Here is a 230,686-nt window from a genome sequence, read left to right on the forward strand (position 1 = left end):
TAATTGCTATGCAGCATTTGCATGGCAAAACATTAAACGTACCTCACGGTTGGGATAACCCGTTTTTTGGCTGGCATTTAGATATGAACTGGAAAGGCATTGTGGACGATGCGATGAAAAAAATACAGGGAGATGGCTATGGTATGTTCGGCATATTTTTTATGATGATGTTATTTAAAGGCGTATTTGCATCGTTGGCAGGGCCGGCACCAAATTATGATATGCAAAAAATATTGAGCACCAGGTCACCCAAAGAAGCGTCTAAAATGACGGGCTTTGTATCACTGATATTATTGCCGGTACGGTACTCCATGATTATTGGCCTTGCAGTTTTGGGATTACTGTATTATAATCAATTGAATTTAAATGATGGTTCCGGGGGAGTGGATTTTGAAAAAGTATTACCTGCAACTATCAACCAGTTTTTACCAGTAGGCATTTTAGGTTTGGTATTAACCGGTTTGTTCGGCGCATTTGTGGGTACTTTTTCAGGAACATTAAATGCAGCGCAGGCTTACTTTGTAAATGATGTGTATTTAAAATATGTCAACCCTTCCGCCAATAATAAAAAAATAATTTCTGTCAATTATTTATCCGGGATAATAATAGTAGCTGCAGGTATTTTTATTGGGTTCCTGGCAAAAGATGTAAATAGTATTTTGCAATGGATCGTCTCCGGCTTGTATGGAGGTTACATTGCGGCTAATGTATTTAAATGGTACTGGTGGCGTTTTAATGCCCATGGATTTTTCTGGGGCATGTTTGCCGGTGTGGCAGGGGCGTTGGTGTTTTCAAAATTGTTTCAGGGCATTGAATTTTTATATTATTTCCCGCTTTTATTTCTGATATCCATTGCAGGTTGCCTGATAGGTACTTTTACTGCGCCTCCTACAGATAGTACCGTATTGAAAAAATTCTACAGCACCGTTAAACCCTGGGGCTTCTGGCAGCCTGTGCATGAAATGGTGGTTGCAGATGATCCCACTTTTCAACCCAATAAAAGATTTAAGCTGGATATGTTTAATGTGGTGCTGGGCATTATAGCGCAGTGTTGCCTCACCATCCTGCCCATGTATGTGGTGCTGTGGATGAAAATGCCATTGCTGATCACGGTAATTATTCTTGCTATAATAATTGTAATACTTAAAAAAACATGGTGGAATAAATTAGAAGATTAAAATAAACAACTTAACCAATAAATGAAAAGCTGATATTTTTTGATTTAAATAGTGTTATATGAAAGAGTTTGAAAGTAAGATAAGCCATCTGCAAACCAGTTACCAGAATTTAGTTTCTAAAACTAATATAAAAAGCGAGGTAAGTAACGGTATATTTTTTCGTTACCAGAATCCTGTGCTAACGGCAAGGCATGTGCCATTAATATGGCGCTATGATTTTAACCCGGCAACCAACCCGTTTTTAATGGAGCGTTTTGGTATCAACGCCGTATTTAATTCCGGCGCTATAAAATTTAATGGCAGGTTCGTGTTAATACCAAGGGTAGAAGGTGCAGACCGTAAATCTTTTTTTGCTATTGCAGAAAGTGATAATGGTATTGATAATTTTAAGTTTTGGGATAAGCCGGTTATTATTCCTGAAACAGATGTGCCTGATACCAATATTTACGATATGCGTTTGGTATTGCATGAAGATGGCTGGATATATGGTTTGTTTTGCACCGAGAGAAGAGATGAAAAAGCGCCGGCAGGTGATCAGTCTGCAGCTATTGCGCAATGCGGCATTGTACGTACAAAAGACCTTATCAGCTGGGAACGATTGAAAGATTTAAAAACACCATCGCCACAACAAAGAAACGTGGTATTACATCCTGAATTTGTAAATGGGAAGTATGCATTTTATACCAGGCCGCAGGACGGTTTTATTGAAGCCGGATCGGGCGGGGGTATCGGTTTTGGATATTGCGATAACATGGAAGCAGCTGTTATTGAAAAGGAAACTGTAATTGCACCGAAAGCTTATCATACTGTTTACGAAGCAAAAAACGGCCAGGGCCCGGCACCAATTAAAACAGCTAAAGGTTGGTTGCATTTGGCGCATGGAGTAAGAAATACTGCTGCCGGGTTACGCTATGTACTGTATATGTTTATGACAGACCTTAACGATCTTACAAAAATCATTTACCAGCCCGGTGGTTATTTTATTGCCCCCGAAGGAAATGAAAGAGTAGGAGATGTTTCCAATGTAGTATTTTGTAATGGCTGGATTGCGGATGAAGACGGCACTGTGTATATTTATTATGCTTCTTCCGACACAAGAATGCATGTGGCCACCTCATCAGTGGAAAGGTTGCTGGATTATGTGATCAATACACCGCAGGACGAGTTTAATTCTTATGCTTCATCGGCCGCAGTTACAAAAATTGCAGAAAAAAATATGGAATACCTCGAAAAAAAGCAGCAGAAACTGCAGCCGCATTTAATAAAATGAAAATAAATCTGTCGGAGTATAAAGCAGCCATGCAGGATGAACTGAAAGCTATTCTTTCTTTCTGGATGAAGTATACAGTTGATGAATCAAATGGAGGATTTGTGGGCCGGATCGATTTCAATAATAAAATTATTAATGAAGCACCCAAAGGCGCAGTGCTTAATGCAAGAATACTCTGGTCCTTTTCTGCAGCGTATAATTTAACCGGTAACAAAACCTATCTCGAATTTGCACAACGGGCTTTCCATTACATCAATACTTATTTTATAGACAAAGATCACCGGGGTGTTTATTGGTCAGTTGATCATAAAGGCAAACCTTTAGATACCAAAAAGCAAATTTATGCGCAGGCATTTACCATCTATGCTTTTAGCGAATTTTATAAAGCCACCAATGATCAAACGGCAATAATAGAAGCTATTGACCTGTATGATGTGATCAATAAATACAGTTACGATACCATCAATGGTGGATATACCGAGGCTTTTACTAAAGAATGGAAAACCCTGAATGATTTACGGCTCAGCGATAAAGATGCGAATGAAAAAAAATCAATGAATACGCATTTGCATTTGTTAGAAGCTTTTACTACGCTCTATAAAATATGGAGATACGAACCGGTAAAGAAAAAAATAGCCGAGTTATCGCGGAATTTTTTGCAATATATTATTGATCCTTCTACCCATCACCAGTATTTATTTTTTGATGAACAATGGCAGCCAAAATCTGCCACCATTTCTTATGGGCATGATATAGAAACAGCCTGGCTGTTGCAGGAAGCTGCTGAAGTTATTGAAGACGAAGATTTAATGCTGGAAACAAAACTGCTTGCCGTAAAAATATCTGATGCGGTAAGAAAAGGCCTGGATAACGATGGAGGATTATGGTATGAATACGAACCTGCTACAGAACATTTGATAAAAGAAAAACACATGTGGCCGCAGGCTGAAGCAATGGTGGGCTATTTTAATGCTTATCAAAATACCAATGACGAAAGCTACCTGGATAGTTCTATTGCATCATGGCAATTTGTACAGCAGTATATACACGACAAGCAAAATGGAGAATGGCTTTGGGGCATAAAAGAAAATTATGAATCCATGCAGGAAGATAAAGTGGGCATCTGGAAATGCCCGTACCACAATAGCCGTGCCTGTATCGAGATAATTAAAAGAATCAATCATTTAGAAAAATAGTAAGTATGAAACCTAATCTTTTATTAAGTGTGATTTTAAGTTGTGTTGTTTGTTTTGCAGGCAATGCCCAGATAACTAATAATGCAGATGCTAAAGTAAATCAGTTGCTCAGGCAAATGACCTTAGATGATAAGATTGGCCAGATGACGCAGGTAACATTGGCTGTATTTGCAAAAGGCGGCTGGGCAAATACAGACGGTGAATTAGATCCGGCATTATTAAAAGCAGCCATTCAAAAATATCATGTAGGCTCCATGTTAAATACCACTGCTCATGCATTGGATGTAGATACCTGGAGAAAAATAATTAAGGAAATTCAGGATGAAACAAAAAACACCACGCTGAAAATTCCGGTTTTATACGGTTTAGATGCCATACACGGGCAAACTTATACTTTAAACTCAACCTTATTTCCACACAATCTTGCAATGGCGGCTACACGAAACCCTGCATTGGTAAAAGTGGCAGCTAAAATTACCGCAGCAGAATTAAGGGCATCGGGTGTGCGCTGGAACTTTGCGCCGGTACTGGATTTGGGAAGGCAACCATTGTGGAGCCGTTTTCCTGAAACTTATGGCGAAGATGTTTACATTGGTAAAACCATGGGTGTGGCTGCTGTAAAAGGTTACGAAGAAGATGGCCTGACTAATATTACAGCTGTGGCAAGTTGCATGAAACATTACCTGGGCTACTCTGCCTCACGTACCGGAAAAGACAGAACACCGATCTACATGCCCGAGATTGAAATGAGAGAATATTACCTGCCGCAATTCAGGGAGGCGGTGAAAGCAGGGTCATCGTCTATCATGATCAATTCAAGTGATATCAATGGCACGCCGGTGCATGCCAGTAAATATTTATTAACAGATGTATTAAGAAAAGAATTAGGTTTTGAAGGATTGATCGTTACTGATTGGGAAGATATTATTCGTTTACATACCATACATAAAGTAGCTGCAACGCCAAGAGAAGCCGTAGTAATGGCTGTTAATGCAGGCATTGATATGAGTATGGTGCCCGGTGATTACTCTTTCTTCGATCTGCTTAAAGAAGCGGTTGCAAAAAAAGAAGTACCGATGAGCCGTATTGACGATGCCGTTAGAAGAATTTTAAAACTGAAATTTAAAGTGGGCTTATTTGATAATGCTTATGCAGAAGAAAATGCAAGAGCTAATTTTGGTAAAGCCGAATATCAAACCGTTGCTTTGGATGCAGCGCACGAAGCAGTAACGCTGGTGAAAAACAACAATAATATTCTGCCTTTGGCAAAAAATAAAAAAGTATTGGTCATTGGCCCTACATCACAAAGCATTGCTGTATTAAACGGTAGCTGGAGTTATACCTGGCAGGGCAACCAGGAAGAATGGTATCCTAAAGACAGTAAGACAATAGCTGATGCTATCACTGATAAAATTGGCGCCGCTAATGTTATTGCCATTGGTGCCAAAGGTTTTGCCAGCAAAGAAAATTATGATATTGAAAAACTAAATACCAATGCTGCCAATGCCGATGTAATTGTATTGTGCTTAGGCGAAAATGCTTACGCAGAAAGTCCGGGTAATATAAGAGACCTGGCATTGCCTGATGATCAAATCAATTTAGCTAAAGCAGCTTTTGCAACTGGCAAAAAAGTAGTGTTATTATTAATTGAAGGAAGGCCAAGATTCATTACCAATATTGAACCAAACTGCGAAGCCATTATACTGCCATTCTGGAGTGGAAGAAAAACTGCTGAAGCTACTGCGGATATTTTATTCGGTGATTATAACCCCAATGGTCGGCTACCTTTCAGTTATCCGAAAAGTATGGGAGAAATGGTAATGTATGATCATAAAGGCACCGAAGAAAAAAGAGAAATATTTAATGCCGATGTTTTGTGGAATGGTTACGATCCTTTATTTGCTTTTGGTGCAGGATTAAGCTATACAACTTTTGCTTACAGCAATTTGCAGTTAAGCACAAGTGCTTTAAAGGGAAACGAAAAATTAACTGTGGCTATTACTGTAACCAACACCGGTAAAGTTGATGGCAAGCATACTGTGGAATTGTATAGTAAGGACCTGTATGCCAGCATTGACCCCAGTAATAAAAGATTAAGGGCATTTGATAAGATAACTTTAAAAGCAGGCGAAAGTAAAGTAGTAAAATTCACCATTGATAAAAATGACCTGGCTTTTGTAAATGCACAATTAAAAACGATTACCGAGCCAGGGGATTTTGAAATCATGATCGGCGATCAAAAGGCAACATTTACCTGGAACAATTAATTTATCTTCTGCAATACTATTATTTATGAAAAAATATTTCTTAACAGTATTTGTCATGGGATGTACAGTGGTTTCATTTGGCCAACAAGCTTCTTTTGTAAAAAAGGCTGATGGAATTATCGTTTACCCTGCTGATAAAAATATAAAAGCGGTAGAACTGAAAGTAGTGAGCAATAATATTATCAAAGTGCTTAGCTCAGCAAATAATACTATTAAGCCCGACACCAGTTTTATGATACTGCCGGCTAATGCAATAAATACTTTTAGCGTTGGCGATGATGCAGCAACAGTTAGCGTGAGTACTAACACTATAAAAGCTGTTGTTGCTAAATCTACCGGCTTAGTAAGCTTTTTTACCAAAGAGGGTAAACGTATCACAAAGGAATCTGCAAAGTCGTTGCAGCCGGTGCAATTAGAGCAATATGCATCCAATAAGATCATACAACAGTTTTCTTCTCCTGCAGATGAAGCCTTATACGGTTTGGGGCAGCACCAGGAAGGTATCATGAATTATAAAAACACTAACCTTGTATTGTACCAGAATAATACAGAAGTGTTCATTCCTTTTTTAGTGTCTAATAAAAATTATGGTATTCTCTGGGATAATTACTCGATTACTGATTTTGGCGATGGCAGAACTTTTAATGATATCAACTCCATAAAATTATTTGATAAGAATGGCGCAGCAGGAAGTTTGTCTGCTGTTTATCTTTCTAAAACTGATGCTGCAAAAATCTTTACTACACAAAAAGAAAACACCATTGACTATGCCGACCTGGATATGATAAAAAATATACCGGCAGCTTTTAAATTAGAAGATGGCAAAACAATTTGGGAGGGTTTTGTACAGGGAAATATAACCGGCGACTATACTTTTAAAATATGGAGTGGCGGCTATTTTAAATTCTGGGCCAATGGCAAATTGCTGACTGACAGGTGGAGACAATGCTGGAATCCTTTTACTGCTTACGTTACTGTACCACTTTCTAAAGATAAAAAAACAGCTGTAAAAATTGAATGGATTCCTGATGGCGGCGAATCTTTTATGAGTGTAAAAGTGATGGAGCCGATGACTGCACAACAAAAAAAAATATACCAGTTTCAATCTGAAGCAGGCGATAATATCAATTACTATTTTGTGTATGGTAAAACCTATGATGAGATCATCAGTGGGTATCGCCGGCTTACAGGCAAAACACCAGTTGTACCAAAATGGGTATTGGGTTTCTGGCAAAGCAGGGAACGCTATAAATCTCAGGATGATATTCTAACTACTGTAAAAACATTCCGTGAAAAGAAAATTCCATTAGATAATATTGTGCAGGATTGGCAATACTGGAAAATTAATGAATGGGGCAGCCAGCAATTTGATCCGGCACGTTACAGCAATCCAGATTCTATGATTGAGGTATTGCACAATCAATACCACACAAAATTTATGATCTCAGTGTGGGCAAAGTTTTATACGGGCATCCCCAATTTTGATTTGATGCAAAGGCAGGGCTTCCTGCTAAATAAAAATGTTGAGGATGGAAGAAAGGATTGGTTAGGTTATGTAAACACTTCTTATGATGTGCATAATCCTGCTGCAAGAAAACAGTTCTGGCAATTATTAAAAACAAATTTATACAGTAAAAAAATTGATGCCTGGTGGATGGATGCTTCCGAGCCCGATATTCATTCTAATATGTCAATTGCTAAGAGGAAGGATATTTTTTATCCCAATGCAATGGGGTCTGCAATAAAATATTTCAACAGTTATCCGTTGTTAAATTCACAGGCTATTTACGAAGGGCAAAGAGCCACCAATGATAATAAAAGAGTGTTCATATTAACACGTTCAGGTTATGCCGGCATACAACGGTATGGTTCTGCCATCTGGAGTGGAGATATTGGCTCTACCTGGGCCGATATGAAAAACCAGGTCTCGGCGGGTATAAATTTTTCTATATCGGGTGTGCCTTACTGGACATTTGATGCCGGTGGCTTTGCTGTAGAAAACCGTTATGTGCAGGGAAAAGACCTGGACGAATGGAAAGAGTTGCAGGCAAGATGGTATGAGTTTGGGAGTTTCCTGCCTTTGTTCAGGGCACATGGGCAAGCACCATTAAGAGAGCCTTTTAATATTGCAAAAGAAAATGAAGATACCTACAAAGCGATTGTAGGAAGCATCGAAAGAAGGTATACTTTATTGCCCACTTTATATTCTATTGCGGCAGATGTACATTTTAAAAACGGTACTTTTTTAAAGGGCATGATGATGGAATTTCCCAATGATAAAAAAGTAGAAAATATAAATGATCAGCTGATGTGCGGCCCTTCAATTTTAGTAAATCCCATTTACAATTATAAAGAACGCAGCCGTAAAGTGTATTTACCTGCAGGCACTAACTGGTATGGTTTGTATGATAATAAAATTTTTAAAGGAGGACAAACTATAGATGCGCCTGCACCAATAAATACTATTCCTGTATTTGTAAAAGAAGGCAGCATTTTAGTAACGGGGCCTGTAATGCAATACAGCACTGAAAAACCTGCCGATACACTTACGGTAACTATCTACGGAAATAAAGATGCTTTCTTTAGTTTATACGAAGATGAAAACGAAAATTATAATTACGAGCAGGGAAAATTTTCAAAAATTAATTTAACCTACGCTGCACAAATAAAAACGTTTACAATAGATGGAACCGGGGAATTTGAAGGCATGTTAAAGAAACGTGTTTTCAATGTTGTTTTCATCGATAATACAGCAACAGTAAACAAGCAATTAAATTACTCCGGGAATAAAGTCGCAATAAAATTTTAAAAAAAGATAAATCCGCTATTTATGAAGCAGACAATTTTTGCAGCAGCCTCTTTCTTAGTAATAAATTTATTTGCCTGTGGTGGTAAGCCTGATACGAGCGGAGGTGGTGGCACCGGTGGCGGAGGTACAGGTGGTGGCGGCACTGTAACACCAACAGATCCTGCAACTGCAAACACTATTGGTTTTTTTATGAACGACTGGCAAAGCAAAACTTTTACAGCACCATCTTATAATGATGTGGCTAAACCTGTTGCTACTGCTACTTCGCTGGTAACTATTGATGCAGGAACCATTGTAACTAAAGTGGTGCCTTCTGTTTATGCTCATAATGCTAATAGCTGGATGGGTGATATGATCAATGACCCGGCATTAATAAATCACATCACTAATTTAAAACCCGGTATCATTCGTTTTCCGGGCGGCAGTATCAGCGATATTTATTTCTGGAATGCATTACCAGGCACTGCACCTGCAGATGCACCTGCGCAATTGCTGGATGCTAATGGTACCGCAAACGCCGCTAATTATTGGGTAGGAAAGAATACGGCTAACTGGACAATATCATTAGACAAATATTACAGCATGTTGGCACAAACCGGTAACCAGGGAATGATAACGGTGAATTACGCATATGCAAGGTATAGTACAGCAACAAATCCTGTTGCCAGCGCTGCTCATCTTGCTGCAGATTGGGTACGTTACGATAACGGGCGTACGAAGTATTGGGAAATAGGGAATGAATGTAACGGTACCTGGGAAGCAAGCTACAGGATCAATACAGCTAATAATAAAGATGGCCAACCTGCAATTATTACGGGAGCTTTATATGGCCAGCATGTAAAAGTGTTTATTGATTCTATGAGAAAAGCAGCAACAGAAATTGGCAAAACAATTTATATCGGCTCGTATATTTTAGAAGCGCAACCTGCTGCATGGCAAACTGCCACAGACCAAACCTGGAATGCAGGTGTATTGGCACAAGTAAATACGGCTACCGATTATTATATTATTCACAGTTATTACACGCCTTATCAGACTAATGCTACTGCAACAGAAATTTTAAATACAGCTACTGATAATACTACCAGTATGCTTAATTTTTATCAAAACGGATTGACTGCTGCAGGTAATACTATTAAGCCGGTTGCGCTTACTGAATATAATATCACATCACAGGGGTCTAAACAACAGGTGTCGTTTGTAAATGGTATGCATGCCACTATTTTATTGGGCGAAGCAATCAAAAATAAATATGGGATGTCGGCAAGATGGGATTTGTCTAATGGCTATAACGGCGGGAATGACCATGGTTTATTTAATGCTGGTGATGAGCCCGGCGTAGCAAAATGGAACCCACGTCCTGCATTTTATTACATGTATTATTTTCAAAAATACATGGGCGACAGAATGTTGAAGTCAACGGTAACTGGTGGTGTGCTGGCTTATGCTTCTTCGTTTTCAAGTGGAGAGAAAGCGGTGGTACTCGTAAATAAAAGTACATCGGCTGAAACGGTAAATATTACTTTACAAAATGCTACTGCAGGTGCAAGGTATTACTGGTATACTTTAACCGGAGGAAATGATAACGGAGAATTTTCGCCCAGTGTTTTTGTAAATGGTAACGGGCCAACAGAACCAACCGGCGGGCCTTCTGCAACTTATACTACTATCAAAGCCAGCAGTGCTGCAACAGGCGGAGGAATAAATGTATCCATGCCTGCACGTTCGGTGGTATATTTAGCAATAGATAAATAGAAATGTTCAGGAGTAACGTAACTGCAACATATAAAGAAGTCAAGTTTTAAAAACTTGACTTCTTTTGGTAGAGCAAATTATTTACCAAAGTGTAATTGACGTAACGCTACTAAAATTAAAAGGTAGAAAACAAAAGCAGGATGAAACAAAAATTATTAATTGCAATTGCTTTTTTTATAAGTGCAAACAATATTTTTTCTCAAACAAAAAATACAAATCCTGTACGTGAACATTTATTGATGGACTTTGACTGGCGTTTTGCATTCGGTCATCCTTCCGATACAAAAAAAGATTTTAATACAGGTACTGCTTACTTCTCTTATTTTGCCAAAGCCGCTTATGGCGATGGCGCTGCTGCTGCAAATTTTGATGATCGCTCCTGGAGAAAATTAAACCTGCCGCATGATTGGGCAGTGGAGCAACCTTTTGATAATAATGCCAGTTTTAGTCATGGCTTTAAAGCGGTAGGGAGAAATTTTCCTGGTGCCAGTATAGGCTGGTATCGCAAAACATTCACTATCCCGAAATCAGATGCAGGTAAAAATATCAGTATTGCTTTTGATGGCGTGTTTAGAAATTCCATTGTATGGATCAATGGTTTTTATTTAGGCACAGAACCAAGTGGCTACACCGGGTTTGAATATAATATCAGTGAGTACCTGAATTATGGTGGCGAAAATACCATTGCGGTAAGAGTAGACGCCACAATGGAAGAAGGTTGGTTTTACGAAGGCGCCGGAATCTATCGTCATGTTTGGTTAAATAAAACTTCGCCTTTACATGTTGCTGCAAATGGAACTTTTGTTACAACAGCAATTAAAAATAATGCTGCCGAAATTAATGCGCAGGCAACTATTGTCAATGAATTTAAAAACAGTAAAACAGTTACCATTATACAATCCGTTTTAAATGCAGCAGGAAAAACAGTTGCAGTAAGCGATACCAAAAAAATAACACTCTCTTCGTTTGAGCAAAAAGATATTGCAGTAAAAATGGAGCTGCCTCAACCTTTGCTGTGGTCGGTTGATTCGCCCTATTTATATAAACTAATAACTGTGGTGCTTGATGATGAAAAAATAATTGATCAGTACGAAACTAATTTTGGCATACGCACCATTCACTTTGACGCAGCAAAAGGACTTTTCTTAAGTGGAAAACATATAAAAATCCAGGGCACCAATAATCACCAGGATCATGCCGGTGTAGGAGCCGCAATGCCCGATGCACTGATTGATTTCAGAATAAAAGCATTGAAAGATCTTGGTGCAAATGCATACCGTTGTTCACACAATCCGCCTACTCCGGAATTACTTGATGCCTGCGACAGGTTGGGCATGCTGGTGATAGATGAAAATCGTTTGCTCGGTGTTAGCAGTACGCATTTTAATTACATGAAACGTTTTATGCTACGGGATAGAAATCATCCCAGCATCATCAGCTGGAGTATTGGTAATGAGGAGTGGGGGATTGAAGGCAATGAACTCGGTGCAAAAATCGCATCCACTTTACAGGCATTTACAAAATCGATTGATACAACAAGAGCGATCACTGCAGCAATTAGTGGTGGTTGGCAAAAAGGTATTTCAAATGTAATTGATGTAATGGGTGTAAATTATGTGGGACAAATTAATACTGATGAACACCATGCAGCATTTCCTAATCAACCGATGTGGGGAACAGAAGAAGGAACAACAAGGGCAACAAGAGGTATTTATTTTGACGATAATAAAAATCAATGGATAGCGGCTTATGATAAAAAACCGTATCCCAATTTTTTAACTATTGAAGATGGCTGGAAATATTATGTGGCAAGAGATTATTTAGCCGGCATGTTTATCTGGACGGGTTTTGATTATCGTGGTGAACCAACACCTTTTGGTTTTCCTTCCACCGGTTCTTATTTTGGTATGATGGACCAATGTGGCTTTGCAAAAGACAATGTATATTATTTAAAAAGCTGGTGGACAGATAAAACAACGCTGCACATTTTTCCGCATTGGAACCACGCCGGAAAAGAAGGGCAGGAGATTGCTGTATGGGCATTCAGTAATTGTGATGCAGTGGAATTGTTTTTAAATAAAAAGAGTTTGGGTAAAAAAATAATGGAAAAGAACCGCCACCTGGAATGGAAAGTAAAATATACTCCCGGAGTGCTGGAAGCAATTGGATATAAAAATGGCAGGAAAATAATTACTGATAAAGTACAAACTACTAATGCCCCTGAATCAATTCGTTTGTCAACGGATAAAAATAATATCAACGCTAATAAAGAAGATATTGCAATGGTCACTGTTGAAGCATTAGATAAAAATAAATTGCATGTGCCCGATGCTGCCAACGAAATTACATTCAGCATAAGCGGTCCTGGCAAAATTATTGGCGTGGGGAATGGTAATCCCTCATCGCTGGAAGCAGATAAATACCTGGAAACGATCAAAGTGGTTGCTATAGAAAATTTAAAAGAAAAATATACTGACAATACGAACGTAAGCACTGAAATTACTGAAGTGTATGATGATAAAGAATGGCAAAATGCTTTTAAAGAAGACCGGACAAAAGCGTTTGGTGAAAAAATAAAAAAAATAGTGTACAGGGGAACTTTTAATCTGCCTGCAATTAAAACCAACGATGTGATAAGTTTTTTTTATAACAGCCTTGGTAAAGATCAGTCTGTCTACATTAATGGAAAATCGATTGCTGAGAATATTTTGCAAAGTGCTAAAGGAAACACATTTATACTGGATGCTGCTATACTGCACCAGGGAAAAAACAGTATTGCAATTGCAACCACGCCATTGTTGAAAAACCAACCCTGGGATAATGTGAATACAGATCCGGGGCTTTTTCAAATTGTAAGCCCTGCGGAAAATTATAAAAGAAAATTGTTCAGTGGCCTTGCACAGGTGATTGTGCAGGCAACAGGCGAGGCAGGTGAAATAATTATTACAGCAACGGCCAATGGATTAAAGCAGGGAGAAATAAAAATACAAGCTATGCAAGTGGCATTGAGACCGGCAGTTGCTGGTAATTGATGTTGTACAAATTGCCCTGCCCTGAATTGCCCTGCCTTGAATTGCCCTGCCCTTCAGGGCAGGGACAGGATGTTTAAAAATAAAAAAAATGAAAAAACATTGCCTGATTGTTGTGCTGTTGATTTTATTGCTGCAATTTTCTTTTGCTCAAACAAATAAATTTAAAAGCATTGACCCCAATGCAACTGCAGAGACAAAAGCACTGTATTACAACCTGCACAAACTCTCCGGAAAATATATTTTATTTGGCCATCAACATGCCACACAATACGGCCATGGCTGGAATGGAGATGCTGACCGTTCTGATGTGAAATCTGTTACCGGCTCACACCCTGCGGTAATTGGGGTTGATTTTAGTGGCTTATCTGGAAGGCCGGAAGCGGAGATCGCTAAGGAAAAAATAAACCTCCAAAAAACGATTGCAGATACTTATAATCGGGGTGGCGTTACTACCGTGGCCTGGCATTTTAATAATCCCGTTTCAAACACCAGTTTTTACTGGAACGATTCTACTGTTGTGGCAGCAGTAAAAAATATTATACCTGGTGGCTCTCATCACGAAAAATACAAAGCCATACTAACAACGATTGCAGACCTTGCAAAATCTATAAAAGGTAATGATGGCAAATTAGTTCCCATGATATTCCGCCCTTATCACGAGTTTGATGGGTATTGGTTTTGGTGGGGAAAACCGCATTGTACAGCGGAGGAATTTAAAACCTTGTGGAAATTTACCATTAGTTTTTTAAGAGATAGTTTGCATGTGCATAATTTTATTTACGCATTTTCTCCGGATAATACATTTGGAACTGAAGCAGCATATTTAGAACGTTACCCTGGTAACGATTATGTAGATATGGTTGGCGTGGATAATTACAACGATTTTGGCCGCTATGGAAAATATAACCTGGATTCAGGACTATTGAAATTGAAAATAGTTAGTGATTATGCAAAGAAAGCAGGTAAACTGGCTGCATTTACTGAAACAGGCTTAGAATCTATTCCCAACCCTGCCTGGTGGACAGAAACTTTATTAAAAACATTGCGGTCAAAAAAAATGCAGTTAACTTATGTTTTGGTATGGCGCAATGATGCAACAAGCCCTACACATTTTTATGCGCCTTTTCCCGGCCAGGTAAGTGTGCCGGACTTTATAAAATTTTACAACGATCCCTATACCCTGTTTGAAAATGAACTGAAAGATATTTACAAGTTGAAAAAATAATTACCATGAAAAGAAAAATACTTTTTTCGATATTCTTTTTAATTACCGGCATGTTTGTTATTGCACAACCAGTAAAAAAACACGGGCAGTTAAAAGTAGTGGGAACCAAATTAGTTGATGCACATGATCAGCCAATAGCGTTACATGGGATGAGTTTGGGTTGGCATAATCTGTGGCCAAGGTTTTATAATGCAGGTGCTGTAAAAACTTTGGTGAAAGACTGGCATTGTTCCGTAGTAAGAGCTGCAATGGGAGTGGAGCTGAATGACAGTGGCTACATAAAAAATCCTGCAGGTTCTGTTGCAAAAATAAAAGCAGTGGTGGATGCTGCAATAAAACAAGGTATTTATGTGATCATCGATTTTCACAGCCACAATATAAAATTGCCGGAAGCAAAAATTTTTTTCGAAGAGATGGCAACTACATACGGCAAATATCCTAACGTGATCTATGAATTATTTAATGAACCGGATTATGAAACCTGGCCCGAAGTAAAGGCCTATTCAGAAGAGTTGATAAAAATGATCCGTAATATAGATCCTGATAATATTATTTTGGTAGGTTGCCCTAAATGGGACCAGGATATACAATTGCCCGCTGCGGATCCAATAAAAGGGTATAGCAATTTAATGTACACCATGCATTTTTATGCAGGTACACATAAGCAATGGTTGCGAGACAGGTGCGACGAAGCCATAACAAAAGGGTTACCACTTTTTATTTCTGAATGTGCAGGCATGGAAGCCAGTGGTGATGGCCCGATCGATTATGCAGAGTGGAATAAATTTGTAAGCTGGATGAATGATAAAGGATTGAGTTGGGTAGCATGGTCGGTATCGGATAAAAAAGAAACCTGCTCTATATTAAATCCATCGGCAGCAGCAACCGGCAAATGGAAAAAGAATGATTTGAAGGAATGGGGCACTCTTACCAAAGCAGCATTGAAAAAATATTAGGCCAATTATATTCTCTCTGTTCCCTATGCCCCTATGTGGTAGTATTTTTTCTGCAATAAAATAAAATAACTGCAATACAGTGTATGAAAAATAAAAATCTTATCATGAAAAAAAATCTGTTGCTTACAAGTTTTGTTTTCTTAACTCTTTTTGCAAATGCACAAAAGTATAAAGGCCTTGCTATGACGCCACCAATGGGCTGGAATAGCTGGAATACTTTTCAAACTAATATCAGCGAAGACCTGGTAAAACAAACTGCCGACTTAATGGTAGCTGCCGGAATGAAAGCAGCGGGTTACTCTTATATTGTTTTAGATGATGGCTGGATGGCAATGGAAAGAGATAGTATAACCGGAGATCTGGTTCCTGACCCTAAAAAATTCCCTCATGGTATGAGGGCTGTGGTTGATTATGTACATTCCAAAGGATTGAAATTTGGTTTGTATAATTGTGCCGGTACAAAAACCTGTGCCGGCTATCCCGGCACAAGAGGTTACGAATACCAGGATGCCCGTTTGTATGCATCACTAGGTATTGATTACTTAAAATTTGATTGGTGCAGCAGCGATGGCCTCAATGCAAAAGAATCATACACAACAATGAGCAATGCATTAAAAATGGCAAAGCGCCCCATCATTTTCAGTTTGTGCGAATGGGGAAATAATAAACCCTGGGCCTGGGCAAAAGAAGTGGGGCAATTGTGGCGCACCACCGGGGATATTGCTAATATTTTTGATGGTATAAAAACTTTTGATACCTGGCATGCCAATGGTGTAATGACGATTGTGGATATGCAGGATTCTTTAAGAAAATATTCCGGTCCCGATCATTGGAACGATCCTGATATGCTTGAAGTTGGAAATGGTATGAGTGTGGCGGAAGATCGTACGCACTTTTCGATGTGGTGTATGTTAGCAGCGCCTTTGATGATGGGTAACGACATAAGAAAAATGACAAACGATACAAAAGCCATTCTTACAGATAAAGATGTTATTGCTGTTGACCAGGATGTAGCTGGTGTGCAGGCTTTTAAATATACTGATAAGGATAGCGTGCAAACATGGTTGAAACCATTACAGAATGGAGACTGGGCCGTTTGCTTTTTAAATCGTTCTTCAACTCCTAAATCAATACAACATGATTGGAAAAAGAACACGGTCTATGATAGCCTTTCTGCAAAAGAATTCAACGCAGTAAAAAATATTTATAAATTAAAAGACCTGTGGACTAAAAAAGAATCAGGCACTACTGATAAAATTTTCCAGGCAACAGTACCGCCACATGATGTAGTGTTGTTGAAGTTGAGTAAATAAAATGGCGTAACAGTATAGTAATGTTTTTATTTTACATCACTCAAAAATAATTATATGCAAACCCGTCGCAATTTTTTATACAACACCGGGGCATTGGCCGTTGGCTCAGTATTGCTGCCTTCATTTGTCAATCCCTCTAAGAAAGTAAAAAATATTGGTGTGCAGTTGTACACTTTTCGGAAAGAAATGCTTGCAGATGCAAAAGGAACTTTACAAAAAATTGCTGCATCAGGCATTAAGCAAATCGAATCTGCTGCAAGTGAAAAAGGAAATTATTATGGCTTGTCTCCAAAGGAAATGAAAACAATTTGCAGTGATTTAGGAATGACGTTGCGGAGTGGGCATGTACATATTGATGACAGGTGGCAACAAACAATGAATGATGCAGCTGAGTCTGGACAGGAATACCTCATCTGCTCAACAATGGCCACCAGCGGGCAAACTGTTGCTAACTATAAAGCCGTTGCTGAAGCTTTCAATAAAGCAGGTGAAGAATGTAAGAAGTTGCACGTCAGGTTTGGTTACCACAACCATGCCTACGAATTTGAAAATGAAAATGGTAAAGTGTTGTATGATGTATTATTAGAAAATACTGACGCAGCATTAGTAAATATGGAAATGGATCTAGGTTGGGTGATAGTAGGGGGCAAAGATCCGTTGGAGTATTTTAAAAAATACAACGGCCGTTTTCCGCTATGGCATTTAAAAGATATGGACCTGCAGAAAAAACAAAGTACCGAATTTGGTAAAGGAGGTTTAGCAATACAACAAATGCTGCAGCATAGTAAAGCAGCCGGCTTAAAATACTTTTTTGTAGAGCAGGAGGAATACACCATTGGCCCTTTTGAAAGTATGAAAGAAAATATCAGTTTTCTCAATGCACTTGTTTTATAGCAATTACAGCTGTTCCTCACGGATAGCGGTGCTGCCGGCATAAGAAAGGCAAACCCTTTTTATTTGTTAAAGTTTTATGTTGTCTTAAATAACTACAAATATCCCTCTGGTGTAATGGGTTGATTTTCTGTAACTCATAAACAATAAATAAGCTTAATTGAATATCACACCTAATACAAAATAGGTATGTGGAAAATTATTGAATTACTTTCTGCTTGTTAACAAATCAAAAACAAGAATGATAATTACTTTTGCAGCTGCTTGTGATTTTTGAACCAATATCTTATAAACATGAAAAAGCACAGCCTCAAAAAATTTTATTTATTCTTCTCTTCCATATTTCTTTTTATTTTGCACATGCCTTTTGTTTTTGCTAAGAACAAACCTAAAGCTGACTTTAATCCGGCGGCAAATAAAATAGCGGTATTAACTGCTGCAACAACAAATCCTGTAACCATTAACCCGGCAACCGGCGATGCTTTATCTAAGATATATGATAGCCTTCGCCTTAATTTAATGGGCTTATCGCAACAGGCTTTTCAGTATGGTATGCATGGTTTTGATTACCTGGTGAAGGCCGGCAAAATAACCAATGATAAAATAATTTCAATTGTGGACTTCAGCTTGTCTTCCTGTAAAAAGCGATTATTTGTTATTGATCTCCGTCAGAATAAAGTAGTATTCAATACGTATGTTGCACACGGTGTAAATTCTGGTAAAGAATATGCAGAACAATTTTCAAACCGTCCGGAAAGTAATCAAAGCAGCCTTGGTTTTTATGAAACCATGAATACGTATAATGGTAAAAACGGTTATTCATTGCATTTGCAGGGATTGGAAAGAGGGATTAATGATAACGCCGATAGCCGTGCTATTGTAATGCATGGAGCAGATTATGTTAGTGAAGACCTGATACAATCTCAGGGATACATCGGCAGAAGTTGGGGCTGCCCTGCAGTGCCCGAAAAGTTGCACAAGCCTATTATCAATAAGATAAAGAACGGCACCTGTTTATTTATCTACAGTCCTGATAAAAATTATCTTATTCACTCAAAGATATTAAAGCAGGCAGCGGATATGGCTTATAACAATAAAAACTAAAACACTTACTATACTATTGTTTAAAAGTCCCCCGCTGATCCCGGGGGATTTTTCTTTTATCATATCAAAGCATAATAATAACTTTACCAAAATTTTTTTATACATGAGTTTGAGAAACGATTTGCAAGGCACGGGTGTGGCACTCGTTACACCATTTAAAAACAATACCGAGGTAGATTATGACGCATTGGGTAAACTGATCGATTTTGATATCGATAATGGCGTTGAGTATGTAATATCGCTGGGCACTACCGGCGAAACCCCTACATTAACCAGTAAGGAAAAGTTTGATATTATTAATTATACTTACGAAAAGGTGAATAACCGTGTGCCGGTTGTAGTAGGCATTGGCGGCAATAATACCAAAGAAGTGATGGAGAACTTAACCAGCTATCCGCTGGATAAAGCTATTGCGGTTTTAAGTGCCAGCCCTTATTATAACAAACCTTCGCAGGAAGGCATTTACCAGCACTATAAAGCATTGGCAGGCGTTTCTCCAAAGCCTGTTATTTTATACAATGTTCCGGGAAGAACAGGCAGCAATATGACGGCTGAAACTACTTTGCGCCTGGCAAAAGAAAAAAATATTGAAGGGATGAAAGAAGCCAGTGGCAATATGGTGCAGTGCATGCACATATTGCGAGACAGGCCCGAAGATTTTTTAGTGGTTAGTGGCGACGATCATATTGCATTGCCATTAATTGCCTGCGGCATGGATGGTGTGATAAGTGTGGCAGCCAATTGCTTCCCTAAAGATTTCAGCGAAATGATACGATTGAGCTTAAAAGGCAATTTTAAAGCCGCACAACCGTTACATTATAAGTGCCTTGAAGGTTGTGACCTGTTATTTGCAGAAAATAACCCTGCAGGTGTAAAAGCGGTGCTGTACGAATTGGGAATTATAGAAAATGTACTGCGTTTGCCCGTTGTGCCTTTAAGCGAAAGCATTCACCAAAAAGTGAAAGCATATCTTAAATAAGGGGCGGCGTACGGTGAAAATCCTTTTCGCCCCATTCTTGCCTTTGGCAAGAATTTTTTGAGTTGCCACGGATTACACGAATTAACACGGATTAAATACATCCAATGATCCGTGAAAATCTGTGTAATCCGTGGCAAAAAAACTGCAAAGCAGTTAAAAAAAATATTGCTGGATAACAATCTTTGTAAATCATAACCATCAATAAAATGAATAGCAAAATCTACATCCTGTCCCTTTTGCTATTTTGCTCACTGCATTCATTTGCACAATTCACTTTACGCATAGAAATCATTGCAACGCCATCTGCTCATAAAGAAGATGGCGTTTTTGTTGCCGGCAATTTTAACGACTGGAATCCGGCCAATGATCAATTTCGCTTTTCAAATGCGAATGATAAATTAGTGGTAGAAATAAAAGGCCTTCCTGCAAAAAACTATCAGTTTAAATTTACAAGGGGCAGCTGGCAAAAAGTAGAATCTACCAGTAAAGGATTTGATGTAAGTAATAAATCGGTGGAATTATCTTCTGATACCACTATCAGTTACGCCATTGACGGCTGGATGGATGATCATGCAATACCCAAAGAGCATACGGCCAGTGCTAATGTACATATACTGGATACTGCATTTTTTATTCCGCAGTTAAACAAAACAAGACGTATATGGATATACCTGCCACAGGGATACCATGAAGGTAAAAAGCATTACCCTGTAATGTATTTGCAGGATGGGCAAAATGTATTTGATGAAGTAACCAGTGCGTTTGGAAATGAGTGGGGAGTGGATGAATGCCTGGATTCTTTAATTGCAAAGGGAAAGCAGGGCTGTATTGTGGTGGGGATAGATAATGGCGGCGCAACAAGAATGAATGAATACAATCCTTATGAATTTGCAATGAAAGATTCTGCTTCAGGTAAAATTTTTTCGCCACAGGGAGATGAGTATATTGATTTTTTAAAGCAAACGCTCAAACCTTTTATTGATAAAAAATACCGTACACTTTCATCTAAAGAAAATACCATCATCGCAGGGTCTTCTATGGGCGGATTAATAGCTTATTATGCCGTACTGAAATATCCTGATGTGTTTGGTAAAGCAGGGGTGTTTTCTCCTGCATTCTGGACGGCACCAGCAATAAAACAACTCACCGACTCGGTGGGTAATAAAGTCAGCAGTAAATTTTTCTTTTATTGCGGAGGAAAAGAAAGTGAAAAAATGGTAGGAGATATGAACGAAGTAGCAGAAAAATTGGGCACTAATTCTTATGCAATGATCTATACTTTAGTTGATGCCGAAGGCAAACACGAAGAAAAAGCATGGCGTAAATGGTTTGCTGAATTTTATGTGTGGATGATGGCAGACGGATATAATAATGTGATCAGATTAGAAGATCAATAAGGAAGTCAGGTTTTCAAAACTTGACTTACTTGGGAACAAATCAAATCTTATAACAAGCACCTTCCAGGGCCAGCTCTGTATTTTCAAAAATTTCGCAAGCTTCCGGTAAAAACTCCTCCAGTGTTTCATATTTAGAAGAAAAATGCCCGAGCAATAATTTTTTTACATTACCCAGTTTGGCAATGCTTGCCGCCTGGTGAGTGGTGCTGTGAAAGCGCATAGCGGCTCTTTCATGCAGATCTTTTAGATAAGTCGCTTCATGATATAAAAGGTCTACTTCTTTAACTTTCTCAGCTAAACTCTCATCATAAATAGTGTCGGCACAAAAGGCATAACTTTTTGGTTTTGATGCAGCAGTGGTAACTTCTTCATTAGGTACAATGGTACCTTTCTTATTTACATAATCGTGGCCTTGTTGTAATTTATCATAAAAAGCTGCAGGTATTTCATACATGGCAGCTCTTTCAGCATTTACTTTTCTCGGATTTTTTTTCTCCCTGAATAAAAAACCCCAGCATTCAATGCGGTGCTGTACCTTAAAACATTCCACTATTAATTTTTTATCATCCACAATAATACCTTCAGTTTTTAAAGGATGAAAATGTAAAGTATAAGGCAGTTTGGTGTCGGCAACGTTCAATTGCAGTTTTAAAATTTGCTCTAATGCTTCTGGTGCATGCAGGTGTAGTTCCTGTGTGCGGCCCAGCAATCCCATGCTGGTTAGTAAACCGATCAAACCATAATAATGATCGCCGTGCAAATGCGAAATAAATATCCTGGTGAGTTTGCTGCGGCGTATTTTATACCGGGTCATTTGCATTTGCGTGCCTTCACCACAATCGATCAGGTAAATTTCTTCCTGGGTTTGCAAGATCTGGGCAGTAGGATTTCTGTCAAAAGCAGGTATTGCAGAATTATTACCTAAAATGGTGAGTGCCAGCATTTATATTAATGAATAATTTTAAAATGGATAATTAATAATTTTTAAAAATCGGGTTACCCGTAATCGTAAAAGGCTAAAGTTAAAATGAAATATTGCATAAAATGAATTATTCATTATTTCATTATCCATTATTCATCATCCCCTAATAGTTCTCTCTCAATCTCCTCCATCTGCACAATATCCCAGGCTTCACTTTCAGTAGGCGTTACATTCATCAGTTCCAGCAACTCCTTTTCATCCAGTAATTTTTCTACAGCATCCTGCAAATTACAAATTACAAACGAACAATTGTTTTCATAAAATTGTTGCTGAATATCAGCTAAGTAATTGCCGGTTTCTTCATCTACCTGTTTTATAGTGTTCAGGTTCAAAACAATATGCGGAATGTCTTTTTGCAGGTACGGAAGCAACAAATCGTTTAGTTCACCTGTCATATTAGCAGATAAAGCCAGTTCCTGCGGCGTAATAACAGTGAATTTTTCTTTGGTATCTATTTTGACATTCATATCATCAGGTCTTGGAGATAAGGGTATAATTGTTTTTTGTAAAGTAAAGGAAAATTTAAATACAGTTCTTTCGTTAGAGAGTTAAGCATCAAAAAAAGGAGGCTAAACAAAGTTTTAACTTTTTAACATATTAACATTTGACCTTTGTACTAAACTTAATCTTCAAAATAATCGTTATTATTGTATAAGCTAAATCAATCAGCAAATGGACAACAATTTTTCGGCACAAGTAAAAGAAATAATCTCTTACAGCCGTGAGGAAGCACTAAGGTTGGGAAATGATTTTATAGGCACAGAACATTTGGTTTTGGGATTGATACGTGATGGTGAAAATACTGCTATAAAAACTTTAAAATCCCTCAATATCGACCTGTTTGAATTACGCAAAGAGATTGAGATGGCGGTGAAGGATAAAACCGGTAAAAACATCGCTAATATTAATTCTTTACCGCTAACCAAACAGGCAGAGAAGGTAATTCGCATTACGGTGCTGGAAGCCAAAGCGCAAAAAAGTGCATTGGTGGAAAGTGAGCACCTGATGCTTTCTATCTTAAAGAACAAAGAAAACATAGCCACTCAGATATTGAACCAGTTTGATGTGGACTATGACGTATTTAAAAACGAGTTGGGTTTTGTCACCAGCACTCCGCCATCAGCCGAATTCAGTGATGAAGGCGATGAGGAATTTGATGAAGAAAGAAAACAATATGGTCAACAGAAAGGCCAGCGTGGCGGTGCAGCTAATGCGCCTAAAACCAAAACTCCTGTGCTGGACAACTTCGGCAGAGATATTACCAGGTTGGCAGAAGGAGGTTCTCTGGATCCTATTGTGGGCAGGGAAAATGAAATTGAAAGAGTTTCACAGATATTATCCCGCCGCAAAAAGAATAATCCTATTTTAATTGGTGAACCGGGCGTGGGTAAAACAGCTATCGTGGAAGGTTTGGCCTTACGCATTGTGCAACGCAAAGTATCAAGGGTGTTGTTTGATAAAAGAGTAGTGAGTTTGGATCTTGCTGCGTTGGTAGCCGGAACCAAATACCGTGGACAGTTTGAAGAAAGGATGAAAGCCATCATGAACGAACTGGAAAAGAACAGGGATGTGATCTTGTTTATTGATGAGATACATACCATTGTTGGTGCAGGTGGTGCCAGTGGCTCGTTGGATGCCAGCAATATTTTTAAACCAGCTTTGGCAAGAGGCGAATTACAATGCATTGGTGCGTCTACTTTAGATGAATACCGTATGCACATTGAAAAAGATGGCGCTTTGGACCGTCGTTTTCAAAAAGTGATTGTTGAACAACCTTCAGTTGATGAAACTATCCAGATTTTAAATAACATTAAGAGCAAATACGAAGATTATCACAACGTTACTTACAGCCAGGAAGCTATTGACGCCTGTGTAAAACTAAGCGACAGGTATATGACCGATCGTTTATTGCCGGACAAAGCCATTGATGTATTGGATGAAGTTGGTGCAAGAAAGCATATCAAGAACATTAATGTTCCTGCAGAAATAATTGAACTGGAAAAGAAGATTGAAGATATTAAGCTGGAAAAAAATAAAGTGGTAAAAAGCCAGCGTTTTGAAGAAGCGGCATCTTTAAGAGACACAGAAAAACGTTTGCAGGAAGAGCTTGAAAAAGCTAAGACGGATTGGGAAGAAGAAAGCAAACACAAACGTTTCCCTATTGAAGAAGAAGATATTGCTGAAGTGGTACACATGATGACAGGCATTCCTGTTAAGCGAATGGTACAGGCCGAAACAGATAAATTGCGCCGTATGGCTGATGACCTGAAAGGCGCTGTGGTAGGGCAGGAGAATGCTATTTCTAAAGTGGTAAAAGCCATTCAGCGTAACAGGGTGGGTTTAAAAGATCCTAAAAAACCAATCGGTACATTTATCTTCCTTGGGCCAACCGGTGTGGGTAAAACAGAGTTGGCAAGGTCTTTAGCCAAGCATATGTTTGATAGCGAAGATGCTTTGATACGTATTGATATGAGTGAATACATGGAGAAATTCACTGTAAGCCGTTTAATTGGCGCACCTCCGGGCTATGTGGGTTACGAAGAAGGCGGACAGTTAACTGAAAGGGTACGTCGTAAACCATACTGCGTTATCCTGTTAGATGAAATTGAAAAAGCACATCCGGATATTTACAATATTCTGTTGCAGGTGCTGGATGATGGCCAGTTAACTGACGGTATGGGCCGTAAAGTGGATTTTAAAAATACACTGATCATCATGACTTCAAATATTGGTGCAAGGCAGTTGAAGGACTTTGGAGACGGAGTTGGTTTTGCTACTGCAACCCGTATGGAAAATTCTGATGAGAACAACAAAGCCGTTATTGAAAAAGCATTGAAACGTACTTTCAGTCCTGAATTTTTAAACAGGATTGATGATGTGGTGGTGTTTAACTCATTGACCAAAGACAATATTTTTGAGATCATTGATATCCTGATGAAAGGAGTTTTGAAACGCCTTACCAATCTTGGATTCTCAATGGAACTAACACCAGAAGCAAAAGAGTTTATTGCTGATAAAGGCTATGACTCGCAGTTTGGTGCAAGGCCATTGCACAGGGCCATCCAGAAATACCTGGAAGATCCTTTAGCAGAAGAGATCTTAAATATGAGTGTGAAGAACGGAGATGTTTTAGTGGCTGAGCTGGATAAAGAAACAGAAAAAATAAAGTTTGTTTTAAAGCCAACAGAAACTAAGCAGGAGAAAGAATCAGAAGTATAATTAACATATCACTTACATTATAAAAGAGCCATTCAGTAAAAGTGAATGGCTCTTTTTATATCTTTAATCATTGTAAAAAATGATGAACAAAGTGAAATTCCACTTAGCAGGAAAAAGAAATAAAATATTTGTAGTGGCATTTGCAATAAGTGCTTTTGCCGCTATTGGTATGGGCTTGCCCTATCATGAAAGAGAGAATCTTAAAGTTTTACCAAAAGATATCAGCGATACAAAACTGGACAGCATCATGCAATCTTACACTGTTGCCTTAGGTGTACAATGTAGTTTCTGTCATGTGCCGGCAAAAAACACATCCGTTAAAGATAGTCTTGATTATACTTCCGACGCAGACCCGATGAAAGAGAATGCAAGAGGGATGATGCGTATGGTAATTGATATTAATAAAACGTATTTCTATTTTGATAAGGACAGTAAACCGGAATACTTAAATGTGATCCATTGTAAAACCTGCCACAACGGAGAGCCCATTCCGCCAAATAGATAGTGAATGGTCAATAATTCACCATTGACCTCTTTGACCACCATTCACGATTCCCCCCTCAGGTTTCACGAACTTGATTTTGTTTTAGCAATTTTTTACAGCATTTTTGTGCTGCAATGAGTAAAAAGATAATAATCACCATCGACGGTTGGTCATCCTGCGGAAAAAGCACGCTGGCCAAACAATTAGCAAAAGAATTAGGGTATGTGTATATCGATAGTGGCGCCATGTACCGGGCCATCACGTTGTATTTTTTAAGAAATCATATCGATTGGACAGATGTTGCGGAGGTTAACAGCGCCCTGGAAAATATTCATATCGACTTTGAGTTCAACCCCAAATCGCAGCAATCAGAAATTATTTTAAACGGCGAAAATGTAGAATATGTAATTCGTGACCTGGTGATTGCTGAAAAAGTAAGTGATGTGGCAGCTATAAGAGAAGTGCGCACTTTTGCCGTTGCCCAGCAACAAAAAATGGGAACCAAAAAAGGCGTGGTAATGGATGGAAGAGACATTGGCACCACTGTTTTTCCTGACGCCGAATTAAAAATATTTATGACTGCAGATATAGCGGTACGGGTAGAAAGAAGGTTTAAGGAAATGTATGAGAAGAATCCCAACATCACAATTGAAGAAGTAAAGAGCAATCTTGAAATGCGTGACTATATCGACTCTCACCGTGAAGTAAGCCCATTAAGAAAAGCTGATGATGCAGTTGAGATAGATAATACCCATCTTACTATGGAAGAACAACTGGCATTTGCCTGCGAACTAGTTACTAAAAGGCATCTTGTTTAAGTAAAACTCAGTAGTCAATTTATTATGATTTCTTTTGCTGAGAATATTTTAAAAAGTTGCGGTCAGTTCTTCAATACTTGTTTTTATTGTAAAAAACGAAACCAGCTTTTCTATCACCGCTTCCACCATCGCATCAGGGCAACTGGCTCCACTGGTAATTAATATTTTTACCGGTTCTTTTACAGGAAGAAAATTTTCGGTGGTTAATTCTTCTTTAGTATGAAAGTTAAAATGCTGTATTAAAGAAGATGAAATTATTTTTTCTTCGCTGCTGATAAAATAAGTAGGTAATTTTTCTTCGCAGAGTTCTACCAAATGAGAAGTGTTGCTGCTGTTGTAGCCGCCAACAACAATAGCAAGATCAGCTGCAGTCTCTAATAAGCCGTACACAGCAGTCTGGTTATCGTTGGTAGCATAACACAAAGTATCTCTCGTATCAGAAAAATGCTCTTCAACATTTGAGGCAGTTAAATTATATTTTTCAATCATCACCTGTTTTAAAAAATCGGCAATAGCTTGTGTATCGCTGGCCAGCATGGTGGTTTGATTAACCACACCAATTCTTTCCAGGTCTTTGGCGGCATCAAAGCCTTCAGAAAATCTTCCTGCAAATTCACTGTAAAAGCCGGCGGCATCTTTTTCTTTGGTAATGTATTTACTTAAAGCAATAGTTTCGGCCATATTATTTACTACCACAGTTGGTGTATGATAAGCTGCATGCGAAAACGTTGCTCTTGTTTCTTCATGTGTGGGTTTGCCATGCACTACCACAGTGTAATTTTTTTTAGCGATCTGTTCACTGCGGTTCCATACTTTTTCTACAAAGGGGCAGGTGGTGTTATATTTTTGGGTAGGTATACCAATAGCATTTAATTTTTCTTCAATGGCCAGCGTGGTACCAAATGCAGGAATGATCACCACATCATCTTTTGTAAGTGTTTCGTAAGGTATTACTTGCTTGCCATAAGTATCCTGTAAAAATTGTACTCCTCTCTGTTGAAGGTCTGCATTTACCTGTGGATTATGAATCATTTCGCTCAACAAAAAAATCCTTTTACCGGGATTTTCTTCAATGGTACGAAAAGCAATATCAATAGCATTCTCCACACCATAACAAAAACCAAAATGGCGGGCTAAGTAGATCTGCACAGGCCCAAAATCCAGCAGGGCAGGGCTAAAATCTTTTTTCATTTTATCCTGCTGCTTGCGTTTGTTCTTAATAGCGCTAATTAAAGGGCTGCGGTAAATTATGGGAACATTAAATTGTTTCATCGTAATTAATAACAAATGCAAAGGTACAATGTTGTAAGCTTTATACCATTTGCCATTATTCAAAAATCCCTGCTTACATTTGATAAAATAAAATTGCCAGCATTATGAAAAAACTAATGCCGTTATTGGTAGCAATGGGAATTATTGCATGTAACAATAGCGAAACCACAAAAACAAATCAAGCAACAGCAAAAATGGTACATAACGAGTATAAAAAAGCAGACTGGATAAATACCACTAATGTTTATGAAGTAAATGTTCGCCAATACACCAAAGAGGGAACTTTTAATGCCTTTGCAAAAGAGTTGCCCCGGCTTAAAGAAATGGGAGTGGAAACATTATGGTTTATGCCTATCACGCCTATTGCACAAAAAAATATGAAAGGCAGCCTGGGCAGTTATTATGCCTGCAGTGATTATACCTCCATCAACCCCGAATTTGGCAACCTGGAAGATTTTAAAAATCTAGTAAAAGAGGCACACAGCATGGGTTTTAAAGTGATCATCGATTGGGTGGCCAACCATACCGGCTGGGATCATGTATGGACAAAAATTCATCCTGAGTATTATTTAAAGGACAGTGCTACCAACGATTTTAAAATTGCCAGTGGCATGGATGATATTATTGAGCTGGATTATAAAAATCCTGCCTTACGCAAAGCCATGATTGATGCGATGCGGTACTGGATCACCGAATGTGATATTGACGGCTATCGTTGTGATCTTGCTTTTTGGGTAGAACTGGATTTTTGGCTGGAAGCAAGAACAGAACTGGAAAAAACAAAAACACTTTTCTGGCTTGCCGAGAGCGACCCCCTGGAACACCCGGATTATTTTAAAGCCTTTGATGCCTGTTATACCTGGACCTGGATGCATAAGACAGAAGACTTTTATAAAAAGAACCAGGATAAGAATATTTTAGATACGGTAATTCGGCAATACGATGAAGTGTGCAACACTACCGATATTCCGCTTTGGTTTACCACCAATCATGATGAAAATACCTGGAACGGAACGGAGTATGAGAAGTATGGGGATATGGCAAAAGCATTGGCTGTTTTCAGTTTTACCTGGAATGGGATGCCGATGATCTATAGCGGTCAAGAGTTGCCCAATATGAAAAGACTGAAATTTTTTGATAAAGACCCTATTGAATGGAATGGTAAATATGAACTGCATGATTTTTATAAAACATTACTTACGCTTAAAAAAAATAATCCTGCGTTAAGGGCAGGAGATCCGGGGGTAACAACACACTTATTGTATACAACAGCAGATAAAAATGTATTAGCGTTCATCAGGAAAAATGGCAATAATGAAGTGTTGGTATTGATCAATTTCAGTAATGCTAAAACACAATTTGGGGTAATTGAAGTAAAAGATATTTTTATGACCGGCCATTATACCGATGTTTTTACTAAGCAGGATAAAGATCTTACAACGGATAAACAATTTGATCTGCTGCCCTGGCAATACCTGGTTTTTGAAAAAAAATAAAAGAATAAGGCAGGTAAATAAAGTGTATAAAGTGATAAAAAGAACATAAAGTAATAAGCCCTGTAAATTTTACAGGGCTTATTACTTTATATAAAATATCTACTCTATACTACTACTCCCCAAGTGTAATCGGGTATTCGTAAACACCATCGTAGCCCGGATAAAATCCACTGATAGTAACGTTTTTATCAGAACCGATAGCAGCCTTTAGATCCTCAACACTTTTCACATCTTTTTCATTGATCTTTAAAATCACAAAACCATCTTTCATACGTGTCTGGTCATTCAAAGCGCCATCATGTATTTTTTTAACGATAATACCACCGCTAACGCCATACTCCTTTGCTTTCTTGCTGTCTAAAGTAGCAAGGTCAGCACCCAACAGATCTACTGCAGCATCTGCTTTCACGATATCAAAATTGCCTGCTTTATTTTTAAGTGTAACAGTGGTCGTATTTTCTTTTCCATTGCGTACATAGGTAACGGGTACTTTGTCGCCTGGTTTAAAACGGCTGATCTGTCCCTGCATTTCCGCACTGCTGGTTATTTCTGTACCATCAATTTTTTTAATGATATCGCCTTTGCGTATACCTGCTGCATAAGCCCCGCCATCAGTGGGTACTTCCTGTGCATAAATCCCTTCTGCAGACAATGGAATGCCCGCTTTTTTCTTTTCATCCTCATTAAGATCGCTGGCAGGAACAAACTGAACGCCGAGGAAACCTCTTTGTACGGTACCAAATTTAATCAGGTCGTCTACAACTTTTTTGGTAATATTTACCGGTATTGCATAAGAATAACCTGCGTATGATCCGGTTGGGGAAGCAATGGCAGAATTAATACCCACCAACTTACCGTCAGTATTAATTAATGCACCACCACTATTACCGGGGTTAACGGCAGCATCGGTTTGTATAAATGATTCCACACCGGTACCATTTTTATCCCTGTTTAAGCCAAGGCTTCTTGCTTTGGCACTCACTATACCTGCTGTAACCGTAGTTTCTAAATTTAAAGGATAACCAATGGCTAAAACCCATTGCCCGATCTTAAGATCATCTGAATTGCCATATAACAAGAAAGGCAAGCCTGTAGCCTCAATTTTAATTACAGCTAAATCGTAAGAAGGATCGGTACCCACCACTTTTGCTTTATAAGTTTTTTTGTTGCTTAACGTTACCGTCAGTTCATCAGCCTTGTCAACTACGTGATTATTGGTAATGATATAACCATCATCACTGATGATAACACCAGAACCGCTGGCTTTTTGTTCGGGAATTATTCCACCTCTGCCACCAAAAAATTTGTTGATGATGTCATCGTCAAACAGATCGCCGAACGGATTGTTAGGGCTTGTACGGGGCAGATTATTACTTGCCTGCTTGGCATTGGTTTTTGTTTTGATATGCACTACTGCAGGCAAAGCTGCTGCTGCCGGGGCGGTAAAGTCAATTGCCCCTCCTGTAGGCGGTGTTGCTCCGTCAGTAAAGCCGGCGTATTTGTAATTAGAGGGTAAAACCCCGGCTTCCTGTCCGCCATAAGAATTATTCTGTTTCATAAATTTACCATAGCCCCATATTACTCCAAGGGTGGTAACAGCACTAATGGCCACTGTGAATAAGACTTGTTTAAATTTCATTTTCTTAGGTTTTATTGTTGTACTTAATAAATTTTATTTGTGCCAGGTTTTATAGTCATCAACTCCTGTGCCTGACAATACAAAATAACGAAGAACTGCCAAAATGAGATTTACCTTCTGCCATCTTTAACAGTTAATTAGGAAGAGTTTCGTAGATGGCAAACGAGCAACAAGCTGCAAGCCACAAGTAAAACTGCAATTATTAAAGGCTACGCCCTTGAAGCTTGCAGCTTGAAGCTACGGCTTCAAGCTCTTCCTCTCATAAAGTTAACAAAAACTGCATGGTATCCACACCATCGGCGTAATCAAATAAACCCGGTTGCTGTGCTTTGCCAAAAGGGATATTACCATGCCCAACAATACACTGCACATCGGTATTGTTTTTTAATACATTTTTTACTTCTTCTGCATCTTTGTAAAAACTGTAATTCAACTGGCTGATAGCTGAAAATATTTGTTCACTCTCAATCATCAATGTGTTTTCGTTCGTCATGTAATAAATGTTATTCAGCAAGGCCATTGATAATTGATAATCGTAATTGTTCTTGTATTTGTGATGGTCTGCAAAGAATTTATATTTATCAAAAGATCTTAACAATGGTACAAAATCGTAAGCTTCAGGCACAAATATTTTGGTCACATTTCTGCAGCCAAGTCCAAAGTATAAATGTATATCATCACTTAATTCAGATAACTCATCTGTGCTTTCAGTGCCATCTAAAATGGCTACAGAAGTACGGTTGCGCCGTATTATGCTGGGATATTTTGCAAAGTACTGTTCAAAATACCGGGCAGAATTATTGCTGCCTGTTGCAATATAACCATCACAGCCTTTAAGCATTTCTGCAAAGGAAATGTTGTGCTTTACATCAACATTCCAGCTGTATAATTTTTCTACAAGGTGTTTTAAAAGCACATCATCTTTGGAAGATAGTTTTATAATTTGATTATGCCCGCTGATGAATACTGCCAGCAGATCATGAAAACCTACCAAAGGAATATTACCAGCCATTACCAGGCCGATGTTTTTACCAATGATATTATCATCCAGGTGGTAATGAGCGGCCCACTTTTCTAACTTTTCCTCGTCTAAAAATTCATTGCAAATATTCTGTACCGATAAGTCAATAAACTCAGGAATAAACCAGCCATTGTATGCATTGGCCCTTGTTTTTACTTCCTGCCATTCCGCATCATTCTCTTCAAGATATTTTTTTAGTTTTTGTAATAATTCAATTCGTTTTTGTAAATTCATAATGTTATTATTGTTAAATTGCAGTGCCAACCAAAAGGTAGGGTTTAAAAACAAAAATACGATAGAAGATGGCTATAAAAATTACAGACGAATGTATTAACTGCGGTGCTTGCGAACCAGAGTGTCCTAACAACGCAATTTATGAAGGTGGAGTAGAATGGGCAATCTCCGATGGTACTACTGTAAAAGGAATGTTTACATTGCTTGACGGTAGCCAGGTAGATGCTGACCAGCGTAATGCTCCGGTAAGTTCAGATACTTACTACATTACTCCCAACAAGTGTACAGAATGCCAGGGATTTCATGAAGAGCCGCAATGCGCTGCTGTTTGTCCGGTGGATTGCTGTGTACCTGATGATATGTATAAAGAAACAGTTGACGAACTGCTGGCTAAAAAAGATAAAATGCACTTAGCGTAATAGGTAAGTAGTGAGACGTGAATGGTGAGTAGATACTCTAAATCAGGAGGCACTGTTGCTCACGGATAATCATTCACAATTGACGATTTTTCAATCCGCCGTGAGGCGGATTTTACGGGCAGGTTATATTTCCTGCTACAATGGCGAGGGTATTTTTTAATACTTTCGCCTTTTTGTATCACAACAATTATTTGCTGCATGAATAAAGCTTTACTTTTTATATTAGTTTGCTGTTCACTTCTGGCCTGTAATCTTTTTACAAACAAAAAAACTATTGCTGGCCCTGATGAAAAGAAACAAATGATGGATGCCGACCGGGCATTTTCTAAACTAAGTGCAGAAAAAGGAATGAAGAATGCCTTTTTAGAATACATCGACAGCAACGGTGTTTTGCTGCGCCCCAATCAATTGCCTATTCTTGGCGCAGATGCGATAGATTTTCTGATACAGGAAAACGATAGTTCCTACACACTGGAATGGGAGCCTAAAAGCGGTATGATTGCACAATCAGGTGAACTGGGCTATACTTACGGATTATATAAATTGCAACCCAAAAACAAAGACACAGCCATTTTCGGAACCTATGTAAGTATCTGGAAAAAACAATCTGACGGTTCGTGGAAGTTTGTACTGGATAGTGGTAATGAAGGTGTTGGAGACAATCCGGGAGATTCTCAGTAGTAACGGATAGCAGGTTATATAATTCTACTTTCTACATTTTTTATAAAGAAACCATAATATTAAGGCTGCTACTAGTAAATCATAAATAGTAAACTATATTTGTTTCTGTAAACAACCCCTTACAAACAGAATGATAAAAAAGATTGCACTCATTACCGGCGGCTATTCAGGCGAAGCTGTGATCTCTTATAAAAGTGCCACTACCATCGAAAAAAATATTGATACTGAAAAATGGGAATGTTATAAAATTGATATTAACCCAAAGGGATGGTTTTATATGGCCGCAGAAGGTCCGCAGGTGGAAGTAGATAAAAATGATTTTTCCATAACACTTAATGGCACAAAAATAAAATTTGATGCTGTATTGGTTGGCCTGCATGGCACACCGGGTGAAGATGGTAAACTGCAGGGGTATTTCGATTGCCTCAATATCCCTTATACTTCGTGCGATGCCGCAACATCAGCATTAACTTTTAATAAAAGATATACGGTGGCAGTAGCTTCCTTTGCAGGCATGCATGTGGCAAAATCTTTGCACTTGTTTAAAAATATTCCGGTATCCCCTGCAGAAATTTTAAACCAGCTGCAACTGCCTTTATTTGTAAAACCTAATAATGGAGGCAGTAGTTTAGGCATCAGCAAAGTAAAAGAAGCAGGTGAATTGCAGCAGGCTTTGGATAAGGCTTTTAATGAAGACGACCAGGTACTGGTAGAAGAATTTATCAGTGGCAGGGAATTCACTATTGGTGTATTTAAAAGCAAAGGAAAAATAATCGCTTTGCCGATAACAGAAATTATTTCGAAGAATGAATTTTTTGATTTCCAGGCAAAATACGAAGGTGCAAGTGAAGAAATTACTCCTGCAAAAGTTGATGAAACCATTGCAGAAAAAGTAAGGAGCGAAGCCAGAAAAGCTTATGCCGTGTTTAATTGTAATGGTATTGTGCGGATGGATTTTATTTACCAGGAAAAAGACGGCTTTCCTTATTTACTGGAAATTAATACCGTGCCGGGCCAGAGCGAAGCCAGCCTGGTGCCGCAACAGGTAGCGGCAATGGGAATGAGCTTAAAAGAATTTTATTCGCTATTAATTGAAGAATGTTTTTAGTGCTGATACTTCGGAATTATTATTCCGGATCGTAAGATTAAAATAAAAAACGAGTGTTTCGAAATGATAATTTCAAAATACTAAATCCAAAATCATAAATCTAAAATCAACACCTGTGTTTAATTTTATTACAAAGCGTCCGCTGTGGGTAAATATTGTTGCCGCCGCAATACTTACATTTTTGCTGGTATTTTTATTTTTAAAAATGCTGGGTTGGATCACCAAACATGATGCCTATTTGCAGGTGCCCGATCTGTTGGGGAAAAAGACAGAAGAGGCGATTAAGATTTTAGAAAAGCAGGGCTTTGAAGTGCAGATACAGGATTCTGTTTTTACTGATACAGCAGCACGTGGTGTGGTGCTTAAACAATTGCCCGACGCTAATGCAAAAGTAAAAATTAACCGTACCGTTTTTTTAACTGTAAACCGTGTTACACCACCAATGGTGGACATGCCTAAGCTGGAAGACCAGAGCCTGAGTTTTGCATTGGATATTCTACGACGTAATCATCTGCTATTGGGCGATACTATCTTTAAAACCGACTATCGCTTAAATACTGTAATAGAACAACAATACAATGGGGTGCGTATTCCTGAAAAAGCGAAAGTGCAATGGGGTAGTAAGATCACTCTTGTTATTGGAAGCGGACTGGGCAATGAGAAAATTATGGTACCTTCTCTAATCGGGATGACCTATAATGAGGCTAAAGCCTTTTTGGAACAACAGGGAATAATCCTTGCTTCTGTTATTCCTTATCATGATGCGGTGATAAGGGATACCGCTGCTGCATTTGTGGTACAGCAAAATCCTGAAAGTTTAGATCAAGAAAAAAAGCCACGATTTATGCAATCCGGACAATTAATGGATCTCTGGATTTCTCCGGTAATGATAAACCTTACAGACTCTTTAGATGTTAAAAAAGAAAATAAATAATTATGACAACAATAACTGCTGACGAAGTAAAATTCCGTCTTGAATCGGGTGAAAAATTAAACCTGGTTGATGTAAGAGAACCGCATGAAAATGCGGAGTTTAATATTGGAGGTACGCTTTTGCCATTGGGCAAAGTGCAAACTATGCAAATCGATGATATCGATAATCTTAAAAATGAAGAAGTGATCGTATACTGCCGCAGCGGCAACCGCAGCGGGCAGGCAGCACTGATGCTGGAAACATTTGGATTTACCGATGTAAAAAATCTTGCCGGTGGTATGTTAGCCTGGAAGGAAAGATTTGGCGGATAATGTCGTGAGGCGTGAAGCGTTAGTCGTGAGTAACAGTAAAATATTTAAACCGTTATGCTGCTTCTCACGATTGACGCCTCACGACTGACGACCACCCACGTTCTACAATTTTATATTCACCCCCACCATACAATTAAATGGTGCCATAGGGAAATAATAATTTTCAGTTGTTAAAGCACCGCCGTAAATATAACTGAAGCTATATCCGTTAGGTTCATACTTTTTACTGAAAATATTATTGAGTTGTACAATCAGGCTGGTGGCTTTAAATAATTTTCCTTCCAGCAAATAACTCAGTCTTACATCTTGTGTGTAGTATGGATTTAAACTCCGGGATTTTAAAGCGGTGTTATCCAGGTATTGCCTGCTCACATATTTGCTGATTAAATTGATTGCCCCATTTTTTATTGGAGTAATATTGATGCTTCCACCTGCAACAGCATTGGGCGAAAATGCAATATCGGTAGTGGCATAAAAATTACTTACCTGCCCGCCATTATCATAGTCATCTAAATATTCAGTAAAGTTTTTTATTTTGTTTTTGCTTAAAGCAAGATTAGCATCAACACTCAGGTATTTTGTAAAAATATATTTACCCTGTAATTCCACGCCAGCCCTGTAACTGTTAGGTATATTGATTCTGGTGTAAGCTCCTACATCATTTATTTTTCCGGTAAGTATTAATTGGTTTTTATACTTCATGTAATAAAAGTTTACACCAAAAGAATACTTGTTGGTCTTTTTTTCAATACCAGCTTCAAAGTCATTTAATAATTCCGGTTTAGGTTGTTGGGCAGTGCCTGCTTCAAAATCGTCACGGTTAGGTTCGTGTTGTGCCAATGCATAAGAAGCGTACACCTGCCAGCTTTGTTTGTTATAAGTAACACCTAATTTTGGATTGAGGAAGTTGTAATTGTTTTTGATCAGCAAACCGGGATTATCCCTGAAGCCATCAATATGGTAATTGATATTGCGGAACTGCAAATCAACGTAAGTTTGAAAATTGGGGCTCAATTGTTCTGTCCATTTGCTGTAAACTGAAAGATCTTTTTTGTGGGCAATATTATCATACCACCTGTAATTTGCTGGCACTGCCGCCTGTGTTTTTGCCCAGATGATCTCTCCAAAATGTTTTCCGTCATAGCCATTCCATCCTCCACCAATTGTAAAATCGGTGGTAGCTTTATGATACTGTAAAGAAAAAATGCTGCCGTAAAGATTATTATCTAACCAAAGTCTTCTTACAAGGTCAGTTTTTTTAATGGTGTTAGTGCCGTCAAAATAATTGGGCAAGCCGTAATCTGTTAATTTGCCATCTGCTTTGTACTGTTCATAATAACCTCTTCCTTTGGTAAGAAATACAGCAATATTACCCTTCCAGTAATCATTTATTTTTTGGTTGTAAAAAAGCTGGTAATGTGTCTGTGTATAATTATCGGTTTCGTTATCATAAGGTTCACCGGGTTTTTGTGTTCCCACATCATTGTAAGTCCTGTTAGTGGCAAGCAAATATTCAGGCACGCCATCCCATGCCTGGTAAGTTTTTTCTTTACCGCTGAAAATATTTAAGCGCAAAGAATTTTTATCAGTAACATAAGCAGTACTTACATAAAAAGATTGCAAACTTGATTTTGCCCTGTCAATATAACCATCACTGCTGATCTTACTCAATCTTCCATCAATAGTAAAATGGTTACCTAAAATACCGCTACCAAATTGCAGCGTATTTTTCCAGGTGTTATAGCTGCCAAAACTATTATTAAACTCCGTATAAGCTTTTTTATTGATCTCATTGGTAGATAAATTAATGCTGGCACCAAATGCGCCGGCACCATTGGATGATGTGCCCACACCTCTTTGTATCTGAACACTATTTATCGAAGAAGAAAAATCCGGCAGGTCTACAAAATAACTGCCCTGGCTTTCGGCGTCGTTATACGGAATGCCGTTTAAGGTAACGTTGATCCTGCTGGCATCTGTACCACGTATGCGTATGCCGGTGTAGCCAACGCCTGCACCTGCATCGGAATTTACCACTGCAGAGGGTGTTTGGTTAAGCAAAATGGGAAAATCCTGCCCCAGGTTGTTTTGGGCAATGTCTTTTTTGTACAGATTGGTTTTTGCAAAGGGAGCTCTTTCCCCTGCTCTTACTGCATTTACCTCCACGGGCTGCAGGTAAACGGTATCATTAAATTTCTTTTGGGTTTGTGCAACAGCCACAACGCTGCTTAAGCACAACAATGCACTGATAAACAATTTCATTTCAATAAAATTTATGCTGAAATCCGAAGCAAAGAGACTATTGCTGTTTTCACCAGAATGGTGGTCATTTCTTCCTACGCAGGCATTATCCTGATCAGGTTAGCGGGTATTATCTCAGCTCCATTTAAGGAACACCCCGGAAATTCAGTCGGTTAAATAAGAACTTTGAAAAACGAAGGTAGTCTCTTTTACCAATTTTTTTACATTTTGTGTAACAATTTGTTGACGTACTTCGTATCACTAAAAAAGTATAGCCATGAAAAAATTATTTTTATCACTGATCACCTTTATTGCTGTTGCAGCTTTTGCACAGGAAAAAACGGTTATTGCAGATGCCAATGCACAAAAAAGAACCCTTAACGCCAGTTTTACAGGAATCAGCGTTTCAGACGGGGTAGACCTTTATCTTACACAGGATAATGAAGAATCCGTAGCAGTAAGTGCTGCTGAAGAAAAGTATATGGAGCGTTTTAAAACTGTGGTGGAAGATGGTATCCTGAAAATTTACTTTGATAATAAAGGCATTAACTGGGCCGTAAACGACAAACGCAAATTGAAAGCCTATGTGTCTTTTAAAACGCTTGAAAAATTACATGCGTCAGGTGGTGCAGATGTGAAGATACAGGGTAGCCTGGATGTAACCAACCTGGAGGTGAAATTTACCAGCGGTTCTTCTTTTAGCGGCAAACTGAAAGCAAGTGAACTAACCGTTGAACAAAATAGTGGTTCAAGCATTAATATCTCTGGTAGTGCAGAAAAAATAAAAGTAGATGTGAGCAGCGGAGCTATTTTTAAAAGTTACGATTTATCTGTTAATTACTGCGATGCTAAAGCCAGCAGTGGCGGAGGGGTAAGAATTACTATTAATAAAGAACTGAGTGCAAAAGCTAATAGTGGTGGTGGCGTAAAATATAAGGGTGATGCTGTGATAAAAGATATCAATGTGAATAGTGGCGGATCAGTAAAAAAAGCGTAATTGGTTTAGGAGTTTAGGGTTTAGAAGTTTAGGTTGAATAATTAAAATTTCTCTATATGAAAAAGATAGTGTTGAGTTTGTTGGTTTCGTTTTCTTTTTTTGCAGCCAATGCGCAAAAGGAAATTGTAAATGATCCTAATGCAGAAATAAGAACAATCAGCGGCAGCTTTAACAGCATTAAAATTTCCGGCGGTATCGATTTGTTTTTAACACAATCAGATGAGGAAGCCGTTGTAATCAGTGCATCTGAAGATAAATTTAAGGAAGGTATTAAAACTGTAGTGGAAGATAAGGTGCTTAAGATCTATTATTTCGGCGATAAAAGCTGGAATAGCATGAAAAATAAAAATCTGAGGGTGTATGTTTCTTTTAAAAATTTAGAAAAGATCAATGCTTCTTCGGCATGTGATGTACAGGTAGCCGGCGTAATTACAGTACCCTCCTTAACAATAAGTTTAAGTGGTGCATGTGATTTTAAAGGTGCGGTTAAAATAACGGATTTAAAAATGGATTTAAGCGGCGCATCTGATGTAACAATAAAAGGAATTGCCTCAATGGTGCGTATAGAATCAAGTGGCGCCAGTGATGTAAAAGGCTACGATTTAATAACAGATGTTTGCACTGCAAAAGCATCCGGTGCATCTGATGTAAACATTACTGTAAATAAAGAATTAAGTGCCAATGCAAGTGGCGCTAGTGATATATCTTACAAAGGAGAAGCAAAGGTTGTAGAAAGCCATGCCAGTGGTGCCAGCAGTGTTTCTAAAAAAGGTTAATTAGTTATCTTGTTTATTAGTTTATTGGTTAATCAGGAAGTTAAACTACTGATTAACCAATAAACCAGTTAACTGATTAACGAGGAAAAGCCCAAATTAAAAACTGCGGCAGGTGATTGCTCCATGAAGCATAATCATGCATTCCGTTCGGATCTTCTGTATACATTATATCTTCCGGCAAACATACATTTTTACTTTTGATGAGGGCCACCAGGTCTTTAGTATCGTCTACCACATCAATAATACCATCCTTATCCCTGTCACCAGCCTCTTCTTTTGCACCAGCATAAAACCAGTATTGTAAATGCGGCTTTTTTCTTGAAGAGTGGATCTTATTAAGCATGATCCTGTCTTTTTCATCGCTGTAATCCGCAGCCTTGTCATCTTTATCCCGCCACCAGAAGGAGCCGGAAAAAATCCCCACTTTATCAATCTTGTCCGCATGGTCCCAGGCTACATCAAAAGCAGATAATCCTCCTAAAGAAGTACCTGCTAAAACAACAGATTTAAATTTTCTTACGCCCGCTTTCTTTTTTGCAAATGCATAGAGTTCGTCATCAATAAAAGCAGCATATTTATCAGCTTTATCTCCCCGGCCCATAAAATCAGGGTTTTCACTAACTCCGTATTCTTTCATTCTGTCGCCGGCGGCAATGCCCACCACAATAAGGGGTTGAATGAGTTTTTCCCTGTATAAACTATCTACAATTTCCTTTACCCTGAATTGTCCCAGGTCTTGCCCGTCATTTAAAAGCAACAGGTTCAATTCGTTTTTATCATCAGGTATTGGAGTGGAAATAATGGTTAATTTAACCTGCCTTTGTAAATGACGGCTGTAAACTTCATCTTCCTGCACTTTAATTTTCTTTTTGCAAGCGGTGGCAGAAATCAATAGCAGCAAGGCAAAAGCCCTGAAAAAATAGTTTTTTAGCATGCTCAAATGTACAAATGATAGTTTATTATTTGGCTGCGTAGTTGTAAAACCTTAATTTTGCACCGCGAAGTAGAGCAGCGGTAGCTCGTCGGGCTCATAACCCGAAGGTCACTGGTTCGATCCCAGTCTTCGCAACTAAATTGAAGATAAAAGAAAGGGCTGATATCCGCCACGGCGGACAGGGTTCGATCCCAGTCTTCGCAACTAATGGGGCTCCCTTAAAGAGTCCTTTTTTATTCACAACATATTTTGTTTTGAATATGACTACCTTCTTCTCTCATACAGGTTCATGTGGTATTCATATTCTTTCAATTACCACATTCAATGAAATCAGGTTTTGTAAACATATTTGGCAAGCCTAATGCAGGCAAAAGCACCCTTCTAAATGCTTTAATGGGAGAGAAGATGGCCATTGTATCACACAAGGTACAAACCACAAGGCATCGTATTAAAGCTATCCTTACAGAAAAAGAGTACCAGATCATTTTTTCAGATACACCGGGTATTATCGAACCCAAATATAAACTGCACGAAAAAATGATGCAGGCTGTAAAAGGTAGTTTAGAAGATGCAGACGTAGCCTTGCTCATTGCTGATGTGAATGAAGCACCCGAAGAAAGCGATGCCATTTTTGCTGCACTAAAATTAAAAGTGCCTGCTATTGTGGTATTGAATAAAGCAGATAAAGCAACTGAAGAACAACAGCATACGATCACTGATTTTTACAGAAAACAGCCATATTGTAAAGATGTGGTGATATTATCTGCCCTGAAAAAAAGCGGCATTGACTTTTTGCTGAAAAAAATAATTAAGCTACTGCCCGAAGGACAACCTTTTTATGAAGGTGATGACCTTAGTGATATGCCTACTAAGTTTTTTGTAAGTGAATTAGTAAGAGAGAAAATATTTCAATTGTACGGCGAAGAAATTCCTTATCACACTACTGTCTTAATACAGGAGTTTACAGAAAAAACAACGCTGATAAAAATAAGGGCCGAAATAATTGTACAACGGGAAACACAAAAAGGTATTATTTTAGGAGAAGGGGGCAAGATGATAAAACAATTAGGTAGTAATGCCAGAAAAGATATTGAAGCATTTTTAGGCAGTAAAGTATTTTTAGAATTGTTTGTAAAAGTGCGGCCTAAATGGAGGGATAATGAAATGCAGTTGAAGGAATACGGTTATTAAAAGCCCCTCCGCCCCTAAAGGGGAACTTGGAGCAGGCAAATTAAAAATAGAATTACATTTTTCAGGCAGTTCAAATTGAATACTGGTTGAAAAAATTTATAAACATTAAAACTAAGTTCCCCTTTAGGGGACAGGGGTATGAGTTTTACAGTAGCAATAACAGGAAGGCCCAATGTAGGCAAGAGTACATTTTTTAACCGTATGCTGGAAGAGCGTAAGGCCATTGTGGATGATGTAAGCGGTGTTACACGTGACAGGCAGTATGGTATTGCCGAATGGGCCGGTAAAACATTCAACGTAATTGATACCGGCGGTTTTGTTGCCGGCAGCGATGATGTTTTTGAAAAGGAAATACGCAAACAGGTAATGATTGCGGTGGAAGAAGCCAGTGCAGTTATTTTTATGGTAGATGTTTCCACTGGTATTACAGACCTTGACGAAAGCATGAGCAGGATATTACGCAAAAGCAGCAAACCTGTTTTTTTGGTTGTAAATAAGGTGGACAACCACGACAGGCTTTTAGAAGCCAGTGAATTTTACAGTCTTGGTTTTGAAAACATATTTTTTGTTTCTTCTATCAGCGGTAGCGGTACAGGAGAAATCCTGGATGCTATTACCGCATTGATGAAACCCGATGATGAAGCATCAGCAGGAGATGCAGGCCTGCCTAAATTTGCCATTATTGGCCAGCCTAACGTAGGTAAATCTTCTTTATTAAATGCTTTAATTGGAACAGAAAGAACCATTGTAAGTGATATTGCAGGTACCACAAGAGATACCATTCATACCCATTATAATTTATACAATAAAGAATTTGTTTTAATAGATACTGCTGGTATCCGTAAAAAAGCAAAAGTGCATGAAGACCTGGAATTTTATTCTGTGATACGTGCTATAAAAGCATTGGACGAAGCAGATGTTTGTATGCTGATGCTGGATGCAGGTAAAGGTATTACAGCACAGGATCTTGCCATATTTGCCATGGCCGCTAAAAAAGGTAAAGGCATTGTGGTGCTGGTAAACAAGTGGGATTTAATAGAGGAGAAAAAGACCAATACCGCCAAAGATTACGAAGCCACATTAAAAAAGAAATTTGCTCCTTTTTCTGATGTGCCCATCATATTTATTTCGGTAAATGAAAAGCAAAGGATATTTAAAAGTATTGAAGCTGCACTGGAAGTGTACGAGAACAGGCAGCGCAGGATACCCACTTCTCAATTGAATGAAATACTATTAAAGGCCGTGGAAGCTTATCATCCTCCGGTGGTAAGGGGTAACCTGATCAAAATAAAGTACATTACCCAATTACCGACCCATACGCCAACTTTTGCATTTTTCTGTAACTACCCGGATGATGTGAAAACGCCGTATAAAAATTACCTTGAAAACCAGATCAGGGAAAAATTTAAATTCAGCGGAGTACCCATACGCTTGTTTTTCAGGAAAAAATAAGGCCTCAGCATATCCGGATGCGTAAATTTACGGTCTGAAAGTGTAATTGCCGTTTATCTATTCAAAGGTTTGCATATTTAAAAAAAACTATTAGTTTTGCGCCACATCAAAAACTAAAAAAAATACAATGAAAAAATTATTTGCAATTCTTGCTGTTGCTTCAGTAATGACAGCTTGTAACAACGGAGACGACAAAGCTGCCGAAACTCCAAAAGATTCTACTTCAATGGCTGCTGATGCTCAAAAAGCTGCTGATAGCGTAACTGCTGCAGCAAAAAAAATGGGTGATTCTGCTGCAAGTAAAATGTCTGCAATCGGAGATTCTGCTGCAAGCAAAATGAAAACAATCGGAGATTCTGCTGCAAGCAAAATGAAAGCTGTTGGCGAAGGTGTAAAAGAAGCTGCAAAAGACGTTAAAGCTGCTGGTGGTAAAATGGTTGATAAAGCTAAAGAAGCTGTAAAACACTAAGATATTTCGTATACCTGTTAGGGATATACTCAGAAATCATCAAAAAAAATCCTGCATACTGTGCAGGATTTTTTTTTGATAATAACTTATAAGTTCATTATCTTTATTCTATACATAATCTGTATTTAATTAAACCCTTACCTGATAAGCCAGGACTTTATCCTCTTAAATTTTGTTTTTTATTGTAGCAATTGTCAACACATTGACTCTTGTTGTATACCTATTTTAAACATAAAAAATTAAGAGATGAAACAAAAGTACTTCTTTTTAGTCCTGCTGTTTTTTACATGCAGCAGTGTAATGGCTCAATCCATATTTGATAATCCAATAACGGGTAGCGATCCCGGAACTATTAATCCTTACATTACAGGACAGAACGTAAATTCCAATATCACTGTTTCTGGAATAGGACATGGAACCGGCGCTATTGGTCAAACTGGTAACGACAGGTATAATTTACGAAGCTGGAATACTAATGCCATAGACCTAACAGCGTATTTTGAATTTACATTAACTCCTAATTCTGGTAAAAATATTAATTTTATAAGTTTTGTTTACACCGGCCAGGCTTCAAATAACCAGATTAACGGATTTGCATTCCGGTCAAGCATAGACGGTTTTACAGCTGATATAGGTACAGTAACAGAGGCAGGCGCTACAGTGGATCTTTCTGCCTCCACATACCAAAATATTAGTTCAGCTATTACCTTTCGTTTCTATGCCTGGGGAGCTTCCAGTGCAAATAGTACATACAGTATCAACGACTTTACATTTAATGGTATTACCGGTGTGTTGCCTATAACGGTAGAATATTTTAATGGTACACGAAACAATGGATTGAATGTGCTGGACTGGAAAGTTAATTGTACCAGCGCTGCAAAAGTTTTATTAAGTATTGAACGTAGTGCAGACGGTAATAATTTTACAAGTATCAATAACATTAATGCCGATGCTGTACGTTGTTTGCAACCCTTTGATTTTACTGATAATAACCCATTGCCCGGCTATAATTATTACCGGTTAAAAATGGCTGATGCCGAAAGAAAAATTACTTATAGCAACAAAGTGGTATTGCTTAACAAAGAATCCGGCTTTGAAATTACAGGGCTATTCCCTTCAGTGGTAAACAGTAACACCTCACTAAATATAACTGCGGCGCAAAATATACAACTGGGTATTGTTGTAACTGATTTAACGGGCAGGGTAGTGCAGAAAAATAATTATAACCTGGTTGCAGGTTATAACAAAGTAGCAATGAATTTGTCGGGTCTTGCGCCGGGCAGTTACCAGGTAACTGGTTATACTGATAACGAAAAAGCAAAAACAATCCGTTTTATAAAACAATAAAAATTCGTGATAAATAGTAAGGCCTGCCATGCAGGCCTTACTATTTATTTTTACCGGTCTTGTTTATTCCTGCATTTACTTAAATAAGCGTTATCCCATAAAAAACATATTGTAAAGTTGTTCAGGCAATCATTTATTTAAATCAATAACCACTGGTTGTTATGCAAAAAAAATACCTGTATGTAATTGTATTGTTATTACAATGGCATAAAAAAAAACTATATGCCGTTATAGTTTTTCTTCTGTTCCTGTGCTGTACTAAATGTTTTGGCCAGGTAACCTATACATGGAATAAAACCGGGGTGGCCGACTGGACAATTGACGTTAACTGGACACCGGCAAGAACCACGCCTGCAGCGAATGATATCCTGCTGTTTAATAATGGCAGTGTAAATACTGCAACGAATGTACCACTACAAAGTGTTGGCCAGTTATCAGTTAGTAATAATACCACAATTAATTTACAGGCCGCTACCGCAAATAATGTGCTAACCATTGAGGGCATTACGGGAGGCGATGATCTTATTGTTACAGCAGGCTCGTCATTCAATATTAATGGAACAAATCCTGCTACGGTGTTTTTAGCCACGGGTGCCACCGCAAGTATTGGTGGGAGTATTAATTTTTCTGTTGCCGCACATCGCCTGGATGCAGCTGATGCAAACAGTATTGTATTTAACAGCCCGGCTGTATTTACACAAGATGCCGGTTGCAGCGGAAATGTATTTACTGCTGCAGGTACTGCAAATGCTATTGTGTTTAATACCGGTACAACATTTATTCAAAAAGCAGGTGCCAATCCGTTTGCATTAACACAACCTGCATCTAAAGTGGTTTTTAATACGGGGAGTTTATTTAAAGTACAGCAAATTCTTTTTCTTTCTTTTTCCGGCCGCACATACGCTAACCTGGAAATTGATTTTCCTGCTTTTAATCAATCAGTAACAGGTGTAAATCCGTTAAACATTAACAACCTGCTAATAACCCAGGGAACATTAAGTTTAAATTTAACCGGTGGAATTAATATTAAAGGGAATACTTCAGTTAGCGCAGGACAGGTTTTAAATTTCAATCCTGCAAGTGCAGGAACGGTATCGTTTAATGGGGCAATTTTGCAAACAATTTCCAATTCGGGAACAATAACTTTTAACAGCAATGAAGCCATTAATTTTAGTAATGCAGCCGGAGTAAAAATCAACAGTAATATTTCATTCAATAGTATTGTAAATTTTATTTCCGGAATTGTGACTGTAACAGATCCTGCAGTGCTGACATTAAGCGCTACGGCTTCAGTAGCCGGAGTATCTAATAATAGTTTTGTTGACGGGCTTGTAAAAAAAGTTGGTAATACTGCATTTATATTTCCTGTTGGTAAAACAGGAATTGGTTATGTGCCATTAAGTATTTCTGCACCTGGCTCAATTACGGATGAATATACAGCAGCTTATAAAAGAGAAAGTGCACAAGCGCTCAGCAATAATTATGCAGCAGGATTAGATCATGTAAGCGGTGTTGATTACTGGCTGTTAAACCGGGGCAGCGGAACCACAGCCATTGATGTTACACTTTACTGGACCAGCCAGAGTAGTGCTAATGGTTCTGCATTATACATTAACGACCTGAGTAAACTGGTGATGGCGCATTACAATGGCAGCAACCAATGGAATACTTATGGCGGTACTTTTAATGCGGGTAGTGGCTTTGCGGCAGGATCGATAACATGGGCAGGCGTAAATACATTTAGTCCATTTTCTTTAGCCAGCACCGATGCCTCTAATCCATTGCCTGTTAAACTGGATTATTTTAATGGGTATACACAAGACCGTAAAAATTATTTTAACTGGAAAGTGACAAGCACCATAAATGCCAATACCAAAATAGAGGTACAACGAAGTAAAGAAGGAAGAAATTTTTCAACGGCCTTTTCTATTACGGCAGATGCATTAAGATGTTTGCAGGCATTTGATTATGTTGATGCAAATCCTTTAAGTGGCACTGATTATTATCGCTTAAAAATAATTGATGCTAATGGTACGGTAATATATAGTTCAATAATTGTACTACAGAATAACAGTTATGATTTTAATATTTCTGGCTTGATGCCATCTATTGTAAGGGATAATGCAATACTGAATATAACTGCAGATAAAAAAACAAAAATAAACATGGTAATAACAGATGTCGCCGGAAGAAGGGTACTGCAATTGACAAGCGATCTGGCTGCTGGTAATAACCATTTGCCATTAAATCTGGTACAGCTCAGCCCTGGCAATTATCAATTAACAGGTTATGCAATGGGGGTGCCAATAAAAACAATTCGCTTTGTAAAGCAATAGTTTTATAAGTGATATTTTACAAGCCTTTCAATTTCCGGAAGGCTTTTTTTATTTACCCAATGCGTTTTTCTTATGGAAAATATTGTTGCTTTTGTAAAAATGAATATGCTGTTTTTTTGCTTTTAGTGTATCTTGCTTTTGTCGATCTATTACCCTTTTGATTCTTTCTCTGTAATAATGCCTCCTCTTTTACCAGCACGTTTCTTTAATTCAGTAACTACTAATATGATTTTCAGCGATGAAAAAAACTTTACTTCTACCTGTTTTTATTTTTTTATTGAATTTTATTTTTGCCCAAAATACAAAAACATGGGTTGGTGCTAATAATGGTATGTGGGGAGATGTAAATAATTGGGCACCCGTTGGTATTCCCGGTAATACTGATACCGTGATATTTAATTCCTTAAATGTTTGTGAACTTGATGTAAGTCCCGTTATTGCTTCATTCAGGGCAAACGGTGTTGGCGGCAGCTTAATTTCTTCATCAGCAACAAGATCGATAACGATCAATAATCACGGCGCATTAACACCGGTATTTAATGTTGCCGCCGGCGCTACTTTATCAATTGGAAATGGAGGAGCTTTTAATATTTTCTTTTCAACTTATGATTTGAGCGGTAGTGGTGTAAATAATGCGCAGGTAGCCGGTACTTTGATTTTTGGATTTGCTTCTGGTTGGGTAATCAATAATGTTGGCGCTACATTACATACCGATACTGACATTACAGGAACAATCAGTGTTCTGGCTTCTCATACCAGTACCTTATTTTACAATAGTACAAGTGCAACAGTACATTTTTTAAGTAGCTCCGGTCTTTTATGGGATAGAGATGGTGGTACCATTCCGGCTGCAGATTACCAGGATGGTTCTGTAATTAATGTTACCGGTGTTACCAATACAATGGTAGCATTCAGCACAAGCACCAATTACAATGGATTAATCATCTGGAATGCAGCCGCACAGGCTGCATCGCTCACAGGTGCAGCTGCACAATTATTGCCCACCGGCACATACCCGATGGATAGCATCCGGGTGGTAAATACTGGTTTGGGTACTTTGCGTTTAACAACAGATCCTGCCGGTTTTAACCTTGGGCATATTGAAGTAAGAGGCGGTACGTTAGAAATAAGTGCCCCTGGTTTAATTCCTTCCACTAAAACAGGTACCATTGCCACCGATCTTGTAATTAGTGGCGGCAATGTATTTTTAAATGCCACTTTTTCCGGCGATGTAGCAGGTGCTGCAGGTTCTATGCAATTAACAGTAAACAGGGATATTATTATTAGCGGCGGCACTTTAAATTTAACTAACCGGCCCATGCCGGCCACTTTTGGAGCCGGGCAGATAAATGTGACCGGGCATGTTTTACAAACCGGTGGCACCATCACTGCCACTTCTCTTTTGGGAGCTCAGAATTATATCAATATGAACGGAGGAGCGGTGCAGAATTTAGAAATGGACAATGTTACAGGGCAGGTAAATCTGGTTATAGCAAATAATGTTTCAGGAGTTAATTTGCTGAATATGCTGGTGCTGCCACGGGCATTAAATCTTACAGCAGGATTTTTGTCTCTCAATAATTTTGATGTATCTGTACCATCTCCGTTTTTAAGCACCATTAGTAACGGAAGAATTGTAACCAATGGCACAGGCTCGGCAATAATAAGGTTGATGCCTGCAAACAGCAGTACGCTGTTTCCTGTAGCGGTCAGCAGTACAAGGTATAATCCTGTTACCATCGTTTCCCAGCCCGCAGCTGTAACCAATGATTATAGTGTGAGAGTAGAACCAGGTAATAACCCTGCAGGTATTTATAATCCAACAAGGACGATTGACAGAACCTGGTATGTTAGCTCCGCAACAAATATCAGTGCTGGCCTGGTCGGCCTGAGTTTTCAATATGCAACCGCTGATGCCAATGCTTCCTGCCTGCCTGCGGCTAATATGGAACTGGGCCATTTTATTCCAGGATCGCCAGGTGCATGGAATCTTGATCCCTCCGGCAATCTCACGCCTACGGCTACCGGCCCTTATGTAGCGGGGCCATTTGCACCGGGATCATTGGGCTCGTCATTTGTTGTGGGTAATGTAGGTTCGATACTTGCTGTTGAAAAATTAATTAACCTCATTGTTGAAAAACAAAATAATAAAGCATATTTAAGCTGGACCATCGATAATATTTTTGATGTGAGGGATGTAGCAATTGAACGGTCCGCAGACGGCAGAAATTTTATACCACTGGTATCTGTTGGCACTACAGTACATTCATTTGACGATGATAAATTATTATACGGATTGAATTATTATCGTATTAAAATCACCAATCTTAATGGCAACATCTCTTACAGTATGATTGTCGTGTTGCTAAATAAAGAAAAAGGGTTTGATATTATCGGACTTTTACCATCATTAGTAGCGAACAATGCAATCCTGAATGTAACTGCTGCACAAAAAACAAAGATGAATGTAGTAGTTACTGACATAACAGGAAGGCAACTGCAAAAAAATACGTACCAGTTAATTACAGGCAGCAACCAGTTAAATATTAATTTCTCCGGCCTTGGTACAGGCACTTATCAGGTTACTGGTTATACAGCAGAGGGTATGTCTAAAACAATACGTTTTGTAAAGCAATAATATTTTTAGGTATGATAAAAAAGTTCTACTGCAAACGCAGGACTTTTTTTATTTACAAATCATTAGCTGCTGTGGAAAACATTGTTGCTTAAAGCGATCCTTAACTGGCAGCGTTTTTAAGTTTTATCGTATCTTGCCCATAATAATTTCCGGCACTAACCTGATCCTCTTCCCTTTAAAAACACAGCCTCTTGCGGCCTTCGTAATTTATTTAATCCTGTATTAGTTAATATAATTTGTAGTTATGAAAAAAAGTTTACTGTTTTTAGGGTTTACTTTATTGGTGAACGTATTGTTTGCGCAAAATAATACATGGACAGCGGCAACTCCTTCGAATTGGAATAATGCAGGTAATTGGTCCCTTGGGAGAGTGCCTTTGGCAACCGATACGGTAATATTTAATTCTGCAAATTCCTGTGATCTTGATGTAAGTCCTACAATCGCTTCCTTAAGAACATTGGGAATAGGTGGTAATATAATTACTTCTTCAGGTGCTAAGTCAATGACGATTAATAATAATGGAGCCGCATCGCCTGTTTTGAGTGTTGCTGCTGGTTCCTTCCTGTCTTTGGGTAATGGCGGCGGTGTTTTTTTTACTACTTACGGTGCTGGAGGTACTAATAACGCCCAGGTTGCCGGAACATTAAGCTTAGGTGCTTTCTCAACATGGGAGATAAATAACGGTGCATTATCAAACCTTACTAACGTGGATATCTCAGGTACCGTTAATGTTGTTTTTAATCATGGGGGAGCTGTATTTAACAATAGTACCATTGCCACTACAAGGTTTTTGAGTGGTTCTAGCTTAAATTGGACAACCGGAAATGCAGGGACTATTCCAGCTGCTGATTATCAAAATGGTTCTACAATAAATGTTACTGGTGTAATAAGTACGATGCCTGTTTTAAGTAACGCTGCAAACTATAATGGTTTATTAATTTGGAATAACACTGGACAAACAATATCGGGATCTTCTGCTGTGTTGCTTCCAACGGCATCTTATAGCATGGATAGTATTCGTGTAATGTCTACCGGTACAGGAAGCTTAAGGATTGCAACTGAACCAGCTGGTTATACTCTGGGAAACGTGGAGGTGCAGGGAGGTACATTAGAATTATCTGCACCCACCATAGGCTTGTGTTTTGGGACGATTACCAATGAACTGAAAATTTCTGCAGGCACGGTGTATGGTAATGCTACTTATACAGGAGATATTGGTAATGCATTTCCTACTACAATTTTATTAAATGGGAAATTAACTATGACCGGAGGTACTTTTAATATGACCAACAGACCGATTACTACAAGTGGAGCGTTTCAAATACTTATTAACGGAGATGTATCGCAAACCGGGGGAACTGTTACAGCAACAACATCTTTTGGTGCACAAAACCAATTCGTTATTAACGGATCATCTGCTCAAAATTTAACAATGAGCACATTTTCTGGACCTATATCATTTGTTATAAATAATACATCTTCCGCGGGTGTTACTTTATTGAGTTCATTTACTATTCCTGCAACACCTGCAGCATTAATATTTGCATCAGGCGTGCTTAGAACCACTATTTCTAATTTGCTTATTCTTAGTTCGGGATCACAAATATTCGGAGCATCTAATGCAAGTTTTGTAGATGGCCCTGTTCGGAAATTTGGTAATACTGCTTTTGTTTTTCCTGTTGGGAAATCTAATGGTACATTTACTGCCTATGTACCAGTTGAAATATCTGCAACTGCTGGCACTGCAACTGATAACTTCACAGCAGAATATAAACGTAGCTCTGCACAAGTAGCATATCCCGTAACCAACGCAGGTATAAATCATGTGAGCCAAGTTGACTATTGGGTACTAGACAGGGCAGGTTCGGTAGCACCGGTGAATGTTAGTTTGTATTGGACAGCAACAAGCAGCAATGGCGGGTCGCCAAACTACATCAATAATTTATCAGAGCTTATAATAGCTTATTCTAATGGTGCAAATTGGGTTAGTTTTAGTGGCTTAGGACAAACGACCGGTACAACAACTGCGGGAACAATAACCTGGACAAGTTTAACAAATACATTTGGTCCCTTTTCTTTAGCGAGCACAACAATAAACAATCCTCTTCCCATCAACCTCAATTACCTGAACGGTACCAAACAAGGCAGTGCTAATTATTTAAACTGGAAAGTTACCTGTACCAATAATCCTACGGCAACAATGGTTTTAGAACGCAGTGCCAACAACAGCAACTATACTTCAATTACTACTATTACTGCAGATGCATTGCGTTGTCAGCAACCATTTGATTATACCGATAATCAGCCTTTAGCAGGTATAAATTATTATCGTTTAAAAATGATTGACGCAAATGGTAAGATCACTTACAGCACTGTCATTGCTTTACTGAATAAGGAAAGTGGGTTTGATATTGTAGGCTTATTACCAACAGTAGTAAACAATAATGCGATACTGAATGTAACGGCTGCACAAAAAACCAAAATGGATGTGGTGATAACAGATATAGCCGGAAGACAGGTACAAAAGATCGCTTACAATTTAATTGCCGGCAGCAACCAGTTTACTTTAAATCTTGGTGGTTTAAGTGCAGGTACATACCAGATCAATGGTTACACTGCAGATGGTGTTTCCAGAACAATACGTTTTGTAAAACAATAATTACATGAAAATATTTTACAGTCCTGCTGCAACAGCAGGACTTTTTTATTTATTTCCACTGATGATATAATACCCGAAATGCCTATGGTACAAGCCCAGTATCATGCCAAGCAATGGCCCGTAAACATTATTCCATCTTTCTTTTTTCATTTTCAAGCTTTTATTTTTCCAGAGTTCTGTAATAAAAAATTTAACGCAGGTATAAGGCACGTAGGCAACAGAAGGCGCAATGCGCAGGCTGATCTCTTCTACCTTGATATTTTGTAATCCATATTTTTCAAGTGTTGCAGTAAATTCATTGATATTGCCAAAGCAGGGTAGTGCCCAGCAGGCAATTATTTTTTTATAGATTTTTTCGAAGAGCCAGGGTAATTTTTTATCATGTTTTAAAAAGCCATCAGCAATACAAAACTGCCCGCCTGTCTTTAATATCTTTGCCAGGTCTTTAATCACCAATTGTTTGTTGCTGCCATTTGCATGACAGGCACTTTCTAATGCATAAGCCCTGTCGAAACTTTCATTGGCAAAATGGCTGCCTTCAAAATTATCTTTTACTAAAGTTACTTTTTTATCGAGGCCCTCTTTATGAATAAGTTCCCTGCCTTTGTTTAATTGAAAATCAACAATGGTAACACCGGTAATTGTTGCGCAGGGATATTGCTTAGCGGCATACCTGGCTACCGTACCTACACCGCAGCCTAAATCAACAATGGCAGTTGCTTTGTTGGCAGGAATCTGCAATCGCTCCAGTACCTCATCGTTCATCCGGTACAGCATTTTTTCCAGTGAAAATATATCACTGAATTTTTTGCAATAGCCAAAATGCATGTTAAAGTCTTTGCTCCAGGCTTCATAATCGGGGCCGGCAATATTGTAATAGTTTTTAATGGTGCTGTAATAAAGTGCAGTGGTTGTGGTATGATGCAAATCAACATCAGTAGGTTGTATAATGGTATCGGTTTCCATCTTGCTGTTTTAATACTGTAAAGGTAATTAAATATTCTGTATTTTCAAATAATATTGAAAATACAGAATACCGCAGCAATAAAATACCTTGGTTTGGGTATAGGAATAAGCCAGGTTAGTTTTATTATTACATTATAGAACAGCGGAGGAGTGTATTGCCGGGTGTGTAAAATTTGCGCAGGCAAAGGCTGTAGCATAAGCTTTGCCTGCGCTGAAATTTTTAAAGAGAAGGATTGCCATCCAGTGCTTTTACCAGGGCAAGTGCCATTTCAATAATTGTGTCCATAAATATGATTTTTATAAATATAATTAAAAAGATGTCAATTACGCCGGAGATGGTATAACATTTTTTTGAAATCAAACCAGTACTATTCATAATAAAACTCTGTAAATGAAAAAAATCTGTTGCTTTATTATTACTGCCATCGTTTTTCTGCAGCAGCCCTTTGCACAAACAAAGGATAGTATTGATATTTATGCCGAAACCGTTTCAGATACAATGGGCATAAACCAGCTGATCAATTATTGTTTTAAGCATAAAAATGAACAGCCGGAAAAATGTGCCCGGTTTTCTCAGCTGGCACTTGACCAATCTAAAAAAATAAATTTTAAAGCTGGCGAAGCAAGAAGCCTGAACAATCTTGGTGCCATGGAATCTGTGAAGGGAAGTTATTCCGGATCGCTGCAATATTATTTTGATGCATTGAAAATATGGGAAGCGTTAGATAACAAAAGGGGAGTAATGTTCACCAAAAATAATATTGGGGAAGTGTACGGCAATTTAAGAAAATCAGATCTTCAATTTCAATACCTGAATGAGGCGCTGGCAATTGCTACAGAAAATAATTTTAAAGACGGGGAGGCTTTGGTAAAACAAAATATCAGTATTTATTATTCTTCCAAAGGTGATTTTAAAAAAGCATTTACCAGCCAGGTTGAAGCTGTGGCATTACTTGAAGAGGAAAATAAAATGAATGATGCCGCATTAGGATACAGTAATGCCGGTGCTTATAAATTTTTATCGGGCAATATTGACAGTGCATTGATCTATTATTTTAAGGCAAAAGATATTGGAGAAAAATTAAAAGATGTACGGGTGCTTAGTATGAGTTATGCAAATATTGCTGAAGCTTACGAGAATCAGAACAAGATTACTGAAGCAATCGAAACTTATAATAAATGCATTGAATTATCCAAACCGGAAAAACTTAAGGAACAATTACTGTTTTGCTATGGGCAATTGGCAGGCATCTATCAAAAAAAAGGCAGCTATCCTGAAGCTATACAGTTTTTAAAATTACAGGGTGCGGTAAAAGATTCCATTTTAAATATTACATCTGCCAAGCAGATCAATGAACTGCAGGAAAAATATGAAACGGAAAAAAAAGAACATACTATTCAGCAACAACAATTTGAAATTACTAAAAAGAATTACTGGATTGCCGGAGGTATAGGTTTATTGTTGCTAACGGTATTGCTGGGTTTTTCTTTTTATCGCAGTAGTAAATTAAAGCAAGCCAAAAAATTGCAGGCAGAAATAATGCACCAGCAGGACCTGGCTACCAAGGCCATCATACAGGCAGAAGAGAATGAACGCAAAAGAATTGCCAGCGACCTGCACGACGGCATTGGCCAAACCATGAGTGCTGCAAAAATGAATTTATCCAGCATTGAAAGCCGGCTTGATTTTAATAGTGCAGAAGATAAAATTGCTTTTGAGAAAATTGTAAACCTTGTGGATGAAAGCTGTAAAGAAGTGAGAAATGTAAGCCATAATATGATGCCGAATGCGCTATTAAAAAGCGGGCTCAGCAGCGCTGTAAAAGAATTTATTGATAAGATTGACAGCAGGGTATTAAAAGTAAACCTGTATAGTGAAGGATTGAATGAGCGCCTGGATAGTAATGTAGAAACCGTTTTGTACCGTGTGATACAGGAATGTGTAAACAATGTAATTAAACATAGTGGCGCCAACGAACTGGATATTTCTTTAATTAAAGATGCAGATGGTATTGCTGCAACTATTGAAGATAATGGCAAAGGCTTTGCAGATGCAGCCAATTCAAAATCGGAAGGGATTGGTTTAAAAAATATCAGAACAAGAATTGAATACCTTAAAGGAACGGTTGATTTTGACTCGGCACCGGGTAAAGGCACATTGGTAGCTATTCACGTTCCTTTACATAAGGGATAATGTATTGGGTATCTCTTACTCTGTTTTTAGTTGCTGCGTACTGGCAGGTTTTTGAGGAAGGCGTTGGTGATCCATTCTCTTTTTTATTATCACATAACAAACAATAGTTAGTATCAATAAAAGTATAATAGTAAAATAGACCCAGGGCTGATCTTTTATTTTACGTTTTTCCCTGCGGTCTTTCTTTTTAGCAATTTGCTTCTGTAATTCCCTGTTTAATTGCTCCACAGAAAGCGGCAGCTTTTTTACATTGTCAAATTCAGCTAATCCTTCAACAGCATCATTAATAAAATCATCTTCGGCCATCATTTTTTCCAACTCATGCGTATCCTGTTTTGATAACTGCTGACTGAGATAATCCATCAGCTTTTGATTATCAATATCTTTATTACTGTTGTTCAATATGTTTTTCAGATCATCGCTCATTTATTATAAAATCGCTTTCATTTATTTATTTTTCACCATTTACAGTCTCACGCTTCACGCTTTCTTTCCATCAATAATTTTAAATTCCGTTTCCCGTTTTGAATATGGCTTTTTACCTGCATTAACGAATATTGAGTCTGGTCGGTAATTTCCTGGTAACTTTTCTTCTCAAGATAAAACAAAGTTATGCATAGTTGCTGCTCTTTGTTCAGTTGCAACAGCGCTTCTGCCATATTGGTAAGGGCCTTGTCTTTTTCAATATAATTATTTTTATCCGTTGTTTCATCCGGCGTAGCCATTAATTGGTCATTTATTTCGGCTGTATATTTTCCTTTGTCCCTCAGTTTCATCAGGCAATGGTTTTTAGCCACCATATATATCCAGCTCTTAAAATACTCCACTTTATACTTGTGCAGTTCATTGATAGCTTTTAAAAAAACCTGTTGCACACTGTCTTTCGCTTCTTCTTCATTTTTTAAATATTTCATGCATACACCCAGTAGCAGCATAGTATAGCGCTGCAACAATATACCCAGCCACTCATTATCGTGGTCGGTATAAAACCGTTGCAACAGTTCGTTGTCGTCAATATGTTGGTATTTGGCCGGGCTCAAAACTTTTACAGTAAGTTATAGTAGTAATAAGATGTAAACATAGTATAATTTCCATAATTTAGATTGAAGCAAAATTGTTTTTATGATGTATGCCATTTGTTGTGTGCCTGTGGCTCATGTACGCATGATGCCCGATCACCGTAGTGAAATGAAAAGCCAGTTACTGTTTGGCGAAAAAGTAACTGTAGATAACAGTGATATCAAAGGATGGATAAAAATTACCTGCAAAGCAGATGGTTATGATGGCTGGTGCCAGCCGGGGCAACTCAGGGAAATTGATGCAGTACAATATGAGGATAGTGCTATTGTTTTAGCAGCAGATTGGTTAAACGAGATCGGCTACGATGATAAAGCCATGTTTATTCCTTTGGGAAGTTTGTTATCAGTAAAAGAGAAAGACATAAAATTTTCAGGTAGAACATTTGATCCGGCAACTGCACAAACTGACGAAATATTCATCCGGCAAATTGCGTTTAAATTTTTGAGTACAGCTTACTTATGGGGTGGCCGTTCTGTTTTTGGTATTGACTGCAGCGGTTTTGCGCAGGCCGTGTATAAGTTTTTAAATATCCCTTTGTTACGTGATGCCCACCTGCAGGCAACACAGGGAGAAGCAGTTGGATTTTTACAGGAGGTCCGTTGCGGCGACCTTGCTTTTTTTGATGATGAGGAGGGGCAGATCGTTCATGTAGGCATTCTATTAAATGAACATGAGATCATACATGCTTCAACTAAAGTGCGTATTGATAAAATAGATAATGAAGGCATTGTAAATACCTCCACAGGAGAACGGACACATCACTTAAGGATCATCAAAAGATATTTTTGACCTGCCTGCCGATTGGCAGGTCAGCCGTCGTTCTTAATTGTTTTTGTTTGCTCTGTATTTTGTACAGTGGTGCTACTCTCTGCTTTTTTAGGCTTATCCAAAAAAAGCATTTTGATAGCTATAACTATCATCAGGATAGCAAATATTTTTTTAGATGTTTCCTGCGAAATGTTCAATGCAATCTTACTACCTAATAATCCGCCCACAATAAAACCAATAGAAAGATAACCCACTACTTTCATATCGATATGGCCTTGTTTATAATATTGCAAAACGCCTAAAATACCCACGGGCAAAAGTAATACGCCTAACGAAGTGCCTTGCGCTGCTTTCTGGCTAAAGCCAATAAAATACACCAGTGCCGGAACAATAATGATACCACCACCTACTCCAACCAATCCACTTAGTGTGCCGGCCGCAATCCCGATCAGTATAATGATGAGAATAGTTTGCATCTCCATGTTATTTTTTTTTAGGGTCATTTAGGATATTTTTCTTTGTAATAATCGATAGCTTCATTAATGATCTTATAGGCAGCATCTTTATGCTGAAATTCATCAATCTCCACTATTTTATTTTCGAGTACTTTATAATTCTCAAAATAATTTTTTAATACTGCGGTAAAGTGTTTAGGTAATTCATCCACATCAGTGATATAATTTACTGCAGGGTCGTGCGTAGCTACAGCAATGATCTTATCATCTTTTTCGCCATTATCAATCATCTGCATATTGCCAATAACAGTAGCTTCTACCAAACAAAGCGGTTGAATACTTTCACTGCACATTACCAGTATATCCAATGGATCACCATCATGCCCTAATGTTTGCGGAATAAAACCATAGTTGATAGGGTAGTGGAAGGAAGAGTAAATGATACGGTCAAGAATCAGTAAGCCTGTTTTTTTATCAATTTCATATTTGGCCTTGCTGCCTTGCGAAATTTCGATAAGGCCGTTTACGATATGAGGAGATTTGTCTCCGTAATGAGCGCCATGCCAGGGGTGAAGTACGTACATGTTTATTTTAGATTTATGATTTTAGATTTCGGATTTTAATACTGCTATTTGTTATTTGTTACTAAACTGAAACCAAGCCATGCTGCCGCAATGCCTGCGATAATGCTGATTACAATATAAAGTAAAGCCAGTAAATATTTTTCGTTTTGTAAGAGTACTACATTTTCGGCGGAAAATGCAGAGAATGTGGTAAAGCCACCACAAAGGCCTGTGGCTAAAAATAATTTCCAGTTGTTTAAAAATGCTTCGTCTTTTAAACTAAAGGCCAGCACCAAGCCAATAATAAAACTGCCGGCAATGTTTATGGTGAGTGTTGCAAACGGAAAAGATTTAAAGCTGATCAGCAATGAGGTAGCATAACGCAGCATAGAACCCAACGCACCACCCAATCCTACTAAAAGAAAATTTTTAAGCATTACTGATCACTGTTTTTCTGCAAAAGTATATTTGAAATCAATCAGCCATTTGCCACCAGCCCATACCAGTTTTAAATTATTCTTAGCTTCTTTTTTGTAGGTGTTGGTATAATCTACAAGGTGTATGGAATCGCTTTCAGGCTTAATTTCATTGATGATGATATCTGCTGCTTTATATTTTTCCAGCTCTGCATTATCTTTAGTTTGATACTGGTGTTTAAAACTTTCAAAATACTGTTGGTTAGATTCATCTTTAAGCAGGTATTTTTCTGCCGTGGTAAAATCATTATCCAATACGGCCCTTATAAAAGTAGTGGCCACTTCGGTATCTGTAACCGGCTCTTTTTTAGCGGCAGGGGTACAGGCGAATAAAGCAACTGCCAGTACAAATGAATAAAATATTGTCTTAATCATAATTAAAGTTAAACATCTTTCGGTTAAGGCAAATAAAAAAGCACCTCCATTTTGGAGATGCTTTTAATACTATCAATTTTTTGTATTACTGTTGTTTTTGTGCTTCCTGCATTTTTTTCACCGCTTCCTGCATTTGCTTCATAGCTTCAGGATTTTTTTCCTGGATCTCTTTCAATTTATCCATTCCTTCTTTCATCTTATTAGCTAAAGAATCCGGGTTCATTTCTTTTAATTTTTCCAAACCATTTTGTGCAGAATCAATCATGTCGTTAGTGTTCATGCCTTTTTCTTTCATTTTGTCGGTACCCATCTGCATTAATGATGCTTTATCAAATGCTACTTTCCAGTTGCCGCTTTCTTTCTTTAAAATAAAATTAGTGGTTTCGCCACTGGATTTATCCTTAACTGCAACTGTAGCTTTGTCGCCTTCAATTTTGGTTTCTCCAAATTCCATCTTCTCTTTGTCGTACTTATCCATGTCCTTATTGTCTTTGTTCATTTGCATGCCCATTTCAATCATGCTGAACATAGCTTCACTATCCTTAGTGGCTAATTTTTTGGCAGCGGTAAAATCTTTTTTGCTTAACGCTTCAAAAAAAGACATTAAAACAGTTTTGGGGTCGCCACCGCCAGAATTACAACTAACAAAGAGTAAAGATGTAGTTACTGCAACAGCTAATAACATTTTTTTCATAAAAAGTATTTTTAGTTTATTTAGGTTTCAAAATTAGTTTTATTTTCCATGTTTCAAAGTATTATTGGTATAAAATCTTTTTTTGTTCTTTGCACAGTGGTTGCAGAAAGAGATCATCCACGCCAATAAACTCAAATTTGCCAATATGGCTGGTGGTAAACTGTAATTTACCATTGCAACCCAACAGGTAAGATTTATACACAAATTCGGCGCAATACATACGGTCGCTGGTTTGCAGATCAAATTTCATATCAAACATAACGCCTAACCGGTAAAGCTGATGTACCGATTCAACCAGGTTTTTAATATCATCAGGGGCAAGCGAATACCTGTAAATACCAATGCCCCTGTTACTGTATGGTTCTGCAAAATTGTCAAATACATCCCTGCGTATTTTCTGATCGGGGTTCCATTCGCCGCCTAGTGCATGATAAACAAATACCGTATCGTTTTCAATGCTTGCAATACCGCAATGCGAATAGGTTTTATCTCTTTGATTAAGGCTGCGTAAACTTTCGCTGGTAAAATCACTACCGGTTCTTACCACCAGGTCGCCGGTTTTAATTAAAGGCCTGGCAGAATCAATTTTTATAAATGCCCTTTCAATCCGCTTTACTTCTTTTAAAGAATCCGATTTGCTAACAACATAATTTTTATAGTTGCTGGTATTTCCGCAGGAGCAGCATAAAAAAATGAGGCAGCTCATCAGCCACCTCATTATATCCGAAAGGTTAGTATTTTTTACAAGAGTCATTCAGCCAAAACTACAAACTCTTTTTTGGTTCATCTACTTTACCATCATCTTTATTGTAAGCTTTGATGATAGATTTTACCAGGCGGTGCCTTACCACATCTTCTTCATCCAGTTCGATATGTGCAATGCCCTCGATATTTTTTAAGATACGGGTGGCTTTAAACAAACCGCTCTGTTGGTTTTTAGGCAGATCTATCTGTGTAGGATCGCCGGTGATAATAGCTTTTGCATTTGGCCCGATACGGGTTAGGAACATTTTTATCTGCAGGTCGTTCGTATTCTGTGCTTCATCCAGGATGATGAATGCATTATCTAAAGTACGACCCCTCATATACGCCAGCGGGGCTATCTCGATGGTACGTGTTGTCATGTAATAACCTAACTTGTCGGCAGGTATCATGTCATCTAACGCATCATACAAAGGCCTTAAGTATGGATCGATCTTTTCTTTCAGATCACCAGGCAAAAAGCCAAGGCTTTCGCCAGCTTCAACAGCAGGCCTTGTTAAGATGATCTTCTTAACCAATTTATTTTTTAATGCCCTTACTGCTAATGCTACAGCAGTATACGTTTTACCGGTACCTGCGGGCCCGATTGCAAAAAGAATATCATTCTTGTCGCAGGCTTCCACCATCCGTTTCTGATTGCTGGTACGTGCCCTTACAGTTTTACCATTGGGGCCAAATACCAATACATCATTAGGATTGCGGTCCATAAAATTGTCAATCACTTTTTCATCATCGCCGCCCAGTATCTGTTCAAAATAATTGGCGCTCATGTGGCCGTTACGTTCAAGGTATTGCAAGATGAGATCAATTTTTTCTCTTGCGCCTTCAATTTGTTCGGGAGCGCCGCTCAATTTAATTTGTGTACCACGGCTGAGAATTTTTACAAGGGGAAACTTCTTTTTTAAGATGTCTAACTTTCCGTTGTTTACGCCAAAGAATTCAATGGGGTTAACGGTTTCGAGGTTAATGATCGTCTCTGTCAAAGGTTTTCAGTTTTACGCACTGTTTCTGTTGTTGTGAAAAACCAACCAAACATAGCAGCACTTAGTTTACAATTAAATATTGTGTTGGTACTTCTAAACTTGCTTTTCAAATTTAACGAATAACAATTAATACATTGCAAAATAACTTATCAACAGAATGTTAATTAAATAACGAAAAGAAAATGGGTTTGGTATGCGGAGATTGAAAATAGATTGCAATGATCTGAAGCGACCGAAACTGTTTTGTATGTAGCAACAAGCAAAATATTTTGTTTACGGATTTGCTTCGCATCTCTTTTTAATTACTTCTAAGATCATGGTGTTAAAGTCATCAAGTATAAAGTTTGCCCACCACTTACTGTATCCATTTAAATTTGTAGTAACCCTGTATGTACAGGTTAAAGTTACTTTGCTTTTCGCCTCACTTATCTTTTCAACCTGGTAACTGCCTTCTGTAACACCAAAATATTTTCCTCCAATCATTACGTGTTCATCAAGTGTTGTTGGCGGAATAGATTTTGGGTCAACATTGATATCATAAGAAAAACTATTCCCTTCATCCCAGCTTTTAATTTTCTCTTCAAAGCGTATTCCTTTTTCCCAGGTGATACTTCTTATGCCGCCAATTCCTTCTTTATCAAGTTGTCCGTTTAGTGGTTTGGGAATGCCAATGAAATGAATAAAGTGTGGCGTTATTTCTGAAGACTTAATGGCTCTTACATTTTTTACATTTTGCCAGACAACAGTTTTACCTGCATTAATTTCTATACTTGTTTTTACCGTGTGAAACTGGTCAGAAGGTTGAAGGTTTGTTTCAATGGCTAGTACCAGGAAAGGCAATAGTAACACGGTATAAAGTTTGGTGCCTTTACCTTCATTCTTTAACTTGATAAGCCTGAAAATAAATGCACCCAATGTGCCCAGTAATAAAAATGGCCCTACAATAATTACCAGGCAGATCATTCCTTCAAAACCACTGATAAAACATAAAAAGAAAAAAGTAATTACAATGCCCCAGGGTAACAATAAATAAGTTTTGTAGGATTGCAGTTGTTCTTTGGTAGAAAATAAAACCGGGATGGCACCAAGAACTACAGGTAAAATAAAGATATAGCCTACAGAAACATTTTTATGACTTGACGTTACAAGCAGCATTGCAAGAAAAGCATACACTACTCCTGCACTTAAGCCAATTAATAAAGTCCTGAGTTTTGAAGGTTTCAAGTTGTTGTATTTGATCTGTTATTATCCAGGTTATTTTAATTCTAATGTTTTTAAAAGCAATGGCTCTTTCTTTTTCATCAGCAGCAATAATTTTTTTAAAGCATGCTCACCATCTGCCATTTCGTATTTAAATTTAGTGTTGCCTAAACCTGTGGACTTAAATGTAGCATTGGTAAAATTAATTTTTGTAACGCTATACCTATGCTCAGAAAAATGTGATTCATCTTCTTTAAAATTCCAGATGCCTTCCAGTTTAATGATCTCGTTGTCACTGCTGAAATAGAGTAAGGACAATTCATCAAAATTATACACCGGTACAAGTTTAACAGTATCATTTCTGCTGGCAATTTCAAAACAGCTGCCATTATAACCAGAACCACCGCCATTGAAAATGACTTCTAAAAAAAGCTTGCCGGTACTATTAAGCTTATCGTTGTTGATCTTAAAAAGCCGGTATTCGTTCTGGTCAAAGTATTGTTGCAATAGTACTTTATTTTTATCAGCAGTAGTTATCGATAAAGCAAGCTCTTTTTTAGTGCTTTCATCTGCATCAGATTTTCTAGCAACCCGAATGTTGAATATGTTGGTGTCAATCATTACATTTTTGAAAACCGAGTCTGTTTTGTAATGTTTGGCATCAGCAAAATCTGCTTTGCCGGCAATTTTTGTTTGGGCATTGCAAATGTTTATTGTAGAGAAGAAAAAGAGCGAATAAAATATTCTTAAATTTAATTTCATTATTACTTGTTTTGTCTTATAAATGTACCATCCATTTCAATTTCCCTGATCATGATTATTCCATCTGCGCTCATTTCAGGTAAATCGTCCTTATCTTTTACAAACAGTAACCAACTGAATTATCAACTATTCCACCAATTAAAAATTTACACAGTTACCTAATTCATAGCTACCTGTTGATACCGGAGCGATAAATAGTTTTCGATAATCTGCTACGTAAATAATCTTTTATTCTTAATATTTTTTTTACAAAAGTCAACTTAAAGCATGTAAAGAATTCCTAGTTCAACGGCCTGCCAAATAAAGTGATTTTCTTTTCATAAAACATTGATTTACGTTTTGATTTACTCTTACTTAAATATTCAGCTAACCATTGCTGCTGTTCTTTTAATTGGATAGAGGCATCATCAATGGATTTGTTAAGTTGTATCATCACTGCATTGATATCTGCACGGGGATTAACGATCTGGCTTAATTTTTCTTTTGCCGCTTTAAGTTTGGTGTCAACCGTATCCAGCATTTGTTGTATTTCAGCATCGGGCTTTAGCGGAGTAAATTGCTTATTAAAATATTGGCTGTATGCATTGAATGCATTTATGCTTTCATTATAATCTGCTGCAGCAACATTGTACAATTCCACCACTTTATTTTGCCTGTAATTTTCTACCTCCAGTTTAATGTGTTGCAACCTGTCAAAAAGCAAAGAATTTTTAAGCCCGTTTTTTTCTATTCTTGCTGCTGCCGATACTAATTGTTCAATATGCTCTTGTTTTTCATAAAGGCTTATTGAATCATTGAAATTGAAAAATGGTTTCGCTTTATTTTGCAAAATATTCCCCTCGTAAAACTCCTGGTTGGTAACAGGGTAATTTAAACATTGCCATAATGGATCAAAAGGCATGTGCGATTTGATAAGTACCGCAGGATTGGCTTTGTAATACCCATTGTTGATCTGCTTAAAAAATTTTCTATTGCTTACATAACCCGAACCCCAGGTTGGATCGAACATAAACCAGGTGCTGTCAATTAATGCTATGCACCAGGCATGTGGTATATAATCGGTAAAACCATTTTGTTTGGTATATCCTTCTACAACAAAAGATTTTATTCCCGATTTTTGACAAATATCATTGAACAAAGCTGCATAATTTTCGCAGATACCTTTCCTGTTTTTTAATGCCTTATCTATTTTGTCATTAGTGTTTTCATAAAAATTCAAGGCAAACATATTTTCAATATCGTATTGAATACTGGTAGCCACCCAGATAAAAATGGCCCTGCTTTTTTCCTTGTCTGTTTTAAAGTTGGCTGTTATATAATTTGCAATACTTTGGGTGGTTGCTGATGAAGAGTCGGGGAGTTCTAGTGCTTTTTTGTCGATTACGGCAAATTCATTTACAGCAACTTTTTGCGCTGTAAGTAGGTGTACAAAAAAAATTAAAGTTATAATAAGCAAAAACCGTTTCATTGCAGTTAAGGGTGGTTAAAATTTAATAGGCAATAGTAGTTATGCACTGTAGTATATTGATTGCTGTTTCTTAAAACCTCGCCACAATTTTAAAATTCACCAACCTTGGTGTTAACCGGTTAGGAATGCTGTAAATATTATTCGCAAAATCTTTTATCAGCTGATAAGAGATCGTATTAGGCCGGTCAATTAAATTAAACACTTCAAAGCTGGCCCAGATATTTTCAAAATCTTTAAAAGGGCTGTGGCTGCGGCGTTTACTTTTTTCACTCAGCAACTGTGCACTAAAACCAATGTCTATCCTGATGTACGGATCGATGATCAATGCATTGCGGTACTTCACACTATTAGGAATATTGTAACTCATGTTGCTGCCGTATAGCATGTTTAAATGCACTTTAAAATTTTTGTTGGTGGGCAGGTAATCCTCCATGTATAAACCCACAGTTATCAAACGATCGGTAGGTCGGCGCACCCAGCCCACTTCATTTTTAATACTGTCCACCGGCACCTGGTCGGTACTTTTGGCGTTGATGATTTCACCGGCGGCATTTTTATACTGGTAATAATAATCGTTGTTTAAATTTTCTTTGGTACGCATAAAGCCAATGCTCAGCCAGCTTTCGGCATCTTTCACTAGTTCACCAAACAATCTTGCTTCCACACCTGTGGCATAGGCTTTAGCATCGTTATTGCCGGCGTAGCGGATCTTTACATTATCCACATCATATACATCCACATCAGTGATACTTTTGTAATACGCTTCTGTAGTAAGGCGGAAAGGGCGTGACTCGGATCCTTTAAAACTATAATCCATCCCCGCAACTACCTGGTAACTTTTTTGTGCTTTTACATTCGTGTTTAAGGTACCGTTATATTTTCTCAGTTCCCTGTAAAAAGGCGGCTGATCGTAAACACCGGCAGCAAATTTCAGCAACACATCTTTTTTCCATTGCGGTTTAAAGCTCAGTTGCATACGGGGACTTACTAAAAATTCTTTATTTAGCGAATTGTAATTGTAACGGATACCGGCTTGTAAACTGATATCTTTTTTGTTGTTACCCAAACGTATATTGTCCTGTACATAACCACTGAATTTCTGTATGGACAGATCAGCAGTAGAATTTAATACCTTAAACAAATTTAAGTTGGCCGGATTGTAGGGTAAAGAATAACCGGCACTATCCTGGTATTCCCATTCTCTTAATTTATCGTTGATATTGGTTTGTTCAATACTGTTGCCAAACTGGATAAAGTGTTTGCCTTTGTCAATGCTGCCTTTAAGGCTGGCATTATACACCGCAATGTCTAAAGTATTTCTGCCATAGTTTTGGTAGTAACCTGCACCCAACGGATTAATGATCTGCCCGAAAGTACTGCTGCTGTTATCAAAATCCCTGTCGCCAAAAAGATAAGCACCGGCAATATCAAAATTCTCATTCTCTTTATCTTCAAAGCGGCTAAGCATCCACTTTAGTTTTACTTTTTTGTTAGGATTGTAGAGCATGCTTAATCCCAGTAAACTGGTTTTGTAGCCATCCTGTTCTTTGCCTTCAAAATTAATATCAAGGCCGAGGTTGGCAGTAAACAAGGGCGAAAAAACAGAAGTGGTTTTTTGCGCCGACTGCGGAAACAAGGTGAACTTAGTAACAGAATAATTACCTAATAATTCCAGTTGTAATTTTTCGCTTATTTTATAAGTAATAAAAGTTTGCAGGTCGGCAGAAGAAGGAATGTAAGAACCTACCGTTTCCTGGCTGCTCAATAAATTTTTATTGCTTTTATTGCGAACGCCGAATAAATATGTGACATTCCCTTTTTTGTTAGCACCTTCTAAATGCAAGCCCTGTTCTAATAAACTTACATACACTGTGCCGCCAAATGCTTTTGGTTTTTTATATTGAATGTCCAGCACACTACTCATCTTATCACCATATTTTGCCTGGAAACCACCATTGTAAAAATTTACATTCTTCGCCATTTCAGGATTGATAAAACTTAAGCCTTCCTGCTGGCCGCTGCGGACGAGGTAAGGACGAAAAATTTCGAAATCGTTGATATAAATTAAATTTTCATCGTAGTTGCCACCACGTACACTGTATTGCGAAGTGAGTTCATTATTACTGCCTACCAATATTTTTATCAGCCCTTCCACACCACCGATGGTGCTGGGTAAAGTGAGTGCATTTTTGGGGTTGATCTTGGCAAGGCCCATTTCCTTGCGCTGGTTATCATCGGTAACAGTTATTGCTTCTAAAGTTTTGCCACCCACTTCCATAGGTATGGTGGTGGTTTCTTCTTCGTTGTTGCTGAGGTAAAAATTCTTTTGGGTTTCTTTATAACCAGAGAAAGTAAATACCAGCGCAAAGGCCTTTTCTGCAGGCACTTTAATTTTAAAGCGGCCACTGTCGTCGGTAAGGGTGCCGGTTGATTTACCCAAAATCACCACAGATACTTTTGGTAAGGGTTTATCATTTTCATCCACAACTTTGCCGGAAACGAAAGCCGTTTTCTTTTGGGCAGTGGCAGTTAAAAAAAACAGTGATAATATCAATACAAAAAATGCTCTCATACAATGAAGATAAAATATTTTTTGCTAAGGGTTGCCGCTTTGTTTTAATCCGTTTTTAATGCAGAATCACTTGTTGCAGGCGGCAATTCTTTTATTTTTTTGTTAAATTCGTTGCTTCAGCATTTTGTTGGCTTATTACAGGTTCTTATTAATATTTTTGAAAAAAAATACATTTATGAAGAGAATACTTTTTTTAGTTGGGATTTATGCAATGGTTGCAACAGGATGCGGCGATAATAGCGCTACCGATGCAGCAGGTAAAGAGAAAGGCAAAGAGGAAAAAGGAAAAGAAGCTACGGCTGCTTTAGCAGCTTCACTCACAGATATCAGCAGTTCAGCTGATGCTAAAACTTTATTAGCTCAAAACTGGGAGAATAAAGATGATGCCCAGGAAGCAGAACTTTCCGGCAACAGTGCTGCTTTTGAAATGCCATACAGGGGCTTTTCATTTTTTTCTGATGGCTCTGCAGTGGTAAATCCCCGTGATGCAATTCGCTTTGGTAAATGGACTTTGGATAACGCCGGCAAAGTAGTTACCATTACTTACACTGATGGCGGTAAAGCACAGTACACTATTGAAAAGCTTGACGGCAAAGACCTGGTGATGACAGGTGGTGCCGATAAAAAGAAGATTGAATACAGGGGTGATGGCAAAGTGCAGAAAGTGTTGACTGACGATCCTTTTTATGGTACCAATAATCAATGGCGTATTAAACCTTCAAAGGCAGAATCTGATGAAGCGATAAAGAAAAGGCTTTTGGATTGCGTTAGTTTCTACAATAAATTATTGAAAGATAAAGTAGCAAGAGCTACTACTTCACCTGCAGTATTTATAGGATTGCCTCCTGTTTTTAACTGGTACGATGGTTCAATAACTGTTACCGGTAAAGATAAACTGATGGATAAATGGGTGAATTGTTTTTATAATAAAGAGCAAGCTTATAAAGCGCAGGAAATGCTGGAAAATGTAATTGGCAAAAAATACAAATGGGATAAAACCGAAACCAACTGGTTAAAAAAAGATGGCGATGTAGTGCAGCAGATTTATGATAACCTGGCGGCGGCTAAATAGCTTTTAGTTGTGCAATCGTTGCAATAGGGTCAGCTGCTTTAAAAACAGTATTACCTGCAACCAGCACATCGGCTCCGGCATCAAGAATTGATTTTGCATTGGCAAGAGTTACGCCACCATCAATTTCAATTTTCACATTTAATGATCTTTCATCAATCATTTTACGCAATTCTTTTATCTTGGTAAGCGTGTAGGGAATGAAGGATTGTCCGCCAAAGCCAGGGTTTACGCTCATTAAACAAACGATATCAATATCTGCTAAAATATCTTTTAAACTTTCAACAGGTGTGTGTGGGTTAACCGCCACACCTGCTTTCATACCCAGTTCTTTTATCTGTTGAATATTGCGGTGCAGGTTTCTGCAGGCTTCAATATGTATGGTTAAATTATCGGCACCGGCTTTTTTAAAAGCTTCAGCATATTTTTCCGGCTCTTCAATCATTAAATGCACATCACAAACTTTGGTAGTTGCCTTTCTGAAAAATTCGATCAGCATTGGTCCAAAACTAATATTGGGCACAAAACGTCCGTCCATCACATCCAAATGAAACCAATCGGCCTGGCTTTCGTTAAGCATTTTGCATTCGGCTTCTAAGTTTAAAAAGTTAGAGGCTAATAAAGAAGGTGCGATGATGGCCATCTTGGTAATGGATAATTTAATAATGAATAATTAATAATAAACTGCAATGGCAAAGTTAGCTATAATACAAGAACACTCCAATTTGCAAACTAGGTAAGCTGCATCTATTTCACACCCAGTTTACTCAAGGCGTCTTTTGCTTCGTCGTAATCAGGGTTATATAAAATCGCTGAACGGTAACTTTCAATAGCATCGTTGGTTCTGTTGAGTTTTTCAAAACAGCGACCCATCCAGTAATAACCTTCATCAAACTTATTCTGTAATGTAACGGCTCTGTCCAGTACTTTAAGCGCTTCTTCATATTTTCCCATGTTATATAACACAATGGCTTTTTCGCTATAGGCTAGCATATAGGTATAATCCATGTTGATACAAGCATCAAAAAAACTTAAAGCTTTTTGATTATCTCCTTTCGCTTTAAAGTATAATCCTTTAATTAATAAAGCTTCTTTTTCCGAATGAGCATTTTTGCCAATAAGCAAAGCATTGGCCATCACTAGAGCATTACTGTCTTTTCTTTGTGCATATATCCATCCAAGCGACATTATATATTGAGGATCAGGGAAGATGTCGATTGCTGTCTGGTAAGATTTTATGGCATTAGCGGTATCTCCGTTTTCAAAGTAAAGTCGGCCTCTTTTATCCCAAAGTGAAGCGTTATTGCTGTCTTTGTGTATTGCATTGTTTATCTCACTTAATGCCATATCATAATTACTATTGTCATAATAATATTCTATCAATGCGTTTCTCAGCGCTATTGAATCGGGATATTTTGCAATAGCCTCCTTCATTTCTTTTTCCTGCACGGGTATTTCCTGCTTGGTAAGGGGTTGTTCTGGTGCAGCGTTGTTACAGGCTGCAAAAAAAGTAATAATGAGAAGGCCGGGGAGTATATGCTTCATAAAATGTTTGCTGGCGCAAAATTAAGCCGATACTTGTTAACGTCATTACATTTTTCTGACAATTAAAATGGGCAGAGCCTTAACTTTGCCGCATAAAATTAAATCAATGAGAAGATTTGTCTTTGCAGTAACAGTATTAATCGCCGTAACCATTATAGTGAGCTCATTTAGTCCAAAGGCTCTAACTCACGATTCACCACTCACCACTCACGCCTCATCACTCACGTCTCACTTTGAAGATACCATTCTCTTTCCCGGCGAAAAGCATTTTAAAAACCTGCAGCAACTAACTTTTGGCGGCGATAATGCAGAGGCATATTTCAGTTACGATGGCAAATGGCTTATTTTTCAACGTACCAATCCAAAAGAAGGCATCATGTGCGATGAGATGTTTGTAGGTAAGATACCGATCAAACCCGGCGAAAAGTTTGAGTATAAAAAAGTAAGTTCTGGAAAAGGAAGAACTACCTGCGGTTTCTTTACTAAAGATGGTAAACATATCATTTATGCCAGTACTCATTTAGGTGCAGATTCTTGTCCGCCTGTGCCCGACAGAAAAAAATACGGTAACAAATACATCTGGCCATTATACGATAGCTATGATATTTTTATGGCCGACCTTAATGGTAAAATTGTAAAGCAATTAACCACCAGCAAAGGTTACGATGCCGAAGCTACTTTGTCGCCTGATGGAAATAAAATGATCTACACCAGCGATAAAGATGGTGATATCGATCTTTATATTATGGACCTCAAAACGGGCAAAGAAAAACGAATTACCAATACGTTAGGCTATGATGGCGGCGCATGGTTCAGCCCCAATGGAAAGAAAATTATCTGGCGTGCAAGTCGTCCTAAAACAGATGCAGAAGTAAAAGAATATAAAGATTTTTTAGCGGAGAATTTAGTAGCTCCTACCAATATGGAAGTATTTGTGGCCAATGCAGATGGTAGTAATGTAAAGCAGGTAACTAATTTTGGTAATGCCAACTGGGCACCCAGCTATATGCATGATGGTAAGCGTATCATTTTTGCAAGCAATCATCAAAGTAAAAGAGGCTATCCATTTAATTTGTTTACTATAAACGAAGATGGAACCAACCTGGAAAAAATAACAGCAGAAAAAATATTTGATGCCTTTGCCATGTTTTCTCCCGACGGAAAGAAAATAGTGTTCTGCAGTAACCGCAATAATGGCGGCACGCATGATACCAATATTTTTGTAGCCGATTGGGTGGAATAATAAGATTTAAACCCTTGTGGCATAGTTTTCGTAGATACTTTTAAAACCCAACTTATGAAAAAACTGGTTGTAATTTCTTTACTGGCAATAATAGGAGTACATAATTTTTCCTGCAGTAAAAAAGATAGCACTTCAACAGGTTTGCCTGCTATCAACAGCGCAAATGATAAGCAGGTAGGTGCCTCAGCAAACGATTTATTAAGTGCTGCCAATTACACTTCTGTAAAAATTGAAATTCAGTATATGCCGGGCTTTGCGCCTGATGCTGCTGCAATCAATAATCTTACTGCATTTTTTAATAGCCTTATTAATAAACCTGGTGGTATTACGGTGGTACAATCACAAATTGCATCAGCTAATAAAGTAGTATTATCATTGACTGATATTGCTACGATAGAAAAAAATAACCGTACTGTTTTTACATCGGGCAACCAGCTGGGAGTATACTTTTTATATACTGATGGTACCTATACCGAAAGTGCGGTATTAGGCCTGGCTTACAGGAATACATCGATGTGCATATTAGGAAAAACAGTGCATGATAATTCCGGTTCTATTGGCCAGGCCAGTAGAACAAAATTAGAGTCTACAGTAATTGAACATGAAGCCGGGCATATTCTAGGACTGGTTGATATTGGTTCTCCCATGCAAACCAATCATAAAGATGCTGCACATGGCAACCATTGCAGTAATACCAGCTGTTTAATGTATTACTCTTCTGAAACTACAGATGTACTGGGTTTTTTAATTACAGGAACTATTCCTCTTTTAGATGCCAATTGCAAAGCAGACCTGCATGCTAATGGTGGAAAATAAAAAATTTAACTACGGGGTAATGTATTCATTAAAAGAAAGTTTGTTGCCAAACGGATCATGCATATCAATACACAGCGAACCATAAAAAGTTTTTTCAACAGTTGGGCGGTAATATTTGTAAGGCTTGCTTAGGAGCTCTGCATGAAATTTTTCAATTTCGTTGCAGGTAATAAATACCTTGCTGCCAGGTGTTGCATCGCCATGATGTTCGCTCAGGTGTAATTCAATACCATCTTTGCAAATGCCAATATAGTAAGGCATATGGGCTTCAAACTGGTGTTCAAACCCAATTTCAAATCCCAGCCAATCGATATAAAATTCTTTGGCTTTGGTCACATCAAAAATGCGGAGGACGGGAATGTTTTTTAAAAGCATGATCGTTGTTGTTTATTAAATTACTTTTTCCCTAATTCAATCACTTCGCAATCTTTCATCTCTCTTCCATCTATTACAAAACGGATCAGGGTTCTTACTTTATGCCAGCCCTGTTTACCTGCTGCGCCGGGGTTCATGTGCAGGCATTGTAATTTATCATCGTACATAATTTTTAAAATATGACTGTGGCCGCTGATGAATAATTGGGGTTGATGAATAAGAATTTCTTTTTTTGTTTCCGGATTATAGCGTGGCGGGTAACCTCCAATATGCCGCATCATTACTTTTACTTCTTCGCACATAAAAACCAATTGCTCGGGATAAATACTTCTGATGTCTTGTCCGTCGATATTGCCATAAACGCCCCGCAACACGGTCTTACGTCCCGTCTGACCGTGTTGCGGCATGGTCAGACGGGACGTCAGACCATGAGCAACCCCTTCGCCAAAATCCCCGGCATGCCACACTTCATCGCAGTTTTCAAAATGCTCAAAAACGGCATTGTCTAAAAATCCATGAGTGTCTGATATTAATCCAATACGGGTCATAATTTAATCGATCAATCCGTTTTTTTGTAATTGTTGTAAAACTAACACCGCTCCCGGAGCCTGGTGTATTTCATTTGAATAATCCGCCACAGAAAAATATTGCAGCACTGCCACTTCTGCGGATGCAGTGGGGTTGATTTTTTTGTGCAGTACAAAACAATCCTGTTCCATTATAATCCCTTTAGCTTCTCCATAAGCTGGTGCAGAAATATGCGTATAAAATTGCACATCAGTTTCGCTGATATGTACATTCATTTCTTCAAAAACTTCACGGCATAAAGCGCCAGCAGCCGTTTCTCCGCCATCAATCTTTCCACCGGGTAAATAAAAACATTGCTTTTTGCTGCTGTAAGCCAGCAACAGTTTTTTATTTTCAATATAAATAAGCCCGGCGCAAGGCAATAAGGTTATTGTTGATTTAAGATTTTGATTCATTAACTTTATGTACGATTTCAGCTCATGCCATTCTTCCGCAATTTCACATATTATATTGACAAGCGCAACTGGAAGTATATTTTTTTACTTGCCTCATTGGAACTTTGTGTCTGGTAATAATGGTTGATTCAAAAGAATTATACATTATTCATTTATTAATTATCCATTAAAAAGATGTCTCACTATTATACTTTAGGAAAAATTCCTCACAAACGCCATACACAGTTTCGTAAACCCGATGGTGGATTATACAGCGAACAATTATTCAGCACCGAAGGTTTCAGCGATGATTATTCACTACTGTACCATTGCCATCCGCCCACACAAATTATTAAAACAGAACCGCAGGTTGATGTAAGTCCGCAGGTAGCGGAAGAAAAAATGCTGCAGCACCGTTGCTTCGAAGGCTTTAATATAAAACCGGGCGGAGATTTTTTACAAAGCCGCATTCCCATTTTGGTCAACAGCGATTGCCATATTGTTTTAGCAGCGCCAGTAAAAGGCACGGGCAGTTATTTTTACAAGAACACCGATGCTGATGAAATGATCTTTGTGCATGAAGGCAGCGGTACAGTGCATACACAATACGGAGAATTGCCTTTTGGTTACGGCGATTATATTGTTTTGCCAAGAGGGACCATTTACCAGATAGAATTTGCAACAGAAAGCAACCGCTTGTTCATCGTAGAATCATTCACGCCGCTGCGTTTTCCCAAACGCTACATGAGTAAATACGGGCAACTGATGGAGCATGCACCTTTCTGCGAAAGAGATATCCGTACGCCGCAAAATTTAAAAACTATTGACGAAAAAGGTGACTTCCTTATCAAAGCGAAAAAGAAGGGCATGTTGTATGGCCTGCATTACGGTACACATCCGTTTGATGTAGTAGGATGGGATGGCTGTTGCTATCCGTACATTTTTTCTATTCGTGATTTTGAACCGATAACCGGCCGTGTGCATCAGCCGCCACCGGTGCACCAGACGTTTGAAACGAATGCATTTGTGGTGTGTTCATTTGTACCCAGATTATATGATTATCATCCGGATGCAATTCCTGCGCCATATAACCATAGCAATATCGATAGCGATGAAGTATTGTATTATGTGGATGGCGATTTTATGAGTCGCAAGAATGTAACCAGGGGAATGATCACATTGCACCCTGCAGGCATTCCGCATGGGCCACACCCGGGTGCTGTTGCAAAAAGTATTGGTGCAAAAGAAACTAAAGAACTGGCCGTGATGGTAGATACTTTCCGCCCATTACAACTTACCAAACAAGCATTGGAAATTGAGAACGGGGATTATGTAATGAGTTGGGCAGAATAAAGAAGCAGGCTTTTCAAGAGTGAGTCACCCCATAAAGGGTGGCTCACTCCGTTGAAAAAGGCATCTTAACAGATCCTCCCACTTCGGTACAAAAGCTTCTTTAATTAAATGCATTGCCTTTTACAGTTACTTGCTCTCCTCTGTTATGGGTGAGCCACCCTTTATGGGGTGACCCACCCTGTCGAAAAAGGCATCTTAACATATCTTCCCACTTCGGTACAAAAGCTTCTTGAATTAAAAGCATTGCCTTTTACAGTTACTTGCTTTCCTCTGTTATGGGTGAGCCACCCTTTATGGGGTGACCCACCCGTACCGTTCATTCAACCAAAAATACAGTTCAATAAATAAAAATTTGACGAAATGAAAATTGTTTTTACTTTTGTCAACCATTTGGTTAAACTATATGGTTAAGAAAAAGAAAGACGATACTACAGAAGAGAAAATACTGGCTGCGGCAAGAAAAGTATTTACTACAAAAGGGATGGCTGGTGCCCGGATGCAGGATATTGCAGATGAAGCCGGCATCAATAAAGCTATGCTGCATTATTACTTCCGTGATAAGGATAAACTGTTTGAAGTGATCTTTATGGAAGAAGCGAATAAGTTTTTTCCCAAGATCAATATCATTTTTGAATCGGAAGCGCCCTTGTTTGAAAAGATAGAATTATTTGTGAATGAATATATTGATGAGATGGTGGAAAATCCTTACCTGCCCTGGTTTATAATGAACGAAGCCAACCGTGATGCGGAACAGTTTTTTGCTAAGGTTTGGGCAATGACAAAAAATCCCCGTCCGATGAAATTTTTGGAACAGATTGAAAAGGAAGTGAAGAAAGGAACGATCAAAAGAGTTAACCCATTGCACTTGTTGCTGAATTTATTATCAATGACCATCTTTCCTTTTATAGCCAGGCCGATGATCATAAAGAATTTAAAAATGAGTGCGCAACAATTTGACGAGGTTATTGAACAGCGGCGAAAGGAAATACCCAAATTTATAATTGAATCGATAAAGAAATAATTTTTTTCTTATAAAATCAACCACTGGTTGTATATGAAACGGATACTATTAACACTGTTGGTTTTACCTGCGCTATTGCAGGCGCAACAACAAACGCTCAGCCTTATTAAGGCTTATGATCTTGCCACGCAAAATTATCCTTTAATAAAACAGCGTGACCTGGTTTTAAAAACCAGCAGCATTAATATCGATAATTTAAGCAAAGGATTTTTACCGCAATTCAGTGTGAGCGGGCAAGCCACTTACCAATCGGATGTTACACAGGTGAATATTCCTTTTCCGGGGATCAGCATTACACCACCATCAAAAGACCAGTATAAAATTGTGGCTGATGTTAATCAACTGATCTACGACGGAGGCGCTATCAGGGAACAAAAAAATATCCAGCAATTAAACAATGCATCTGAACAACAAAAGATTGAAGTAGAATTATACAAACTGAAAGAAAGAATTAATCAATTGTTTTTGGGTGTTTTGTATTTGGACGAACAGTTGAAACAGGTAGACCTGGTAAAAGAAGATCTGAATAACGGCATTAAAAAAACAACAGCGCAGGTGGATAACGGTGTTGCTTTCAAATCTAACCTGAATGTATTAAAAGCAGAACTGCTGAAAGCAGATCAGCGGGCAATAGAACTGCAATCTTCCCGTAAAGGTTTGATTGATGTGCTGGGTTTGTTTATCAATCAATCTTTACCCGAAAACACACAGTTAGAAAAACCAATAGTTGCATCGGCAACAATTGTAAATGATATACAAAGGCCGGAATTAAAATTTTATACAGCACAGGAAAAATTATTGAATGGCCAGTATAAATTAATTGACAGTCGTAATAAACCCAAAGCAAGTGTTTTTTTACAAAGTGGTTATGGCCGCCCCGGATTAAACCTGTTAAAAAATGAATTTGATTTTTTTTATACCACCGGTGTAAGGCTGAATTGGAATTTTGGTGGGTTGTACACAAAGAAAAATGATAAACAGTTAATTGACATCAATAAAAAAAGTATAGCGATTCAGAAAGAAACTTTTTTACTCAATACCAATACTTCTTTGCAACAACAGCAGGCAGAAGTGGATAAGCTAAAAAAATTAATTGAAAAGGATAACGAAATTATCGACCTGAGAATAAAAGTAAAAGATGCAGCAAAGGCACAATTGGAAAACAGTGTGATCACAGCTAATGATTATTTACGTGAAGTAAATGCAGAAGACCAGGCCAGGCAATCTTTAATTACACACCAGGTGCGGTTGCTGCAGGCGCAAATCAATTACCAGACTATTTCAGGAAAACAATAACCTCTTTTTTTTATGAAGAAAGTAAATTTTATAACAGCCATTTTTTTATTACTTGCTATTGCAGGCTGCAAAAACGCAGCAAGTAATGCTGATGCAACAGGAACCTTTGAAGCAGATGAAGTGATCGTTTCATCTGAGCTCCCCGGAAAATTGATTTCTTTTAATGTACAGGAAGGCATGCAGCTATCAAAAGACAGTGTTGTAGGAATTGTAGATGCAAAAAATATTTCGCTGCAGCAGGAGCAGGTGGAAGCAAGTATTAAAGCATTGAATGAAAAAACAGCCAATGTGCAGCCACAGGTTGAGTTACTGCAAAATCAATTGGCAGTACAGCAATCGCAGCTGAGTAATTTATTGCATGAAAAAACAAGGATTGAAAATTTAATAAAAGCAGATGCTGCTACGGGTAAGCAATTAGACGATATGAATGCACAGATTGATGTGGCCCGCAAACAGTTGAGCGTTACGCAACAGCAGATCAATGTACAACGCAATAATATTGCTACACAAAACCGCAGTATTTTAAGTGAGGCCGATCCGTTGAAAAAAAGGGTAGCACAATTACAGGACCAGGCACAAAGAGCCAATATTATTAATCCGGTTAGCGGTACCGTAATTACAAAATATGCAGAACAGGGTGAGATCACTGCATCAGGAAAAGCATTGTACAAGATCGCTGATCTCTCTTCATTGAATTTAAGAGCTTATATCTCAGGTATACAATTACCACAGGTAAAACTGGGGCAAACAGTTAAAGTACTGATTGATGACGGTGAAAAAAAATCTAAAGAATACAGCGGTACAATTACATGGATAGCTGATAAAGCAGAATTCACGCCAAAAACTATTCAGACAAAAGAGGAGAGGGCCAACCTTGTTTATGCTGTAAAAATAAAAGTGAAGAATGACGGCTTTTTAAAAATAGGTATGTATGGCGAAGTGTTATTGGCTGCTGCAAAATAAAGTTTATAAAGCTTGTAAATAAATAGAATGCCTTCAGTTACGGTTGAACATATTGTTAAGACTTACGGTAAGAAAAAAGAACTGACCGCATTGAATAATATTTCATTTAATGTGGAGCAGGGAGAACTGTTTGGTATCATCGGTCCCGATGGAGCAGGTAAAACCTCTTTATTCAGAATACTAACTACTTTATTGCTGGCTGATAGCGGCACGGCAACTGTAGATGGTTTTGATGTGGTGAAAGATTATAAGGCAATACGCAAACGTGTAGGTTATATGCCGGGTAAATTTTCTTTGTACCCGGATTTATCTGTAGAAGAAAATCTGAACTTCTTCGCAACTATTTTTAATACCAGCATCCGGGAAAACTATGATCTCATCAAAGATATCTATATACAAATAGAACCCTTCAAAACGAGGAAAGCAGGAAAACTTTCGGGTGGTATGAAACAAAAACTGGCATTAAGTTGTGCATTGATACACCGGCCATCGGTATTGTTTTTAGATGAACCTACAACTGGTGTAGATGCAGTCTCCCGAAAAGAATTCTGGGAAATGCTGAAAGGATTAAAACAACAAGGCATCACTATCCTGGTGTCAACACCTTATATGGATGAAGCTAAATTGTGTAATAGAGTAGCCTTATTGCAAAATGGCAATGTGCTTTCCATTAATACGCCGGAAGGTATTGTAAATAATTTTTCTAATCCGTTGTGGGCTGTTAAAGCTTCTTCCATGCTTCATTTATTAAACGAATTGAAAACTACTGATTTTGTAAAAGATGTGTATCCTTTCGGGGAGTATCATCATGTGGTGATGAAAAGTGAATCAGGAAAACAAGCACTGGAAAATTTTATTCAGCAAAGGCCAGACGAAAATATCATGCTGCATGAAACAAAGCCTGATATTGAAGATTGTTTTATTGCTTTAATGAAAAATTAAAATGAGTAACAACAAAGTCATAACTGCTGATCAACTCACCAAACGCTTTGGCGATTTTATTGCTGTAGATCATATCAGTTTTGAAGTGAACAAAGGGGAGATATTTGGTTTTCTTGGTGCTAACGGAGCAGGCAAAACAACAGCGATGCGGATGCTGTGCGGCTTATCGCTTCCATCATCTGGCGAAGCAACAGTTGCAGGATTAGATGTGTATAAACACAATGAGAAAATTAAAAAAAGTATCGGCTACATGAGTCAGAAATTTTCTTTGTATGATGACTTAACAGTAAAAGAAAACATGCGGTTCTATGGTGGCATCTACGGAAAGACAGATGCGTTCATTAAAAACAAAACGGCTTTCATTTTAGATCAGCTGCATTTAGAAAAGGAAGCGAATGTGCTGGTAAGGTCTTTGCCATTGGGTTGGAAACAAAAACTTGCTTTTTCAGTAGCTATTTTTCATGAACCTGAAATTGTTTTTTTAGACGAACCAACTGGAGGGGTCGATCCGGTTACCAGGAGGGAATTCTGGAATATGATTTACCAGGCATCAGAACAAGGCATTACCATTTTTGTTACCACACATTATATGGATGAAGCAGAATATTGCAACAGGGTAAGTATTATGGTAGACGGGAAAATAGAAGCGCTGGATACACCATCGCAACTTAAAATAATTCATGGCGCAGCATCAATGGATGAAGTGTTTTTAAAATTAGCAAGAAAAGCTACGAGAAGTGACGGGTAAAGAGTAATAATAGTATCACGGAGATACACAAAGAAAGGCACAGAGTTACGCTGAGTCTAAAATATTTGCTTTGTGTAGCTCTGAGTTTTTACTCTGTGAAACTTTGTGTTATTAAATGCTCGCTGTTTAATTGTAATGGATTTTAAGGGTGATACATAAAAATTAAATTTTGAAACAATTTTTCGCATTTGTAAAAAAAGAATTCTTCCATATCTGGCGGGATAAACGTACCATGTTTATACTGTTGGGTATGCCGGTAGTGCAGATCGTTATTTTTGGATTTGCTTTAACCAATGAAGTGAAAAATGCAAAAATTGCGGTGCTTGATAATTCAAAAGATGCTGCTACAACTTCTTTGATTGCACAGTTTAGCGCCAGCCGTTATTTTGAGATAGAAAAGAATCTGACGAACTATAACCAGGTAGAAGCAGAATTTAAAAAGGGAACTATCAAACTGGCTATTATTCTGCCTCCGCATTTTGATGAAGACCTGCAGCATTTAAATAAAGCACAAGTGCAAATAATTGCAGATGCATCTGATCCTAATGTAGCCAATACATTAACAAGTTATGCGGCAGCAGTAATCATCGATTATCAAAACCGCATCACTAATAACCGCAAACTTCCTTATACCATCAATACCGAAATGCGGATGTTGTATAATCCCCAATTGAAAGGTGCTTTCAATTTTGTGCCAGGTGTTATGGCAATGGTGTTGCTATTGGTATGTACTATGATGACGGCCATCACCATTGTAAAAGAAAAAGAAATGGGCACCATGGAAATTATGCTGGTGTCACCCATGCGGCCTCAGATAGTGGTGCTGGCAAAGGCAGTTCCGTATTTATTATTATCCATGGTAAATATCACCACCATTTTATTACTCAGTGTATTTGTGTTAGAAGTACCAATAAACGGCAGCATATTTTTGCTGGCGTTCGAAAGTATTTTATTTACACTGGTATCATTGTCATTGGGATTGTTGATCTCTGCAGGGGTTGATTCGCAGCAGTCAGCCATGTTCATTTCTTTAATTGCTTTGTTTTTACCAACGGTTATGCTAAGTGGTTTTATGTTCCCTATTGAAAATATGCCCTTGCCTTTGCGTACCGTTTCCAATATTGTTCCTGCAAAATGGTATTACATCATTGTAAAATCGGTAATGATAAAAGGCCTTGGTTTAAAAGCCATCTGGAAAGAAACATTAATTCTTACAGGGATGATGATCTTTTTATTAACGATGGCAATTAAGAAGTTTAAAATCCGCCTGGCATGAGAACAATACAATTTTTATTGCAAAAAGAATTCAGGCAGATCTTCAGGGACCCGGCAATCCTTCGGTTGATCCTTATTATGCCGATTATTCAATTGATCATTTTACCCTGGGCAGCAGACTATGAAATAAAAAATATCAAACTGGCTGTGGTAGACCAGGATCATTCTGAATATTCACGCCAGTTAATTAATAAAATTATTGCGTCAGGATATTTTAACCTGGCATCCTACACTTCTTCTTACGACGAATCTTTAAAGCAGATAGAATTAGATAAAGCAGACCTTGTGTTGCAGATCCCGGGTCATTTTGAAAAAGATTTAGTAAAAGAAAATGAGGCCAGGTTATTTATGGCGATGAATGCCATCAACGGCGTTAAAGCAAGTTTAGGCGGGGCCTATTTAAGAACTATCATACAGGATTATAATAAAACGGTACGAACTGAATGGATACAATTTCCAAGGTTCAGTCCGGAAACGCAGATTGAGATCACTTCATCCAACTGGTATAACCCGTTGATGAATTACAAATATTTTATGGTGCCCGGTATATTGGTGATCTTATTAACGATGGTAGGCACTAATCTTACAGCCATCAATATTGTAAAAGAAAAAGAGATTGGTACTATTGAACAGATCAATGTTACACCGATAAAAAAATATCATTTTATATTAGGTAAATTAATCCCTTTCTGGCTGTTAGGATTTGTGGTGCTTACGATCGGTCTTACTATAGCAAGATTGTTTTATGGTATTGTGCCGGCAGGTAGTTTTGTAACTATCTATATTTTTGCTGCGGTGTATTTGCTGGCAGTTCTGGGATTAGGTTTGCTGGTATCAACTTATTCTTCCAACCAGCAACAAGCTATGCTGCTATCTTTTTTCATCATGATGATCTTTATTTTGCTCGGTGGCTTATACACTTCCATTGATAGTATGCCCGAATGGGCCAAATGGATCACCCGTTTCAACCCCGTTTCTTATTTTATTGAAGTGATGCGGATGGTGGTTTTAAAAGGCAGTTCACTGGCAGATATAAAGTATCATTTGCTTAAAATGTTTGGCTTTGCTGTTTTCTTTAATAGCTGGGCTGTGTTAAGCTATCGTAAACGCACTTGATTTTTGTGAAATTTTTCTTATATTCGGATAAATAAAAACGATTTGCTATGATAAAATTTAATGAAATTAAAGTTGGCGATTACCTTATCGCAGATAATGATGGCGACAAAAAACAGGGCGAAGTAACTGACCTCAACCACAGCGAAAAACAAGTTTGTGTTAACACCGGCGCACAGGATTTTTGGTACGAAACAGAACAACTGAGTGCCATTCCTTTAGACGAAGCTCAGTTGGAAAAACTCAGGTTTCACAAACATGATAATGAAGATGGTACAGTAAAGTATATGAAAGGAGCCTTTAGAATGATGTTACCTGCAAAAGGAGATTTTTCAAAACTGGAGATATGGTATCGTGACGAAAGAAGGCATATCGTTCAGCCCATCTCTTTGCACCAACTGCAAAATCATTTTTATGATATGACTAAAGTGCATTTGAACGACGAAACATTTGATTAAAAAATATATTGCATGTGATAGAAGCTGCCATTATTGGCAGCTTTTTTAATTTTATAACTAGTGGTAAATCTACTAGTAAAAACACTTCTCTATCAGCAGCATTTGTCAGTGAAACTACCGTATTTGCAGCTGTTTTTTTTACATCTTGTTATGTAGTTTATCTATAAAAATCATCTTTTTTTACTTACAGAAGCATAATTGTTTTTTTTGTACAATAAGCAAAAAACTACAACGTTCACCTGTTGTACCAAATCCTACTGAATGAATAAACTATACTTAACGGTACTTTGCTTTTTACTATTAATTACTGCTTTACTTCTTCCTAAAAATACACTTTCACAAAACTGTAGTACATTAACGGCAACGTACGTAACAACCGAATCAAGATGCGCCGCTACCGGTACAGTGCAGATTAATGCTGCTGGCGGATCGGGCACTTATCAATACAAAGCTTCTGGGCCTGTATTGACCAATTATACCTCCAGCAACCTGATTACAGGGTTATCTGCAGGCAGGTATTTAATAACTGTAAAAGATGTGGTTACCAATTGTGTGTACGACCAGGATAGTGTTACCATTGATGGGGATTATGTAGCACCTAATTTTACAATGATATCCACTGATGTAACCTGCATTAATGGAAGCGATGGTACAATAACGGTAACCAGCCAGACTTATGGCCGTGCGCCATTTTCTTATAAAATAATTGCACCTTCTGCTTCGGGTGTTGGTACCATAAGTACTGCCGGTATTTTTACCGGATTAACAAGCGGCAGTTATCTTATTCAACTGAGCGATTCCTGCGGGGCATTACAAACCCGTAATGTTACTATTTTAAATTACGATTGGTGGATCAATAATTATACAGTTACCAAAATCGGATGTGATAGTATTTCTGTTATCATTAATTTAAAAGACAGCAGGGGAAATGTTACACCCAATGCAGTCTTTAATGGATTTTTATACGGAGCATCAATTACTCCCGGCGATACCACCTGGTTTTCCAACAATACATTTAAATATTATATCGCCAATAAACATACGGTTCAATTGTTTGTAAAAGATAAATGTGGCAATATTAAGTCGGTAGTATGGAAAGACACAGCCGTACCTAAGGTTGATGCTGCTGTATTGATCAATAACAAGGCTTGCTCTACTTTTACCGCTACTGTAACCGGGCAATTAAATTTAACTAATCCGGAATATTGTATTTACGACAGCCTGCATACATTAATTGCCTGTAATACAACCGGCGTTTTTAATTTGCTGCCATATGGATCTTATTGTATTGCTATAAAAGATAATTGCTACGACACCACCATCACGAGATGCTTTACAGTAAACAAACCTGTTCCTTTTGTAGATGCCAATGTAAAAATTACTACCACCTGCAAAGGCTTTACTGTAACCATTACAGGACAAACGAATCTTAACGATCCATATTATTGTTTGTACGATTCCGGTAATGTTTTAATAACCTGCGATTCCACAGGTATTTTTACCGATTTGCCATTTGGGAAATATTGCATCAGGATATTTAATAACCCTGCATGTTTTGATACAACCATCATAAGATGCTTTACAGTAACAAGGCCAATTCCCTATGTAGGCCCCAATGTTACGATAACTAATTTAACATGCTTAACCTTTACCGTTGTTGTTGGGGATACTTCCCATTTAAATAATCCCCAATTTTGCTTGTATACCGCAGCGCATGTTTTAATCATCTGTAATTCAACTGGTATTTTTGATAATCTGCCTTATGGTACATATTGTATTGATGTGATCAATAACCCCAGTTGCTATGATACTACAATAACCCGTTGTTTTACGGTGGTACGGCCAAAGCCTTCAGTAGCCGCAAGTGTTTCCATTAGCAACAAAACCTGTACAGATTTTACCGCCACAATAACGGGACAGGTAAATATCAGCAAGCCACAGTACTGCATATACGATAATATGAACGTGTTGTTGAGCTGCAACACCACCGGCGTATTTACAAACTTGCCTTTTGGTAATTATTGTATAAAAATTCAAAATAACCCGGCATGCTATGACACTATTATTACCCGTTGCTTTACGGTATTGCCCACTCCGGCAAGTATTAGTTTGTCAGCAAAAAAATCCTGCCTGATACTGGGCACTACCGAAATAAAAGTAACCATAAACTCAGGTATACCTGCTTATACGCTCTCTTTGTATGCGCCAACAGGCGTATTGATGCAAGCGGTAACCACAAGCAGCAGCAGTTATACTTTTGTAAATATCCCCGGCTTATTGCTACCCTTGAAGTATAAAGTGGTGATAAGGGATCAATGTGGAAGTACAGACTCCGTTTATATAGCACCAAGCATTAGTATAGCAACCAGGGCAGTAACAGTTACGCCTAAGTGTCCATCTGGTATATGGCCTAATGGCTCAGCTGATATTTTAGTAAGTATTACCAGCAATCTGGGTGGTAATATTACACCTAAGATCATTAAAAAAGATGGTGTTCCTGTTTTAGTTAATGCATCATCCTCTTCTGGCTATAATTATACTTTCCTCAATCTTGGTCCCGGTGTTTATGTCTTTGAAATATACATTGAAAATTGCGCTAAATATGTAAACGACACGGCAGTGGTAAAGCCCTACATTTTCCCGGTGCTGTCAGGTACCAATGCTTACCAGTGCGATAATAACAGCTTTAATGTAAGCGTGAAAGTTACTGGTGGAGTAGGCCCATATACGTACGAAATTATCGGCAGCGTTCCTGCTTCTCCAAGCATTATTACATTACCACAGGCAAGCCCGGTTTTCTCCATCAGTAACGGAACTGTTTATTCATTGATAAGATTAAGAGTGGTTGATGGTTGTGGTAATGCCAGTTTGTATGACGTGAGTGTGTTACCGCTGGCAAATTTTCTGGTGTTTGCTGATACCATCGAATGTTTTAATCATGCCTTAACATTAAGGGTGGATTCGATTGCCAATGCAGTGTACACCTGGTATAAAAGAGTAGTACCTAACGATAGTGTGATTGTGGGTACAGGCCCGAGTTTATATTTCCCCAGTCTTTCATTATCTGATACCGGCAGGTATTTTTGCAAGATTGTGGTTAATAACGGATGCCTGACAAAGTATGCCAATTATGTGTTAACCGGTTTTTGCGGATTTGTTTTACCAATAGGAGATATTACACTCAGCGGTATAAAACTGCCCGATGGTAATCGTTTGTACTGGGATGTTAAGCACACTGATAGTAAAGAATATCAATTAGAAAAAAGTATAAATAACAATACAGATTTTAAAACGATCAGCACCTTCAATAATACAACAGGGTTATCCAATACCTTTATTGATAAAGATCCTTTAACTGCCAATAACTATTACCGGCTGAAACTGGTTACTCAGAATAACCGCATTAAGTACAGCAATATTGTTTTAATAAAGAATACTAAAATCGATGTTAGTATTTATCCCAACCCGGTAGAAAGTAAATTGCTGATCACAATCAGAAGTGCAGAAGCAAAAAATTACCTGGTGGAAATTAAAACGATGGTGGGACAAAATATAATGTCGGCAATTTATACAGATGTTCAAAACAGGGTTATTGAATATCCTAGAAATGCAACAATGGGCAGTGGCGTCTATATCTTAACCGTAACTGATCTGTCAACTAAAGAAAAGCAAACCTGTAAAGTGATGTATAAATAAAGTGCTTATTGAATCAGGATAGTATTCTGATCTACATTAACAGTTAATAAGGGAACACTTACTTTGTACTTGCTTTCAATTAAGCCGGCTTTGGGGGCATAGTAAGATTGTATGTCGGAAGTTACTGAGCCCGGGGGTAATCCGGTAACCGCAATGGTGGTGGTGATGTGGATAACACCAGTATAGGCAACAGCATTTACGGTTCTGCTGACTCCTTTTTCAGTAATAGTATTGGTTAATGTAACAGGTACAGTGCCCAATCCGGGTACGGGTACATTTACCGGAAGGCTCCATGAAGCGCCAACAGCTGCATTATCTTTTAAATAAATACTTTCCACTGTAAGATTGCCGAGGGCAGCGCCCAGGCTCCTGAAAGTATAATAATCGTTGCCGGTAATATTATAATATTCGTTGGGGGTACCATTACTATTGGTAAAAACATGGTACACTTTACTTCCAATGGTACTATCCCGGTTGGTGGAAGTTACCGTATTGATTGTTACTGAGGCAGTTAGATTATTTGTAAGTTGGTATTTCGAGGCAGTTCCGGCGGTAAGGTCCATGTATTTTGGCGCTTCTTCCGGAGTTGTTGCGTCACTTTTTTTACATGAAATTCCGGCAATTGACAGCGCTAAAAGGGCTAAAAAAGTCTTCTTCATGGGGAAAAATAGTTGATTTGTTGGTAAATATCGCAATTTTGTTGATAAATATTAAATATATCTTCTTATCTTTGCGCTCCCAAAATTATGGCTAAACAGGCACTTATTAAACAAGACGGAACAATAGTTGAAGCATTAAGTAATGCTATGTTCAAGGTAAAGTTAGAAAATGGCCACGAAATTTTAGCAACGATTTCGGGTAAGATGCGTATGCACTACATCCGTATTTTACCTGGGGATAAAGTAGGGGTGGAAATGAGCCCTTATGATTTAACAAGAGGAAGAATAATTTTCCGATATAAATAAAAACGTCAGGCGTGAACCGTCAGGCGTGAGCAGGAGGAGCCCCGGTTCTTCAACTCACGACTCACCACTCACTACTTACGACAAAAAACAACATCATGAAAGTAAGAGCATCAATTAAAAAACGCAGCGCTGATTGCAAGATTGTGAGAAGGAAAGGAAGGCTGTATGTGATCAACAAAAAGAATCCTCGTTTTAAACAAAAGCAAGGATAAGAACTGATTGTAGATTGCAGATTGTTGATTTCAGATTTGAAATACAAAATGCACCTACTAAATCTGAAATCTAAAATCTCAAATCAAAAAATAGAATATGGCTCGTATTGCCGGTATAGATTTACCAAAAAGTAAAAGAGGCGAAATAGGACTTACCTACATTTATGGTATTGGCCGTTCAACTGCCCAGTATATTTTAACTAAAGCAGGTATCGACCTGAGTAAGAAAGTTAACCAGTGGAATGATGATGAGCAAACTGCCATCCGTAATATCATTGCCGGTGAATTTAAAACTGAAGGTGCTTTACGTAGTGAAACACAGATGAACATTAAGCGTTTGCTTGATATCGCCTGCTACCGTGGTTTACGTCATCGTAAAGGTTTGCCATTACGTGGTCAGCGTACACGTACCAACAGCCGTACAAGAAAAGGTAAACGTAAGACAGTTGCCGGCAAGAAGAAAGTAGCTAAGAAGTAATTCGATAATTTGATAATGTGCTGATTTTATAATTAGCGCATTATCTTTTTACATTGACTTAACATTTGAATAAAAACCGGATCGCTTATAAGTCAGCAGGAGGTTCAGTTCAGTCCGCCGGAAGGAGGATTTATTTTTTTAAGATTACCTAATTTAAAATTATTTATGGCAAAAGCACAGGGCGGTAAAGCTCAAGGCGCAAAAGCAGCTGCAAAGAAAAGAGTAGTAAAAGTGGATAGCCACGGAGACGCTCACATTGTAGCAAGTTTCAACAACATTATCATCAGTTTAACCAATAAGCAAGGCCAGGTTATTTCATGGTCAAGCGCTGGTAAAATGGGCTTCAGAGGTTCTAAAAAGAATACTCCTTATGCAGCTCAGATGGCTGGTGCAGATGCAGCAAAAACTGCAGTTGATGCTGGTTTAAAAAGAGTTGACGTTTATGTTAAAGGACCAGGTAGTGGCCGTGAAGGTGCTATCCGCTCTTTATCTCAGAATGGTATTGAAGTAGCAATGATAAAAGATGTTACACCTTTACCACACAACGGATGTCGTCCTCCTAAGAAGAGAAGAGTATAATTCGATTTGTTGATTTTAGATTTACGATTTCAGATTTTGAGGTACTCAAAAGATCAAAAACTGGTTGAACTTAAGAAAATCTAAAATCGGCAATCCGAAATTTAAAATATTTATTAACTGGGTGCATTATTCATTTTAAAAGGTCTTTATAATGATGCACCGACACTAAAAGACCAGTACTACAATTATGGCACGTTATACAGGCCCCAAAACAAAAATCTCAAGAATTTTTGGTGAACCTATTACCGGTAATGGTAAATGGTTAACAAAGAACAGCAACCCTCCGGGTATGCATGGCGCAACACGTAAGCGCAAAACTTTAGGCGAATACGCTTTACAGTTAAGGGAAAAACAAAAAGCAAAATACACTTATGGTTTGCTGGAAAAACAATTCCGCAAAACATTTGATGAAGCTGCCCGCCGTAAAGGTGTTACCGGTGAAAACCTGATCAAATTACTGGAAGCCCGTTTGGATAACACCGTTTTCCGCATGGGTATTGCACCAAGCCGCCAGGGCGCACGCCAGTTGGTATCTCACAAACACATCACTGTAAATGGAGAAGTGCTGAACGTACCTTCTTACAGCTGCAAACCAGGTGATGTGATTGGTTTAAAAAATAAAAGCGCTGCTAATGTTGCTATTACTGGCAACCTGCGTGGTAAAAATGCTAAGTTCAACTGGTTAGACTGGAGCGAAGCTGATACCAAAGGAACTTTTATTGCTTATCCTGAAAGAGAAAGCGTTCCTGAAAATATTAAGGAGCAGTTGATTGTGGAATTGTATTCTAAATAAGAATTGCATGTATGAACACGCCTGCGGCGTGTTCTGCCCCTTTAATCAATCATTAAATAACAATTAATAATTTAAATATGGGAATTTTAAATTTTGTTAAACCTGATAAGATCGTTCTTCAAAAAGCAACTGAATTTGAAGCCAACTTCGAATTCCGTCCGCTGGAACCTGGTTATGGTGTAACTATTGGTAATGCTTTACGCAGGGTTTTATTAAACTCTCTGGAAGGCTACGCCATCATCGGTATAAACATTTCTGGTGCCGACCACGAGTTTGCAACCATTAAAGGTGTTACTGAAGATGTAACTGAAGTTATATTGAACCTTAAACAAGTTCGTATTAAAAGAAAGGTAGATCAGGATATTAACGTGGAAAAAGTTACCCTTTCAATAAAAAATAAATCAGAATTTACTGCTGCAATGATTGGTGAAGCTTCACCTTCTTTTGAAGTAATGAATCCTGAATTGCTGATCTGTACTATGGACAGCAGTGCAAAACTGGATATCGAGATCACTATTGGTAAAGGCCGTGGTTATGTACCAGCTGAAGAAAATAAAGAAAAAAGTTCTCACTTCGGTTATATTCCTGTAGATGCTATTTACACTCCTATTAAGAATGTAAAATACACTATCGAAAATACCCGTGTTGAACAACGTACCGATTTTGAAAAGCTGATCATGGAAGTTATTACCGATGGTACTATTCATCCTGAAGAAGCTGTAAAACAAGCCAGCCGTATCTTAATTCAGCATCTGATGATCATCACTGATGAAAATATCACTTTTGATACTAAAGAAGATAAGAAAGAAGACCTGGTTGACGAACAAACTTTGCAATTACGCAAAATGTTGAAAACACCATTGGAAGACCTGGATCTTTCAGTACGTGCCTTCAACTGTTTGAAAGCAGCTAAGATCAATTCTTTAAGCGAACTGGTACAGTACGAACAGGAAGACCTGATGAAATTCAGAAACTTTGGCCAGAAATCTTTAAGCGAAATTGAACAGGTATTGCACGAAAGAGGTTTAAGCTTTGGAATGGACCTGAGCAAATTAAAATTAGACGACGAATAAATTTCTTAACAGCTATTGGTTATAAAGCCAATAGCTTTTTTTATAACCAGTACTTCACAAATCCTGACACGGTGTGAAGGAAATTAAAATTAAAATGTCATGCGTCACGGAGACAAAAACAACAACCTCAGCAGAACAGCTTCTCACAGAAAAGCGTTATTGATGAACTTAGGTTGCCAGCTGATCACTTACAAAAGGATCACTACTACATTGGCTAAAGCAAAAGCTTTGCGTACTTACATCGAGCCATTGATCACCAAAACAAAAAACACAGCCAGCAAAGAAGCGATCATGCACAATCACCGTATTGTGTTCAGTTACTTAAACGATAAAGCTGCTGTAAAAGAATTGTTTACTGTTGTTGCACCAAAAGTTGCTGCACGCCCGGGTGGATACACACGTATCATCAAGTTAGGTGCAAGAGCCGGTGATAATGCAGAAATTGCAATGATTGAATTGGTTGACTTTAACGAAATTTACGGTAAAGGTGTTAAAGCTGCTGCTGAACCTGCTAAAAAAACACGTAGGGCCGGTGGTGCTAAAAAGAAAGCAACTGAAGAAGCTGCTGCAGATACCACTGCAACTGCTGAAACTCCTGCTGCTGATACTGCAACCGAAGAAAAAGCATAAATTGAAACCAACTGTTTATATTAAAAGCTCTGATAGTATTATCGGAGCTTTTTTTTAAGTTTTTTTAGGCGTCAGACGGTTCAAAACCGTCAAGACGCCTGAAAAAACAATGTGAAAAATTTTATTTGTTCATTACGCAATTGAATTAGTTTCTTTGCAAAACTTTTGATTAATGTCTAACACCTCCTCCAGGCCTGCAATTTTAGTTTTAGAAGACGGCAATGTTTTTTATGGTAAAGCATTTGGTAAAATTGGTACCTCTACAGGCGAAGTTTGTTTTAATACCGGCATGACGGGTTACCAGGAAGTATTCACTGACCCCAGTTATTATGGACAGGTACTGATCATGAACAGTGTTCATATCGGTAACTATGGTGTAAAAGCCGGCGATGTGGAAAGCGATGGCGTAAAAGTAAAAGCAGTTATCGGCCGCAACCTGGAAGAAAAGTACAGCCGTTTTATGGCTGATGTTTCTTTGCAGGAATATTTTGAAGCACAACAGATTGTTGCTATTGATGGTATTGATACAAGAGCTTTAGTAGCTCATATACGCACACAGGGCGCCATGAATTGTATTATTTCATCTGAAGTACTGGATGTAGCAGCATTGAAAGCAGCGTTAAAGGAAGTGCCTTCTATGGACGGATTGGAACTGGCTTCGGTAGTGAGTACCACAGAAGAATATTTTTTAGGTGATGAAACAAGTGCATTGCGTATTGCGGTATTGGATTTTGGTATCAAGAAAAATATACTGAACTGCCTGGTGGAAAGAGGGGCTTATGTGAAAGTGCATCCTGCAAAAACTTCTTTTGAAAAATTAGAAGCCTTTAAACCGGTGGGCTATTTTATCAGTAACGGCCCGGGCGATCCTGCACCAATGGATTATGCAGTTAAAACAGTGAAGCAGATATTGGCGGCAAATAAACCTTTATTCGGTATTTGCCTTGGCCACCAATTGCTGGCACTGGCAAATGATATTCCTACTTTTAAAATGCATCATGGCCACCGTGGTTTAAATCACCCGGTAAAAAATATTATCAGCGGCAGAAGTGAGATCACTACACAAAATCATGGTTTTGGTGTTGACCCGAATGCAGTACGTGCTAATGCCAATGTGGAGATAACACATGTGAACCTGAATGATGACAGCATTGAAGGTATCAGGCTTAAAGATAAACCCGCCTTCTCTGTACAATATCATCCTGAAGCCACACCGGGCCCACACGACAGCAGGTATTTATTTGACGATTTTATAAATCTTATAAACACGAATTAAGGGAATTACACGTATCTGTTTTTAATTAGTGTAACTCGTTTTAATTGGTGAAATTAACAGTATGAAAATAGCGATCATCAACGGACCAAATTTGAACCTGCTCGGTACGAGGGAAGTGGATATTTACGGAGGCGAATCTTTCGATAATTTTTTAAAGAGCATGCATGATAAGTATGCCAACCTTGAAATATCCTATTTTCAAAGTAATGTGGAAGGAGAGTTGATTAATGAAATACAAAGAGTAGGCTTTAGTTCAGAAGGAATTATTTTTAACCCTGGCGGATATACGCATACTTCTGTTGCTATTGGCGATGCTATTGCTGCTGTACTAACACCGGTTATTGAGGTACATATCTCTAATATTTTTGGCAGGGAAGAATTCAGGAAGATATCGCATGTTTCAGCAAAAGCAAAAGGTGTTATAAGCGGATTAGGATTGAAGGGATATGAATTAGCTGTGGAATGGTTTTTAGATAAGAAATAATAAAATCTACCGGTACGAACTTCTGAGGAAATAAAACAACGCAAACGCAATTACAAAAAGTACTACCGAATAAATAATTATAGCAGTGGTATTAGATTTTCTCGTCTTGCTATTGTAACGGTAACCGCAACTTTCACATTTAGTATGGTGAAACATTTTAGGGCCGAGTAAGCCACCCCACCAGGTATATCTTACCGGTGATACAGATTCACTGCCACATTTAGGGCAACCATTATCATTGTTGAATTCCTGTAACTGATCGGTCATAAAATATTTTTATGAGAATAAAAATATACAATGAATATTAGTTTTCATAGCCCGGATATTTAACCGCTGTGATTAACCCATGGTCGGTGTCTTCACCGACCATATAACAGAGCATCAATTTAAGGTTGATCTATTATTTGTCTTCCGCGGCTGGTGTCTTCACCGACCACAATAAAAAACTGTAGCAAATAAAAATAATTGATGCTTACAAAATCACCCTCAGCATTAAAGCATAACCCACATCCTTTTTAGGATTATCTGCAATTTTTACAATATGCAAACCTGCCGGGGTCCATACGGTAAACAATTCCCCTTTTTTATGAGCGGCAATTGCTTCATCTAACTGAGGCAACATTACACCACGTACAAACCAGCCCAGGTCACCGCCCTTTGTTTTAGAAACAGGGTCAGCACTGTAGGTACTTGCCATAGAAGCAAATGTGGCCCTGCCCGATTTTATTTTTTCCATAATGGTATCTGCCAGTGAGGTAGCAAAACGCTGGCTGTAAGTAGACGTATCCAATACAATATGTGTAACGTGGTAAAATGTATTGGGGGCTTTGTATAAAATTTTTACTAAAATATTTTCGCCTTTAAAAGGGCCGTAGGTTTTGCCTACTTTGCCTTTGTAAGCAAGGCTGTCGGCTTTGCCCATAAAAGCATTGGTAGTAACTACCGCAACCGTATCAATAAAATATTTTTTCTTCAATACAAATTTTACAAAGCCGATGGGGTTAGTAGTGGTATCTAATACTTTTTTTATCTGGGCCACAGTCTGGCTTTTAGCCGCAAATAAAATACCTGTAAATAGTAAACTGAAAAGAAATTTTTTCACATTAAAAAGTTGAGTGGCAAAGATAGGGAATGATGGGGTTTAAGCAGAGTAGGGTTATGCTAATTTCATTTTCCTCACCACTGATTTCACCAGCTTCTTCATTTCATCCAGTTCGCCCAACTGATGTTGTATAAAACTATTGTCTTCTAACCTGCCCACTACATTATTCATCTCTTCATTGGTATCGTATACCATCTTTTTAAAAGGATTACCATAGTCTTTAGCCCTGCTATCGTAAATGCCTTTGCACATCCACTCTTTGGTAACTAATGCCTGTTGCAGTAATTGCTTAAATAGTGCAGGTGTAAATTGTTTGGGTGTGATATGCAATATTTCCAACAGAGAAGTATAGGCATGATTTAATTTATCATTGATATAAGCAACGCCTTGCTGACGATAAAAATCATGTAGTTGATCCCAGCTTTTTACTTTGCCTGATTTTATATTGCGCTTTACTGTTTCAATGGCAGTTTTTTGTATCAGCTGCCCGCCAATATTCAGCCATTGGCTGCGTTCTATTTTTGCAGAGAGGGATTTTTTAAATGCATCGAAGTCGGCAAATTTATTTTGCTGCAGGTGCAATAATAATTCCATCACACCATAATGCTGAATCAATTCTTTGTACAACAAAACAGCCTGGGGTATTTTTAAAACTTTGGTTTTACGATGCGTATTTTCCCAACCGGTTATTTCAGCATTGCCTTCTGCATCAGGTTGTAAACTGTCTAATATTTTTAAGCCATCAAATATTTCATTCACCGTATCAGGAGCCAGGTAATCGTATTCTATATGCTGTATTTTTTCTGTTCTCCTGTCACGGTCAACGTACTTGTGTGCATTGCGTGCCAGCGCATACATATTGTACATAAACCAGTAGGCAGGCATTACCTGTAAAGTATCATTGGCTACATCATTACTGATCAAACTAAAAGGAACAGGAATATTCAGTTCTGCAGGAAAGTCTCCTTTAGCAATTATACTAAAGGATGCAAATTTTGAATTGTGTTTTAAGCTTACACATAGCCCGGGCCAAAAACCACGACCGGCAATGATTTCGCCATCTGCTGCACGGCTGTTATGATTGCTGCCAATAGTAGCACCGGCAGCCATATTACTTTGTCCCATTACTACAGCCGCACATAAAAATGAATTGTTATGATGCTGCTCGTGTGCAGGAAAAATTAATGAATTCAATACTTCGCAACAGGAAATAGTGGAGTTGTTGCCAAGGAAAGAATTGATCAGCCTGGCGCCATATTTTAATTGCGAATGAGAAGACATTACAAAACGTACGGCTTTAGCACCATAAAATATTCTGCAACCATAACCCACAATACCATTTACAATTTCGCAACCCTCACCTATTTGAGAGGTTCTGTTTTCGTCACTGTTAACCGTAAGGTTTTTTAATTTATTAGCGCCTTTAAAATAAGCATCGCTGCCCACCAGTACATCTTTTATGATCTTACAATTTTTGATCACTGTTCTGTCGCCGATCTTACCGTAATGCCCATGCTGTTTATCAAAAATATTTTCTGTAAACTCTTTAAATTTATTTAATAGTGCTTCATCATCCCTGTACTTGCTCCATAACCAGGCATCGCCTGCAAGCATGCCATCGAAAGGTAATACACTGCGGCCACCATTTTCATTACATAACTCCAGCCATACTCTTACCCTTTCGAGCTCACCCTCTTTTAAAATGCCGTTACCAAATTTTGCTTTATCCGTTGTAGCCAGTTCGTTTACGTTGGCAATCATTACTTCATTGCCAATAATATAATGACTAAGATAATTCACGTTGTCTACACAAACATTATCGCCAAAATCGCAACTGATAATAGTGCTGTTGTATAAGCCCACCGGCATTCTTAAATTATGAAATTCCAGGTATAGCGATTCCAGTTTACCAATTCTTACCAGGCCAAAAAACTTACAGTTTTTTACCAGTTCAGCATTAAAAGAAGAAGAAACGAGAATATTATTCCAGTCATCAGAAGTATTGCGGTTGCGTACTAAAATTTCAATTTCCTGGGCAATAAGTTTCCGGTAACTGATACCATTACTGTTTTGTTCATTGCGTAAATAGTATTCGTCTTTACCTTTTGGAATAAACTGCGGGGCTACAAAATTATAGCCAAGATTATTAACCGGGTGTTTTTGGATGATGTTCATGAAAGCAATGAATAGTTAATAATGAATAATTAATAATGTGCCCAGCTTGCTACGCTATTCTAAAAAAGAATTAACAGGTTTAAGGCATTATTCATTATCCATTAAACCATTATTCATTTTATTCGACCGTTACACTTTTCGCTAAATTCCTCGGCTTATCTACATCCACACCTTTGGCAATACCCACATAATAGCTCAGCAATTGTAAAGGAATAGTACTTAACATCGGTGCAATAATTTCATCGGCAGGCGGTACATAAAAAACATCATCAGCAAGGCCCGGAATTACTTCATCGCCTTCTGTTATCACTGCAATGATCTTTCCTTTACGGGCTTTTATCTCCTGCATATTGCTCACAATTTTTTCGTGGTAGCTATCTTTTGTTGCTACAAAAACAACGGGCAGGTTTTCATCTACCAATGCAATCGGGCCATGTTTCATTTCTGCAGCAGGGTAGCCTTCGGCATGTATGTAAGAAATTTCTTTAAGCTTTAATGCACCTTCCAACGCAATAGGGAAATTATACCCACGGCCAAGGAATAGTGCATCGCCGGCAGTTTTATATTTTTCAGCAATAGCTTTTATCAGGTCGGCGCTTTTTAATAATGCTTCCACTTTTTCAGGAACCGCATCCAGTTCTAATAACAATCCTTTATACCTGTCTTGTGTGATGGTGCCTTTTTCAATAGCAATTTTCAGTGCCATCATCATGATCACCGCAAGCTGGCCGGTAAATGCTTTGGTAGAAGCTACCCCGATTTCAGGCCCTGCATGCGTGTAAGCGCCACCGTCACTGATCCTTGCGATGGACGAACCTACCGCATTTACAATGCCAAAAATGATAGCGCCATTTTCTTTGGCCCTTTCAATGGCTACTAAAGTATCGGCAGTTTCTCCACTCTGGCTGATGGCAATAATGATATCACCTTTGTTGATGATGGGATTACGGTAACGGAATTCGCTGGCGTATTCTACTTCTACCGGGATGCGGCATAACTCTTCAATCACATATTCAGCTAACAAGCCGGCATGCCAGCTGGTACCGCAGGCAACAATAATAATGCGGCTGGCATTTTTAAAATGTTCAATATTATTCATTACGCCGCTCATAGTAATAGTACCTGCAGTGGCATCTAATCTTCCTCGTAAACAATCATGAATGGTAGCAGGTTGTTCAAAAATTTCTTTCAGCATAAAGTGGTCGTAGCCGCCTTTTTCAATGGCTGCCAGTTCCATATCCAGCTTGGTAATAAACGGAGTTATTTTTTCATTACCTAAATTTTTAAGTATCAGTTCATCGGGCCGTACAATGGCCAGTTCGTAATCGTTTACATACACCACTTCTTTGGTATACTCCAGCATCGGGCTGGCATCACTGCCTAAAAAATGTTCTCCCTTGCCAACACCAATTACCAAAGGGCTGCCTTTTCTTGCGGCAATAATGGTTTCGGGATCATCCTGGTCTATTAATAAAATACAATAAGCACCGGTAATTCTTTTTAGTGCTACTCTCACGGCTTCTTCCAGTGTACAATGATTATGGGTCTTGATGTCTTCAATAAAATTCAGCAATACTTCGGTATCGGTATCGCTTGTAAAATTGTATCCTTTGTTAGAGAGTTCTTTTTTTATCTGGGCATAGTTTTCAATAATGCCATTGTGGATCATGGCCAGTTTACCACTGGCGCTGGTATGCGGATGGGCATTCCTGTCGCTTGGTTCGCCATGCGTTGCCCAACGGGTGTGCCCGATGCCTATATGCGAATGCAGGCCTTTACCAATAATGCTTTCTTCCAGTTCGGCCACACGGCCTTTCTTTTTATATACTTTAAGGCCGCCATTTAAAAGCGCCACGCCGGTACTGTCGTAACCCCGATACTCCAGGCGTTTTAAACCAGTTATAATTATCGGATATGCCTCACGTGGGCCGGTGTAACCTACAATTCCACACATAAATTTGGGGGTTTAATTTTTTTGTTCCCGGCTTTAATAAGGCTGAACTATTCTGTAGCATCTCCAAAGTTGTTCTTCAGAAACGCTGTTTAAGCATGTACACATTGTTCAGCTTTTATTACAGCGTATAGGGTTTTAAATATTCTGCAAAATAACAAATTTGTACCATTAACCATGCTTAGTATTAAGCTATTACAGGTATTATAATTAATTCGCTTATTTTACAGAATAATCGTTTTATATGAAAAATTTGCTCATTACTGGTTTGCTGTTGTTTATTCAGGTTTTCCTGTTTGCGCAGGTACCCGAAGGGTTATCGAAAAAAAACAAAATATACCTGGTAAGGCATGCCGAAAAAAAATCCGGGAGCGACCCCGTTTTAACCGAAGAGGGTAATACAAGAGCCGGTGCTCTATTGCAGGTGTTGAAAGGTAAAAAAATACACCATATCTATGTTACCCAGTTTAAACGTACGCAAATGACAGGGGATAGCTTACGGTTACAAATGGGTATTGATACGATACAATACAAAGCCGATACCACAGGGCAAGACCTGTACAAAATGATACTGGCTAATAATGAAGCTGGCAAAAGCCTGCTCATCATCGGGCACAGCAATACCGTACCTAAGCTGATTAAAAAATTAGGGGTTATCAATTTCGACGCAAAAGATATTCCCGATAACGAGTTTGATAACCTGTACCTGATCACTTATAAAAAAGGAAAAGCGGTGGTAAAAAAGATGAAGTACGGAGCAGCTTCTGCAGCCTCGGCAACAATGAAGCAATGATTATAACAGGATGCCCTGTAAAAATAAATAGGCTACAGAAAAATAAATAACAAGGCCAGTAACATCAACTAAGGTAGCAACAAAAGGTGCAGATGATACTGCAGGATCGCCTTTTAAACGTTTAATGATGATAGGCAGCATTGAACCGCTTAAAGTACCCCACAATACAACGCCTAACAATGCAAAGCCCACGGTAAATGCTACCCTTATTTCATAGTTGCCATAAATGCCCGGCGCAATTCTGGCCCATACCAGTACTCTTAAAAAACCAATCAGGCCCAACACCGAGCCAAGCATTAAACCTTGTATCAATTCTCTTCTGATAACCCGCCACCAATTGGCTACTGTAATTTCGCCAATAGCCATTGCCTGTATTATTAATGTAGATGCCTGCGAACCTGTATTGCCTCCGGAAGAAATAATAAGCGGAATGAATAATGCCAGCACTACAAATTTTTGTATCTCCCCTTCAAAATGCGACATTGCTGTGGCTGTTAACATTTCTCCTAAAAATAAAACTACCAGCCACCCAATCCTTTTTTTAAATAATTTAAATAAAGGCATTTCCAAATACGGCTCATCCAAAGCCTGCGTACCCCCGATCTTTTGCATATCCTCACTGTATTCTTCTTCTGCCACCCACAGCACATCATCAATAGTTACAATACCCAATAGTTTATTGCTTTTACTTACCACCGGCAATGCCACACGGTTATTCATCCTGAAAATTTCACTGGCAATTTCCTGGTCGTCCTCTGCATGAAGTGATATATACCGGCCATCCATCAGGTCACTTACCTTTTTTTCCGGCGTAGCCATGATAAAATCTTTTATCCTGATATCATCCAGCAATTCACCTTTATCATTCAATACATATAATACATCAATGGTTTCGCTGCTTTTAGCAAAACGGCGTATGGTATTAAATACATCTTCTATAGTATCGTTTTCGTAAACGTATACATAATCAGGTGTCATTAATCTTCCTACACTGTTTTCAGGATAACCTAAGAGGGACAGCGTTATTTTTATTTCTTCAGGATTAAGTGTTTTTACCAATTCTCTTACTACATTACTGGGCAGTTCACTTAAAAATGAAGTACGGTCATCGGGCGGCAATTCATTTAAAAGTTCAGCAGTTTTAAATGGTGGCAGATCGTGTATTATTCTTTTTTGGGTGGGAAGTTCCAGTATTTTAAAAACACTTACCGCCCGGTGAATAGCCAGGTGAGACATGATCTGGCTTTCAAAGTCTTCGTTGGTATAGATCAGGTCGGCCACATCGCTGATGTTCTGGTGATTCAGAAAATCCTGTATCAGCAGTTTATCTTCAGAAGCAATTGCCTCTTCAAATTTTTGTTGCAATGATATTTCTTCCAACTCTAACGCCATCGGTACTTTGTTGTTATTTTCGCAGTAATAATAGCTGCAATTTACTTGATTTAATCTTAACCTGATGTTATGCTTCAACCATATTTATATTTAGATAAAACAGCAAAAGCGGGCAGGGGTGTTTTTACCAGTGAAACAATTCCGGCAGATACAATCATTGAAATTTCACCTGTGGTGGTAATGAGTAAAGAAGACCGTGTGCATTTAGACAAGACCAAATTATACGACTATATTTTTGAGTGGGGAGAGGAGAAAGATAAATGCTGCATGGCCCTGGGTTATATTCCTATGTACAACCATAACTATAAAAGCAACTGCCAGTATTTTATGGATTTTGAAGAAGAAATAATTTTTATAAAAACAGTTGCCGATATTGAAGCCGGTGCCGAACTCACCATTAATTATAATTGTGAATGGGATGATGATACAAAAGTTTGGTTTGAAACAACATGATCTTATACAGCCGGCTCCTGCTGACTCATGCAATGGAAACTGCCAAGGCCCCAGATAATTTCTGTTGAATCAATACCTACTACTTTTCTTCCAGGGAAACAGCTCTGAATAATTTGCAACGCTTTATCATCCTTAGCACAATTAAATATGGGAACTATCACTGCATGATTGGCAATATAGAAATTGGCATAGGATGCAGGCAGACGTTGCTCATCATAAATCACTTCATCAGGCATTGGTAATTCCACAATATTTAATTGCTTGCCATTAAGTAAACGCATTTGTTGTAATTGCTGCAGGTTATCCTGTAACAATTGATAGTTCTCATCCTGTTTATTTTCTTCTACCACGGTCAGTACTGTATCTTCATTGGTAAAACGTACGGTATCATCAATATGCCCATCAGTATCGTCACCCACAATACCATCGTTTACCCAAAGTATTTGTTCGGCGCCATAATAATCGTACAAATATTTTTCTATCTGCTCCTGGTTTAAATGCGGATTACGATTAGGATTTAATAAACAGGCAGTGGAAGTCATAATAGTTCCTTTGCCATTAAATTCTACCGAGCCTCCTTCCATTACAATTTTAGGATAGAAAACAGGTATGTTGTAATGTTTACCAATCAAGGTCGGGATCACATCATCTAAATCGTAAGGCGGATATTTATTGCCCCAGGCATTATAATCCCAGTCTACAATTACTTTTTTATTTTCCGTTGCATTGGGGTTGATTAAAAATGCAGGGCCATGATCACGGCACCAGGCATCGTTGGTGGGATGTAAAAAAAACTCCACTTTAGAAAGGTCCACACCGGCATTTTGTAAATGGCCCAATGCAAAATTTTTCATGGCCCCATCATTTACATTGATGCAAACTTTTTGCCCCAGTGTAAGTTCTTTTACAAACTGGCTATAGAAAGGATAGATCGTATTTATTTTTCCCGGCCATGATGCTTCTTTATGCGGCCAGCTCAACCATGTGGCTGCTTGCGGTGCAAATTCTGCAGGGAAGTAATAACCTAATTCTTTTGGAGTACTCATAAGTTGATAGTTGAAAGTTGATAGTTGATAGTTGCTATGAATGTTTTGCTTCTAAAACTTTCAACTTTTAACTATCAATTTTTAACTTGTTTATCCTTCGTCAATATATCTTTTTGTTATCGGCTGATAAGAATCAATTCTTCTGTCACGCAAAAAAGGCCAGTGTGTTCTGTAACGATCGGTTTGATTGGTATCTATTTCAATTACTTTTATTTCTTCTTCATCATGCGAAGCCTTGTATAATACAGAACCAAAAGGATTAGATACAAATGAACCGCCCCAGAATTTCATGGCGCCATCCTGTTCCAATCCTACACGGTTTACACTTACCACATGCACACCATTGGCAACAGCATGACTGCGTTGTATGGTTTGCCATGCATTGTATTGTTCGGTGTTGGTGGCTTCATCCTGCGAAGTGGCCCAGCCAATTGCAGTGGGGTAAAATAAAATTTCTGCACCCATCAGTGAAGTAATTCTTGCAGCTTCAGGATACCATTGATCCCAACAAATTAATACACCTATAGTTGCAAATTTTGTTTTAAAAACTTTATAGCCCAGATCACCGGGAGTAAAATAAAATTTCTCGTAATAAGCCGGGTCATCAGGGATATGCATTTTGCGGTACTTGCCTAAGTAAGTACCGTCTGCATCTAAAACGGCAGTTGTGTTATGGTACAAACCTTCTGCTCTTTTTTCAAATAGAGAGGCGATGATCACTACACCCAGTTCTTTTGCCAATGTACTTAAAGTATCTGTTACAGGGCCGGGGATGGCTTCTGCCAGTTTAAAATTTTCATAGTCTTCCACATCGCAGAAATACAGCGACGTAAACAATTCCTGCAAACAAACTATTTGAGCACCAGCCGCTGCGGCTTTTTTTATTTTTTCAATTGCTTTGCTTACGTTCTGTTGTTTATCTGCAAAACAACTCATTTGCACCAACGCTGTTTTTACTTTAGCCATAGATCATTTTTTAAGAGGTGCAAAGATACGATTTACAACAGTTCGTCAACCTGTTTTTGAATGTTGGCACACATTTTATCCATAGGTAAATCATTACTGTCTGTACCAAAAGGGTCTTCTATTTCTTCTGCTATCAATTCTAAGCTGGCCAGTACATAAAAAATAAATCCCACAACCGGAATTACCAGGTAACCAAGATTAAAAACATAACCCCATGGCAAGGTCATTACGTAAAAGAAAATGAATTTTTTAATGAAGGCACTGTAGGAGATGGGGATAGGCGTATTTTTAATTCTTTCGCAGGCGCCGCAGGTTTCTGTAAAAGATTGCAGTTCGCTGTTGATAATAATAAGTTGCTCACCTTTTATCTTACCTGTTTCAAATAAGGTATTTGTTTTTTTAAATAATAATGCTGCCAGTTGATTGGGTAAATGTTTATCATGATCAATTTCCGCAAGCTCCGGGTGCAAGGCTTCATCCAGTTCCAGCCTGGTAGCTTCGCTGCGCAAATGATTTTTTAACGCCACTGCATATTGCGGAATAAAGCTTTTATAAAATGTTCTGCTTTGTATATCATTTTTGGGCAGCAGCGCATTCATTTTTAAAGCCAGGTTGCGGCTGTTATTTACCAATGCGCCCCATAGTTTACGGCCCTCCCACCAACGGTCGTAGGCGGTGTTGGTTCTGAACACTAACAATAAGGAAATTACAAACCCCAGCAGGCTGTGCATTACTACAATATTTTTTACTTTATTACTTTCCGTCCAGCGCCAGTAATTGATCTCGAAAAAAGCAACAATACCGGCATAAAAACAGATCAGTAATATCATCGGCCAAAGTTTTCTGAACGTATCCGATTTATGAATGCGAAAAATAAAACTCAGCCAGTCCTTGGGGTTGTATTGTATCATATTGAATTATTGATACACAAATGTAACCACAGTTAAGTAGTTTTACTTTCTTTATAAAATAATTAATGATGATTGGGATAGCAGTAATTGCAGCAGTTATTTTTCTTGGCGTTTACTTTAATAATTCTAAAAAGAAAGAAGCTGTTGATGAGAATAATATTTTAATTGATGAGGCGATACTGGAAAAGAATATTGCTTTTTTCAGAAAGCTGAATGCAACTGAAAAGCAGCAATTTGAAAATGAGGTACACGAGTTTTTAACCTATGTAAGAATTACCGGTGTTAATACGCCGGTTGAAGATTTGGACAGGATCTTTGTAGCAGCCAGTGCAGTGATACCCGTCTTTGCTTTTACCGGATGGAAATATTATAACCTTAGAGAAGTGTTGTTGTATTCAGATGCCATCAACCCGGAGTTTCAAACAGAAGGCGAGGGGAGAAATATTTTAGGTATGGTTGGCACAGGCTATATGGAGGGCAAAATGCTGTTATCAAAATTTGCACTGGAGCAAGGATTTAAAAATGAATCGGATAAAAATAATACCGCCATTCATGAGTTTGTGCACCTGATTGATAAAGCTGATGGAGATACTGACGGCATACCAAGCCAGCTATTAGCTAAGCAGTACAGCATTCCATGGCTGGATATGACTTACCAGCAGATGCAGGAAATACTAAAAGGGAAATCTGATATCAATCCTTATGGTGCCACCAACAAAGCAGAGTTTTTTGCAGTGGTATCAGAATATTTTTTTGAAAGGCCCGACCTGTTGGAACAAAAGCATCCGGAATTATACAAACTGTTGCAGGAGATTTTTAAGCAAGACCCGAAGAGTCGTGAGGCGTGAATGGTGAGTCGTTAGCTGTAAATAGTGAGATGTGAGCAGTAGTGCAAATTATATCATCTGCAGAGTACCACTCACGTCTCACCATTCACGCCTCACGTGTTGTATTATTGTTGTTCTATCAATTGAATTTCAGCATGAATTTTTACTTCTTCACTTACCAATACACCACCGGTTTCAGTTGCTGCATTCCAGGTAAGGCCAAATTCTTTACGGTTAATTTTACCAGAGATAGTAAAACCTGCTTTTACATTACCCCATGGATCTTTAGCGATACCACCAAATTCAACCGCTAATTTTACTTGCTTGGTTACGTCTTTTATAGTTAAGTCGCCATAAAGGTCGTAAGAACCATCCTGGTCGATGTTTTCGTATTTTGTAGCGGCAAATTTTAAATGCGGATAAGTTTCAGCATCAAAGAAATCGGCACTTTTTAAATGTGCATCTCTTTGTTCGTTGCCTGTAGAAATAGAGGCAGTGTCTGCAGTAAAGCTGATGGTAGCTTTGGTAAAATCTTCACCGTCTGTTTCTGCATTTACGGTAAAAATGTTGAAGCTGCCGGTTACATTAGTGATCATTAAGTGTTTAACCTTAAACTGTATTTCACTGTGGGTAGGGTCCACAACCCATTTTTTTGTTGCCATTTTGTTTGATTTAGAATGCTAAGTTACATAATTAATGTTTAAACATCAAATATTTTGAGATTAATTTTTTGTTAATGGATTTCCAGGGTGGGTCACCCCCAAAAGGGTGGCTCACCCGGCGTATAGAAAAGGTGGCGGCAAAAATAGCAGAGGGGATTGCCTCTATTGTTTTAAAGCCACATCGTGGCGGCATTTTGGTAACAAGATAAAGCATGTGATGTTCCCGGCTCCATCGGAGCGAAATTTTTTTATTTGCGGCTTCGGTGAAAATGTCGCCCCGACGAGGCTTTGGTTCTTGTATAAATAAACTTTTTCACCAAAATGCCGCCTCGCTGAGGCTGCCTGAGCGATATTGCCAGATGGAGAGGAGTATGTAATAAACCATTGAACGAGCTATTTACGGTGGTAAAAAATACTTTACACAAGTCAGATTGTCGTTGAGAAAAGTCGTAAAAAAAGATAAAATTTATTTGTTTATACACGGTTCATTTTAGCAACCGTTTCGGCATAATTGTTTTTGCTGATTGTTTAATCGAGACTTTTTTGAGTGTAGGTCACTGTATCATTTTTTAACTCAACAAATAAATACCAATGTAGGTATTCCCCATCTTTTTCGGATGTTCTAAATTGCATTGCCTTACCGGCATAAAAACTCTCTTCCTTAATAAATGGCTCCCCTAAATTTTCCAGCAGCTCTTTTTTTGATTTTCCAATGAATATTTTGTTATTAACAATGTCGTCTAACATTTTAAATCTTGCATTCTCATTGGCTTTCCATTCTTTTGAGTTAAACTTACTGTTTTTTGGCTGTGTGCATCCCGATAAAAGAACCGTAAAAGTTAATGACGCGATAAGAAATTTAAAAATGCCGGGAATAAATTTCGATATTTTATAAGTGAAAAAGTTCTTCATTAATTTTAATTTAAGTCGCACTTTTGTTAGTGGCATCGCCTATTATTTGGATGCAATTAAGTTTCTGTTTTTTAGCAGTTGTTGTATGATTATAAATAGAGCATATAACCAAACGAACAAGTTTATTACCACACTAATTATAACTATTATCATCGCATTTAATCCTTCTCGGTTAATACTTTGAGGCCCTAAACTTGTCGAACCTGGTGAGTCATAAACCGGGTCAACTGAAAAACCACTTAATGGCAGATCGTTAATAACAAAAGCATAAATAACTGAAAGTGGTACAAATACCAACGCATAAGGAAAAAGTGTATTAATAATTTTCTGTTTCTTGGTAAGGCATCGTTGTAAAAATTTCCCTAAAAGGAATGTCAGCCCTATAACAAAAAAAACATCGTATCGGATAGTAAATGTCAAAGTAGACGGGTTGTTTTATGAAGATAAACAAATAACGGGTTGTCGCATAAAAACTTGCCGCTAACTGCACATTTATGTTAATCATTGCAATGCAGGTAAATGCATTAGTATTGACCATCCATATTTTGATCTTATACATTTTGTATTTATTGCTTCGTAAATGCAATCTAAGAAAATATATAATTTGTATACCATTAAATTACTTCACTTGCTCAATCAAAATGCTGCCAGGGTGGGTCACTCCAAAAGGGTGGCTCACCCCGTTCGTGTAATGGGATTTTTTATGGGTGAGCCACTCTTTAAGGAGTGACCCACCCATAAAAAATCCCGGCCTTTAAAAGCCGGGATTCCAAAATGTTTATTTGAGCAACTTAATTATTCGCTGCAAATTCTCTCCTGATAATATTCAGCGCACCACCGGCTTTAAACCATTCAATCTGTTGCTGATTGTAAGTATGGTTTACCTGTATGGTTTCGTTGCTGCCATCGGCATGGTTCAATACTACCTGTAAAGATTTGTTCGGTTCAAAAGCTAATAAGCCTTCAATATCGATAGTATCGTCTTCTAAAATTTTATCGTAGTCGGCTTTGTTGGCAAAAGTTAATGCCAGCATACCTTGTTTTTTCAAATTGGTTTCATGAATACGGGCAAAAGATTTTACCAGTACGGCACGTACACCTAAATGACGTGGCTCCATAGCCGCATGCTCACGTGAAGAACCTTCTCCATAATTTTCATCACCTACTACAATTGTACCCACACCCGCAGCTTTGTAAGCTCTTTGTGTAGCAGGTACTGGTCCGTATTCACCTGTGAGTTGATTTTTTACACTATCAGTTTTTTCATTGAAGAAATTCAATGCACCGATCAGCATGTTGTTGCTGATATTATCTAAGTGTCCACGGAATTTTAACCATGGTCCTGCCATGCTGATATGATCCGTAGTACATTTTCCCTTTGCTTTGATCAATAGCTTCAAACCATTCAGATCAGTGCCTTCCCATGCAGGAAAAGGATCTAATAATTGTAAACGTTTGCTATCCGGTGCTACTTTTACCACAACATTGCTGCCATCTTCTGCAGGTTTTTGGTAACCGGCATCTTCTACAGCAAAACCTTTTGGCGGTAACTCATTACCGGTTGGCGGGTCCAGTTTTACCTGTTCGCCTTTATTGTTGGTTAAGGTATCTGTTAAGGGATTAAAATCTAAAGTACCGGCAATAGCCATTGCAGTTACCAGTTCAGGAGAACCTACAAATGCAAAAGTATTAGGGTTGCCATCGGCACGTTTTGCAAAATTCCTGTTGAAAGAATGTACGATGGTATTTTTTTCTGCCTTCTCTGCACCAACCCTTGCCCACATACCAATGCATGGTCCGCAGGCGTTGGCAAATACGTTAGCCCCAATTTTATCAAACACACCTAAAAAACCATCTCTTTCAATAGTATAACGGATCTGTTCGCTGCCCGGGTTAATATTAAATTCCGCTTTTAAGGTTAAACCTTTATCAGTTACCTGTTGTGCTAAACTAACTGCACGGCTGATATCTTCGTAAGAAGAATTGGTACAACTACCAATTAAACCCACTTCAATTTTTGTTGGCCATCCGTTAGCTGCAGCAGCTGCTTTCATCTGAGAAATAGGCGTAGCTAAATCGGGAGTGAATGGCCCGTTCAAATGTGGTTCTAAAGTAGTCAGGTCAATTTCAATTACCTGGTCAAAATAAGCTTCAGGATTAGCATACACTTCAGGATCTCCGGTTAAATGTGCCGCTATAGCATCAGCAGCAGCAGCAATTTCCTCACGGCCGGTAGCTTTTAAATAGCGGCTCATGCTTTCATCATAACCAAAAGTAGAAGTGGTGGCACCAATTTCGGCTCCCATATTACAAATGGTGCCTTTACCTGTACAACTCATACTGGTAGCGCCTTCACCAAAATATTCCACCACAGCGCCGGTTCCACCTTTTACGGTAAGAATGCCGGCCACTTTTAAAATAACATCTTTAGGAGCCGTCCAGCCATTTAATTTGCCGGTTAATTTTACACCGATCAGTTTCGGCATTTTCAATTCCCATGGCAAACCTGCCATTACATCGCAGGCATCTGCACCACCCACACCAATAGCAATCATACCCAGGCCACCTGCATTTACGGTATGGCTATCTGTACCAATCATCATACCACCGGGAAAAGCATAATTTTCCAATACCACCTGGTGAATGATGCCGGCACCGGGTTTCCAGAAACCAATACCGTATTTATTACTCACACTGGCTAAAAAATCAAATACTTCACTGCTTTCTGTTACAGCCCTGCTTAAATCTGTTTTGCTGTTTACCTTGGCTTCAATCAAATGATCGCAATGTGCGGTGCTGGGCACGGCAACCTTGGTACGTCCGCTTTGCATAAACTGCAATAAAGCCATCTGTGCGGTGGCATCCTGCATGGCCACACGGTCCGGGGCAAAATCCACATAATCCTTTCCTCTTGCGTAAGCCTTGCTGGCACTGCCTTCGGTAAGATGGGCATAGAGAATTTTTTCAGTTAATGTCAAGGGTTTACCTGTTGCTTTTCGTGCTGCATCAATTCTGGTTGCAAAACTGGCGTACACTTTTTTAATCATTTCAATGTCGAAAGCCATAGTACAATTTTAAATTTTAGATTTATGATTTTAGATTTATGATCGGCGTTACGAAGGCTTTTTGCTGCATTAAATGAGCCTGCAGCACTAAAAATCGTATGTTTTGCAAATTTACTGAAACTCAGCCACTATTTAAAGTGCTTGTTTATAGAAAAAAATGTGCTTAAATTAGCAGTATGAACAGGTTCAGGTACTTTATTGAATGGCATGTGTTTGGTGTATGTACCGCCATTGGCGAAAAAATGGGCATTGCAACTTCAACAATTCGTAAATATTTTATCTACATCTCTTTTCTTACCATGGGGTCGCCGGTAGTTGTTTACTTTTTTGTTGCATTCTGGATGAACATAAAAAGGTATATCCTTAACGCCAGGAGGAACCCATTGCGCTATCTGTAATAAAATTTTTAATCTGCCCTTTAACCTTATAATCATTTCTTCAATGATTGTGCTCAATATCAATCATATTAATTACAGGCAATTACTGCAGGATCTTTCAACCGCATTGCAAATCCCTTATCAACAGCAGGACTTTTTAACATTATCAGCTCCGTCAGGAGAGGGCGTTATAAAAACCATCAGTTTATTTGATGAGTTGCAGGTGTTATTGGTAGATGCTTGTTTTAATGAACGGATGATCACCATAAGGGAGCGATCCGACAACAGGTATTTTATTCTGCACTTCGATGATGTGTTTATAAAAGATACCGCCACATTAAAAGTGGATGATGAGCAATTGCAAAAATCAAATACCCGCCACTCTGTTGCCAGGCTTACCAGTAATATTTTTGTGAATACCGAAGAGCTGCCGGCGAACCTGCACATTAAATCTGTAAAAGTATTATTTAATGAAAAGTGGTTGAAGAAATATATGGATATGGATGCCAATGACGATGTGTTGCAGCGTTACCTCTCTCTTAAAACAGAAAGTTTTGATATTGAGCAACTGGATGCAGAATACCTGAGGCTGATGGATGAATTATGGACAGTGCAAAAAGACGATCCTTTACAAAATATTTTTTTGCAGAACAGGGTAACCTTATTGATAGAACGTTTTTTTACCCGCCTTTATAGTAAAACCAATTTACTGGAAGGGAAGTTTAATCTTTCTTCTGAAGTGATCAACGGTTTGATAAAAGTAGAACATGAACTGGTAAATGATTTTAGCAAACTGCCACCTACTATTGATGAGTTTTCAAAACTGATTTCGATGAGCAGTACCAAGCTGAAGAAAAGTTTTAAAAGCATGTACGGCGACAGTATTTATTCTTATTATCAAAAGCAACGCCTGCAAAAAGCCAATGAATTATTGCTCACCGGAAAATATTCCGTTAAGCAAGCGGCACAAGCTGTGGGGTATACCAATGTGGCTAATTTTACACTGGCATTTAAAAAACAATTTAATAAAGCTCCCGAAAATAGTCTTGAAGAGAATGCGTAATTTTATACTGCCATAATCATCAATACAGCCTTGTTTAAATTTTCATATCAATATTGTAACCATACCGATTACCTGCGTGACCTGGCTAAATTTGCCGGCGTACCCATGGTGAATAATACCCTGTTTTTACCCTCTTCTTTAGGAAATGGTTATATAAAAGTGGCCGAGCTTGCCAATGGCCTGCAGGTATTAATTAATGAATGTGTGATAAATGAAGATGTATCTTTTTTCCGGCATCCTGCAGTTGACGAATCTTATACCTTGCGCTTTGATGAAGTAAAAAATTTAAAAAAATTAAGCTTACGTATTGATGAGGACCAGTTATATGAAGATGAAGAAATTCATTCGGGCGCTTTTTTAACCAACTCACTTTCTGATATTTCTTATACTGCCACAGCAGGCACTGAAGACCGTTGCATTAATATTTTTTTTACAGCAGATTGGTTGCAGGCTCATACGGGCATCAGCGCAACAGACGAAGTATTTAAACAATACCTGTCTTTAAAAACGGCGACTTTTAATTTTGAAGTATTGAATTTTGAATACCGGGCATTGATGGAAGAAGTTTTTGAAATTGACGACAGCCATCCCATGCAGAAAGTAATGTTGCAGAACAGGGTGATGTTGTTGCTGGAAAAATTTTTCAGAAGCCTGTACAGTAAACTGGGGCACCATAACACCACTAAAAATTTAATTAACGACGTCTCCATAAAGCAGATGATGAAAGTGGAATCTATATTGGTGAGTAATCTTTCTGCGCCGCCGCCTACCATACCGGTGCTTGCACGTACCGCAATGATGAGTGAAACCAAACTGAAAAATTTGTTTAAAACGGTGTACGGCTTAAACCTTTACGAGTATTACCAAAAAAACCGCATGCTTAAGGCAAGGCAGTTATTACGTTCAAAAAAGTACTCTGTAAAAGAAGCCGGCATGGCATTGGGTTTTAAAAACCTTAGCAATTTTACCATTGCGTATAAAAAAGAATTCAACAGTTTGCCCAGCGAAATCTAAGTATTAGAATTAGTTTTTATGCCTTTTGCGGTCATCATCGTGTCGGATTTACACAAACTAATGCAAATTGTAGCATTATTTTTGTAATACGTAACGAAAGCCCCGTTTTAAGATCTGAATAACTTAAGTAGCTGGTTTGCAATTCCTGTTATACAGCAGTTATCCATCCTATATTATTGAGCCTTTGGTTTTCCAGAGGTTTTTTTATTTAAAGTACAGCCTGCCTGAGTTTTACCAGTTTTTCCAGTAAAGGTTCCAACAGGTCTAATTTCAGCATATTGGCACCATCGCTTTTAGCAACGGCAGGGTTGGGGTGGGTTTCAATAAACAAACCATCAGCGCCGGTTGCAATAGCTGCTTTGGCAATAGTCTCAATTAATTCGGGATTGCCACCGGTTACACCGCCACTTTGATTAGGCTGTTGCAGCGAATGCGTGCAATCCATAATTACGGGCACTTTAATTTCTTTCATCCAGGTAATATTGCGGTAGTCAACCACCAGATCCTGGTAGCCAAAAGTATTGCCCCTTTCTATCAACCCTACTTTTGTATTGCCGGTATTATTTATTTTTTCTACTGCAAACTTCATCGATGGGCCATTTAAAAACTGCCCTTTTTTTACATTTACAATTTTGCCGGTTTCTCCTGCTGCAATCAACAGATCTGTTTGCCTGCACAAAAAAGCAGGGATCTGTAAAATATCTACATAGTTAGCCGCCATAGCTGCTTCGCCTGCAGTATGTATGTCTGATGTTGTAGGCAGCTGAAATTTTTCGCCCAGTTTTTTTACCAGTTGCAAAGCTTCTTCATCGCCAATACCGGTAAAAGAGTTGGCGCTGGTGCGGTTGGCTTTTTTGTAAGACGATTTAAAGATGTAAGGAATACCTAGTCTTTTGCAAATACCGCTCACTTTTTCTGCTACTTCATTTATCAGGTCTTCACTCTCCACCACACAGGGGCCTGCAATAAGAAAGAAATTGTTTTTATCGTACTGTTGTTTGCTGAAAAGTTCTCCTAAATATTTTTCCATAGTGCAAATATAAGATTTGCACACGGATGGGACGGGTTGAGCGGATGAACACGGATTTTTTATGCTGCAAAGCAGAATAAACCGGATCATTCATTTATTGCACAAGGTGCGATAAATAATCCGTGTTCCCCAAACTAATAGCCAATGGCTTTAAGAAATTCATCTTTTTTTCTCCTGGAAACATCTACATAAGTACCGTTTTGTAATTCTATCTGTCCACCATCACCTTTAATGTAGCGTTTAATATAATTCAGGTTAATGAGGTGGGAGTGATGGGTACGAAAAAAAATATCTGCCGGCAATAAATCTTCAAATTCTTTTAAGGTTTTAGATGCAGTGATTTTTGTTTTGTTGATGAGGTGGATGTAAGTATAGTTACTGTTGGCTTCCAAATGTATAATGTCGTTGATATCATAAAACAATAAACCCTCTAAAGTGGGTATAGCCAGTTTATGCAATTGTTTTTTGGGAAGCTGCATATTCTGTTGCAGCAGTTCCACCTGTTTTTTAGTTTCTTTATTTTCGGTGTTGTTTAATTTTTCTACCGCTGTTTTCAATTCTTCAATATCAATGGGCTTTAATAAATAATCAAAAGCCGCATATTTAATGGCCCTGATTGCATATTGGTCATAGGCAGTGGTAAAAATGATGTGGAAATTTTTTTCGGTTAATTCGTTCAGCATTTCAAAGCCATTCATTCTCGGCATCTCAATATCTAAAAAAATTAATTGCGGTTTATAATGTTGTATCAGCAGTAAAGCTTCCTGGCCGTTGGCCGCTTCAGCCATAATTTTTATCTGAGGGCAATAAGCCAGTAATTTTTCTCTTAATGCTAATCTTCCTTTAGCCTCGTCGTCAATAATTATAGCATTGATCATTTCAGATAATATTTAAGTTGACAATCACTTTTGTACCGGTTGCTTTTTCATTATTGTACAGGTCAATTACCTGTACAGAAGCAGTCTCTTCTTTGTTAAATAATTTTATTCTGTCGTAACTCATTTGCATGCCATAGTGCGATTCTTTATTCTGCATAATTTTTCCGGCTGCATTTCTTCCCACACCATTATCGGTAACGGTGTATTGTATTGTATCGTTTACTCTTTTTATATCAACAGTGAGGATACCGTCATTCTCGTATTTGTTTTTTATGCCGTGTAAAATGGCATTTTCTACAAAAGGTTGTATTATAAGCGGCGGCACTTTATAATCGTTATTCAAAATTTCTTCATCAAAAGTAAGTGTTGTCTTAAATTTATTTTCATTCCGCAATTCTTCCAGTTCAATGTATAATTTTAATGTTTCAATATCCTTGGTAACGGGTACAGTATTTTCTTTACTGCTGTCTAAAATATTGCGAAGTAGTTTTGCAAATTTATTAAGGTATAGTGTGGCATTATATTTATCGTTACTGTGAATAAAAGCATCAATACTATTAATGCAGTTAAACATAAAGTGCGGATTCATCTGTGCTTTTAATGCAGCCATTTCTGTTTCTATTATTTTTTGTTTGGCCTCAGCTTTATAGCGTATACTTTTAAATCTTTGCCTGAGTAATAGAAAAATAACAGTTGCGATTACGATAGCCGATAAAAGATAAAACCACCATGTTTGATACCATGGTGGCACAATGGTGATATTTATTGCTGCAGCATTTTTGCTCCATACATAATTTGTATTGGCACTTCTCACCCTGAAAGTATAATGGCCCGGTTTTAATTGCGTGTAGCTGATAAAATTCCTGGTGCCATTTTTTACCCAGCCTGTATCTACACCACTCAACCAGTATTCGTAAATTATATTTTCGCTTTGAGAAAAATTGGGTGATTGAAATTCGAAACTGATGAAATTTTTAGAATAAGGTAACGAGATATTACGAAGATAGGGAAAAGCAGTATCTGATTGTAATGGGATATTCATCACATTGATATTGGTAATGAGCGGGGCAGGAGAAAAGCTGTTAGGTGCAGAAGATTCAGGGTTTATCATATTGAGCCCGTTAATTCCACCGAACCATATTTTTCCCGATTTATCTTTAAAGCACGAAGCCGTATTGAATTCCATTCCCTGCAGTCCGTCATCTTCTGTAAAGTTTTTGCAAATGCCGGCCTTGTAATCAATCATTGTAAGACCAGCGTTTGAACTTACCCAAATGTGGTTATAATTGTCTTTTACTACGGCGTAAATATAATTGTTAGCAAGGCCATTATCTGTATTCCACGATTTTATGATTTGCATTGTAGCTGCCGAAGCTTGAATCAAACCATCGTCTGTAGCAATCCATATATAAGGACTGTCTAAATAAAAATACCTGGAAGTGCCCGATAGTTTTTCAAGCTGCGGAAAAAAAGTAAATACACCACTAATGTAGTTATACTTTACAAGGCATTGTGCTTCGGTAGACATGTATATATCACCTCCTGTTGCTTCTTTCATATACCTGACCCTGAACTCATATTTGTCGTGACCGAGTATCTTATCCTTATCGTTACATTTTTCCCATTTGTGATTTTCTATATTAAAGATATTTAGTCCGCCTTTATAACCACCTACGAGTAATTTATTTTTATCTTTTAATTTGATCACAGAACATAATTCTGTGGTTTGCTTGTCGGTTGAATCAGAATAGAAGATGAATTTTTTGTCTTTTTTATTAAAGCTGTACAAACCTCCTGATGTAGCTACCCAAAGCCGGTCATTCTCTCCGGTAACTATATCATAAATATTTTTATTGCCTCTTTGATATTCAAATACAGGAGGAAGATAGTATTCACTGCTATTGGTTTTTATATTTTTGTGTAGCAGTCCGCCTGTTAATGTGCCCATGTAAAAGTCTTCATCATTTTCTGAAAAAATGCTCAGCAACATATTGTCTGGCACCAGCTTTAATGCATCAGGTTCATTTCTCCACAATCCAAACTGTATTTTTTGCAAATCATATTTTGCAACGCCACCACCACTTAATCCTATCCAGGTAATTTTTTGAAGGTTGGTATAAAAGCTGAGAATAAACTGCGACTTTAATGAATTTAAAGTTCCCAATGCGCCTGCGTTTTCAAATGACTTTTCTGTTAAGTTTATTTTTATAAGTCCGTCGCTGCGGCTGCCAATCCAAACAGTGTTGGTATCGCTTTGATGAATAAGATTGGGTTCTGTTAAATAATGTTTGCCTTTAAATTCAGTTGCAAAATAATTTGCTGCATAAGTGTTGCCTGCCTCAGGATGCAGTATAATTATTTTGGAAGTATTTAGAATAAGCCATGGGTTTTTATTTATAAAGGCAAAGTCTATAATTTCTTCTTTAATCTGTAATAATTGTTTTTGTATTTTAATTGGTGTAAAAGTGGCATTGCGGTGGCTGTAGATATTTTTATTAGTGCTTACCCAAATATCGCCTGCGTTGTTGCTTAGCGTAGTAATATTTTGGGGAGCACCTCCCTGCCATTTTAAATTTACCATGGCTTTAAGTGATTTACTGTAACAAAAAATGCCATCATTTCTTGTTTGTATCCAGATACAATTGCTGCTGTCTTCAGTAATTTTTAGTGTCCATAATCCTGCTGGTATTGCAAAACCCTCATAAATATTAGCTGGCAAAATAAATTTGCCAGTGTAGCGATTGTATATCACAATATTATTTGTAGTGCCTACCCAAAGCCAATCTTTTTTATCTGCATGTAACGCTGTGATCATTTTAGAAAACGTCGCCTGTCCATTTTCCTTTAAAGCCGCATCATCAATAAATGGTGTGATGTAAGTGAAATTTTTGCCGTCAAACCTGTTGATACCATCCTGCGTACCAAACCACATAAAGCCATCTTTTGTTTGCGTTATGCTGTATACACTGTTTTGCGAAAGGCCCTGTGTGGAGGAATAGGATTGGAAGTAAAGGTTTTGTGAAAAGCAAAATCCGGATAAATAAATAAGCAATACAATTGTTATCAGGATCTTACTTCTCATTCTTAAAAATATATTTTTTGTGCTTTAAAAGCTAGTTGGTTGTATAAGGTACCACTATCTTACTGGCAAACTTATTTCCCATCAGTATAGTAGCTTCAATTATTCTTGGGTTTGTGGTTGTTTCTTTACTTACTTCGCCTCCAAAACCAAAATTTTTTTCTGCCCATGGGTTGTTGCTGCTTTGAAATATGAATCTCAGTTTGCTGCCTTTACTTACTTTTTTGATGTACAAAAAAATGTCATCAAAATTCAATACCACTATTTCGCCAGGTTTTGCTAATTGAGGTTTTTCGTCACCATTTCTGTAGCGTACTCTTATTATTCCAGAGGCCAGACTTCTGTCTTTACCATCAGCAGCAACCTCCTCTACCGCCATTTCAAAATCTGCGTCAGGTACATTTAGTGTTGCATAAATCCGGCTGATTATTTTATCAGTTATTACAATGTCTTGTTCCAATGGCCGGCTTTCAAAAACCAGGTTGTAAGGAGAAGTCATGTAAAGTGAATCATCATAAGGTTTTGAAGGCGAAAAAAGAAACGCAGAATCTAATGCCATTGCAATATCATGTTTGTATTTTATGGTGTTAGTGCCAACAGGTTTTTTATCATCCAGCAGGTGCAAATCTTTACGTTTTGCATTGGGTACAATTGCCGGTGAGAGAAATAACTCAAGCGAATCGGTGGTTATTTTTTTTAAGGCCGAAGTTCCTTTCCAGGTGTTATTGCCAGTTTCAAAATAGGTAATCTTATCTTTAAGAAATGCAGGTTTTGTTTTTCCTTTCAACACCCAGTCAAACCACCAGATCACATATTTATAAATAGGCACCTGCGCTTCTTTCTCTATATCAACCCCACCTTGAATATTGCCAGGCTGCCATTGGGCACCACCATGATCGTAAGGGCCAATTAATAAGTAATGGTTATCTTTTGCTTTTGCAGACCCATATTTTTGATGCTGGTTATAGTAGTACAAGGCACCAACCTGGTCAGCATCATAATAACCTGTGATTGAAAGAATAGGAATATCAATAGCTTCGTAATCTTTTTTTGCAGGCAGTATGTTTTGCCAGTAACTATCAAAATCAGGATGGCTGAGCCATTTTTGAAAAACAGGATTGGGCATGCCAATTACAGAATCTAATTTAGCAAAAGGAATTCTGTTTTTGTATAATTCGTAATTTTTATCGTTCCAGAATTGCCAGTCGTCGAATAATGCCTGGTTTAATTCTTTACCACTTACAAATGTTGCCCATTGTAAAATGTAAGGATAAAACTGGTTGCCCCTGCGGGGGAAATCAACACCAAAGCCCACAGAAACCATAGGGTTAATAGCTTTTAATGCCGGGTGTTTATATTGTTTTCTTATGGTCTGCCATTGGTCGAAGCCAAGGTAAGAGCCTCCGGTAGTGGCAACTTTGCCATTGCACCAGGGTTGTTTACTTACCCAGTCAATAATATCATAATAATCTTTTGCATCGTGTTCGTAAGGCATAAATATGCCTTCGCTTGCCCTGCGGCCACGGGTATCTACATACACGTATACATAACCGTTAGTGGCAAATACATTTCCATTCCGGGCTTCGTTGCCAGATGGATATGGGCTTAACGAAATAATTGCAGGCAACTGTTCCGTATTTACTTCATTTTTATACAGGTAGGCATTTAGTTTTATGCCATCTCTCATGGGTATTGCTATGGTTTCTTCTTTTACCCTTGCCGAAGAAATGGCGTATAGTGCCTGTTCAAATACGGGCTGATAATTTTTAAGGCGGTAATACGATTGAAACTGAGTAACCGTTGTATAAGCAGTGCTATAATTCATTTTGCCATTGGTACTTTTTATAGATTGATCCAGTATACGGGTAAGATTTTTCCAGGCAATCGGTGCAGCAGTTAAAGTAAAACTTCCTTTCTGCTGATTAATGATATCGTTTTTAAAATCGGGATTAAGGCTGTTATACTGTTCTTTCAAAGATTTTAAAAACACCTCTTTAAATGCTGCGCTTCCATCATCTGCATGCAAAAGACAAGCATTGCTGTATGCAATGGTGCTTAGCCGGAAGGGAATTGAATAGACTGGAGTAGGCCTTAATGACCGGGCTTTAATAATTGCATCAATAGCCTGCTGGTTGTTGCCAAAAAAAGAGTTAAGGGCAGCTGTAGCATCAAGAAAAAAATACAGTTGGGTACTGTCTGAAATAGTATACTTATCCCCGGCAGTAATTTGCCATTTTAATAATTCGGCAGCCATTTTTTTAACTACAGTATTCAGTTGTTCCGAATCGTTGTAATTAAAATCTGCAGGTAAAGTATAACTGAAACCATCAAAAAAGTCAAGTGGTAATTCAGGTTTGGTTTGGCAAAAAATATTGTAATGGCTACATGCAATTGTTATTAACAACAGTAAAATCTTTTTCATTTGTAATAGTAATTTTTTGTTTTAGAAAAGGATTTATTATTTTATGTAGCCTGTTTGTTCTAATATAAAGGCCCATTTCTTTGCTTCTTTTCTAAATGCTGCAAATTTATCTTCGCTGTCTCCATGTCCTGCATTATAATCTACCTGTAATAAAATGGGTTTATCCGAAGTATTTGCCTGTTGAACTGCTGCAGCAAATTTTGCCGGTTGCCAGCTTATTACACGGGGATCGTTCCATCCGGTAGTGATCAGCATGGCCGGGTATTTTGTTCCTGCCTGTACATGCAATGTAGCATCCATTTCCATCAGTGCAAAAAATTCGTTGATGTTTTTGACGGTGCCAAATTCCGGTGTGTTAACCGGGCCATTGGGCGCAAATTCCTGCCTCACCATACTCAGGCAGCCTACCTGAGGAATAGCGCATGCCCATAAATCGGGTCGTTCGGTAATAGCTCTGCCAATTAAAATACCTCCTGCACTTCCGCCTTCGCAGGCAAGGTGAGCAGGTGATGTGTATCCTTTGCTTATAAGGTATTCTGCGGTGCTGTTTAAATCTTTCCAGGTATTTGGCTTGCTTTGTTTATAACCGCTAAGGTGCCAGTTTTCTCCTTTTTCACCACCACCACGTACATGGGCAACCGCAATTACAATACCTTTATGAGCCAGCAAAAGAAAGTCAGGATTAAACCCTGCACTGGAGCTGATACCATAAGCGCCATAGCTGTACACATAAGCCGTATTTTCTCCATTCAGTTTCACATCTTTTTTATGAATTACCGAAACAGGTACCAGTACACCATCATGACCGGCAATCTCTATTTCATCCACCACCACTTCATCTGTGTATGGAAATTTTGGGTTAGTACGAAAGGAAAATATTTTTTCTTTTGCAAATGGCTTATCCAGGTTACTATAAGAAAAGGTAATGGGTGTTGTCCATCCGCTACGTACAAGGTGCACATCATCATTGCGTTTATTGAACGGTGTTATATACAACAGGTTTGTATTTTCAACGAAAGGTATTTTCGAAAATTTGTTAGTACGCATATCCACAGTATAATGAAATAACTGTACACCATTTTTCATATAAGGAACAATCAGGAAGTTTTTTGATTGAGTTAAGCCATTGCCCATTTCTAGTGGAATATCTTTTTCCGGAGCTATTAATTTTGCTTTTGCTACATCAGGATTGGCCATATCCATAAAAAGTATTTTGCCATTGGGCGCATTTTTTTTACTCACCATAAAAAGCTTATTGCCGCTGGCATTTACAGTGGTGATCTCATCTTGTATGCTGATGACCTTTTTCCATGGAGCGCCGCTGTTTATTTTACGATAATAAATATCGGGATACGGCGATACGCTGGAAGCAAATACACATTCATAATTACAATCCTTATCTAACCAGGCAGGGGATAGTTGCATGGTGTTGTCCATCGAATATAATTCAGGGTTTAATTTATAAGAAAGAAAAATCTCATCCTGTAAAGTGTCGGTACCAAGTTTGTGCACCTTGTATACCCTGTCTTTATCCTCAACCATTGCATGAACATCCCAGGTGGGTTGCTGCATGTAATACACGTTGCCTTCACCGGGGGCATAACCTGCATACCTGCCAGGCAAACTATCAATCAAAAATTTGCCTGTAGTAATATTGTAGAATTTTGTAACGGCCGTTATTTCTTTGCCGCCCTCACCTGCAGTAATGGCAATAAATTTTTCGTAAGGGTCTATTTCGTAATCACTGAACATATAATTACTGCCCCAGCGTGTATTATCCGCCAATAATTCTTCTTTACCACTTTCTCCATTGCGTTTATACATTTTTGGTTTGGCATCACCTACTTTAAGGTTAAAATAAAATAAGGTATTGCCTACTTGTCTCACTTTTCCAATTTTATCAGGCTGTATAGAATCCAGTTTTAAAAAATCTTTATACAATTCATCTGTCATGGGCAATTTATCCATGATACTGCTGGTGTAATCATTCTGTGCTTTAAACCAGTTTTTAGTTTCGTCACTTTTTAAATCTTCCATCCAGCGGTAGGAATCTTTTATAGTTACGTTGTGCCAGGTATCGCTGCTGTCAACAGTTTTGGTAAAGGGGTATTTGTATTGCGCTGTACAAAGAGAATATATGCATACTGTTACAATGATAATTATTGTTTTTTTCATCTTCTTTATTTGTTAAGATTAAATCAGGTTTATTATATAATTTACTAACGTGGCTGTTGCCTTAAGGTAACAATAATAGATTTAGCTTTATCATTCCAAGAAGCAGGTATTTCAGGTGTGTTTTCGGATAAGGTTATTGAATTGCCGGTTCTTCCAACCATGTCAAATAGTTCAACATAATAACCATTTCCAATTTTTAACGAACTGATGGTATCAGGCCTTACACCCAATACTTTGCCAAATGAACCCCAGCGGCCGCCTGTTCTTATATCGGGTTCATACGGAAGGTCGTATTCGCCTGCAGCCAGGTGTTGCGACCTTGCTTTTGCAAAAAGGGGTAAAGTACTATCCGATTCTTTATTGTAATGCCAGTCTTCATAAATCATTGCACCTATTAAATTATTCTCGGTGTTTTGTGTAGTCACTATATCTCCAAATGCTGAGTCAACATTTATGGAAATTGCAACCCTGAATTCAATTTCATTTTCATCATTATCTTTCATATAGATAGTATGTATGCCCTTACTATTAATATCAAATTCTTTTTCAGTCATTGCATAGCCGTTTCCAAATCTTAATCCTCCATCATATTCAATAGATTCAAGTTTCAATTTAAATTTGTCGGTAAGCGCAAGGGGCTTTGTCTGATAAGCAACAAATGCGCCACGCCAAATACTTCCATCTGCTACGTTTTCAGGGGTGTTAATAATTGAGTAAAGGTTATTTTCATAATACAGCCTGAAACTGTATTCGCCATCTTCACCATCGCTACGTATTACTTTTACACTGTCTAAACTGAAATATGCTTTGTATGCCATTGTTATTTTTTTTAGTTATTTATAATAATCGGTTAAATATTTACTTTAAGAGTGGATGTGTTTTTACAGCGGGTGTTTTAATTTTAGTGTTGAAAATTTATTCTAAGGAATAATTTTTTCTTCTGTTATTTCACCCATTATAATCCAATCGCACCAATAGCAACCTGCTGTTTCGTCTCTTACAGTATTATTGCTGGCAGATATTTTAAATCTTGTTTCATTAACTGCATTAGGGTCGTTTTCAACACCGTAAGTAACGTAAGCGGTACTTGTTTCTTCTGTAGATACGGTTACAATAACCACAGGCCTTTCCTTAAATAAAAAAGGGGTGCTTATAAAACATTGTTTTGTAAAGGAAGCAGATTCCGGCTGTAGTTTTACCCGGCCGCTGGTAATTACCGTATTGCCTTTTTTAATAGTACTCATAATTATGTTTTTTATTGTTTTATAATGTTTACTTCAAAGAGAAAATATTATCAGCAGCATAGCAACCCCCATTGAGCCATTCCCATAATCCACTTAGCCCGTGGCAGAAATACTTTAACCCCTTACATTTGTATCCGGAAGCTCCTGCTTCCGGCAAATAAAAAAAGTAAAAAAATCAAAATGGTAAAAGAAAAAATATTAGTAATTGGCGCCAGCGGCCAGATAGGCGTGGAGCTTACACTTGCATTGCGTAAAATTTATGGCAACGCCAATGTGGTGGCCAGCGATTTAAGAGAGCAAAACCCTTTGTTGGAAGGTACGGGCCCATACGTAAGCCTGGATGTGATGAATAAAGAAATGCTGCATGTGCAGGTGATACGGCAGAATATTACGCAGATCTATTTGCTGGCAGCGATACTTTCTGCCACGGGTGAAAAAAATCCCAATCTTGCGTGGAGCCTGAATATGCAGAGCTTGTTAAACGTACTGGATATTGCCAGGGAAGAAAAATTAACTAAAGTATACTGGCCCAGCAGTATTGCTGTATTTGGCCCAACATCTCCCAAACAAAATTGTCCGCAGCAAACTATTATTGAACCTACCACAGTATATGGCATCAGTAAATACGCCGGCGAATTCTGGTGCAATTATTATTATCAACGTTTTGGTGTAGATGTAAGAAGTATGCGCTATCCCGGTTTAATTTCTTACAAATCTGCTCCGGGTGGGGGCACTACCGATTATGCAGTGGAAATTTTTCATGAGGCACTGGAAGAAAAAAAGTATGAATGTTTTTTAAACGAAGATACTTACCTGCCCATGATGTATATGCCCGATGCTATAAAAGCTACGATAGAGTTGATGGAAGCACCAGCAGAAAAAATCAATGTACGCACTTCGTATAATTTATCCGGTATGAGTTTTTCTCCAAAAGAAATTGCTGCCGAAATAAAAAAACATATACCTGAATTTGAAATCAGCTATAAGCCGGATTATCGACAGGCTATCGCTAACAGCTGGCCGCAAAGCATTGATGATTCAGTGGCAAGAAAAGACTGGGGATGGAAAGAAGATTATGACCTGCCGTTAATGGTTAAGGATATGCTGGAAAACCTGTAGTTATTTTATCAACAGAGTTTAACGTATCCTTTGCAAACAAAATTTTATGATTAGTTGTAACAGCCTAATTTTGTTCCTTAAAACAAAACGTATTATGAAAAAGATTTTTTTAGCTGTAGCAATTACAGCAATTTGTACAGGAGCTTTTGCTCAAAAAGAAAGTGACAGAAAATTTGGATTTAGTGTTGGGCCGGAAATCGGTTTTGCCGTTGGAAATTTTAGCAATACTCATTCTGTAGGCGTTGGCGCTACTATTCAGGGCGATTTTAATATTGCCACTTCAACCAATTTTACACTTACCACCGGTTACCTGTCTTATGCAGGCAAATCTGCAGGGTCTGGAATAAAATTTAAAGCAGCTGGTATTATTCCACTTAAGGCAGGTATCAAATACTTTCTTTCCCAAGGTTTTTATGGTGCTGCACAATTAGGTGCAGGATTTTTTAATAACGGGGGAGGAACAGCTTTAGCGTATACACCAATGCTGGGTTATGAATTCGATACTAAATCGGGTAAAGCTGTTGATGCAAGTCTTAAATATGATGGCTATTCAATAAATGGTTCCGGTTTAGGTTCTGTTGGTGTAAGATTAGCTTACAGGTTTTAAATATTTTTATAAGAACATAACATAAAATAAAAGCTGCAGATCCTGCAGCTTTTATTTTTATCAATTATACAAGATTATCATTAAATTAATTTGTGTTCGTAAGCATATTTGATCAATCCAATTACGCCGGATGTTTTTGTTTTTCTGAAAATATTTTTGCGATGTGTCTCTACAGTTCGTTCACTTAAAAAAAGGCTTTCGGCAATTTGCTTATTATTGAATTCTTTTTCAATCAGTTTAATGATCTCAATTTCTCTTGCAGTAAGATGTGCTTCGTCTGATTCTTTTTTCAATTCACTCGCCTTGGTCATCTCCTGCAATACTTCGTCGCTGAAATAAATGCCCCCTGCCGAAATTTTTTCCAGCGCCTGTATCAATTCTTTTTTACCAATATTTTTCAGCACATACCCCGCAATATCAGCATCATCAATCATCTGGTTTACCAGGTCGCCCTGGCCGCTCATGCTTAAAGCCAGTATTTTTATTTCAGGAAATTTGTTGTGAATAGCTTTGGAAAGATCGGCGCCATTTAAGCCCGGCATCATTACATCGGTTAAAACAATATCTACTTTTGTTTGTTCCAGCAATTGCAGCATTTGCATAGGCTGGGTACATTCCAATACCACTTTAAACTGATCGTATCCCAATAATAACGACTTTAATCCGTCAATTACTATCTGGTGATCATCAACAATCGCTAAAGCTATTTTTTGGTTTTTCAATATAAGCAGGTGGGTTTATTATTTGCAGGTAAGATAAATAAAAATACCAATTAAACAAGGGGTACATGTATGGCTACCAGCGTTCCATTACCCGGCGAACTGTCAAAATCCACCGTGCCTTTTAAAAAGCCGATCCTGCTGCTGATATTTTTTAATCCGATGCCTTCAAATTTTTCTTTATCCTTACTATTAAAACCTTTGCCATTATCTTCAATGGTTGCAGCAATACCGTCGGCATCTTTTATCAATGAAATGTCCAATGAATTAGCACCGGAATGTTTAATCACATTATTTACACATTCCTGTATTACCCGGTATAAAACAGTTTCTACATTGCCATCCAGCCTTTCGTTAAGGCCTTCGGTATATAGATTTATTTTTAATATGCGGCTGTCAATTTTGTCAATAAATTCTTTTACAGCACTTGCCAGCCCGCTTTTTAATAAGGCATTAGGCATCATCTGGTGACTAACACTTCTTATCTCTTTACAACTTTCATCTACCAGGCTGATTATTTTTTCAAAAGAATTTTTCTGCTGATCGTCCTTAAACGGGATATCATTTTCAAATGCAGATAAATTCATTTTGGCGGCACTCATCATCTGGCCCACGCCATCATGCAGGTCGGCAGCAATTCTTTTACGTTCATTCTCTTCGGCTACAATTACGGCCTTGGTAGCCATGTCCTGCTGCTTCATTACTTCGGCCTGTAATTGCAGTTTATTTTGCGCCTGTCTTTTTCTGTAAAATGTAAAGCCGGATAAAAGTAATAATACCAGCCCTGCCGCAGCTCCCCAAAGCAGAAAATTCTTTTTAATAAGCTCGGCCTGCTGTAGTTTTAATTGGGCTTCTTTTTTTTCTGATTGATACACAGTTTCAAGCTCTGCAATTTTATTTTCCGTTTGTTCATTTATAATACTGTCTTTTAAACTATAAGCACTGTTTAATGTATTCATTGCAGCGGTAGGGTCATTGCTTTGTTTATAAGCATCGCTCAAAAGAAATAATGCCTGGTATTTACCTTGCCTGTAACCGCTGCTATCGGCCAGTGCCACTGCATGCAGCAGGTTGTTTTTTGCATCACTATATTTTTTTTGCAGCAAAGAAAGATTACCCAGGTTAAGCCAGGTATCGGCCATTTGTTTTTTATTATCAAATGAAGAATCGATCAATAATGATTTTAAAAAATATTCTTTGGCTTCATCATAACGCTGGCTGTACATGTAACAGTTAGCCATATTATCAAAAAATTCCGATTGAAACATGCGCATGTCGGCAGTGCTGCATAAGTCAATACCTTGCTTATCTATTGCTAAAGCCTCCTTATATTTTTCCTGCATCCCATAAATATTTGCCAGGGTATGTAACACATTTACCTTTACCTTGGGCTCATTTATTTCATCTATATCAGGCAATGTTTCCTGCAATAATTTTTCGGCACGGGGCAGGTCATTTTTTAACTGGTACACCTGGCTCATCATTACTTTACTTTTAATAACACCAGACGCCATTTGCTTAGCTTCAAAAATTTTCACTGCTTTTAATCCGGCATCAATGGCATTATCATAGTTGCTGGTGTTATAGTTGTATACACCAATAGCTACCAGGCTGTATGCTAACAGCGAATCATTTTTTTTATTTTCAGCAATCACTTTTGCTTTTTTGGCATAATCGTTACTGAGCTCGTATTTTGCTTTTGCTATATTGGCGTAAGAAAGACATAGCAATGCTGTGCCTTCGCCATTTTCGTAATTATTTTCTTTGGCTAATTGAAGACTGCGGTTGGCTTCCTTTATTGCACTATCAGGATCAATTGCCCTTAACTGGTAGGCAATGCGGTTGTAAATATCAATTGTGGCTACAGGAGTTTTTGCTTTTGAAAGTTGCTGGTATAATTCACTTACACTTTGCGAAAAAGCAGTTGAAATAATCATGCAGCATAAAAAAAGAAATAAAGCAGTTCGTTTTTTCATTAAGGTTAGATATTTAAAACATCCTTCATTGTATAAATGCCTTTTTTACCGGCTAAAAATTCTGCAGCTAATACAGCACCGGTAGCAAAACCGGTACGGTTGTGTGCGGTGTGTATAATTTCTATATCATCAATTTCCGAACTGTATTTTATAGAATGGGTGCCGGGCGCCGGGTCAATTCTTTTGCTGATGATGGAAAGTTCGTTAGGATATTTCGCCGCTTCGTTAAGCCACTTTTTTTTGCGTGGAATATTTTCTAACACCTGTTCGGCAAGTGTGATGGCGGTACCACTTGGCGCATCTTTTTTTTGTGTATGATGGATCTCTTCCATGGTAATGGCATATTCCTCATGGTTGCTCATCAGTTGGGCTAACTTTTTATTCAGTTCAAAAAAAAGATTTACACCCACACTAAAATTGCTGGCGTATAATAATGCACCGTTTAATGTTTCGCATTTGTCTTTTATTATTTGCCATTGCTCTAACCAACCGGTGCTGCCGCTTACAACAGGTATGCCGGCATCAAGGCATTTGGAAATATTTTCTACAGCGCTATGTGGGCCGGTAAATTCTATAGCTACATCACACTGCTGTAAATTTGCTGCGGTAAAGCTATCAATAGTATTAATATCAATTTTTAAATCGGTGGTATGGCCTCTTTGTAAAGCGATCTCTTCAATAGCTTTGCCCATTTTGCCATAGCCTATCAATGCAATTTTCATTTTCGGTAAAAGTGTTTTTAAACAATATAAAGTTGAAGATAATTATTTTGCGTGAGTCTTACCGATATTGAGTACCAGGCTTATGCCATTGGTATTGGCCATGGGGCTGTAGCCTGGCTTTATCAGCAGGGTAAGGTCATCACTTACATCAAAGGTTTTAAGATGGGCATCAACTGCTGCATCCACCACATTCAATCCCCAAAAGGCAATAAAAAATAATACCGAGTAATCTACATTTTGCCGTACGCTGTTTCTGAAGCTCTTGATACGGTCGGGAGAACTGAGCACACTATGGTAAGGTTCGGGAATTAAATAATCGTTGGAAGTATCATTGTCAATTGCGTTTTTATAAGCCGCATTAGCGGCTTTAAATTGTTTTATATTTCTGCGAAAAATATAAGCGGTAGTCCCTAATGCACCCCATACAATCGGCATCTTCCAGTATTTTTTATTGGTAGCCTGGCCCCAGCCGGGTATTATTGCAGAACGCAGAATAGCAACCCTTGGGTTATAGGGTTTGGAAGTATCAATAGAAAAAATATTTACCTTTTCTTTTTTAGGCTTTATCTTTTGTACAGTTTTTTTTGTTGTACTATCCGTTTTTTTTAATGTACTATCTGCTTTTTGTGCAAACAAATTATTATTGGCCAAACAAATAAAAAATAAAAATACTATTGATTTGCAAAAAGACATTTAAAGTATTGAAGTGTTTAAAGCCCCTTTTAGGGGTTGGGGTTAACTAACCGTAATTTTAAACTTATCTAACAAAGCATTTAATTCTTCCAGGGAATAATATTCAAATAAAACTGAACCATAACCTTTTTTGTTGTGTACCAATTTTACTTTGGTATTAAAGTTAGATGCTAAATTATCTTCAATCTTTTTAAAAGCCGGAGGTAATTCTGATTTTACGGCAACTTTAACAGCATGCGGTGTATAGATCTGTCTAACCAGGTCTTCCGTTTGCCTTACTGATAAACTGCGTTTTTTTATTTCGTTGAAGATGTACAATTGTTTATCCACCACATCTACATTTATCAACGCTCTTGCATGCCCCATGGTGATGGCGCCACTACGTACTGCGATCTGGATATCGGGGGGGAGTTTTAATAACCTGATATAATTGGTAACGGTACTGCGGTCTTTACCCATGCGTTCGGCCACCTGCTCCTGTGTATAATCCAGTTCATCCATCAGGCGCTTATAACTCAATGCAATTTCAATAGCATTAAGGTTTTCTCTTTGCAGATTTTCCAGCAAAGACAATTCTAACAACTGCACATCATTAGCCTGCCTTACATAAACCGGCACATCTTTTAAGCCTGCAATTTTAGAGGCTCTGAATCTTCTTTCACCGGCGATCAACCTGTACTTACCATTAGGCAATTTACTTACCGTTAATGGCTGAATGATATCATGCAGTTTTAAAGAAGCCGCTAATTCACTTAATGCTACTTCATCAAAATCTTTACGTGGCTGTTTGGGGTTTACTTCAATCTGGTCTAATGCCACACGAAAAGAAGTGGTGGTTTGTTCTACTACCTCAGTTTTTAAACTACCAGCAGTATTTTTTAAATCAGAATCAATATTCTGCAGCAAACTACGTATGCCTTTTCCTAATGCGTCTTTTTTATTGGGTTGTGTCATAATTTCTCTCTTATTTTTTCAGTTACGGGTTATTTTGGTTTCGGGTTACGGGTTAATTTATCGTTTGCGAAGGGATTAACTGCCATATCAAAACAACAATCAAATAACCCGTAACTCGTAACCCATAACTACATTCCTGTAACTATTCCAGTATTCTGTCTTCTTCCTTTATTTTAGTAAGATTGTTCTTTTGTAAAATTTCTTTAGCAAGGTTTAAGTAGTTGATAGAGCCTTTGCTATCGGCATCGTATAAAATTACCGGCTTACCAAAACTTGGTGCTTCGCTCAGCCTGGTATTACGGTGAATGATGCTGCTGAAAACAATATCTTCAAAATGACGGCGTACTTCACTAACCACCTGGTTGCAAAGGCGTAACCGGCCATCGTACATCGTCATTAATATGCCTTCAATTTTCAATTCAGGGTTCAACCTGTTTTGAACGATCTTGATCGTATTTAATAATTTACCCAAACCTTCCAATGCAAAAAATTCTGTTTGTACAGGCACTACCACGCTATCGGCAGCAGTTAAGGCGTTCACCGTAATCAAACCTAAGGAAGGAGAGCAGTCAATCACAATAAAATCATATTCATCTCTTACCGGCGCTAAAATATCTTTTAATACACTTTCCCTGTTAGGATAATTGATCATTTCAATTTCGGCACCCACCAGGTCAATATGTGATGGCATCAGGTCAAGGTTAGGGATCTCAGATTTTAAGATCACGTCCTTAGCCTTGGCTTCATTTACCATGCAATCGTAAAGGCTTTGGGTAATATTATGCAGGTCAAACCCTGTACCCGTGGTACTGTTGGCCTGCGGATCGGCATCCACCAGCAAAGTTTTGTATTCCAGCACGGCTAAACTGGCAGCTAAATTAATTGCTGTTGTTGTTTTACCCACCCCGCCTTTTTGATTTGCTACGCCTATTATTCTTGCCATATGTGTCGTTGTTCGTTTTTTCGTTGAACGTTGCTCGGAGAAAAGTCTGCTCTCCGGCCAACCCCCAACGATCAACTATTTTCTTGTCAGGTTGGCAAATTTAACTATTCGGCATAATATTGGGCAACAAAGAATCAACAAGTTTGTTATAGTTATAAACAATATATAAAATATAATGATTACAATAGTTTCAGGAACCAACAGGATAGGTAGTAATACATTGAAAGTAGCGAAAGAATACCGGAGAATTTTGGCAGAAAAAGGCGAAGATGCAGCGATATTTTCCCTGGAAGGCGTAAATATGATGGAAAGAGATGCCGCATTTGAAAAAATAGAGACCGATATTATCCTGCCCACAGATAGTTTTATTTTTATTGTACCCGAGTACAATGGTAGTTTTCCGGGCATCTTAAAAATGCTTTTCGACACCGGAAGCAGTCACCAGATATGGTTTAATAAGCAGGCGCTTATCACAGGCAATTCAACAGGCAGGGCCGGCAACCTGAGAGGAATGGATCACCTGGCCGATATTTTAAACTATGTTAAGATAACAGTGCATCCGAATAAATTACCTTTATCAACCGTAAATAAATTAATGGACAGTGAGGGCAGATTTACCGATGCCGGTGCATTAAATGCCATCCATGCACAGCTGGATGAATTTCTCACCTGGAGATGCATTTAAAGATCGGGGCGTAAATTTAGCTGCCCTTAAAATATTATTCCTGCTCAAACGTCTACCTTCATAATCACAAACCATCAAACAGCAACATGCGGACACCTTTAGGCGTAATTATTTTTATATCCATCATGCTTTTGCTGGATACTTATGTTTTCCAGGCCGTTAAATCAGTAAGCCAGGCATTATCTCCCAAAGCAAAAACAATTATCTATTCTGTTTACTGGTTGCTTACAGCATTAGCCATTATCAGCTTTTTATTATTTGTGTATACCGAACAGGACTTTTTAGGTAAGAAAGTACGTACTTATTTATTTGCTACCGTTATTGGTTTGTTTTTAGCTAAGATAACGGCCGGCGTATTCTTTTTAATTGATGATATCAGGAGAGGTATTCAATGGGGCGCCATTAAATTATTTTCTAATAGCCGCAGCGGAACCGTGGATGATTTTGACGGCGAAGGTATCAGCCGTTCCGCATTTTTAAACTGGCTGGGCTTAGCAGCAGGAGGTACTTTGTTTGGTACTTTGCTCTATGGATTTGGTAATAAATACAAATACGATATTAAAAGGCTGCAACTCACCTATGAAAATTTACCGGCCTCATTTAAGGGATTAAAAATTGTACATATCAGCGATATACATAGCGGCAGTTTTACCGATAAAAAAGCCGTGTTGCATGGTGTAGAAAAAATATTGAATGAAAAACCAGACATCATTTTATTTACCGGCGATCTGGTAAACGACAGGGCAACAGAAATGCAGGACTACATGGATGTGTTTAGTTTATTGAAAGCGCCAATGGGAGTGTACAGTACATTGGGTAATCATGACTATGGTGACTATGTACAATGGCCTCAAAACGGAGTAACCAAAGAACAGAATTTAGAAAACCTGAAAAAAGTACATGCCGATTTGGGCTGGCGTTTACTAATGAACGAACATGTGGCACTGGAAAGAAACGGCGAAGCCATTGCATTACTGGGTATAGAGAACTGGAGTAACAAAGCCCGCTTTCCCAAGCATGGCCGCATGGACCTTGCACACCCGGGCACAGAAAAATATCCTTTTAAAATTTTAATGAGCCACGACCCCAGCCATTGGGATGCACAGGTAAAAACAAATTATCCTGATATTGATTTAATGCTGAGTGGCCATACACACGGCATGCAGTTTGGTATCGATATTCCCGGGTTTAAATGGAGCCCCGTACAATATATGTATACGCAATGGGCAGGCCTGTATGAAGATGGTAAACAAAAGATCAATGTAAACCGTGGCTATGGTTTTATTGGTTATCCGGGAAGAGTGGGGGTGTTGCCGGAGATCAGTGTGATAACATTAGGGTAGAGAAAAAATGATTTTAGTCTTTAATATCCCGTGCTTTTATTTTTACGATTTTACCGTTTTTGGAGAATATTAGTGTGTCATCAGTAAGGCGCTTTGTTGCTAACAATTTTTTAAAAGTCAGCTCCAGACCTTTTATAAATTTTTCTTTAAAATCATTAGTATCGATAGCAGGATTACTCATTTGCTTTTGTTTTAATTACTTCCCAGATTTTATTATTGTGGATCAAAGTTTTATTGATATTATCTCCCTCTGCTACAAAGGTAAATGATTCGTCGGAGTTGTCAAATACAAGCCAGTAATCACATAAATCAATGAAAATATTTATTAGGTTAAAAATACCTTTTTTATAACGTCTCCGGATTACCTCTTCGGGAATATTATGACCGCCATCCTTAACTCTTGCATTAACTCTTTCGATAGCCAAGTCAATATTGTTTAGCCACAAATAAGCCAATTTTACATTATATCCATTTAGTTTGGCAACTTCAATCATCTTTGTATATGATTTTGTTGTAAGCGTTGTCTCTATCGCAAAATCAATTTTTAATTTTATCAGTTCATCAATTCTTTGCAGCATTATTCTTCCTGCATGAATAGCAACTTTTTCAGGTTGAAAAGGTGAAAGTCCTCTTGCAATTTCATCAGCGTTGATAAACTCTTTGCAATCCAGAATTTCCGGAAGCACCGTATAAGAAGCTGTTGTTTTACCAGCGCCGTTGCAACCTGCTATGATGTATAAATTAGGCATTTTGTTATAGTTCAAAAATAATGATTAAATGTAAACCGTGGTTGTGGTTTTATTGATTACCCCGGCAGGGTTGGAGTGTTGCCGGAGATCAGTGTGATTACGCTGGAGTAAATTCTTCTCTGTAATTTTAACTTTTATAGCAGGGTTTTATTTTTATCTTACTGAAAATAAAATGCTATGAATCGCTGTCTTGCCTTTGTAATGCTTTCTTTTATTTTTTCTTCCTGCTCCAATAAATCCCATAGTGACCTTGAGGTATTTAAAAGAACTGCATTTGGATTACTGCAATCCTCCGTTACCGTTTCTTCTTCAAGTGAGCAACTATATCTGGCCTTGGATGACCGACGCAGTAATCCCTCCTCAGCACCTTATGCTGCAGAATGGCAACCTAAAGCAATGCGTATAAAAGAACTTTCTGTTGGTACAATTAACTACATTGAATCTTTGATTAAAGAGTTAAAAGAGCAATGCGGACTTAAAATGGAAAACAACAGGGAAGTTTTCCAGGAAGATAACAGGGATGAAGTGGAACGTTTGTTTATAGCAAAGGGAAAAGGAACGGCATTGCAGGAACTATTAAAAAAGTATACAGATGATATACTGGCCGTTGATGCTAATCTGTACAAAATGTTCAATAAAACCATAATGAATGTTGCTGATTCAAACTATAAAAAAGGCTTTAGCAATACTTATTTTAAAGATGTACCCGCTGTTGCAGCAATAGCCGTACTTAGAAGTTTTGAAAGTACTGTAAGAATTACAGAAAACCAGTTTATTACCTATTGTTTTAACAGAACAAACGTGATAATACATACTCATGATTTTATTACTCCTATAATAGCATTAAGCAGTAGTCATGTAAAATCAGGCGATGAAATAAAAATTACGGCAGGGATTGGTATGTTTTCAACAATTATGCAACCGGTAATTACAATTAATAATAAAATCATGCAGCCCGAATGGAATGGGGTTATCACTTATTCATTTAAAGCTTCAGGCAAGGCAGGTAAATATATTGTACCTGTTAAAATTGAATATACTAAACCTGACGGCACCAAAAGTTTTCTTACAAAAAATATTGAGTATACTGTGGCTGAGTAATTATGCACACAATTTTTTATATCAAGATTATTAACGTCATGCAACCTTAAATCCAAAATCATAAATCTAAAATCCTACATCCTAAATCAAACCAATCTGATCCCCGTCTTCTCCAAACTGATCTTCTTTTGCTTATACAAATTGCCCACCGTCATTTTAAAAGTCTTCTTGCTCATACCAAAGAAAGAATAAATTTCTTCAGGGTCGCTTTTATCATAGTAAGGTAAGTAACCATCGTTTTCATTTAACAAACGCAGTATTTTTTGTGTTTCATCTTCCACACGGTTGTAGCCCGGTTTGCCGGCCGCCACATCAATCTTATTATCTTCGGTGTATATCTTTTTTATAAAGCCTTTAAATTTATCTCCGGCAGTAATATCCCTGTAAATTTCATTGTGGTGCAACACGCCGGTATGTATATTGTTGATGATAACCACATAACCAATATCAGTTCTTCTGTACACGATTAAATCTACTTCATCCAGCACTTTTACCGTCAGGTCATCATTGCTTAAAAAAGGCTCTATCTTTTCGGTGGCAGCTAAACGGCCGGTTTGTTCATCTAAATAAATTTTTACCAGATATTCTCCATTGGGTATCATGCCACGTTGCTGCTTGCTCTTGGGCACAAAAATATCCTTCATCAAACCATTATCTAAAAAAGCGCCTTGCGGTGTTACGCTGATGCAACGGAGTTTTACAATATCTCCCAAAATGCCTTTGGGTTTTTGTGTGGTGGCAATCAGGCGGTCTTCGCCATCATGGTATAAAAACACATTGATCTCGTCGTCGATCTTTACATTATCGGGCATAAAGCGTTTAGGTAATAAAATACCTTCTGCACCATCATCTAAATACACCCCAAACGCCACTTCACGTATTACTTTTAATTTATTGTATTCGCCAACTTTTATCATAAATGCTTGTATTATTGTAAAGGTATGTTTTTTTAACCGCTGCCGGGGTTAGGGGTTGCGGGTTTTTGATTGTTGTTTTGATATGGCAGTTCACCCTTGCGCAAACGATCAATTAACCCTTAACCCGTAACCCGCAACTTCTTCCTTAACCCGTAACCCGCAACTTCTTCCTTAACCCGTAACCCGCAACTTCTTCCTTAACCCGTAACCCGCAACTTCTTCCTTAACCCGTAACCCGCAACTTCTTCCTTAACCCGTAACCCGTAACTTCTTCCTTAACCCCAAAAAGCATTATCTTCACCAAAATAAAACCACAAATTGAAGTTTACAGAATTTGGATTCGACGAGAGATTAATGGAAGGTATTGATGCATCCGGCTATGAAAATGCCACCCCTGTGCAGGAACAGGTAATACCATTAGTTTTACAGGGAAAAGATATTATCGCCTCTGCCCAGACAGGCACGGGTAAAACGGCTGCATTTCTATTGCCATTGATCAACAAGATCATTACCGATCCGCTGGTGAATCATACTAATACGGCACTGGTGATTGTGCCCACCCGTGAACTGGCTATCCAGATAGCCCAGCACATGGAAGGGTTGTCTTATTTTACCTCAGTAAGTTCTATTGCAGTGTATGGCGGTGGAGATGGTAATGCATTTGTGCAGGAGAAAAAAGCATTGAGCCATGGTGCCGATGTGGTGATCTGTACACCCGGTAAAATGATGGCGCATATAAAAATGGGCTATGTAAAATTAGATGGCTTAAAGTATTTGATACTGGATGAAGCGGATCGTATGCTGGACATGGGTTTTTATGATGACATTATGTTTATCATCAATCACCTGCCTGCGCAAAGACAAAATCTGTTGTTCTCGGCCACTATGCCACATAAGATCAGGGAAATGGCGAGAAGAATTCTGCACCAGCCTGCAGAAATCAATATCTCTATCAGCAAGCCCAACGAAAAAATTGTACAGGAAGCTTTTGTAGTGTATGAAGAACAAAAAATTCCGCTGATAAAATTTTTGTTGAAAAAGAAGGACTTTGCCATGGTGCTCATTTTTTGCAGCAGCAAGCAAAGTGTAAAACAATTAACACGTGACCTGCAAAGAGCAGGCATTAAAGCCGATGAAATTCATAGCGACCTGGACCAGGATAAAAGGGAAGATGTGCTGATGCAGTTTAAAAGCCGCCGCTTACCCATTTTAATTGCTACGGATATTTTAAGCAGGGGTATTGATATCGACAATATCGACCTGGTTATTAATTACGATGTGCCGCATGACGGCGAAGATTATGTGCATCGTATTGGCCGTACAGCAAGAGCAGCAGCAGAAGGAACTGCCTACACATTCATCAGCCCGAGAGAACAACGCAAATTTTTATCTATAGAAAAATTATTAGGCAAAGAAGTTACCAAAGCAAAAGTACCCGAAGAGTTTGGCGAAGTGCCCGTGTATAATACCACACCTCAAAGAAGCAGTGGCGGGGGAGGTAACCGGAATTTTAGCAAACCCAGGCGTTTTAATAATAATCCCTCACGGGGCAATGGTAAATAGAACGGGCTGGTTGCTTCACAAAGCCATAGTTACTCCGTACCAAAGCCATGGTTACTCCGTATAGAAGCCGTGGTTACTTCGTAGAGAAGCCGTGTTTACTTCATAGTAAAGCCATAGCAAAAGTGGTTACATAAGCTGCGGCATATACGATTGATTTAAGTAATACCATACGGAGATATACTTTTGCCTGGTGTATATTTGTATAAACAATTTCCTATCACATTCACAGCTGCCATATTAAATAATCCCATCGAGTATATACATGGTGTAAGTACACAGCGTGGCGACATGTTGCGTAAAGAACTGGAGATTTTTACTTTCAACGACTTGCTCAATTATTTTCCGCTGCGCCATGTTGATAAAACCAAGGTAGATAAAATTGCAGAGCTTACATACAACACCGAATATGCACAGGTTTCCGGTAGAATAACCGACATGGAAACTTTAGGTGAGAAAAGAGGCAAGCGTTTAATAGCTCATTTACTGGATGATAGCGGAGAGGAAATAGAACTGGTATGGTTCCAGGGTATTAACTGGATACAAAAAGCATTGCAGGTTGGGCAGCAGTATGTAGTATTTGGCAAGCTGAGTTTTTTTATGAACAAGCCACAGATTGCACATCCCGAAGTGGAAACTTTCAGCACAGAAAAAGCAACCGGTAAAAGTTTTTTAGAGCCTATCTATTCTTCTACCGAAAAATTAAAAGCAAGAGGATTGAACGGCAGGGCGATTGGAAAATTCACGTATGCGTTATTACAACTGATTACAGAAAGAGACCTCCCTGAAAACTTACCCGGCGCTGTTATTCAGAAATATAAATTCATCAGCCGTTTTGAAGCTTATCGTCACATTCATTTTCCGGCAACAGAAAAACATTACCAGCATGCGGTACGTCGTTTAAAATTTGAAGAATTATTTTTTGCACAACTGCGTTTGGGGCTGATCAAAAGTGCCCGCCATAGGTTTAGCAGGGGTTTGGTATTTGATAAAGTGGGCGACCTGTTCAATTCATTTTACACAAAATATTTACCCTTTGAATTAACCGGCGCACAAAAAAGAGTGCTGAAAGAGATACGTAAGGATGCAGGCAGCGGTAAACAAATGAACCGCCTCTTACAAGGAGATGTAGGCAGTGGCAAAACCATAGTGGCTTTAATGATGATGTTGATTGCAGCTGATAATGGTTTTCAGAGTGTGATGATGGCGCCTACAGAAATTTTAGCACAGCAACATTTTAATGGTATCACGGCTTTATTAAAAGATATGCCCGTTTGTGTAAAAATGCTTTCCGGCTCATCTAAAGCAAAAGAAAGAAGAGAAGTGCTGAAGCTTAGTGAAGATGGTTCTTTGCATATTTTAATTGGCACCCATGCAGTAATAGAAGATAAAGTGCTGTTTAAAAACCTGGGCTTTGCTGTAATTGATGAACAACACAAATTTGGTGTGGCACAAAGGGCACAACTCTGGAAAAAAAACACCATTCCCCCGCATGTGCTGGTAATGACGGCAACACCTATACCACGTACACTGGCACTTACTGCCTACGGAGACCTGGATTATAGTGTTATGGATGAACTGCCGCCCGGAAGGCAACCAATTAACACGGTACATCGTTTTGAGAACAAAAGGCCGCAGGTGATGGATTTTATTAAAGAGGAAATAGCCAACGGTCGGCAGGCTTTTGTCATCTATCCTTTAATAGAAGAGAGCAGCAAGATGGATTATGAAAACCTGATGAAGGGATATGAAGAAGTGAAATCATTTTTTCCTGAACCTAAATACTGGATCAGTATGGTACACGGAAAAATGGATGCGGCACAAAAGGAAACCAATATGCAGCGTTTTGTAAATAAAGAAACGCAGATCATGGTAAGCACTACCGTTATTGAAGTGGGCGTAAATGTTCCCAATGCAACAGTAATGGTAATTGAAAGCGCAGAAAAATTTGGTTTATCCCAGTTGCACCAGTTAAGAGGCAGGGTGGGGAGAGGAGCTGAAAAAAGTTTTTGCATATTATTAACAGGCGCTAAAATATCAAATGATGCCCGTGAAAGGTTAAAGATAATGGTGGCAACAAATGATGGATTTAAGATTGCCGAAAAAGATCTGGAGATTCGTGGCCCCGGCGATATTGAGGGTACTAAGCAAAGTGGATTATTAAACTTTAAACTGGCAAATATAGTCCACGATAAAGTGATACTGGAAGCAGCAAGAGAAGCTGCAGAAAATATTTTAGAAAACGATCCTGACATTAATGTGGCAGAGAATTTGCCGGTAAAAAATTACCTTCACCAGCAGAAGGGTAAAACGGCATGGAGTAAAATTTCGTAAATCTCTTTTACAAGTTGTTGAGCCTTTAAAAAGCTGCTGTTAAGATGAACAATTTGGTTGAAAGTGTCGTTATATTTCTGTACATTGTAAAAAATTAGCGTTGATTATTTTGAGTAAAATAACCCGGATTTTTTTAGCGATTGTCTCAACAGCTTTTGTTACACTTACTGTTAATGCCCAGATGCAATTTGTGGAAAACAAAGGGCAGTGGGATAGTAAAATTAACTTCAGGGGAGACTTTGCAACGGGAGCATTCTTTTTAGAGAACAGAGGTTTTACTGTTGATATGCACAATCCTGCCGACCTGCAATTACTTTCAGAAACACAACATGGCCATAACGCAGTAACTACTAATACGCTTGCAGGCAATGCAAAATCGCAGGTACCACCCATCAATGATTACCCTGCAGTTACAGTTCGCTCTCATGCATATAAAGTAACTTTTTTAGGCAGCAGTACCACTATGCAGGCTGTACCGGATAAAGTAATACCCGGTTACAATAACTACTTCCGCGGAAATGATCAGAGTAAATGGGCAGGTAACTGTAAAATTTACCAGGCAGTAACCTATAAAAATGTGTATCATAATATTGATGTACGTTATTATACCGAAGCCGGAAATTTAAAGTACGATATTATTGTACGCCCCGGTGGTAATCCCAATGCCATTGCAATGCGCTACGATGGCGCCGGCCGGCTGGAAATTAAAAACAAGGAACTGATCATTGCCACATCAGTAGGAGATGTGAAAGAATTATATCCTTACAGCTATCAGACATTGATCAACAAAAGGCAATCGGTGGATTGTAAATATGTGCTTACTGATAACGTGGTGCGTTTTAAAGTTCAGAATTACGATCCCACAGAAACTTTGGTTATCGACCCTACTTTGATCTTTGCATCTTTTACCGGCAGTGCTGAAGATAACTGGGGTTATACAGCAACACCGGGCCCTGGTGGCAGTTTCTTTGCAGGGGGCATATCTTTCGGACAAGGGTATCCGGTTTCTCCCGGTGCATATCAAACCACGTACGGAGGTGGTATCCAGGAAGGCGTTATTCCCCAGGGATACGATATGGCGATCTTTAAATTTTCTTCCGATGGTAGTCAGCGTTTATATGCAACATATCTTGGAGGTAGCGGTAACGAGCAACCGCATAGTATGATCTGTGATGCCCAGGGTAATCTATACCTGGCAGGAAGAACAACTTCAAAGAATTATCCGGGCACTCCAACAAGGACTACCATAGATAATGATATTGTAGTTACTAAAATAAGTGCTTCCGGTGCCACACTTTTAGGGTCTGTGCGAATCGGGGGATCGGCAGATGACGGTGTTAATATAAGGCCCAAATACGTGATGCCAGACGGGCCGGATGTGCTCAGGCGTAATTATGGAGATGATGCAAGAAGTGAGATCATGTTAGATGATAAAGGAAATGTGTACCTGGCATCTTGTTCGCAATCGCTTAACTTTCCTGTTACTCCGGGCACACCAATACAGGCTACATTTGGCGGTGGAAGACAGGATGGAGTAATCCTTAAATTCAATAATAACCTGTCCGCTGTTTTATTCAGTACTTATTTTGGAGGAAATGGTGACGATGCCTGTTTTGTGATGTCAATAAATCCGCTTACCGGAAATTTATATATTGCCGGAGCAACATCCAGTACCAATTTACCCGGTGATAAAACAAATGTAATCAGCAGTGCCTTCCAGGCCGGTGAATGTGATGGTTTTGCAACAGAAATATTTCCCGATGGTTCAGGAATTATAAAAACAACTTATCTCGGTACAGCAGGTAATGACCTTGTATACGGACTTAAGTTTGATAAATTCGGTTTCCCTTATGTAATGGGTACAACTACCGGTAACTGGCCGGTTATCAACGCTACTTATTCCAATGCCGGCGGTAAACAATTCATCAGCAAATTACAACCCGATCTTTCGGCTTATGTATATTCCACTGTATTTGGTACCAATTCGCCGGTACCTAATCTTTCTCCTATTGCTTTCCTGGTAGACCGCTGCCAGAATGTGTACGTTTCCGGCTGGGGAGGTGGAATAAATATCCAGAAACAATACCCTTCTGCTGGTACATTTAATATGCCTGTAAAAAATCAGTTGCCTGGTTTGCCACCTCCTGACGGACAGGATTTCTACTTTTTTGTATTGGAGAAAAATGCGCAAAGCCAGCTTTTTGGTTCTTATTTTGGGCAAAGCGGAGGTTTTGGAGATCATGTTGATGGTGGTACCAGCCGTTTTGATGAAAATGGTATTATCTACCAGGCCATGTGTGCTAATTGTGGTGGCAGAAACAAAGATATTTTTCCAACAACCGCCGGAGTATGGGCCGCAATAAATGGTTCGGCCAACTGCAATGAAGCTGCGGTAAAAATTGAAATGAATTTTGCCGGTGTAGGTGCCAGTGTTAAAGCAACTATTGATGGCGTTGTTGATACTATCGGCTGTGTACCTTTAACCATTAATTTTACCGATACACTTGCAAAAGGTAAAATGTATATCTGGGATTACAGAGATCCGAAAAGGCCTAAAAAGGATACCACATTCGCTCCTAATAACACTACTTCGCATACCTATGATAGCGTGGGTACGTACAGGTTAATGCTGGTAGCAATTGATTCGTCTACCTGTAACGTCGCAGATACAGCTTATATCAACGTTAAAGTTGGCAATAACCAGGTGGTTCCCAATTTCATCTTTACAAAACTGGATAGTTGCGCCAGTTTGCGTTACCGGTTCGATAACCAGACTACAGCACCTTTGCCTAACTATACCAACAATACCTTTATCTGGGATTTTGGTGATGGATCGCCAAGAGTAAGAACAGGTTTCGCTTCACAAATACATACTTTCCCTTCTGTAGGTCAATATACCGTGAGGTTAATTGTAGATGATACCACGTTCTGTAATTCCCCCGATTCCGTTGCCAAAGTGGTACGCATTAATCCAAATGTAAAAGCATTATTCAGTACGCCTACAAGAGGTTGTGTAGCTTACACACCGGTATTTAAAAATAACTCACTGGGAGGCACAGACTGGATATGGGATTTTGGTGATAATACTTCTTCTACCGATTTTGAACCGGTGCATACCTATAACACTGTTGGTTCCTACAATGTGCGTTTGATCGCTATTGATACTACTACCTGTAATAAAAGAGATACTTCGGCATACTTTACCATTACAGTGTATCCGATACCAACAGCAAACTTTACCTGGTCTCCAAATCCACCGGTGGAGAATACACGAACTAATTTTACCAACCTTTCTGTTGGCGCAACCCGGTACTTATGGGATTTCGGGGATGGTTCTACTTCTACAGATGTAAATCCCATTCACCAGTTTAATAAAACCGATACTTTTAATGTGGTGTTGCAGGCATTTAATGATGCTGATTGTGTGGATACTTTTCAAGCCCCGGTGCCTATCATAATAAGGCCGTTGCTGGATGTACCTAATGCCTTTACACCAGGCAGATTTGCTGGCAGCAGCTACAACAATGGTATAGTAAAAGTAGAAGGCTTTGGTGTTGGTAAAATGAACTGGAAGATATACAACCGTTGGGGCCAGGTGGTATTTGCCACCAACAATATAATGCAGGGATGGGACGGAACTTTTAAAGGGGTTTTGCAACCGATGGATGTATACGCTTATACGTTGGATGTTGAATTCACAGATGGAAAAAAATTGAGGAAGACGGGAGATATAACCTTGTTACGATAATTAATAATTGATAATGAATAATTTTGCGGCATAGTTACACCATATCAAAATTGTACAGTCAATGCTGCAAAAAAGCTTTGCTTGTTGCCTGTTGCGTATTGCTAATTGTTTCTTCGCAGGCACAGGATCTTCATTTTTCGCAATTCTTTAATTCTCCTTTAACTACCAATCCTGCTAATACCGGCTTTTTACCTGATGCAGATTACAGGCTGGGTGCCAATTACAGAAATCAATGGAGTACAGTAATGACAGTACCCTACAAAACCACCAGTATTTTTGGCGATGCCCAGTTATTCAGGGACAGGTTAGAAAATGGCTGGTTAGGTATTGGCGGTGTTATATTAAGTGATGTGGCAGGTAGCGGAAGCTTAAGAAGTACAAAAGCATATGGTTCTATAGCTTATCACCAGCAATTAGGCAACAGCAGTTTGCTAAGTGCAGGTTTTAATGTAGGCTGGGCAAATAAAAGAATTGATCAGAGTAAATTAAAATTCCCAGATCAGTTTGATGGTAAGTTTTTTGAAAATCCTATAACAGCTGTAAGCCTTACCAATACCAGCGTGAGTTATATGGATGTACAGGCGGGTATGAATTACGCTTATTTTCCACAGGAGAATGTATATATCAATGCAGGTTATTCTATTCAGCATGTAAACAGGCCAAAAGAAACGTTCTTTAATGATAATACCAACCAGGGGCGTATCCCCATGCGGCATATTGGTTTTTTAAATGCCATATTAAAAGTCAATGAAAGGGTGATCATCAATCCCAATGCATATTTTACCACACAGGCAAAGTCTTCTGAACTGGTGGTTGGTTTAAATGGTAATTATAACTTGTCTGAATATGGTGAAAAACAATTGGTAGCCGGATTGTATTACCGCCTAGGTGATGCTATTGCTCCCATGGTAGGTTTTGAAGTGAATAATATTAAATTCACTTTCAGTTACGATGTTACGGTATCTGGTTTAAACCAGTTTAATGGTTACCGCGGTGCAAGCGAAATCAGTATTGTAAAAAAAGGATTGTATCCACAACATGGCGACAGGCAAACCATGTGCCCGAGTTTTTATTGATCTTTTCAAACATACATAAATAATAAAGCCCTGGAATTTCTCCAGGGCTTTGTAGTTTTTCCGGCAATAATTTAAACGGAAGTTGTCTTTTTAGCTTTCTTTAATTCCTCCTTGGTTTTTTCCAGTTCTTCTTTTACTTTTTCTAATTCCTTTTTTAGCTCGTCTTTATTAATATTTTTCATTTTCACTTTCATGTCCTGCAACGATTCTTTAATTTCTTTATTGATCTTATCCATATCAATTTCTTTAAGTGCCTCCTGTATTTCTTTGTTGATGCTTTTCATGTCAATTTCTTTAATGGCATCATTTACATCTGCAGTAATTTTTGCAGCATCTATTTCTTTTAAAGAACTGTTCACATCATCCATTATTTTTTTCATGTCGATCTCTTTAAGGCTTTGCTGTACATCGTTCACAATTTTCTGTACATCAATTTCCTTTAAAGCCTTGTTTACTTCGGCAGTAACCTGGCTCAGGTCAAGCTTTTTCATTTCTTCAGCAAATTGCTGCATCGATTTTTCAAACTCTTTCATAGAGGCATCCAGCTCGGCCTGGTTAATTTTTTTCTTTGGCTTGGTGGTGTCTTCATAAGTCGCATCCTGGGCGCCTAATCTTTGCGGCATAAGGGTAGAATCCTGGAAGGACATTGTTACAATCCCCAGTACAACGGCTGCGGTGATACCCAGCAGCATTTTTTTGTTTTTCAAAATAAATTGTTTCATGGCTTTACTTTTATTTGGTTAATGATTAAATACGAATAATTTCGTAACAAATATAGAGACCTATTTTAAATTTCACAATCAGTTAAGAAAATTTAACATTTTAAAAGCGGGAACACGGATAACAATGATTGAACGGATTTGCACTGTCACTAATTGGTAGATTTACGCTCTTTACAAACAAAAAAATCCTGTTAAATCAATCTGATCTGTGTCATCCGTGTTCAATCTTTTTTATCGGTTCGCTATTTTATACGATTTTTACATAAATAATGTTACATGGTAGTGGAAGAAAAAAAACGGGCAATGATCAGTGATTCTATTGTGCAGTTTAAAAATATTGTTGGAGATGCATTTGTATTAGTGGACGAAGAGAGTTTAAAAAATTATGACCACGATGAAACAGAGAATCTTCACTTTTTACCTGACGTAGTTATAAAACCCCGTACCGCAACAGAGATCAGTGCTATCATGCAGATCTGTAATGCAAAAAAAATTCCTGTTACGCCCCGTGGTGCCGGTACTGGTTTGGCCGGTGGCGCACTGCCACATTTTGGCGGCGTATTAATTTCTATGGAAAGAATGAATGCTATTCTTGAAATAGATGAACGCAATTTGCAGGTGACTACCGAGCCGGGTGTAATTACAGAAGTATTACAAAATGCGGTGAAGGAAAAGGGCTTGTTCTACCCGCCTGATCCCAGCAGCCGTGGCAGTTGTTTTATTGGCGGTAATATCTCAGCTAATAGTGGTGGTCCAAAAGCTGTAAAATATGGAGTGGTAAAAGACTATGTGCTCAACCTGGAAGTAGTATTACCAACCGGTGAGATCATCTGGACAGGTGCAAATGTGTTGAAGAATTCTACCGGCTATAATCTTACACAATTAATTGTTGGCAGCGAAGGCACACTAGGAATAGTTACAAAAATTGTATTGAAATTATTGCCGCATCCCAAATACGATCTGCTGATGCTGGTACCCTTTAATAACCTGGAAAAAGCAGGGGAAGCTGTAAGTGCAATTTTTCGTGCAGGCTTTACGCCTAGTGCATTGGAATTAGTTGAGATTGATGCATTGAAGATCGTAAGTAAAATGATGGATAGTGTTGCTGTTCCTGTTACCGATGATATTGCAGCCCATCTGATCATCGAAGTTGATGGCAATCACCAGGAAACATTAATGACAGAAATGGAAGCGATTGCTGAATTACTGACACAGTTTGATTGCGGTGAAATATTTTTTGCTGATGATGCACAGCAAAAAACAGAGCTATGGAAATTGCGACGCCGTGTTGCAGAAGCTGTAAAATTAGATGGCTACACTATCGAAGAAGATACTGTAGTACCAAGAGCATCTTTACCGGCACTGATACATGGTGTAAAAGAATTGGGCAGGCAATACAATTTTCATGCGGTGTGTTATGGCCATGCAGGCGATGGTAATTTGCATATCCGCATAAAAAAAGAAGGCAGCATTTACAGCTTGAATAATCCTGATATTGTTCCTTCCTTAAAAGCAATGTTCGCTTTAGTAAAATCCCTCGGCGGTACCATTAGCGGCGAACATGGTATCGGTTTAATTCAAAAAGAATACATGGATATTGTTTTTGATAAAGCCAACCTTTCGTTGATGAAAGGCATCAAAAAAGTATTTGATCCTAACAATATTTTAAACAGCGGAAAAATATTTGACATGGTCTGACGTCCTCGTCTGACCATGTGCTGAAAAAAAATAAAAAATAAAAAATGAAAAAGATAATTTTTGCAACCCTTTTGTTAGCTACAGCATTTACAGTAAAAGCCCAGGAAAAGGAAAAAGACGAAAAGACAAGCGGCTTTAAAAAAGAAAATTTTTTTACCGGCGGAAGTTTAACCGCATCATTTTTCAGTGGAGGAACTGCATTAGGTGTAAGTCCCTATTTTGGTTACAGCCTCAACAGGTTTATAGATGTTGCCGCATCAGTAAATTTAAATTATACCACTCAGAGAGATTATAATGTGTATGGTGATAAAGTACGACAGACAGTTTATGGCCCCGGTGCATTTGTAAGATTGTATCCTGTAAAATTTCTCTTTGCACAGGCACAGTACGAGCACAATTTTATAAAGTTTAAATACATTCCTTTGTCAAACAGCGGTTATACAGGTACCACCAGTAAAATAGATGCTAATAGCATGCTCGTTGGCGGCGGTTTTGCCAGTGGCAGGCAAGATGTAGGCGATGTCTATTATTACTTTTCCGTTTTATGGGATATATCTAAAGTTGCAGAGTCGCCTTATATAGACGGACTGGGAAGAAATTTTCCTGTTGTAAGGGCAGGCCTGCAAATTCCTTTATTCCAGGGCGAAAAAGATAGAGGGTACAGCAGCAGAAACAGAAGGTACTAAAGAAATGTTTTTATTTCGTCAGGCACAGTAATAATGGTTATCCTGTCTTCAATAGCATCGTACAAAAAATTTTCCTGTTGCATTGTTTTGGCATGAGCAATAAGATGATCATAAAATCCTGCCGTATTAAGAATAAAAATTTCTTTGCTGTGTATACTTAGTTGATTCCAGGTAAGCATTTCAAATAACTCGTCCAACGTACCAAAGCCGCCGGCTAATATTATTGCCGCATCACATTTTTCATACAACATTTTTTTTCTTACATGCATATCTTCCACTACTATTAATTCTGTTATGCCCTGGTGGCTATGCTCCCTGTCAGTTAATAATTGAGGAATTATGCCGGTAACTTTTCCCTCTTTTTCTAATACAGCATTAGCTACAGCTCCCATAATGCCTTTATTACCGCCACCATAAATCAACCTGATATTTTTTTCAGCCAGTATATGGCCTAATTGCGTTGCATGATTTTCAAACAGGGGATTGTTGCCACTTTTGCTACCGCAAAAAACTGCTACTGATGTAATTGCCATAAATTAATTAACTTGAATTTTATTGCAAGCTAATTAATCATTATTAATATTGCATTATCATTTATTCACTATCAATTATGTCTCCATTAATTTTATTTTCCTTCGTTATTGCCTACTTCGTAATTCTGTTAGGTGTAGCATGGTATACCAGCAAGAACAGTACTAACGATACATTTTTTAGCGGAAATAAAAACAGTAACTGGATGCTGGTTGCTTTTGGTATGATTGGTACCAGCCTTAGTGGCGTAACTTTTGTAAGTGTGCCTGGCGCAGTGGGAGACTTTGGCGGTGCAGGCTTTAAAGGTTTTGCATACATGCAGGTGGCTATTGGATACCTGATCGGCTATGCTGTTGTGGCTTTTATTTTATTGCCTTTATATTATCGTTTAAATCTTACGTCAATTTATAATTATTTATTGCAGCGTTTTGGTGTAGTGGCTTATAAAACCGGCGCATTGTTTTTTATTATCAGTCGCACTGTGGGTGCCACTGCAAGATTGTACCTGGTGGTGAATATCCTGCAAATATTTATTTTAGATAAACTTCATGTTCCTTTTTTAGTTACTACAGCAGTTATTTTATTAATGATCTTATTATACACTTTTGAGGGCGGTGTAAAAACGATTGTATATACAGATACGCTACAAACTTCTTTAATGGTTACCGGGCTGGTGGTATGTGTTATATTTATTTTAAGCCAGCTGCATTTGTCAGGTGGAGAGGCCATAAGCCAGATAAGTGACCGTGGTTATTTTAATGTTTTTAATTATGATATTAACAGTAAAGGATTTTTTCTGAAGCAGATTGTTGGGGGCGCTTTTATCACTATAGCTATGACGGGGCTTGACCAGGAAATGATGCAGAAAAATATCAGCGTAAAACGTCTTGGCGATTCGCAAAAGAATATGATTACGATGAGTATTATTTTAGTGTGTGTGTTGTTTTTGTTTTTAGTGCTGGGTGGACTACTTTATTTATACACCACATCAAAAGGTGCCGCTTACACAGAAGTAATGGTGAATGGCAAAATGGTTAAACAATTATTGCTTGACGGAAATAATATTTTAGGAGATAAGATTTTTCCAACCGTGGCAATGGAAATGTTGCCTCCTGCAATAAGTGTAATGTTTATCATTGCATTAATTTCTGCATTATTCCCCAGTGCAGATGGAGCATTAACTGCACTTACCTCTTCTTTTTGTATTGATATATTAGGCCTGCAGCAAAGAAAAGACCTGGATGATAAAGGAAAAAAGAAATTGCGTTTATCAGTCCACCTTACATTTACAGTTGTCTTTCTGGTTTGTATCTGGATATTCTATAAGATAGCCGATAATAGTATTATTGATAAAATACTGGACCTTGCAGGATATACTTATGGCCCTTTACTGGGTTTATTCGCATTCGGGATTTTTACTAAAAGAAAACTGGCGAATACTTTTTTAATTACTCTGGTCTGCCTGCTTTCTCCGGTGATTTGTTATTTGATAAGTATGTATTCTACTGAGTTATTTGGCGCATATAAAATTGGTATTGAAATGTTGCTGATCAATGGCATATTTACCTTTCTTGGCTTATTGTTAATTTCAAAAAAAGGAGATCACAAAGCAAATATTTTAGTGTAACTTTACATAGTTAGTAAGTGCCATTCTGCAATTTTTAAAAATCGTAGAATGGCATTGTATTTATATAATCAAAACAAAAAAATGAACGGAACGATTAATGCTTTGAAACAACGTAGCTGGAAAGAAAGCCAGGCACATAGCAGCTGGCAGATATTTAAAATAATGGCCGAATTTGTGGATGGCTTTGAAGCACTAAGTAAAATTGGCCCATGTATTTCCATATTTGGAAGTGCCAGAACAAAACCCGGTAACAAATATTATGAGCTTGCTGTAGAGATTAGTAAACGGCTTGCCGAAGAAGGCTTTGGTATCATCACTGGTGGTGGCCCCGGCATAATGGAAGCAGCTAACAAAGGCGCTTCTATTGCAGGAGGCAAATCAGTAGGCTTAAATATCGACCTGCCATTTGAACAACATCCTAATCCTTTTATCGACAGGGATAAATCGTTGAACTTCGATTTTTTCTTTGTGCGTAAAGTAATGTTTGTAAAATATTCACAAGGGTTTATCATGATGCCAGGCGGCTTTGGTACCATGGACGAATTTTTTGAAGTGGCTACTTTAATTCAAACAGGAAAATTTAAACAATCACCTATGATATTAGTAGGTAAGTCTTATTGGACAGGGTTGATCAACTGGATAAAAGAAACGATGGGAGAGGAAGAACATAATATCAATCCGGAAGACCTTAACCTGATTCATATATTTGATACCGCTGATGAAGTAGTTGATTTTATGCTGGACTATTATAAAACCAAACCTTTAGCGCCAAATTTTTAATGGAATTAGTAAACCATACTGTGGAAGCCTATGCAAAGCGGTTCTCATCGCCACTGGATGCAGTATTGCAGCAAGTGGAGGATTTTACTTTGCAAAATCATCCGCACGCACATATGCTGAGCGGCCACGTGCAGGGTAAAGTGCTGGAAATGATCAGCAGCATGATTGCCCCTCAGCGAATATTGGAGATCGGTACTTTTACCGGCTTCAGCGCATTATGTTTGGCAAAGGGTTTGCAGGCTGGTGGACAGCTGCATACAATAGAATTAAGGGAAGAAGATGCGGCTACAGCAAGGAAATATTTTAGCCAGGCAAACGTTAATGATAAGGTAATATTACATATCGGCGATGCCAGGCAGATAATCCCCACTTTGCATGAAGCATGGGACCTGGTTTTTATCGATGCTGATAAAGTGAGTTATATTGATTATTACGAATTAACTTTGCCTGCCGTAAAAAAGGGTGGTTTTATACTGGCGGATAATGTGCTTTTTCACGGAGAGGTATTGCAAACAGAAATAAAAGGGAAAAATGCTAAGGCAATCCAGGCTTTTAACGAACATGTTGAAAAAGATAACCGGGTAGAAAAAGTTTTGCTCACGGTAAGAGATGGTTTATTGCTGATAAAAAAAATATAAGAATGAAGAGATTGTTTATTGTTGGGGTATTGTTTTTAAGCACCGCAGTTGCACGTGCACAAAGTATGCTTACTCCCGAACAATACATTGCAATGTATAAAGACATTGCCATTAAAGAAATGAAACGCATGGGTGTACCGGCTGCAATAACATTGGCACAAGGCATTTTAGAAACTGAAAGTGGTAACAGCGACCTGGTTAAAAAATCCAATAATCATTTTGGTATTAAATGTAAAGCTAACTGGACAGGTGCCAGCGTAACCCATGATGACGATGCCGCAGGGGAATGTTTTCGCTTGTATAAAACAGCAGATGACAGTTATCGTGATCATAGTAATTTTTTAAGGGGTAGCGAGCGGTACGGTTTTCTTTTTAAATTAGATGTGAAAGATTATAAAGGCTGGGCCTACGGTTTAAAGAAAGCAGGTTATGCCACAAATCCGGCTTATCCGCAAATTTTAATTAAACATATTGAACAATACAACCTGCAGCAATACACTTTAGTTGCGGCAGATGAAGTGCCGAAGTTTGATGCCGGTAAATACCAGGATGATGCAGAAGATAAAGGAACAACTGAAAAAATTGCTGATGATGCAAAAGTACCAGATGAAGCAAGTATGCTTGATGTAAGTGATAAAGTAATTAGTGTAAATGGTAGTAAATGTGTTTATGCAGGCAAAGGCACTTCGTTACTGGTGGTAGCTACAAAAAATAATATTCCGCTTAGTAAAATGCTCAGCTTTAACGAACTTTCTGAAGATGGTATGCTGATAAAAAATCAGAATGTTTTTTTAGAAAAGAAATCTAAAACCGGTGAAACAGATTTTTATATTGCAAAAGCAGGAGAATCATTATACGACATTGCACAAAAGAACGGTATACAATTACAATATATGCTGGACTATAATAAATTCTGGGGTAATGAAGATATTCTTGCAGGTACAAAGATTTATTTAAAACCAAATCTTGCACCGGCAAGGCAGGCTGCAGCTCCTTCAGTAAATTCTGTAGTAACAGCGGCCGGCTCCAAAACACATATTGTTGCAGCTAAGGAAGGTTTGTATGGCATTGCTAAAAAGTACAACATTACGGTACAGCAACTTAAAGAATGGAATAACCTTGATGGTGATGCTTTACATATCGGACAGGAATTGATCATTGCAAAATAAAAATATCTTACATGACTACTACTATTGAAGTAAACAATAAAAAATTTACTCCTTTTATAACTGCAGCGCAAATTGATGAACAAATAAATATATTGGCGGCTGAGATTAACCGTGACTATGAAGGAAAGCGTCCCCTTTTTATTGCTATTTTAAATGGCTCTTTTATGTTTGCTGCCGATCTTTTTAAAGCCGTTACTATTGAAGCCGAAATTTGTTTTATTAAACTGGCTTCTTACAAAGGCACTAAGTCAACCGGCAACGTAATTACTTCTATTGGCCTTGATGAACCATTGAATGGCCGCCATGTTGTAATTGTGGAAGATATTGTAGATACCGGTAAAACACTGAATGAGTTTCTGCCACAATTATTTAATCAGCAGCCGGCTTCTTTAAAAATAGCGGCATTGTTGCACAAGCCTGATGCATTGGCACATCCGGTTAAAATTGATTATCTTGGCTTTAATGTTCCAAATAAGTTTTTGCTTGGCTATGGTCTTGATTTTGATGGATTAGGAAGGAATTTAAAGGAAATTTACCAGTTGGTGGAAGGGTAGCAGGCAACATAAAGAGCTGAAAGACTGTCTTAACCAAAATAAATTAGTGCAATTAACCTTACCTGTGCTACAACGGTTGCTTCATATTATGTTGTTTACTGCATCTGCATTCATCGCAAATGCTCAGTATTATATTCGGGGCCAGGTAAAGAATGAAAAAGATCAACCGCTTCAAAACGTTAAGATCGTTTTGCAATCCAATCACTTATTGTATTATTCCGGGGCAACGGGCGCTTTTGGTATTACCACTAAAACACTTAGCGATTCACTTTCGTTCAGTCTTGATGGCTATGAATCCAAAACCATAAAAATAAATGCTGATCAATGGCAGGATGTTAATTTAAAAACATTGCCGTCTAATGTAAATCGTAACCGGCCTAAATTAATTTCTGTAACAAAAAATTTCAACCAAACCTCAAAATTTCATTGGTATGTAAACAATGAAACCTATTTCCAGCTGGTAGAAAATGAATATGTAAATGCAGAAAAATTTCCCAACACAGGTTTTTCTTTAAATGTAAATAAAGCATCGTACAGCAATATCCGCAGGTTCATCAATATGGGTAGCACAGTACCCCCTGATGCGGTGCGTACAGAAGAATTGCTGAATTATTTTAACCTGCATCGGAGAGAACCGGAAAATAATGAGGTGTTTAAAATTGAGTCGCAACTTTCGGCATGCCCATGGGATGAAGACAAACAATTGTTGTATTTAAATATCAATGCAAAAAAATTAGATCTTAATAAGATCCCCGCCAGCAATTTTGTTTTTTTAATTGATGTATCGGGTAGTATGGATATGCCTAACCGGTTGCCTTTACTTAAAGCAGCTTTTCAGTTATTTGTAAAAAACCTGAGGGCAATTGATACCATTTCCATTGTTACTTATGGCGGTACAGTTGGTATTCATCTGCAGCCAACGAGTGGTACAGAAAAGGAAAAAATAATCAAGTCGATCGAAGAACTGGAAGCCAGTGGTGATACACCTGGTGAAGCAGCGATAATGACAGCTTATTCACTTGCAGAACACACTTTTATCAAAGGCGGAAGCAACCGGGTGATATTAGCTACCGATGGAGATTTTAATGTGGGCCAAACATCCGAAAAAGCTATGGACGAGCTGATCACTAAAGAAAGGCAGTCTGGTGTTTTTCTTACCTGCCTTGGCGTGGGTATGGGTAATTTTAAAGATTCTAAATTGGAAACCCTGGCTAAAAGAGGCAATGGTAATTACGCTTATTTAGATGATATTAACGAAGCAGAAAAAGTTTTAGTAAAGGAACTGACGCAAACTTTTTATGCTGTAGCAGATGATGTGTATATGAATATGCAATTCAATCCTAAATTAGTAAAGCAATACCGGCTGATTGGTTTTGATAATAAAAAGGATGCCGTACAGGATAGTACTATTGATATGGAAGGAGGCGAAATTGGAAGTGGCAGCAGTGTACTGGCCATATTTGAAATTGTACCGCAGGATCAAAAACTTTTTTCCGGTGATGTGCTGGATAAAGATGGTGTTGCCAAATTATCGATGCGCTACAGCCTTTGTAATGATACCGCTCACAAATTAATGGAATATATTTGCCCGGCAGTATTTACTGAGTTTAAAAATATTGATAACGAATTGCAGTTTGCAACGGCTGTAACTATGTTTGGGCTTAAAGTAAAACAATCGAAATATATTAAAGATGCTGATTGGCTGCAGATAGAGACAATTGCAACGGCTGCATATAACCAGAACGATTACCTGCAAACAGAGTTTTTACAAATAATTGATAAAGCGCAGAAGATTTATAAAGGCAAAAAGGGAAAGAAGAAGAAAGATGATTGATAACGTGAGTGGTGAATCGTCAATTGTAAGTTTGAAAGCAGTTTTCAAATTTGCCTCACTCACGTCTCACCACTCACGCCTCACGCCTCACGCTTTAGCTGAACATCTCTCTCACTTTATCAAAAAATGATTTATCGTTTTTATCTGGCTTTGGTACAAAGTTCTGGCTCTGCTGCATTTTCTCCAGCATTTGCTTTTCTTCTGCACTCACATGTTGTGGTGTCCATACATTTACCTGTATCAATTGATCCCCTTTTTCATAACTATTTACATTGGGGAAACCTTTGCCTTTTAGTCTGAAGATCTTTCCACTTTGAGTACCTGGCGGAATTTTTATTTTGGCCCTGCCATCAATGGTAGGCACTTCTACCTGTGTTCCAAATACTGCGTCAGGAATAGAAATGTGAAGATCGAATGCAACATTCAACCCATCTCTGTGTAATTGAGGATGAGATTCTTCTTCAATCAAAACAATTAAGTCGCCATTGCTGCCACCACGTTCACCTGCATTGCCTTTACCCCCCACACTTAATTGCATGCCTTCCTGTACACCTGCCGGTATATCAATCGTTACTGTTTCTTCGCCATATACTCTTCCTTCACCTTTACATGCGGTACATTTATTGGTAACTGTAGTGCCTTCGCCATTACAGGTAGGGCAGGTGGTTACAGTTTGCATCTGGCCCAAAAAAGTATTTTGTACACGACGTACCTGCCCGCTGCCACCGCAGGTACCACAGGTGCTGACACTGTTTTTATCTTTTGCCCCGCTACCGCTACACGTAGTACAGGACACGTATTTTTTTACCTTGATAGTTTTAGTGGTACCCTTTGCAATCTCTTCGTAATTCAATTTTATTTTTACCCTGAGGTTGCTGCCCCTGGTACCCCTGCTTCTCCCGCCACTGCTTCTTCTGCCACCACCACCAAAGAAACTGCCGAATGGGCTCTCGTCTCCAAAAATGTCTCCAAACTGGCTGAAGATGTCATCCATATTCATACCGGCACCTCCGCCGTATCCGCCACCGCCACCACGCCCCGGACTAAATGCCTGGTGACCAAACCTGTCGTATTGCGCCCTCTTATCAGCATCACTTAAAATTTCATAAGCTTCTGCAGCCTCTTTAAATTTTTCTTCAGCGGCTTTATCTCCCGGGTTACGGTCGGGGTGAAATTGCATCGCTACTTTGCGGTACGCTTTTTTTATCTCGTCCTGCGATGCAGATTTGGAAACCCCTAATATTTCGTAAAAATCTTTTTTTGACATAGTTTCTGGCTACAAGCTTCTGGTGAATATTAAACTGCATGGCCATATACTTGTAGCTTGAGGCTTGCAGCTTTCTTTTTATTTTCCTACCACCACTTTTGCAAAGCGGATGATCTTATCATTTAAGTAATACCCTTTTTCCACTTCATCCACCACTTTGCCTACCATCTTTTCACCAGCTGGAACTTCCGTAATGGCTTCGTGTTTTTCCACATCAAATTCGGTATTGATGCTTTGCATTGCTTTAAGGCCTTTGTTAGATAAGGTGGTTCTTAATTTACCAAACACCAAACCAATACCTTGCTTAATGGAAGCTATATCTTCACTGTTCTGCATTTGCTTTTCAGCACGGTCGCAATCATCCATTACTTCAAGCATAGAAACAATAACATCTTTGCCGGCAGTCTGAATAAGTTCTATTCTTTCTTTGGCATTGCGTCTTTTAAAGTTGTCGAACTCAGCAAAAAGCCTGAGGTACTTATCCTTTTGTTCTTCCAGCTCAGCCTGTAATTTTTCTGTGGCATCTTCAGCACCTTCATTGCTTAAATGCGTATTGCCGGGTACATCGGCATCGGCATTAATATTCATTTCCATATTGTCTTCGGGTGTAATTGCTTGTTTCTGATCCATACTTATTTTAAAAATTGGTTGCGAAGGTACAACAGTCAAACATTTTGCCAAGCCTTGTTTTGCAGCCAAATTGGCAATTTTTGGGGCTATAGCGGGACATTTTGAGTGGCCTGACAGCTAAACCGGTAACTTTGCGCCATGAAGAGCATTACTTTAAATAAAAATATCAGCCGCAGGGTAGAAAGTGGCCATCCGTGGATTTTCAGCAATGAGGTGAACACAGGCAAGGAAAAAGATACGAATGCCCAACCTGGAGAAATAGTAGAGGTGTACACTTTTGATAAAAAATTTATTGGCCGGGGGTATTATAATCCTCAATCGCAGATATCCGTCCGCTTGCTTACCAGGGATAAAAATGAACATATCGATGATGCCTTTTTTTATAATCGCATTAAGCAAGCCTGGGAGTACCGGCAAAGAATTGGCTATTCCGAAAATTGCCGCCTCATCTTTGGCGAAGCCGATGATATGCCACAGCTGATCATTGACAAATTCAACGACTATTTTGTGATACAAACTCTGGCATTGGGGATTGATGTGTGGAAGCCAGCCATTGTAAAAGCCTTAAACGAATTATTTACACCTAAAGGTATTTACGAACGCAATGATGTGCCAGTACGTGAACTGGAAGGCATGGAACAACACAAAGGTTTTCTTTCTGCCGAATTTGATACCAATATTATCATTAATGAAAACGGGATAAAGTTTAATGTAGATATTGCCAACGGACAAAAGACAGGTTATTTTTTAGATCAGCAGGATAACCGCAGGGCTATTCAGCATATTGTAAAAGGTGCTGATGTACTGGGGGCTTTTTGTTATACCGGCTCCTTCGAAATAAGTGCTGCATATTATGGCGCTAAGTCTGTTTTGGGTTTAGATATTTCTCAGAATGCTGTTGATATGTGCAATAAAAATGCAGCATTAAATGGCCTGGAAAAAATATGCCGCTTTGAATGTGTGAATGCATTTGATGTATTAAAAAATTGGACCAAAGAAGATAAACGCTGGGATGTAGTGATGCTTGACCCGCCATCTTTTACCAAAAGCAGAAGCAGTATTGATAAAGCTGTTGCCGGGTATAAAGAAATTAATTTAAGAGGAATGAAGTTGGTGAAGCCAGGCGGGTTTTTAGTCACTTCAAGTTGTACCAATTTAGTGCAACCAGAATTGTTTTTAGACATCATACAGATGGCGGCCAAAGATGCCAAGAGAAAAATAAGGCAGGTAGTGTTTAATGCGCAAAGTGCCGATCATCCCATTATAAGAGGACAGGAAAATACGCATTACCTGAAATTTTTGATAGTGCAGGTATTGTGATAATTTATTTAACCTCCCGGACTTTATACTGTGTTTTTCTTCAACAATTTTATTGACTAAAACTGTTACTGCATAATTTTATGTCATGAAAATGTATCAGTTTAAATACCAGGAAATATTGATGAATGAGTCATTTGTAAATGAGGAACGTTTTCTGGAACAATACAAATATTTGTTTGAAGAAATCCTGAACTTTCATTCCATCAATAGTAAAAACGTTTACGAATCTATAAATATCAGCGGCAACCGTATTAGCTCAAAACCGTTGGTAATAGAAACTTTATTAAGAAAAAACAGATTACCTGCCTTTCAGTTTTTGGTTTGCAAAAATTAGTTTACTCCAGCCTTTTTTTATATCAGTTAAATAAAAATAATTTTGTTTAAAACAATATAGCTGAATACTTGTTATGCTATAAACAATTTTTAAATTAACTGTTCTGATGACCTCTATATATAATTTTATCGGCTCCTGGCAATTGTTTCCTGAAAAAGGCATCTATGAAACAGGTAGCCGACCCAAATCAGGCATCTGCATTATCACTGCTAACAACGACAAGCAGCTCATCAGCATCAATACGAACTGGGTAACATTAGAAAATCAGGCTTTCGCCGCCCAATATGAATTAGCAGCAGATGGAGCATTGCATGCTTTTGCTGATAATGATTTGGCGGATATGGTAAAGGTGGACATTATAAGTACTATTCATTTTGAAGTTTTCTTTTATAAAAATGAAAATGAAATATTGCAGGTGATACATGAATTATTGCCCAATGGTTATTTGAAAATTATTCAGAAAGGTTTTACTACAGGGCAAAAACCCTATATCAATACTGAAGTGTATCACAGGCAAATGAGTGTGCTGCCTTATGCGTCTTCTGCATCCGGAGCATTGGTTAAGCCGACCGAAGAAGGAGTAATAAGGCATAAGGCTTTAAGTGCCATGGAAGAGCAAACCAATATGCAACTGGACCAGATAAGGCGGCAAATAGAATTACTGGCTTTACAGGCGCAGGAAATTCAGATGCGAAAGGAATTATCCATGATTATTTATAATGCTAAATTGAGTTTTTCGCCGGTGATCGGTTCGGTATATTATCTCTATCAAAAAAACGATGACACTCATTTTGTTTCAATGATTGCACCTGGGCAATGGGGCAGGGGAGCTGCTTATAAAGAATTTATTGCAAAAGTAAAATTGCTGGCTGATCATACCTGGGTGGAAGTGTAATTATTTCTTTCTGAAATCGGGCGTATAGTAAAAGAACAAGCGAAAAGTTTCATTTACATCATATTGATAGCCTGACGATTTTTGTTGTTTTACCAGCATGTATCCTAAATCAAAACTTAAATCTTTTGTGCATTTTTGTTTAATTCCGATGAACACCCTGTCCTGGTCAAATGTGTTATAAACAATTTCTTTCCCAAACTGAATACATAATTCATCTGCAATCACGACAGATGGATATTTTGGATTTTTTGAAACAGGAATAGTAAAGCTTAATAAATATCTTATTCTGTCCGTAAATTTATTTTGCCCGGTTGCTTTATCATTCACAATTTTTTGTTGCCAGCGTTGTTCATTACGTAAACGTTGCAACATACTTACCCTACCAATTTTAGAAGTGATCTGTGCCTGCTGATAGATCCTGTCTTCATTAGAGAAAGTTTTCCATCCTGCGGTGGATGGAGCTACCCACATGTGTCCATAGCCTGCAGTTAATATGATATTATCTTTTAACCAATAGTTAATGCCTGCACGAACAAAGTGAAAGCTGGGATCTTTAAAAAAATTATTTCTTCTTTCGTGCAGATCAAGTGAAAGGCCCCATTTTTTATAAAATTTTGCAGTACTGTTAATACTAATCCATGACTGGTATTGTTTGTTGATCTCTTTTGTTTTTGTTTGTGCAGAGGAATAATATGTGCTGACAGAGAACAATAACAACACTCCAACTCTTAACCACTTTTTCATAATTTATTTTTTAGAATACTAAGCAAATAATAAGATCAATAATTCTGCGGACACAATACGTAATATCATGGTAAGTGGATATACCGTTGCATAAGTAGCAGAAGGTATATCATTGCCTGCCATTTTTAAAGCGAATGCTAATGCCGGCGGGTCGGTAGATGCACCTGCCAGTAAACCACAGATTTCAAAATAGGTTTTTCTGAAAAATTTATGCGCAATGATACCAACGATGAGCAATGGTAACATTGTAATTACAGCACCCATTATTATCCAGGTCCAGCCATTGCCATTTACAAATGCTGCAGCTAAATTGCCACCGCTGTGTAAACCAACGCTGGCTAAAAATAAAGTTATACCCAACTCACGCATCATTAAATTGGCGCTGTTAGTGGTGTAAGTATTCAGGTAAACAACACCTCCAAACCGGCTCATCAGTAATGCTACAATCAATGGCCCGCCAGCCATACCAATTTTTACAGCCACCGGCATACCGGGAAAATGGATCGGGATGCTTCCAACAATAACTCCCAGTACGATGCCCATAAAAATCGGGGCCAGATCAGGTGATTCAAGGCGTTTAACAGAGTTGCCAAAAACTTTCGCTACCAGTTCCACACCTTCCTCTGTTCCAACCACTTTCAACGTGTCGCCTAATTGAAGGTACAGGTTACCGTGAGGTACTATTTCAATTCCGGCACGGTTTAAACGGGTGAGTGTAAAATCATGTTGGTGAATTTCCGGATGATCGCCTAACCTTTTATGTGTTACTTCTTTGTTTGTAACCACAATATATTTTGAGATCAATCCACCGTTACTTTCATCTTTCAGGTTCATGTTACTTACCGAACCGATGAGTAATTTCAATTGTGCCAATTCATGTTTAGGAACTACTACCAGCAACACATCATTTTCATCAAAAATAATATCCGGGGTGGGAGTAATCACTTCTCCTTTATGATACATTCTTGAGATAACGATCGGGTCTTTTAATAATTCAAATACTTTACGCAGGGGTTGCCCTATCAGTTGTTTGTTATCTAAATTCAGGTGAATAGATACAGGCCGCTTTGACCTAAAAATATTCAGCTTGCGATGTAATTCTTTTTCTGTGTCGATATTGGTGTTGAATATTTTTTTTAATAACAGTAATGAAAAAATAATTCCAAACACACCAAAAGGGTAAGCAATGGCGTAAGCTAATGTCATCATTGAATTATCTACCCCTGTAATATTAGCTTCTTTAACTGCAGATTGTGCAGCTGCAAGACCTGGTGTATTAGTAACGGCACCACTCATTAAACCTGTCATCACTGTAATGTGATTGCCGGAAATGAATTTAAAAGTAATGGTGATGATAACGCCCAGAAAAACAACAGAGCCTGCCAGTAAGTTATTGCCTAATGCGTTCTTCTTTAATGATGCAAAAAAACCAGGCCCCACCTGCAAACCAATAGAGTACACAAAAAGTATCAGTCCGAAATCTCTTAAAAAATCTTCTGTCTCTTTATTTACAGTTACGCCAAGATAAGAGAACAATAATCCCATGAACAATACCCAGGTAACGCCCAATGAAATTCCAAAAAACTTTACTTTTCCCAGCCAGATGCCAATCGCAATCACTAATCCGTAAATCAACACTGCATGAGCAACTGTAGCTTCGGTAAAAAGTTTTATTATCCAGTTCATGATAAAAAATATGAGTGAAAAATAAAGGGCACTCTGACTTTACAACAGTGCCCTTTTTATACTAGTGATGTTCAGGCTGCAACCCAAAATGTTCGGGAGAACGCCACAAAGCAGATAATAACAATTCTTTCATAAAAATAAATTCCTTCGGAAGTTTATCATAAAAACGGGAGAACAATTCCTCGTGTGATAATAGTTCTTTCTTCCAGGGCTCTCTGTCTACTGTCATAATATGCTCAAAATCGGCTCTTTCAAAATCTTTCATATCTGTCCAGTCAATATCCTCATACCTTGGCATCCATCCGATAGGGCTTTCAATACCTGAAGCATGTCCGTTAATTCTCTCTACTATCCATTTTAATACTCTTACATTTTCGCCAAAGCCGGGCCACAAAAATTTACCCTCTTCATCTTTTCTAAACCAGTTCACACCAAAAATTCTTGGGGCATTAGGCAATGTTCTGCCAAATTGTAACCAGTGATTTACATAATCACCAATATGATATCCCATAAATGGTAACATCGCAAATGGGTCATGACGTACTTTTCCTATTTCACCAAATGCTGCAGCTGTGGTTTCGCTACCCATTGTGGTAGCTAAATAAACACCAAAGTTCCAGTTAAAAGATTGATACACTAACGGAACAGTAGTACTTCTGCGGCCGCCAAAAATAAAGCCGCCGATATGTACCCCTTTTGGATTTTCCCAATCCTCATCAATAGCAGGATTTTGATAAGCGGGTGCAGTAAATCTTGAATTAGGGTGTGCTGCTGGTTTGCCGCTTGCAGGATCCCATGGTTTGCCATGCCAGTCAATTAATCCTTCAGGAATTTCTTTGGTCATGCCTTCCCACCAAACATCTTTATCAGGTGTAATGGCCACATTGGTAAAAATGGTATTGGCACGAATGGTTTCCATTGCATTTGGATTGGTTTTAGAATTGGTACCTGGTGCTACTCCAAAGTAACCAGCTTCGGGATTGATAGCATATAGTGCGCCGCCGTGGCCACGATGTATCCATGCAATATCATCACCTACTGTAGTTACTTTCCAGCCATCAAATTGTTTGGGTGGAATTAACATGGCAAAATTAGTTTTGCCACAGGCACTGGGGAATGCAGAAGCTACATAAGTCTTTTGTCCTTTAGGATCCTTTACACCCAATATCAGCATATGTTCGGCCAGCCAACCTTCTTCTCTGCCCATTTCAGATGCAATGCGTAATGCAAAGCATTTTTTACCCATCAAGGCATTGCCACCATAACCACTACCATAAGAGATCACCAGTCTTTCATCAGGAAAGTGAGAGATGTATTTAGTGTTGGGGTTACATGGCCAGCTTACATCTTTGGCACCTTTATCTAAAGGGGCACCAACAGTATGTAAACATTTTACAAATTTTTTAGATTGCATGTAGGGCAGAATATTTTCTCCCATACGGGTCATGATTCGCATATTAACAACAACATATTCAGAGTCGGTTATTTGCACACCATATCTTGATAAGGGAGAACCTACTGGCCCCATGCAGAATGGAATCACATAAAGTGTACGCCCTTTCATAGCACCGGTAAGTAAATCGTTTAAGATCACTTTCATTTTATCGGGAGCCATCCAGTTATTGGTAGGTCCGGCATTTTCTTTAAGACGGCTGCAGATAAAGGTTTTATCTTCCACACGTGCCACGTCACTGGGATCGCTAAAGCAGGCAAAACTATTCGGACGCTTCTCCTGGTTTAATTGTATAAAAGTTCCTTTTCTTACTAAGAGCTGGCAAAAATTATCATACTCTTCCTGGGAGCCATCGCACCAATGTATGGCATTGGCATCGCATTGTGCTGCGATCTGTTTAACCCAGCTATCAATTTCATTCTTTGCCTGGCTTGATCCCAGGGAAGAAAAATTACTTGGTATTGACATGGGTTGAGTTTTTAAAATTGACATGATTTTAATTTTTAAAAATGATCGATTTTATAAAGATGTAATCTGAAAGTTTTTGGTGTAGTTGTTATCTTTAATTCTGATGTAAAATTATTTCATTAATAAAAGTGGTTACTGACAGCAGTTAGTATTTTATATGATTTGAATTAGCATGTTGCAAAAATGCAGGTTCGAACGCATCGTTTTCATTGACAAAAGCAGAAGAGATGCAGGTTTCTTTTAACTGTTATGCATGAGACTACAGGACAGTTGCTATTTTGTTTTTCTATTTATTTAAATAAGGGAAGAGTAAGAAAATGCAATATTAATGAGAGATAATCTGCCCGGCAAATGTACTGCTGCACTTAAATTATTTTGCAGGCCTTTGTTGAACTCAGTTCATGCAACTTTGATATATACCAGGCGTAATGCCTTCTGATTTTTTGAATAATCGTACAAAATAATTTACATCACCAAAGCCACATTGATTACTTACACTGGTAACGGTATTACGTTTATTGGCTAATAATTGTTTGGCTAATTTAATGCGTTCTTTGTTGATGTATTCTAATGGTGTAATACCAAACTGCTCTTTAAACCAGATGAAAAACATATTGCGGCTGAGGTAGGCTTTGCGACACAAAATATCTATTGCAATTTTTTCTGTAAGGTGTTCGTGAATATAATGCAATACATAATGCTGCCGGTTGTGATTAGTATTATTTTCAATTTCCGTACTTACCTGTTGCAGGTACTGGCTTTGCACCAGGCGTATAAGTAATTCTTTCAGGTTAAGGTCTGCAAAAATATTTTTAGCTTTATCGGTACCACTACACACACGAATCAGTTTGTTGATTAAACCCGTTACTTCAGTATCATTATCAAAATGATATTTATTGAACTGTAATTTCCATTCGTGGGCATCTTCTTTATCGCTGTTGTAAAATGTATTCAGGTAATGTAAAGTGGAATTCATGTATTGTTCATCAACAGCAAGGGCAATGCATTGGGTAGGGTTTGCTGTTTCTGCTTCGGGAAAATCAATTACCATTGTTTCATTAGCCGGAACGATCACTGTTTCGCCGGGTAAATAATCAAAAGCCGGTTTATCAAACAAGTGCATTACCTTTTTTCCTCTCACCATGCTGGTAATTACAAAGTCACTAAATGTAAGGGGTACCCGATAAGTTTCCTGGTAGCTTTCAAATACATTCAGCTCGCAATTGTTTAAATTAAAGATGCGGCGGTTTTCCACCAGGGTTTGCAAATACTTTGGATGCGTAAGGTTAATTTTTTGTAAATGATTTTTTACAGGCAATGCAACTTCCGTTTAGGATTCAATAATACAGATTTCCGGTAATCCAAACAATGATTTGGTACAATTGTGCTATAAAAAAACACTAAAATACAGTTGTACCGGTACAGGTATATCGAAATTAGGGTATTATTTAACGATTAAAACGCTTGTATATGAGTACAGAAACAACAGCTGCACCAAAATCTGCTGTAGCAGCTCGTCCCCAATTCAAAACAAAATATGATCATTACATTAACGGTCAATGGTTGGCTCCTGATAGTGGTGAATATTTTGACAATGTATCTCCCATTGATGGAAAAGTATTCACACAAGCCGCAAGAGGCAATGCAAAAGACATTGATAAAGCAATTGATGCTGCTACAGAAGCTTTTAAAACCTGGAGCAAAACTGCAGCGGCTTATCGCAGTAACCTGCTATTAAAAATTGCGCAGGCGGTAGAAGATAACCTGGAATATCTTGCCATTGTAGAAACTATTGATAATGGAAAAGCATTAAGAGAAACGAGGGCAGCAGATCTTCCGTTGGTAGTGGATCACTTTCGTTATTTCGCAGGTGTTATCCGTAGCGAAGAAGGTACTATCAGCGAACATGATGATACTACAGTGAGCATTAATTTACATGAACCTATTGGTGTGGTAGGACAAATTATTCCCTGGAATTTTCCTCTGTTAATGGCCACATGGAAAATTGCGCCGGCATTAGCAGCAGGTTGTACTGTTGTAGTAAAACCGGCTGAACAAACACCTACAAGCATTATGGTGTTGATGGAATTGATAGGCGATATTTTACCTAAAGGCGTACTGAACATTGTTACTGGTTTTGGTGTGGAAGCTGGTAAACCCCTGGCATCTTCGCCAAGAGTTAATAAAGTTGCTTTTACCGGCGAAACAACAACCGGAAGATTGATCATGCAATATGCTTCTGAAAATTTAATTCCGGTAACAATGGAATTAGGTGGTAAGAGCCCTAATATTTTCTTTGAATCGGTTGCAGATGCGGACGATGAATTTTTTGATAAAGCAATTGAAGGTGCAGTAATGTTTGCATTAAACCAGGGCGAAGTGTGTACCTGTCCATCAAGAATTTTAGTGCATGAAAATATCTACGAAAAATTTATGCAGCGGGTAATACAACGTACCAACGCAATCAAATTAGGTAATCCTTTAGATGGTACTGTAATGATGGGCGCACAGGCTTCTGAAGATCAATATCAGAAAATATTAAGCTACCTGGATATTGGTAAGCAGGAAGGTGCGCAGGTATTATGTGGCGGCGAAGCTTTTCACCAGAACAGCGGACTGGAACATGGGTATTATATTAAGCCAACTATTTTTAAAGGGCATAATAAAATGCGCATTTTCCAGGAAGAAATATTTGGGCCTGTTGTGGCAGTTACTACATTTAAAACTACCGAAGAAGCTATTGCCATTGCCAATGATTCGTTATATGGTTTAGGTGCCGGTGTGTGGACAAGGGATGCGCATGAATTATACCAGGTGCCAAGGGCAATACAAGCTGGCCGGGTTTGGGTAAACTGTTATCATCATTACCCTGCACATGCGCCTTTTGGTGGTTATAAAAAATCAGGCTTTGGCAGAGAAACGCATAAGATGATGCTGAATCATTATCGCCAGACAAAAAATATGCTGGTTTCTTATAGCAAACAAAAACTAGGCTTTTTCTAAACTAAAATTCAATACTGAGAACGGTGGCTTTGAGTCACTGTTTTCTTTTAAAAAATTATTTATGGCTGTAGAAAGAGTTGTAGCAACCGATGCCGCAGTAGCATTGATTGAACGATTAAAGAAAATGCACGGGCCTCTGATGTTTCATCAAAGTGGTGGCTGTTGTGATGGCAGCCAACCGATGTGCTTTGCAGCGGGAGAGTTTAAAGTGGGTAATAGTGATGTTTGTTTGGGTATAATTGCTGACTGTAAATTTTATATGGGTGCAGATCAGTTTGAATACTGGAAACATACACAACTTACTTTAGATGTTACACCAGGAAGAGGAAGCAGTTTTTCGTTAGAAATACCATTGGGTGTGAGGTTTTATATCGCATCAAAATTATTCAGCGATGACGAAGTTGAAGATCTTGCAGCATTATTACCTATTGCAATAGATTGATCTATCCAATCTGAAATATAATGTACAGCACAAGTAATTATACTTGATAATAACAACGGAACAATAAATAAAAGTGAAATTATTTGATCACCAAAAATCTTTGGGTTTCAATAAGCCTTCCGTTTTTATCACGAAGCTGGTAATAATAAAAACCTCTGGAGTAATCAGTTAATGGAAGAATTATTTTTTGAGGAGGATTCTTTAATTCGTACACTTTTTTAGCTGTAAAATTATAGATCTCAAAAGAGAATGATTTATCATAACCACTCACAAAATCAAAAGTGATTGCTGTGGTAGCAGGTATCGGGTAAAGCTTTATCAACTTTGCAGCACCATCGTCCTGTGCGGAAGTCTTATTTTGTGCAGAAGAAGTAAAGTTTAAACCAATAATTAAAATAAATATGTAAAAAATTTGTTTCAATACAGTAAAGTTAATAAAACATACTGAAATTATCAATAAATTATTATGCCAAAAAAAGTGCCATTTTTTGTTAAAAAAGGCCGGAGAGCAGGCCCTCCGGGTTGCTAACGCTCAGATCAGCTATTTAATTGCCCTAGTTTATTATTTATTGCCTCAAAATCGGGTAAATCTCCGGCAGATTCAAGTACTTGTGCATATTGAATAACTCCTTGTTTATCAACAATAAATGCCGAACGCTTGCTTACACCTTTCATCTCCAGTATCCAGTCGGTATAAATAGTGTCATAAGCAGCAGATACTTCCTTATTAAAATCGCTTAATAGAGGAAAATTGTAGTGCTGGTCTTCCTTAAACTTGCCCAAAGTAAAAACCGAATCAACGGAAATGCCAAATACTTCAGCATTTACGTTGCTGTACTTTGCAATATCGTCTCTGATAGCGCATAATTCTTTAGTACATACCCCTGTAAAAGCCTGCGGAAAAAACAAAAGCAAGACATTTTTTCCTTTTTGTTCGCTAAGGGTTACTTTGGTTTTTGTTGTATCAAATAAACTAAAATCCGGAGCTGCTTGTCCAATTTCAATTGCCATAATGGTAAGTGTGTTTTATTTTTTGTAAAGATAACGGTGCAAAAATTGTTAACACCATTTGCATCCTTTTAGTTTACTTAACCGACTAAAAGTTTCAACCTAAAACAGTTTTCATATGAAAAAGTATTTTGCAGAATTTATTGGCACTATGAGCCTGGTACTCTTTGGCTGCGGAGCAGCGGTAATTTCAGGTAGTAATGTAGATGGCGGACCTGCCGGCCTGGGCTTACTGGGCATATCGCTAGCTTTTGGCCTTGCGGTAGTGGCCATGGCTTATACCATTGGCGGAATTTCGGGTTGCCATATTAACCCGGCAATTACCATTGCCATGCTTGTTGCCGGTAAAATAAGCAGTACAGATGCGGCAGGTTATGTTGTTGCTCAATTTATTGGCGCAGTTACCGGTGCTGGTATCTTATACCTTATTGCATCTGGCCAAGGCAATTTTAAAATGGGAGAGTGGGCATTAGGCTCTAATGGTTGGGGAGAAGGATACCTGGGTAACTATAACATGGTTGCTGCTTTTATTACAGAAGCGGCACTTACCTTTTTATTTCTGTATGTTATTTTTAATGTTACTTCAAAACATGGTAATGGTACTATGGCAGGTCTTGCCATTGGGGTAACCCTGGTATTAATTCACATGGTGGCTATACCAATTACCGGTACTTCTGTAAATCCGGCACGTAGTTTTGGACCGGCTGTTTTTGCAGGAGGAAAAGCTTTATCGCAGTTATGGTTATTTATTGTAGCGCCAATTGTTGGTGGCGTTGCGGCTGCAATAGTCTGGAAACTTACCGGAGAGGATAAATAATTTTTTCGCTACAGATTACACATGTTTTGCAAACAGAGCAGGTTCTGATTTGTGGAAATCTGTGTAATCTGTGGCTATATTTTTACCAGGTTTTTATTTTTATTCAATACCAGTTTCGGTGGTAGTATGGCAATGATTTCTTCTTTTAAAACATCAACCAGTTTTTTCTTGATGTAGTCTCTATGTGTAACCAGGCTCACTTCCCTCACTGGTGCAGGAGATTTAAAATGCCGTATCATATTGGTCTGTTTGGTAGAAAAATCAAGTGTAGCCAGTTCCGGTAAAATGGTTACACCGTTATTAAGTTCCACCATTTTTCTCAATGTTTCCACACTGCCGGCTTCGTATTCAAAATTACTTTGTTCTTTGGTTTGCTTCTTAAGCTCACATAAATTAATGATCTGCGAACGGAAACAATGACCTTCTTCCAGCAACCACAATTCTTTCAGATCAATATCATCAGGCAGCACATAAGTTTTTTTATAAGCGGCATTTTTTTTAGATACATATGCTACCAGTTCCTCATAAAATAGGGGATACTCTGTTATACTGGCTTCCTGCAAAGGTGTAACCAATAAGCCTGCATCAATTCTTCCTGTTTTTAATTTCTCTACAATAATATCAGTGGTCATTTCTTTCACCTTAATGGTAACATCTGGGTATTTTTTTAAAAAAGGTTGTAAAAAAAGCGGCAATAAATACGGTGCCAGGGTAGGGATAATACCAATTTTTAATTCGCCCTGCAAAATCCCTTGCTTATCACTAATGAGCTGATCGATCTTTTTTACTTCATTTAAAACAATCCTTGCCTGCTGAATAATTTCTTCGCCAATCTCTGTAGGAATAACAGGTTGTTTGCTGCGGTCAAAAATTTTACTACCCAGCGTTTCTTCCAGCTTTTGAATCTGCATGCTTAATGTAGGCTGTGTTATAAAGCAATGCTCAGCTGCAGTAGCAAAATGACGGTGTGTATCCACTGCAACGATGTATTCTAATTGTGTAATGGTCATACTATAAAAATAGATATTAACTATGAGATTATAATTTTTATCAAGCAAGATTATAATTCGCATTAAATAAATGCCCGGGCAAATAATCAAATTTTAAAAGATCATAAAAGCAAAAGCCTCCCGGTAATCAGGAGGCTTTTGCTTTTTGATTATAAATTATTTAAAAACGGGGACAGCGTACAGCATTAGCACTTGTATTATTTCTGTCAAGATATTTTTGGTAGGTCAGGCCCAGTTCAAAACCACCACGGCCGCTACTGGCAGTTTTCAATTGTGATATATTGGCATCATAACTAACAGAAACAGCAAAGGGTTTAAATTCTAATTTTGCCACGGGTATCAAAGCATCTTTCCAGCGCAGGAATGCTCCTGCATGCAAAAGGTATTTTGGATCTTCAATGTCATCTAATCTCCAGGAGTATAAAGCACCGGCCATGGTTTCAGTGAAGCTTCCTTGTTTAGAATAATCGCCTAATAAAGTAAAGAATGAGTATTCATTAATGTTCATTCTTACACCGAGAGAACCTATCCATTTCGGGATCATCTCATAATTGGGATTGCCGTAAAAAGATACTTTGGTAGCTTTATTAAAATGGTGGTAACCAACACCCAGGTAAATATTATTATCCGCATTTTCGCCAATCTGGCTATTAAAACTCATGCCTACACTGGCATCTAAATAAGAATAGGAATTCCTTGGGAAAGTTTCCCCTGTTGATAAACCCGGGTTAAAGCCTGTGCCGTCGTATTGACTATTGGTGGTGATCTTACTCCTGTCAATACTACGTTGTACCCATCCTCCCATAAAACCTAAGGAGAGATATTGATTCTTCTCTCCACTTAAAGATTTGTGATAATTAAGTGCCGGTAATATATGAGTTGATTGCAACGCAACTGTTCCGGCTTTATCATATAATATCTCTCCGCCAATTGTTAAAAAGTCATCCCCTTTCCCAACGGGTTTTTTATACTCTGCATTAAATGAGCCGGTTTGATAAGGCGTGGTAACGCTGTTCCATTGGTTGCGGTAAACTGCCTGTACCCTTATATCGCCGCTGAAAATGCCGGCCAAAGCGGGGTTTCTAAGTAACGGGGTTTCAAAAAATTGCGAAAAGTGAATGTCTTGTGTATAGGCTTTACTGCTAAGTATAAGCAGTAATAAAAAACTCCATAAAGGTTTATAAAAACCTTTGTTCATAGTGCTTGATTTTGTTGTTAGTGCAACTGTAGTATGCTGTAAACGGTTTTTTTGCATAATTATTATTGAATCAGGGTGATATTTCCTTTGTAAGTGAGCAGTTGGCTGTTCTCACAAATAATTTCAATAATGTAAGTATAAACGTCCGAGTTCTGTAATCTGCCATTGTACCTTCCATTCCATCCTGCAGCAGGGTCATTTGGGAACAAGTTGGCTTTTTGAAAAACCATTTCTCCCCAGCGATTAAAAATACGCATACTCTGTATGGCAAACAAGCCGGTGCCCCGTGGATAAAACACATCATTTACACCATCATTATTAGGTGAAAATGTATTTGGTATAAATACGTTTTTATCATTACAAACAACAATGATAGTAATGTTATCGGTATTGATACAGCCATTAGCATCTGTAACTTTAATAGTATAAGTAGTGGTGTTTTTGGGCGAAGCAATGGTGTTGTAACAGGAAGTACAGGATAAGCCAATAGCAGGGCTCCACAGGTAATCCACCACTGGTGAACCGGTTGGTATAATTGCTACCGATGACCCTACGCCGATAATTTTATTTGGCCCTGCATCAACCTGGGGTAAAGGATAAACCACTACAGTTCTGTCAACTGTATCTGCACAGCCACTGCTATTGGTTACAATCAATCGTAATGGATAATTACCTGCAGTGTCGTAGCGCTGTGGCAGAGGATTTTGCGTAATAGATGTTTTGCCATTTCCAAAATCCCAGTACCAGGTAATTTTAGATGTATCTGGCTGCACCACTATTCCTTTAAATAATAGTTTACTCTGCATACAAATAGGCACATTTCCCGCAATATCAATTACAGGAGAAGCAACCACTTTAATATAATTGGTTTTGATAGCAGTATCACTGCAACCATTAGCCGTAGTTACAATTAACCGCACGGTATATAAACCGGTAGTTGTATAATTGTGTGATGGGTTTTGGATGGTGGAAGTACCTCCATCTCCAAAATTCCAATCATAAGCAGTAATAATACCATTACTGGTGGTGGAGTCGGAAAAGTTTGCTATACCTGCATCGCAAAAAAGAGAGTCATCCACACCAAAATTTACATAGCTTTTGGTAACCTTAATAGTATCAGTACCTGTTACAGGAATCTGGCAACCTGTTTGGTCTTCTAAAATTACTTTGGGTATAAATTGCCCGGGTAATAAATAGTTGTACACCAGGTTTGAATCGGTAGTAGCTAAGGTATTGCCATCATTAAAATCCCATAAGTATTTAACCGGACCAGGCGTAGAAACATGAAAGCTAACCGGCAAAGGTGAGCAACCTGCTAGCGGAGTGTAGGTTAATGTTGCTGTGGAAGGGTATAGTATTATTGTTTTGTTCACCGTGTCTACACAACCTCCCGGGCCGGCTACGGCTAATCTTGCAATATAAGTTCCCGGTGTTGAATAATAGTGTGTCGGTTTAGATAATGTTGATGTAGTACCATCACCAAAAATCCATGTAGCACTTGTTGAGTATAAGGATGTGTTGGTGAAAATTACTTCGAACGGAGCACAGGAACTTAGAGAATCATTTACAGTAAAAGCCGCTTTTACAGTATGCACTTTTACATAGGAGGGTTTGGCTGCTGTGTCTTTACAGCCATTGATATCTGTTACAATTAGTTGAATGCGATAATCACCATCAGCTCCAAATACTTTAACAGGATTGGTTATAGTAGACGATGTGGCATCTCCGAAATCCCAGTTATAATTTAACCCTATGCCGGTAGAAGCATTTGTGAAAACTACATTTTTACCAACACAGGTTAAAGAATCCGGTGTAGAAAAAATTGCTTTAGGGTAGGATACAAAAATCTGGTTATTGTTTGTAAAAGTATTACTGCAACCATAACTGTCTGTTACAGTAACGGCGGCATTAAATAATCCGTTAGTGGTATAGATATGATTAAATGGAGGTGTAGTGAAATTTTGTATATTGCCATCTCCAAAGTTCCATAGCCAATTAGTGATGGGATGAACGCCATCAGTATTAGTAAGGTCAGTAAAGTTCACATTCAAAGGTCGGCACCCTGCTATCGGGGAGAAAGAGAAATTAGCAACAGGCCCCCATACCCTTAGCAGGTTTGGTTTTACTATTGTGGAAATACACCCACGTGTATCGGTAATGGTTAGAGAAACAGTATACAGGCCGGGTAACGCATAAGTGTGGCCTACTATAGCTCCACCAAAGCTGGAACTGCCATCACCATAGTCCCAGAAATAACTGGCAATATTGGTAAAATTCATACCTGTAGCCTCATAAACAGCCTGTTCGCTGTTACAAATAATATCATCTGCAACAGTAAAATTTGCTGTTTCAGAAAATAGTGAAACAGGAATGATTTTTGTATTATCGCAGCCTCCATTAGTTACTTTTAGGGAAACATTGTAATTCCCAAACGCAGCATAAGTGTGTACCGGATTTTGCAAAGCTGAAGTAGCCCCATCTCCAAAATCCCATGCCCAGGTTTGTGGTAAAACAGATTGATCGGTAAAAGTTACCTGCAATTTATTATTGCAATTAAAAGTACTTGTGAATCTTGCAACAGGAGGAAGTGCCGTGATATAATTGGTCTTCACTAAAGTATCCGGACAACCATTATTCCATGCAATTAAACGGATAGAAAACCTGCCTGTATCAAGATAAGTGTAGATAGGGTTTTGTGAGGTGGATGTTCCAATGGCGTCTCCAAAATCCCAGCTCCACCTGTCTGATGGAACAGTTAAATTGGTAAACTGAATTGTTTTACCAACACATTGTGCCGTTGGAACAGCGTTAAAATTTGCAATGGATTTATTACCGGCTTTTACTGCATTTATATACACTGACGAATCGATACAACCATCTGTGGTGGTAATAAATAATTTTACGGTGTAAGTGCCTTGCGTAAGATAAGTATGTGTAGGGTTTTGTAGTGCAGATGTACCGCCATCTCCAAAATCCCAATTATATGTAGCCACGCCATCTACTGCATTCACATTTGGAGTGGGGCTGATGGTAAAAGGTATACAACCCTCCAAAGGAAGCCCATTGATATTAACCACAGGCTTCTGTATCTGCACAAATTGATTTTTTGTAATACTATCGCTGCAGCCATTAGCACCGGTAGCGACAAGTTTTACAGTGTAGTTGCCTAATGTTGTATAGGTGTGCGAAGGGTTTTGTTGAGTTGAGGTACCCCCATCTCCAAAATCCCAGCTCCAGCTGGTACCACCAGTAGAAAGATTATTAAAATTAACAGTAAAGGGTACATTACAATCTGTAACATCTGGTGCATTAAAATCAGGAGTTGGTAAACCTAGTACAGTAATCTGTTTGGTAATTGAATCCGCACAGGTACCGTAGTTATTTTTTAGTTTAACATTGTATACGCCGGGAGTAGTATACACTTTTGTGGGGTTGGTAAGAGCAGAGAAGGTAGCGTCTCCAAAATCCCAAAAAGAACTTGCTGATGCAGGTATTGAGGTATTTAGAAAATTAGCTGTAACGCCCTGGCAGATGGAAGCAGGGCCGGTAAAATCAGAAACCACATCTCTGATAATAACTGCCGCTGGTTTTGTTAAAGTATCAACACAGCCGGCACTACTTTGCGTAATCAGGGAAACGGTAAAACTGCCACCAGTGAGATAGGTGTAAGAAGGGCTGGTTACAAAAGAAGTACCGCCATCTCCAAAATCCCATTGATAGGTTAGTGTGCCCGGACCAGTAGAAAGGTTGGTGAAATTGATCGTTTCAGGAGGTTTACACTGTGTAGGTGTAGTATTGTTGAAATTTACTGTAACGCCAGGAGATACTTGTATAAAATTGGGCCGGCTCACAACTTTTGAACAACCCCCGCCATTAGTTACCTTTAATGTAACTGTATAATTACCAGCAACAGTATAAATATGAAAAGGATTTTGCGCTGTTGATAACACGCCATCCCCAAAATCCCAGTCCCAGTTGGTTATACCAGCAGATCCCCCTGCTGACAAGTCTGTAAAATTAACCCTCAAAGGAAAACAGCCCGAAGTATTAGGTGCTGCAAAATCAACAGTTGGCTTGTCATCAACTTTAATGTACTGGGTGCGGCTGAAAGTATTGCTTCCGGAGGCATTAGTTACAGTAAGAGATATAGTGTATAAACCCGAATTAAAATAAGTAGTGGTGGGGTTTTGTTGAGAAGATAAAGTGCCGTTCCCGAGGTCCCATTGCCATGCAGTGGGAGCGCCTGTGCTTTGATCGGTGAATGTAACAGCCAACGGAGCACAACCACTTACCGGGCTGGCAGAAAAATTTGCGATGGGTTGACCTAACGCTACAGCACTTACGAAAACAGATAGGATTAGTAGGAGTGATCTTCTATAGCAAGTTTTATTAAGTAAAGATAGTTTCATGAATATGTAATAAGCAGGATAATTATAATTACCAAAAACTGTTCCGGTTTAACCCATTCCTGATAATTATAGACGCCTGGGAGAATAAAAACGCTTGTCAGGCAAAAAAATATTCTCTCATACAGGGTGCAAAATACAAAAACCTCCTTTGTAAAGGAGGTTTTTGTATTATAATTAATTGTAAATGATCTTAACTCTTAACGCTTTTTGATGCAGTTGCTGTTTTAGCAGAAGTAGCAGGTTTTGCTTTTACACTTTTAACAGTAGCGCTTTTTGCTTTTACAGGCACAGCTGTTGTTACAACTTTAGCTGCAGGAGCTACCGGGGCTGCTTTAACAAGAGCAGGTGCCGGATTTTCCATTTTCCATTTGTCATATTCTTCGGCAGCCAGTACGTCACCAGAGATCACAATGTTTTTAATATCATCAGCACCTGCAAATTTTACAGTCAGGTGTTTTTCAAAATGACCAAGGCTGGCAGCATTGAATTTAGCGCTAACAAAACCAGTGGCACCAGGAGCAATAGGAGTCTTGGTATAATCTCCTATCGTACAACCGCAGGTAGGATTAGCTTGTTCAATGATCAGGGGTTCTTTGCTGATATTAGTAACTATAAATTTTACTTCTTCAGGATTATTCTGTTTTAATTTACCCTGGTCAATAGTTTCAGTTGCAAATTTAGCAACTTCATCAGCCTTTTTTTGTGCAAACATTGCAGTGGCAAAAACCAGTGCAGTAAGTGATAAGAATAGTTTTTTCATTATTGTTTTATTTTTTGGTGATTTTAAATATGGTTTAATTTTTCAGGTCGCCTAAACTTTTATTTTCCGGAGCAGAAGAAGCTGGGGTTTTCCAAACTTCACCTTTGATAAACAGCTGTTTAATTTCTGAGCCGTTGTAAGTGATCGTAACAGGTTTGGTGAAAGGTCCCTCTGCTGCTGCATTATACCCAACTGTAATTTTAGCCGTTGCACCAGGTGCCAGGGGTTTATCTCTTTCCCATTCAGGAGTAGTGCAACCGCAACTTGCCTGAACATTTACAATTTTAAGAGAATCCTTGCCGGTGTTAACGATTTCAAAAACGTGCGTTACCGGTTTGCCTTGAGGTATCTTGCCAAAATTAAATTCGGTTTCTTTTAAAACCAGCGTTTCAACGGGAGCTGCAACAGGCTTCATATCTACTACGGGTTTAGTATCCGCAGGGGCTCCTGTTACGGCCATTTTGGTTTGCTGGGCATTAACTGTAGCTGCCGATAAGGCAATAAAAGCGATTGTAATTATTTTTTTCATGCTATTTTATTTTCAGTTTGCTTCTCAAAGATACTAAAACGAGGAATTTCGCTGTAAATTGTTAATCTGTTAGCAGATTATTAACAATCCTGCTTTAATAATTTATATTTTTGCCTTATCATATACCAGCCATATGCATACAACAAACACTAACGAAATTGCTTTGGATGAAAAGCTTAGTTTTGATAACTTCAGAAACGAAGTGCTGAAAGACTACCGGTTTGCCTGTGTAAGCAGGGAAATAAGCCTGCTCGGCCGAAAGGAAGTGCTTACCGGCAAAGCTAAATTTGGCATTTTTGGTGATGGAAAAGAAGTAGCCCAGGTAGCAGTGGCAAAGTTTTTTAAGCCAGGGGATTTCCGTTCCGGGTATTATCGTGACCAGACCTTTATGCTGGCCAGTGGCATCACCGATGTAGAACAGTATTTTGCGCAACTATACTCCGATCCACATATTGAGAATGATCCATTTAGCGCAGGCCGCCAGATGAATGCTCATTTTGTAACTAAAAATGTGGATAAAAACGGCGAATGGTTAAACCTTGCCAATCAAAAAAATACCAGTAGCGATATGGCACCCACTGCAAGCCAGATGCCCAGGGCGCTCGGTTTAGCATTGGCCTCTAAATTATTCCGTAATACCGAAGAATTAAAAGAATTTACCAACCTTAGTAATAACGGCAATGAAATTTGTTTTTGCACCATTGGGGATGCTTCTACAAGTGAAGGCCATTTTTGGGAAACGGTAAATGCAGCCGGTGTGTTGCAGGTGCCTTTAGCAGTATTTGTATGGGATGATGGATACGGTATTTCTGTTCCTAAAAAATATCAGACTACAAAAGCTTCTATTTCAACAGCATTATCAGGAATGCAAAAAGAAGCAGATAGCAACGGCATTGAGATCTATAAATTGAAAGGATGGGACTATGCCGGCATGTGCGAAGTATTAGAACCGGCACTTCAAAAAATAAGAGAAACGCATACGCCTGCTTTATTTCATGTAGAAGAGATCACACAACCACAGGGGCATTCTACATCTGGCAGCCACGAAAGATATAAAACCCCGGAAAGATTAGCATGGGAAAAGGAATGGGATTGCATTAAACAAATGAAAGAATGGATAGTAGAAAATACATTGGCTACTGAAGAAGAATTAAATGATGTACAGGATGAAGCAAGGGAGTATGTAAAAAATGGCAAACAAAAAGCCTGGGAAAAATATATTTCGCCAATACAGGGTCAGGTAGCAAAAACGATTGAGTTGCTTAATGCTACAGGAATTACTGATCCTGAAATTAAAAATATCATCAGCGAATTAACGATTAACAGGGAGCCGATGCGCCGGGATGTATTAAAAGCGTTAGCAAAAACACTGGATACAATCGGTAGCGAAAATGCAGCTGCAATCAGCAATTATTATGCAGAACTGAAAGCATTAAATGCAGGGCTTTACAATACCTTTTTATACAACGAAGGACCTAAATCGGCTTTACAGGTTACCCCTATAAAAGCATGGTACAATGAAGAAGCAAAAACAGTAAATGGTTATGAAGTACTAAATAAATATTTTGACGAACTGTTTGCAACTAATAAAAAAGTAGTGGCTTTTGGAGAAGATGTTGGTTTTATAGGTGATGTAAACCAGGGTTTTAGTGGATTACAGGTAAAATATGGTGAGCAAAGGATTTTTGATACCGGCATAAGAGAATTAACTATTATGGGCCAGGGCATTGGGATGGCTTTAAGGGGATTGCGTCCAATTGCCGAAATACAATACCTTGATTATCTCTTGTATGGTTTGCAACCTTTAAGCGATGATTTAAGCACCACACATTTTCGCACGGTAGGGCAGCAAAGCTGTCCGTTGATTGTGCGTACACGTGGGCACAGGCTGGAAGGTATCTGGCATAGCGGATCACCCATGGGGATGCTCATTAACGCCTTGCGTGGCATGTATATATGTGTGCCGCGTAATATGGTGCAAGCTGTTGGTATGTATAATACTTTGCTGCAGGGTAACGATCCGGGTTTAATGATTGAATGCCTGAATGGATACCGGCTTAAAGAAAAAATGCCCTCCAATTTACTGGCCTATACAGTACCGTTAGGTGTTCCCGAAATTATAAGAGAAGGAGAAGACATCACACTGGTTAGTTATGGTTCTACCCTGCGTATTGTTTCAGAAGCAGCTGAGCGGTTGGAGAAATTAAATATCAGTTGCGAAGTGGTGGATGTACAAACTTTACTGCCTTTTGATATTGATCACGCTATTGTTGAATCGCTCAAAAAAACCAGCCGCATTCTTTTTATTGATGAAGATGTGCCCGGCGGTGCAGCGGCCTATATGTTTAACAAAGTAATGGAAGAACAAAAAGGATACCGGTATTTAGATGTAGCACCAAGAACTTTGACTGGTAAAGCCCATCGCCCAAGTTATGGCAGCGATGGTGATTATTTCAGTAAACCCAATGCAGAAGATGTGGTGGCGTTGGTAAAAGAAATGATGAGTGAATAGCTTATTATGAAATTGAAATACACCGTAGTATTTACAGTATTGTTTTTTAGCCGTGGCTTGTATGCACAAAATTTAACCGGTACCTGGGAAGGAACCGCTGGCAGCAATTATTGCAAAATAGTGATATTCCAGGTTAATGATTCCTGCTTTGGGTATACTTACGATACGGGTATGGGTTATTGTAAAGCGAATTTTACCGGCACGTATGATGATTCTACAAAAAAATTAAAGGGCAAGAATACCGATTTTATTGAAAGAACGGCTTTTCATGCATTAAGCATTTATCATCTTACTTATTCCAAAAGAAATAATGAAGAATACCTGCGGGGCAGGGCAGCAGCAAAGACAGCCGGCGCTAAAATTCTTTCTTTTGGGCTACCCATTCTTGTTACTTACAGAAAGATCAGTGATAAAATAGATACTACAGCATTGATTGCCACTAAAATTTATTTTTATAATGATGACAAGGAAAAAACTGTGGTAGTGACAGAAAAGATGGCCACTCCAAAAGCAGCAGCTGTAAAAGATTCTATAACAATGCCCGCTCTTCAGGCCATGGCTGATTTGAAAACAATTAAAGAAAGCAGGACTTCCAGACTGGCACAAACTATAGAATCCGTAGCAGATAGTATTAAAATGGTTTTATACGATAATGGAGAAATTGATGGAGATACTGTTACCGTATTTGATAATGGTAAAATAGTAGTAGAGAAGTTGGCATTAAGTTTAAAGCCTTATGAAGTTACCATACCACTAAATAAAAATTCCAGCTTTCATAATATTGAACTAATGGCAAATAACCTGGGGAGCATTCCTCCGAATACTGCTTATATGCTTATTCTTGCAGGCAAGGAAAGATATGAATTAAGGCTGGCTTCAGATTTTTCTGTTAATGCACAGATCAATATAAAATATAAAGACGAGATTAAATGAAATACACACTTTATCAAATAGATGCATTTGCCAATAAACTTTTTGGTGGTAACCCGGCAGCAGTAATCCCATTGCAAAAATGGCTTGATACTGAACTGATGCAAAAGATAGCATTAGAAAATAACCTTAGTGAAACTGTATTTTTTGTAGCTGCAAAAAGCACTGATGCCGATTATGAAATAAGATGGTTTACCCCCGAAGTAGAAATTAATTTATGTGGCCATGCTACATTAGCAAGTGCTTATGTGCTCTTCAATATTTTGAATATTGATAAACCTGAAATAAGGTTCAGTTGTAAAAGTGGAATACTAAAAGTTAGCCAGCACGAGGGATTGATCACAATGGATTTTCCCAGTTGGAAACCGGAAAGATTGGATATTTATCCCAATGATTTGTCTGCGATATTGGGCGGTTTGGAAATTGTAGGCGTATACCAATACCGTGATATACTGGTGGAACTGGCCAACGAAGATGCGGTGAAAAATTGCATGCCAGATTTCTCTTTAATGAAAAAAAATATTGACAAAATGATCATTACTGCACCGGGTAACACAAGGTCTGACGTCCCGTCTGACTGTGTTGATTTTGTATCCCGTTTTTTTGCTCCGGGTGCTGGTGTTGATGAAGATCCTGTAACAGGTTCTGCACATTCTCAGCTTATCCCTTTCTGGAGTGAAAAGTTAGGCAAAAATAAACTGCATGCTTTGCAATTAAGTAAACGTGGCGGGGAAATATGGTGCCAGCAACTGAATGCTGAAAGAGTTACTATGGCCGGCAATTGTGTGTTCTATATGAAAGGTGAAATAGACTTATAAAATGTTAATTGGTTTATTAGTCAGGTATTCTGTTCACAACCGACCATGCATATTGACGTTTCATCATTCACGTCTCAGGCTATTTATATTCGTACTCAATCGTACCCATCAAACGTTTTTCTTTGGAGTAACATTTTTCTCTTGTACGTAATCCATTATCGTAGCTGTACTTCCATATAAAATAATAGCTCCCACCTTCTTCGGTTGCAGTCATCTGCGTAATTAATCCTGCATTATTGTATTCAAAGATGTAATCGGGCAGCATTTTCTGGTTGTATTTATTCAGTCGTACTACATCGGTGATCCTGTTCTTAGTATCATAGTAATAATAGTAGGTATCGCCGGTCCTGGTATTTTTTTCTATGCTTACATTGTTACTTTCGTCAGGAGAAAAGAGAAAAAGTGTACTGTCGCTGGTATTTTTTACCCTGGTCATTTTTACGGGCAGGCCTTTGTTATCATATACGTAAATGTGTTCTTCCCTGATCTCATTTTTAAAATCATCGTCACTGGAACGTGCTATGGAAATAATACTTACAATGTTATTATTGTTATCGTAAGTATACAACGAAGTGCTGGAGGCAATTTCAGAACTGTCTACTGTTTGTGTTAAGTACCCTTTTTCATTAAAAGTAGAAGTGAATACAGATCCACCTGTTACATTCGACCTGGTTTCTGTTTCAACCGTACTGTAATTTTTACTTATTTTCCGCTCACAGAAAAATCCTTCGCTGGGGCTGCCGTCGTCTTCAAAGCTTTTTAAACTTACGGTTCTTATTTTTTGCTCTTTCAGTTGCGCCATTTCAGCCATTAATTGCTTATTGCTTAAAATGTCTTTGTAATAATACTGTGCCTTTACGGTGGTGGATGAAATAAAAACTACTGCGAATACGAAAACTGCTTTTACCATGGGGATGTTTTTCTTTGGTTGTTTTTTGTTTGTCAAAAGTAAACTATCTTTTATTAACTTAAATAATGCCATAAACTCACTTACAGATAAACTTTATTATTTTTAACAAAATTATCAGGGTTGAGCCATTTTAAAGAGAGAGAACAAAAGAACTGTTTAAACTGCAATGCGGTGGTACAAGGCCGCTTTTGCCATATTTGCGGGCAAGAGAATATCGAACCCAAAGAAAGTTTCTGGCACCTTGTATCCCATTTTTTCCAGGATATTACCCATTTTGATGGTAAATTTTTCAGTTCGCTAAAGCTGCTGATCTTTAAGCCTGGTTTTTTAAGCAGAGAATATATGGTAGGCAGAAGGGCCAGCTACCTGAACCCGATAAGAATGTATGTGTTTGCATCGGCGCTGTTTTTTTTAATCTTCTTCTCTTTATTTCATATGGATGCTGATAAAAGCATTGTTACATCCGGGGATGTAAATAATGTGCCAATCTCCACTATAGCAACAATGGATTCGGTAAGCTATAAAAAATTTGTGGATACACTTGTAAAAAATGATTCCACCTTAAAGTTTGCTTATGATAAGCAGCAGTATTTTAAATACCTGGATAGCCTGGCTGCTGCTGCGATGACATTTCATTTTACACCAACAAGATACCATACGCAAAAGGAATACGATAGTGCATTGGCACATGGTAAAGATCATAATTGGTTCGAGCAACGACTGGTGCGTAAGCAGATTGAGATCGATGAAAAATATAAAGGCGACTCTAAAGCAGCTTCAGCTGCTTTAGTCAATAATTTACTGCATTCCCTGCCGCAGTTATTATTTGTTTCATTACCACTATTTGCATTGTTGCTGAATATACTGTATTCAAGAAGAAAGCAGTTTTATTATACCAACCATGCTATTTTCACCATTCATTTTTTTGTATTTCTATTTATAGCATTGCTTTTTATTTTTGGATTCAATAAATTAAAGCATTTTAGTGGTTTTCATTGGGCCGAATACCTTTCTGTTGTAATGATATTGCTGATCTTCTTTTATAATTATAAAGCCATGCGCAATTTTTATCAGCAAGGGCGTGGCAAGACTATTCTTAAATTTATATTACTGCATCTGATAAACATTATTATTGTAGCTATACTTTTTGTAGTTTTTACTTTTTTATCGCTATTTAAAATTTAACACCAATGAATACAAACGGCGATGCATTTTTACGCCTGGTAAAAATTATGGACGACCTGCGGGAAAAATGTCCCTGGGATAAAAAGCAAACCATACAAACCCTGCGGCAGTTAACCATTGAAGAAACTTATGAGCTTGCAGATGCTATTTCTGAAAATGACTGGAAAAGCATTAAGGAAGAATTAGGCGACCTGTTATTGCACATCGTTTTCTATACCAAAATAGGAATTGAGCAAAACCAGTTTACCATGGATGAAATGATAAATGGCATTTGTGAAAAATTAATTCACCGGCACCCACATATATATGGTGATGTAGAAGTTAACGACGAAGAAGATGTAAAGCGAAATTGGGAAAAACTAAAATTAAAGGAAGGCAAAACTTCTGTGCTCAGCGGCGTACCCAAAGCATTGCCATCAATGGTAAAGGCCATGCGCCTGCAGGAAAAAGCAAAGCAGGTAGGCTTTGAATGGGACACCAAAGAACAGGTTTGGGAAAAGGTAGAAGAGGAGCATAAAGAGCTGCTGGAAGCTGTAGCTTCAGGCGATGTGAACAAAATGGAGGATGAATTAGGGGATGTTTTTTTCTCTTTGGTAAATTTTGCAAGGTTTTTGCAGGTAGATGCTGAAAATGCCCTGGAACGGACGAATAAAAAATTTATCAGCCGCTTTACAAGGATGGAAGGGGAGGCTGTAAAAGACGGTAAACAGCTGCATGATATGAATCTGGAAGAAATGGACGCCATCTGGAACAGGATAAAGCATTTGAATACCGAACAATAAATAAACTAATTAACCATTAAACGGGTTAACCATTAAACCAGTTAACTAAACTTTTCTGCAAAACAATACTACCTTTTTACGATTCTTATATAAAAACAGTTACCTGCTGGTAATTGCAGCGTGGCTTATTACCTTGTCGTTTATTGTAGATAATTACTGGAGCGATAATTCTTCAGTAAACTCAGTTAAAAAAAATATAGAATCTTATATTCATCAGCAACAAAAAGATTTTCAAAAACAGAGTAATGATACCAGCTTGCTGAATAAGCTGGCAACAAAAAATTATGATGAAAATTTTCTGCAACAGTTTGCAGAGAAAAAATGTTTTTTTTACCTGTACCATTTAAATGAGCTGGGGCAATATAATGCTGTATTCTGGAATACGCAGGCCGTACAACCAAGCGATGAATTGTTGTACACCAGGGATACGGCTGGGTTTATAGAATTACAAAATGGCTATTACGTGTGGCAGAAATTAATTACCGCCAGGGAAGCAGTCATTGCATTGATACCGGTAAAATGGAATTATGTGATTACTAACGAGTACTTAAAAAATTCCTTTGTAATTGGAGACGAGATTGAAAACAAATACGATATTTCGATTGACTCCGGCGCTGTAATTGTGAAGGGGGTAAACGGTAAGGGATTGTTTTACCTGTTAAAAAAGGCAGGCACTTTTATTCCTAAAAATAATATTGCTTCAGTCTGGTTAAGAATTTCAGGAACGATATTGATTCTTTTGTTTGTGCATTTTTGTGCTGTTTATTTTGCCATGCATAAGCGGTTATGGAAAGCAGTAAGCTTTTTGGTGGGCATTATTTTGCTGTTACGTATTTTAAGTTACTTTTTCCCGATACCATTAAATTTCCGGCAGTTTGAATTGTTTGATCCTTCGGTATATGGTTCCAATATTGTGCTGCGTTCTTTGGGCGACCTGTTGATCAATGCCATTTTATTTGTGTGGATCATTTTATTTGTACGGCACCATCTGCAGGAAAAAAAATATATCCTTGCGCCCAAATCTCCGCTAATAAAATGGGGGTTGATGGTTTTAGTGGCATTTATTTTTCTAGGTGCTACATTTGTGTGCGGCCGCATTCTCCGAAGTATGGTGGCTGATTCTCAAATCTCTTTTGATGTAATTAATTTCTTTACATTAAATATCTACAGTATTATCGGGTTTGTAGTGTTATGTTGTATTGCTATAGGCTATTTTGTGCTGAGCCAGATTTTATTGTACCTGCTGCGTCCTGTTGCGCCTACCAATTTTATGGCACTGTATATTATAGTGGCAGTAACGGGCCTTACATTACTTACCATCGGGTTTAATGTTACCATTGTTGCATTTGAATTATACCTTTTAGTATGGCTATTGTTATTCCTGGTTTTGCTTAGCAGTAATTACCTGGTTTTATTAACTACCAGGATTTCTTCTTCCCGTTTGGTTTTTTGGTTGTTCTTTTTTTCGCTATCAATAATGGCGGTAATTGTTCAGGAAAATGCCATTAAGGAATTGCGTAACCGCAAACATTATGCTGAAGCACTTTCTACAAAAGCTGACCCTACCAGTGAAACATTGATGAATACCCTGTTAACTGATTTCAGGAGTGAAACCCTGGCCGCAAATTTTGATAAATTTAAAAATGATTCTACCAACCAGGTATTTAAAGATAGCCTGGTGGGAGGTAACTTTTCTGGCTACAATGATAAGTATGATACAAGGATATATAGTTTTGACGGAGAGGAACGGCCTTTGTATAATAAAGATTCGGTAGGCTTTAATGAACTCAATACTATTTTAAACAGCCAGGGCAGGCCAACCGGTATTCCCGATCTTTATTATTACGATGAATCGTATGATCGCTTTAGTTATATCAGCAGGAAAAATGTTACAGATACTTCAGGTAAGATACTTGGCTATGTTTTTATATTAGCCAGTTCCAAAAAGTATAAATCTGATGCGCCTTATCCCGAATTGTTTTCAAGGGGAAATGACAATGCTATCGAAAATTCTTCGGTATATGCATTTGCAGTGTACGGCAACCTGCAATTGGTGAATAACCATAATGATTATGCTTTTGCAACTAAACTTACCAAACAACAAGTACCTAAGGAAGAGTTTGAGTTAAGAAAGAAAAAAGATTATGACGAGTTGTGGTATAAAGCTGGCCCGGGTAACGTGGTTATTATTGCCAAACAGGATAATTTTTTAATTGAGGCCATCACTTTATTCTCTTATTTATTTTGTTCTTTTTTATTAGTTACAGGCGTATTCTGGTTAATTAATGTCTTCATCCGTTCCCGGTTAAATAAAGAGCAGATGAAGACTTACTGGCAACTCAGTATCCGTAACCAGATACACGGTACCGTTATATTTATCAGTATACTCTCTTTTGTGGTTATTGGTATTGCTACCATTTTATTTTTTATCCGCCGGTACGAAAATAATAACAGGGAAAGATTAAGCCGTACTATTCATGTAATGGAAAATGAAGTGCGTAATTCGCTATCTGAATTAGCTGTGTTTGATGATGTGATAAAGATTTACGACGAAGGGTTTAAAGAAAAACTGGAACAAACCATCAATAAAATTTCGGAGATACATGCGGCGGATATAAATGTTTATGACCTGGATGGAAATTTAAAAGTGTCTTCGCTGCCTTATCCTTACAATATTGGTATTGTAAGTACAAGAATGGACCCGATGGCTTACTATCATATCAATAAGTTAAAAGAAGTACAATATTTTAAAGAAGAAAAAATTGGCTCCTTAAGTTTTGTGAGTAATTACGTGCCGGTAATTGATGAAAAAGGGAAAGAGTATGCTTATTTAAATATTCCATATTATACATCTGAGAGTAAACTAAAATTAGAGATCGCCAATTTTTTGGTTACCATCATCAACCTGAATGCATTTATATTTTTAATTGCTGGTATTGTGGCACTGTTTATCACCAACCGTATTACCCGTTCTTTTTCTTTTATCAGTAATAAGATGAAAGAGGTAAATCTAGGTAAAATGAACGAAGCCATCGACTGGAAGCGCAATGATGAGATTGGAGAACTGGTACAGGAATATAATAAGATGGTGGGTAAATTAGATGAGAGTGCCACTGCATTAGCAAAGAGCGAAAGAGAAGGTGCATGGCGTGAAATGGCCAGGCAGGTGGCACATGAAATTAAAAATCCGCTTACGCCAATGAAGCTGAGCTTGCAATACCTGCAAAAGGCTATCAGCAACAATACCGATAATGTAAAGGAGTTAACCAGTAGCGTGGCACAAACACTTGTAGAACAGATCAATCACCTGAACCAGATAGCGGGTGAATTCAGCCAGTTTGCTAATATCGGAAATCCACGTAATGAAGTATTTGACCTGCATGAAGTTCTTTATGTGGTTACACAACTATATGGTGTAAACGACAGAGTGCATTTAGATTGCACGCCATTGCCTAACCCGGTTTTAATTAATGCTGATCGCACACATATCAACCGCTTGTTCACTAACCTTATTCAAAATGCGATACAAGCTGTACCTGAAGATAGAATGGCTATAATTGAAGTAGAAGAAGAATTACGTGGAAATAAGATCCTTGTAAAGGTAAAGGATAATGGCCTTGGCATATCTGATGAGATGCGGTCAAAAATATTCACACCTAACTTTACTACTAAAACATCAGGTACCGGCCTGGGGCTGGCAATGTGTAAAGGTATTGTAGAGCAGGCCAAAGGGCAGATATGGTTTGATACAAGTGCAGGCGAAGGCACTACTTTTTTTGTGGAATTACCTATAGAAGCCTGATAAGCAATGTTAAATTTTACTAAAAATCATTGGCGCTGTTCAAAAAAATAAAACTTTAATACGGCCACTACTACATTTGTAACAGGCAATTAAAAATGCCTGCTTATACTTTGTATAATAAAAGATTCAGACACCTGTTATTGAACCTGCTTTTTATATTTCAATGCTATGCTCTTGCGGCACAGGATACCAGCAAGGTGGCAAAATTTTATGAACAGGATGTATTGTTATCTTCACTAGATTCGATGCTCAGGGAAGTGCCAAACTCCATCTTCCTTTCTTTAGGTGCCGGCTTTGATGACAGTACTTTCGTGTTTATTAATGATACTTGTATCTATCAGAATTATTTAAAATCCAATGAGTCGATTGATCATACCGGGGTTATGTTTCCAATATATTTCAGTGATAGTAATGCAACTCTTAAACTTACCATCCGGTTTAAAAAATCCGGAGTGGTTATTGAGGATTATATTGATAAAAAATTCAAGTTGTTGCTGGTAAATTATTACAGGCAATGGCAATTGGTATATACCAATCATCTGCCTATGTTAGAATGAAATAAAAATAGTGTTTATTATTTCTTCAGTATATAAATCACATTATTCTCCGAGCCTTCATACACTTCTCCTGCATATTTCCCGGAATCATCAATTGTAAAATTATTTCTCTTCAGTAATTTTCTGGAAGGGGTATTTGCAGCTATTGGAATTGCCGTTATGATTTCAACGTTCATTTCATTGAATCCATAATCAATAACCGCTTCTATGGCTTCCTGCATAATGCCCTTGCCGTGAAAATCAGGATGCAGTTCGTACCCGATTTCTGCAATGTTTTCTTCCGGAATAAGATTCCAGTAGCAGATGGTGCCAATTAGAGCGTTGTTTTCTTTTAATGCAATTACCCAATACGCCCCTTCTTTATTGGCCAGGGTTTTGGATATTTTTTCGATAAACAACAATGCATCACCAGGCGTAGTAGTTTTGGGCCTGTCAAGATATTGATTAACTATTTCATTACTGCGCAGTGCGGCTATTGCACCGGCATCGGCAGTAGTTAATGCCCTTAATACTAAACGCTCTGTTGTTAATTGAGGAAAAGGAGAGAAGTTAAGCTGAAGCATGTCTTAATAAGAATAATGCTGAATTAAAAATGTATATACCTCCTGTAAATTTTACGAAAACGTTTTCAGGCATAATATAAGCAAGCCATATACACAGGTTAAAGCAAATATGCCTTTAGCTGTTTTATCTTTATTGGTATTAATGTAAAAAGTAAATAAAACTGCGTTAACCAGTAATGCAAGGCTTAATGCAACTGAAATTGTTTTATGATCTTCTTCCTCCACAAACATAAAATGAAAAGCTTCTCCAAAGGACGACGTTTTAAATTTCATGTATTTAAAAAGAAGTACACCAAACAACGGCCCTACAAATCCCAGGATGGTTCCTAAAACAAAATTGTCTTTTTTAAATATCATTTGAAAAGGTTCTTTTTTTCTAATTGCGTTTTTAAAGTATAGTTGGTAAGATCGAATTGAACAGGCACTACACTTACATAATTATTGGCCAAAGCCCAAACATCAGTATCCTTGCCTTTATCAAAATTTACAAATTTGCCTGTAAGCCAGTAATATTTTTTCCCTTGCGGATCTTTGCGTTCTTCAAAATCCTCTTCGTATTTGGCATAAGCTTGTTTGCAGACTTTTATTCCCTTTATCAATTCCATTTCTAAAGAAGGGATATTAACGTTTAGCAACATGTGCTTATCCATTTTTTGCTTCAGCAAAGTACTGACGATTTTATGTACATAAAACCGGGCAGCTGTAAAATCTGCTTCAATATTATAATCTAATAATGAAAAACCAATACTGGGAATACTTTCAATGCTGGCTTCCATAGCAGCACTCATGGTGCCGCTGTAAATTACATTAATACTATGATTAGCACCGTGGTTAATACCGCTTAAGCAAATATCTGGCTTGCGGTGCAATACTTTATCTACAGCCAGCTTTACACAGTCTACCGGTGTACCGCTGGTTTGCCATGCTTCCACACCATCAAAAATATCCATCTTAGTCATACGCAACGGATGGCCAATTGTTATAGCGTGCCCCATACCGCTTTGGGGTTTATCCGGTGCCACCACCACTACTTTGCCCAAACCTTTTACTGCTTCTACCAGGTTTTTTATTCCCGGTGCAGTTATGCCATCATCGTTGGTGATTAAAATTACGGGCTGTTGTTTTTTTGTTGCCATTGTAGGTTGAATGTAGGATGGTGAATAGTGAATATGGGATATCTCTACTCCGGAATTTTTCAATGATGAAACTATTCATCATTAGATATTCGCAAATTCAATATTTTTTATTTTAGAATTGTCTTAACAGCGGCCTTGCAATATCGGCATGCCTGAATGGCCATGGTATCATCGCAAGAATGATCACAATAGCAATACCAAAATAAATTAAACTACGTTTATGTTTTTGAGCATCTATATCAGTTCTTTTAACCATACTACGACCTACATGTACCAGCAACCATGCTATGATCATCATCAGCACATGCTCCATCGCAAAAAATCGTGGGCCTGCATTGTCCATTACAGCTTTGGCATTGGCTTTTAAACTTTCGAACCAAACGCCATTAAAATACAGAATCAATCCTATCAGTAATTGAATATCGCAGCTGATCATGAAAAATAAATTCGCTTTATTATCGGTACCTGTATAATTTCTTTTACTGAAAACACCGGTCAGGGCATTTAATAAAGTCCACACTCCAAAAAGAAGCACAGCCCATCTTAAAATATTATGTATTGGTAAAATGTAGCTCATAAAATTGATTTGCTACAAAAATAAGGTAACTGTAATTAACCTCGTTTTGATTTTTTTTAATGCGGCCATCTCTTTGTTCAACTTCATTTGGCAATTGTTACGGGTTACGAGTTATGGGTTATTTAATCGTTTGCGAAGAACTGAGCTCTTTTGTAAAACCAACAATCAAATAACCCGAAACCTCCAAACCCGTAACCCGTAGTTATGTATCTGAAAAAATAAATTTGGACAAACTAAAATTATTAGTATATTTGTGCTAATCAAATTAGTTGCATTATGTCACAAGCCGGACAAAACCTCAAATACCTTCGCAAACTCCGTGGATGGACACAGGAAGAATTTGCGAACAAGCTCGGTATCAAACGCTCTTTAATAGGAGCCTACGAAGAAGAACGTGCCGACCCAAGGATTGACATCCTTGAAGTTATCAGCGAAATCTTTAAGCTTACATTGGACGAATTATTACTGAAAGACCTGAGCAATACAGGAGGTAATTATTTAGCCAAACGCAGGCAGCAAAAAATGATGAGTGCCGACAGGAATGTGATTCACTTTGTACCTGTAAAAGCAGCTGCTGGTTATTTAGCAGGTTATGCTGATACGGAATTTATTGATGAATTGAACACTTTCACTTTGCCAATGCTTGCCGGTGGTAACTACAGGGCATTTGAAATAATAGGTGATAGTATGTTACCTACCCCAAGCGGAAGTATTATTGTGGGTGAAAAAGTAGATTCGCTGGAAGACATAAAAAATAATATGGCTTATATTGTTGTAAGCCGTAATGAAGGGATTGTATATAAGAGAGTGGTGAAAAATAATAAGACAAAGAATAAACTCACATTGGTTAGCGATAATCCGCAATACCAGCCTTACCAGGTAAATGCTGATGATGTGGTGGAATTATGGATGGCGCAATCAGTGATCAGTAAAGTAAGTGTGCAGCAACGCTGGGATGTAAATTCACTTGCTAACCTGGTAAATAATTTGCAGGACCAGGTGAGTACGCTGAAGAAAAAAATGAATTAAAAATAATAATCCCCTTGATCACTTAGTTACCGGTTGTAGCAGATGGGTTTTAAGCAACATCTGTTACAACCTCCGGCAACTGCCGGATCAGCAACTCCTCATCAATAGTAAAATGTAAAACCGCAATTGAAAAATTGCAGGTGTATACTATTGTGTAAACTTTCTTTAATCAAATTTTAAAATAACAAACCATGACAACACAACAGGTAGCAGACAGGTTTTATGAACTGTCTCAGCAAAACGGCTTTGAACACATTCAAACAGAATTGTACAGTAAAGATGCTAAAAGCATTGAACCGGCAGGGGGAATTTTTACTAATGCAGAAGGGCTGGATGCAATTATGGAAAAAGGAAAGCAATTTCATGATATGATTGAAGAGATGCATGACGGTTATTGTTCTAAACCTTTGGTGGCAGGAAACTTTTTTACCTGCACGATGGGGATGGATGTTACACTTAAAGGCCAGCCAAGAATGAAGATGGATGAAGTAGCAGTGTATGAAGTAAAAGACGGGAAGATCGTGTTAGAACAATTCTTCTTTTAGCATTTTACTGATTTTTAAAATAGTAAACCTTAAACCATGGTGCATACAATGAATGCAAAAGAGTTATTGATATTAAATTTTGAAGAAGTAAGGCGAAGAAGTATAAAAGTGTGGAAGGGTATTTCTGAAGACTATTTATTCTGGCGGCCGGATGGTGATGCGATGAACTGTATTGAAATGGTACGCCATGTGCTGGAAGGAGAAAATATTTATCATCATATTATTTTGCACAGGGGAGAAATGGGGGATTTTGAAAGCCCGCTGAAAAGCAATCCTTATTCTTCCATTGACGATGAATTGCGGCATGCCCAGCCTTACCGTGAGAAATTTTTGAAAATGGTGAACGGATTTACCGCAAAGGAATTAGAAGAGATTTATATTACCCGTAAAAATATAGGCCAACGCCGTAGCCTTGGAGACTATCTTTTACGAATTGCATACCATGAAGCAGTGCATACAGGGCAATTACTCGATTATTTGAGAACTGTAAAAACAGCAAGGCCTAAAATATGGGATTAGAATTAACGGAAAACAAAGTATATAAAGTAAATAAAGTATGTAAAGTAAGCTGGTTGTGCTTCGTAAATTTTATTCCACAATTTACGAAACGCAATGTTTATAGTTTGATAAGAGAAGTTTGTAAACAATTCATAATTTTATAACACACACAGATACATCGATTAACATTTAAAAACACAATTATGATCAAATTACAGGTTATCGGCAATCTTGGTAAAGATTGTATCGTTAAAGAAATCAACGGAAAAAGCGTCATCAATTTCAGCGTTGCACATTCAGAACGTTTTAAAGATGCGCAGGGCAATCAAAAAGAAAGAACCACCTGGGTGGAATGTGCGTACTGGACTGACAGAACTGCCATCGCTCCATATTTAACCAAAGGCACTACGGTGTATGCGGAAGGTGCGCCGGAAGCAGACGCTTATACTAATAAGGAAGGACAGGCTGCAGCTACTTTGCGTATGAGGGTTCAAAGTATACAGTTATTAGGCGGCAACAGAGATAACCAGGGAGCTAATGCAGGTAATGTAAGCCATGCAACAGCTGCTCCAGCTTCGGTGCAACCAGTTATGAGAACTGCCCCAGCTAATGTTTCTGCTGCGGATGATCTGCCATTTTAGTTTTACAGATTACTATATAATATTAACGGCGCAATTATATTGCGCCGTTTCTTTTTAACTTGCACAAAACTCAAACAATGGTTAAAAGAATTCTTGCTGTCTGCCTGTTTTTTATTTTCAATTCTTATCAAATTGCCGCACAAAAAAACTTTACCCAATATGTTGATCCGATGATTGGCACCGGTGGCCATGGCCATACTTATCCCGGCGCAGTATTGCCACATGGCATGGTACAGTTAAGCCCTGATACAAGATTGGAAGGCTGGGATGGTTGCAGCGGCTATCATTATTCGGATGATTATATTTACGGCTTTACCCATACACATTTAAGCGGTACAGGGTGCAGCGATTACGGAGATATTTTATTAATGCCGATGACAGGTACCCCTTCTCCAGATAATAAAATATACGGCTCAAAATTTTCTCATGCTAATGAAAAAGCAATACCAGGATATTATTCTGTAAAACTGGATGATGATAATATTACAGCAGAGTTAACTGCTACCACAAGAGTAGGCTTTCACAGGTACACTTTTCCATCAGCAGGAAAAAATAATATCATCATCGATTTAAAGCACAGGGATGAAGTGTTGGAATCGTCATTACAAATTTTAAATGATCATACTATCGCAGGCCTAAGAAGAAGCAGGGCATGGGCAGATAACCAGTATGTGTATTTTGTTATTGAGTTCTCAAAACCATTTACTGTATCCAGTTTTTGGGACAATGATAAAGTATACTTTGTGCCATCTGGTTCAAAATATGACGGGTCTATCAATTCAAAAAATATCAAGGCATTTTTTCAATTTGCTGATAAAACGGTAATGGCAAAAGTGGCGATATCTGCAGTAAGTATTGAAGGTGCCCGGAAAAATTTAAAAGCGGAATTGCCCGGCTGGGATTTTGAAAAAATAAAAGCTGACGCTGCAAAAACCTGGAATAAAGAATTGAGTAAAATTGAAGTGAGCAGTAATAATGTACACCAGCTTAAAACTTTTTACACGGCTTTGTATCATACGATGGTAGTGCCCAATATCAATATGGATGTGGATAGACAATATCGTGGCAGGGATAATACAATTCATACCGCAACAGATTTTACCAACTACTCTGTATTTAGTTTATGGGATACCCATCGTGGTGCACATCCTTTATACACTATCATCGATCAGAAAAGAACAATTGATTACATTAAATCTTTTCTGGCCCAATACAAAGAAGGAGGAAGATTGCCTGTATGGGAATTGAGCGGTTGCGAAACAGATTGCATGATAGGGTATCACAGCGTACCTGTGATTGTGGATGCATACATGAAAGGATTAAACCAGTTTGATACCAAATTGGCATTGGAAGCAATGAAAAAAAGTGCTACATGGAACCATTTAGGATTGCCGGCATTAATAGACCACGGTTTTTTAGAACAGGATGATGAACACGAAAGTGTAAGTAAAACCCTGGAGTATGCTTATGACGATTGGTGCATTGCAGCATTTGCAAAAAAACTGGGTGACGAAGCTGCTTATACTACATACATTAAAAGAGCACAATCCTATAAAAATATGCTGGATTTGAAAACCGGTTTTATGCGGCCACGAAAAAATGGTAACTGGGTTTCGCCTTTTGATGCCAGGGAAGTGAATAATAGTTTTACCGAAGCCAACAGCTGGCAATACTCTTTTTATATGCCGCAGGATGTGGCAGGTTATATGCAAATGATTGGCGGTAAAGAAAAACTGGAACAAAAATTAGATGCTTTATTTACAGAGCCGCAACAAACAACAGGAAGGCAACAAGATGATATCAGCGGTTTGATCGGTCAATACGCACATGGTAACGAACCCAGCCATCATATTGCTTACCTGTACAACTTTACTGGTAAGGCATTTAAAACACAGGAAAAAATTCACCAGATCATTAAAGAAATGTACCAGGATGCACCCGATGGTTTGGCAGGTAACGAAGATTGCGGACAAATGAGTGCCTGGTATGTATTGAGCGCTTTAGGATTTTATCCTGTTACGCCAGGTACAACAAACTACATTATTGGTACGCCATCATTTGCATCTGCAACAATTCATTTAGAGAACGGAAAAACATTTTTACTGAAAGCCAATAATTTAAGCGATAAGAATTTTTATATTCAATCAGCTTCATTAAATACGCAATCCTATAAAAAATCTTATCTCTCTTATTTTGATATTGTAAAAGGAGGAACCATAAATTTTATGATGGGTACCATACCTTCTTCATATGGTGCTGTTGGTTTTCCTTCTACTGCAATTTCGGATAATAAAATTGTATTGAACCCGGTGATTGATGGTGGTGCAGTTTCATTTAAGAAAGAAAAAACAGTAAGCATTTATTCAAATCAGCCCGGGGTAAATATTTTTTATACACTTGATGGTACCATGCCGAATGCAGCATCAAAAAAATACCTTGGTCCGTTTACAGTAGATAGTACAATCACTGTAAAAGCGATCGCTATAAATGAAAAGGGCGAATACAGTTATGTCACTACGGCAAATTATTTCAGGATCAATAACAACTGGTCGGTACAATTAAACACACCTAGCGAACAGCAGTATGATGGTGGTGGTGCCGAAGGTTTGATTGATGGCATTTATGGCAGTGCCAACTGGCGCAAAGGCAACTGGATGGGTTTTCAAAAAACCAATATGGAAGCAGTGATAGACCTGAATGAAACCAAAACCATATCGAAACTTACTGCCGGTTTTTTACAGGATACCAGGGCATGGATAGTGGTACCTAAACAACTCATTATTGAAGTTTCAGTAGATGGTAAAAATTTTACGCAGGTATATACAGGAGAAAATTTCTTGCCTATTGAAGATTTAAATGTGCAGGTAAAAAATATAACTGCTTCATTTACTCCTGTAGCAGCAAAATATGTAAGAGTAAAAGCAATTCAATATGGTAAGTTACCAGCCTGGCACGAAGGAGCAGGAGGCGATACACATATTTTTGCAGATGAGATAAAAGTGGAATAATCACATGGTCAGACGAGGACGTCAGACCATGTGATTATTAATAAAAAGCGCCCTGAATTTTTCAGGGCGCTTTTTATATTTAAAAACATTAGTAATATCTTATTATTTACCAGGATTTCTCAACTTACTTTTTTTAGCACTGTAACCAAAGTAAATTACAAATCCAATAGCTAACCATCCGAACAAACGAGCCCAGTTGGTCCAACCCAAACCAAATATCATGGCAGCGCAAACTATTATTCCAAGAATAGGAACCAATGGAACAAAAGGCGTTTTAAACTGACGTGGAAGATTCGGATCTGTTTTTCTTAAAATAATAACCGCTACGCACACCAGGATGAATGCAAACAAGGTTCCGATGCTGGTCATATCACCAACAATATCTCCCGGAATAAATGCAGCAAACAATCCTACAATTACTAAAATGATAAGATTGGCTTTATAAGGCGTTTGAAATTTAGGATGAATAGCACTGAATACTTTTGGTAACAAACCGTCTTTACTCATTGAATAAAATACACGGCTTTGTCCTAAAAGCATTACTAAAATTACAGAAGAGAAACCTGCTAAAATAGCTACGGTAACCAAATTAGCCAACCAATGATAACCCGGCATATATTTTTCGATAGCCATAACCACTGATGCTTCCTTACCGGCATTTCTAAAGAATTCAACAGGTGCAAGTCCGGTTAATACATGCGCAAACAAAATATACAAAACCGTACAAATGGCCAGAGAGCCCAGGATACCAATCGGCATCGCTTTCTTCGGATTTTTTGTTTCCTGAGCTGCAGTACTTACAGCATCAAATCCAATAAAGGCAAAGAACACCACACCGGCTGCTCCTAATATACCCATGATACCACCAAAGCTATGATCAATACCCTGGTGATCGGTATAAGTACTTGCAGGCGGAATATAAGGCGTATGGTTACCAGCATTGATAAAACCCCATCCAAAAATAATGATGAGAATTACGATAGCCACTTTTGTAATAACAATAATACCATTTACAAAAGCAGATTCCTGGGTGCCTTTAATTAACAACAAGCTTAATAAAGCCACAATACCAAAAGCAGGAATATTAACAATACCATGTTGTATCATTCCCGCTGCATCAGGTATAGAGTGTTCAAAAGGAGAGTGGCACCATTCATACGGTATCGCTTTCCAGTGTAATACATTTACCAATAAATTATTCAGGTATTCACTCCAGGCAATACCTACAGTTGCGGCACCTACAGCATATTCTAATACAAGATCCCATCCAATAACCCAGGCTAATAATTCACCCATTGTAGCATAGGTATAAGTATAAGCACTACCGGAAATAGGAATGGAAGAAGAAAGTTCAGCGTAACACAAACCGGCTAAGGCACAGCCAATTGCCGCTACAATAAATCCGAGTGTAACGGACGGCCCTGCATTTTGTGCTGCTGCAGAAGCAGTTCGTACAAATAATCCGGCACCAATAATAGCACCGATACCCAATGCCACTAATGCACCTGCACTAAGGGTACGTTTTAAGCCTTTTTCAGAATCTCCGGCTTCCGCCATCAATTGGTCTATGGGCTTTTTTACAAATAAACTCATACAGTTGTTTAGATTTAGTTAGTAATGAATCGGAAAAATAAGCAATTAATTCTTAAAACAGTCACCAGTTATACTTTTTTATAAGCAGCAGAGGTTTAACAGGTTTTAATATTATATTGCGGCACTAAATGTTATGTAATGGAGATCACCCATCAACCAACAAAAAAAAGCAAATTAACATGGTATATTATCGGTGCCATGCTTTTGGGAATTGCAGTTGGTTATTATGTACATGAAAACTATCCGGCAACAACTGTAACTACTTTTTCGGATAATATTAAACTCCTCACCACTATTTTTTTACGCCTGGTGCAAATGATCATTGCACCAATTGTATTTGCCACATTAGCAGTTGGTATTGCTAAATTAGGCGATATGAAAACGGTGGGCCGTGTTGGGGGTAAAGCTATGCTATGGTTTATTACTGCATCTTTAGTATCATTAACTTTAGGCCTGGTATTAGTAAATATTTTTAAACCCGGCGTGGGAGTTGACATCCAGCATGCAGATAAGAGTTCAGTTGCCGACCTGCTGGAAAAATCCAAAGGCTTTTCATTGGCCAAATTTGTAGAGCATGTGGTGCCCAGGAGTATCATTGAAGCCATGGCTACCAATGAAATTTTACAGATCGTAATTTTTTCGGTTTTCTTTGGTGTGGCATTAGCTGCCATTGGTAAAAAAGGAGAGTCTATTGTAAACGCATTGGATGCTTTGGCTCATATAGTTTTGAAAATGGTGGGGTATGTAATGTATGTAGCTCCTTTGGGTGTGTTTGGTGCAATGGCTGCTGCAATTGCAAAAAATGGCCTGGGTATACTAGCTACTTTTGGTGAATATATCGGAGATTTTTATGTTGGGCTTCTTGTTCTTTGGTTCGTATTACTGATTGTTGGTTATCTTATTTTAAAACAGAGACTATTTGTTTTATTAAAGCGTATCGCCGGGCCTATGTCTATCGCATTCAGTACAGCCAGCAGCGAAGCTGTGTATCCCAAATTAGTAGAGGAAATGGAACGCTTTGGATGCAACAATAAAATTGTAAGTTTTGTTTTGCCATTAGGCTATTCTTTTAATTTAGATGGCAGCATGATGTACATGACATTTGCCAGTATGTTCATTGCACAGGCATTCAACATTACTTCTATTACCGGGGATGTTAGCCAGCAAATTATAATGTTGCTAGTTTTTCTAATTACCAGTAAAGGTATTGCCGGTGTACCAAGGGCTTCATTGGTAGTAGTGCTTGCAACAGGCGGAATGTTTGGCATTCCTCCCGAAGGTGTGGGCCTGATATTAGCCATTGACGTATTTTGCGATATGGGCCGCACCATGACCAACGTTTTAGGTAATGCATTAGCTACTGCTGCAGTAAGTAAGTGGGAAGGACAACTGGAACATTCATCATCATAATTCGTAAAAAAATATTCATGTTAGACTTTATCTTTTTAGATTTTCACTGGCACCAGTTATTACAGCCGCAATGGTATATTCTTAATGGCGGACTTTGGTTTGTATTGCTGGTGGTATTTGCCGAAACGGGTTTATTTGCCGGTTTCTTTTTACCGGGAGATTCTTTATTATTTGTAGCTGGCTTATCAGCTCATGAAATTAAAATGGATAATAAAACAGAACCAGGTTTGGGATACCAGTTTTTACATTTGTTTGGCATGGATAATAATCACAGTTACTGGCTCGATCTTTTTGTGCTGGTAATATTGATCTCACTGGCCGGTATTTTAGGTAATGCACTAGGGTATTGGTTTGGGAAAAAATTCGGGCATGGTATGTATAACTGGCGTGACAGGTGGTTCTTTAAAAAACGCTATTTACATGAAGCGCATGATTTTTATGAAAAGCATGGCGGTGGTGCTATTGTATTGGCAAGATTTGTTCCTATTGTAAGAACCTTTGCACCGTTGATTGCGGGTATTGTAAATATGGATAAAGCCAAATTCTCCTTTTATAATATCATTGGTTGTGTGGCCTGGGTTACATCAATGATACTGGGCGGTTTCTTTTTACAAAAATGGTTATGGGATGCTTTTCAATTTGATTTAAAAGAACACCTTGAAATAATTGTAATAGGAATTGTTGTGGTAACTACCGCACCCATTTTTATCAAATTGTTTTTTGGCAAAAAGAAAAAGTATAACGATGACGCTGCAGCAAAATAAGAATGGTGTTTTTAATGTTATAGTAATTGTAGCTGCTCTTGGCTACTTCGTGGACATTTATGATTTATTATTATTCCAGATAGTGAGGATTCAGAGCCTGCTTTCATTAGGGCTTACCGAAGACCAGGCAGATAAAAGCGGGCAGTTTATTATCAGTATACAAATGATAGGATTACTGATCGGTGGCATCATCTGGGGTATAATGGCTGATAAAAAAGGAAGGCTTAGTGTTTTGTTTGGGTCAATAGTTTTGTATTCGGTTGCTAATATTTTTAATGGCTTTGTGCATACAGTAAATGAATATGCATTGGTGCGCTTCTTTGCAGGTGTTGGGCTTGCGGGTGAATTAGGAGCTGGCATTACTTTAGTATCAGAACTGGTGCATAAAAATAAAAGAGGAATAAGTACTTCTTTGGTTGCCGGCCTTGGGTTAACGGGGGCTGTAGTAGCTTATTTTATTTCAAAAGAATTCGATTGGCGTATCTGTTATTTTATTGGTGGCGGCCTTGGCTTTTGCCTGCTGATATTGAGAGTATTTGTTTTTGAATCGGGGCTGTTTGAGCAGGTAAAAGAAAAGAAGGTTGCAAGAGGGAATTTCTTTATGTTTTTTACCAATAAGAAAAGATTTAAAAAATATTTGTGCAGCATTTTAATAGGATTGCCAACCTGGTTTGTAATAGGAGTATTAATAGCCTTCTCTAATAAGTTCGGAAAAGAATTTGGGCTAACCGAGAAAATAATTCCGGGTAAAGCTACGATGTTTGCTTACGCTGCAATTTCTGTTGCCGATGTATTGATAGGGTTTATAAGTCAGTGGCTTAAAAGCAGGAAAAAAGCACTGTATGTTTTTTATGCTTTTACAGGAATTATGCTGATATTGTTTTTTACACAGCATAACACTTCTACTACTACAATGTATTGGATAATTGCAGGCCTTGGCTTTGGCACAGGCTTCTGGGCCATTTTTGTTACTATTGCAGCAGAACAGTTTGGCACCAACCTGCGGGCAACCGCTACCACCACAGTACCTAATATGGTTAGAGGGTCTTTGCCGTTGATCTTACTGCTGTTTAATTTTTTACAAGGCAGTTTTTCATTTACAACAAGCGGCTGGATAACTGCAATTATTGTAATGGCAATTTCAGTGATTGCAACATACCTATCTGAAGAAACCTTTGGTAAAGATTTAGATTATGTAGAAATATAAAACGGTGCAATTGTTCTGTGCTCCTGTGGTAATTAATCTGTGTAAATTTGTGTAATCTGTGGCAAAAAAATTCCTCATCATACGTTTCTCTTCTATCGGCGATATTATTTTAACCACGCCGGTAATCCGTTGCCTGCGCAAGCAATTGCCCGAGGCTGAAATTCATTTCTTAACCAAACAATCTTATAAAAGTATTGTTGCTTCTAACCCCTACATTGATAAGATACATACACTGGGCGATAGTTTTGAGCTGATGTTGCATGAATTAAAAACGGAGGAATATGATTATATTATCGACCTGCATCACAACCTGCGTACACTGCGTATAAAAAAGTTCTTAAAGAACGTGAAAGCATTTTCGTTTGATAAACTGAATGTAGAAAAATTCATCTATACCAATTTTAAAATCAATACGCTTCCCCAAAAACATATTGTAGACAGGAACCTGGAAACTGTTGCATCATTAGGTATAGTGAATGATGGTTTAGGATTGGATTATTTTATTCCTGAAAAGGATACAATAAAAAATGATGATCTGCCTACTTCTCATATGCTGGGATATATTACAGTGGTTATTGGTGCGGCATTGGCTACCAAAAAAATGCCCTTACATAAATTGAAAGAACTGTGTGCGTCTATACAACATCCCATTGTTTTATTAGGTGATAAAGGCGATTATGAAGACGGTAAAGCAATTGCGGAATCGGATGATATAAAAATTTATAATGCCTGCGGCAAATTTAATTTGAATGAATCTGCTGATATTTTGCGTGGCGCTAAATTGGTTATCTCACACGATACAGGCCTGATGCATATTGCAGCGGCTTTGCAAAAACCTGTCATTTCTATATGGGGTAATACAGTGCCTGCATTTGGTATGTACCCTTATTATGGTAAATTATCGGCACAACATTTTGATGTGGTGGAAATTAATAAACTCTGGTGCAGGCCCTGCAGTAAGATTGGGTATAAAAAATGTCCACGTGGGCATTTTAAATGCATGGAATTAATTGCTGTTAATGAAATTGTAAATATGGTTAACCACAGGTTGACTAAGTAATAAATGTTGTTGATTTGAGTTGTATACGTACAGCACATTATGAAGAAATTTTTTTTCCTGTTTTTTATTATTACAAGTTTTACCGGCTTTGCACAAGTATCAGTAAGTGTAAACTGGACGCCACATATTCCTCTGCCCAATAGCGATACCATTTTTTACAATCCCTCAAGAAAATTAATATGGCCCGATTTTAAGGGCACGCCGGGTAGTCCTGCAGAGGCATTGGCAGTAACATCTTCAGGCCTGGGGTATTCGGCTGCAATGAAATCATGGAATGGAAAAACAACAATCGATATTACGGTGTACTGCTATTTTAGTAAACAGAGTTCATGGGTTAGAAAAGGAAGGGAATCTGAATATGCCTTAAATCATGAACAACATCATTTCGACATTACCTATATCACTACCAATTTGTTTATACAAAAATTAAAAGATGCAAAATTTACCCGTAATAATTATGGAGAGCTGGTAGAGAAAATTTATAAGGAATGTTGCAGGGAATTAGAAAAAATGCAAAATGATTATGACGGGCAAACAAAGAACGGGCAGCTTAAAAATATCCAGGCTCAATGGAATGGAAAAATTAATGAACAGCTTGATTTGTTGCCAAACCAATAAATGCACCCACAGATTGCACAAATTAATTAAAACAAAAGAACACAGTATTTATCTGTGCAATTTGTGTAATCTGTGGCAAGACAAAATATAAGCCGCAGGCTTTATTACAAATTTACCACCAACACCGCAATCTTCAACTCATGCCTTACCGCATTTACCGTTTCTCCATAAATAAAATCTTTTAGTGCTGTATGGCCATGTGCACCAATTACCAGCATATCAGCATTATTCTCATTCACAATTCTGGCTATTTCTTTCACCCTGTTTCTAAAGCCGAGTTTGCCTTCTACCTTAAAACCTCTTTCTTTTAATTGCGCTACATAAAAATTTATTTTTGCAGCATCCTGTTCGGTTTCAAAATCATCGCTTTCTTTTCCGTATAATTTTGCTGCAGCACTTTCCACAATATGTATCAATAAGTAACTGCTTTTTTCTTTACCCTGCCCGATGGCGTAGGATAATAATTTTTCATCGTTCGCACTATAATCCAATGCCACGGCTATTTTATTAAAAGTTGGAATGGAAAGATTCTTTATAATATTGGCATCAGGATGCATTTGTATGGATGCAGTGTGTTTGCCTTTGGTAATTAATGGATGAATGATGATGTATACTAAAAGACTTAAAAAAACTAAGCCCAACACAATCAGAATTATTTTTGCAAAAGTATTATCGCCTGTAAATACTCCTGATGCTTCATTAACCAACATCTGTATGTTCAGGAATATTAAAACAGCCGCAATTGCCCATGCCGTGCCCTGAACCAATGGCTTGATTGCAAATTTGCCCATTGTTTTTTTATCGCTTACAAAATGTATCAGCGGAATAATAGCAAAGCCTAATTGCAAACTCAGGATAACCTGGCTGAAAACCAGTAAGGAGTCCACATCATTCTCACCCTTTACAATGATCACGATAAGCGCAGGGATTATAGCCAGCAACCTGGTGATCAGCCTGCGCAGCATAGGATTTATTCTAAGGCTTAAATAGCCTTCCATAATAATTTGTCCGGCTAATGTACCCGTGATAGTACTGCTTTGTCCTGCTGCAATTAATGCTACGGCAAAAAGAATGGGTGCAACATTTCCTAAAAAGCTGGGAAGTAAACGGTGAGCTTCTTTTATTTCGGCTACATTAGAGTTACCTGTTTTAAAAAATACTGTAGCAGCTAAAACTAAGATAGCAGCGTTTACAAAAAAAGCAATATTCAATGCAATGGTGCTATCAATGCGATTGAATTTTAATGCTTGCCTTATGCCATCATCACTACGGTCAATTTTCCTGGTTTGCACCAGGGCAGAATGCAGGTATAAATTATGCGGCATCACCGTGGCACCAATGATCCCTATAGCAATATATCTTGCTTCTTCATTGGGAAATGAAGGGATTAGACCTTTAACCACTTCACCAAGATCTGGTTTAGCAAAAATAATTTCTATCAAAAATGCAATAGCTACAATGGCTACCAGCGCAATGATGAACGCTTCCATTTTTCGCATGCCCAGCTTCTGGAGATATAACAAAAGGAAAGTGTCGAGCACGGTAAGCGAAACACCCCATATTAATGGAAGGCCGGTTAATAATTGTAAGCCAATTGCCATACCCAACACTTCTGCAAGGTCGCAGGCTGCAATAGCAATTTCTGCCAATAACCAAAGGGCATAGTTTACAGTTTTAGTATATGCCTCTCTGTTAGCTTGTGCCAGGTCCCTTCTTCTTACAATGCCCAGTCTTGCAGATAAGCCCTGCAGCAATAAGGCCATCAGGTTACTCATCAGTAATACCCAGACTAAAGAATAGCCGAATTTACTACCACCAGCCAGATCGGTAGCCCAGTTGCCCGGGTCCATGTAACCTACGCTAACAAGGTAAGCAGGGCCCAAAAAGGAAAAGATCTTTCTCCAGCCGATTTTCTTTTTTGTAGTGTCAATTGTTTCATGTACTTCGCTGAGGGAAGTATGCGGATGCTCAGTATTAATCATAATGCACAAAAATGTTTTTAGCTATCTGCTCGCTGATGATGCAGGCTGGCTGTTTGGAAACTTTTATTTCTAATGAGCCGTCGAACTCAAACTTTTTTAGTAGCTTAATGGAAGTGCCAATAGCAATCGAATAATGCTTCAACATCTCCAGCATTTGCGGAGATTGATTGCTCACCGAACTTACTAATGCAGTTTTATTTAAGGGCAATGAGGTAAGATTCTGTTGTTGCAGTTTCGGTATTTTTCCATTGCTGTCGGGTATGGGGTCGCCATGCGGATCAAAAGATGGATTGCCTAAAAAGTGCTGCAGCTTTTCTATCAGCTCGTTGCTGCTGATATGTTCCAGCTCTTCCGCAATATCATGCACTTTATCCCATTCAAACCCTAATTTCTCCACTAAAAAATACTCCCACAACCGGTGTTTACGTACCACAGTTAAAGCCACTTTTTTGCCATTATCGGTTAGCTTAAAGCCCTTGTATTTTTCGTATTGCAGAATTTTTTTAGCGGCTAATTTTTTAAGCATATCCGTTACAGAAGCTGCCTTGGTCTGCATTTCGGCTGCCAGGGCATTGGTGTTTACCAGCCCGGTATCCTGCTGTAAATGATAAATACTTTTGATGTAGTTTTCTTCGCTTTCTGAAAAGTTCATATCTGTAAAAATAAAATTTAGACAAATCTAAAAATAATTTCTCATAATTGAGAACAAATTTTTTTTCGATGAATAATGAATACTTTTGCAACTTAATATTTCGCCATGAAAAAGAAAATCAGTTCCGGTTCTCCCTGGGAAGATATTGTAGGTTACAGCAGGGCCATCCGTACCGGAAATATTGTAGAAGTAGCAGGTACTACCGCAATGGATGGCGATGAATTAATCGGGAAGGGGGATATCTATGCCCAAACAGTTTTTGTATTTAAAAAAATTGAAAAGGCTTTGCAGGAAGCAGGCGCCTCACTAAATGATGTGGTAAGAACAAGAATGTTTGTAACCGACATTTCCCAATGGGAAGAAGTGGGAAAAGCACATGGTGAATTTTTTAAAACCATTAAGCCGGTTGCCACCATGGTGGAAGTGAACCGCCTAATTAATGACGACCTGCTGATTGAAATAGAAGTAACGGCGATAATTGAATAATTGAAAATGAAAAAATAATAATGGCAACCCTCAACTTTGAGTTTAAAGCAAAAGCGACAGACATTAACGCTTTAGAAGAAAAATTGCTTACCCTTGATCCAAAATATATTGGAGAAGATAACCAGGTGGATACTTATTTTAATGTTGCCACAGGCCGTTTAAAACTGAGAGAAGGGAATATTGAAAATTCGCTGATCTATTATGAAAGAATCAACACTGCAGGAGCAAAGCAATCTGATATTTTATTGTACCACCATAGCCCGGATAAAGCTTTGAAAGATATCCTTATAAAATTACATGGGGTAAAAGTGGTGGTAGACAAAAAAAGAAAGATCTATTTTATAGACAACGTAAAATTTCATTTTGATAAAGTAGAAGGGTTAGGCACTTTTGTAGAAGTGGAGGCTATTGATAAAGATGGGAATATCAGCGTTGAAAAATTAAAAGACCAATGCAGCTATTATGCGGCCTTCTTTAACATTGAAACATCAGATTATATCGCTTTCTCCTATAGTGATTTGATTTTAGAGAAAAAAATGCCATAATATTAGAGAATATCTAATGCTGTTATTCCCTGTACTTATACTGCCCGCATTTATTATCAACAGGAATAAAAAAATGTGTATATCTTCTCCATATTGTAAGTAATGCGGCAAGGTTACCTTTCCTTACTTTCTGTATCAACATTTGTCATTCAATATATTTTGATGATATCAACCAGGTAAATGTAATTTTTTGCCTTAAGATTCGTTAATACAATAGTGCCCGTTTTTAATCGTAACAATTTTAATTTACCCGTTTAATTGGAGTAATACAGTAAACCTCTAAACAGCAGAAGCAAAATTTAAAGTGTATAATTTACACAGTATTTTGCCGCCTCCCTCGGTTTTACTGAAATTTCCATTTATATTGCGTCCTCAAAAAAGAGAAAGATAATGAACTTTACTAATTTCAATGTCCCGTATTCTATCGATGATCGTTTTAAAAAACGTGTTGCTTACTTTTCAATGGAATTTGCTGTGCATCAGCCATTAAAAATTTACAGTGGAGGATTGGGTTTTTTAAGTGGCTCTCACATGCGTAGTGCATATGAACTGCGCCAGAATTTAATTGGTGTAGGTATTTTATGGAAGTATGGTTACTATGATCAGGCACGCAACCAGGACCAGACTATGCAGGTGCAATGGAATGAAAAGATATATAATTTTTTAGAAGATACCGGCATAAAATTCCAGGTAGAAATACATGAGCACCCGGTTTGGGTTAAAGCATGGTATTTAAACCCTGAAACATTTAAAAGTGCGCCCTTATTTTTATTAAGTACAGACCTGCCTGAAAACGATTATGTTTCTCAAACTATAACACACCGCTTATACGATGCAAATGTGGCTACTAAAGTGGCACAATTTATTTTATTAGGTGTAGGAGGTGCAAAATTAATAGACCTGTTAAATTTTAATCCAGAGTTATATCATTTGAATGAAGCACATGCTATCAGTTCTGCATTTTATTTATACAAAAAATATGGCAGTGCAGAAGAAGTGAAAAAGAGAATGGTATTTACCACACATACTCCTGAAGAAGCCGGCAATGAAAAGCATGATATTTTTCTATGCGAAAAAATGAGTTATTTCTGCGGATTGAAATTAGACGAAGTGAGAAGACTTACCGGAATGGAAGGCGATCAGTTTAATCATTCATTAGCCGCATTACGTTTTGCAAAATTAGCTAATGGTGTTAGTCAGCTGCATGGCGAAGTAAGCCGTAAAATGTGGAACAAGTATCCCGGCATCTGCGAAATAAAAGCGATCACCAATGCACAAAACTGGTTTTACTGGTCGGATAAGCAGTTGTATAATCATATGAATGAAAATAATACAGCAGCATTTGATGACAGAAAGAAATACCTGAAGAAAAGAGCTTTTGATATTGTTGCAGATCAAACGGGTAAGCTGATGAATAAGGATGTGTTCACCATTGTTTGGGCACGCCGTTTTGCAGGCTACAAAAGAGCAGAATTGCTAACGAGAGATATAGAAAGATTTGAAAAATTATTAAGCAATAAAAAGTATCCGGTACAAATTATCTGGGCAGGTAAACCTTACCCACTGGATTATCCGGCGATCAGTGATTTTAATAACCTGGTTCATCTGAGCAAAAGATATGATAATGTTGCGGTTTGTACAGGTTATGAATTAGGTTTGAGTAAACGTTTAAAGCAAGCTTCTGATCTATGGCTGAATAACCCACGTGTACCAAGAGAAGCTAGTGGAACCAGCGGTATGACGGCAGCTATGAATGGCTCAGTTAACTGTAGTACTAATGACGGATGGATCTGCGAATTCATTCATCATGGTAATAATGGTTTTGTGGTGCCGCCAATTGATTATGAAAATATCAGTGTGCAGGAACAGGACCAGTACGATTTGAATAAATTATACGAGATACTGGAAAACCAGGTATTGCCTTTGTATTACGAGAACCAGGAAGTGTGGCGCCAGATCATTCAAAACGGAATGAGAGATGTACGGTTTCAGTTTGATAGTAACCGCATGGCACAGGAATACTACGAAATATTGTATAAATAAGCGCAACTTTTTTTTAACAAATCATACTTGTAATTTAACAACTCAAAATTTAAGCTTACTCTAAATGAAATGCCTGGTTATTTTTATAGTCACGTTTGTAATTACACCTTGTTTATTTTCGCAGACGACCAATAATAATGATACCGCAGCTACTGTGCGCAGGTATGATAAAATGACCATTGAAAGAACATTAAATTATACCCGTAATACTTATACACCACCCGGGGGAATGAAAAATACCGGGTTTAGTTCATCTTCGGTTTACATTTGTATTAACGGTGTTACTATGGAGCCGGCAGGTTGGCATTATAAAAACCTTAAACACTATTTTCTTGCATGTGATGAGGCAATGAATCATTATAATGCAGCAATAAGGCACCTTAAAGCAAATCAAATAGGATTGTATTCGGGCCTGGGTGTGGCGGCTGCAGGAGGTATTATACTTGGTTCAAAAGGGAAGTCTAATACAACAGGAATTGGACTGCTGGCAGTTGGGGGAGGTTTGATAATAGCTGGTATGGTTGAAGAAGCTTTAGAAAGGCATAGTATAAAAAAAGCGGTACAGGCTTATAATAAGTGGCAAAAGAACAGGCTTTAGCAGGCAATAGGGTGCTGTTGAGCATAAAGTATGCGGTTGAAATATTTTCTATAAATGATTACAAGGGCTTTGGTAAAACAAAGCCCTTTTTTATTGAACCAATTCTATAAAAAATGCGTTTATCTTTTTATGCAACGTATATTTTTAATTGCTTTTGTTATAGGGGCTACATATTTGTTATTGGCCTGCAAAAAACAGAACATAGTTACGCCTCCACCACAAGTGATTACCGGAAGTTATAAAACTTACCTGGCACTAGGAGATTCTTATACTATTGGACAGTCTGTAACTGAAGCAGAACGTTTTCCTTCGCAAACGGTAAGTTTACTAAAAATTGACAGCATCAATTTTAATGCACCGGAATATATTGCCACAACCGGATGGACAACGGGTAATCTTATCAACGCTATCAATGCCACACCGCCTGCAAGAGCATCATATGATTTTGTAACACTGCTTATTGGCGTTAATAACCAGTACCAGGGCCGTAGCCAGGTGGAATATGCAACAGAATTTACCAGCTTATTAAACACTGCTATTCAGTTTGCAGGTAATCGTCCATATAGAGTTGCCGTGTTATCTATCCCTGATTGGAGCGTTACACCATTTGCAAATGGACAGAACAAAGCTTTAATTGCCAAACAGATTGATTCTTTCAATATAATTAATAAACAGATCGCACTGGCAAAATCTGCTAACTATATTGATATTACGGCTTCAACAAGAATGGCAGCAACAGATCCTTCACTGGTTGCTACTGATGGTTTGCACCCTTCAGGAAAAGAATACAATAAATGGGCAGTATTGCTTGCAGCAGTTATAAAATCTAAATTGTAACAGGAAGTTCACGTTATCGTATTTGCTATACCATTCCATAAAGTTTTCTTGCCAGCCTTAACACATACTCTACCATCCATCCTCAATTTGTTGTAACAGCATTGTAAAACATACAATCTTTGTGTGGTAATTTATTTACAATGAAACTATCCGTTGTTCTTACTGCTTATTTTCTGTGCGATTTTATTCTTACTAATTTCAATACTTCTCCGCCATTGGCCTGATACATTCCGGCTTTTGCTTTTCCACATGGTCAGACGAGGTCGTCAGACCATGTGAACGAATAATACCAGCTACCGTTACAAAAACATTTCATATTTTCATCAACTAAAACCCTACATAACATGGAATCTCATGAACTCATCAAATGGGGATTGATAATCGGAATCCCTCTATTCGTTTTATTATTTTACAGGTTTATTCTTCGTGTGTTCTTTGGCGTTGTAATAGTGCCGGAAGACAGGATTGGCCTGGTTACAAAAAAGTTTGTGCTCTTTGGTAAACAGCAATTGCCGGAGGGCCGTATTGTGGCTACGGAAGGCGAAGCAGGTTTTCAGGCACAGACATTACCACCAGGTATATATTTTGCCAAGTGGATCTGGCAATTCGAGATCAAGTTTCAGCCTTTCACCATTATTCCTACCGGTCAGTTAGGCCTTGTATTGGCAAGAGATGGTGCCGAATTAGAAACCGGCTCTATCCTTGGTCTTAAGGTGGAATGTGACAGCTTTCAAAATGCGGAGGCATTTTTAAAAAATGGAGGACGAAAGGGGCGGCAGACGGCCATCATCACCCCCGGTAGTTATCGTATCAATACATTTTTGTTTGAAGTGATCATGACAGATATGACTTCGATACCCGATAATGCTGTAGGTGTTGTAACTACACAGGAAGGTAAACCTTTAGAAGAAGGACAGATTGCAGGCCGCATTGTGGAAGGGCATAATAAATTCCAGGATGTGGATGTGTTTATGCAAAGCGGCGGTTATAAAGGTTTGCAGGAGCAGGTAGTGCTGGCCGGTACTTATTTTTTAAATCCGTGGTTTGCCAAAGTAGACATGGTAAATATGATGGAAATACCTATTGGGCATGTAGGAGTGGTGATCAGTTATGTAGGCGCAGAAGGTGTTGACCTGAGCGGTGCGGAATTTAAACATGGCAATATTGTTTCCAAAGGGCAAAAAGGCGTTTGGGCAGAGCCGTTAGGTCCTGGCAAATACCCTATCAACCCTTTTATTATGAAAGTGGAATTGGTACCTACTACCAACCTGGTGCTGAACTGGGCTAATGCAAGAAGCGAAAGCCATCAGCTGGATAAACATTTATCAACTATCACGGTACGAAGTAAAGACGGTTTCCCTTTTAATCTTGATGTATCGCAGATTATTCATATACCCACTACAGAAGCACCGAAAGTAATTGCCCGTTTTGGTAACATGAATAACCTGGTAAGCCAGGTGCTGGAACCTACCATTGGTAACTATTTCAGAAACAGTGCACAGGATAGTGATGTGATCGCCTTCCTGGGTACACGTAAAGAAAGGCAGACCTCTGCTAAAAAACATATTGGTGAAGTATTGGACCAATACAATGTGTTTGGTGTGGATACTTTAATTGGAGATATCGTACCTCCTGAAAGTTTGATGAAAACATTAACCGACCGTAAGATTGCAGAAGAACAGAAAGTGACTTATGAAACAGAAATGAAGGCGCAGGAAACAAGACAAAGCCTGGAAAAAGAAACCGCCATTGCAGATATACAAAAGGAAATTGTAAAAGCAGACCAGGGTGTATTGATTGCAGAAAGAGTAGCGGATGCGTCCGTTAAAAAAGCAACGGGTGAGGCGAACAGTGTGCGTTTGCAATCTACTGCAGAAGCCGATCGCTTAAAATTATTAGCGAATGGTGATGCAGAAAGAATACGGGTATTGGCAAAAGCAAATGCAGAGCAGATTGAATTGCTGGCAAAGGCTGATGCAGAAAAAATTTCTTTAACAGGTAATGCAGAAGCAGAAAAGATATTAGCGATTGGTAAATCCAATGCGGAATCTTATAAGCTATCTGTGGAAGCCATGGGCGGTAATAATTTTACGCAATTGAAAGTAATGGAATCTATTGGCGCACAGAATGTGAAGATAATGCCGGACATATTGATCAACGGCGGTGGTGATAGTACCAATGGAGGTATCAGCGGTTTATTGGGGTTGAAATTATTAGAAGAAGTGGCTAAAAGAAATGAAGCTGCAAAAAGTGAAAAAGAACAACCGGGTAAATAAGTTGTCAAAAATCCTTCCCACTCCGGGAAGGATTTTTTAATTTTTAGAATAATGAAAAGGATATTTTTAGCTATGACTTACTTGTTTTCTTTAGCGGCGTCGGCACAAGATCTGCAAAAAGAAAAGAATGAAGCAATGAAGGATAAAGTGATAGCTTTTTTTAATGCCCAGAATTCAGATAGCTTATACAGCCTTGCAGGCACAGCTTTTAAAAAACAACTGAGTGCAGAAAAGTTTAAAGCAGTTTGTGATAATAATTTATTTCCATTGGGAAAAATCGGGTCGGCAGCGTTTGAAAAAATTGAAAAAGGAGTAAGTAAATATAAAGCCACATTTGATGTTGCCATTGTATCAATGTATTTAAGCCTGGATACTGCAGGTATGCTGGAAACTTTTTTATTTCAGCCATATAAAAAAGAAATAACCGGGGAAATTAAAAAAAGTAAAACTGATAATAGAAGTATAAGCGAACTGGATAAAAAAGTGGAAGCTATTGTGCAACCATTTATGTTTGAAAGTAAAACGGTAGGAATGAGTATTGGAGTTTTAAAAGATCGGAAAACTTATTTCTATAATTACGGCGAAACAAAGAAGGGTAACGGCCAGGTGCCTGCTTCTAAAAATTTGTATGAGATTGGGTCGATCACAAAAACCTTTACTGGTATACTCTTGGCCAAAGCTGTTATAGAAAATAAAATAAAATTATCAGATCCGGTAAATAAATATCTGCCAAAGAATATACCAGTAATAAAATTTGGTAACGATACACTTAAAATTGTTCATTTAAGCAATCATACTTCAGGCTTGCCACCATTGCCTGATAATTTTGGTGCCACCGATCTTGTAAATCCATACAAAGACTATGACGAAAAGAAATTACTTGATTATTTAAAACATGCCACACTAAGCCGGAAGCCGGGAGAAAAGTTGGAATATTGTAATTTAGGTGTGGGGTTACTGGGATATATCCTGCAACAGGTAAATAAAATGCCTTTTGAAAAAATGGTAACTGATTTTATCTGTACTAAAGCAACAATGAATGATACCAGGGAATTCCTTTTGAAAAAAGATAGTAGTTTATTTATGCAGGGATATGATGAGAGTATTTTTCCTCAGAGCCAGTGGGATTTTAAAGCACTGGCTGCAGCCGGATGTTTAAGAAGTAATACGGAAGATATGCTGAAGTTTGCAGTGTTTAATATGAATACCACTGATAATGATTTGCAAAAAGCAATAGATTTATCACACCAGCCTACATTTGAAGATGCTCAGCAAAGAATAGGGTTGAACTGGTTTATACAAAACTGGGGTTGGGGAGAATTGCTTTTTCATGGAGGAGCAACGGGCGGCTACCGGAGTCTTTTAGTAATAAATCCTAAAACAAAAAATGCGGTGGTGATATTGTCCAATACCGCCGTTAGTAATGATACAGTGGGAGTTGGAATTTTAAAATACATTGATAAATAATTTAAGCATGTCAACATTTACAGTTAAAGCAGAGATACGATGGTCGGATATTGACCCTAACTTTCATGTATTGCATAGCAAATATTATGATTACTGTGCTAATGCCCGTTTGCTTATCCTTGCTCAATATGGCATTACCATGCAGGTGATACAGGATGAACATATTGGCCCGATTTTATTCAGGGAAGAAGCGGTGTTTAAGAGGGAATTAAAATTTGGTGATGAGATAGAGATCAGGATACGATTACTGAAATCCAATGAAGATTTCAGCCGCTGGAGTTTTACCAATGAGATATGGAAGAACGGTGATACGCTTGCTGCTGTAGTTACGGTTGATGGTGCATGGCTGGATACTGTAAAAAGAAAACTGGTTATCCCTCCTCAAAAATTCCAGGAAGCTTTTGCTGCAATGCCCAAAGCAGATAATTTTAATTTGTAAACTCAGGAAATTAAAGAAGTCAAGTTTTGCAAACTTGACTTCTTTATATAGGGTCAGTTTACCACTACGGTTTAAATCCTTTTGCTTCATATAGAAGTGATAAAATTTCTTTCAACGCTGCTGCATCTTTTGTAAGCAAAATGCTGCTTTCTAAAACCTGCGCTGCTTTTTCTGCGTTTCCATTCTTTAAATAACCTTCTCCAAGGCTGGATAAAACATTACCCGATTCCGGATAAAGATTGGCGTTGATCCTGAAAATTGTTAATGCTTCTTTTTTGAAATTTTGTTTGAGCAGGAGATAGCCCAGGCTATTTAATTCATGTTCGTTGTTTACCAATGGTTTTAATTGTGCTGCAAAATTGCGTGGCGCAATATTACTGTCAAGTAAACTGCCATCAGCAAGCCATTTATTGATGCTGGCAAAACTTTTATAGTTAGGTGTATAAGCTTCTCCATTTAAAATAGATAGAAGATCTTTTTCTAAAGACAAAGCCGGCGATTCATTAATGCGATTGATCTCAATACCGTTTTTGTAAACAATAAAAACCGGCACTCTGAAAATACCTTTCCCTTTTTCTTCTCCCTGGGGCGATTGTTTGTACAACGAATCACTACCACCAACACAAACCAGTTTCGTATTAGCCATATTGAATTTAATATCATCCAGTATTTTTATAAACCGTGGCACTTCTCTCTTACTATCACCGCACCAGGTGCCGAAGAATATTTCAATACTGATGCCTTTTGTTGATTGTAATAAAAGTTTACTTTTTGTTGCTGTATTGGTATTGTATTCGGTATAACCTTTCGAAAACCATTTGTCATAAGGGGGCTGAGTTAAGCAGTCCTTTACTATTTTTCCATATAGAACTCTGTCGGCACTTTGTTGTGCTGTTGCAGATAAAAGAATGCATACTGCAATGGTAGTTAATACATATTTCATGTTGTTGTTTTAAAATCAGGTAATAAAATGCCATGCCCTGGATTCAGGGTAGAAAATAAAATTGAAAATGCTAACAACAGGGAGGTCGCAATAGACTATTGCAAAAGCAAAAATTGTAATGCGGAACTTGAAATTTTTTAAAGGCAATAGAATATTTTATTTTCGCAATGGAAATACCGGGGTTACTTATAGCAGTATAAAATTCATCAGGTGCAGTAACAGGATTTGTTTTTTGAACAGGTAACTCTGTATCAGAAACTTTCTTGTCTGTTGCAAGTATATCTTCACAGTCGCAATGTGTAGCTGAAAAAGTCTGAGTAATTGTACAATGAAAATACGTCAGCTGCTTGCTGTATTGCAGCCATATAAAAATAGATAACAAAAATATAGCAGTAATTTTTTTCAGCTGATTCGTTAGTTTCAGATAAAGTTATAAATGCTTTTACAATGCTTACTATGTTTGCATGTTAACGATATGTTTTTAGCACCTGCTAAAATTGTACCGCCACAGAATCAATAATTTTACTGAAATTTGCATTAGAAAATAACTTTACTGCAACTGCATGTTTAATACATTAAAACTATCACCTCCATTTATTGTTTCAATAGCATTGTTGCTGATTACATTAGCGGTAAATATTTCAATGCCACTCTTCAGGGTGTATGCGGCAGCCGCTCATTTAAATAATGGACAAACAGCTTTAGTTTTTTCTTCTTATGTTTTAGGTATGTTACCCTGCTATATTTTTTTTGGCGGTTTATCAGATAGGGCAGGGAGAAAGCCAGTGCTGATAGCAAGTGTAATTTGTGCTTTCAGCGCCACAGCAATTATCACACTTTATCCAAATGTTACTGCCCTGGTGTTTGCAAGATTTTTTCAAGGCATTGCCCTCGGGCTGGGCATGGGCGCCGGTGCTACGTATATCAGCGAACTGCTGCAGCCACATCCGCATGCAGCTACTAAAGCCGCAGGCATGGCTTCGCTTTTTACAGCTTTTGGTTTTGGCGGTGGGGGATTAGCCACGAGTGTAGTTTTGCTGATCAGCTTTACATTAGTGCCGGTTACTTATTATATTTTATTGGCTGTTACTTTTATTGGCATCTTATTACTTATACCATTACCAAAAATTAAACCCATTGGTGGAAAGTTAGTAAGGCTTCCTTATTTCCCTTCCGGATCGTTGCCGGTAAACAGTGCTATTGCAATTTGCTGGGCAGCAACAGGCGTTGTGATTGCAATTATTCCAACACAGCTGGCAAAGTTTGGACTAACGGCTTATGCAGGTATTTGTTTGGTATTGGTAAACTGGACAGGTGCTTTTATACAACCACTGATAAGAAAAATTGATCCTTTGAAATCTGTTAAGATTGGATTGTTGTTGATACCTGCAGGTTTTGCTTTGGTAATTTTAGGTTGCAGCACTGGTAAGCTGTTGATTCTTTTTACAGGTACTGCCATCGTTGGTATGGCTGCTTATGGATTTTCTTATCTCGGCGGACTGGCATTGGTAGCAAATTTGGGAGGCCATCAAAAAGCCAGGGCTGTATCTGGCTATATGTTTTTTGGATACATCGGTTTTGGAATTCCTGCAATATGCCTGGGATATTTTGCAGATCATTCCGGCATTATTAATGCACTGTTATTGTTTGAATCTTTTATCGTTATCCTCAGCATTTGTTTAGCTGTTGTGTTTTATAAACAAGCGTATCGTTTAAATATTCCTGTAGTTAAATTGTAAAATAAAAATTGAATCATGCAAACAAAAATATTCCCATTAATCAGGCCCGATGAATTGTTAACATCGTACAAAAAAAACAATATCATTCTTATTGATGCCGGCAGTGGTAATGATGCAAAAGATAAATATTTACAGAGTCATCTTGATGGCGCATTGTATGTTGATCTTAATACACAGCTGGCTGATATAAAAGCTGATGCCGCTTCCGGTGGCCGTCATCCTTTACCAACAGTTGCACAGTTTGCTGCAATACTCGGGCAATTAGGGATTTCACCAGATAGCCATGTTGTTGTTTATGATGATAAAAATGCTTCGAATGCAGCGGCCCGTTTCTGGTGGATGTTGCAATCGATCGGGCATAAAAAAGTGCAGGTACTGGATGGAGGATTTCAGGCGGCAGTTAAAGCAGGTTTTCCTGTTAATGCTGCAACAGTAGTACCGGAGCCAACTACAGTATACAATAATGCAGGTTGGATATTACCAATGGCCAGTATGCAGGAAGTTGAAAAAGCCGCTAAGGATGATCAATATCTTGTAATAGATGTTCGTAGTGAAGAAAGATATAAAGGCATCACAGAACCGATTGATATTATTGCAGGCCATATTCCCGGTGCGGTTAATATTCCCTTCACCACAAACTTAGATGCAGAAGGGTTTTTTCTACCGGCAGATAAATTAAGAGAGAAATACGAAAACGCATTCGGTAATACAGAACAGGAAAATATTATTGTGCATTGTGGCTCGGGAGTAACTGCTTGTCACACACTTTTGGCCATTGCTGCTGCCGGTTTTCAAATACCTGGATTGTATGTTGGGTCCTGGAGCGAATGGAGCAATAACAAGATGCCCGTTGCAAAAGATAGTTAAGGTTGGCCGATTGCAGCTTTGCTTCAAACTGTTACAGATGTCCATTAGTATGAATATCTTTACAGTGCTGTTATGATTTCAACTACCATCAATCTTTATAAAAATGCTTACAGCGGCCTAACACGCCGTATGTGGTTGCTTGCCGTGGTGATGCTCATCAACCGGTGTGGCACCATGGTGCTGCCATTCATGACCCTGTATTGCAATCATCGTGGCTATACAGAAACACAGGGTGGATTAGCAGTTGCCATTTATGGTATCGGTTCTTTATTTGGTGCATTTATCGGTGGCAGGTTGAGTGATACGATAGGATTTTATACCATGCAATTTGTGGCTTTATTTGGCGGCGGCATCATGTTCATCGTTTTAGGTCAAATGGATTCTTATCTTACCATTTGCATCTGTATTTTTTTTGCCAGTATGATCAATGAATCTTTTCGTCCTGCTAATTCCAGTGCTGTAGCACATTACAGTACCCCACAAAACCGTACACAATCTTTTTCATTGGTAAGATTAGCGATCAATTTAGGATGGGGTGTTGGTAGTGCACTAGCCGGATTACTGGCTTCAATAAGTTATCATCTTTTATTTTGGGTAGATGGTTTTACTAATATTGCTGCAGGCATTGCATTGCTGATCATTCTGCCAAAAGTTACCCTTACACAGCAACATAAAGCCACCCATGAGAGTACAGGCAAAAGCAAAGGCCCTTTCCAGGATAAAACATTTATGATCTTCACCGGTTTTATGTTGCTCTTTGCATTATGCTTTTTTCAATTGTTTACAACAGTTCCTTTATATTTTAAAGAAGGATTAAAATTAAACGAATCAAGCATCGGCATCATCATGTCTGTCAACGGTATTTTAATTGCATTGTTCGAAATGGTAATTGTATTTAAACTGGAAGGCACAAAGCCTTATTTAAAACTGATGATGTACGGTTGTTTGTTACTGGCTGTATCGTACTGGATGCTCAACATTCCTTTGGCGAATGGGTTTTTATTAGCCACTGCTGTTATCTTAATGGTAACCTTTGCTGAAATTATAGGCATGCCGTTTATGAACAGTTATTATATCGGCCGTACAACAACCGAAAACAGGGGAAGCTATGCAGCCATATACACCATGGCATGGAGTGCCGCACAAGTGATAGGAAGTTTAAGTGGAACACAAATTGCACATTCTTTAGGATATTCTTACTTATGGTGGATATTGGGATTGATATGTGTGGCTACCGCTTTTGGGTTTAATTATATTCAGAACAGGCGATAAAAAAGAAGGGCTGTACTTTTGGTACAGCCCTTAAAGGTTTTTAAAAGTGAGGAATTATCCTACAACTTCCACATTAACTGCGTTCATGCCTTTTTTGCCTTCTTGCAAATCAAACTCAACGCTGTCGCCTTCTTTAATATTTTGGCTTTTTAATCCACTTACGTGTACAAAAGTTTCTTTGTTAGAGTCGTTGTGTTTGATAAAACCGAATCCTTTTTCAGTATTGAAAAACTTTACGGTACCTTGTTGTTTGTCCATTTTAAATTGTATTGTATTATTTAATAAGGCGCAAAGATAGTTTTTTTATTAATAAACTCCCTAATATTATTTTTTACTCCGCCCGGAATCGTTTGATTTCTACTACTTCCACATCAAAAATTAAAGGGCTGTTGGGGGGAATAATACCCAGGTTTCTGATGCTATAGGCTAATGATGAAGGGATTATAAGTCTTATTTTTCCACCCTGCCTGCAAAAAGGCAAACCGATCTGCCATCCTTTGATCAGCCTTTTTAAGGAGAAAGTAGCAGGTTCTTCTTTCGTTTCATCAAATACAGATCCGTTCATCAGTTGCCCTTTATAACGTACCACCAAAGTATCATTGATAGTCACCAGCGGGCCTTCGCCTTCCCGTAAAAGTTTGTAGTAAACACCATTTTTGCTGCCCGTTGTATCTATCGTTTTTGCCTGTATCGCATTTAAGATGACCGCAGTTTCTTTAGCACTTTCTGCCGCACTGTCAACATTCTTATAAAAATCGATGGTTGGTTTTTTATTCAGTGTGTCTCTTTTGTACACATCACCAAAAGTTGTTTTGGTTGGTTTAAATCCACCATTCCACAAATAAAATTTATTGTCTTCAATTCCTCCCCCATAATCTATGCGGTCTCCGGCTTTGCCCGTAGCATCATAACTGAATTTACTTTCGGTAATTTCCTTCCAGTCACCATTTTCTCTTCTTATCCATTGATTACCGAAATAAGCTTTGCGGAACAATTGCCCATTGTTGCCCCAGAAATTCTCAACAAACGAATATAGTTTTCTTAACGATTTGCCATCTTTTGGCGCTTTAAAACAAGCGATCAGTTTCCATTTTTGTTCTTCCGGTATATAAAAATAGCCGGCATAACTTGTAGTATTGCTGGCGCTGTCCGTGGCTGCAGTTACTAAAAATTTATAGGTTTCACCAGCCTTCCAGTTGTATACTAAATGGCTATGGCCACCTGTGCCTTCATTGCCAAAATCATCGGCAAAAACATTTTCGCCTTTCGCCATCAGTTTTACTTTGTTCTCGTCGTTTACTTTATTTCTATCCACTGCTTCATTGCCAGCATCCCATACAGAAAATATCACCCTTCTTTCTGTAGGACTGTTTACCTGTATACCAAAATAACCTCTTGCAAAACCGCAAGCCATAAAATAACTGTGCAATTGATCGGCATCTTTGGGTATCGTTACTTCATTATAAAAAGAAACTACTTTCATAGTATCATCTAAGGGATACATCAAATGAACAGATGCCGCATTTCTTCTTGGCTTAGCATTAAAGTGAATATTCTTTACTGCTGTACCACTTAATTCCAGGGATTTAATATCAGCAATTGTTTTTTCTTTTTTTATAAGAGAAGATAATGTGAGCGTATAAAATCCTTGTTCTTTTATCAGGACATTACCAATAATTATTTTTTTAAAATCTGCAGATCCGGGAACGGTGATGCTGAATTTTTTTCCTGCGAATAAAGCCGTCAGTTTATTTCCTGCTGTATTATTTTTTATTAATAATGCAAGATTCAGTTGTCCGGTGGTACGCAGGTTGAAATAAAAGCGGATCTGTTGTTGCCCGTTAGTCCAATTGTGCAAACCATCTTTTTGGGAAAATAAATTACTTTCATCATCTTCACTGCTTTCCTCAGCGGGCACAGCGTATGCTGTAAATGCAGGAATGCTAACATTGGTTTGTGATTTTAAAGTATTTGTAAAGACAATGATGAACAGAATGATAAAAGAAAAGGAGATTTTTTTCATACATATAAAATGAATGACAAACTTAATGCAATTTTAATAAGCCTGATTGCCATAGTAAAAAACTATCAATAACAGCCTGATACCGGGCATTTGCCTGCATGATGAAAATTATTTTTTGCCCACGGTTATTTCGATAACTTTACCATCATCAAACGGTTGTTGTTTTTAATTTTAATTTTTGTTCAATGCATAGTCTTCAAACAGTAATTACAGGTACCGGCAGTTATATTCCTGCCAATGTAAAAACCAATAAAGAATTCACCATACTTAATTTTTACGGGGAAGACAATAAGAAAATTGAAACTGATCCGCAGGAGGTGGTGGAAAAATTTAAGCAGATAACAGGTATCGAAGAACGTCGTTATGTTGATAGTGGAATGGAATCATCTGATATGGCGGCAATTGCAGCACAACGTGCTATTGATGATGCCCAATGTGATCCCGAAACTTTAGACCAGATTATTGTGGCGCATAATTTTGGAAATGTACTGAAGCATACAATTCAAACAGATGTTTTGCCTGCACTAGCATCAAGGGTAAAGCATGCATTGAAAATAAAAAATCCTAACTGTGTAGCCTATGATATTTTATTTGGCTGCCCCGGCTGGGTACAAGGTGTGATTCAGGCGGATGCTTATTTTAAAGCCGGTATTGCAAAAAAATGTTTGGTGATCGGTACGGAAACTTTGTCGAGAGTTATTGATATTTACGATCGTGACAGCATGATATTTTCGGATGGGGCAGGAGCTTGTGTAATGGAAACTAAAGATGCAAGCACAACAAAAAGTGGCATTCTTGCGTGCAGCGTACAATCGCATTGCATGGATGAAGTGGAGTATCTTAATATGGGAAAATCCAATTTTCCTGATTCTGACCCCCGTATCCGGTACATAAAAATGAAAGGTAGAAAAGTGTATGAATATGCGATGAAGTATGTTCCGGCTGCTATGAAGGATTGTTTGGATAAAGCAGGTGTAGGTATCAGTGAATTGAAAAAAGTGTTCATTCACCAGGCCAATGAAAAAATGGATGAAGGCATTATTAAGGCGATGTACAAATTGTATGGTATTAAAACAGTACCAGAAAATATCATGCCCATGAGCATTCATTATCTGGGAAATAGTTCTGTAGCCACTATTCCTACTTTACTTGACCTGGTAAGAAAAGATACCATGAAAGAACACCAGTTAAACGATGGTGATATCATTCTTTTTGCATCGGTTGGTGCAGGTATGAATATTAATGCTGTTTGTTACAGAGTGTGATGGTGAATAGTCAATGGTGAATAGTGAATGCAGAATTGAATTTCGGGCTTTTTATTGACGATTCACCATTGACTATTCACGAGGGCAAGTTGCTGGTTATTAGTCTGGTACAGCGTTTGGGATAAATAAATGCCGCTGAAAGCCTTAATTAGCGTACATTTGCAAAAAATTACAATATGAATAATGATCTCATTATTAAATTTTTAGAGCCTGCACATCTTGCAAAAAATGCTGTAAAAATTGAATTCAAAAAACGCAACACCATTGTTGGCGTATTTGTTAAGACTAATGATTACGAAGATTTAAAAGCCAAGAATTTCTGGCGCATTGTTACAGAAGCAAGCATACCGGAATGGAAAAAAACCAATAATAATCAATTGTCTAAAATTTTCAGTGGTTCTGAGTTTACACGTTTAACCCAGGCTAAAGAAAAAGTAGCAGTTTAATTGAACGCATAAAAAAAGGCGTCAGACGGTTACAAACCGTCTGACGCCTTTTTTTATGCCTGTATATTTTTAAAAACCTCTTCCGCCGTTGGCACCTCTTGGTTTCGGCAATTCTTTTCTCGGTATTTTTTCTGTGCGCTGTGCAGTATTGTAAACAAATGAGGCAATGATAGTTGCCGCTTGTTTCAGATCTTCAGGCACTAAGTGATCATAAGTATCCATATTGGTATGATGTGTCCTGGTATCATATTCAATTGCATCCTGTATAAATTGAAAACCGGGAATACCAACGCCATCAAAAGACTGGTGGTCTGTTCCGCCGGTATTGCTGATTGTTACTGTGGTGGCGCCTAAATCATGAAATGGTTTTAGCCATTCTTCAAAAATACTTCTTGCCCCTTCATTGCCTTGTAAATAAATGCCTCTTATTTTTCCGGTACCATTGTCTAAATTATAATAGGCAGAAACTTTTGCATGTTCCGGTTTCAATACCATATCTGCCGGATCTGCAAAATGTGTTTTTACATACCCTCTCGATCCTAATAAACCTTCTTCTTCACCACTCCATAAGGCAATGCGGATGGTACGTTTTGGTTGTAAGCCTGTTGCTTTAATGATACGCATCACTTCCATCATCACTGCACTGCCTGCTGCATTATCCGTTGCGCCGGTAGCGCCATGCCAGCTATCTAAATGCCCACCCAGCATCACAATCTCATCTTTTAAAACCGGGTCAGTGCCTGGAATTTCAGCCACCACATTGTAGCCTTTAATATCATCAGGATAAAACTTTGTTTTTACATCTGCTTCCATTTCTACTTTTTGGCCAGACATTACCAAACGTTGCACCCTTAAATAATCATCGCTGGATAACATTACCCAGGCATAATTATTTTCTGCATCTTTTGCATAAGACCCTCCGTTTTGCACAAATAAAGTACCGTCGTTTCCTCTTGCATTAAGACTCAACACCAACGCAGGTTTTTCATTCTTGTAAAAATCTCCCATCTGCCTTGCTAATGTTTGTCTTTGCCTCATGGCTTCATTAGGTGTAAAATTTCTCTGGCCGCCTCCACCTCTTGGTGCATCGGGTTTTGCATTCGCCATTTTTTCTAAACTGCTATCTGCATAACGTTGCCCATCCGGGGTAAATGAAGGATGCAATGTATCAGCAGCATAAACCATTATAATTTTACCTTTTACTTTGCCTGCATATTTCTGGTATAATTCTGCAGAATCTTTTACATTGATCACTATCACTTCGCTGCTCATGATCTTTTTGCCGGGAGTGCTGCCTGTCCATGCTCTTGGTATTGCAACAATTGGAGTGTAGTATGGCGCTGTCATGGCAATATAACAACGGTTCTGTTCCCAGCCTACGCCAAAATCGCCCCATGGTTCAAGTGCCGCATTTACCATTCCCATTTTTGTCAATTCATCTTTAGCCCAGTTGGCCGCACGGAAATAACCGGGGGAGTTGGTTAATCTTGGTCCCGAAACATCGGTAAGATGAAAAGCAATATCCATTACTTTTGAATTGCTCAGCCCTTCGGTTTTTATTTTGCTTACTACAGCATCATCAGTTTGCGCAAATGCCACACTGCAGGCCATACACAGCGCTGCCAAGAGGATTGGTTGTTTTCTCATGTTGAATAAGTTTTAGTTAAGAGGGTTAAATTAATTTATTTTAAACGAAAATTTAAATTGGTTTGATGAATGGTGCATAAGATGTGTAATCCGTTGCACCAGCTTGCCAACAAAAAAAGCTCAACTTTTTACAGTTGAGCTTTGAGAACTAATAGATAGTAGAGATTTCTTATACTGCTTCTTCTTCAGCATATGCGCTAACAGGTTCACAGGTACAAATCAAATTCCTGTCGCCATAAGTATTATTTACCCTGCTGATGCTGGGCCAGAATTTATTTTGTTTTACAAACTCCAATGGAAAGGCTGCTGTTTCCCTGGAGTATTTATGATTCCAGTCGTTAGCACAAATTACAAACTGGGTATGCGGTGCATGTTTTAATGGATTATCTGCTTTATCAGCACTGCCATTTTCTATAGCACGTATTTCTTCACGTATGCTTAGTAACGCATCGCAAAAACGATCCAGCTCTGCTTTGTCTTCACTTTCTGTTGGTTCAATCATTATCGTGCCTGCAACCGGGAAACTTAATGTTGGCGCATGAAAATTATAATCCATTAAACGTTTAGCCACATCTTCTGCTTCAATACCGGCACTTTGTTTAAACGGACGTAGGTCAACAATAAATTCATGAGCACAAGTGCCATTCTTTCCGCTGTATAAAATTTTATATTCTTTTTCCAGGCGTGCCTTCATGTAGTTGGCATTTAAAATAGCATATGCTGTACTCTTTCTTAAACCTTCAGGGCCTAATAATTTTATGTAGGCATAACTGATCAGTAAAATACTGGCACTGCCATACGGCCCAGCACTTACTGCATGTATGGGGTCGTTGCCACCAGTAGCATGATTAACATGCGATGGCAGGTAAGGTGCTAATTTTTCATTCACACAGATCGGTCCCATACCTGGTCCGCCACCACCGTGAGGGATAGCAAATGTTTTATGCAGATTCAAATGGCAAACATCGGCACCAATATTACCCGGAGATGTTAAACCTACCTGTGCATTCATGTTGGCACCATCCATGTACACCAATCCGCCGTTCTCATGTATCAATGCACAAATTTCCTTGATGCTTTCCTCAAACACACCATGTGTACTTGGGTAAGTCACCATCAATCCTGCTAAGGTATCTTTGTATTTTTCAGCATTCATTCGCAGATCAGCCACATCAATATTTCCTGCTTCATCACATTTGGTTACTACAACTTTAAAGCCCGCCATTACCGCACTTGCAGGGTTGGTGCCGTGTGCAGAAATCGGAATAAGAATAACATTTCTGTTGGCTTCATTACGGTGGGCATGATAAGCACGGATGGTTAACAAACCAGCATACTCACCTTGTGCACCACTGTTAGGTTGTAATGAGGTGGCTGCAAAACCGGTGATATTACTCAGCCAGCTTTCTAATTCATTTACAATTTGCTGGTAGCCTTTCCATTGGTAAGAAGGGGCGAAAGGATGTATACCACCAAACTCCGGCCAGCTGACAGGGATCAGTTGTGTTGCTGCATTTAATTTCATGGTGCAACTACCTAAACTGATCATCGATGTATTTAAACTCAAATCTTTATTCTCTAATGATTTTATGTAACGCATCATTTCAGTTTCGCTGTGGTGCGTATTAAAAAGCGGATGCGTTAAAAATTCTGAAGTACGTGTTAACGACGCAGGAATATTTTCTAATAAACTGTCTGCATCAAAATGTGCTACAGCCGTATCATTGCCTTGAGAAGTGGCAAATACATGCAGTATGTTCAGGATATCATTTTGCGAAGTGGTTTCGTCTAACGAAATACCAATATGTTCATCATCAAAATAATTAAAATTGATCTCTTGCTGTTCTGCCAGTTTCCTGATCTGCGAAATATCTTTTACATGCACTTTCAATGTGTCGAAATAATATTCATTCACATTAGTAAAACCAAGCTCCGTTAATTCATCACTTAAAGTTTGTGCTAAAATGCTTACTCTCTTTCCTATATTGGTTAATCCATCCGGGCCATGATATACTGAATACATCGCCGCCATATTTGCCAGCAAAGCCTGGGCTGTACAGATATTGCTGGTAGCTTTTTCACGGCGTATATGTTGCTCTCTTGTTTGCAAAGCCATGCGTAAGCAACGGTTGCCTTGTGCGTCAATGCTTACGCCAATGATACGTCCGGGAATATTTCTTTTAAAATCATCTTTGGTAGCAAAGAAAGCTGCATGCGGACCGCCAAAACCCATTGGTACACCAAACCTTTGCGAATTGCCGATGGCTACATCTGCACCTAATTCGCCGGGAGGCGTCAATAAGGTGAGGGCCAATAAATCTGTAGCCATAATAACCTGCGCATTTACCGCATGTACTTTGTTAATAAAATTCCTGTAGTCCTCCACTGCACCATTGCTGTTGGGGTATTGAACTATTGCGCCAAAGAAAGAATCGTCTAGTGCAGTTGTTTTATAATCACCAAAAACTAATTCCACCTGTATGGGAGTAGCTCTTGTAACAAGGATATCTTTTGTCTGGCCAAAAATATTGTCGTCAACAAAAAACTTTGGCGCCGTAATATGATCGTGATCTTTGTTTTTATGGTTGAATAGCATGGCCATAGCTTCGGCTGCAGCAGTGCCTTCATCGAGTAAGCTGGCATTGGCAATAGGCAAACCGGTTAAGTCACTCACCATGGTTTGATAGTTTAATAAACTTTCCAAACGGCCTTGAGCAATTTCGGCCTGGTATGGGGTGTATTGGGTGTACCATCCCGGGTTTTCAAAAACAGTTCTTAAAATTACGCTTGGTACAATGGTATTGTAATAGCCCTGGCCAATGTAAGATTTAAAAACTTTGTTTAAAGAAGCCGTTTTTTTCAATTCAGTAAGGTATTGAAATTCACTTACGGGACCGGCAGTTTTTAAAGCGTTTTGTAAACGAATGGATGAGGGAACGGTTTGTTCAATTAACTCGTCTGTTGATTTTACACCGATCACTTTCAACATGGCCCTGGTTTCCTGCTCGTTGGGTCCGATATGCCTTGCTGTAAACTCCTGATTTTGTTGCTCGAAAAGATTCATATGCCTGTATAATTTATTGTGTATTGGATACTGTAGAAAAAGTTGCCGCAAAATTACGATAACATAACAAGAAACTGCGTCAATAAGTTCAGGGATTTGTTACTGTGGAAAACTGAGGGATAACATTGGGGAGGGGGAAGTGACAAGCTATAAGCCACAAGGGATTAGTATAATATTGGAAATAGCATGCTAATCCCTTGTCGCTATTCCCCTTATGGCTATTTCCCTTGTAGCTATTTTCTTTATTCATGTACAGCAAGAACCGGTACTTTGCTTTGATAGATCATCTTTTTGGTGTGTTGGGTTTTAAACAACCGTTCGTAAAAACTGTGCTGTTGGGGTGCAATGATGATGATGTCTATATCCTTATCGCCGGCAAATAAATTCACGGCTTCATGAAAATCGTATAACCTCATAAAATAGAATTCGGGATTGAACTCTTTCAGCAATTCTTCCATTTTATCCCTTTCCGTTTTAAAAGCTGTGGTAAGGGAAATATAATGGCTGTCATCTACATTTAAAATGTGGAGCGCAGGTTTAAAATCGTGCAATACTCTTTTTACTGCCAGCAATGTAGGTGTTTCTTCCACATATTTCATTTCGGAAGTGATGAGCACATTTTCAATTTTGGTATACTTTGCTTCTTCAGGAATAATTAAGACGGGGCAAATGTTTTTCTCTGCTATCTTTAAAGTGTTGGTGCCCGAAAAACGTTGTGCCAGTGCTGTTTTACCTGTTAGCCCCATTACTATCATATAAGCAGTTTTTACGTGGGCAAAAGCGGCAAGGCTGTCAATAAAATTGTCGCCTGATTCGGTATAGGTTTTAATATTTGCAATAATGGAAAGCAGTTCGGTTTTCAGTGTGCCCAGGTAATTTTCTGCAGTAGCTACATCTTCGCTGCCGGAATAAAAATGATATAGTATAATGTTTACATCAGGCCTGTTTTTGTACATATTGCAGGCATAGTGTGCTGCATTGAAAGATGTCTCGGAAAAATCCAAGGGAACTATTACCTGTAGCATTGTCTAAAAAATTTACTACAAATTAAATGAAATTATTTACATGGGGCATACTATTATTGAGAAAGCAGCTAAAGTAGTTTTCTGATTCACTATGTGAATTGTTTTGTCACGAATGACACTGATTTTCACTAATTGTGCATTTTTATTCGTGTTAATTGGTGCAATTAGTGGCTGCCATTAACTACGAAGTAGTTTCAAAAAAGCGATATTTGCAGTATGGAAGAAGACTTATTAGAAAACTGGGAAAAGAAATCGGCCGATCATCAAAAATTATACAAACAGTTTTTGAACCGGGCTGATAAAAATAAAGTGCTGAAAGCATTGCCCGACCTTCACGAAGAAGCTTTTGAAAAAATTGATTGCCTGCAATGTGGTAACTGTTGCAAAGGTTACTCACCTCGTTTTAAAACGCCGGATATTAAACGCATCAGTAAGCATTTAAAAATGAAAGAAGGAGATTTTATTAATACTTATTTATTTGTAGATAGTGAAGGCGATTATGTGTTGAGGAACAAACCCTGTAGTTTTTTAGGCGCTGATAATTACTGCAGCATTTACGAAGTGCGCCCAAGTGATTGCGCAAGATTTCCTTATACGGATGAAGATGTGTTGTTGAAAAGACAACCGCTTACATTGAAAAATTCCAGCTTTTGCCCTGCAGTGTATTATGTGTTGGAGAAGTTGATAGTGAATATGAAGTAAAAGTTGTTCAGTGAAGACACCGACCATGGAAGTATTTTTACCCCCGGCCGGTGTCTTCAGCGAACGAAATGAAAATAGCCGGAGAACACCGGCTATAGAAAATAATGTAAGAAAATTTTTATGTCATCTTTGAAGTGATCTCTGTATATGCAGCTTCTAAAGGACGAGTGATACCATCGCCTTTCCATTCTTCTGTACCGGGAATGATCTTTGTTTTTAATACTTCTTCTTTTGTTTTACCGGCTTTAATTTCTCCTTCTACAAATTTCAATACATTGCCCAGGTAATCGCTGAATGCGGTAAGGTCGGCTGGTGCTGTAACAATATCATAACCTTCGCCGCTGTGGCCGCAAACGAATTGAGTTTTTTTATCGAAAGTATTTAAAGCTTTGTCTAATACTTTTATCCAGCTGCCCATATCGGCCCCGGCACTTTTATCAACAAAAGGATGGCGGCGGTTGAACAACAGGTCTCCCATGTGTACAATATTAGCATGTTCAAAATGTACAAAGCTATCGCCATTGGTGTGGCCGGCACCAAAATAATGCAGGGTGATTTTTTCTTTACCAATTTTTTCACTCCAGGTATCGGTATAAGTCTGATCGGGATATAATTGTTTGTCTTCGTTTTTACTTTTTACCGCTGCATTTTTTTGATTGGTTAAAGAATTGGCATGCGCCAAAACATGCGGCACCAGGTCTTTAAATGCAATATTGCCTGCAGTATGATCGCCGTGGTGATGCGTATTGATCAACAGCCTGAAAGGGTTTGCTGTTTTCTTTTTTATTTCGTCAATTAAATGCTGTGCCGAATCCGGGAATTGTGCATCCACTACCACCACATCTTTTTTAGCGATATAAAAAAGTATGGTGCCACCTTTTTCGGTAAATACACCAATGTTATCGGTAAGCATTTTTATTTTAAATGCAGGTTGATTAAAAAAAGCGGCGGCTAATTGTTTATTGACTAATGCTAACCCTGCTACTGTAAGGCTGGCGTTGCGGATAAAGTTTCTGCGTTGCATGAGGAGATGATTTTTTTGATGTTGTAACTTACAAAATATCGAAACAACTTTTGTAAAGAATTGTTCACAGGGTATAAACGCAAAAGACCGCAAAACGGTTGCTTTTACATGTTTGGTGTCTTCACTAATCTGAGAGTTGGAAATGTTCTATCATTAGGCTACCTACCTCATTTACTTTTTATATATGTCTTACTATGAAGCTTTTGTCCTACACGTAAATTTTATGTAATTAAGAATAGAAATAACTTTGCATTGTCTTTATGTAATAAAGTCAGTATTTTAATAATTAAAAAACTATACACCCTATGAGCGAACTACTATTTACAATTACCGAACATTTTGGATTTTGGATTCTTTTTGAATTACTTTTCTTTGATGTGAGAAAACGGTAAAAAACTATGGAATTTCAAAAGGTTGTGAGAGCAACCTTTTTTATATTTCTCTTGCTTTAGCAATCAGTCCTATAATTATTAACAAAGAAAGAATGCCAC

General features: G+C 38.2%; 201 protein-coding genes, 1 tRNA gene, 2 pseudogenes and 1 riboswitch (2 of these 205 running past the window's edge). Of the genes and pseudogenes, 118 read left to right on the top strand and 86 right to left on the bottom strand.

Annotated elements, in window-relative coordinates; all coding sequences use genetic code 11:
* The 14 genes from ACQ334_RS04690 to ACQ334_RS04755 all read left to right on the top strand — a co-directional run.
* Positions 1 to 1,178, top strand: the 3' portion of a protein-coding gene (locus ACQ334_RS04690; protein WP_430987009.1) for a sodium:solute symporter family protein. The gene continues 652 nt to the left of window position 1, outside the view; 1,178 of the gene's 1,830 nt are visible here — the last part of the coding sequence; its start codon lies off the left edge, out of view; it ends in the stop codon at positions 1,176 to 1,178.
* Between the two features lie 58 nt (positions 1,179 to 1,236).
* Positions 1,237 to 2,448 carry a glycoside hydrolase family 130 protein gene (locus tag ACQ334_RS04695; protein ID WP_430987010.1) on the top strand — a complete coding sequence of 404 codons (1,212 nt, stop codon included), beginning with the start codon at positions 1,237 to 1,239 and terminating at the stop codon, positions 2,446 to 2,448.
* Positions 2,445 to 3,644, top strand: coding sequence for an AGE family epimerase/isomerase (locus ACQ334_RS04700; RefSeq protein WP_430987011.1), 1,200 nt, complete (start codon positions 2,445 to 2,447; stop codon positions 3,642 to 3,644). Before ACQ334_RS04695 ends, ACQ334_RS04700 begins: the two co-directional genes overlap by 4 nt.
* A 5-nt stretch (positions 3,645 to 3,649) precedes the next feature.
* A complete protein-coding gene (locus tag ACQ334_RS04705) occupies positions 3,650 to 5,911 on the top strand; it encodes a glycoside hydrolase family 3 N-terminal domain-containing protein (protein WP_430987012.1) in 2,262 nt (753 codons plus the stop codon).
* A gap of 25 nt (positions 5,912 to 5,936) precedes the next feature.
* On the top strand, positions 5,937 to 8,720 hold the full coding sequence (locus ACQ334_RS04710; RefSeq protein ID WP_430987013.1) for a TIM-barrel domain-containing protein: 2,784 nt from the start codon (positions 5,937 to 5,939) through the stop codon (positions 8,718 to 8,720).
* A 21-nt stretch (positions 8,721 to 8,741) separates the two neighbouring features.
* Complete coding sequence (locus ACQ334_RS04715) at positions 8,742 to 10,475, top strand: alpha-L-arabinofuranosidase (protein ID WP_430987014.1); 1,734 nt, start codon at positions 8,742 to 8,744, stop codon at positions 10,473 to 10,475.
* Positions 10,476 to 10,615: 140 nt separating this feature from the next.
* Positions 10,616 to 13,507, top strand: coding sequence for a beta-galactosidase GalA (galA, locus tag ACQ334_RS04720; RefSeq protein WP_430987015.1), 2,892 nt, complete (start codon positions 10,616 to 10,618; stop codon positions 13,505 to 13,507).
* An 88-nt stretch (positions 13,508 to 13,595) separates the two neighbouring features.
* Positions 13,596 to 14,732, top strand: a complete 1,137-nt coding sequence (locus tag ACQ334_RS04725; protein WP_430987016.1) for a glycoside hydrolase family 26 protein — start codon at positions 13,596 to 13,598, stop codon at positions 14,730 to 14,732.
* A gap of 5 nt (positions 14,733 to 14,737) precedes the next feature.
* A complete protein-coding gene (locus ACQ334_RS04730; protein WP_430987017.1) occupies positions 14,738 to 15,688 on the top strand; it encodes a glycoside hydrolase family 5 protein in 951 nt (316 codons plus the stop codon).
* Positions 15,689 to 15,792: 104 nt separating this feature from the next.
* Positions 15,793 to 17,001 (top strand): glycoside hydrolase family 27 protein, encoded by a 1,209-nt coding sequence (locus ACQ334_RS04735; protein ID WP_430987018.1) that lies wholly within the window; start codon positions 15,793 to 15,795, stop codon positions 16,999 to 17,001.
* Between the two features lie 54 nt (positions 17,002 to 17,055).
* Entirely contained in the window at positions 17,056 to 17,895 is an 840-nt protein-coding gene (locus ACQ334_RS04740) for a sugar phosphate isomerase/epimerase family protein (protein ID WP_430987019.1), read from the top strand.
* A 291-nt stretch (positions 17,896 to 18,186) separates the two neighbouring features.
* Complete coding sequence (locus tag ACQ334_RS04745; protein ID WP_430987020.1) at positions 18,187 to 18,996, top strand: murein L,D-transpeptidase catalytic domain family protein; 810 nt, start codon at positions 18,187 to 18,189, stop codon at positions 18,994 to 18,996.
* Positions 18,997 to 19,099: 103 nt separating this feature from the next.
* Positions 19,100 to 19,975, top strand: coding sequence for a 4-hydroxy-tetrahydrodipicolinate synthase (dapA, locus tag ACQ334_RS04750; protein ID WP_430987021.1), 876 nt, complete (start codon positions 19,100 to 19,102; stop codon positions 19,973 to 19,975).
* Between the two features lie 206 nt (positions 19,976 to 20,181).
* Positions 20,182 to 21,372: an alpha/beta hydrolase gene (locus ACQ334_RS04755; RefSeq protein ID WP_430987022.1), complete on the top strand. Its 1,191-nt coding sequence runs from the start codon at positions 20,182 to 20,184 to the stop codon at positions 21,370 to 21,372.
* Between the two features lie 40 nt (positions 21,373 to 21,412).
* On the opposite strand, the gene ACQ334_RS04760 is transcribed toward ACQ334_RS04755, so the two are convergent.
* Complete coding sequence (locus ACQ334_RS04760; RefSeq protein ID WP_430987023.1) at positions 21,413 to 22,315, bottom strand: ribonuclease Z; 903 nt, start codon at positions 22,313 to 22,315, stop codon at positions 21,413 to 21,415.
* A 128-nt stretch (positions 22,316 to 22,443) separates the two neighbouring features.
* Positions 22,444 to 22,821 (bottom strand): STAS domain-containing protein, encoded by a 378-nt coding sequence (locus ACQ334_RS04765; RefSeq protein ID WP_430987024.1) that lies wholly within the window; start codon positions 22,819 to 22,821, stop codon positions 22,444 to 22,446.
* A 205-nt stretch (positions 22,822 to 23,026) separates the two neighbouring features.
* Between ACQ334_RS04765 and ACQ334_RS04770 the strand changes: the two genes are divergently transcribed.
* From ACQ334_RS04770 to cmk, 3 genes are all read left to right on the top strand, one after another.
* Positions 23,027 to 25,573 carry an ATP-dependent Clp protease ATP-binding subunit gene (locus tag ACQ334_RS04770; RefSeq protein WP_430987025.1) on the top strand — a complete coding sequence of 849 codons (2,547 nt, stop codon included), beginning with the start codon at positions 23,027 to 23,029 and terminating at the stop codon, positions 25,571 to 25,573.
* A gap of 91 nt (positions 25,574 to 25,664) precedes the next feature.
* Positions 25,665 to 26,078 (top strand): c-type cytochrome, encoded by a 414-nt coding sequence (locus ACQ334_RS04775; protein ID WP_430987026.1) that lies wholly within the window; start codon positions 25,665 to 25,667, stop codon positions 26,076 to 26,078.
* Positions 26,079 to 26,191: 113 nt separating this feature from the next.
* A complete protein-coding gene (gene cmk / locus ACQ334_RS04780; RefSeq protein WP_430987027.1) occupies positions 26,192 to 26,875 on the top strand; it encodes a (d)CMP kinase in 684 nt (227 codons plus the stop codon).
* A gap of 48 nt (positions 26,876 to 26,923) precedes the next feature.
* On the opposite strand, the gene ACQ334_RS04785 is transcribed toward cmk, so the two are convergent.
* On the bottom strand, positions 26,924 to 28,147 hold the full coding sequence (locus tag ACQ334_RS04785) for a 4-hydroxy-3-methylbut-2-enyl diphosphate reductase (protein WP_430987028.1): 1,224 nt from the start codon (positions 28,145 to 28,147) through the stop codon (positions 26,924 to 26,926).
* A gap of 104 nt (positions 28,148 to 28,251) precedes the next feature.
* Between ACQ334_RS04785 and ACQ334_RS04790 the strand changes: the two genes are divergently transcribed.
* Entirely contained in the window at positions 28,252 to 29,643 is a 1,392-nt protein-coding gene (locus ACQ334_RS04790; protein ID WP_430987029.1) for an alpha-amylase family glycosyl hydrolase, read from the top strand.
* A gap of 112 nt (positions 29,644 to 29,755) precedes the next feature.
* Here the strand turns inward: ACQ334_RS04790 and ACQ334_RS04795 are convergent, their stop codons facing one another.
* Together ACQ334_RS04795 and ACQ334_RS04800 are read right to left on the bottom strand one after the other, a co-directional pair.
* Positions 29,756 to 31,282, bottom strand: a complete 1,527-nt coding sequence (locus tag ACQ334_RS04795) for a trypsin-like peptidase domain-containing protein (protein WP_430987030.1) — start codon at positions 31,280 to 31,282, stop codon at positions 29,756 to 29,758.
* Between the two features lie 259 nt (positions 31,283 to 31,541).
* Positions 31,542 to 32,537, bottom strand: coding sequence for an acyl-CoA reductase (locus ACQ334_RS04800; protein WP_430987031.1), 996 nt, complete (start codon positions 32,535 to 32,537; stop codon positions 31,542 to 31,544).
* 68 nt (positions 32,538 to 32,605) lie between these two features.
* On the opposite strand from ACQ334_RS04800, the gene ACQ334_RS04805 reads away from it, so the two are divergent.
* The 5 genes from ACQ334_RS04805 (at position 32,606) to ACQ334_RS04825 (ending at position 35,990) form a co-directional block, all read left to right on the top strand.
* Complete coding sequence (locus ACQ334_RS04805; protein ID WP_430987032.1) at positions 32,606 to 32,956, top strand: 4Fe-4S dicluster domain-containing protein; 351 nt, start codon at positions 32,606 to 32,608, stop codon at positions 32,954 to 32,956.
* A 198-nt stretch (positions 32,957 to 33,154) separates the two neighbouring features.
* Entirely contained in the window at positions 33,155 to 33,637 is a 483-nt protein-coding gene (locus tag ACQ334_RS04810) for a YybH family protein (RefSeq protein WP_430987033.1), read from the top strand.
* A gap of 130 nt (positions 33,638 to 33,767) precedes the next feature.
* A complete protein-coding gene (locus ACQ334_RS04815; RefSeq protein WP_430987034.1) occupies positions 33,768 to 34,745 on the top strand; it encodes a D-alanine--D-alanine ligase in 978 nt (325 codons plus the stop codon).
* Positions 34,746 to 34,860: 115 nt separating this feature from the next.
* The gene (locus ACQ334_RS04820; RefSeq protein ID WP_430987035.1) at positions 34,861 to 35,679 is read left to right on the top strand and encodes a PASTA domain-containing protein; all 819 of its coding nucleotides are present in this window, start codon (positions 34,861 to 34,863) and stop codon (positions 35,677 to 35,679) included.
* A 2-nt stretch (positions 35,680 to 35,681) separates the two neighbouring features.
* The gene (locus tag ACQ334_RS04825) at positions 35,682 to 35,990 is read left to right on the top strand and encodes a rhodanese-like domain-containing protein (protein ID WP_430987036.1); all 309 of its coding nucleotides are present in this window, start codon (positions 35,682 to 35,684) and stop codon (positions 35,988 to 35,990) included.
* Positions 35,991 to 36,092: 102 nt separating this feature from the next.
* Here ACQ334_RS04825 and ACQ334_RS04830 read toward each other — a convergent pair whose 3' ends face one another.
* Positions 36,093 to 38,252, bottom strand: a complete 2,160-nt coding sequence (locus ACQ334_RS04830) for a TonB-dependent receptor (RefSeq protein WP_430987037.1) — start codon at positions 38,250 to 38,252, stop codon at positions 36,093 to 36,095.
* 54 nt (positions 38,253 to 38,306) lie between these two features.
* A riboswitch (TPP riboswitch) is annotated at positions 38,307 to 38,401 on the bottom strand.
* Positions 38,402 to 38,508: 107 nt separating this feature from the next.
* On the opposite strand from ACQ334_RS04830, the gene ACQ334_RS04835 reads away from it, so the two are divergent.
* On the top strand, positions 38,509 to 39,228 hold the full coding sequence (locus tag ACQ334_RS04835) for a head GIN domain-containing protein (protein WP_430987038.1): 720 nt from the start codon (positions 38,509 to 38,511) through the stop codon (positions 39,226 to 39,228).
* A 56-nt stretch (positions 39,229 to 39,284) separates the two neighbouring features.
* The gene (locus ACQ334_RS04840) at positions 39,285 to 40,004 is read left to right on the top strand and encodes a head GIN domain-containing protein (RefSeq protein ID WP_430987039.1); all 720 of its coding nucleotides are present in this window, start codon (positions 39,285 to 39,287) and stop codon (positions 40,002 to 40,004) included.
* A gap of 76 nt (positions 40,005 to 40,080) precedes the next feature.
* Here ACQ334_RS04840 and ACQ334_RS04845 read toward each other — a convergent pair whose 3' ends face one another.
* Positions 40,081 to 40,938 (bottom strand): alpha/beta hydrolase, encoded by an 858-nt coding sequence (locus ACQ334_RS04845; protein WP_430987040.1) that lies wholly within the window; start codon positions 40,936 to 40,938, stop codon positions 40,081 to 40,083.
* 63 nt (positions 40,939 to 41,001) lie between these two features.
* Here ACQ334_RS04845 and ACQ334_RS04850 point away from each other — a divergent pair.
* From ACQ334_RS04850 to ACQ334_RS04885, 8 genes are all read left to right on the top strand, one after another.
* Positions 41,002 to 41,073 (top strand) — tRNA-Met (locus tag ACQ334_RS04850).
* Between the two features lie 189 nt (positions 41,074 to 41,262).
* A complete protein-coding gene (era, locus tag ACQ334_RS04855; RefSeq protein ID WP_430987041.1) occupies positions 41,263 to 42,129 on the top strand; it encodes a GTPase Era in 867 nt (288 codons plus the stop codon).
* 138 nt (positions 42,130 to 42,267) lie between these two features.
* Positions 42,268 to 43,581, top strand: coding sequence for a ribosome biogenesis GTPase Der (der, locus tag ACQ334_RS04860; RefSeq protein WP_430987042.1), 1,314 nt, complete (start codon positions 42,268 to 42,270; stop codon positions 43,579 to 43,581).
* A 127-nt stretch (positions 43,582 to 43,708) separates the two neighbouring features.
* Positions 43,709 to 44,050: a hypothetical protein gene (locus tag ACQ334_RS04865; RefSeq protein WP_430987043.1), complete on the top strand. Its 342-nt coding sequence runs from the start codon at positions 43,709 to 43,711 to the stop codon at positions 44,048 to 44,050.
* 246 nt (positions 44,051 to 44,296) lie between these two features.
* Positions 44,297 to 45,397 (top strand): T9SS type A sorting domain-containing protein, encoded by a 1,101-nt coding sequence (locus ACQ334_RS04870; protein ID WP_430987044.1) that lies wholly within the window; start codon positions 44,297 to 44,299, stop codon positions 45,395 to 45,397.
* A gap of 161 nt (positions 45,398 to 45,558) precedes the next feature.
* Positions 45,559 to 47,733: a hypothetical protein gene (locus ACQ334_RS04875; protein WP_430987045.1), complete on the top strand. Its 2,175-nt coding sequence runs from the start codon at positions 45,559 to 45,561 to the stop codon at positions 47,731 to 47,733.
* A gap of 238 nt (positions 47,734 to 47,971) precedes the next feature.
* Positions 47,972 to 50,371 (top strand): hypothetical protein, encoded by a 2,400-nt coding sequence (locus ACQ334_RS04880; protein WP_430987046.1) that lies wholly within the window; start codon positions 47,972 to 47,974, stop codon positions 50,369 to 50,371.
* Between the two features lie 244 nt (positions 50,372 to 50,615).
* Positions 50,616 to 53,030 (top strand): T9SS type A sorting domain-containing protein, encoded by a 2,415-nt coding sequence (locus ACQ334_RS04885; protein WP_430987047.1) that lies wholly within the window; start codon positions 50,616 to 50,618, stop codon positions 53,028 to 53,030.
* 45 nt (positions 53,031 to 53,075) lie between these two features.
* Here the strand turns inward: ACQ334_RS04885 and ACQ334_RS04890 are convergent, their stop codons facing one another.
* Positions 53,076 to 53,996 carry an SAM-dependent methyltransferase gene (locus tag ACQ334_RS04890; protein WP_430987048.1) on the bottom strand — a complete coding sequence of 307 codons (921 nt, stop codon included), beginning with the start codon at positions 53,994 to 53,996 and terminating at the stop codon, positions 53,076 to 53,078.
* A 220-nt stretch (positions 53,997 to 54,216) separates the two neighbouring features.
* Positions 54,217 to 54,372 (bottom strand): hypothetical protein, encoded by a 156-nt coding sequence (locus tag ACQ334_RS04895; RefSeq protein ID WP_430987049.1) that lies wholly within the window; start codon positions 54,370 to 54,372, stop codon positions 54,217 to 54,219.
* A 15-nt stretch (positions 54,373 to 54,387) separates the two neighbouring features.
* Here ACQ334_RS04895 and ACQ334_RS04900 point away from each other — a divergent pair, with 15 nt between their 5' ends.
* Positions 54,388 to 56,190: a tetratricopeptide repeat-containing sensor histidine kinase gene (locus ACQ334_RS04900; protein ID WP_430987050.1), complete on the top strand. Its 1,803-nt coding sequence runs from the start codon at positions 54,388 to 54,390 to the stop codon at positions 56,188 to 56,190.
* A 15-nt stretch (positions 56,191 to 56,205) separates the two neighbouring features.
* On the opposite strand, the gene ACQ334_RS04905 is transcribed toward ACQ334_RS04900, so the two are convergent.
* Positions 56,206 to 56,616, bottom strand: coding sequence for a hypothetical protein (locus tag ACQ334_RS04905; RefSeq protein ID WP_430987051.1), 411 nt, complete (start codon positions 56,614 to 56,616; stop codon positions 56,206 to 56,208).
* Between the two features lie 47 nt (positions 56,617 to 56,663).
* A complete protein-coding gene (locus tag ACQ334_RS04910) occupies positions 56,664 to 57,230 on the bottom strand; it encodes an RNA polymerase sigma factor (RefSeq protein ID WP_430987052.1) in 567 nt (188 codons plus the stop codon).
* 82 nt (positions 57,231 to 57,312) lie between these two features.
* Between ACQ334_RS04910 and ACQ334_RS04915 the strand changes: the two genes are divergently transcribed.
* The gene (locus ACQ334_RS04915; RefSeq protein WP_430987053.1) at positions 57,313 to 58,059 is read left to right on the top strand and encodes an NlpC/P60 family protein; all 747 of its coding nucleotides are present in this window, start codon (positions 57,313 to 57,315) and stop codon (positions 58,057 to 58,059) included.
* 20 nt (positions 58,060 to 58,079) lie between these two features.
* On the opposite strand, the gene ACQ334_RS04920 is transcribed toward ACQ334_RS04915, so the two are convergent.
* From ACQ334_RS04920 to ACQ334_RS04970, 11 genes are all read right to left on the bottom strand, one after another.
* Positions 58,080 to 58,541 (bottom strand): sulfite exporter TauE/SafE family protein, encoded by a 462-nt coding sequence (locus ACQ334_RS04920; RefSeq protein ID WP_430987054.1) that lies wholly within the window; start codon positions 58,539 to 58,541, stop codon positions 58,080 to 58,082.
* Complete coding sequence (locus tag ACQ334_RS04925) at positions 58,538 to 59,077, bottom strand: inorganic diphosphatase (protein ID WP_430987055.1); 540 nt, start codon at positions 59,075 to 59,077, stop codon at positions 58,538 to 58,540. Before ACQ334_RS04925 ends, ACQ334_RS04920 begins: the two co-directional genes overlap by 4 nt.
* A gap of 44 nt (positions 59,078 to 59,121) precedes the next feature.
* Positions 59,122 to 59,493 (bottom strand): fluoride efflux transporter CrcB, encoded by a 372-nt coding sequence (gene crcB, locus ACQ334_RS04930; protein ID WP_430987056.1) that lies wholly within the window; start codon positions 59,491 to 59,493, stop codon positions 59,122 to 59,124.
* Between the two features lie 6 nt (positions 59,494 to 59,499).
* Positions 59,500 to 59,907, bottom strand: a complete 408-nt coding sequence (locus ACQ334_RS04935; RefSeq protein WP_430987057.1) for a hypothetical protein — start codon at positions 59,905 to 59,907, stop codon at positions 59,500 to 59,502.
* A gap of 85 nt (positions 59,908 to 59,992) precedes the next feature.
* Entirely contained in the window at positions 59,993 to 60,601 is a 609-nt protein-coding gene (locus ACQ334_RS04940) for a hypothetical protein (RefSeq protein ID WP_430987058.1), read from the bottom strand.
* Between the two features lie 61 nt (positions 60,602 to 60,662).
* On the bottom strand, positions 60,663 to 61,307 hold the full coding sequence (locus tag ACQ334_RS04945; protein ID WP_430987059.1) for a YiiX/YebB-like N1pC/P60 family cysteine hydrolase: 645 nt from the start codon (positions 61,305 to 61,307) through the stop codon (positions 60,663 to 60,665).
* A 58-nt stretch (positions 61,308 to 61,365) separates the two neighbouring features.
* Positions 61,366 to 62,346, bottom strand: coding sequence for a PhoH family protein (locus tag ACQ334_RS04950; protein ID WP_430987060.1), 981 nt, complete (start codon positions 62,344 to 62,346; stop codon positions 61,366 to 61,368).
* A 273-nt stretch (positions 62,347 to 62,619) separates the two neighbouring features.
* Entirely contained in the window at positions 62,620 to 63,570 is a 951-nt protein-coding gene (locus ACQ334_RS04955) for a hypothetical protein (RefSeq protein WP_430987061.1), read from the bottom strand.
* Positions 63,571 to 63,600: 30 nt separating this feature from the next.
* Complete coding sequence (locus ACQ334_RS04960; protein WP_430987062.1) at positions 63,601 to 64,308, bottom strand: hypothetical protein; 708 nt, start codon at positions 64,306 to 64,308, stop codon at positions 63,601 to 63,603.
* 280 nt (positions 64,309 to 64,588) lie between these two features.
* Positions 64,589 to 65,776, bottom strand: a complete 1,188-nt coding sequence (locus ACQ334_RS04965) for a transglutaminase domain-containing protein (protein ID WP_430987063.1) — start codon at positions 65,774 to 65,776, stop codon at positions 64,589 to 64,591.
* Between the two features lie 70 nt (positions 65,777 to 65,846).
* Entirely contained in the window at positions 65,847 to 68,348 is a 2,502-nt protein-coding gene (locus ACQ334_RS04970) for a TonB-dependent receptor (RefSeq protein WP_430987064.1), read from the bottom strand.
* Between the two features lie 175 nt (positions 68,349 to 68,523).
* On the opposite strand from ACQ334_RS04970, the gene ACQ334_RS04975 reads away from it, so the two are divergent.
* A complete protein-coding gene (locus ACQ334_RS04975; protein WP_430987065.1) occupies positions 68,524 to 69,420 on the top strand; it encodes a hypothetical protein in 897 nt (298 codons plus the stop codon).
* Here the strand turns inward: ACQ334_RS04975 and rpe are convergent.
* Both rpe and ACQ334_RS04985 read right to left on the bottom strand, forming a co-directional pair.
* A complete protein-coding gene (rpe, locus tag ACQ334_RS04980; RefSeq protein WP_430987066.1) occupies positions 69,413 to 70,060 on the bottom strand; it encodes a ribulose-phosphate 3-epimerase in 648 nt (215 codons plus the stop codon). The two genes, ACQ334_RS04975 and rpe, sit on opposite strands and share 8 nt — an antisense overlap.
* Before the next feature lie 104 nt (positions 70,061 to 70,164).
* Positions 70,165 to 70,962 (bottom strand): tetratricopeptide repeat protein, encoded by a 798-nt coding sequence (locus tag ACQ334_RS04985; protein ID WP_430987067.1) that lies wholly within the window; start codon positions 70,960 to 70,962, stop codon positions 70,165 to 70,167.
* A gap of 106 nt (positions 70,963 to 71,068) precedes the next feature.
* Here ACQ334_RS04985 and ACQ334_RS04990 point away from each other — a divergent pair, with 106 nt between their 5' ends.
* Entirely contained in the window at positions 71,069 to 72,205 is a 1,137-nt protein-coding gene (locus ACQ334_RS04990) for a TolB family protein (RefSeq protein WP_430987068.1), read from the top strand.
* Positions 72,206 to 72,259: 54 nt separating this feature from the next.
* Positions 72,260 to 73,021: a M12 family metallo-peptidase gene (locus ACQ334_RS04995; protein WP_430987069.1), complete on the top strand. Its 762-nt coding sequence runs from the start codon at positions 72,260 to 72,262 to the stop codon at positions 73,019 to 73,021.
* A gap of 9 nt (positions 73,022 to 73,030) precedes the next feature.
* Here ACQ334_RS04995 and ACQ334_RS05000 read toward each other — a convergent pair whose 3' ends face one another.
* Genes ACQ334_RS05000 through ACQ334_RS05010 form a run of 3 tightly spaced genes read right to left on the bottom strand, consistent with a single transcriptional unit; the run spans position 73,031 to position 74,379 of the window.
* Complete coding sequence (locus ACQ334_RS05000) at positions 73,031 to 73,396, bottom strand: glyoxalase superfamily protein (protein ID WP_430987070.1); 366 nt, start codon at positions 73,394 to 73,396, stop codon at positions 73,031 to 73,033.
* A gap of 20 nt (positions 73,397 to 73,416) precedes the next feature.
* Positions 73,417 to 73,944, bottom strand: coding sequence for a metallophosphoesterase family protein (locus ACQ334_RS05005; RefSeq protein WP_430987071.1), 528 nt, complete (start codon positions 73,942 to 73,944; stop codon positions 73,417 to 73,419).
* A 3-nt stretch (positions 73,945 to 73,947) separates the two neighbouring features.
* Positions 73,948 to 74,379, bottom strand: a complete 432-nt coding sequence (locus ACQ334_RS05010) for an NUDIX hydrolase (protein ID WP_430987072.1) — start codon at positions 74,377 to 74,379, stop codon at positions 73,948 to 73,950.
* Positions 74,380 to 74,553: 174 nt separating this feature from the next.
* Here ACQ334_RS05010 and ACQ334_RS05015 point away from each other — a divergent pair, with 174 nt between their 5' ends.
* The 10 genes from ACQ334_RS05015 to ACQ334_RS05060 all read left to right on the top strand — a co-directional run bounded on the left by ACQ334_RS05015 (position 74,554) and on the right by ACQ334_RS05060 (position 87,223).
* Positions 74,554 to 75,711, top strand: a complete 1,158-nt coding sequence (locus ACQ334_RS05015) for a homogentisate 1,2-dioxygenase (RefSeq protein WP_430987073.1) — start codon at positions 74,554 to 74,556, stop codon at positions 75,709 to 75,711.
* 403 nt (positions 75,712 to 76,114) lie between these two features.
* On the top strand, positions 76,115 to 76,732 hold the full coding sequence (locus tag ACQ334_RS05020) for a TetR/AcrR family transcriptional regulator (protein ID WP_430987074.1): 618 nt from the start codon (positions 76,115 to 76,117) through the stop codon (positions 76,730 to 76,732).
* 33 nt (positions 76,733 to 76,765) lie between these two features.
* Entirely contained in the window at positions 76,766 to 78,028 is a 1,263-nt protein-coding gene (locus ACQ334_RS05025; protein WP_430987075.1) for a TolC family protein, read from the top strand.
* A gap of 12 nt (positions 78,029 to 78,040) precedes the next feature.
* Complete coding sequence (locus ACQ334_RS05030) at positions 78,041 to 78,991, top strand: HlyD family secretion protein (protein WP_430987076.1); 951 nt, start codon at positions 78,041 to 78,043, stop codon at positions 78,989 to 78,991.
* Between the two features lie 27 nt (positions 78,992 to 79,018).
* A complete protein-coding gene (locus ACQ334_RS05035; RefSeq protein ID WP_430987077.1) occupies positions 79,019 to 79,933 on the top strand; it encodes an ABC transporter ATP-binding protein in 915 nt (304 codons plus the stop codon).
* Position 79,934: 1 nt separating this feature from the next.
* Complete coding sequence (locus tag ACQ334_RS05040) at positions 79,935 to 80,681, top strand: ABC transporter ATP-binding protein (protein WP_430987078.1); 747 nt, start codon at positions 79,935 to 79,937, stop codon at positions 80,679 to 80,681.
* 169 nt (positions 80,682 to 80,850) lie between these two features.
* Positions 80,851 to 81,957, top strand: a complete 1,107-nt coding sequence (locus ACQ334_RS05045; RefSeq protein ID WP_430987079.1) for an ABC transporter permease — start codon at positions 80,851 to 80,853, stop codon at positions 81,955 to 81,957.
* The gene (locus tag ACQ334_RS05050; protein ID WP_430987080.1) at positions 81,954 to 83,072 is read left to right on the top strand and encodes an ABC transporter permease; all 1,119 of its coding nucleotides are present in this window, start codon (positions 81,954 to 81,956) and stop codon (positions 83,070 to 83,072) included. The genes ACQ334_RS05045 and ACQ334_RS05050 overlap by 4 nt, the downstream gene beginning before the upstream one ends.
* A gap of 47 nt (positions 83,073 to 83,119) precedes the next feature.
* Positions 83,120 to 83,527, top strand: a complete 408-nt coding sequence (locus ACQ334_RS05055) for a hypothetical protein (RefSeq protein ID WP_430987081.1) — start codon at positions 83,120 to 83,122, stop codon at positions 83,525 to 83,527.
* 261 nt (positions 83,528 to 83,788) lie between these two features.
* Positions 83,789 to 87,223, top strand: a complete 3,435-nt coding sequence (locus ACQ334_RS05060) for a hypothetical protein (protein ID WP_430987082.1) — start codon at positions 83,789 to 83,791, stop codon at positions 87,221 to 87,223.
* Positions 87,224 to 87,228: 5 nt separating this feature from the next.
* Here ACQ334_RS05060 and ACQ334_RS05065 read toward each other — a convergent pair whose 3' ends face one another.
* Positions 87,229 to 87,882, bottom strand: a complete 654-nt coding sequence (locus tag ACQ334_RS05065; protein WP_430987083.1) for a hypothetical protein — start codon at positions 87,880 to 87,882, stop codon at positions 87,229 to 87,231.
* Positions 87,883 to 87,969: 87 nt separating this feature from the next.
* Between ACQ334_RS05065 and infA the strand changes: the two genes are divergently transcribed.
* The 9 genes from infA (at position 87,970) to aroQ (ending at position 93,713) form a co-directional block, all read left to right on the top strand.
* Positions 87,970 to 88,188: a translation initiation factor IF-1 gene (gene infA, locus ACQ334_RS05070; RefSeq protein WP_255154770.1), complete on the top strand. Its 219-nt coding sequence runs from the start codon at positions 87,970 to 87,972 to the stop codon at positions 88,186 to 88,188.
* A 95-nt stretch (positions 88,189 to 88,283) separates the two neighbouring features.
* Positions 88,284 to 88,400 carry a type B 50S ribosomal protein L36 gene (gene ykgO, locus ACQ334_RS05075; RefSeq protein WP_255154769.1) on the top strand — a complete coding sequence of 39 codons (117 nt, stop codon included), beginning with the start codon at positions 88,284 to 88,286 and terminating at the stop codon, positions 88,398 to 88,400.
* A gap of 97 nt (positions 88,401 to 88,497) precedes the next feature.
* Positions 88,498 to 88,878, top strand: a complete 381-nt coding sequence (gene rpsM, locus ACQ334_RS05080; RefSeq protein WP_430987084.1) for a 30S ribosomal protein S13 — start codon at positions 88,498 to 88,500, stop codon at positions 88,876 to 88,878.
* A 165-nt stretch (positions 88,879 to 89,043) separates the two neighbouring features.
* Positions 89,044 to 89,457 carry a 30S ribosomal protein S11 gene (gene rpsK, locus ACQ334_RS05085; RefSeq protein ID WP_430987085.1) on the top strand — a complete coding sequence of 138 codons (414 nt, stop codon included), beginning with the start codon at positions 89,044 to 89,046 and terminating at the stop codon, positions 89,455 to 89,457.
* A 187-nt stretch (positions 89,458 to 89,644) separates the two neighbouring features.
* Positions 89,645 to 90,250, top strand: a complete 606-nt coding sequence (gene rpsD / locus ACQ334_RS05090; RefSeq protein WP_430987086.1) for a 30S ribosomal protein S4 — start codon at positions 89,645 to 89,647, stop codon at positions 90,248 to 90,250.
* Between the two features lie 77 nt (positions 90,251 to 90,327).
* On the top strand, positions 90,328 to 91,323 hold the full coding sequence (locus ACQ334_RS05095) for a DNA-directed RNA polymerase subunit alpha (protein WP_430987087.1): 996 nt from the start codon (positions 90,328 to 90,330) through the stop codon (positions 91,321 to 91,323).
* A gap of 99 nt (positions 91,324 to 91,422) precedes the next feature.
* The gene (gene rplQ, locus ACQ334_RS05100) at positions 91,423 to 91,953 is read left to right on the top strand and encodes a 50S ribosomal protein L17 (RefSeq protein ID WP_430987088.1); all 531 of its coding nucleotides are present in this window, start codon (positions 91,423 to 91,425) and stop codon (positions 91,951 to 91,953) included.
* A 172-nt stretch (positions 91,954 to 92,125) separates the two neighbouring features.
* Positions 92,126 to 93,229, top strand: a complete 1,104-nt coding sequence (gene carA / locus ACQ334_RS05105; protein WP_430987089.1) for a glutamine-hydrolyzing carbamoyl-phosphate synthase small subunit — start codon at positions 92,126 to 92,128, stop codon at positions 93,227 to 93,229.
* 61 nt (positions 93,230 to 93,290) lie between these two features.
* Positions 93,291 to 93,713 (top strand): type II 3-dehydroquinate dehydratase, encoded by a 423-nt coding sequence (gene aroQ / locus ACQ334_RS05110; protein WP_430987090.1) that lies wholly within the window; start codon positions 93,291 to 93,293, stop codon positions 93,711 to 93,713.
* Positions 93,714 to 93,719: 6 nt separating this feature from the next.
* Here aroQ and ACQ334_RS05115 read toward each other — a convergent pair whose 3' ends face one another.
* From ACQ334_RS05115 to glmS, 4 genes are all read right to left on the bottom strand, one after another.
* Positions 93,720 to 93,980: a hypothetical protein gene (locus tag ACQ334_RS05115; protein WP_430987091.1), complete on the bottom strand. Its 261-nt coding sequence runs from the start codon at positions 93,978 to 93,980 to the stop codon at positions 93,720 to 93,722.
* Between the two features lie 205 nt (positions 93,981 to 94,185).
* Positions 94,186 to 94,815, bottom strand: a complete 630-nt coding sequence (locus tag ACQ334_RS05120) for a peptidylprolyl isomerase (protein ID WP_430987092.1) — start codon at positions 94,813 to 94,815, stop codon at positions 94,186 to 94,188.
* Positions 94,816 to 94,869: 54 nt separating this feature from the next.
* Entirely contained in the window at positions 94,870 to 96,990 is a 2,121-nt protein-coding gene (locus ACQ334_RS05125) for a DUF4954 family protein (RefSeq protein WP_430987093.1), read from the bottom strand.
* Positions 96,991 to 97,108: 118 nt separating this feature from the next.
* Positions 97,109 to 98,944 (bottom strand): glutamine--fructose-6-phosphate transaminase (isomerizing), encoded by a 1,836-nt coding sequence (glmS, locus tag ACQ334_RS05130; protein ID WP_430987094.1) that lies wholly within the window; start codon positions 98,942 to 98,944, stop codon positions 97,109 to 97,111.
* A 241-nt stretch (positions 98,945 to 99,185) separates the two neighbouring features.
* Between glmS and ACQ334_RS05135 the strand changes: the two genes are divergently transcribed.
* Positions 99,186 to 99,734 (top strand): SixA phosphatase family protein, encoded by a 549-nt coding sequence (locus tag ACQ334_RS05135; RefSeq protein WP_430987095.1) that lies wholly within the window; start codon positions 99,186 to 99,188, stop codon positions 99,732 to 99,734.
* On the opposite strand, the gene mgtE is transcribed toward ACQ334_RS05135, so the two are convergent.
* Entirely contained in the window at positions 99,735 to 101,126 is a 1,392-nt protein-coding gene (gene mgtE, locus ACQ334_RS05140; RefSeq protein ID WP_430987096.1) for a magnesium transporter, read from the bottom strand.
* Between the two features lie 69 nt (positions 101,127 to 101,195).
* On the opposite strand from mgtE, the gene ACQ334_RS05145 reads away from it, so the two are divergent.
* A complete protein-coding gene (locus tag ACQ334_RS05145) occupies positions 101,196 to 101,579 on the top strand; it encodes an SET domain-containing protein-lysine N-methyltransferase (protein ID WP_430987097.1) in 384 nt (127 codons plus the stop codon).
* Between the two features lie 2 nt (positions 101,580 to 101,581).
* Here the strand turns inward: ACQ334_RS05145 and ACQ334_RS05150 are convergent, their stop codons facing one another.
* The 3 genes from ACQ334_RS05150 to ACQ334_RS05160 form a co-directional block, all read right to left on the bottom strand.
* Positions 101,582 to 102,625: an agmatine deiminase family protein gene (locus ACQ334_RS05150; protein ID WP_430987098.1), complete on the bottom strand. Its 1,044-nt coding sequence runs from the start codon at positions 102,623 to 102,625 to the stop codon at positions 101,582 to 101,584.
* A gap of 90 nt (positions 102,626 to 102,715) precedes the next feature.
* On the bottom strand, positions 102,716 to 103,591 hold the full coding sequence (locus tag ACQ334_RS05155; protein ID WP_430987099.1) for a carbon-nitrogen hydrolase: 876 nt from the start codon (positions 103,589 to 103,591) through the stop codon (positions 102,716 to 102,718).
* 32 nt (positions 103,592 to 103,623) lie between these two features.
* Positions 103,624 to 104,502 carry a bestrophin family protein gene (locus ACQ334_RS05160; protein WP_430987100.1) on the bottom strand — a complete coding sequence of 293 codons (879 nt, stop codon included), beginning with the start codon at positions 104,500 to 104,502 and terminating at the stop codon, positions 103,624 to 103,626.
* 65 nt (positions 104,503 to 104,567) lie between these two features.
* Between ACQ334_RS05160 and ACQ334_RS05165 the strand changes: the two genes are divergently transcribed.
* Positions 104,568 to 105,350: a zinc-dependent peptidase gene (locus ACQ334_RS05165; RefSeq protein WP_430987101.1), complete on the top strand. Its 783-nt coding sequence runs from the start codon at positions 104,568 to 104,570 to the stop codon at positions 105,348 to 105,350.
* A gap of 104 nt (positions 105,351 to 105,454) precedes the next feature.
* On the opposite strand, the gene ACQ334_RS05170 is transcribed toward ACQ334_RS05165, so the two are convergent.
* The 3 genes from ACQ334_RS05170 to ACQ334_RS05180 all read right to left on the bottom strand — a co-directional run bounded on the left by ACQ334_RS05170 (position 105,455) and on the right by ACQ334_RS05180 (position 109,968).
* Positions 105,455 to 105,991 (bottom strand): YceI family protein, encoded by a 537-nt coding sequence (locus ACQ334_RS05170; protein ID WP_430987102.1) that lies wholly within the window; start codon positions 105,989 to 105,991, stop codon positions 105,455 to 105,457.
* A gap of 528 nt (positions 105,992 to 106,519) precedes the next feature.
* Entirely contained in the window at positions 106,520 to 106,903 is a 384-nt protein-coding gene (locus tag ACQ334_RS05175) for a hypothetical protein (protein ID WP_430987103.1), read from the bottom strand.
* A gap of 791 nt (positions 106,904 to 107,694) precedes the next feature.
* Positions 107,695 to 109,968: an aconitate hydratase gene (locus tag ACQ334_RS05180; RefSeq protein WP_430987104.1), complete on the bottom strand. Its 2,274-nt coding sequence runs from the start codon at positions 109,966 to 109,968 to the stop codon at positions 107,695 to 107,697.
* Between the two features lie 176 nt (positions 109,969 to 110,144).
* Between ACQ334_RS05180 and ACQ334_RS05185 the strand changes: the two genes are divergently transcribed.
* Genes ACQ334_RS05185 through ACQ334_RS05195 form a run of 3 tightly spaced genes read left to right on the top strand, consistent with a single transcriptional unit; the run spans position 110,145 to position 112,422 of the window.
* Positions 110,145 to 110,366 (top strand): PspC domain-containing protein, encoded by a 222-nt coding sequence (locus ACQ334_RS05185; RefSeq protein ID WP_430987105.1) that lies wholly within the window; start codon positions 110,145 to 110,147, stop codon positions 110,364 to 110,366.
* A gap of 43 nt (positions 110,367 to 110,409) precedes the next feature.
* On the top strand, positions 110,410 to 111,408 hold the full coding sequence (locus ACQ334_RS05190) for a helix-turn-helix transcriptional regulator (RefSeq protein ID WP_430987106.1): 999 nt from the start codon (positions 110,410 to 110,412) through the stop codon (positions 111,406 to 111,408).
* Between the two features lie 30 nt (positions 111,409 to 111,438).
* Positions 111,439 to 112,422, top strand: coding sequence for a helix-turn-helix transcriptional regulator (locus tag ACQ334_RS05195; protein ID WP_430987107.1), 984 nt, complete (start codon positions 111,439 to 111,441; stop codon positions 112,420 to 112,422).
* A gap of 208 nt (positions 112,423 to 112,630) precedes the next feature.
* On the opposite strand, the gene kdsA is transcribed toward ACQ334_RS05195, so the two are convergent.
* The 7 genes from kdsA to ACQ334_RS05230 form a co-directional block, all read right to left on the bottom strand.
* Positions 112,631 to 113,452: a 3-deoxy-8-phosphooctulonate synthase gene (kdsA, locus tag ACQ334_RS05200; protein WP_430987108.1), complete on the bottom strand. Its 822-nt coding sequence runs from the start codon at positions 113,450 to 113,452 to the stop codon at positions 112,631 to 112,633.
* A 134-nt stretch (positions 113,453 to 113,586) separates the two neighbouring features.
* Complete coding sequence (locus tag ACQ334_RS05205; protein WP_430987109.1) at positions 113,587 to 114,330, bottom strand: LytR/AlgR family response regulator transcription factor; 744 nt, start codon at positions 114,328 to 114,330, stop codon at positions 113,587 to 113,589.
* A gap of 1 nt (position 114,331) precedes the next feature.
* Positions 114,332 to 117,412, bottom strand: coding sequence for a ligand-binding sensor domain-containing protein (locus tag ACQ334_RS05210; protein WP_430987110.1), 3,081 nt, complete (start codon positions 117,410 to 117,412; stop codon positions 114,332 to 114,334).
* Between the two features lie 31 nt (positions 117,413 to 117,443).
* The gene (locus tag ACQ334_RS05215; RefSeq protein ID WP_430987111.1) at positions 117,444 to 119,831 is read right to left on the bottom strand and encodes a CocE/NonD family hydrolase; all 2,388 of its coding nucleotides are present in this window, start codon (positions 119,829 to 119,831) and stop codon (positions 117,444 to 117,446) included.
* A gap of 36 nt (positions 119,832 to 119,867) precedes the next feature.
* On the bottom strand, positions 119,868 to 122,006 hold the full coding sequence (locus ACQ334_RS05220) for a prolyl oligopeptidase family serine peptidase (protein WP_430987112.1): 2,139 nt from the start codon (positions 122,004 to 122,006) through the stop codon (positions 119,868 to 119,870).
* Positions 122,007 to 122,050: 44 nt separating this feature from the next.
* Positions 122,051 to 122,824, bottom strand: coding sequence for a hypothetical protein (locus tag ACQ334_RS05225; protein WP_430987113.1), 774 nt, complete (start codon positions 122,822 to 122,824; stop codon positions 122,051 to 122,053).
* A gap of 102 nt (positions 122,825 to 122,926) precedes the next feature.
* Positions 122,927 to 123,250 (bottom strand): hypothetical protein, encoded by a 324-nt coding sequence (locus ACQ334_RS05230; protein ID WP_430987114.1) that lies wholly within the window; start codon positions 123,248 to 123,250, stop codon positions 122,927 to 122,929.
* 180 nt (positions 123,251 to 123,430) lie between these two features.
* Here ACQ334_RS05230 and ACQ334_RS05235 point away from each other — a divergent pair, with 180 nt between their 5' ends.
* Both ACQ334_RS05235 and ACQ334_RS05240 read left to right on the top strand, forming a co-directional pair.
* Positions 123,431 to 124,369 (top strand): L-threonine 3-dehydrogenase, encoded by a 939-nt coding sequence (locus ACQ334_RS05235; protein ID WP_430987115.1) that lies wholly within the window; start codon positions 123,431 to 123,433, stop codon positions 124,367 to 124,369.
* 94 nt (positions 124,370 to 124,463) lie between these two features.
* Positions 124,464 to 124,976 carry a hypothetical protein gene (locus ACQ334_RS05240; RefSeq protein ID WP_430987116.1) on the top strand — a complete coding sequence of 171 codons (513 nt, stop codon included), beginning with the start codon at positions 124,464 to 124,466 and terminating at the stop codon, positions 124,974 to 124,976.
* A gap of 80 nt (positions 124,977 to 125,056) precedes the next feature.
* Here ACQ334_RS05240 and ACQ334_RS05245 read toward each other — a convergent pair whose 3' ends face one another.
* The 6 genes from ACQ334_RS05245 to ACQ334_RS05270 all read right to left on the bottom strand — a co-directional run bounded on the left by ACQ334_RS05245 (position 125,057) and on the right by ACQ334_RS05270 (position 130,983).
* Positions 125,057 to 125,698: a response regulator gene (locus ACQ334_RS05245; protein WP_430987117.1), complete on the bottom strand. Its 642-nt coding sequence runs from the start codon at positions 125,696 to 125,698 to the stop codon at positions 125,057 to 125,059.
* Positions 125,699 to 125,748: 50 nt separating this feature from the next.
* Positions 125,749 to 127,671, bottom strand: a complete 1,923-nt coding sequence (locus ACQ334_RS05250) for a tetratricopeptide repeat-containing sensor histidine kinase (RefSeq protein ID WP_430987118.1) — start codon at positions 127,669 to 127,671, stop codon at positions 125,749 to 125,751.
* 5 nt (positions 127,672 to 127,676) lie between these two features.
* Positions 127,677 to 128,393: a 4-hydroxy-tetrahydrodipicolinate reductase gene (dapB, locus tag ACQ334_RS05255; RefSeq protein WP_430987119.1), complete on the bottom strand. Its 717-nt coding sequence runs from the start codon at positions 128,391 to 128,393 to the stop codon at positions 127,677 to 127,679.
* Between the two features lie 42 nt (positions 128,394 to 128,435).
* Positions 128,436 to 129,086 (bottom strand): DUF5683 domain-containing protein, encoded by a 651-nt coding sequence (locus ACQ334_RS05260; protein ID WP_430987120.1) that lies wholly within the window; start codon positions 129,084 to 129,086, stop codon positions 128,436 to 128,438.
* Between the two features lie 42 nt (positions 129,087 to 129,128).
* Positions 129,129 to 130,040: a ParB/RepB/Spo0J family partition protein gene (locus ACQ334_RS05265; protein ID WP_430987121.1), complete on the bottom strand. Its 912-nt coding sequence runs from the start codon at positions 130,038 to 130,040 to the stop codon at positions 129,129 to 129,131.
* A 142-nt stretch (positions 130,041 to 130,182) separates the two neighbouring features.
* Complete coding sequence (locus tag ACQ334_RS05270; protein WP_430987122.1) at positions 130,183 to 130,983, bottom strand: ParA family protein; 801 nt, start codon at positions 130,981 to 130,983, stop codon at positions 130,183 to 130,185.
* A gap of 175 nt (positions 130,984 to 131,158) precedes the next feature.
* On the opposite strand from ACQ334_RS05270, the gene ACQ334_RS05275 reads away from it, so the two are divergent.
* Together ACQ334_RS05275 and ACQ334_RS05280 are read left to right on the top strand one after the other, a co-directional pair.
* Positions 131,159 to 131,668, top strand: a complete 510-nt coding sequence (locus tag ACQ334_RS05275; protein WP_430987123.1) for an NADPH-dependent FMN reductase — start codon at positions 131,159 to 131,161, stop codon at positions 131,666 to 131,668.
* Between the two features lie 86 nt (positions 131,669 to 131,754).
* The gene (locus tag ACQ334_RS05280; protein WP_430987124.1) at positions 131,755 to 133,011 is read left to right on the top strand and encodes a metallophosphoesterase; all 1,257 of its coding nucleotides are present in this window, start codon (positions 131,755 to 131,757) and stop codon (positions 133,009 to 133,011) included.
* A 13-nt stretch (positions 133,012 to 133,024) separates the two neighbouring features.
* Here the strand turns inward: ACQ334_RS05280 and ACQ334_RS05285 are convergent, their stop codons facing one another.
* Positions 133,025 to 133,192, bottom strand: a complete 168-nt coding sequence (locus ACQ334_RS05285; protein WP_430987125.1) for a hypothetical protein — start codon at positions 133,190 to 133,192, stop codon at positions 133,025 to 133,027.
* A complete protein-coding gene (locus ACQ334_RS05290) occupies positions 133,185 to 133,760 on the bottom strand; it encodes a zeta toxin family protein (RefSeq protein ID WP_430987126.1) in 576 nt (191 codons plus the stop codon). Before ACQ334_RS05290 ends, ACQ334_RS05285 begins: the two co-directional genes overlap by 8 nt.
* A 177-nt stretch (positions 133,761 to 133,937) precedes the next feature.
* Here ACQ334_RS05290 and ACQ334_RS05295 point away from each other — a divergent pair, with 177 nt between their 5' ends.
* Positions 133,938 to 134,861 (top strand): hypothetical protein, encoded by a 924-nt coding sequence (locus ACQ334_RS05295; protein ID WP_430987127.1) that lies wholly within the window; start codon positions 133,938 to 133,940, stop codon positions 134,859 to 134,861.
* 86 nt (positions 134,862 to 134,947) lie between these two features.
* Here ACQ334_RS05295 and ACQ334_RS05300 read toward each other — a convergent pair whose 3' ends face one another.
* Positions 134,948 to 135,778 carry a CvfB family protein gene (locus ACQ334_RS05300; RefSeq protein WP_430987128.1) on the bottom strand — a complete coding sequence of 277 codons (831 nt, stop codon included), beginning with the start codon at positions 135,776 to 135,778 and terminating at the stop codon, positions 134,948 to 134,950.
* Positions 135,779 to 136,096: 318 nt separating this feature from the next.
* Between ACQ334_RS05300 and ACQ334_RS05305 the strand changes: the two genes are divergently transcribed.
* The 5 genes and pseudogenes from ACQ334_RS05305 (at position 136,097) to ACQ334_RS05325 (ending at position 144,496) form a co-directional block, all read left to right on the top strand.
* Positions 136,097 to 137,341: a DEAD/DEAH box helicase gene (locus tag ACQ334_RS05305; RefSeq protein ID WP_430987129.1), complete on the top strand. Its 1,245-nt coding sequence runs from the start codon at positions 136,097 to 136,099 to the stop codon at positions 137,339 to 137,341.
* A 183-nt stretch (positions 137,342 to 137,524) separates the two neighbouring features.
* Positions 137,525 to 139,672 carry an ATP-dependent DNA helicase RecG gene (gene recG, locus ACQ334_RS05310; RefSeq protein ID WP_430987130.1) on the top strand — a complete coding sequence of 716 codons (2,148 nt, stop codon included), beginning with the start codon at positions 137,525 to 137,527 and terminating at the stop codon, positions 139,670 to 139,672.
* 1,075 nt (positions 139,673 to 140,747) lie between these two features.
* A pseudogene (locus ACQ334_RS05315) lies at positions 140,748 to 140,885 on the top strand (SBBP repeat-containing protein); the annotation flags it as partial.
* Positions 140,886 to 142,448: 1,563 nt separating this feature from the next.
* Positions 142,449 to 143,420 (top strand): annotated as a pseudogene (locus ACQ334_RS05320) (PKD domain-containing protein); the annotation flags it as partial.
* A gap of 50 nt (positions 143,421 to 143,470) precedes the next feature.
* On the top strand, positions 143,471 to 144,496 hold the full coding sequence (locus tag ACQ334_RS05325) for a PorP/SprF family type IX secretion system membrane protein (RefSeq protein ID WP_430987131.1): 1,026 nt from the start codon (positions 143,471 to 143,473) through the stop codon (positions 144,494 to 144,496).
* Positions 144,497 to 144,567: 71 nt separating this feature from the next.
* Here the strand turns inward: ACQ334_RS05325 and ACQ334_RS05330 are convergent, their stop codons facing one another.
* Positions 144,568 to 145,218: a hypothetical protein gene (locus tag ACQ334_RS05330; protein WP_430987132.1), complete on the bottom strand. Its 651-nt coding sequence runs from the start codon at positions 145,216 to 145,218 to the stop codon at positions 144,568 to 144,570.
* Between the two features lie 276 nt (positions 145,219 to 145,494).
* Between ACQ334_RS05330 and ACQ334_RS05335 the strand changes: the two genes are divergently transcribed.
* Together ACQ334_RS05335 and ACQ334_RS05340 are read left to right on the top strand one after the other, a co-directional pair.
* Positions 145,495 to 146,916: an FAD-binding oxidoreductase gene (locus ACQ334_RS05335; RefSeq protein ID WP_430987133.1), complete on the top strand. Its 1,422-nt coding sequence runs from the start codon at positions 145,495 to 145,497 to the stop codon at positions 146,914 to 146,916.
* Positions 146,917 to 146,960: 44 nt separating this feature from the next.
* On the top strand, positions 146,961 to 147,602 hold the full coding sequence (locus ACQ334_RS05340) for a hypothetical protein (RefSeq protein WP_430987134.1): 642 nt from the start codon (positions 146,961 to 146,963) through the stop codon (positions 147,600 to 147,602).
* On the opposite strand, the gene ACQ334_RS05345 is transcribed toward ACQ334_RS05340, so the two are convergent.
* Positions 147,599 to 148,135 carry a TIGR00730 family Rossman fold protein gene (locus tag ACQ334_RS05345; RefSeq protein WP_430987135.1) on the bottom strand — a complete coding sequence of 179 codons (537 nt, stop codon included), beginning with the start codon at positions 148,133 to 148,135 and terminating at the stop codon, positions 147,599 to 147,601. The two genes, ACQ334_RS05340 and ACQ334_RS05345, sit on opposite strands and share 4 nt — an antisense overlap.
* Before the next feature lie 77 nt (positions 148,136 to 148,212).
* Between ACQ334_RS05345 and ACQ334_RS05350 the strand changes: the two genes are divergently transcribed.
* The 6 genes from ACQ334_RS05350 to ACQ334_RS05375 all read left to right on the top strand — a co-directional run bounded on the left by ACQ334_RS05350 (position 148,213) and on the right by ACQ334_RS05375 (position 154,735).
* On the top strand, positions 148,213 to 149,760 hold the full coding sequence (locus ACQ334_RS05350; protein ID WP_430987136.1) for a sodium:solute symporter: 1,548 nt from the start codon (positions 148,213 to 148,215) through the stop codon (positions 149,758 to 149,760).
* Positions 149,761 to 149,808: 48 nt separating this feature from the next.
* Entirely contained in the window at positions 149,809 to 150,540 is a 732-nt protein-coding gene (locus ACQ334_RS05355) for a TIGR00730 family Rossman fold protein (protein ID WP_430987137.1), read from the top strand.
* Positions 150,540 to 151,178: an O-methyltransferase gene (locus tag ACQ334_RS05360; RefSeq protein WP_430987138.1), complete on the top strand. Its 639-nt coding sequence runs from the start codon at positions 150,540 to 150,542 to the stop codon at positions 151,176 to 151,178. Before ACQ334_RS05355 ends, ACQ334_RS05360 begins: the two co-directional genes overlap by 1 nt.
* Before the next feature lie 2 nt (positions 151,179 to 151,180).
* Positions 151,181 to 152,347, top strand: coding sequence for a glucosaminidase domain-containing protein (locus ACQ334_RS05365; RefSeq protein ID WP_430987139.1), 1,167 nt, complete (start codon positions 151,181 to 151,183; stop codon positions 152,345 to 152,347).
* Positions 152,348 to 152,358: 11 nt separating this feature from the next.
* Positions 152,359 to 152,901, top strand: a complete 543-nt coding sequence (gene hpt / locus ACQ334_RS05370; RefSeq protein ID WP_430987140.1) for a hypoxanthine phosphoribosyltransferase — start codon at positions 152,359 to 152,361, stop codon at positions 152,899 to 152,901.
* Between the two features lie 64 nt (positions 152,902 to 152,965).
* Positions 152,966 to 154,735: a YfbK domain-containing protein gene (locus ACQ334_RS05375; protein WP_430987141.1), complete on the top strand. Its 1,770-nt coding sequence runs from the start codon at positions 152,966 to 152,968 to the stop codon at positions 154,733 to 154,735.
* A 94-nt stretch (positions 154,736 to 154,829) separates the two neighbouring features.
* Here the strand turns inward: ACQ334_RS05375 and dnaJ are convergent, their stop codons facing one another.
* Entirely contained in the window at positions 154,830 to 156,002 is a 1,173-nt protein-coding gene (gene dnaJ, locus ACQ334_RS05380; protein ID WP_430987142.1) for a molecular chaperone DnaJ, read from the bottom strand.
* 78 nt (positions 156,003 to 156,080) lie between these two features.
* On the bottom strand, positions 156,081 to 156,632 hold the full coding sequence (locus tag ACQ334_RS05385) for a nucleotide exchange factor GrpE (protein ID WP_430987143.1): 552 nt from the start codon (positions 156,630 to 156,632) through the stop codon (positions 156,081 to 156,083).
* 138 nt (positions 156,633 to 156,770) lie between these two features.
* Between ACQ334_RS05385 and ACQ334_RS05390 the strand changes: the two genes are divergently transcribed.
* The 3 genes from ACQ334_RS05390 (at position 156,771) to ACQ334_RS05400 (ending at position 159,181) form a co-directional block, all read left to right on the top strand.
* Positions 156,771 to 157,952, top strand: a complete 1,182-nt coding sequence (locus tag ACQ334_RS05390) for a class I SAM-dependent rRNA methyltransferase (RefSeq protein WP_430987144.1) — start codon at positions 156,771 to 156,773, stop codon at positions 157,950 to 157,952.
* A gap of 85 nt (positions 157,953 to 158,037) precedes the next feature.
* Positions 158,038 to 158,286, top strand: coding sequence for a hypothetical protein (locus tag ACQ334_RS05395; protein WP_430987145.1), 249 nt, complete (start codon positions 158,038 to 158,040; stop codon positions 158,284 to 158,286).
* 106 nt (positions 158,287 to 158,392) lie between these two features.
* The gene (locus ACQ334_RS05400) at positions 158,393 to 159,181 is read left to right on the top strand and encodes a DUF2452 domain-containing protein (protein ID WP_430987146.1); all 789 of its coding nucleotides are present in this window, start codon (positions 158,393 to 158,395) and stop codon (positions 159,179 to 159,181) included.
* On the opposite strand, the gene ACQ334_RS05405 is transcribed toward ACQ334_RS05400, so the two are convergent.
* The 4 genes from ACQ334_RS05405 to ACQ334_RS05420 all read right to left on the bottom strand — a co-directional run bounded on the left by ACQ334_RS05405 (position 159,182) and on the right by ACQ334_RS05420 (position 164,850).
* Positions 159,182 to 159,925 carry a DUF2490 domain-containing protein gene (locus ACQ334_RS05405; protein ID WP_430987147.1) on the bottom strand — a complete coding sequence of 248 codons (744 nt, stop codon included), beginning with the start codon at positions 159,923 to 159,925 and terminating at the stop codon, positions 159,182 to 159,184.
* A gap of 18 nt (positions 159,926 to 159,943) precedes the next feature.
* The gene (locus ACQ334_RS05410) at positions 159,944 to 161,611 is read right to left on the bottom strand and encodes a putative transporter (RefSeq protein WP_430987148.1); all 1,668 of its coding nucleotides are present in this window, start codon (positions 161,609 to 161,611) and stop codon (positions 159,944 to 159,946) included.
* Positions 161,612 to 161,672: 61 nt separating this feature from the next.
* A complete protein-coding gene (locus ACQ334_RS05415; protein ID WP_430987149.1) occupies positions 161,673 to 163,556 on the bottom strand; it encodes a phosphoenolpyruvate carboxykinase (GTP) in 1,884 nt (627 codons plus the stop codon).
* Between the two features lie 370 nt (positions 163,557 to 163,926).
* Complete coding sequence (locus ACQ334_RS05420; RefSeq protein ID WP_430987150.1) at positions 163,927 to 164,850, bottom strand: AraC family transcriptional regulator; 924 nt, start codon at positions 164,848 to 164,850, stop codon at positions 163,927 to 163,929.
* 152 nt (positions 164,851 to 165,002) lie between these two features.
* On the opposite strand from ACQ334_RS05420, the gene ACQ334_RS05425 reads away from it, so the two are divergent.
* Positions 165,003 to 166,535 carry an aldehyde dehydrogenase family protein gene (locus ACQ334_RS05425; protein WP_430987151.1) on the top strand — a complete coding sequence of 511 codons (1,533 nt, stop codon included), beginning with the start codon at positions 165,003 to 165,005 and terminating at the stop codon, positions 166,533 to 166,535.
* Between the two features lie 61 nt (positions 166,536 to 166,596).
* Positions 166,597 to 166,977, top strand: coding sequence for a DUF779 domain-containing protein (locus ACQ334_RS05430; RefSeq protein ID WP_430987152.1), 381 nt, complete (start codon positions 166,597 to 166,599; stop codon positions 166,975 to 166,977).
* A gap of 79 nt (positions 166,978 to 167,056) precedes the next feature.
* On the opposite strand, the gene ACQ334_RS05435 is transcribed toward ACQ334_RS05430, so the two are convergent.
* Both ACQ334_RS05435 and ACQ334_RS05440 read right to left on the bottom strand, forming a co-directional pair.
* Positions 167,057 to 167,398 carry a T9SS type A sorting domain-containing protein gene (locus tag ACQ334_RS05435; RefSeq protein ID WP_430987153.1) on the bottom strand — a complete coding sequence of 114 codons (342 nt, stop codon included), beginning with the start codon at positions 167,396 to 167,398 and terminating at the stop codon, positions 167,057 to 167,059.
* A gap of 116 nt (positions 167,399 to 167,514) precedes the next feature.
* Positions 167,515 to 167,988 (bottom strand): redoxin domain-containing protein, encoded by a 474-nt coding sequence (locus ACQ334_RS05440; protein WP_430987154.1) that lies wholly within the window; start codon positions 167,986 to 167,988, stop codon positions 167,515 to 167,517.
* A gap of 115 nt (positions 167,989 to 168,103) precedes the next feature.
* Between ACQ334_RS05440 and aqpZ the strand changes: the two genes are divergently transcribed.
* Positions 168,104 to 168,802, top strand: coding sequence for an aquaporin Z (aqpZ, locus tag ACQ334_RS05445; protein WP_430987155.1), 699 nt, complete (start codon positions 168,104 to 168,106; stop codon positions 168,800 to 168,802).
* A gap of 74 nt (positions 168,803 to 168,876) precedes the next feature.
* Here aqpZ and ACQ334_RS05450 read toward each other — a convergent pair whose 3' ends face one another.
* The 5 genes from ACQ334_RS05450 to ACQ334_RS05470 all read right to left on the bottom strand — a co-directional run bounded on the left by ACQ334_RS05450 (position 168,877) and on the right by ACQ334_RS05470 (position 176,708).
* The gene (locus tag ACQ334_RS05450; protein WP_430987156.1) at positions 168,877 to 169,812 is read right to left on the bottom strand and encodes a hydrogen peroxide-inducible genes activator; all 936 of its coding nucleotides are present in this window, start codon (positions 169,810 to 169,812) and stop codon (positions 168,877 to 168,879) included.
* A gap of 160 nt (positions 169,813 to 169,972) precedes the next feature.
* A complete protein-coding gene (locus ACQ334_RS05455; protein ID WP_430987157.1) occupies positions 169,973 to 171,010 on the bottom strand; it encodes a PorP/SprF family type IX secretion system membrane protein in 1,038 nt (345 codons plus the stop codon).
* A gap of 62 nt (positions 171,011 to 171,072) precedes the next feature.
* Positions 171,073 to 175,419, bottom strand: a complete 4,347-nt coding sequence (locus ACQ334_RS05460; RefSeq protein ID WP_430987158.1) for a PKD domain-containing protein — start codon at positions 175,417 to 175,419, stop codon at positions 171,073 to 171,075.
* A 190-nt stretch (positions 175,420 to 175,609) separates the two neighbouring features.
* Positions 175,610 to 176,179 carry a DUF1573 domain-containing protein gene (locus ACQ334_RS05465; RefSeq protein ID WP_430987159.1) on the bottom strand — a complete coding sequence of 190 codons (570 nt, stop codon included), beginning with the start codon at positions 176,177 to 176,179 and terminating at the stop codon, positions 175,610 to 175,612.
* Positions 176,180 to 176,213: 34 nt separating this feature from the next.
* A complete protein-coding gene (locus tag ACQ334_RS05470) occupies positions 176,214 to 176,708 on the bottom strand; it encodes a DUF1573 domain-containing protein (RefSeq protein ID WP_430987160.1) in 495 nt (164 codons plus the stop codon).
* A 133-nt stretch (positions 176,709 to 176,841) separates the two neighbouring features.
* On the opposite strand from ACQ334_RS05470, the gene ACQ334_RS05475 reads away from it, so the two are divergent.
* From ACQ334_RS05475 to ACQ334_RS05485, 3 genes are read left to right on the top strand one after another with little or no spacing between them, the layout of a single operon-like run.
* On the top strand, positions 176,842 to 179,220 hold the full coding sequence (locus ACQ334_RS05475; protein WP_430987161.1) for an alpha-ketoacid dehydrogenase subunit alpha/beta: 2,379 nt from the start codon (positions 176,842 to 176,844) through the stop codon (positions 179,218 to 179,220).
* A gap of 6 nt (positions 179,221 to 179,226) precedes the next feature.
* Positions 179,227 to 180,153 (top strand): hypothetical protein, encoded by a 927-nt coding sequence (locus ACQ334_RS05480; RefSeq protein ID WP_430987162.1) that lies wholly within the window; start codon positions 179,227 to 179,229, stop codon positions 180,151 to 180,153.
* Positions 180,150 to 180,968 (top strand): PhzF family phenazine biosynthesis protein, encoded by an 819-nt coding sequence (locus ACQ334_RS05485; protein ID WP_430987163.1) that lies wholly within the window; start codon positions 180,150 to 180,152, stop codon positions 180,966 to 180,968. The genes ACQ334_RS05480 and ACQ334_RS05485 overlap by 4 nt, the downstream gene beginning before the upstream one ends.
* Positions 180,969 to 181,047: 79 nt before the next feature.
* Here the strand turns inward: ACQ334_RS05485 and ACQ334_RS05490 are convergent, their stop codons facing one another.
* Positions 181,048 to 181,878 carry a hypothetical protein gene (locus tag ACQ334_RS05490; protein WP_430987164.1) on the bottom strand — a complete coding sequence of 277 codons (831 nt, stop codon included), beginning with the start codon at positions 181,876 to 181,878 and terminating at the stop codon, positions 181,048 to 181,050.
* Between the two features lie 120 nt (positions 181,879 to 181,998).
* Between ACQ334_RS05490 and ACQ334_RS05495 the strand changes: the two genes are divergently transcribed.
* The 4 genes from ACQ334_RS05495 (at position 181,999) to ACQ334_RS05510 (ending at position 188,204) form a co-directional block, all read left to right on the top strand.
* Positions 181,999 to 183,063, top strand: a complete 1,065-nt coding sequence (locus tag ACQ334_RS05495; protein WP_430987165.1) for a DUF3667 domain-containing protein — start codon at positions 181,999 to 182,001, stop codon at positions 183,061 to 183,063.
* Positions 183,064 to 183,068: 5 nt separating this feature from the next.
* A complete protein-coding gene (mazG, locus tag ACQ334_RS05500) occupies positions 183,069 to 183,845 on the top strand; it encodes a nucleoside triphosphate pyrophosphohydrolase (RefSeq protein ID WP_430987166.1) in 777 nt (258 codons plus the stop codon).
* A gap of 133 nt (positions 183,846 to 183,978) precedes the next feature.
* Positions 183,979 to 187,647, top strand: a complete 3,669-nt coding sequence (locus ACQ334_RS05505) for an ATP-binding protein (RefSeq protein ID WP_430987167.1) — start codon at positions 183,979 to 183,981, stop codon at positions 187,645 to 187,647.
* A gap of 95 nt (positions 187,648 to 187,742) precedes the next feature.
* Positions 187,743 to 188,204: a hypothetical protein gene (locus tag ACQ334_RS05510; RefSeq protein WP_430987168.1), complete on the top strand. Its 462-nt coding sequence runs from the start codon at positions 187,743 to 187,745 to the stop codon at positions 188,202 to 188,204.
* Between the two features lie 17 nt (positions 188,205 to 188,221).
* On the opposite strand, the gene ACQ334_RS05515 is transcribed toward ACQ334_RS05510, so the two are convergent.
* The 4 genes from ACQ334_RS05515 to ACQ334_RS05530 all read right to left on the bottom strand — a co-directional run bounded on the left by ACQ334_RS05515 (position 188,222) and on the right by ACQ334_RS05530 (position 190,480).
* Positions 188,222 to 188,767 carry a GNAT family N-acetyltransferase gene (locus ACQ334_RS05515; RefSeq protein WP_430987169.1) on the bottom strand — a complete coding sequence of 182 codons (546 nt, stop codon included), beginning with the start codon at positions 188,765 to 188,767 and terminating at the stop codon, positions 188,222 to 188,224.
* A gap of 51 nt (positions 188,768 to 188,818) precedes the next feature.
* Positions 188,819 to 189,124 carry a hypothetical protein gene (locus ACQ334_RS05520; protein ID WP_430987170.1) on the bottom strand — a complete coding sequence of 102 codons (306 nt, stop codon included), beginning with the start codon at positions 189,122 to 189,124 and terminating at the stop codon, positions 188,819 to 188,821.
* The gene (gene surE, locus ACQ334_RS05525; protein WP_430987171.1) at positions 189,121 to 189,903 is read right to left on the bottom strand and encodes a 5'/3'-nucleotidase SurE; all 783 of its coding nucleotides are present in this window, start codon (positions 189,901 to 189,903) and stop codon (positions 189,121 to 189,123) included. Before surE ends, ACQ334_RS05520 begins: the two co-directional genes overlap by 4 nt.
* Positions 189,904 to 190,015: 112 nt before the next feature.
* Positions 190,016 to 190,480: a hypothetical protein gene (locus tag ACQ334_RS05530; RefSeq protein ID WP_430987172.1), complete on the bottom strand. Its 465-nt coding sequence runs from the start codon at positions 190,478 to 190,480 to the stop codon at positions 190,016 to 190,018.
* Positions 190,481 to 190,756: 276 nt separating this feature from the next.
* On the opposite strand from ACQ334_RS05530, the gene ACQ334_RS05535 reads away from it, so the two are divergent.
* The 5 genes from ACQ334_RS05535 (at position 190,757) to ACQ334_RS05555 (ending at position 196,201) form a co-directional block, all read left to right on the top strand.
* Positions 190,757 to 191,509 carry an XRE family transcriptional regulator gene (locus ACQ334_RS05535; RefSeq protein ID WP_430987173.1) on the top strand — a complete coding sequence of 251 codons (753 nt, stop codon included), beginning with the start codon at positions 190,757 to 190,759 and terminating at the stop codon, positions 191,507 to 191,509.
* Positions 191,510 to 191,700: 191 nt separating this feature from the next.
* The gene (locus tag ACQ334_RS05540; protein ID WP_430987174.1) at positions 191,701 to 192,054 is read left to right on the top strand and encodes a SnoaL-like domain-containing protein; all 354 of its coding nucleotides are present in this window, start codon (positions 191,701 to 191,703) and stop codon (positions 192,052 to 192,054) included.
* Between the two features lie 36 nt (positions 192,055 to 192,090).
* Positions 192,091 to 192,573 carry a DinB family protein gene (locus ACQ334_RS05545; RefSeq protein WP_430987175.1) on the top strand — a complete coding sequence of 161 codons (483 nt, stop codon included), beginning with the start codon at positions 192,091 to 192,093 and terminating at the stop codon, positions 192,571 to 192,573.
* A 182-nt stretch (positions 192,574 to 192,755) separates the two neighbouring features.
* A complete protein-coding gene (locus tag ACQ334_RS05550; RefSeq protein WP_430987176.1) occupies positions 192,756 to 193,193 on the top strand; it encodes a single-stranded DNA-binding protein in 438 nt (145 codons plus the stop codon).
* A gap of 77 nt (positions 193,194 to 193,270) precedes the next feature.
* Positions 193,271 to 196,201 carry a GH92 family glycosyl hydrolase gene (locus tag ACQ334_RS05555; protein WP_430987177.1) on the top strand — a complete coding sequence of 977 codons (2,931 nt, stop codon included), beginning with the start codon at positions 193,271 to 193,273 and terminating at the stop codon, positions 196,199 to 196,201.
* Positions 196,202 to 196,303: 102 nt separating this feature from the next.
* Here ACQ334_RS05555 and ACQ334_RS05560 read toward each other — a convergent pair whose 3' ends face one another.
* Complete coding sequence (locus tag ACQ334_RS05560) at positions 196,304 to 197,794, bottom strand: amino acid permease (protein WP_430987178.1); 1,491 nt, start codon at positions 197,792 to 197,794, stop codon at positions 196,304 to 196,306.
* A 138-nt stretch (positions 197,795 to 197,932) separates the two neighbouring features.
* On the opposite strand from ACQ334_RS05560, the gene ACQ334_RS05565 reads away from it, so the two are divergent.
* Genes ACQ334_RS05565 through ACQ334_RS05585 form a run of 5 tightly spaced genes read left to right on the top strand, consistent with a single transcriptional unit; the run spans position 197,933 to position 202,853 of the window.
* Positions 197,933 to 199,204 (top strand): dicarboxylate/amino acid:cation symporter, encoded by a 1,272-nt coding sequence (locus tag ACQ334_RS05565; protein WP_430987179.1) that lies wholly within the window; start codon positions 197,933 to 197,935, stop codon positions 199,202 to 199,204.
* 17 nt (positions 199,205 to 199,221) lie between these two features.
* Complete coding sequence (locus ACQ334_RS05570) at positions 199,222 to 199,968, top strand: DedA family protein (protein WP_430987180.1); 747 nt, start codon at positions 199,222 to 199,224, stop codon at positions 199,966 to 199,968.
* Complete coding sequence (locus ACQ334_RS05575) at positions 199,925 to 201,175, top strand: MFS transporter (RefSeq protein WP_430987181.1); 1,251 nt, start codon at positions 199,925 to 199,927, stop codon at positions 201,173 to 201,175. The genes ACQ334_RS05570 and ACQ334_RS05575 overlap by 44 nt, the downstream gene beginning before the upstream one ends.
* Before the next feature lie 58 nt (positions 201,176 to 201,233).
* Entirely contained in the window at positions 201,234 to 202,235 is a 1,002-nt protein-coding gene (locus ACQ334_RS05580; protein ID WP_430987182.1) for a glycosyltransferase family 9 protein, read from the top strand.
* A gap of 39 nt (positions 202,236 to 202,274) precedes the next feature.
* Positions 202,275 to 202,853, top strand: coding sequence for a hypothetical protein (locus tag ACQ334_RS05585; RefSeq protein ID WP_430987183.1), 579 nt, complete (start codon positions 202,275 to 202,277; stop codon positions 202,851 to 202,853).
* Between the two features lie 104 nt (positions 202,854 to 202,957).
* Here the strand turns inward: ACQ334_RS05585 and ACQ334_RS05590 are convergent, their stop codons facing one another.
* The gene (locus ACQ334_RS05590; protein ID WP_430987184.1) at positions 202,958 to 204,835 is read right to left on the bottom strand and encodes an Nramp family divalent metal transporter; all 1,878 of its coding nucleotides are present in this window, start codon (positions 204,833 to 204,835) and stop codon (positions 202,958 to 202,960) included.
* A complete protein-coding gene (locus ACQ334_RS05595; RefSeq protein WP_430987185.1) occupies positions 204,828 to 205,487 on the bottom strand; it encodes a metal-dependent transcriptional regulator in 660 nt (219 codons plus the stop codon). Before ACQ334_RS05595 ends, ACQ334_RS05590 begins: the two co-directional genes overlap by 8 nt.
* Before the next feature lie 105 nt (positions 205,488 to 205,592).
* Here ACQ334_RS05595 and ACQ334_RS05600 point away from each other — a divergent pair, with 105 nt between their 5' ends.
* The 8 genes from ACQ334_RS05600 (at position 205,593) to ACQ334_RS05635 (ending at position 214,178) form a co-directional block, all read left to right on the top strand.
* Entirely contained in the window at positions 205,593 to 205,973 is a 381-nt protein-coding gene (locus ACQ334_RS05600) for a RidA family protein (protein ID WP_430987186.1), read from the top strand.
* Positions 205,974 to 205,993: 20 nt separating this feature from the next.
* Positions 205,994 to 206,518, top strand: a complete 525-nt coding sequence (locus tag ACQ334_RS05605) for a class IV adenylate cyclase (protein ID WP_430987187.1) — start codon at positions 205,994 to 205,996, stop codon at positions 206,516 to 206,518.
* Positions 206,519 to 206,908: 390 nt separating this feature from the next.
* The gene (gene glgP, locus ACQ334_RS05610) at positions 206,909 to 208,561 is read left to right on the top strand and encodes an alpha-glucan family phosphorylase (protein ID WP_430987188.1); all 1,653 of its coding nucleotides are present in this window, start codon (positions 206,909 to 206,911) and stop codon (positions 208,559 to 208,561) included.
* A 64-nt stretch (positions 208,562 to 208,625) separates the two neighbouring features.
* Positions 208,626 to 209,159 carry a hypothetical protein gene (locus tag ACQ334_RS05615; RefSeq protein WP_430987189.1) on the top strand — a complete coding sequence of 178 codons (534 nt, stop codon included), beginning with the start codon at positions 208,626 to 208,628 and terminating at the stop codon, positions 209,157 to 209,159.
* A 129-nt stretch (positions 209,160 to 209,288) separates the two neighbouring features.
* Positions 209,289 to 209,996, top strand: a complete 708-nt coding sequence (locus tag ACQ334_RS05620; protein WP_430987190.1) for a GDSL-type esterase/lipase family protein — start codon at positions 209,289 to 209,291, stop codon at positions 209,994 to 209,996.
* A 344-nt stretch (positions 209,997 to 210,340) separates the two neighbouring features.
* Complete coding sequence (locus ACQ334_RS05625; protein WP_430987191.1) at positions 210,341 to 212,272, top strand: SPFH domain-containing protein; 1,932 nt, start codon at positions 210,341 to 210,343, stop codon at positions 212,270 to 212,272.
* Between the two features lie 51 nt (positions 212,273 to 212,323).
* Positions 212,324 to 213,739 carry a serine hydrolase domain-containing protein gene (locus ACQ334_RS05630; RefSeq protein ID WP_430987192.1) on the top strand — a complete coding sequence of 472 codons (1,416 nt, stop codon included), beginning with the start codon at positions 212,324 to 212,326 and terminating at the stop codon, positions 213,737 to 213,739.
* Between the two features lie 7 nt (positions 213,740 to 213,746).
* The gene (locus ACQ334_RS05635) at positions 213,747 to 214,178 is read left to right on the top strand and encodes an acyl-CoA thioesterase (protein WP_430987193.1); all 432 of its coding nucleotides are present in this window, start codon (positions 213,747 to 213,749) and stop codon (positions 214,176 to 214,178) included.
* Positions 214,179 to 214,242: 64 nt separating this feature from the next.
* On the opposite strand, the gene ACQ334_RS05640 is transcribed toward ACQ334_RS05635, so the two are convergent.
* The gene (locus tag ACQ334_RS05640) at positions 214,243 to 215,121 is read right to left on the bottom strand and encodes a tetratricopeptide repeat protein (protein WP_430987194.1); all 879 of its coding nucleotides are present in this window, start codon (positions 215,119 to 215,121) and stop codon (positions 214,243 to 214,245) included.
* 563 nt (positions 215,122 to 215,684) lie between these two features.
* On the opposite strand from ACQ334_RS05640, the gene ACQ334_RS05645 reads away from it, so the two are divergent.
* The 3 genes from ACQ334_RS05645 (at position 215,685) to ACQ334_RS05655 (ending at position 218,999) form a co-directional block, all read left to right on the top strand.
* Entirely contained in the window at positions 215,685 to 216,860 is a 1,176-nt protein-coding gene (locus ACQ334_RS05645; RefSeq protein WP_430987195.1) for an MFS transporter, read from the top strand.
* A 15-nt stretch (positions 216,861 to 216,875) separates the two neighbouring features.
* The gene (locus ACQ334_RS05650) at positions 216,876 to 217,727 is read left to right on the top strand and encodes a sulfurtransferase (RefSeq protein WP_430987196.1); all 852 of its coding nucleotides are present in this window, start codon (positions 216,876 to 216,878) and stop codon (positions 217,725 to 217,727) included.
* A 72-nt stretch (positions 217,728 to 217,799) separates the two neighbouring features.
* The gene (locus tag ACQ334_RS05655; protein ID WP_430987197.1) at positions 217,800 to 218,999 is read left to right on the top strand and encodes an MFS transporter; all 1,200 of its coding nucleotides are present in this window, start codon (positions 217,800 to 217,802) and stop codon (positions 218,997 to 218,999) included.
* A 54-nt stretch (positions 219,000 to 219,053) separates the two neighbouring features.
* On the opposite strand, the gene ACQ334_RS05660 is transcribed toward ACQ334_RS05655, so the two are convergent.
* Complete coding sequence (locus ACQ334_RS05660) at positions 219,054 to 219,257, bottom strand: cold-shock protein (protein ID WP_430987198.1); 204 nt, start codon at positions 219,255 to 219,257, stop codon at positions 219,054 to 219,056.
* Positions 219,258 to 219,330: 73 nt separating this feature from the next.
* Entirely contained in the window at positions 219,331 to 221,022 is a 1,692-nt protein-coding gene (locus ACQ334_RS05665) for a DUF3472 domain-containing protein (RefSeq protein ID WP_430987199.1), read from the bottom strand.
* 185 nt (positions 221,023 to 221,207) lie between these two features.
* On the opposite strand from ACQ334_RS05665, the gene ACQ334_RS05670 reads away from it, so the two are divergent.
* Together ACQ334_RS05670 and ACQ334_RS05675 are read left to right on the top strand one after the other, a co-directional pair.
* Positions 221,208 to 222,287: a 3-oxoacyl-ACP synthase III family protein gene (locus ACQ334_RS05670; protein WP_430987200.1), complete on the top strand. Its 1,080-nt coding sequence runs from the start codon at positions 221,208 to 221,210 to the stop codon at positions 222,285 to 222,287.
* Positions 222,288 to 222,463: 176 nt separating this feature from the next.
* A complete protein-coding gene (locus ACQ334_RS05675) occupies positions 222,464 to 222,733 on the top strand; it encodes a short-chain dehydrogenase (RefSeq protein WP_430987201.1) in 270 nt (89 codons plus the stop codon).
* Positions 222,734 to 222,802: 69 nt separating this feature from the next.
* Here ACQ334_RS05675 and ACQ334_RS05680 read toward each other — a convergent pair whose 3' ends face one another.
* The 3 genes from ACQ334_RS05680 to ACQ334_RS05690 all read right to left on the bottom strand — a co-directional run bounded on the left by ACQ334_RS05680 (position 222,803) and on the right by ACQ334_RS05690 (position 228,469).
* Positions 222,803 to 224,380 carry a M28 family metallopeptidase gene (locus tag ACQ334_RS05680; protein ID WP_430987202.1) on the bottom strand — a complete coding sequence of 526 codons (1,578 nt, stop codon included), beginning with the start codon at positions 224,378 to 224,380 and terminating at the stop codon, positions 222,803 to 222,805.
* A gap of 169 nt (positions 224,381 to 224,549) precedes the next feature.
* Positions 224,550 to 227,444 (bottom strand): aminomethyl-transferring glycine dehydrogenase, encoded by a 2,895-nt coding sequence (gene gcvP / locus ACQ334_RS05685; protein ID WP_430987203.1) that lies wholly within the window; start codon positions 227,442 to 227,444, stop codon positions 224,550 to 224,552.
* 242 nt (positions 227,445 to 227,686) lie between these two features.
* Positions 227,687 to 228,469, bottom strand: a complete 783-nt coding sequence (locus tag ACQ334_RS05690) for a universal stress protein (RefSeq protein WP_430987204.1) — start codon at positions 228,467 to 228,469, stop codon at positions 227,687 to 227,689.
* A 216-nt stretch (positions 228,470 to 228,685) separates the two neighbouring features.
* Here ACQ334_RS05690 and ACQ334_RS05695 point away from each other — a divergent pair, with 216 nt between their 5' ends.
* Positions 228,686 to 229,171, top strand: coding sequence for a YkgJ family cysteine cluster protein (locus tag ACQ334_RS05695; protein ID WP_430987205.1), 486 nt, complete (start codon positions 228,686 to 228,688; stop codon positions 229,169 to 229,171).
* 118 nt (positions 229,172 to 229,289) lie between these two features.
* Here the strand turns inward: ACQ334_RS05695 and ACQ334_RS05700 are convergent, their stop codons facing one another.
* Together ACQ334_RS05700 and ACQ334_RS05705 are read right to left on the bottom strand one after the other, a co-directional pair.
* Positions 229,290 to 230,195 (bottom strand): MBL fold metallo-hydrolase, encoded by a 906-nt coding sequence (locus ACQ334_RS05700; RefSeq protein WP_430987206.1) that lies wholly within the window; start codon positions 230,193 to 230,195, stop codon positions 229,290 to 229,292.
* A 432-nt stretch (positions 230,196 to 230,627) separates the two neighbouring features.
* Positions 230,628 to 230,686: the 3' end of a DnaJ domain-containing protein gene (locus ACQ334_RS05705; RefSeq protein WP_430987207.1), read on the bottom strand. Its footprint extends 499 nt past the window's final position; 59 of the gene's 558 nt are visible here — the last part of the coding sequence; the start codon falls outside the window, past its right edge; the stop codon is at positions 230,628 to 230,630.

This window comes from Ferruginibacter sp. SUN106, from assembly GCF_050611765.1.
GTDB lineage: Bacteria > Bacteroidota > Bacteroidia > Chitinophagales > Chitinophagaceae > Ferruginibacter.

Bases quoted from the DNA above. Each gene is read 5' to 3' on its own strand.
- ACQ334_RS04960 (WP_430987062.1), bottom strand. From the start codon at position 64,308: ATGAAATTAAATTTAAGAATATTTTATTCGCTCTTTTTCTTCTCTACA.
- ACQ334_RS05365 (WP_430987139.1), top strand. From the start codon at position 151,181: ATGAAGAGATTGTTTATTGTTGGGGTATTGTTTTTAAGCACCGCAGTT.
- ACQ334_RS05225 (WP_430987113.1), bottom strand. From the start codon at position 122,824: ATGGCATACAAAGCATATTTCAGTTTAGACAGTGTAAAAGTAATACGT.
- ACQ334_RS05335 (WP_430987133.1), top strand. From the start codon at position 145,495: ATGGTAGTGGAAGAAAAAAAACGGGCAATGATCAGTGATTCTATTGTG.
- ACQ334_RS05000 (WP_430987070.1), bottom strand. From the start codon at position 73,396: ATGCTTTTAAAAAACATTCCCGTCCTCCGCATTTTTGATGTGACCAAA.
- rpsM (WP_430987084.1), top strand. From the start codon at position 88,498: ATGGCTCGTATTGCCGGTATAGATTTACCAAAAAGTAAAAGAGGCGAA.
- ACQ334_RS05160 (WP_430987100.1), bottom strand. From the start codon at position 104,502: ATGATACAATACAACCCCAAGGACTGGCTGAGTTTTATTTTTCGCATT.
- ACQ334_RS05040 (WP_430987078.1), top strand. From the start codon at position 79,935: ATGAGTAACAACAAAGTCATAACTGCTGATCAACTCACCAAACGCTTT.
- ACQ334_RS05065 (WP_430987083.1), bottom strand. From the start codon at position 87,882: ATGAAGAAGACTTTTTTAGCCCTTTTAGCGCTGTCAATTGCCGGAATT.
- ACQ334_RS04740 (WP_430987019.1), top strand. From the start codon at position 17,056: ATGCAAACCCGTCGCAATTTTTTATACAACACCGGGGCATTGGCCGTT.
- ACQ334_RS05410 (WP_430987148.1), bottom strand. From the start codon at position 161,611: ATGAACTGGATAATAAAACTTTTTACCGAAGCTACAGTTGCTCATGCA.
- ACQ334_RS05050 (WP_430987080.1), top strand. From the start codon at position 81,954: ATGAGAACAATACAATTTTTATTGCAAAAAGAATTCAGGCAGATCTTC.
- ACQ334_RS05400 (WP_430987146.1), top strand. From the start codon at position 158,393: ATGACCTCTATATATAATTTTATCGGCTCCTGGCAATTGTTTCCTGAA.
- ACQ334_RS05190 (WP_430987106.1), top strand. From the start codon at position 110,410: ATGATTGTGCTCAATATCAATCATATTAATTACAGGCAATTACTGCAG.
- ACQ334_RS05620 (WP_430987190.1), top strand. From the start codon at position 209,289: ATGCAACGTATATTTTTAATTGCTTTTGTTATAGGGGCTACATATTTG.
- ACQ334_RS05250 (WP_430987118.1), bottom strand. From the start codon at position 127,671: ATGAAAAAACGAACTGCTTTATTTCTTTTTTTATGCTGCATGATTATT.
- ACQ334_RS04825 (WP_430987036.1), top strand. From the start codon at position 35,682: ATGACAACAATAACTGCTGACGAAGTAAAATTCCGTCTTGAATCGGGT.
- ACQ334_RS05355 (WP_430987137.1), top strand. From the start codon at position 149,809: ATGGCATTGTATTTATATAATCAAAACAAAAAAATGAACGGAACGATT.
- ACQ334_RS05295 (WP_430987127.1), top strand. From the start codon at position 133,938: ATGAATCGCTGTCTTGCCTTTGTAATGCTTTCTTTTATTTTTTCTTCC.
- ACQ334_RS04730 (WP_430987017.1), top strand. From the start codon at position 14,738: ATGAAAAGAAAAATACTTTTTTCGATATTCTTTTTAATTACCGGCATG.
- ACQ334_RS05635 (WP_430987193.1), top strand. From the start codon at position 213,747: ATGTCAACATTTACAGTTAAAGCAGAGATACGATGGTCGGATATTGAC.
- ACQ334_RS04900 (WP_430987050.1), top strand. From the start codon at position 54,388: ATGAAAAAAATCTGTTGCTTTATTATTACTGCCATCGTTTTTCTGCAG.
- ACQ334_RS05360 (WP_430987138.1), top strand. From the start codon at position 150,540: ATGGAATTAGTAAACCATACTGTGGAAGCCTATGCAAAGCGGTTCTCA.
- surE (WP_430987171.1), bottom strand. From the start codon at position 189,903: ATGGCAACAAAAAAACAACAGCCCGTAATTTTAATCACCAACGATGAT.
- ACQ334_RS05475 (WP_430987161.1), top strand. From the start codon at position 176,842: ATGCATACAACAAACACTAACGAAATTGCTTTGGATGAAAAGCTTAGT.
- ACQ334_RS05280 (WP_430987124.1), top strand. From the start codon at position 131,755: ATGCGGACACCTTTAGGCGTAATTATTTTTATATCCATCATGCTTTTG.
- ACQ334_RS05290 (WP_430987126.1), bottom strand. From the start codon at position 133,760: ATGCCTAATTTATACATCATAGCAGGTTGCAACGGCGCTGGTAAAACA.
- ACQ334_RS04745 (WP_430987020.1), top strand. From the start codon at position 18,187: ATGAAAAAGCACAGCCTCAAAAAATTTTATTTATTCTTCTCTTCCATA.
- ACQ334_RS04875 (WP_430987045.1), top strand. From the start codon at position 45,559: ATGCAAAAAAAATACCTGTATGTAATTGTATTGTTATTACAATGGCAT.
- hpt (WP_430987140.1), top strand. From the start codon at position 152,359: ATGACTACTACTATTGAAGTAAACAATAAAAAATTTACTCCTTTTATA.
- ACQ334_RS05135 (WP_430987095.1), top strand. From the start codon at position 99,186: ATGAAAAATTTGCTCATTACTGGTTTGCTGTTGTTTATTCAGGTTTTC.
- ACQ334_RS04890 (WP_430987048.1), bottom strand. From the start codon at position 53,996: ATGGAAACCGATACCATTATACAACCTACTGATGTTGATTTGCATCAT.
- ACQ334_RS04845 (WP_430987040.1), bottom strand. From the start codon at position 40,938: ATGCTAAAAAACTATTTTTTCAGGGCTTTTGCCTTGCTGCTATTGATT.
- aroQ (WP_430987090.1), top strand. From the start codon at position 93,291: ATGAAAATAGCGATCATCAACGGACCAAATTTGAACCTGCTCGGTACG.
- ACQ334_RS04935 (WP_430987057.1), bottom strand. From the start codon at position 59,907: ATGATTAAGACAATATTTTATTCATTTGTACTGGCAGTTGCTTTATTC.
- ACQ334_RS05690 (WP_430987204.1), bottom strand. From the start codon at position 228,469: ATGCTACAGGTAATAGTTCCCTTGGATTTTTCCGAGACATCTTTCAAT.
- ACQ334_RS04815 (WP_430987034.1), top strand. From the start codon at position 33,768: ATGATAAAAAAGATTGCACTCATTACCGGCGGCTATTCAGGCGAAGCT.
- ACQ334_RS05440 (WP_430987154.1), bottom strand. From the start codon at position 167,988: ATGGCAATTGAAATTGGACAAGCAGCTCCGGATTTTAGTTTATTTGAT.
- glmS (WP_430987094.1), bottom strand. From the start codon at position 98,944: ATGTGTGGAATTGTAGGTTACACCGGCCCACGTGAGGCATATCCGATA.
- ACQ334_RS05010 (WP_430987072.1), bottom strand. From the start codon at position 74,379: ATGAATCAAAATCTTAAATCAACAATAACCTTATTGCCTTGCGCCGGG.
- ACQ334_RS05615 (WP_430987189.1), top strand. From the start codon at position 208,626: ATGAAATGCCTGGTTATTTTTATAGTCACGTTTGTAATTACACCTTGT.
- ACQ334_RS05470 (WP_430987160.1), bottom strand. From the start codon at position 176,708: ATGAAAAAAATAATTACAATCGCTTTTATTGCCTTATCGGCAGCTACA.
- ykgO (WP_255154769.1), top strand. From the start codon at position 88,284: ATGAAAGTAAGAGCATCAATTAAAAAACGCAGCGCTGATTGCAAGATT.
- ACQ334_RS05350 (WP_430987136.1), top strand. From the start codon at position 148,213: ATGTCTCCATTAATTTTATTTTCCTTCGTTATTGCCTACTTCGTAATT.
- der (WP_430987042.1), top strand. From the start codon at position 42,268: ATGAGTTTTACAGTAGCAATAACAGGAAGGCCCAATGTAGGCAAGAGT.
- ACQ334_RS05340 (WP_430987134.1), top strand. From the start codon at position 146,961: ATGAAAAAGATAATTTTTGCAACCCTTTTGTTAGCTACAGCATTTACA.
- ACQ334_RS05005 (WP_430987071.1), bottom strand. From the start codon at position 73,944: ATGACCCGTATTGGATTAATATCAGACACTCATGGATTTTTAGACAAT.
- ACQ334_RS05175 (WP_430987103.1), bottom strand. From the start codon at position 106,903: ATGAAGAACTTTTTCACTTATAAAATATCGAAATTTATTCCCGGCATT.
- ACQ334_RS04940 (WP_430987058.1), bottom strand. From the start codon at position 60,601: ATGAAAAAAATGTTATTAGCTGTTGCAGTAACTACATCTTTACTCTTT.
- ACQ334_RS04705 (WP_430987012.1), top strand. From the start codon at position 3,650: ATGAAACCTAATCTTTTATTAAGTGTGATTTTAAGTTGTGTTGTTTGT.
- ACQ334_RS05455 (WP_430987157.1), bottom strand. From the start codon at position 171,010: ATGAACAAAGGTTTTTATAAACCTTTATGGAGTTTTTTATTACTGCTT.
- ACQ334_RS05520 (WP_430987170.1), bottom strand. From the start codon at position 189,124: ATGATATTTAAAAAAGACAATTTTGTTTTAGGAACCATCCTGGGATTT.
- gcvP (WP_430987203.1), bottom strand. From the start codon at position 227,444: ATGAATCTTTTCGAGCAACAAAATCAGGAGTTTACAGCAAGGCATATC.
- ACQ334_RS04755 (WP_430987022.1), top strand. From the start codon at position 20,182: ATGAATAGCAAAATCTACATCCTGTCCCTTTTGCTATTTTGCTCACTG.
- ACQ334_RS04965 (WP_430987063.1), bottom strand. From the start codon at position 65,776: ATGAAACGGTTTTTGCTTATTATAACTTTAATTTTTTTTGTACACCTA.
- ACQ334_RS05125 (WP_430987093.1), bottom strand. From the start codon at position 96,990: ATGAACATCATCCAAAAACACCCGGTTAATAATCTTGGCTATAATTTT.
- ACQ334_RS05055 (WP_430987081.1), top strand. From the start codon at position 83,120: ATGATAAAATTTAATGAAATTAAAGTTGGCGATTACCTTATCGCAGAT.
- ACQ334_RS05600 (WP_430987186.1), top strand. From the start codon at position 205,593: ATGAAAAAGAAAATCAGTTCCGGTTCTCCCTGGGAAGATATTGTAGGT.
- ACQ334_RS05115 (WP_430987091.1), bottom strand. From the start codon at position 93,980: ATGACCGATCAGTTACAGGAATTCAACAATGATAATGGTTGCCCTAAA.
- ACQ334_RS04695 (WP_430987010.1), top strand. From the start codon at position 1,237: ATGAAAGAGTTTGAAAGTAAGATAAGCCATCTGCAAACCAGTTACCAG.
- ACQ334_RS05695 (WP_430987205.1), top strand. From the start codon at position 228,686: ATGGAAGAAGACTTATTAGAAAACTGGGAAAAGAAATCGGCCGATCAT.
- ACQ334_RS04865 (WP_430987043.1), top strand. From the start codon at position 43,709: ATGAAAAAATTATTTGCAATTCTTGCTGTTGCTTCAGTAATGACAGCT.
- rplQ (WP_430987088.1), top strand. From the start codon at position 91,423: ATGCGTCACGGAGACAAAAACAACAACCTCAGCAGAACAGCTTCTCAC.
- ACQ334_RS04975 (WP_430987065.1), top strand. From the start codon at position 68,524: ATGAAGAGAATACTTTTTTTAGTTGGGATTTATGCAATGGTTGCAACA.
- ACQ334_RS05540 (WP_430987174.1), top strand. From the start codon at position 191,701: ATGACAACACAACAGGTAGCAGACAGGTTTTATGAACTGTCTCAGCAA.
- ACQ334_RS04905 (WP_430987051.1), bottom strand. From the start codon at position 56,616: ATGAGCGATGATCTGAAAAACATATTGAACAACAGTAATAAAGATATT.
- ACQ334_RS04765 (WP_430987024.1), bottom strand. From the start codon at position 22,821: ATGAATGTCAAAATAGATACCAAAGAAAAATTCACTGTTATTACGCCG.
- ACQ334_RS05515 (WP_430987169.1), bottom strand. From the start codon at position 188,767: ATGCTTCAGCTTAACTTCTCTCCTTTTCCTCAATTAACAACAGAGCGT.
- ACQ334_RS05060 (WP_430987082.1), top strand. From the start codon at position 83,789: ATGAATAAACTATACTTAACGGTACTTTGCTTTTTACTATTAATTACT.
- ACQ334_RS05415 (WP_430987149.1), bottom strand. From the start codon at position 163,556: ATGTCAATTTTAAAAACTCAACCCATGTCAATACCAAGTAATTTTTCT.
- ACQ334_RS05285 (WP_430987125.1), bottom strand. From the start codon at position 133,192: ATGAGTAATCCTGCTATCGATACTAATGATTTTAAAGAAAAATTTATA.
- ACQ334_RS05595 (WP_430987185.1), bottom strand. From the start codon at position 205,487: ATGAACTTTTCAGAAAGCGAAGAAAACTACATCAAAAGTATTTATCAT.
- ACQ334_RS04790 (WP_430987029.1), top strand. From the start codon at position 28,252: ATGAAAAAACTAATGCCGTTATTGGTAGCAATGGGAATTATTGCATGT.
- ACQ334_RS05565 (WP_430987179.1), top strand. From the start codon at position 197,933: ATGGAGATCACCCATCAACCAACAAAAAAAAGCAAATTAACATGGTAT.
- rpe (WP_430987066.1), bottom strand. From the start codon at position 70,060: ATGGCCATCATCGCACCTTCTTTATTAGCCTCTAACTTTTTAAACTTA.
- ACQ334_RS05450 (WP_430987156.1), bottom strand. From the start codon at position 169,812: ATGACCATTACACAATTAGAATACATCGTTGCAGTGGATACACACCGT.
- galA (WP_430987015.1), top strand. From the start codon at position 10,616: ATGAAACAAAAATTATTAATTGCAATTGCTTTTTTTATAAGTGCAAAC.
- ACQ334_RS04785 (WP_430987028.1), bottom strand. From the start codon at position 28,147: ATGAAACAATTTAATGTTCCCATAATTTACCGCAGCCCTTTAATTAGC.
- ACQ334_RS05550 (WP_430987176.1), top strand. From the start codon at position 192,756: ATGATCAAATTACAGGTTATCGGCAATCTTGGTAAAGATTGTATCGTT.
- ACQ334_RS05510 (WP_430987168.1), top strand. From the start codon at position 187,743: ATGCCTGCTTATACTTTGTATAATAAAAGATTCAGACACCTGTTATTG.
- ACQ334_RS05025 (WP_430987075.1), top strand. From the start codon at position 76,766: ATGAAACGGATACTATTAACACTGTTGGTTTTACCTGCGCTATTGCAG.
- ACQ334_RS05210 (WP_430987110.1), bottom strand. From the start codon at position 117,412: ATGAGAAGTAAGATCCTGATAACAATTGTATTGCTTATTTATTTATCC.
- ACQ334_RS04945 (WP_430987059.1), bottom strand. From the start codon at position 61,307: ATGAGCTGCCTCATTTTTTTATGCTGCTCCTGCGGAAATACCAGCAAC.
- ACQ334_RS05235 (WP_430987115.1), top strand. From the start codon at position 123,431: ATGGTAAAAGAAAAAATATTAGTAATTGGCGCCAGCGGCCAGATAGGC.
- ACQ334_RS04795 (WP_430987030.1), bottom strand. From the start codon at position 31,282: ATGAAATTTAAACAAGTCTTATTCACAGTGGCCATTAGTGCTGTTACC.
- ACQ334_RS05155 (WP_430987099.1), bottom strand. From the start codon at position 103,591: ATGGCTAAAGTAAAAACAGCGTTGGTGCAAATGAGTTGTTTTGCAGAT.
- ACQ334_RS04770 (WP_430987025.1), top strand. From the start codon at position 23,027: ATGGACAACAATTTTTCGGCACAAGTAAAAGAAATAATCTCTTACAGC.
- ACQ334_RS04800 (WP_430987031.1), bottom strand. From the start codon at position 32,537: ATGAATTTACAAAAACGAATTGAATTATTACAAAAACTAAAAAAATAT.
- ACQ334_RS05170 (WP_430987102.1), bottom strand. From the start codon at position 105,991: ATGGCAACAAAAAAATGGGTTGTGGACCCTACCCACAGTGAAATACAG.
- glgP (WP_430987188.1), top strand. From the start codon at position 206,909: ATGAACTTTACTAATTTCAATGTCCCGTATTCTATCGATGATCGTTTT.
- ACQ334_RS05145 (WP_430987097.1), top strand. From the start codon at position 101,196: ATGCTTCAACCATATTTATATTTAGATAAAACAGCAAAAGCGGGCAGG.
- ACQ334_RS05395 (WP_430987145.1), top strand. From the start codon at position 158,038: ATGAAAATGTATCAGTTTAAATACCAGGAAATATTGATGAATGAGTCA.
- crcB (WP_430987056.1), bottom strand. From the start codon at position 59,493: ATGCTTAAAAATTTTCTTTTAGTAGGATTGGGTGGTGCGTTGGGTTCT.
- ACQ334_RS05205 (WP_430987109.1), bottom strand. From the start codon at position 114,330: ATGATCAATGCTATAATTATTGACGACGAGGCTAAAGGAAGATTAGCA.
- ACQ334_RS05230 (WP_430987114.1), bottom strand. From the start codon at position 123,250: ATGAGTACTATTAAAAAAGGCAATACGGTAATTACCAGCGGCCGGGTA.
- ACQ334_RS05240 (WP_430987116.1), top strand. From the start codon at position 124,464: ATGAAAAAGATTTTTTTAGCTGTAGCAATTACAGCAATTTGTACAGGA.
- mgtE (WP_430987096.1), bottom strand. From the start codon at position 101,126: ATGGCGTTAGAGTTGGAAGAAATATCATTGCAACAAAAATTTGAAGAG.
- ACQ334_RS04835 (WP_430987038.1), top strand. From the start codon at position 38,509: ATGAAAAAATTATTTTTATCACTGATCACCTTTATTGCTGTTGCAGCT.
- ACQ334_RS04715 (WP_430987014.1), top strand. From the start codon at position 8,742: ATGAAGCAGACAATTTTTGCAGCAGCCTCTTTCTTAGTAATAAATTTA.
- infA (WP_255154770.1), top strand. From the start codon at position 87,970: ATGGCTAAACAGGCACTTATTAAACAAGACGGAACAATAGTTGAAGCA.
- ACQ334_RS04970 (WP_430987064.1), bottom strand. From the start codon at position 68,348: ATGAGAGCATTTTTTGTATTGATATTATCACTGTTTTTTTTAACTGCC.
- ACQ334_RS05675 (WP_430987201.1), top strand. From the start codon at position 222,464: ATGAATAATGATCTCATTATTAAATTTTTAGAGCCTGCACATCTTGCA.
- ACQ334_RS04925 (WP_430987055.1), bottom strand. From the start codon at position 59,077: ATGTACGTACTTCACCCCTGGCATGGCGCTCATTACGGAGACAAATCT.
- ACQ334_RS05185 (WP_430987105.1), top strand. From the start codon at position 110,145: ATGAACAGGTTCAGGTACTTTATTGAATGGCATGTGTTTGGTGTATGT.
- ACQ334_RS05485 (WP_430987163.1), top strand. From the start codon at position 180,150: ATGAAATACACACTTTATCAAATAGATGCATTTGCCAATAAACTTTTT.
- ACQ334_RS05585 (WP_430987183.1), top strand. From the start codon at position 202,275: ATGAAGAAATTTTTTTTCCTGTTTTTTATTATTACAAGTTTTACCGGC.
- ACQ334_RS05660 (WP_430987198.1), bottom strand. From the start codon at position 219,257: ATGGACAAACAACAAGGTACCGTAAAGTTTTTCAATACTGAAAAAGGA.
- ACQ334_RS04880 (WP_430987046.1), top strand. From the start codon at position 47,972: ATGAAAAAAACTTTACTTCTACCTGTTTTTATTTTTTTATTGAATTTT.
- ACQ334_RS05265 (WP_430987121.1), bottom strand. From the start codon at position 130,040: ATGACACAACCCAATAAAAAAGACGCATTAGGAAAAGGCATACGTAGT.
- ACQ334_RS05270 (WP_430987122.1), bottom strand. From the start codon at position 130,983: ATGGCAAGAATAATAGGCGTAGCAAATCAAAAAGGCGGGGTGGGTAAA.
- rpsD (WP_430987086.1), top strand. From the start codon at position 89,645: ATGGCACGTTATACAGGCCCCAAAACAAAAATCTCAAGAATTTTTGGT.
- ACQ334_RS05215 (WP_430987111.1), bottom strand. From the start codon at position 119,831: ATGAAAAAGATTTTACTGTTGTTAATAACAATTGCATGTAGCCATTAC.
- ACQ334_RS05655 (WP_430987197.1), top strand. From the start codon at position 217,800: ATGATTTCAACTACCATCAATCTTTATAAAAATGCTTACAGCGGCCTA.
- ACQ334_RS05260 (WP_430987120.1), bottom strand. From the start codon at position 129,086: ATGTCTTTTTGCAAATCAATAGTATTTTTATTTTTTATTTGTTTGGCC.
- dapA (WP_430987021.1), top strand. From the start codon at position 19,100: ATGAGTTTGAGAAACGATTTGCAAGGCACGGGTGTGGCACTCGTTACA.
- ACQ334_RS05020 (WP_430987074.1), top strand. From the start codon at position 76,115: ATGGTTAAGAAAAAGAAAGACGATACTACAGAAGAGAAAATACTGGCT.
- ACQ334_RS04710 (WP_430987013.1), top strand. From the start codon at position 5,937: ATGAAAAAATATTTCTTAACAGTATTTGTCATGGGATGTACAGTGGTT.
- ACQ334_RS04725 (WP_430987016.1), top strand. From the start codon at position 13,596: ATGAAAAAACATTGCCTGATTGTTGTGCTGTTGATTTTATTGCTGCAA.
- ACQ334_RS05480 (WP_430987162.1), top strand. From the start codon at position 179,227: ATGAAATTGAAATACACCGTAGTATTTACAGTATTGTTTTTTAGCCGT.
- ACQ334_RS04920 (WP_430987054.1), bottom strand. From the start codon at position 58,541: ATGACCCTAAAAAAAAATAACATGGAGATGCAAACTATTCTCATCATT.
- ACQ334_RS05560 (WP_430987178.1), bottom strand. From the start codon at position 197,794: ATGAGTTTATTTGTAAAAAAGCCCATAGACCAATTGATGGCGGAAGCC.
- ACQ334_RS05625 (WP_430987191.1), top strand. From the start codon at position 210,341: ATGGAATCTCATGAACTCATCAAATGGGGATTGATAATCGGAATCCCT.
- mazG (WP_430987166.1), top strand. From the start codon at position 183,069: ATGAATACAAACGGCGATGCATTTTTACGCCTGGTAAAAATTATGGAC.
- ACQ334_RS04915 (WP_430987053.1), top strand. From the start codon at position 57,313: ATGATGTATGCCATTTGTTGTGTGCCTGTGGCTCATGTACGCATGATG.
- ACQ334_RS05300 (WP_430987128.1), bottom strand. From the start codon at position 135,778: ATGATAAAAGTTGGCGAATACAATAAATTAAAAGTAATACGTGAAGTG.
- ACQ334_RS05180 (WP_430987104.1), bottom strand. From the start codon at position 109,968: ATGGCTTTCGACATTGAAATGATTAAAAAAGTGTACGCCAGTTTTGCA.
- ACQ334_RS05430 (WP_430987152.1), top strand. From the start codon at position 166,597: ATGGCTGTAGAAAGAGTTGTAGCAACCGATGCCGCAGTAGCATTGATT.
- ACQ334_RS05385 (WP_430987143.1), bottom strand. From the start codon at position 156,632: ATGGATCAGAAACAAGCAATTACACCCGAAGACAATATGGAAATGAAT.
- ACQ334_RS05035 (WP_430987077.1), top strand. From the start codon at position 79,019: ATGCCTTCAGTTACGGTTGAACATATTGTTAAGACTTACGGTAAGAAA.
- ACQ334_RS04700 (WP_430987011.1), top strand. From the start codon at position 2,445: ATGAAAATAAATCTGTCGGAGTATAAAGCAGCCATGCAGGATGAACTG.
- ACQ334_RS05015 (WP_430987073.1), top strand. From the start codon at position 74,554: ATGTCTCACTATTATACTTTAGGAAAAATTCCTCACAAACGCCATACA.
- kdsA (WP_430987108.1), bottom strand. From the start codon at position 113,452: ATGGAAAAATATTTAGGAGAACTTTTCAGCAAACAACAGTACGATAAA.
- ACQ334_RS05665 (WP_430987199.1), bottom strand. From the start codon at position 221,022: ATGAAAAAAATCTCCTTTTCTTTTATCATTCTGTTCATCATTGTCTTT.
- ACQ334_RS04830 (WP_430987037.1), bottom strand. From the start codon at position 38,252: ATGAAATTGTTTATCAGTGCATTGTTGTGCTTAAGCAGCGTTGTGGCT.
- aqpZ (WP_430987155.1), top strand. From the start codon at position 168,104: ATGAAAAAGTATTTTGCAGAATTTATTGGCACTATGAGCCTGGTACTC.
- ACQ334_RS05555 (WP_430987177.1), top strand. From the start codon at position 193,271: ATGGTTAAAAGAATTCTTGCTGTCTGCCTGTTTTTTATTTTCAATTCT.
- ACQ334_RS05645 (WP_430987195.1), top strand. From the start codon at position 215,685: ATGTTTAATACATTAAAACTATCACCTCCATTTATTGTTTCAATAGCA.
- ACQ334_RS05275 (WP_430987123.1), top strand. From the start codon at position 131,159: ATGATTACAATAGTTTCAGGAACCAACAGGATAGGTAGTAATACATTG.
- ACQ334_RS04995 (WP_430987069.1), top strand. From the start codon at position 72,260: ATGAAAAAACTGGTTGTAATTTCTTTACTGGCAATAATAGGAGTACAT.
- ACQ334_RS05330 (WP_430987132.1), bottom strand. From the start codon at position 145,218: ATGAAACAATTTATTTTGAAAAACAAAAAAATGCTGCTGGGTATCACC.
- era (WP_430987041.1), top strand. From the start codon at position 41,263: ATGAAATCAGGTTTTGTAAACATATTTGGCAAGCCTAATGCAGGCAAA.
- dnaJ (WP_430987142.1), bottom strand. From the start codon at position 156,002: ATGTCAAAAAAAGATTTTTACGAAATATTAGGGGTTTCCAAATCTGCA.
- ACQ334_RS05465 (WP_430987159.1), bottom strand. From the start codon at position 176,179: ATGAAAAAACTATTCTTATCACTTACTGCACTGGTTTTTGCCACTGCA.
- ACQ334_RS05605 (WP_430987187.1), top strand. From the start codon at position 205,994: ATGGCAACCCTCAACTTTGAGTTTAAAGCAAAAGCGACAGACATTAAC.
- ACQ334_RS05220 (WP_430987112.1), bottom strand. From the start codon at position 122,006: ATGAAAAAAACAATAATTATCATTGTAACAGTATGCATATATTCTCTT.
- ACQ334_RS04870 (WP_430987044.1), top strand. From the start codon at position 44,297: ATGAAACAAAAGTACTTCTTTTTAGTCCTGCTGTTTTTTACATGCAGC.
- ACQ334_RS04760 (WP_430987023.1), bottom strand. From the start codon at position 22,315: ATGCTGGCACTCACCATTTTAGGTAATAATTCTGCAATACCTGCTTTT.
- ACQ334_RS05425 (WP_430987151.1), top strand. From the start codon at position 165,003: ATGAGTACAGAAACAACAGCTGCACCAAAATCTGCTGTAGCAGCTCGT.
- ACQ334_RS04985 (WP_430987067.1), bottom strand. From the start codon at position 70,962: ATGAAGCATATACTCCCCGGCCTTCTCATTATTACTTTTTTTGCAGCC.
- ACQ334_RS05630 (WP_430987192.1), top strand. From the start codon at position 212,324: ATGAAAAGGATATTTTTAGCTATGACTTACTTGTTTTCTTTAGCGGCG.
- ACQ334_RS05530 (WP_430987172.1), bottom strand. From the start codon at position 190,480: ATGAGCTACATTTTACCAATACATAATATTTTAAGATGGGCTGTGCTT.
- ACQ334_RS05490 (WP_430987164.1), bottom strand. From the start codon at position 181,878: ATGGTAAAAGCAGTTTTCGTATTCGCAGTAGTTTTTATTTCATCCACC.
- ACQ334_RS05670 (WP_430987200.1), top strand. From the start codon at position 221,208: ATGCATAGTCTTCAAACAGTAATTACAGGTACCGGCAGTTATATTCCT.
- dapB (WP_430987119.1), bottom strand. From the start codon at position 128,393: ATGAAAATTGCATTGATAGGCTATGGCAAAATGGGCAAAGCTATTGAA.
- ACQ334_RS05095 (WP_430987087.1), top strand. From the start codon at position 90,328: ATGGGAATTTTAAATTTTGTTAAACCTGATAAGATCGTTCTTCAAAAA.
- ACQ334_RS05545 (WP_430987175.1), top strand. From the start codon at position 192,091: ATGGTGCATACAATGAATGCAAAAGAGTTATTGATATTAAATTTTGAA.
- ACQ334_RS05345 (WP_430987135.1), bottom strand. From the start codon at position 148,135: ATGGCAATTACATCAGTAGCAGTTTTTTGCGGTAGCAAAAGTGGCAAC.
- ACQ334_RS04840 (WP_430987039.1), top strand. From the start codon at position 39,285: ATGAAAAAGATAGTGTTGAGTTTGTTGGTTTCGTTTTCTTTTTTTGCA.
- ACQ334_RS05150 (WP_430987098.1), bottom strand. From the start codon at position 102,625: ATGAGTACTCCAAAAGAATTAGGTTATTACTTCCCTGCAGAATTTGCA.
- ACQ334_RS04805 (WP_430987032.1), top strand. From the start codon at position 32,606: ATGGCTATAAAAATTACAGACGAATGTATTAACTGCGGTGCTTGCGAA.
- ACQ334_RS04810 (WP_430987033.1), top strand. From the start codon at position 33,155: ATGAATAAAGCTTTACTTTTTATATTAGTTTGCTGTTCACTTCTGGCC.
- ACQ334_RS05700 (WP_430987206.1), bottom strand. From the start codon at position 230,195: ATGCAACGCAGAAACTTTATCCGCAACGCCAGCCTTACAGTAGCAGGG.
- ACQ334_RS05590 (WP_430987184.1), bottom strand. From the start codon at position 204,835: ATGATTAATACTGAGCATCCGCATACTTCCCTCAGCGAAGTACATGAA.
- carA (WP_430987089.1), top strand. From the start codon at position 92,126: ATGTCTAACACCTCCTCCAGGCCTGCAATTTTAGTTTTAGAAGACGGC.
- ACQ334_RS04895 (WP_430987049.1), bottom strand. From the start codon at position 54,372: ATGAATAGTACTGGTTTGATTTCAAAAAAATGTTATACCATCTCCGGC.
- ACQ334_RS05030 (WP_430987076.1), top strand. From the start codon at position 78,041: ATGAAGAAAGTAAATTTTATAACAGCCATTTTTTTATTACTTGCTATT.
- ACQ334_RS05650 (WP_430987196.1), top strand. From the start codon at position 216,876: ATGCAAACAAAAATATTCCCATTAATCAGGCCCGATGAATTGTTAACA.
- ACQ334_RS05390 (WP_430987144.1), top strand. From the start codon at position 156,771: ATGAAGAGCATTACTTTAAATAAAAATATCAGCCGCAGGGTAGAAAGT.
- ACQ334_RS05535 (WP_430987173.1), top strand. From the start codon at position 190,757: ATGTCACAAGCCGGACAAAACCTCAAATACCTTCGCAAACTCCGTGGA.
- ACQ334_RS04990 (WP_430987068.1), top strand. From the start codon at position 71,069: ATGAGAAGATTTGTCTTTGCAGTAACAGTATTAATCGCCGTAACCATT.
- ACQ334_RS04735 (WP_430987018.1), top strand. From the start codon at position 15,793: ATGAAAAAAAATCTGTTGCTTACAAGTTTTGTTTTCTTAACTCTTTTT.
- cmk (WP_430987027.1), top strand. From the start codon at position 26,192: ATGAGTAAAAAGATAATAATCACCATCGACGGTTGGTCATCCTGCGGA.
- rpsK (WP_430987085.1), top strand. From the start codon at position 89,044: ATGGCAAAAGCACAGGGCGGTAAAGCTCAAGGCGCAAAAGCAGCTGCA.
- ACQ334_RS05165 (WP_430987101.1), top strand. From the start codon at position 104,568: ATGATGATTGGGATAGCAGTAATTGCAGCAGTTATTTTTCTTGGCGTT.
- ACQ334_RS05640 (WP_430987194.1), bottom strand. From the start codon at position 215,121: ATGAAATATGTATTAACTACCATTGCAGTATGCATTCTTTTATCTGCA.
- ACQ334_RS05460 (WP_430987158.1), bottom strand. From the start codon at position 175,419: ATGAAACTATCTTTACTTAATAAAACTTGCTATAGAAGATCACTCCTA.
- ACQ334_RS05680 (WP_430987202.1), bottom strand. From the start codon at position 224,380: ATGAGAAAACAACCAATCCTCTTGGCAGCGCTGTGTATGGCCTGCAGT.
- ACQ334_RS05570 (WP_430987180.1), top strand. From the start codon at position 199,222: ATGTTAGACTTTATCTTTTTAGATTTTCACTGGCACCAGTTATTACAG.
- ACQ334_RS04885 (WP_430987047.1), top strand. From the start codon at position 50,616: ATGAAAAAAAGTTTACTGTTTTTAGGGTTTACTTTATTGGTGAACGTA.
- ACQ334_RS05405 (WP_430987147.1), bottom strand. From the start codon at position 159,925: ATGAAAAAGTGGTTAAGAGTTGGAGTGTTGTTATTGTTCTCTGTCAGC.